197 protein-coding genes, 4 pseudogenes and 3 riboswitches (2 of these 204 only partly in view) are annotated in these 230,177 nt (G+C 71.4%); of the genes and pseudogenes, 124 read left to right on the top strand and 77 right to left on the bottom strand.

Annotation, left to right across the window (positions count from 1 at the left end; translation table 11 throughout):
* Nucleotides 1-1,019, top strand: the 3' portion of a protein-coding gene (locus STRVI_RS47205; protein WP_014061455.1) for a hypothetical protein. It extends 637 nt beyond the left edge of the window; 1,019 of the gene's 1,656 nt are visible here — the last part of the coding sequence; its start codon lies beyond the left edge, outside the window; the stop codon is at nt 1,017-1,019.
* A gap of 79 nt (nt 1,020-1,098) precedes the next feature.
* Here the strand turns inward: STRVI_RS47205 and STRVI_RS40995 are convergent, their stop codons facing one another.
* Nucleotides 1,099-2,409, bottom strand: coding sequence for an ABC transporter substrate-binding protein (locus STRVI_RS40995; RefSeq protein ID WP_014061454.1), 1,311 nt, complete (start codon nt 2,407-2,409; stop codon nt 1,099-1,101).
* Between the two features lie 171 nt (nt 2,410-2,580).
* Here STRVI_RS40995 and STRVI_RS40990 point away from each other — a divergent pair, with 171 nt between their 5' ends.
* Nucleotides 2,581-3,030 (top strand): SCO4402 family protein, encoded by a 450-nt coding sequence (locus STRVI_RS40990; protein WP_014061453.1) that lies wholly within the window; start codon nt 2,581-2,583, stop codon nt 3,028-3,030.
* Between the two features lie 32 nt (nt 3,031-3,062).
* On the top strand, nt 3,063-3,932 hold the full coding sequence (gene purU, locus STRVI_RS40985; protein WP_014061452.1) for a formyltetrahydrofolate deformylase: 870 nt from the start codon (nt 3,063-3,065) through the stop codon (nt 3,930-3,932).
* 33 nt (nt 3,933-3,965) lie between these two features.
* On the opposite strand, the gene STRVI_RS40980 is transcribed toward purU, so the two are convergent.
* Both STRVI_RS40980 and STRVI_RS40975 read right to left on the bottom strand, forming a co-directional pair.
* Nucleotides 3,966-5,642 carry a zf-HC2 domain-containing protein gene (locus STRVI_RS40980; RefSeq protein ID WP_014061451.1) on the bottom strand — a complete coding sequence of 559 codons (1,677 nt, stop codon included), beginning with the start codon at nt 5,640-5,642 and terminating at the stop codon, nt 3,966-3,968.
* Nucleotides 5,639-6,223, bottom strand: coding sequence for a sigma-70 family RNA polymerase sigma factor (locus STRVI_RS40975; protein WP_043237387.1), 585 nt, complete (start codon nt 6,221-6,223; stop codon nt 5,639-5,641). The genes STRVI_RS40980 and STRVI_RS40975 overlap by 4 nt, the downstream gene beginning before the upstream one ends.
* 311 nt (nt 6,224-6,534) lie before the next feature.
* Between STRVI_RS40975 and STRVI_RS40970 the strand changes: the two genes are divergently transcribed.
* Nucleotides 6,535-6,912 carry an STAS domain-containing protein gene (locus STRVI_RS40970; RefSeq protein ID WP_014061449.1) on the top strand — a complete coding sequence of 126 codons (378 nt, stop codon included), beginning with the start codon at nt 6,535-6,537 and terminating at the stop codon, nt 6,910-6,912.
* Between the two features lie 62 nt (nt 6,913-6,974).
* Here the strand turns inward: STRVI_RS40970 and STRVI_RS40965 are convergent, their stop codons facing one another.
* The 3 genes from STRVI_RS40965 to STRVI_RS40950 form a co-directional block, all read right to left on the bottom strand.
* The gene (locus STRVI_RS40965) at nt 6,975-8,339 is read right to left on the bottom strand and encodes a sensor histidine kinase (RefSeq protein ID WP_014061448.1); all 1,365 of its coding nucleotides are present in this window, start codon (nt 8,337-8,339) and stop codon (nt 6,975-6,977) included.
* Nucleotides 8,336-9,004, bottom strand: a complete 669-nt coding sequence (locus tag STRVI_RS40955; protein ID WP_043237379.1) for a response regulator — start codon at nt 9,002-9,004, stop codon at nt 8,336-8,338. Before STRVI_RS40955 ends, STRVI_RS40965 begins: the two co-directional genes overlap by 4 nt.
* Nucleotides 9,005-9,492: 488 nt before the next feature.
* Nucleotides 9,493-10,953: a helix-turn-helix domain-containing protein gene (locus STRVI_RS40950; RefSeq protein ID WP_014061446.1), complete on the bottom strand. Its 1,461-nt coding sequence runs from the start codon at nt 10,951-10,953 to the stop codon at nt 9,493-9,495.
* Between the two features lie 67 nt (nt 10,954-11,020).
* Here STRVI_RS40950 and STRVI_RS40945 point away from each other — a divergent pair, with 67 nt between their 5' ends.
* The 6 genes from STRVI_RS40945 to STRVI_RS40920 all read left to right on the top strand — a co-directional run bounded on the left by STRVI_RS40945 (nt 11,021) and on the right by STRVI_RS40920 (nt 21,641).
* Nucleotides 11,021-12,379: an alpha/beta fold hydrolase gene (locus STRVI_RS40945; protein ID WP_014061445.1), complete on the top strand. Its 1,359-nt coding sequence runs from the start codon at nt 11,021-11,023 to the stop codon at nt 12,377-12,379.
* 151 nt (nt 12,380-12,530) lie between these two features.
* Nucleotides 12,531-13,916, top strand: a complete 1,386-nt coding sequence (locus tag STRVI_RS40940; protein WP_014061444.1) for a M64 family metallopeptidase — start codon at nt 12,531-12,533, stop codon at nt 13,914-13,916.
* Between the two features lie 465 nt (nt 13,917-14,381).
* Entirely contained in the window at nt 14,382-16,094 is a 1,713-nt protein-coding gene (locus STRVI_RS40935; RefSeq protein WP_014061443.1) for a serine/threonine-protein kinase, read from the top strand.
* 87 nt (nt 16,095-16,181) lie between these two features.
* On the top strand, nt 16,182-18,005 hold the full coding sequence (locus tag STRVI_RS40930) for a serine/threonine-protein kinase (RefSeq protein WP_014061442.1): 1,824 nt from the start codon (nt 16,182-16,184) through the stop codon (nt 18,003-18,005).
* An 89-nt stretch (nt 18,006-18,094) separates the two neighbouring features.
* The gene (locus STRVI_RS40925; protein WP_014061441.1) at nt 18,095-19,705 is read left to right on the top strand and encodes a succinic semialdehyde dehydrogenase; all 1,611 of its coding nucleotides are present in this window, start codon (nt 18,095-18,097) and stop codon (nt 19,703-19,705) included.
* A gap of 172 nt (nt 19,706-19,877) precedes the next feature.
* The gene (locus STRVI_RS40920; protein ID WP_251983005.1) at nt 19,878-21,641 is read left to right on the top strand and encodes a GMC family oxidoreductase; all 1,764 of its coding nucleotides are present in this window, start codon (nt 19,878-19,880) and stop codon (nt 21,639-21,641) included.
* 84 nt (nt 21,642-21,725) lie between these two features.
* Here the strand turns inward: STRVI_RS40920 and STRVI_RS53865 are convergent, their stop codons facing one another.
* Together STRVI_RS53865 and STRVI_RS40910 are read right to left on the bottom strand one after the other, a co-directional pair.
* Nucleotides 21,726-22,862, bottom strand: coding sequence for an LAETG motif-containing sortase-dependent surface protein (locus STRVI_RS53865; RefSeq protein ID WP_014061439.1), 1,137 nt, complete (start codon nt 22,860-22,862; stop codon nt 21,726-21,728).
* A gap of 616 nt (nt 22,863-23,478) precedes the next feature.
* Nucleotides 23,479-23,781 (bottom strand): chorismate mutase, encoded by a 303-nt coding sequence (locus STRVI_RS40910; RefSeq protein WP_014061438.1) that lies wholly within the window; start codon nt 23,779-23,781, stop codon nt 23,479-23,481.
* Nucleotides 23,782-24,067: 286 nt separating this feature from the next.
* Between STRVI_RS40910 and guaA the strand changes: the two genes are divergently transcribed.
* The 5 genes from guaA to STRVI_RS40885 all read left to right on the top strand — a co-directional run bounded on the left by guaA (nt 24,068) and on the right by STRVI_RS40885 (nt 29,319).
* Entirely contained in the window at nt 24,068-25,654 is a 1,587-nt protein-coding gene (gene guaA / locus STRVI_RS40905) for a glutamine-hydrolyzing GMP synthase (protein ID WP_043237375.1), read from the top strand.
* Nucleotides 25,655-25,793: 139 nt separating this feature from the next.
* Nucleotides 25,794-26,396 carry a Uma2 family endonuclease gene (locus STRVI_RS40900; RefSeq protein WP_014061436.1) on the top strand — a complete coding sequence of 201 codons (603 nt, stop codon included), beginning with the start codon at nt 25,794-25,796 and terminating at the stop codon, nt 26,394-26,396.
* Between the two features lie 65 nt (nt 26,397-26,461).
* Nucleotides 26,462-27,259 carry a class II aldolase/adducin family protein gene (locus tag STRVI_RS40895; RefSeq protein ID WP_014061435.1) on the top strand — a complete coding sequence of 266 codons (798 nt, stop codon included), beginning with the start codon at nt 26,462-26,464 and terminating at the stop codon, nt 27,257-27,259.
* 105 nt (nt 27,260-27,364) lie between these two features.
* Complete coding sequence (locus tag STRVI_RS40890) at nt 27,365-28,660, top strand: hypothetical protein (RefSeq protein WP_014061434.1); 1,296 nt, start codon at nt 27,365-27,367, stop codon at nt 28,658-28,660.
* A 77-nt stretch (nt 28,661-28,737) separates the two neighbouring features.
* Nucleotides 28,738-29,319, top strand: coding sequence for a DoxX family protein (locus tag STRVI_RS40885; RefSeq protein WP_014061433.1), 582 nt, complete (start codon nt 28,738-28,740; stop codon nt 29,317-29,319).
* Nucleotides 29,320-29,398: 79 nt separating this feature from the next.
* Here STRVI_RS40885 and STRVI_RS40880 read toward each other — a convergent pair whose 3' ends face one another.
* Entirely contained in the window at nt 29,399-31,276 is a 1,878-nt protein-coding gene (locus tag STRVI_RS40880) for a serine/threonine-protein kinase (protein WP_014061432.1), read from the bottom strand.
* A 123-nt stretch (nt 31,277-31,399) separates the two neighbouring features.
* Between STRVI_RS40880 and STRVI_RS40875 the strand changes: the two genes are divergently transcribed.
* The 4 genes from STRVI_RS40875 to STRVI_RS40860 all read left to right on the top strand — a co-directional run bounded on the left by STRVI_RS40875 (nt 31,400) and on the right by STRVI_RS40860 (nt 36,201).
* Nucleotides 31,400-32,716, top strand: coding sequence for a PspC domain-containing protein (locus STRVI_RS40875; RefSeq protein ID WP_043237368.1), 1,317 nt, complete (start codon nt 31,400-31,402; stop codon nt 32,714-32,716).
* Nucleotides 32,713-32,997, top strand: a complete 285-nt coding sequence (locus tag STRVI_RS40870) for a hypothetical protein (protein ID WP_014061430.1) — start codon at nt 32,713-32,715, stop codon at nt 32,995-32,997. The genes STRVI_RS40875 and STRVI_RS40870 overlap by 4 nt, the downstream gene beginning before the upstream one ends.
* Before the next feature lie 304 nt (nt 32,998-33,301).
* Entirely contained in the window at nt 33,302-34,579 is a 1,278-nt protein-coding gene (locus tag STRVI_RS40865) for an ATP-binding protein (protein ID WP_014061429.1), read from the top strand.
* A gap of 821 nt (nt 34,580-35,400) precedes the next feature.
* On the top strand, nt 35,401-36,201 hold the full coding sequence (locus STRVI_RS40860; RefSeq protein ID WP_014061428.1) for a LuxR C-terminal-related transcriptional regulator: 801 nt from the start codon (nt 35,401-35,403) through the stop codon (nt 36,199-36,201).
* A gap of 72 nt (nt 36,202-36,273) precedes the next feature.
* On the opposite strand, the gene STRVI_RS40855 is transcribed toward STRVI_RS40860, so the two are convergent.
* On the bottom strand, nt 36,274-37,260 hold the full coding sequence (locus tag STRVI_RS40855) for an SDR family NAD(P)-dependent oxidoreductase (protein ID WP_014061427.1): 987 nt from the start codon (nt 37,258-37,260) through the stop codon (nt 36,274-36,276).
* A 203-nt stretch (nt 37,261-37,463) separates the two neighbouring features.
* Nucleotides 37,464-38,492 carry a C40 family peptidase gene (locus STRVI_RS40850; RefSeq protein ID WP_014061426.1) on the bottom strand — a complete coding sequence of 343 codons (1,029 nt, stop codon included), beginning with the start codon at nt 38,490-38,492 and terminating at the stop codon, nt 37,464-37,466.
* A 334-nt stretch (nt 38,493-38,826) separates the two neighbouring features.
* On the opposite strand from STRVI_RS40850, the gene STRVI_RS40845 reads away from it, so the two are divergent.
* Both STRVI_RS40845 and STRVI_RS40840 read left to right on the top strand, forming a co-directional pair.
* Complete coding sequence (locus STRVI_RS40845) at nt 38,827-39,180, top strand: hypothetical protein (RefSeq protein ID WP_043237366.1); 354 nt, start codon at nt 38,827-38,829, stop codon at nt 39,178-39,180.
* A 122-nt stretch (nt 39,181-39,302) separates the two neighbouring features.
* The gene (locus STRVI_RS40840) at nt 39,303-40,112 is read left to right on the top strand and encodes a L,D-transpeptidase (protein ID WP_014061424.1); all 810 of its coding nucleotides are present in this window, start codon (nt 39,303-39,305) and stop codon (nt 40,110-40,112) included.
* 111 nt (nt 40,113-40,223) lie between these two features.
* On the opposite strand, the gene STRVI_RS40835 is transcribed toward STRVI_RS40840, so the two are convergent.
* On the bottom strand, nt 40,224-41,384 hold the full coding sequence (locus STRVI_RS40835; RefSeq protein ID WP_014061423.1) for an NlpC/P60 family protein: 1,161 nt from the start codon (nt 41,382-41,384) through the stop codon (nt 40,224-40,226).
* A 7-nt stretch (nt 41,385-41,391) separates the two neighbouring features.
* Nucleotides 41,392-41,562, bottom strand: a riboswitch (cyclic di-AMP (ydaO/yuaA leader).
* A gap of 173 nt (nt 41,563-41,735) precedes the next feature.
* On the opposite strand from STRVI_RS40835, the gene pcrA reads away from it, so the two are divergent.
* Nucleotides 41,736-44,210, top strand: a complete 2,475-nt coding sequence (gene pcrA, locus STRVI_RS40830) for a DNA helicase PcrA (protein ID WP_014061422.1) — start codon at nt 41,736-41,738, stop codon at nt 44,208-44,210.
* Between the two features lie 80 nt (nt 44,211-44,290).
* On the opposite strand, the gene STRVI_RS40825 is transcribed toward pcrA, so the two are convergent.
* Entirely contained in the window at nt 44,291-46,012 is a 1,722-nt protein-coding gene (locus STRVI_RS40825) for a M23 family metallopeptidase (protein ID WP_043237359.1), read from the bottom strand.
* Nucleotides 46,013-46,244: 232 nt separating this feature from the next.
* A complete protein-coding gene (locus STRVI_RS40820) occupies nt 46,245-47,039 on the bottom strand; it encodes a lipase family alpha/beta hydrolase (RefSeq protein WP_014061420.1) in 795 nt (264 codons plus the stop codon).
* A 530-nt stretch (nt 47,040-47,569) separates the two neighbouring features.
* Here STRVI_RS40820 and STRVI_RS40815 point away from each other — a divergent pair.
* Nucleotides 47,570-47,980 carry a cobalamin B12-binding domain-containing protein gene (locus STRVI_RS40815; RefSeq protein WP_014061419.1) on the top strand — a complete coding sequence of 137 codons (411 nt, stop codon included), beginning with the start codon at nt 47,570-47,572 and terminating at the stop codon, nt 47,978-47,980.
* A gap of 945 nt (nt 47,981-48,925) precedes the next feature.
* On the opposite strand, the gene STRVI_RS40810 is transcribed toward STRVI_RS40815, so the two are convergent.
* Together STRVI_RS40810 and STRVI_RS40805 are read right to left on the bottom strand one after the other, a co-directional pair.
* Complete coding sequence (locus STRVI_RS40810; RefSeq protein ID WP_014061418.1) at nt 48,926-50,617, bottom strand: DUF5691 domain-containing protein; 1,692 nt, start codon at nt 50,615-50,617, stop codon at nt 48,926-48,928.
* Nucleotides 50,614-52,053 carry an SWIM zinc finger family protein gene (locus STRVI_RS40805; RefSeq protein ID WP_043241447.1) on the bottom strand — a complete coding sequence of 480 codons (1,440 nt, stop codon included), beginning with the start codon at nt 52,051-52,053 and terminating at the stop codon, nt 50,614-50,616. Before STRVI_RS40805 ends, STRVI_RS40810 begins: the two co-directional genes overlap by 4 nt.
* A 137-nt stretch (nt 52,054-52,190) precedes the next feature.
* Here STRVI_RS40805 and STRVI_RS40800 point away from each other — a divergent pair, with 137 nt between their 5' ends.
* The 8 genes from STRVI_RS40800 to STRVI_RS40765 all read left to right on the top strand — a co-directional run bounded on the left by STRVI_RS40800 (nt 52,191) and on the right by STRVI_RS40765 (nt 64,530).
* Complete coding sequence (locus STRVI_RS40800; protein ID WP_014061416.1) at nt 52,191-53,345, top strand: ATP-binding protein; 1,155 nt, start codon at nt 52,191-52,193, stop codon at nt 53,343-53,345.
* On the top strand, nt 53,342-56,017 hold the full coding sequence (locus tag STRVI_RS40795; RefSeq protein WP_014061415.1) for a DUF5682 family protein: 2,676 nt from the start codon (nt 53,342-53,344) through the stop codon (nt 56,015-56,017). Before STRVI_RS40800 ends, STRVI_RS40795 begins: the two co-directional genes overlap by 4 nt.
* Complete coding sequence (locus STRVI_RS40790; protein WP_014061414.1) at nt 56,014-57,360, top strand: VWA domain-containing protein; 1,347 nt, start codon at nt 56,014-56,016, stop codon at nt 57,358-57,360. The genes STRVI_RS40795 and STRVI_RS40790 overlap by 4 nt, the downstream gene beginning before the upstream one ends.
* Before the next feature lie 200 nt (nt 57,361-57,560).
* On the top strand, nt 57,561-58,418 hold the full coding sequence (locus STRVI_RS40785) for a hypothetical protein (RefSeq protein ID WP_043237357.1): 858 nt from the start codon (nt 57,561-57,563) through the stop codon (nt 58,416-58,418).
* A gap of 97 nt (nt 58,419-58,515) precedes the next feature.
* Nucleotides 58,516-59,988 carry a hypothetical protein gene (locus STRVI_RS40780; protein WP_014061412.1) on the top strand — a complete coding sequence of 491 codons (1,473 nt, stop codon included), beginning with the start codon at nt 58,516-58,518 and terminating at the stop codon, nt 59,986-59,988.
* A gap of 338 nt (nt 59,989-60,326) precedes the next feature.
* Complete coding sequence (gene sucC, locus STRVI_RS40775; protein ID WP_043237354.1) at nt 60,327-61,499, top strand: ADP-forming succinate--CoA ligase subunit beta; 1,173 nt, start codon at nt 60,327-60,329, stop codon at nt 61,497-61,499.
* A 21-nt stretch (nt 61,500-61,520) separates the two neighbouring features.
* Nucleotides 61,521-62,405: a succinate--CoA ligase subunit alpha gene (gene sucD / locus STRVI_RS40770; protein ID WP_014061410.1), complete on the top strand. Its 885-nt coding sequence runs from the start codon at nt 61,521-61,523 to the stop codon at nt 62,403-62,405.
* Nucleotides 62,406-62,613: 208 nt separating this feature from the next.
* Nucleotides 62,614-64,530 carry a cell division protein PerM gene (locus STRVI_RS40765; protein WP_150112959.1) on the top strand — a complete coding sequence of 639 codons (1,917 nt, stop codon included), beginning with the start codon at nt 62,614-62,616 and terminating at the stop codon, nt 64,528-64,530.
* A gap of 535 nt (nt 64,531-65,065) precedes the next feature.
* Here STRVI_RS40765 and STRVI_RS40755 read toward each other — a convergent pair.
* A complete protein-coding gene (locus tag STRVI_RS40755; protein WP_014061408.1) occupies nt 65,066-65,836 on the bottom strand; it encodes a hypothetical protein in 771 nt (256 codons plus the stop codon).
* Between the two features lie 341 nt (nt 65,837-66,177).
* On the opposite strand from STRVI_RS40755, the gene purN reads away from it, so the two are divergent.
* From purN to STRVI_RS40680, 15 genes are all read left to right on the top strand, one after another.
* Nucleotides 66,178-66,834: a phosphoribosylglycinamide formyltransferase gene (gene purN / locus STRVI_RS40750; RefSeq protein ID WP_014061407.1), complete on the top strand. Its 657-nt coding sequence runs from the start codon at nt 66,178-66,180 to the stop codon at nt 66,832-66,834.
* The gene (purH, locus tag STRVI_RS40745; RefSeq protein WP_014061406.1) at nt 66,831-68,417 is read left to right on the top strand and encodes a bifunctional phosphoribosylaminoimidazolecarboxamide formyltransferase/IMP cyclohydrolase; all 1,587 of its coding nucleotides are present in this window, start codon (nt 66,831-66,833) and stop codon (nt 68,415-68,417) included. The genes purN and purH overlap by 4 nt, the downstream gene beginning before the upstream one ends.
* Nucleotides 68,418-68,540: 123 nt before the next feature.
* The gene (locus tag STRVI_RS40740) at nt 68,541-69,428 is read left to right on the top strand and encodes a bifunctional methylenetetrahydrofolate dehydrogenase/methenyltetrahydrofolate cyclohydrolase (RefSeq protein ID WP_014061405.1); all 888 of its coding nucleotides are present in this window, start codon (nt 68,541-68,543) and stop codon (nt 69,426-69,428) included.
* Nucleotides 69,418-69,888 (top strand): DUF3017 domain-containing protein, encoded by a 471-nt coding sequence (locus tag STRVI_RS40735; protein WP_014061404.1) that lies wholly within the window; start codon nt 69,418-69,420, stop codon nt 69,886-69,888. The genes STRVI_RS40740 and STRVI_RS40735 overlap by 11 nt, the downstream gene beginning before the upstream one ends.
* Nucleotides 69,889-70,289: 401 nt before the next feature.
* Nucleotides 70,290-71,369: a helix-turn-helix domain-containing protein gene (locus STRVI_RS40730; protein WP_014061403.1), complete on the top strand. Its 1,080-nt coding sequence runs from the start codon at nt 70,290-70,292 to the stop codon at nt 71,367-71,369.
* Nucleotides 71,370-71,650: 281 nt separating this feature from the next.
* On the top strand, nt 71,651-72,640 hold the full coding sequence (locus tag STRVI_RS40725) for a malate dehydrogenase (protein WP_014061402.1): 990 nt from the start codon (nt 71,651-71,653) through the stop codon (nt 72,638-72,640).
* A gap of 161 nt (nt 72,641-72,801) precedes the next feature.
* Nucleotides 72,802-74,568, top strand: a complete 1,767-nt coding sequence (locus STRVI_RS40720) for a hypothetical protein (protein WP_251982831.1) — start codon at nt 72,802-72,804, stop codon at nt 74,566-74,568.
* Entirely contained in the window at nt 74,555-75,016 is a 462-nt protein-coding gene (locus STRVI_RS40715; protein ID WP_014061400.1) for a hypothetical protein, read from the top strand. Before STRVI_RS40720 ends, STRVI_RS40715 begins: the two co-directional genes overlap by 14 nt.
* A 1-nt stretch (nt 75,017) precedes the next feature.
* Complete coding sequence (locus STRVI_RS40710) at nt 75,018-75,812, top strand: hypothetical protein (protein ID WP_150112958.1); 795 nt, start codon at nt 75,018-75,020, stop codon at nt 75,810-75,812.
* Between the two features lie 319 nt (nt 75,813-76,131).
* Nucleotides 76,132-76,878, top strand: coding sequence for a serine/arginine repetitive matrix protein 2 (locus STRVI_RS40705; RefSeq protein WP_251983003.1), 747 nt, complete (start codon nt 76,132-76,134; stop codon nt 76,876-76,878).
* Nucleotides 76,879-77,221: 343 nt separating this feature from the next.
* Nucleotides 77,222-78,724 carry an aldehyde dehydrogenase family protein gene (locus tag STRVI_RS40700; RefSeq protein WP_014061397.1) on the top strand — a complete coding sequence of 501 codons (1,503 nt, stop codon included), beginning with the start codon at nt 77,222-77,224 and terminating at the stop codon, nt 78,722-78,724.
* 205 nt (nt 78,725-78,929) lie between these two features.
* Nucleotides 78,930-80,516, top strand: coding sequence for a GMC family oxidoreductase (locus tag STRVI_RS40695; protein WP_014061396.1), 1,587 nt, complete (start codon nt 78,930-78,932; stop codon nt 80,514-80,516).
* The gene (locus STRVI_RS40690; protein ID WP_014061395.1) at nt 80,516-81,616 is read left to right on the top strand and encodes a quaternary amine ABC transporter ATP-binding protein; all 1,101 of its coding nucleotides are present in this window, start codon (nt 80,516-80,518) and stop codon (nt 81,614-81,616) included. Before STRVI_RS40695 ends, STRVI_RS40690 begins: the two co-directional genes overlap by 1 nt.
* 46 nt (nt 81,617-81,662) lie before the next feature.
* On the top strand, nt 81,663-83,684 hold the full coding sequence (locus tag STRVI_RS40685; RefSeq protein WP_014061394.1) for an ABC transporter permease: 2,022 nt from the start codon (nt 81,663-81,665) through the stop codon (nt 83,682-83,684).
* 1 nt (nt 83,685) lies between these two features.
* Complete coding sequence (locus STRVI_RS40680; protein WP_014061393.1) at nt 83,686-84,663, top strand: ABC transporter substrate-binding protein; 978 nt, start codon at nt 83,686-83,688, stop codon at nt 84,661-84,663.
* A 36-nt stretch (nt 84,664-84,699) separates the two neighbouring features.
* Here STRVI_RS40680 and STRVI_RS40675 read toward each other — a convergent pair whose 3' ends face one another.
* Both STRVI_RS40675 and STRVI_RS40670 read right to left on the bottom strand, forming a co-directional pair.
* Complete coding sequence (locus tag STRVI_RS40675) at nt 84,700-85,086, bottom strand: Uma2 family endonuclease (RefSeq protein ID WP_050993854.1); 387 nt, start codon at nt 85,084-85,086, stop codon at nt 84,700-84,702.
* A gap of 35 nt (nt 85,087-85,121) precedes the next feature.
* Nucleotides 85,122-85,307 (bottom strand): annotated as a pseudogene (locus STRVI_RS40670) (carboxymuconolactone decarboxylase family protein); the annotation flags it as partial.
* Between the two features lie 2 nt (nt 85,308-85,309).
* Here STRVI_RS40670 and STRVI_RS40665 point away from each other — a divergent pair.
* Nucleotides 85,310-85,767, top strand: a pseudogene (locus tag STRVI_RS40665) (glutathionylspermidine synthase family protein); the annotation flags it as partial.
* A 102-nt stretch (nt 85,768-85,869) separates the two neighbouring features.
* Here the strand turns inward: STRVI_RS40665 and rocD are convergent.
* Complete coding sequence (gene rocD / locus STRVI_RS40660; RefSeq protein WP_014061392.1) at nt 85,870-87,090, bottom strand: ornithine--oxo-acid transaminase; 1,221 nt, start codon at nt 87,088-87,090, stop codon at nt 85,870-85,872.
* 32 nt (nt 87,091-87,122) lie between these two features.
* Nucleotides 87,123-87,220: riboswitch (ZMP/ZTP riboswitch) on the top strand.
* Nucleotides 87,221-87,259: 39 nt separating this feature from the next.
* On the opposite strand from rocD, the gene glyA reads away from it, so the two are divergent.
* Nucleotides 87,260-88,531, top strand: coding sequence for a serine hydroxymethyltransferase (gene glyA / locus STRVI_RS40655; RefSeq protein WP_014061391.1), 1,272 nt, complete (start codon nt 87,260-87,262; stop codon nt 88,529-88,531).
* 355 nt (nt 88,532-88,886) lie between these two features.
* Here glyA and STRVI_RS55260 read toward each other — a convergent pair.
* Nucleotides 88,887-89,445 (bottom strand): annotated as a pseudogene (locus tag STRVI_RS55260) (RNA polymerase sigma factor); the annotation flags it as partial.
* A 46-nt stretch (nt 89,446-89,491) separates the two neighbouring features.
* Here STRVI_RS55260 and trpS point away from each other — a divergent pair.
* Nucleotides 89,492-90,505, top strand: coding sequence for a tryptophan--tRNA ligase (gene trpS / locus STRVI_RS40650; RefSeq protein ID WP_014061389.1), 1,014 nt, complete (start codon nt 89,492-89,494; stop codon nt 90,503-90,505).
* Between the two features lie 237 nt (nt 90,506-90,742).
* Nucleotides 90,743-91,339, top strand: coding sequence for a 2'-5' RNA ligase family protein (locus STRVI_RS40645; protein WP_014061388.1), 597 nt, complete (start codon nt 90,743-90,745; stop codon nt 91,337-91,339).
* A 267-nt stretch (nt 91,340-91,606) separates the two neighbouring features.
* Here the strand turns inward: STRVI_RS40645 and STRVI_RS40640 are convergent, their stop codons facing one another.
* Entirely contained in the window at nt 91,607-92,347 is a 741-nt protein-coding gene (locus STRVI_RS40640) for an SDR family NAD(P)-dependent oxidoreductase (protein WP_014061387.1), read from the bottom strand.
* Between the two features lie 168 nt (nt 92,348-92,515).
* Here STRVI_RS40640 and STRVI_RS40635 point away from each other — a divergent pair, with 168 nt between their 5' ends.
* Nucleotides 92,516-93,550 (top strand): YihY/virulence factor BrkB family protein, encoded by a 1,035-nt coding sequence (locus tag STRVI_RS40635; protein ID WP_043241429.1) that lies wholly within the window; start codon nt 92,516-92,518, stop codon nt 93,548-93,550.
* Nucleotides 93,551-93,590: 40 nt separating this feature from the next.
* On the opposite strand, the gene STRVI_RS40630 is transcribed toward STRVI_RS40635, so the two are convergent.
* The gene (locus STRVI_RS40630; RefSeq protein ID WP_043237347.1) at nt 93,591-94,844 is read right to left on the bottom strand and encodes a D-alanyl-D-alanine carboxypeptidase family protein; all 1,254 of its coding nucleotides are present in this window, start codon (nt 94,842-94,844) and stop codon (nt 93,591-93,593) included.
* Nucleotides 94,845-95,022: 178 nt separating this feature from the next.
* On the opposite strand from STRVI_RS40630, the gene STRVI_RS55255 reads away from it, so the two are divergent.
* Both STRVI_RS55255 and STRVI_RS51480 read left to right on the top strand, forming a co-directional pair.
* Nucleotides 95,023-95,274 (top strand): SCO4848 family membrane protein, encoded by a 252-nt coding sequence (locus STRVI_RS55255; RefSeq protein ID WP_043241427.1) that lies wholly within the window; start codon nt 95,023-95,025, stop codon nt 95,272-95,274.
* 841 nt (nt 95,275-96,115) lie between these two features.
* The gene (locus STRVI_RS51480; RefSeq protein WP_435532642.1) at nt 96,116-97,384 is read left to right on the top strand and encodes a metallophosphoesterase; all 1,269 of its coding nucleotides are present in this window, start codon (nt 96,116-96,118) and stop codon (nt 97,382-97,384) included.
* Nucleotides 97,385-97,420: 36 nt separating this feature from the next.
* Here the strand turns inward: STRVI_RS51480 and STRVI_RS46830 are convergent, their stop codons facing one another.
* From STRVI_RS46830 to STRVI_RS40590, 6 genes are all read right to left on the bottom strand, one after another.
* Nucleotides 97,421-98,815: a VanZ family protein gene (locus tag STRVI_RS46830; RefSeq protein WP_014061383.1), complete on the bottom strand. Its 1,395-nt coding sequence runs from the start codon at nt 98,813-98,815 to the stop codon at nt 97,421-97,423.
* 180 nt (nt 98,816-98,995) lie between these two features.
* Nucleotides 98,996-99,769 (bottom strand): succinate dehydrogenase iron-sulfur subunit, encoded by a 774-nt coding sequence (locus STRVI_RS40610; RefSeq protein ID WP_014061382.1) that lies wholly within the window; start codon nt 99,767-99,769, stop codon nt 98,996-98,998.
* A complete protein-coding gene (gene sdhA, locus STRVI_RS40605; protein ID WP_014061381.1) occupies nt 99,769-101,523 on the bottom strand; it encodes a succinate dehydrogenase flavoprotein subunit in 1,755 nt (584 codons plus the stop codon). Before sdhA ends, STRVI_RS40610 begins: the two co-directional genes overlap by 1 nt.
* A gap of 24 nt (nt 101,524-101,547) precedes the next feature.
* Complete coding sequence (locus tag STRVI_RS40600; protein ID WP_014061380.1) at nt 101,548-102,018, bottom strand: succinate dehydrogenase hydrophobic membrane anchor subunit; 471 nt, start codon at nt 102,016-102,018, stop codon at nt 101,548-101,550.
* Between the two features lie 5 nt (nt 102,019-102,023).
* Entirely contained in the window at nt 102,024-102,404 is a 381-nt protein-coding gene (gene sdhC / locus STRVI_RS40595; protein ID WP_014061379.1) for a succinate dehydrogenase, cytochrome b556 subunit, read from the bottom strand.
* A gap of 156 nt (nt 102,405-102,560) precedes the next feature.
* Nucleotides 102,561-103,106 (bottom strand): 2-oxo-4-hydroxy-4-carboxy-5-ureidoimidazoline decarboxylase, encoded by a 546-nt coding sequence (locus tag STRVI_RS40590; RefSeq protein ID WP_050993852.1) that lies wholly within the window; start codon nt 103,104-103,106, stop codon nt 102,561-102,563.
* Nucleotides 103,107-103,428: 322 nt separating this feature from the next.
* Between STRVI_RS40590 and STRVI_RS40585 the strand changes: the two genes are divergently transcribed.
* The 4 genes from STRVI_RS40585 to STRVI_RS53860 all read left to right on the top strand — a co-directional run bounded on the left by STRVI_RS40585 (nt 103,429) and on the right by STRVI_RS53860 (nt 108,525).
* Nucleotides 103,429-105,075: a beta-N-acetylhexosaminidase gene (locus STRVI_RS40585; RefSeq protein ID WP_014061377.1), complete on the top strand. Its 1,647-nt coding sequence runs from the start codon at nt 103,429-103,431 to the stop codon at nt 105,073-105,075.
* Between the two features lie 344 nt (nt 105,076-105,419).
* Nucleotides 105,420-106,580, top strand: coding sequence for a DUF4328 domain-containing protein (locus STRVI_RS40580; protein ID WP_014061376.1), 1,161 nt, complete (start codon nt 105,420-105,422; stop codon nt 106,578-106,580).
* Nucleotides 106,581-106,639: 59 nt separating this feature from the next.
* Entirely contained in the window at nt 106,640-107,323 is a 684-nt protein-coding gene (locus tag STRVI_RS40575) for an RNA polymerase sigma factor (protein WP_014061375.1), read from the top strand.
* On the top strand, nt 107,323-108,525 hold the full coding sequence (locus tag STRVI_RS53860; protein WP_014061374.1) for a hypothetical protein: 1,203 nt from the start codon (nt 107,323-107,325) through the stop codon (nt 108,523-108,525). Before STRVI_RS40575 ends, STRVI_RS53860 begins: the two co-directional genes overlap by 1 nt.
* A 240-nt stretch (nt 108,526-108,765) precedes the next feature.
* Here the strand turns inward: STRVI_RS53860 and STRVI_RS40565 are convergent, their stop codons facing one another.
* On the bottom strand, nt 108,766-109,665 hold the full coding sequence (locus STRVI_RS40565; protein WP_014061373.1) for a L,D-transpeptidase family protein: 900 nt from the start codon (nt 109,663-109,665) through the stop codon (nt 108,766-108,768).
* A gap of 135 nt (nt 109,666-109,800) precedes the next feature.
* Here STRVI_RS40565 and STRVI_RS40560 point away from each other — a divergent pair, with 135 nt between their 5' ends.
* The gene (locus tag STRVI_RS40560; protein WP_014061372.1) at nt 109,801-111,390 is read left to right on the top strand and encodes an acyl-CoA mutase large subunit family protein; all 1,590 of its coding nucleotides are present in this window, start codon (nt 109,801-109,803) and stop codon (nt 111,388-111,390) included.
* Between the two features lie 77 nt (nt 111,391-111,467).
* Nucleotides 111,468-111,683 carry a hypothetical protein gene (locus STRVI_RS40555; protein WP_043237345.1) on the top strand — a complete coding sequence of 72 codons (216 nt, stop codon included), beginning with the start codon at nt 111,468-111,470 and terminating at the stop codon, nt 111,681-111,683.
* Nucleotides 111,684-112,103: 420 nt separating this feature from the next.
* On the opposite strand, the gene STRVI_RS40550 is transcribed toward STRVI_RS40555, so the two are convergent.
* A complete protein-coding gene (locus STRVI_RS40550; protein ID WP_014061370.1) occupies nt 112,104-112,817 on the bottom strand; it encodes a B3/B4 domain-containing protein in 714 nt (237 codons plus the stop codon).
* 121 nt (nt 112,818-112,938) lie between these two features.
* On the opposite strand from STRVI_RS40550, the gene STRVI_RS40545 reads away from it, so the two are divergent.
* Complete coding sequence (locus STRVI_RS40545; RefSeq protein ID WP_014061369.1) at nt 112,939-114,189, top strand: alpha/beta hydrolase family protein; 1,251 nt, start codon at nt 112,939-112,941, stop codon at nt 114,187-114,189.
* 23 nt (nt 114,190-114,212) lie between these two features.
* Here STRVI_RS40545 and STRVI_RS51470 read toward each other — a convergent pair whose 3' ends face one another.
* A complete protein-coding gene (locus STRVI_RS51470; protein WP_014061368.1) occupies nt 114,213-114,359 on the bottom strand; it encodes an SCO1431 family membrane protein in 147 nt (48 codons plus the stop codon).
* 131 nt (nt 114,360-114,490) lie between these two features.
* Between STRVI_RS51470 and STRVI_RS40540 the strand changes: the two genes are divergently transcribed.
* The 4 genes from STRVI_RS40540 (at nt 114,491) to STRVI_RS40525 (ending at nt 119,974) form a co-directional block, all read left to right on the top strand.
* Complete coding sequence (locus tag STRVI_RS40540; RefSeq protein ID WP_014061367.1) at nt 114,491-115,915, top strand: amidase; 1,425 nt, start codon at nt 114,491-114,493, stop codon at nt 115,913-115,915.
* Between the two features lie 479 nt (nt 115,916-116,394).
* Nucleotides 116,395-116,787 carry a hypothetical protein gene (locus tag STRVI_RS51900; protein WP_014061366.1) on the top strand — a complete coding sequence of 131 codons (393 nt, stop codon included), beginning with the start codon at nt 116,395-116,397 and terminating at the stop codon, nt 116,785-116,787.
* Nucleotides 116,784-118,895 (top strand): bifunctional polysaccharide deacetylase/glycosyltransferase family 2 protein, encoded by a 2,112-nt coding sequence (locus STRVI_RS40530; protein WP_014061365.1) that lies wholly within the window; start codon nt 116,784-116,786, stop codon nt 118,893-118,895. The genes STRVI_RS51900 and STRVI_RS40530 overlap by 4 nt, the downstream gene beginning before the upstream one ends.
* A gap of 17 nt (nt 118,896-118,912) precedes the next feature.
* Nucleotides 118,913-119,974: an LCP family protein gene (locus tag STRVI_RS40525; RefSeq protein ID WP_014061364.1), complete on the top strand. Its 1,062-nt coding sequence runs from the start codon at nt 118,913-118,915 to the stop codon at nt 119,972-119,974.
* A gap of 367 nt (nt 119,975-120,341) precedes the next feature.
* On the opposite strand, the gene STRVI_RS40520 is transcribed toward STRVI_RS40525, so the two are convergent.
* Together STRVI_RS40520 and STRVI_RS40515 are read right to left on the bottom strand one after the other, a co-directional pair.
* Nucleotides 120,342-120,596 (bottom strand): DUF397 domain-containing protein, encoded by a 255-nt coding sequence (locus STRVI_RS40520; RefSeq protein ID WP_014061363.1) that lies wholly within the window; start codon nt 120,594-120,596, stop codon nt 120,342-120,344.
* The gene (locus tag STRVI_RS40515) at nt 120,593-121,402 is read right to left on the bottom strand and encodes a helix-turn-helix domain-containing protein (protein WP_014061362.1); all 810 of its coding nucleotides are present in this window, start codon (nt 121,400-121,402) and stop codon (nt 120,593-120,595) included. Before STRVI_RS40515 ends, STRVI_RS40520 begins: the two co-directional genes overlap by 4 nt.
* A gap of 116 nt (nt 121,403-121,518) precedes the next feature.
* On the opposite strand from STRVI_RS40515, the gene STRVI_RS40510 reads away from it, so the two are divergent.
* Nucleotides 121,519-121,956, top strand: coding sequence for an ATP-binding protein (locus tag STRVI_RS40510; RefSeq protein ID WP_014061361.1), 438 nt, complete (start codon nt 121,519-121,521; stop codon nt 121,954-121,956).
* Here the strand turns inward: STRVI_RS40510 and STRVI_RS40505 are convergent.
* Nucleotides 121,949-122,785, bottom strand: coding sequence for an NAD(P)H-binding protein (locus tag STRVI_RS40505; protein ID WP_014061360.1), 837 nt, complete (start codon nt 122,783-122,785; stop codon nt 121,949-121,951). The two genes, STRVI_RS40510 and STRVI_RS40505, sit on opposite strands and share 8 nt — an antisense overlap.
* Nucleotides 122,786-122,852: 67 nt before the next feature.
* On the opposite strand from STRVI_RS40505, the gene STRVI_RS40500 reads away from it, so the two are divergent.
* The 3 genes from STRVI_RS40500 to STRVI_RS40490 all read left to right on the top strand — a co-directional run bounded on the left by STRVI_RS40500 (nt 122,853) and on the right by STRVI_RS40490 (nt 125,099).
* Nucleotides 122,853-123,785, top strand: a complete 933-nt coding sequence (locus STRVI_RS40500; protein ID WP_014061359.1) for a LysR family transcriptional regulator — start codon at nt 122,853-122,855, stop codon at nt 123,783-123,785.
* A gap of 643 nt (nt 123,786-124,428) precedes the next feature.
* Nucleotides 124,429-124,680, top strand: coding sequence for a type II toxin-antitoxin system VapB family antitoxin (locus tag STRVI_RS40495; RefSeq protein ID WP_014061358.1), 252 nt, complete (start codon nt 124,429-124,431; stop codon nt 124,678-124,680).
* 2 nt (nt 124,681-124,682) lie between these two features.
* Nucleotides 124,683-125,099, top strand: coding sequence for a PIN domain-containing protein (locus tag STRVI_RS40490; protein WP_014061357.1), 417 nt, complete (start codon nt 124,683-124,685; stop codon nt 125,097-125,099).
* A gap of 203 nt (nt 125,100-125,302) precedes the next feature.
* On the opposite strand, the gene STRVI_RS40485 is transcribed toward STRVI_RS40490, so the two are convergent.
* On the bottom strand, nt 125,303-126,034 hold the full coding sequence (locus STRVI_RS40485) for a FadR/GntR family transcriptional regulator (protein WP_014061356.1): 732 nt from the start codon (nt 126,032-126,034) through the stop codon (nt 125,303-125,305).
* Nucleotides 126,035-126,166: 132 nt separating this feature from the next.
* Between STRVI_RS40485 and STRVI_RS40480 the strand changes: the two genes are divergently transcribed.
* The 7 genes from STRVI_RS40480 to STRVI_RS40450 all read left to right on the top strand — a co-directional run bounded on the left by STRVI_RS40480 (nt 126,167) and on the right by STRVI_RS40450 (nt 134,185).
* Entirely contained in the window at nt 126,167-126,679 is a 513-nt protein-coding gene (locus STRVI_RS40480; protein ID WP_014061355.1) for a gluconokinase, read from the top strand.
* Between the two features lie 19 nt (nt 126,680-126,698).
* Nucleotides 126,699-128,096, top strand: coding sequence for a gluconate:H+ symporter (locus STRVI_RS40475; RefSeq protein WP_014061354.1), 1,398 nt, complete (start codon nt 126,699-126,701; stop codon nt 128,094-128,096).
* 37 nt (nt 128,097-128,133) lie between these two features.
* Nucleotides 128,134-128,904 carry a glucose 1-dehydrogenase gene (locus STRVI_RS40470; RefSeq protein ID WP_014061353.1) on the top strand — a complete coding sequence of 257 codons (771 nt, stop codon included), beginning with the start codon at nt 128,134-128,136 and terminating at the stop codon, nt 128,902-128,904.
* A gap of 32 nt (nt 128,905-128,936) precedes the next feature.
* Nucleotides 128,937-129,968: an L-idonate 5-dehydrogenase gene (locus STRVI_RS40465; protein WP_014061352.1), complete on the top strand. Its 1,032-nt coding sequence runs from the start codon at nt 128,937-128,939 to the stop codon at nt 129,966-129,968.
* Between the two features lie 440 nt (nt 129,969-130,408).
* Nucleotides 130,409-131,407, top strand: coding sequence for a hypothetical protein (locus STRVI_RS40460; protein ID WP_014061351.1), 999 nt, complete (start codon nt 130,409-130,411; stop codon nt 131,405-131,407).
* A 117-nt stretch (nt 131,408-131,524) separates the two neighbouring features.
* Complete coding sequence (locus STRVI_RS40455) at nt 131,525-132,910, top strand: CoA transferase (RefSeq protein WP_014061350.1); 1,386 nt, start codon at nt 131,525-131,527, stop codon at nt 132,908-132,910.
* A 339-nt stretch (nt 132,911-133,249) separates the two neighbouring features.
* Complete coding sequence (locus tag STRVI_RS40450; RefSeq protein ID WP_050993851.1) at nt 133,250-134,185, top strand: aminoglycoside phosphotransferase family protein; 936 nt, start codon at nt 133,250-133,252, stop codon at nt 134,183-134,185.
* Between the two features lie 22 nt (nt 134,186-134,207).
* On the opposite strand, the gene STRVI_RS40445 is transcribed toward STRVI_RS40450, so the two are convergent.
* Genes STRVI_RS40445 through STRVI_RS40435 form a run of 3 tightly spaced genes read right to left on the bottom strand, consistent with a single transcriptional unit; the run spans nt 134,208 to nt 137,793 of the window.
* Nucleotides 134,208-135,410, bottom strand: a complete 1,203-nt coding sequence (locus STRVI_RS40445) for an acyltransferase family protein (protein WP_014061348.1) — start codon at nt 135,408-135,410, stop codon at nt 134,208-134,210.
* Nucleotides 135,407-136,816 (bottom strand): polysialyltransferase family glycosyltransferase, encoded by a 1,410-nt coding sequence (locus STRVI_RS40440; protein WP_014061347.1) that lies wholly within the window; start codon nt 136,814-136,816, stop codon nt 135,407-135,409. The genes STRVI_RS40445 and STRVI_RS40440 overlap by 4 nt, the downstream gene beginning before the upstream one ends.
* Nucleotides 136,816-137,793: a glycosyltransferase family 2 protein gene (locus STRVI_RS40435; protein ID WP_014061346.1), complete on the bottom strand. Its 978-nt coding sequence runs from the start codon at nt 137,791-137,793 to the stop codon at nt 136,816-136,818. Before STRVI_RS40435 ends, STRVI_RS40440 begins: the two co-directional genes overlap by 1 nt.
* 223 nt (nt 137,794-138,016) lie before the next feature.
* Between STRVI_RS40435 and STRVI_RS40430 the strand changes: the two genes are divergently transcribed.
* From STRVI_RS40430 to STRVI_RS40410, 5 genes are all read left to right on the top strand, one after another.
* Nucleotides 138,017-139,342 carry a DUF6716 putative glycosyltransferase gene (locus tag STRVI_RS40430; RefSeq protein WP_014061345.1) on the top strand — a complete coding sequence of 442 codons (1,326 nt, stop codon included), beginning with the start codon at nt 138,017-138,019 and terminating at the stop codon, nt 139,340-139,342.
* Between the two features lie 89 nt (nt 139,343-139,431).
* Entirely contained in the window at nt 139,432-140,631 is a 1,200-nt protein-coding gene (locus STRVI_RS40425; protein ID WP_014061344.1) for an acylneuraminate cytidylyltransferase, read from the top strand.
* Nucleotides 140,632-141,564, top strand: a complete 933-nt coding sequence (locus STRVI_RS40420) for an N-acetylneuraminate synthase family protein (protein ID WP_014061343.1) — start codon at nt 140,632-140,634, stop codon at nt 141,562-141,564.
* Nucleotides 141,565-141,680: 116 nt separating this feature from the next.
* Entirely contained in the window at nt 141,681-142,856 is a 1,176-nt protein-coding gene (locus STRVI_RS40415) for a hypothetical protein (protein ID WP_014061342.1), read from the top strand.
* A gap of 190 nt (nt 142,857-143,046) precedes the next feature.
* Nucleotides 143,047-144,267: an amidohydrolase gene (locus STRVI_RS40410; RefSeq protein ID WP_014061341.1), complete on the top strand. Its 1,221-nt coding sequence runs from the start codon at nt 143,047-143,049 to the stop codon at nt 144,265-144,267.
* 217 nt (nt 144,268-144,484) lie between these two features.
* On the opposite strand, the gene STRVI_RS40405 is transcribed toward STRVI_RS40410, so the two are convergent.
* The 5 genes from STRVI_RS40405 to STRVI_RS40395 all read right to left on the bottom strand — a co-directional run bounded on the left by STRVI_RS40405 (nt 144,485) and on the right by STRVI_RS40395 (nt 146,279).
* A complete protein-coding gene (locus STRVI_RS40405; RefSeq protein ID WP_014061340.1) occupies nt 144,485-144,997 on the bottom strand; it encodes a hypothetical protein in 513 nt (170 codons plus the stop codon).
* Between the two features lie 76 nt (nt 144,998-145,073).
* The gene (locus STRVI_RS55795) at nt 145,074-145,202 is read right to left on the bottom strand and encodes a hypothetical protein (RefSeq protein ID WP_014061339.1); all 129 of its coding nucleotides are present in this window, start codon (nt 145,200-145,202) and stop codon (nt 145,074-145,076) included.
* A 296-nt stretch (nt 145,203-145,498) separates the two neighbouring features.
* Nucleotides 145,499-145,642 (bottom strand): hypothetical protein, encoded by a 144-nt coding sequence (locus tag STRVI_RS53175; RefSeq protein ID WP_014061338.1) that lies wholly within the window; start codon nt 145,640-145,642, stop codon nt 145,499-145,501.
* Entirely contained in the window at nt 145,639-145,899 is a 261-nt protein-coding gene (locus tag STRVI_RS40400) for a hypothetical protein (protein ID WP_014061337.1), read from the bottom strand. The genes STRVI_RS53175 and STRVI_RS40400 overlap by 4 nt, the downstream gene beginning before the upstream one ends.
* Nucleotides 145,900-145,901: 2 nt before the next feature.
* Nucleotides 145,902-146,279 (bottom strand): DUF6415 family natural product biosynthesis protein, encoded by a 378-nt coding sequence (locus STRVI_RS40395; RefSeq protein ID WP_014061336.1) that lies wholly within the window; start codon nt 146,277-146,279, stop codon nt 145,902-145,904.
* A gap of 229 nt (nt 146,280-146,508) precedes the next feature.
* Between STRVI_RS40395 and STRVI_RS40390 the strand changes: the two genes are divergently transcribed.
* From STRVI_RS40390 to STRVI_RS40330, 13 genes and pseudogenes are all read left to right on the top strand, one after another.
* A complete protein-coding gene (locus STRVI_RS40390; protein ID WP_014061335.1) occupies nt 146,509-146,766 on the top strand; it encodes a hypothetical protein in 258 nt (85 codons plus the stop codon).
* Nucleotides 146,741-147,274, top strand: coding sequence for a DUF6879 family protein (locus STRVI_RS40385; protein WP_014061334.1), 534 nt, complete (start codon nt 146,741-146,743; stop codon nt 147,272-147,274). Before STRVI_RS40390 ends, STRVI_RS40385 begins: the two co-directional genes overlap by 26 nt.
* A 22-nt stretch (nt 147,275-147,296) precedes the next feature.
* Complete coding sequence (locus STRVI_RS40380) at nt 147,297-148,148, top strand: helix-turn-helix domain-containing protein (protein WP_014061333.1); 852 nt, start codon at nt 147,297-147,299, stop codon at nt 148,146-148,148.
* Between the two features lie 116 nt (nt 148,149-148,264).
* Nucleotides 148,265-148,858, top strand: a pseudogene (locus tag STRVI_RS40375) (DUF5753 domain-containing protein); the annotation flags it as partial.
* A 99-nt stretch (nt 148,859-148,957) separates the two neighbouring features.
* Entirely contained in the window at nt 148,958-150,154 is a 1,197-nt protein-coding gene (locus STRVI_RS40370; protein WP_043241385.1) for a helix-turn-helix domain-containing protein, read from the top strand.
* Between the two features lie 112 nt (nt 150,155-150,266).
* Nucleotides 150,267-150,659 (top strand): hypothetical protein, encoded by a 393-nt coding sequence (locus tag STRVI_RS40365; protein ID WP_014061331.1) that lies wholly within the window; start codon nt 150,267-150,269, stop codon nt 150,657-150,659.
* Nucleotides 150,659-151,012, top strand: a complete 354-nt coding sequence (locus STRVI_RS40360) for a hypothetical protein (protein ID WP_014061330.1) — start codon at nt 150,659-150,661, stop codon at nt 151,010-151,012. Before STRVI_RS40365 ends, STRVI_RS40360 begins: the two co-directional genes overlap by 1 nt.
* A 307-nt stretch (nt 151,013-151,319) precedes the next feature.
* Entirely contained in the window at nt 151,320-152,354 is a 1,035-nt protein-coding gene (locus tag STRVI_RS40355; RefSeq protein ID WP_014061329.1) for a BMP family lipoprotein, read from the top strand.
* A gap of 49 nt (nt 152,355-152,403) precedes the next feature.
* On the top strand, nt 152,404-154,083 hold the full coding sequence (locus STRVI_RS40350) for an ABC transporter ATP-binding protein (protein ID WP_014061328.1): 1,680 nt from the start codon (nt 152,404-152,406) through the stop codon (nt 154,081-154,083).
* Nucleotides 154,080-155,213 carry an ABC transporter permease gene (locus STRVI_RS40345; protein WP_014061327.1) on the top strand — a complete coding sequence of 378 codons (1,134 nt, stop codon included), beginning with the start codon at nt 154,080-154,082 and terminating at the stop codon, nt 155,211-155,213. The genes STRVI_RS40350 and STRVI_RS40345 overlap by 4 nt, the downstream gene beginning before the upstream one ends.
* Nucleotides 155,210-156,505: an ABC transporter permease gene (locus tag STRVI_RS40340; protein ID WP_014061326.1), complete on the top strand. Its 1,296-nt coding sequence runs from the start codon at nt 155,210-155,212 to the stop codon at nt 156,503-156,505. Before STRVI_RS40345 ends, STRVI_RS40340 begins: the two co-directional genes overlap by 4 nt.
* Entirely contained in the window at nt 156,502-156,924 is a 423-nt protein-coding gene (locus STRVI_RS40335; protein WP_014061325.1) for a cytidine deaminase, read from the top strand. Before STRVI_RS40340 ends, STRVI_RS40335 begins: the two co-directional genes overlap by 4 nt.
* A 52-nt stretch (nt 156,925-156,976) precedes the next feature.
* Nucleotides 156,977-158,254: a thymidine phosphorylase gene (locus STRVI_RS40330; protein ID WP_014061324.1), complete on the top strand. Its 1,278-nt coding sequence runs from the start codon at nt 156,977-156,979 to the stop codon at nt 158,252-158,254.
* Nucleotides 158,255-158,702: 448 nt separating this feature from the next.
* Here STRVI_RS40330 and STRVI_RS40325 read toward each other — a convergent pair whose 3' ends face one another.
* Entirely contained in the window at nt 158,703-159,686 is a 984-nt protein-coding gene (locus STRVI_RS40325) for a LysR family transcriptional regulator (RefSeq protein ID WP_078505893.1), read from the bottom strand.
* Nucleotides 159,687-159,748: 62 nt separating this feature from the next.
* Here STRVI_RS40325 and STRVI_RS40320 point away from each other — a divergent pair, with 62 nt between their 5' ends.
* Nucleotides 159,749-161,191 carry an MFS transporter gene (locus STRVI_RS40320; protein WP_251982829.1) on the top strand — a complete coding sequence of 481 codons (1,443 nt, stop codon included), beginning with the start codon at nt 159,749-159,751 and terminating at the stop codon, nt 161,189-161,191.
* 690 nt (nt 161,192-161,881) lie between these two features.
* Here STRVI_RS40320 and STRVI_RS40315 read toward each other — a convergent pair.
* A complete protein-coding gene (locus STRVI_RS40315; protein ID WP_014061321.1) occupies nt 161,882-162,646 on the bottom strand; it encodes an alpha/beta hydrolase in 765 nt (254 codons plus the stop codon).
* 103 nt (nt 162,647-162,749) lie between these two features.
* On the opposite strand from STRVI_RS40315, the gene STRVI_RS40310 reads away from it, so the two are divergent.
* Nucleotides 162,750-163,916 carry an adenosine deaminase gene (locus tag STRVI_RS40310; protein ID WP_014061320.1) on the top strand — a complete coding sequence of 389 codons (1,167 nt, stop codon included), beginning with the start codon at nt 162,750-162,752 and terminating at the stop codon, nt 163,914-163,916.
* A gap of 124 nt (nt 163,917-164,040) precedes the next feature.
* Entirely contained in the window at nt 164,041-164,298 is a 258-nt protein-coding gene (locus tag STRVI_RS40305; RefSeq protein WP_014061319.1) for a hypothetical protein, read from the top strand.
* Between the two features lie 116 nt (nt 164,299-164,414).
* Here STRVI_RS40305 and STRVI_RS40300 read toward each other — a convergent pair whose 3' ends face one another.
* The 5 genes from STRVI_RS40300 to afsQ1 all read right to left on the bottom strand — a co-directional run bounded on the left by STRVI_RS40300 (nt 164,415) and on the right by afsQ1 (nt 168,806).
* A complete protein-coding gene (locus tag STRVI_RS40300; protein WP_014061318.1) occupies nt 164,415-164,618 on the bottom strand; it encodes a PspC domain-containing protein in 204 nt (67 codons plus the stop codon).
* A 61-nt stretch (nt 164,619-164,679) separates the two neighbouring features.
* A complete protein-coding gene (locus STRVI_RS40295; RefSeq protein WP_014061317.1) occupies nt 164,680-165,255 on the bottom strand; it encodes a VanZ family protein in 576 nt (191 codons plus the stop codon).
* A gap of 191 nt (nt 165,256-165,446) precedes the next feature.
* Nucleotides 165,447-166,061 (bottom strand): hypothetical protein, encoded by a 615-nt coding sequence (locus STRVI_RS40290; protein WP_014061316.1) that lies wholly within the window; start codon nt 166,059-166,061, stop codon nt 165,447-165,449.
* Complete coding sequence (locus STRVI_RS40285) at nt 166,058-167,644, bottom strand: sensor histidine kinase (protein WP_078505891.1); 1,587 nt, start codon at nt 167,642-167,644, stop codon at nt 166,058-166,060. Before STRVI_RS40285 ends, STRVI_RS40290 begins: the two co-directional genes overlap by 4 nt.
* A 487-nt stretch (nt 167,645-168,131) precedes the next feature.
* Nucleotides 168,132-168,806, bottom strand: a complete 675-nt coding sequence (gene afsQ1 / locus STRVI_RS40280) for a two-component system response regulator AfsQ1 (RefSeq protein ID WP_174887374.1) — start codon at nt 168,804-168,806, stop codon at nt 168,132-168,134.
* 197 nt (nt 168,807-169,003) lie between these two features.
* On the opposite strand from afsQ1, the gene STRVI_RS40275 reads away from it, so the two are divergent.
* Nucleotides 169,004-169,786, top strand: coding sequence for a SigE family RNA polymerase sigma factor (locus tag STRVI_RS40275; protein WP_014061313.1), 783 nt, complete (start codon nt 169,004-169,006; stop codon nt 169,784-169,786).
* Nucleotides 169,787-169,951: 165 nt separating this feature from the next.
* Here the strand turns inward: STRVI_RS40275 and STRVI_RS40270 are convergent, their stop codons facing one another.
* The 7 genes from STRVI_RS40270 to deoC all read right to left on the bottom strand — a co-directional run bounded on the left by STRVI_RS40270 (nt 169,952) and on the right by deoC (nt 177,705).
* Nucleotides 169,952-170,593: an ATP-binding protein gene (locus tag STRVI_RS40270; protein WP_014061312.1), complete on the bottom strand. Its 642-nt coding sequence runs from the start codon at nt 170,591-170,593 to the stop codon at nt 169,952-169,954.
* A gap of 109 nt (nt 170,594-170,702) precedes the next feature.
* Complete coding sequence (locus STRVI_RS40265) at nt 170,703-172,055, bottom strand: MFS transporter (RefSeq protein WP_014061311.1); 1,353 nt, start codon at nt 172,053-172,055, stop codon at nt 170,703-170,705.
* Between the two features lie 88 nt (nt 172,056-172,143).
* On the bottom strand, nt 172,144-173,064 hold the full coding sequence (locus STRVI_RS40260) for an amidohydrolase family protein (protein ID WP_014061310.1): 921 nt from the start codon (nt 173,062-173,064) through the stop codon (nt 172,144-172,146).
* Between the two features lie 124 nt (nt 173,065-173,188).
* Nucleotides 173,189-174,214: an amidohydrolase family protein gene (locus tag STRVI_RS40255; protein WP_014061309.1), complete on the bottom strand. Its 1,026-nt coding sequence runs from the start codon at nt 174,212-174,214 to the stop codon at nt 173,189-173,191.
* A gap of 160 nt (nt 174,215-174,374) precedes the next feature.
* Complete coding sequence (locus tag STRVI_RS40250; protein ID WP_014061308.1) at nt 174,375-175,244, bottom strand: aldehyde dehydrogenase family protein; 870 nt, start codon at nt 175,242-175,244, stop codon at nt 174,375-174,377.
* Complete coding sequence (locus STRVI_RS40245; RefSeq protein WP_014061307.1) at nt 175,237-176,697, bottom strand: aldehyde dehydrogenase family protein; 1,461 nt, start codon at nt 176,695-176,697, stop codon at nt 175,237-175,239. Before STRVI_RS40245 ends, STRVI_RS40250 begins: the two co-directional genes overlap by 8 nt.
* Nucleotides 176,698-176,703: 6 nt before the next feature.
* Nucleotides 176,704-177,705: a deoxyribose-phosphate aldolase gene (deoC, locus tag STRVI_RS40240; protein ID WP_014061306.1), complete on the bottom strand. Its 1,002-nt coding sequence runs from the start codon at nt 177,703-177,705 to the stop codon at nt 176,704-176,706.
* Nucleotides 177,706-177,830: 125 nt separating this feature from the next.
* Between deoC and STRVI_RS40235 the strand changes: the two genes are divergently transcribed.
* Nucleotides 177,831-178,490, top strand: coding sequence for a PH domain-containing protein (locus tag STRVI_RS40235; protein WP_043237323.1), 660 nt, complete (start codon nt 177,831-177,833; stop codon nt 178,488-178,490).
* A gap of 925 nt (nt 178,491-179,415) precedes the next feature.
* Here the strand turns inward: STRVI_RS40235 and STRVI_RS40230 are convergent.
* The 3 genes from STRVI_RS40230 to STRVI_RS40220 form a co-directional block, all read right to left on the bottom strand.
* A complete protein-coding gene (locus tag STRVI_RS40230) occupies nt 179,416-181,134 on the bottom strand; it encodes a phospho-sugar mutase (RefSeq protein ID WP_014061304.1) in 1,719 nt (572 codons plus the stop codon).
* 1,421 nt (nt 181,135-182,555) lie between these two features.
* Entirely contained in the window at nt 182,556-183,380 is an 825-nt protein-coding gene (locus STRVI_RS40225) for a purine-nucleoside phosphorylase (protein WP_043237321.1), read from the bottom strand.
* Between the two features lie 759 nt (nt 183,381-184,139).
* Nucleotides 184,140-184,577 (bottom strand): gamma-glutamylcyclotransferase, encoded by a 438-nt coding sequence (locus STRVI_RS40220; protein ID WP_014061302.1) that lies wholly within the window; start codon nt 184,575-184,577, stop codon nt 184,140-184,142.
* Between the two features lie 111 nt (nt 184,578-184,688).
* Here STRVI_RS40220 and STRVI_RS40215 point away from each other — a divergent pair, with 111 nt between their 5' ends.
* Nucleotides 184,689-186,137, top strand: coding sequence for an NAD(P)H-quinone dehydrogenase (locus STRVI_RS40215; RefSeq protein WP_014061301.1), 1,449 nt, complete (start codon nt 184,689-184,691; stop codon nt 186,135-186,137).
* 137 nt (nt 186,138-186,274) lie between these two features.
* Nucleotides 186,275-187,255 carry a DeoR/GlpR family DNA-binding transcription regulator gene (locus tag STRVI_RS40210; RefSeq protein ID WP_014061300.1) on the top strand — a complete coding sequence of 327 codons (981 nt, stop codon included), beginning with the start codon at nt 186,275-186,277 and terminating at the stop codon, nt 187,253-187,255.
* 20 nt (nt 187,256-187,275) lie between these two features.
* Here the strand turns inward: STRVI_RS40210 and STRVI_RS40205 are convergent, their stop codons facing one another.
* Nucleotides 187,276-187,869, bottom strand: a complete 594-nt coding sequence (locus STRVI_RS40205) for a TetR/AcrR family transcriptional regulator (RefSeq protein WP_014061299.1) — start codon at nt 187,867-187,869, stop codon at nt 187,276-187,278.
* A 147-nt stretch (nt 187,870-188,016) separates the two neighbouring features.
* Between STRVI_RS40205 and STRVI_RS40200 the strand changes: the two genes are divergently transcribed.
* A complete protein-coding gene (locus STRVI_RS40200) occupies nt 188,017-189,195 on the top strand; it encodes an alpha/beta hydrolase (protein ID WP_014061298.1) in 1,179 nt (392 codons plus the stop codon).
* Nucleotides 189,196-189,331: 136 nt separating this feature from the next.
* Here the strand turns inward: STRVI_RS40200 and STRVI_RS40195 are convergent, their stop codons facing one another.
* A complete protein-coding gene (locus STRVI_RS40195; protein ID WP_014061297.1) occupies nt 189,332-191,080 on the bottom strand; it encodes an acetyl/propionyl/methylcrotonyl-CoA carboxylase subunit alpha in 1,749 nt (582 codons plus the stop codon).
* Nucleotides 191,081-191,425: 345 nt separating this feature from the next.
* Here STRVI_RS40195 and STRVI_RS40190 point away from each other — a divergent pair, with 345 nt between their 5' ends.
* Complete coding sequence (locus tag STRVI_RS40190; RefSeq protein ID WP_014061296.1) at nt 191,426-191,878, top strand: hypothetical protein; 453 nt, start codon at nt 191,426-191,428, stop codon at nt 191,876-191,878.
* 111 nt (nt 191,879-191,989) lie between these two features.
* Here the strand turns inward: STRVI_RS40190 and STRVI_RS40185 are convergent, their stop codons facing one another.
* From STRVI_RS40185 to STRVI_RS40175, 4 genes are all read right to left on the bottom strand, one after another.
* Nucleotides 191,990-192,592, bottom strand: a complete 603-nt coding sequence (locus STRVI_RS40185) for a Maf family protein (protein ID WP_014061295.1) — start codon at nt 192,590-192,592, stop codon at nt 191,990-191,992.
* A 133-nt stretch (nt 192,593-192,725) separates the two neighbouring features.
* A complete protein-coding gene (gene mmpB, locus STRVI_RS55790; protein ID WP_014061294.1) occupies nt 192,726-192,857 on the bottom strand; it encodes a morphogenic membrane protein MmpB in 132 nt (43 codons plus the stop codon).
* Between the two features lie 96 nt (nt 192,858-192,953).
* The gene (locus tag STRVI_RS40180) at nt 192,954-193,160 is read right to left on the bottom strand and encodes an acyl-CoA carboxylase subunit epsilon (protein WP_014061293.1); all 207 of its coding nucleotides are present in this window, start codon (nt 193,158-193,160) and stop codon (nt 192,954-192,956) included.
* A 25-nt stretch (nt 193,161-193,185) separates the two neighbouring features.
* Nucleotides 193,186-194,781 (bottom strand): acyl-CoA carboxylase subunit beta, encoded by a 1,596-nt coding sequence (locus tag STRVI_RS40175; RefSeq protein ID WP_014061292.1) that lies wholly within the window; start codon nt 194,779-194,781, stop codon nt 193,186-193,188.
* 267 nt (nt 194,782-195,048) lie between these two features.
* Here STRVI_RS40175 and STRVI_RS40170 point away from each other — a divergent pair, with 267 nt between their 5' ends.
* From STRVI_RS40170 to hutH, 6 genes are all read left to right on the top strand, one after another.
* On the top strand, nt 195,049-195,936 hold the full coding sequence (locus STRVI_RS40170; RefSeq protein ID WP_014061291.1) for a biotin--[acetyl-CoA-carboxylase] ligase: 888 nt from the start codon (nt 195,049-195,051) through the stop codon (nt 195,934-195,936).
* 147 nt (nt 195,937-196,083) lie between these two features.
* On the top strand, nt 196,084-197,346 hold the full coding sequence (locus tag STRVI_RS40165) for an adenylate/guanylate cyclase domain-containing protein (protein ID WP_014061290.1): 1,263 nt from the start codon (nt 196,084-196,086) through the stop codon (nt 197,344-197,346).
* A gap of 338 nt (nt 197,347-197,684) precedes the next feature.
* Complete coding sequence (locus STRVI_RS40160; protein WP_014061289.1) at nt 197,685-199,241, top strand: cytochrome P450; 1,557 nt, start codon at nt 197,685-197,687, stop codon at nt 199,239-199,241.
* Nucleotides 199,242-199,334: 93 nt separating this feature from the next.
* The gene (locus STRVI_RS40155) at nt 199,335-200,129 is read left to right on the top strand and encodes an enoyl-CoA hydratase/isomerase family protein (protein ID WP_014061288.1); all 795 of its coding nucleotides are present in this window, start codon (nt 199,335-199,337) and stop codon (nt 200,127-200,129) included.
* A gap of 344 nt (nt 200,130-200,473) precedes the next feature.
* Nucleotides 200,474-201,598 (top strand): GGDEF domain-containing protein, encoded by a 1,125-nt coding sequence (locus STRVI_RS40150; protein ID WP_106686020.1) that lies wholly within the window; start codon nt 200,474-200,476, stop codon nt 201,596-201,598.
* Nucleotides 201,599-202,173: 575 nt separating this feature from the next.
* A complete protein-coding gene (gene hutH / locus STRVI_RS40145; protein ID WP_014061286.1) occupies nt 202,174-203,718 on the top strand; it encodes a histidine ammonia-lyase in 1,545 nt (514 codons plus the stop codon).
* Nucleotides 203,719-203,755: 37 nt separating this feature from the next.
* On the opposite strand, the gene STRVI_RS40140 is transcribed toward hutH, so the two are convergent.
* Nucleotides 203,756-204,061, bottom strand: a complete 306-nt coding sequence (locus STRVI_RS40140; RefSeq protein ID WP_043237313.1) for a hypothetical protein — start codon at nt 204,059-204,061, stop codon at nt 203,756-203,758.
* 99 nt (nt 204,062-204,160) lie between these two features.
* Here STRVI_RS40140 and STRVI_RS40135 point away from each other — a divergent pair, with 99 nt between their 5' ends.
* The 3 genes from STRVI_RS40135 (at nt 204,161) to STRVI_RS40125 (ending at nt 207,061) form a co-directional block, all read left to right on the top strand.
* Nucleotides 204,161-204,508, top strand: coding sequence for a hypothetical protein (locus STRVI_RS40135; RefSeq protein WP_050993849.1), 348 nt, complete (start codon nt 204,161-204,163; stop codon nt 204,506-204,508).
* Between the two features lie 251 nt (nt 204,509-204,759).
* On the top strand, nt 204,760-206,040 hold the full coding sequence (locus STRVI_RS40130; protein ID WP_043237309.1) for a L,D-transpeptidase: 1,281 nt from the start codon (nt 204,760-204,762) through the stop codon (nt 206,038-206,040).
* A 238-nt stretch (nt 206,041-206,278) separates the two neighbouring features.
* Nucleotides 206,279-207,061: a VOC family protein gene (locus STRVI_RS40125; protein WP_014061282.1), complete on the top strand. Its 783-nt coding sequence runs from the start codon at nt 206,279-206,281 to the stop codon at nt 207,059-207,061.
* Nucleotides 207,062-207,128: 67 nt separating this feature from the next.
* On the opposite strand, the gene STRVI_RS40120 is transcribed toward STRVI_RS40125, so the two are convergent.
* Complete coding sequence (locus STRVI_RS40120; RefSeq protein WP_014061281.1) at nt 207,129-208,592, bottom strand: DUF2079 domain-containing protein; 1,464 nt, start codon at nt 208,590-208,592, stop codon at nt 207,129-207,131.
* Between the two features lie 83 nt (nt 208,593-208,675).
* Between STRVI_RS40120 and STRVI_RS40115 the strand changes: the two genes are divergently transcribed.
* From STRVI_RS40115 to STRVI_RS40100, 4 genes are all read left to right on the top strand, one after another.
* The gene (locus STRVI_RS40115) at nt 208,676-209,386 is read left to right on the top strand and encodes an HNH endonuclease family protein (protein ID WP_043237306.1); all 711 of its coding nucleotides are present in this window, start codon (nt 208,676-208,678) and stop codon (nt 209,384-209,386) included.
* Between the two features lie 332 nt (nt 209,387-209,718).
* The gene (locus STRVI_RS40110) at nt 209,719-210,336 is read left to right on the top strand and encodes a SurA N-terminal domain-containing protein (protein ID WP_014061279.1); all 618 of its coding nucleotides are present in this window, start codon (nt 209,719-209,721) and stop codon (nt 210,334-210,336) included.
* Nucleotides 210,297-211,352 (top strand): nucleoside triphosphate pyrophosphohydrolase, encoded by a 1,056-nt coding sequence (locus STRVI_RS40105; protein WP_014061278.1) that lies wholly within the window; start codon nt 210,297-210,299, stop codon nt 211,350-211,352. The genes STRVI_RS40110 and STRVI_RS40105 overlap by 40 nt, the downstream gene beginning before the upstream one ends.
* A gap of 148 nt (nt 211,353-211,500) precedes the next feature.
* On the top strand, nt 211,501-211,920 hold the full coding sequence (locus STRVI_RS40100) for a DUF6479 family protein (protein ID WP_014061277.1): 420 nt from the start codon (nt 211,501-211,503) through the stop codon (nt 211,918-211,920).
* 153 nt (nt 211,921-212,073) lie between these two features.
* Here STRVI_RS40100 and STRVI_RS40095 read toward each other — a convergent pair whose 3' ends face one another.
* The 7 genes from STRVI_RS40095 to STRVI_RS40065 all read right to left on the bottom strand — a co-directional run bounded on the left by STRVI_RS40095 (nt 212,074) and on the right by STRVI_RS40065 (nt 218,830).
* On the bottom strand, nt 212,074-213,447 hold the full coding sequence (locus tag STRVI_RS40095) for a tryptophanase (RefSeq protein ID WP_014061276.1): 1,374 nt from the start codon (nt 213,445-213,447) through the stop codon (nt 212,074-212,076).
* A 47-nt stretch (nt 213,448-213,494) separates the two neighbouring features.
* Nucleotides 213,495-214,637 (bottom strand): tryptophan dimethylallyltransferase family protein, encoded by a 1,143-nt coding sequence (locus STRVI_RS40090; protein ID WP_014061275.1) that lies wholly within the window; start codon nt 214,635-214,637, stop codon nt 213,495-213,497.
* 342 nt (nt 214,638-214,979) lie between these two features.
* Nucleotides 214,980-216,326, bottom strand: a complete 1,347-nt coding sequence (locus STRVI_RS40085; protein ID WP_014061274.1) for a cytochrome P450 — start codon at nt 216,324-216,326, stop codon at nt 214,980-214,982.
* A 9-nt stretch (nt 216,327-216,335) separates the two neighbouring features.
* Nucleotides 216,336-216,926, bottom strand: coding sequence for a GTP-binding protein (locus STRVI_RS40080; RefSeq protein WP_014061273.1), 591 nt, complete (start codon nt 216,924-216,926; stop codon nt 216,336-216,338).
* Nucleotides 216,901-217,272 (bottom strand): DUF742 domain-containing protein, encoded by a 372-nt coding sequence (locus STRVI_RS40075; protein WP_014061272.1) that lies wholly within the window; start codon nt 217,270-217,272, stop codon nt 216,901-216,903. Before STRVI_RS40075 ends, STRVI_RS40080 begins: the two co-directional genes overlap by 26 nt.
* Nucleotides 217,269-217,670: a roadblock/LC7 domain-containing protein gene (locus tag STRVI_RS40070; RefSeq protein WP_014061271.1), complete on the bottom strand. Its 402-nt coding sequence runs from the start codon at nt 217,668-217,670 to the stop codon at nt 217,269-217,271. The genes STRVI_RS40075 and STRVI_RS40070 overlap by 4 nt, the downstream gene beginning before the upstream one ends.
* Nucleotides 217,667-218,830: a sensor histidine kinase gene (locus tag STRVI_RS40065; RefSeq protein ID WP_014061270.1), complete on the bottom strand. Its 1,164-nt coding sequence runs from the start codon at nt 218,828-218,830 to the stop codon at nt 217,667-217,669. The genes STRVI_RS40070 and STRVI_RS40065 overlap by 4 nt, the downstream gene beginning before the upstream one ends.
* Nucleotides 218,831-219,480: 650 nt before the next feature.
* On the opposite strand from STRVI_RS40065, the gene STRVI_RS40060 reads away from it, so the two are divergent.
* The 9 genes from STRVI_RS40060 (at nt 219,481) to STRVI_RS40020 (ending at nt 230,089) form a co-directional block, all read left to right on the top strand.
* Nucleotides 219,481-220,758 (top strand): cytochrome P450 family protein, encoded by a 1,278-nt coding sequence (locus tag STRVI_RS40060; protein ID WP_014061269.1) that lies wholly within the window; start codon nt 219,481-219,483, stop codon nt 220,756-220,758.
* Nucleotides 220,759-220,903: 145 nt separating this feature from the next.
* Entirely contained in the window at nt 220,904-221,920 is a 1,017-nt protein-coding gene (locus STRVI_RS40055; RefSeq protein WP_014061268.1) for a transglycosylase family protein, read from the top strand.
* A gap of 255 nt (nt 221,921-222,175) precedes the next feature.
* Nucleotides 222,176-222,343, top strand: a riboswitch (cyclic di-AMP (ydaO/yuaA leader).
* A gap of 7 nt (nt 222,344-222,350) precedes the next feature.
* Complete coding sequence (locus STRVI_RS40050) at nt 222,351-223,064, top strand: transglycosylase family protein (RefSeq protein WP_014061267.1); 714 nt, start codon at nt 222,351-222,353, stop codon at nt 223,062-223,064.
* Nucleotides 223,065-223,346: 282 nt separating this feature from the next.
* Nucleotides 223,347-224,627, top strand: a complete 1,281-nt coding sequence (gene eno, locus STRVI_RS40045; RefSeq protein ID WP_014061266.1) for a phosphopyruvate hydratase — start codon at nt 223,347-223,349, stop codon at nt 224,625-224,627.
* Between the two features lie 118 nt (nt 224,628-224,745).
* Nucleotides 224,746-225,228 carry an FtsB family cell division protein gene (locus tag STRVI_RS40040; RefSeq protein WP_014061265.1) on the top strand — a complete coding sequence of 161 codons (483 nt, stop codon included), beginning with the start codon at nt 224,746-224,748 and terminating at the stop codon, nt 225,226-225,228.
* A 69-nt stretch (nt 225,229-225,297) separates the two neighbouring features.
* Entirely contained in the window at nt 225,298-225,846 is a 549-nt protein-coding gene (locus tag STRVI_RS40035; protein ID WP_014061264.1) for a DUF501 domain-containing protein, read from the top strand.
* On the top strand, nt 225,843-226,802 hold the full coding sequence (locus STRVI_RS40030; protein ID WP_014061263.1) for a Ppx/GppA phosphatase family protein: 960 nt from the start codon (nt 225,843-225,845) through the stop codon (nt 226,800-226,802). Before STRVI_RS40035 ends, STRVI_RS40030 begins: the two co-directional genes overlap by 4 nt.
* A 395-nt stretch (nt 226,803-227,197) precedes the next feature.
* A complete protein-coding gene (locus STRVI_RS40025; RefSeq protein ID WP_014061262.1) occupies nt 227,198-228,577 on the top strand; it encodes an NAD(P)/FAD-dependent oxidoreductase in 1,380 nt (459 codons plus the stop codon).
* Nucleotides 228,578-228,775: 198 nt separating this feature from the next.
* A complete protein-coding gene (locus STRVI_RS40020; RefSeq protein ID WP_014061261.1) occupies nt 228,776-230,089 on the top strand; it encodes an SAM-dependent methyltransferase in 1,314 nt (437 codons plus the stop codon).
* A 76-nt stretch (nt 230,090-230,165) separates the two neighbouring features.
* Here STRVI_RS40020 and STRVI_RS40015 read toward each other — a convergent pair whose 3' ends face one another.
* Nucleotides 230,166-230,177, bottom strand: partial view of an ABC transporter permease gene (locus tag STRVI_RS40015; RefSeq protein WP_014061260.1) — the 3' portion only. Its footprint extends 2,532 nt past the window's final position; 12 of the gene's 2,544 nt are visible here — the last part of the coding sequence; its start codon lies beyond the right edge, outside the window; the stop codon is at nt 230,166-230,168.

Raw genomic sequence — 230,177 nt, 5'->3', positions numbered from 1 at the left:
CGGTCAAGAGCGCGCCGCTGCCGCCCGAGAACCGGCCCGAGTCACCCGCCGAGTCCACCACCCAGCTGCGCGCCGTCCGCCCCGGCCACCGGGGCGCCCACCGCCAGCCGGCCGCCGCGGAAGAGACCGCGGTGCTCCCGCCCACGCCGCCCGCACCCGCGCCGGACGCACCCGTACCCGCGTCCGCGGCGAACATCCCGGAGCGGCCCGGCAGCGCCCCGTACGCGATCCGTCCCGGCCGTCCCGGGGACCGGCCGCCGCCCTCGGAGTTCGACGGTCTGTTCCGTGCCGAGGGCGCCCATGAGACCCAGCAGCTTCCGCAGTTCGCCCAGGACGTTCCGCAGCCGTCGCCGTCCGGTGGCGGTGGCGGCGGTGGTGGCCGTGGGCGGCGCCGGATGTCGCGGGGCATGCTCATCGGCATCGTGGTGGCGGGCTGCGGTATCGCCGGGCTCGCCGCCGGAGCCGCGCTCAGCATGGGCGGCGACGGCGACAAGAAGGACAACTCGACGCTGAGCAGCTCCTCGCCGAGCGCCGGGGAAGAGGAGCCGTCCAAATCCGCCGATCCCGCCGAGCCGCAGGCGAAGGCGCTGGACGCGCTGCTCGCCGACAGCAACAACAGCCGCGCATCGGTGATCAAGGCCGTGGACAACATCAAGTCCTGCAAGGACCTGCCCACGGCGGCATCGGATCTGCGGACGGCCGCGGGCCAGCGCAATGGTCTGGTGACCCGGCTGGGCAAGCTGTCGGTGGACAAGCTGCCCGACAACGCGCGGCTGACCGCGGCTCTCACCAAGGCGTGGAAGTCCTCGGCCAGGGCCGACAACGAGTACGCGGCCTGGGCCGATCAGGTCGGCGGCAAGAAGGGCTGCCCCAAGGGCAAGGCCCGCCGTACGCCCCGGGTCGGGACGGCCGAGCGGGCGAGCGGCGAGGCGACGCAGGCCAAGAAGACGGCCTCGGGGCTGTGGAACCCGATCGCCTCCCAGTACGGCCTCACCTCGCACCAGGCCACCGAACTGTGACCGGACGGCCGGGGGCGGCGCCGCCGTCCCCGGCCCGTTCCGCAGGGTGTCAGCGGCCCGGCCCGCGGGTGCCGGCGGCTCAGTCCGCCGGGTGGTACTGCTCCAGGATCTTGGACACGTTGACGAATCCCTTGCGCACCGCCACCAGTCGGCCGTCGCGCACCATCTGGTAGGTGACGTCCGCGTTGACGATCCGCGAGTAGTTGGGCACGTGCAGCGTGTCGTCGTAGCCCCAGCGCAGCGTCGGCGTCAGCCCGCCGGTGTTGACCGCGTGGCCGTCGTCCAGCTCGTTGCGCACGGTGCGGGCGCTGATGTCGTCGGCGTGCAGGGACATCAGGACCGAGCGCAGCACCGTGTAGCCGATCCAGGTGGTCTGCGTACCGGGGTCGTCCGGGTCGATGCGGTTGTCGTCGAAGGCGTACTTGTTGATGACCTTCTTCATGGGGTTCCAGCGCGCATCGTCCCCGGCCGGGTACCAGCCGGTGGCGTAGGTGCCCTCCAGGGGGCTGGAGCTGCCGCCGGTGGAGTCTATGAGGGACTGCCGGACGCCGCCGAGGATGGAGGCGAGCCGCACCCTCGGATGGTTCTCCTGCACCCGGCGGAAGGAGTCGAAGAAGGTGCCGGTGCGGTTGCCGAGCGCCGCGGTGACGCAGGAGCTGTCCAGGGAGGCGCCCTGGGCGGCACTGCCGAGGGAGGTGTCGGCGCCGACGCGCTCCAGAGCGGTGGTGGCCTGGTCGCTGTAGTCGCCCGCGCCCTCGGGGGCGCGGACGTCATGGGCGGTGTCGCGCTGACCCGCCCTGAGGCCGGTGTTGAGGAGCTGGGGGAGGTCGTCGCCCGCGATGGTGTCGGGGCGCACGAGCGCGGTGCGCTCGCAGCGGGAGGCGAGCTGGCGGCCGTTGCCCACCAGCAGGGCGGCCTGGCCGCCGTTGACCGGATAGGAGTACGGGCTGTCGAACTCCTCCTGCGTCACCCCGTAGCCGCCTATGTAGGGGATGCCGGCGACCTCCAGCGGGGAGATGAAGGCCCGGCCGTACTGGCTGTACGAGCCGACGACCGCGACGGCCTTCTCGTCCTTGGCCTGCTGGGCGCAGCGGGCGGCCTGGACGGCGTCGTTGCGCTCGTTGCAGGTGACGACCTTGAGCTTGCGGCCGTGGATGCCGCCGGTGTCGTTGACCCAGCGGGCAAATGCCTTCGCCATCGCGGGCATTCCTGGCATATTGGTCGCTTTGGTGCCCTCGGGGGCCCATGTCATGACGGTGATGGGGTCGCCGTCGTTCTTGCTCGACAGCACTCCGCCGCAGCCGGTCAGCAGTGACGCGCCGACCGCCGTGCACAGTGCCGCGACGGCGGCTCGGAAGAGGCGGGAGGAAGGGCGTCGCCGACCGGTCATGGCAAGCGAGCCTGTCCCGTCGCGAGGAACGGCGCAGCTATGACAAGACAAGGAACGGTGTCATAGAGGTGAACTCCGGGGGCCGATCCGTCGCTCTGTGTGAAGAACGTACGATCGGTGATTGTGCAAGGTTCGGAGAAGTCTTCCCGTCGCGCCCGTCGCTCGACCACCATGGGAGGCATGCCTCCTGTCAACGACATGCCCTGGTGGCGCTGGCGCATCAACGTGCGCTCGGCGCTGCATATGCTCTCGGATCCCGTCTTTCAGCAGGAGTGCTGGCTGGCCGGCCAGGCCGGGTACGGGGATGTGACGGACGCCGTCTACCGGCTCGTCGAGGACACCTGGCTCGACAACTGGTCCGCCGAAAAGTACGTCGGCACGATCTTCCGTGACTCGCAGGAGGCGGCGCTGGTCGATGTCGCCGTGCTGCGGGTGCTGAGGATCATGCACCAGGTGGGCGCGGACGCCCTCGTCCCGGCCTACCTCGAACACCATGGCTGGCCGGAAGCCGTGCGGGCGGCCCGCGAGGCCCATGTGCGGCTGGCCACCAACGACGGCGAGGACCCGGATGTGCCGCCACGCACCCTCGAAGTACTGGCGATCATGACGCAAGCGGTCTGAACCACGTCGCGGGTGTGGGACGCTATGGAGTCATGAGCGAGCCGCATTCCGTCCCCGACCAGTACATCCTCACCCTGTCATGCCCTGACAAGCAGGGCATTGTGCACGCCGTGTCGAGCTATCTGTTCATGACCGGCTGCAATATCGAGGACAGCCAGCAGTTCGGGGACCGCGACACCGGGCTCTTCTTCATGCGGGTGGCCTTCCGCGCCGTCTCACCGGTGAAGGTGGAGGATCTGCGGGCCAGCTTCGCGGCGGTCGGCGAGTCCTTCCAGATGGACTGGGAGATCCATCCCGCCGATCGCAAGATGCGCATTCTGCTCATGGTCAGCAAGTTCGGGCACTGCCTGAACGATCTTCTCTTCCGGTCCCGGATCGGCGCGCTGCCGGTCGAGATCGCCGCCGTGGTCTCCAACCACACGGACTTCGAGGAGCTGGTCGGCTCCTACGGGATTCCGTTCCACCACCTGCCCGTGACGAAGGACACCAAGCAGGAGGCCGAGGCCTGGCTGCTGGACCTGGTGCGCACGGAGCATGTCGAGCTGGTGGTGCTGGCCCGCTATATGCAGGTGCTCTCCGACGACCTGTGCAAGGCGCTGTCGGGACGGATCATCAACATCCACCACAGCTTCCTCCCGAGCTTCAAGGGCGCCAAGCCGTACCACCAGGCGCATGCGCGCGGGGTCAAGCTGATCGGGGCGACGGCCCACTATGTGACCGCCGATCTGGACGAGGGCCCGATCATCGAGCAGGAGGTCGAGCGCGTCGGCCATGAGCTGACCCCGGACCAACTGGTGGCGGTCGGCCGCGATGTGGAGTGCCAGGCGCTGGCCCGCGCCGTGAAGTGGCACAGCGAGCGCCGGGTGCTGCTCAACGGCCACCGTACGGTCGTCTTCGGCTGATTCGTCGGTCGGACGACTCAGGAGCCGGGCGACTCAGAGGCGCGAGAGGGACGCGGCGGCGAAGAGGACGTCCCGGATCGCCTCGGTGTCCCCGGACAGCCCCGCGGCCGCCTCCTGTGGCGGCACATGCCCGGACGCCAGCAAGTAGAACGCCTCCTGGTCCAGGGCGATCGTCGCCACCGCCTCCTCCGGTGAGGCCACCGCCGCCGGGGAGTCCAGCGCGATGTACCAGTCGCCGCCGCCCGTGCCCTCGACCTGCAGATGGAGCGTACGGCCCGGGGTGCCCGCCTCGACCAGCCGACGGGGCGGGGCCGCGAGCCCGGCGCGGCGCCGCTCGGCCAGCGTCCCCGGAAGCAGCCGGGCACACAGGTCGATCATGGCTCTGAGGTGGGCGGAGGCCGGTGGCTCATAGGGGTAGTCGATGGCCTCGGCGATGTCCCCGGCGTGCACCCAGCATTCGAGGGCGCGGTCGAGGAACGCGTCGCGGATCGGCAGCGCGAAGTCCCCGTACGGCACGTCGAGTTCGGCGACTCCGCGCCCGGCGAAGGAGACCGTACGGACCAGGGCATGGCCCTGCTCGCGCCACAACTCCCGTACCGCCCCGGGCGGACCGGCCCCGTACGAGGCGCCGGGCTCGTGGTGCCAGTACGCCTCCGTACGAGTCTGGGGCGAGCGGGGGGCGTCGGCGCCGAGCGGGTCGGGGAGACCGAGGGAGGCGGCGATGATGCCGTCCACGACCATCAGATGGCCGATCACCCCGGCGACGGTGGTGTCCCGGCCGGTGAGCCGCCGCCCGTCGAACCACTTCAGCCGCACCGGCGCACGCCACTCGGCCTCGCCCATGTCGCGCAGCAGCGCGTCCAGCCGGGCGGCCTCGGCGTCGTACGCACCGGCCCAGCCGGGCATGGGTATCCGGGCCGGACGGCGGCCCAGACAGCCCGCGAGCACCCGGGAGCGGAGCATCGGATCGAGGTCCAGGCTGTGCTCGGTGTGCAGCAGCTCGACGGCGTCGCGCAGCCGCAGCGCCTCCTCGGCGCAGGAGGGGCAGTGGTTGAGATGCGCCTCGACGGCGGCGGTCTCGTCCGGCGAGCACGCGGTCAGCGCCCAGGCGCCGAGCAGCGATCGCAGCAGATCGTGCGAGAGCGGATGAGCCGCCGAGGGCGTGGGCGCCGCCGGCGGCGCGGCCGGCGGCGCGGGCGCGGGCAGGGGCGCGGGCAGGGGCGGTGTGGGTGGTGCGGGCGCGGGCAGGGGCGCGGCGGCGGGCGGCTCCGGCTCTGGGTCCGGTTCCGGGTCGCGACTTACGACCGGTTCCGGGTCGGGGCCCGGGGTCGGTTCCGTGTTGGGGCCGGGGGTATGTTCCGGGTCGGAGCCCAGGTTGGACTCCGGTTCGCGGCCGGGAGCGGGCTCCGGCTCAGGGTCCGCTGCGGGTTGCGGGGCCGGTTTCGGGGCGGGCTCCGGTGCCCGTCCCGACGGTCTCTCGTCCGCGGTGGGCGGGCGCGGGGCGGGGATTCCGCCGTCCAGTGCGCCCGGCCAGTGGCCGCTGTCCTCGGCGGCCGACCGCGGCGGCGGTATGCGGGGTGGCCCGGCGGGGTGGGACGGCAGACCCGGGTCGCTGCCCCGTCCGGGCCCGTCTCTCTCGTCCCCGTCCCCGGGTCCGGAGCTCTCGCCGTAGGCGTCGTCGTACGGGTCCGGCCCGCCGCGCCCGGTCACAGCGCCCGCCCGTAGCCGGGAGGCGAGACCGCGCGGGGCGGTTGGACATGGGCCGTGGAGAGGAGCTGGAGGCCGAGCCGCAGGCGGCGCCTGGCCTCGTCCTCGGTCACCCCGAGGGCGGCCGCGGCCTCGCGGTAGTCGCGGCGGTCGAAGTAGGCCAGCTCCAGGGCGGCGCGCAGCGGGGCGGGCATCGAGGTGACGATGTAATCGGCGCGGGCGGCCACGGACACCTCGCGGATCCGCTCCTCCAGGGCCTCGGCCGTGAGCGTGCCCCCGTCGGCATCGGCCGGGGCGGTCTGCGACTCGCGCAGCCGGTGCACCGCCTGGCGCTGGGTGAGCATGGCGATCCAGGCGCGCAGCGAGCCCTGCTGGGGGTCGTACGCGTCCGGGTTCTCCCAGACGTAGCCGAAGACTTCCCGGGTGACGCGGTCGGCGGCCGTCTCGTCCTCCAGGACCCGATGCGCCAGATTGTGGACAAGTGACGCGAATCGGTCATAGAGCTCGGCGAGTGCGGCCGCTTCGCCGCGTGCCAGACGCTGTTGCATCCTGCGGTCCCAGCGGGGCGGTGCGTCATTTGCCATGCGGCCCCCATTCCCGAGTCGTCCGGCCGGCCCTCCAGGCACTATGCCCACGTTCATATCGAATGTAATGCCGGTTGCTCACACAACACGCGTCCATCAGGCAAAGTGCGCGAGAAACGGGCCGCACATGGTATTGGCGCGGTCGCTTTGCGCAGCATCGGGGAGACGAAACGCTTCGGCGCGGCATAGGGTCGTCCCTCAAGGCGTATGCCTGGGGGAGTTTCATGCGCCGACGGGCGGGCAGCCGCCCGTGAACAGCAAATTCCGGTTAGGGGCGAGCGAAGGGCTTCGGGCGCGTGACGTTGAAGGTGATGGAGGACCGGCGGGGGGAGTGGGTCGTTCTCCAGGTCTCGGGAGAGATGGACCTGGTGACCTCGCCCGCAGTCCGGCAGCACATCCACGACGCGGTCGCCGAGGGCCGCCACTGGCTGGTTCTGGACCTCTCGGAGGTCCGCTTCTGCGACTCCAGCGGGGTCGGCGTACTGATTGCGGCGCGTCGGCTGATGCGGTCGTGCTCGGGGCGGCTGCGGCTGATCCTGCCGCCGCAGGACGCCGCGCACGGTTCGCATGTGCATCGAGTGCTGGCGGCTCTGGGGGTGCGGCGGCTGTTCGACGTCTACCCCGACCTGGGGGCGGCCACGGAGCTGGACGGGGACGACGAGGAGGCGGCCGACCCGCTGTCCGCCTAGGGGCGTTCGCCCGCCCAGGGGTGCTCGTCCGCCTCCCCGTCCGAGGGTTGTTCGTGGCCCGCTCATGCCGTTCCCGTGACGCGCGGGGTCTTGGGGAAGTCGGCCCGTACGACGAAGCCGCCCTCCTCCGTGGGCCCTGCCTCCAGCGTGCCGCCCAGGAGTTGTGCGCGCTCCCGCAGCCCGACCAGACCGTGACCGCCGCCCGGCAGTCCCGGGGCCACGGCGGAGGCGTCGGGCGGGCCGTTGCGCACCTCGACCCGCAGGCCCCGTGTCTCCTCCGCTTTCCGAGCCGCCTCTTGAGCCGCGCCTTTGGCCTCTTGAGCCGCGCCTTTGGCCTGTTGAGCCGCGTCCTTAGCCGCCTCCGCGTCGTTCACCCGTACCGTCACCCGCGCTCCCGGCGCGTGCTTGCGGACGTTGGTCAGCGCCTCCTGGACGGTGCGGAAGGCGGCCCGTTCCACCGCCTCCGGATGGCCCGGGCGCCCCGTCGCGTCGTCCGTCTCGAAGCTGACGTTCAGCGCGCTGAGTTCGATCAGCCGGGGCAGATCCGCCAGCCGGGGCTGAGGGGTCAGCTCCTCGTGGTCGCCGCCCGCCGCGCGCAAAATGCCGACCATATGGCGGAGTTCGTCCAGGGTGCGTACGGACAGCTCGCGGATCGTCCGCGCGCCCTCCCGCGCCTTCGCGTCCTCGGCGCTGATCTGCACCGCCCCGGCCTGCAGGCTGATGAGGCTGACCTGATGGGCGACCACGTCGTGCATCTCGCGGGCGAGCCGGGCGCGTTCGGTGGACAGCACCTGCTCGGCGATCAGCTCGTCCGCATGGCGGCGGCTGCGGGTCAGATCCTCGATCCGGGCGGCGAGTTCACCGCGCGTACGCACCAGAAGGCCCAGCGCGATGGGCCCCACCGAGGTCACGCACGCGTCGATGAGCGTGAGGGTGTTCTCCCGGTACGCGGTCGGCTCGAAGTCGGAGACCGGCCAGGGGATGAAGTGCGCGGCGGCCAGCAGCAGCGCGGAGATCCCCAGCAGCCGGCGGTTGGGACGGAGCAGGGCCACCGTGTAGAGGGCGATCATCGGCGCGAACCAGACGTAGCCGATGAGGATTCCCGGCAGCGTGATCAGGAAGACCAGTGCGGGCAGCCGTCGGCGCACCAGCAGCGCGCCCGCCGCCGCCAGCGAGACGTTGAGTTCCAGCCCGAAGGTGACGCCGTTGACGAGCAGCGCGTCGGCCACCGCGAGGAGGACGGGGACGATCAGCGACCCCCAGCGCATGACCCGGCGCGGCGGTCGCCACCGGCCGGCGGAGACGGACGGCGGCGAGGCGACGGCGGAGGCAGGCGCGGGCGACGACGCCGGGGAGGCGCCCGGCGCGCCCGGCGTGCCCGGCGTGCCCGGGGACGAACTGTGGGGCGGCAGCGGGGAGACGGTCATCGGGCGCCGCCTATCGGCGGCCGGCTCGTGACGAGCCCGGCGCGGTCGGCGACGATCGCGGCCTGGACGCGGTTGAGCCCGCCCAGCTTGCCGAGCACCGCCCGCACATGGTCCTTGACGGTGCTGGGCGCCAGCCCCATCCGCTCGGCGATCTGGGGGTTGGCCAGCCCCTCGCCCAGCAGCGCCAGCACCTCGCGTTCGCGCGGGGTGAGCGCCTCGACGGCCTCGGCGGCCGTGGCCTCCGCCTCGGCGGCGAGATAGCCGCCGATCACGGCGCGGGTGACGGCCGGGTCGAGGACGCTGCCGCCCTCGGCGAGGGTGCGCACGGCCCGTACGAGCTGTTCCGGATCGGTGTCCTTGAGGAGGAAGCCCGCGGCTCCGGCGCGCAGCGCGGCCGCGAGGTACTCCTGGACGTCGAAGGTGGTCAGCATGGCCACGGCGGGGGAGCGGGGCGCGGCCCGCAACTGTCTCAGTACGGTGAGCCCGTCGGCGTCCGGCATCCGGATGTCGAGGAGAACCACATCGGCCTTGCTGCCCAGCACCGTGGCCACCGCGGAGGCTCCGGAACATTCCGCCACCACGTCGATGTCCGGGGCCGTGCCCAGGATCAGTCGCAGACCGGATCGTACGAGCGCTTCGTCGTCCACAACAGCAACACGAATCACCGGCCGCTCCCTCTCCTCAGCTGTCATGCCCATTGCCCGGACAGCCTGCCTCATCGGAGAGCGAATATGGAGTGGTTGGCTCCGTCAGTGGGCGGGAACACCCCCGCCGACCGGCGGGGGTGACGGACGCCCAATGGTGGATTTCCCCGGCGGCTCCGACGAGGCAGAGTGGATCTCAAGCCGCATCACCCCGTGGGGTCGTCCCGAAACCCCAGCCCCGCGAACGCGCCGGAGTGCCTCCCGATGCGCGGTCGGCGGAACGGCAGGCGGAGTGTTGCCGCGGTCAGGCCGCCGCGACCCCCACACGCGGCGGCCTGAGTCGTCTCTCCGACCGCCCGTCATGTGGTGCGCCCCGACCAGGCGCCCCACCGGCGACCCGGGCGCCGGTCGTCCGACCGGTGGCCCAGGCGCCGCCCGGCCCCCCGAGAAGGTACGGGGAGGGGCCGGGTCGGGCGGTCGGTGGGGGCGGGGAGGGGCCGATGGACGCCTCACATGGGGGGCTCGGCGGGGGCCGGGCCCAGGGTGGTGGTGCCGGGCGCGGCGCGGTGGCCGAGCCCGGTGCGGTAGGCGTCCATCGCGGCCTCCAGGCGGCCCTCCCGGCGCAGCAGGTCGCCCAGCAGCCGGCACAGGTCGGCCAGGTCACCGGCCGCTCCGGTGCGTTCGAGCAGGGACAGCGCCGCGCAGTAGTGCTCCTCCGCGGCCTCGGCGTCGCCCCGTTCGTCCGCGATCAGGCCCAGCAGCCGGTGTGCGCCGCCCGCGTGGACCGCGCCGCGGTCCGCGGTCAGCCCGACCTCGTCCGCCGCGGCCTCCGGCTCTCCGGGCGCGTCCGCGGCCCCCTCGGCGGGGGTGCGGGCCAGCAGTGGCAGCAATAGGGCTTCCGCGTCGGCCGTACGGCCGCGTCGGCGCAGCACGTCCGCCAGCTCAACCTCGACCTGCACGGTGAACAGGGCGGCCCGCTTGGAGGCCAGCATGTCCCGGGCGGTGCGCAGTTCGCGCTCGGCGCGCTCCAGATTGCCGTCCTGGGCGTGCACATAGCCGCGCATCCAGTGGCAGTGCGCCAGGTCGGTGTGGATGCGCAGTTGCTCGTACAGCTCCTGCGCCTTGGCCAGGGAGGCGTCGGCCTCGGCGGTGCGCCCCTCGGCGATCAGGGTGCGGGCCACCCCGCGGTGCATCCGGGCGATGAGCCCCGGGTCGTCCACGCTCGGGGCCAGCGCGAGCGCCAGCTCGGCGGCGCGTACGGCACGGGCGTGCGCCCCCATGTCCATATAGGGCGCGATGGCCGCCGTATAGAGCAGCAGCAGTGCGTACGGATCGTGCAGCCCGGAGGCGTTGAGCTCGTCGATGGCGCTCTCCAGCAGATAGCAGGAGTAGCGCAGTTCGCCCGCGAGAAGATGGGCCACGGCCCGGCCGCGGATCGCGGGGATCCGGCGGGGCAGCGGCTCACCGGCGAGCAGCCGCTCCACGGCCTCGAAGTGGTCGCGGGCGACGGTGAGGTCACCGGTCTCCAGCGCGCAGTCGCCGAGCCCCAGCAGGGCCGCTCCCCGCTCCTCGGCGAACCCGAGCCGCTCCGCCTCGTCGCGCACCTGCTCGAAGAGCTCGGCGGCGTCCTCGGCGGCGCCGGTCGCCAGGGCCCGGCGGGCGTCGGTGACGGCGGCGCGCAGCCGCGTGGCGTCACGGGGTGAGCGGCCGGTGGTCAGCTCCTCGTAGCTGATGCCGAGGCGGTCCGCGAGATGGCGCAGCGCGGCCTCGGAGGGGCGCACCTTCCCGGCCTCGAGGGTGGAGACATAGGCGGCGGTGTAGGCGGGTTCGGCCAGCTGCCGCTGGGTGAAGCCGCGTGCCGTACGGAGTCTGAGAACCCGGCGCCCTATCTCGGTGGTCGACTCCGCCCCCGCGGCCGCCCCCGTCACCGTTCCCGCCGTCCGTCCGTCACCGGCGCTTCTGTCGGCCACCGTGCCCTCTTCTCCCCGGCGGTAGCTTAAGCACCGGGCTAAGTTCATTTAACGTGAGGATTGAAGGATGCAGCAGGCAAGCACAGCGGTACCGGCCGGGCCGGGCGCCGTGACGACCGTCCGTCAGCCGGAACTGCTCCTCGCCGACTATCACTTCGACGTACCGCTCGACCATAAGGCTCCCGAGGGCGAGCTGATCCGGCTTTACGCGCGAGAGGTCGTCGCCGCGGAGAAAACTGGTGCCGAGCGTGACCGGCTCCCCTGGCTGGTCTACCTCCAGGGCGGGCCCGGCTGCGGCGCGGACCGTCCGGTGGGCCGTTACGGCTGGCTGGACCGCGCGCTCGACGAATACCGCGTGCTCCTCCTCGACCAGCGCGGAACCGGCCGCTCCACCCCGGCCAACCGCCAGACCCTGCCGCTGCGCGGCGGCCCCGCGGAACAGGCCGAGTACCTCTCCCATTTCCGCGCCGACGCGATCGTCCGCGACTGCGAGCTGATCCGGCGCCGGCTCATCGGGGACCGCCCGTGGACCGTCCTCGGCCAGAGCTTCGGCGGCTTCTGCGCCCTGACCTATCTGTCCCATGCGCCCGAGGGGCTCGACGCGGTCCTGATAGCCGGCGGACTGCCCGCGATCGACCCCGACACCGACGTGGACGCCGTCTACCGGGCCGCCTACCCGCGGATGGAACGCAAGATCCTCGCCCACTACGCCCGCTATCCGCGTGACGCCGCCATCGTCCGTGACCTCGTGCGGCATCTGACCGACCACGAGGAGGTCCTGACGGACGGGACCCGGCTCACCGTTCCCGCCCTCCAGCAGCTCGGCTTCCTGCTGGGCACCGGCGACGGATCGCACCGGCTGCACTACCTCCTGGAGGACGCGTTCGTCCCCACCGCCGACGGGCCGCGGCTGGGCGACGCCTTCCGGGAGCAGGTGGCGGCGGTGCTCTCCCGCGCCGCCACCCCGCTGTACAGCCTCCTGCTGGAGTCCACCTACGCCCAGGACGGCCGGGCCACGAACTGGTCCGCGGAGCGGGTCCGCGCCGAATTCCCCGCCTTCGACGCCGGTAAGGCGGTCACGGAGGACCGTCCGGTGCTCCTTACGGGCGAGACGGTGCACCCCTGGATGCTGGACACCCACGCCGCGCTGCGTCCGCTGCGCCGCACCGCCGAGCTGCTCGCCGAGCGCACCGGCTGGGGCCCGCTGTACGACACCGAGCGGCTGGCCCGTAACACCGTGCCGGTGGCCGCCGTGATCTACCACGACGACCTCTACGTGGACACGGCGCACTCCCTGGCCACCGCCCGGGCGATCCGGGGCGTGCGCACCTGGGTGACGGACGAGTTCGAGCACGACGGGATCCGGGCCGGAGGCCGCCGGGTGCTGGACCGGCTGCTGCGCCTGGCGCGTGACGAGAGGGGATGACGAGTGGTGATGGCCCCACATGGTTGTGCGGTGCCCGGTTTCCTAGCCACTTCCCTAATTACCATTGCCCACGACTCCCGGACCCCTTAGGTTGAGCGGCGAATTAATCCTGCTTAACTGGCCGCTTATCGCGAAGACTTCGGGAGTCACCGTGCGCAGACGCATACGGAGCCGCATACGCAGCCGCATCTCCCTGCGCACCGCGGCCGTCGCCGGAGGCATCGCCCTGGCGGCGGCCGCAGCCATGTCCGCGCCGGCCACCGCCTCGGAGGGAGCGGCCGCCTCGCGGGGAGCGGCCGACTCGTCCGCACCGGCTGACGCGGCCTCGTCGCAGCGCACCCTGGACGTGGAGTACTTCACCGGCCCGGGCAGCCACCCCCGCCACACCGAAATCCCGGCGGCCACCCCCGAGCGGCTGAACCGCGCCGCCCGCTCGCTGTCCGCCAAGGAGACCGCCGCCGACGGCAAGGTCGCCTCGGTCATCGACAACGGCACCACGGCCGACAAGCTGGACGTCGTCTTCATCGGCGACGGCTACACCGCGGGCCAGCAGGCCGACTTCCAGGCCGACGCGCGCTCCAAGTGGGACCAGATGTCCGCCGTGGAGCCGTACGCCTCGTACAAGGACCTCTTCAACGTCTGGACCGTGGACGCCGTCTCCAACCAGTCCGGCGTCTCCGGCGACCCGTCCAAGGACGTCGTCAAGGACACCGCCCTCGGCTCGTACTTCTGGTGCGACGACATCGAACGGCTGCTGTGCGTCGACACCGCCAAGGTCGAGTCGTACGCGGCCAAGGCGCCGGAGGCCGACCTCGTGGTCGTCCTGGGCAACTCCACCAAGTACGGCGGCGCGGGCTACACCCTCACCTCGCAGGTCGGCTACGACGGCATCGCCACCGCCTCCTCCGACCACGCCGACTCCGACCAGATCGCGGTCCATGAGACCGGCCACTCGCTCGGCAAGCTGGCCGACGAGTACTTCTACCCGGAGTACGGCACCTACACCGGCGCCGAGCCCGACGAGGGCAACGCCACGAAGCTGACCGCGGACCAGATGACCGCCCAGCAGAAGAAGTGGTACCGCTGGATCGGCCAGACCTCCCCCGACGGTGGCACGGTCGGCGCCTACGAGGGCGGCCGCTACTACCCCAAGGGCATCAACCGGCCCACCGACAACTCGATCATGCGCACCCTGGGGCGGGAGTTCAGCCTCCCCGGCCGCGAGGCGATGATCGCGGGCTTCAACAGCCACGCCAGCGTGCTCAGCAGCCGTACGGCCACCACCACGGACCTCAAGCGGTCGGCGGGCATCAAGGTGAGCGTCCCCAAGAGCGCGTCGCTGAAGTGGTACGTGGACGGGGTTGAGGTCAGCGCCGCGAACGGTAAGACGAGCGTCACCCCGGCCACGCTGGGCGTCCCGGGCGACGGAGCGACCCACACCGTCACCGCGAAGGCGACGGACGGCACGAGTGCGGTGAAGGACCCGGCACTGCGCAAGCTGCTGACCGACTCCCGCACCTGGAAGGTCACGAACTGACCAAGCCCCACCCGGCGCTCCGTCTGTTGCGCCTCCCCTGACTGGCCGCCCCGTGGACCCCCGCCGCGGGGCGGCCCCCTTTTTTGGGGGGCTCGGTTCGCCTCCGGGGCGCAAAAGCCTCCCCCAGCTACCGCTGGGAGGTACCCCCTGTCGACGGTCGACCGTGCTCGGTCGCTCACGCGGCGGAGCCGCAAATCGATTGCAGCCCTCGCTCCCTGTGCGCGTCTCCCTTTCGACAGCGGCGCGCCCCTTCGGCTCGCCCCCAGCTAACGCTGGGAGGCACCCCCGGCCGGAAGACCCAGGGGGCCGGGGGGCGAAGTTACCCGATGGGGGCGGCCGCGGTCCGCCCCTTTAACATCGGCAGGACCTACGTTTCCCTATGCCGCGCCCATGCTCAATCGCCCGTAAGGGCGGCTCCGCGGTCCGGTGTTCGAGGGCTTCGGCGGGGTGAGGCAAGATGAGCCCATGGGTACCGGGGGAGAAGGCCGCCTGATCGCCAACCGCTACCGGTTGGCCACGCGGCTCGGACGCGGCGGAATGGGCACGGTCTGGCGGGCCGTCGACGAGCTTCTGGGCCGTGACGTCGCGGTCAAGGAACTCCATGTGGACGAGGGGCTCACGGCCTTCGACTCGCAGTTGCGCGGCGAGCGCACCCTGCGCGAGGCCCGGACCGTCGCACAGATCAAGCATCCGAACGTGATCGTCCTCCACGATGTGATCGAGGAGGACGAATGCGCCTGGATCGTCATGGAGTTGGTCGACGGGCTCTCGCTCGCCGACCGGCTCAGCACGCACGGCCCCGTCGGGGCGCGTGAGGCGGGGCGGATCGCGGCCGCGCTGCTGGACGCCTTGCGGGCCGCGCACGCACGCGGGGTGCTGCACCGGGACATCAAGCCCGCCAATGTGCTGGTGGAGTCGGGCACCGGGCGGGTCGTGCTGACGGACTTCGGGATCGCGCAGGTCACCGGGTCCACCACGATCACCGAGACCGGCTCGTTCGTGGGCTCGCCCGAATACACCGCGCCGGAGCGGATGTCGGGGCGCCGCACCGGGCCGGAGTCGGACCTGTGGTCGCTCGGGGTGCTGCTCTGCACGCTGGTGCGCGGGGAATCCCCGTTCCATCGCGAGTCCCTGGCCGCGGTGTTGCACGCGGTCGTCTTCGACGAGATCCCCATGCCCGAGGCGGCCGGACCGCTGAAGCCCGTCATCGAGGGGCTGTTGCGGCGGGATCCGGAGGAGCGGCTGAGCGGCGACGAGGTCGAGCGGATGCTGCGGATGGCCCAGGAGGTGGGCGACACCCCGGAGATCCCCCTGGAGTACACCCCGACCCAGCCCAGCGTGCCGATCGGGCCCGACGGCCGGGGCTCATCGGCATGCGTACCCGCTCCCGTGCCCGTTCCCGTCCCTGCCCCCGCCCCGGCAGCCGCGCCCGCCTCTGCCTCCGCCTCCGTCCCGGCGTCCGCCCCGGCCGCCCGGCCCCGTTCCGGTCGTGGCGCGCGCCGCCGTACCGTCCTTACGGCGGCCGCCGCGGTCGTCGCGCTCGCCGGTGTGGCCGCGGGTGTCGTGGCGCTGCTGGACGACGGGGGCGGCGACGGTGGCACGGCGAAGGGCGGGGGTACGAGCCAGAGCGCCGACAAGGGGGGTTCGCGGAGCCCGAGCGCCCCTGAGAAGGCGCCGCAGCGTCCCGTGAAGGACGCCGATTCCACGGCGGGCCCGGAGGCCCGGATCCCCGACGGCTATGAGCTGGTCAAGGACCCGCTCGGCTTCGCGCTCGCCGTGCCCGAGGGGTTCGCCCGCGAGTACAAGGCGCCCCGGGTCTACTACAACTCGCCCGGTATGGAGTTCCGGATCGGGATCCATGTCCAGGAGCAGAGCGCCGAGGGTCCGCTGGGGCTGAGCCGTAAGGCGGACGCCAAGGGCCCGCAGGACTATCCGGGTTACCGCAGTGGCCAGGTCATCGAGACGGAGCACAACAGCCGCCCCGCCGCCCTGTGGGCGTTCATCTGGAACGGCTCGGCCGACGACGGCGGCTCACGGCAGACGTACGACGTGAGCTGGAACGAAAACGGGAAAATGTACGACCTGTGGCTGTCTGCCCCGGTTGGTGAGAAGTCGGTGGGCAAGCAGCATTTCGATACCGCCGCCGCCACGTTCGCGCGCCCCGGCGCGGCGAACTGAACGAGGTCGCAACGGCTTTGTCACGAGCGTCCACGGCGGCCTCGCAGCGGTGGCGGACGGTACCGCACCCTGGGTAATGATGGGCGCATGACGAACGACGGGGGACGGGCGAACGAGCCCACCAGCTACAGCCTGCGGCCGCCGCACGCACCGGCCGCGCCGGTGCCGGCGCCCCAGCCGCCGCCAGAGCCACCCGCGGCACCCGCGGCACCCGAGATACCCGAAGCGCCCGAGGAGGCCCAGCAGTCGGGCCAGTCGGCCGGGGCGGCGGGGTCGTCGCGCGGCGCGTACGAGCCGACGCGGTTCGCCGATCCGCGCAGCGGCTCCCAGCCGCCCGCCGGAGAGCCGCACGCAGTGGAACGGCCCTCCGGACAGCAACCTTCCCCCGGGGCCCAGGACTCGAGCAGCGGGCGGCTCATCGGCGGTCGCTATCAGCTCGTCTCCCGCCTCGGCCACGGCGGTATGGGCACCGTCTGGCGGGCCCATGACCAGATCGTGGACCGCGATGTCGCGGTCAAGGAGCCGCGCGTCCCCGACGATCTCCCCGAGCGCGAGCGGCAGACCGTCTACCAGCGGATGGAGCGCGAGGCGCGCGCCGCGGCCCGGATCGACCACCCCTCCGTCGTCACCGTCCATGACGTGGTGGTCGAGGACGGCCGCCCCTGGATCGTGATGGAGCTGGTGCGTGGCCAGTCGCTGGGCGACCGGCTGATGGAGGGCACGCTGGATCCGCGCGAGGCGGCCCGGATCGGCCTCGCCGTGCTCGGCGCGCTGGCGGCGGCCCATGAGGCGGGCGTGCTGCACCGCGATGTGAAGCCGGACAATGTGCTGCTCGGCCGGAGCGAGCGGGTGGTGCTCACCGACTTCGGCATCGCGCAGATCGAGGGCGAGCAGCGGCTCACCGAGACGGGGGGCTTCGTCGGCTCGCCCGAGTTCATCGCGCCCGAGCGGGTGCTGGGCCGGCGGCCGGGGCCGGAGTCGGACCTGTGGTCGCTCGGCGTCGTGCTGTACGCGGCGGTCGAGGGCATGTCCCCGTTCCGCCGCTCCCACGCCCCCGCGACCCTCCAGGCCGTGCTCGGCTCCGAACCGCAGGTCCCCGCGCGGGCCACCGGGCCGCTCACCACGCTGATCATGCAACTGCTGCGCAAGGACCCGGCGATGCGCCCGGCGGCGCCCGAGGTGCGGCAGGCCCTGGAGGCGGCGGCGCGGGAGCCGCAGTCGGTGCCCACCATGCTCGCGACGGCCGGATTCGCACCGGGCGGCGGGCAGTCCGCCGGCAGCCGCTTCGTCCCGCCGATCCTGCACAAGAACCGTAAGGCGCAGCTCGGATTGGGCGGTCTGGCGCTGGTGGTGGCGGCCGCCGTGGTGCTGGTGGTCATGAAGCCGTTCTCCAGTGAGGGGCTGCCGGCGGGCTGGACGGTCCGGGAGGAGCGCGATGTCGTGGGCGCGTCCCTGGCCGTGCCCGGCGAGTACCGGCGGGTCCAGGACGACAGCGACTCGGACAACCCGCTGGTCGCCTACTACGACCCCAGCGGTGTCTTCACCGTGTCCCTGAGGCGTTCCACACCCGACGGCGAGAGCGACCCCGCGAGCCTCGACGCGGCGGCGCACCAGATCGTCGCGTTCTACAAGGACGGCGGCGGGTCGACGGTCGAGGACGCCACGAGCGAGACGGCCAAGACCGAGCAGCAGGGGAAGGAGGCGCGGGACGTCACCACCTCCTATCTGCCGTATGGCACCAGCAGCAACAAGAACCCCATCCGGTACCAGAAGCGCGATCATCTCTACGTCAACAAGGCCAAGGTCGCGTGGGATCTGACGGTATCCATACCCGCCGACGGCGACGCCCATGAGGAGGGCGAGAAGCTGTACGAGCGGATCGTGCGGAATCTGAAGATCGACAAGCTCTGAGGGAGTTGGGCGGGTCCGCCGGGGGCCGCCGGACGAAAGTTGTTACCGCCGGGTACCCAAAGCCGCCGGGCGGGCCTACTCTCGCCCCCATGACGGACTCGCACATAACGCAGGGCGGCACCGGAAACCCGGTCGCCCCCGAAGGCACCCGCACCGCCGCCGACGTCGTCACTCCCGAGCTGATCACCCGGCTCACCCGGGGCGTCGCCGGCAGCGGCACCACCGTCAGCCACACCCCGTTTACGGGGGACGTCCTCGCCTCCGCCCTGCCCGAGTCCACCCCCGAGGACGTCGCCACCGCGTATGAGAACGCCCGTGCCGCCCAGCGGGCCTGGGCCGCGACCCCGGTCCGCCGGCGCGCCGCCGTCCTCCTGCGCTTCCACGATCTGCTGCTGCGCCGCCAGCCGGAGATCCTGGACCTGATCCAACTGGAGACCGGCAAGACCCGGCTGCACGCCCAGGAGGAGGTCCAGGGCGTCACCATCGTGGCCCGCCATTACGGCCGTAAGGCGCCCGCCTATCTGCGCCCCAAGGGCCATCTGGGCGCGGTGCCCACCCTCACCAAGGTCACCGAACTGCGCCACCCGCGCGGCGTCGTCGGCCTCATAGCCCCCTGGAACTACCCCCTCCAGCTCTCCGTGGGCGATGCGATACCCGCCTTCGTGGCGGGCAACGCCGTGGTGATGAAGCCCGACACCGAGACCGCGCTGTCCGCCCTGTGGGCGCGCGAGCTGATGGTGGAGGCCGGACTGCCGGCCGGGGTGTGGCAGATCGTGATCGGGGACGGCCCGGTGGTCGGCCCCGCCGTGGTCGAGCACGCCGACTACGTCGCGTTCACCGGCTCCACCCGCACCGGCCGCGAGGTGGCCCAGGCCGCCGCCGCCCGCCTGGTGGGCTGCTCCCTCGAACTCGGCGGTAAGAACGCCATGCTGGTGCTGCGCGACGCCGACCTCGCCCGCGCGGTCGACGGCGCGGTGCGCGGCAGCTTCGCCTCCGCCGGGCAGCTCTGCATCTCCATGGAGCGGCTGTACGTCCACGAGTCGATCGCGGACGCCTTCCTGGAGCGCTTCGTGGCCCGTACGAAGGCCATGCGGCTCGGCACCGCCCTCGCGTACGGGGCGGAGATGGGCTCGCTCGTCTCGGAGCGCCAACTGGAGACCGTCACCCGCCATGTGGACGAGGCCGTCTCCAAGGGCGCCACGGTGCTCGCCGGTGGCCGCGCCCGCCCCGACATCGGCCCGTACTTCTACGAGCCGACCATCCTGGACGGCGTGGAGTCCCCGATGGCCGTCTGCGCCGAGGAGACCTTCGGCCCGGTCGTCTCCGTCTACCGCTTCCGCGACGAGGGCGAGGCGATCGAGCGCGCCAACGCCACCGCCTACGGCCTGAACGCCAGCGTCTGGACCAAGGACGCCCGGCGCGGACGCGCGGTCGCCACCCGGCTGCGCGCGGGCACGGTCAACCTCAACGAGAGCTACGCCGCCGCCTTCGGCAGCGTCGCCTCCCCGATGGGCGGCATGGGCGACTCCGGACTCGGCCGCCGCCACGGCTCCGAGGGCATCCTCCGGTTCACCGAGCCGCAGACCGTCGCCCGGCAGCGGCTGATGCCGCTCGGCCCGGCCTTCGGGATGACGGACGAGAAATACGCGGACTTCATGACCCGCAGCCTGCGCGCGCTCAAGGCACTGCGCCTGCGCTGACCAGCACATTTCAATGGAGGTACCAGTGGCAGGGGAGAAGTCTGCCCAAAACCGGCAGCGAGAGCCCGGGCACGACGAGGACTTCGACGCCGTTGACGCCGTCGGCGCGCTCGATGACCGCGGTGAACGCGGCGGTGACGATGACAGCGACGACGGCGAGTTCGACTACGACGTGATCGTGATCGGCTCGGGGTTCGGCGGGTCGGTATCGGCCCTGCGCCTGACCGAGAAGGGCTATCGGGTCGGCGTCCTGGAGGCGGGCCGCCGCTTCACCCCCGAAACCCTGCCCAGAAGCTCCTGGGACCTCCGCAACTACCTCTGGGCCCCGGCCCTCGGCTGCTTCGGCATCCAGCGCATCCATGTCCTCGGCAAGGTCATGGTGCTGGCGGGCGCCGGGGTCGGGGGCGGCTCGCTCAACTACGCCAACACGCTCTACGTACCGCCCGAGCCGTTCTTCCGGGACCGCCAGTGGGGGCACATCACCGACTGGCAGGAGGAATTGCGCCCTTACTACGACCAGGCGCGGCGGATGCTCGGGGCGCGCCTCAACCACACCCTCACCCCCTCCGACGTCCACCTCAAGGCGGCCGCCGAGAAGATGGGCGTGGGGGACACCTTCCATATGGCGCCCGTGGGGGTCTTCTTCGGGGACGGCCACGACGCCGACGGCGCCACGAGGGCCGAGCCGGGGCAGGCCGTGCCCGACCCGTACTTCGGCGGCTCCGGACCCACCCGTAAGGCGTGCACGGAGTGCGGTGAGTGCATGACCGGCTGCCGCCACGGCGCCAAGAACACCCTCAACGAGAACTATCTCCACCTCGCCGAACGGGCCGGTGCCGACGTCCACCCGATGACGACCGTCGTCGCCCTGTGCGACGATCCGCACGGCGGCTATACGGTCACCACCGTCCCGACCGACAACCGCCGTAAGGGCATGCCGAAGGCGCTGCGCTCCCGGTACGTCGTCCTCGCCGCCGGTACGTACGGCACCCAGACGCTGCTGCACACGATGCGGGACAAGGGGCTGCTGCCGCGCCTCTCGGAGCGGCTCGGCATCCTCACCCGCACCAACTCCGAGGCCCTGGTGGGCGCGCAGACCACCGACCGCCGCTACCGCCGGGCCCGGGGCGGGGCGGAGCGGGCGGACTTCACCCGGGGTGTCGCGATCACCTCGTCCGTCCACCCCGACGAGAACACCCATATCGAGCCGGTCCGCTACGGCAAGGGCTCCAACGCGATGGGGATGCTCTCCATCCTGCAGATCCCGCACGGTGGCCGACTGCCGCGCTGGCTGCGCTTCCTGGGCGCCAACCTCCGGCATCCCAGCCTGGCCGTGCGCTCACTGTCCAACCGCCGCTGGTCCGAGCGGACCATCATCGGCCTGGTCATGCAGACGCACGACAACTCGCTGACCACCTACCGCAAACCGAAGGGGCCCGGGAAGGGGCTGCTCACCGCCCGCCAGGGCCACGGCGAGCCCAACCCCGACCACATCCCCGAAGGCGCCGAGGCCGCCCGCCATATCGCCGACTCGATCAACGGCTTCGCGGGCAGCAACGTCGGCGAGCTCATGGGCACTCCGCTGACCGCCCACTTCCTCGGCGGCTGCCCGATCGGGGCGTCCCCGGAGGAGGGCGTCATCGACCCGTACCACCGGCTCTACGGCCATCCGGGCATCCATGTGGTCGACGGCGCCGCCGTCTCGGCCAACCTGGGCGTCAATCCGTCCCTGACCATCACGGCCCAGGCCGAGCGGGCGATGTCCCTGTGGCCCAACAAGGGCGAGCCCGACCCCCGCCCGTCTCCGGAGGCGCCGTACGAACGCCTCCAGCCCGTCCCGCCGGGCACCCCCGCCGTACCGGCGGACGCCTTCGGCGCCCTGAGGCTTCCCCTGCTGCCGGTGCCGAAGGTCCCGCCGAGCAGCCCCCCGGCCTGAGCGGAGGGGGCGGGGCGGGCCGGTGACCAGCCCGCCCCGCCCCCTAAAGCCATCGGCCCCAGGACCGTGCCGGACTCAGGAGCGTCAGACGGTGGCGCGACGGCGGCGGACCACGAAGACCGCGCCTCCGCCCGCGGCCATCGCCACACCGCCGATCAGGGCGATCATCGGCAGCGCCGAGGAGGAACCCGTTTCGGCCAGGCTGCCCTGCGGGCTGATCTCCGTGTTGCCTTCCGGCTTGTGCGGCAGCGGCTTCTTGCCGCCCTGCGGCTTCGGGTCGGCCGGCGGCACCTTGCCCGGCTCCGAACCCGCCTTCAGCACGTCGAACTCGTAGTACTCACCGGTCGAGTAGACGCAGTTGCCCTCGTCGTCCGCGTACACGCCGACGCTGATGGCGTAGCCGAAGCCCTCGGGCGCGCTCTTGGCGACGCTCAGCCGGAGGGCGACCGTAAGGGTCTCGTGCGGGCGCACATCGGTGTAGCCGATGTAGCCGGAGCCCGCGTCGTTCTCGTCGGTGGAGATCGCCTTCCAGGCGCCGGTCTCGGGGTCCTTGTACTGCAGGGTCAGGTACTTGCCCGTCCCGTCCGGGGCGGACTCGTGCACCGTGCCCGCGAAGAGCCCGAAGTCGATCCGCTGGTAGCTGCGGTCCGACTCGTTCTTCACCTGGAACGTGAAGCCGTGGAAGCCGCTGCCCGCCACGACCTTCGACGGCAGGCCGACCAGGGTCGTGCTGAGCTCCGGGTCCTCGTTGTAGTCCCCGTCGTCCGCACACTCGTCACCCGGCTCCGCGGTCGGCCCGGTGGTCGGCGTGGCGGTCTCGGTGGGGGTGCCGGAGGGGTCGGCGGGGGTCGGAGCCTGCGTGGCGCTGGTGGACGGCGCCGGGGTGGTCGGCGTGGGATCGGCGGTCGGAGTGGTCTCCGACGGCGACGGGTCCTGCGGAGACGGCGTGACCGTCTCGGAGGCGGACGGCGACGGGCTCTCGCTCGGCGTCTCCGCGAAGGCGGCGGGGGCCGCCAGGAGCGCGGCAGGGGCTATGGCGGCCGTCGCTGCGGCAGCCGCCAGGGCGCGGCGTAGCTTCATGAAGACCTCTTCCGGGTCCGTATGTATCCCCTGGGGGGCGATACGCATGTGGAGGGCCGTCGCGGTGGGGCGCGGGATGGCCGTGCTTTGCACGTACATGACCAGGCCGATGGCCGAAAGGTTGCCTTCACAGTTGCTCACAGAATGGTCACAGAATCTGCCACGGGAACTCGGCCCCGCACGTCATCACCCGTACGGCGGGTGACCGGCCCGTGCGGGGGCTCGTTGTGCCCGGTGCCGCGCCAGCCAGGAGCGGCCCGGAAAAATCCACGCGTGGCTCAGATCCGCCGAAGCGATGAGACGCGGCCCCTGTGGTGATTCAGGCGGCGCGTCGTGGGACCTCGCATCGGCGAGGTGACCGGTCGGCAGGGGACAGCAGCCCGGTCATCACCTCAAGAACGGTCGGTCCCGGGGACGCCTGGGGCCGACCGTATCCGGTCGAAACGGTTGCGCCCGGCGCTCCGCATCCACCACGATGCTGAGAGGGAGAACGCCCCCGGTCACACCCCGACATTGGTCCGACCACGCGGGCGTACGCCGTTTCAGACACCCCTGACATACGGCCCCAGAAGCCAGCGGCGCAACCCCCCGGCGCCGCCTCTCAGCACCGGCGCTGCCCTGAGCCGGTGCTGACCGCCTAGGGCCCCGGAGGCGCCCGCCCCGTTCGGGCGCCCCCGGGGCCCTTCGCTTGTTCGAGGGGCCCCTTCGTTCGGTGGGGAGGCCGGCCGCTGGGCCGCCCGGCCGAGAGGCAGCGGTGTCAGACCCGGCCCCGGCACAGCTCCAGCAGCGTCATGGCGAGCGTCGTACCGGGCTTGCCCAGCCGCTGCCGGTAGCGGTCGAGGATCTCCATCTCGCGGGAGAGCTGTACCCGCCGCCCGCCCGACGCGATCCGCGCCTCCTGGATGGCGGCCGAGACGGCCATCCGCTCCCGGACGAGATCGAGGATCTGCCCGTCGAGGGCGTCGATCCGCTCCCGCGCGCTGCCGATCACATCGGCGGCCCCCGTCCTCTCCGTGGCCGCGGTCTCCGTGCTCTCCGTCGCCGTACTGCTGCTGCTCATGTCCGTATCTCCTGGTCCGTGGTCGCGGAGCCCTGGAGCCCGGCAACGGCCCGGAGGAAAGACAGAGCGCCCCGGGCCTTTGCCGGCCCGGGGCGCCTGGGAAGTCGCTGTCAGTGTTTACGCAGCACGACCATGGCAGCCGGACGGGCCGGTGCCATAGGTAAAGACGAAGGTCATGTGCGTGGACATGGCGTCGATTATGAGCCCGTTAGAATCGAAAGTCCAAACCTGCGGTACCGCCGCAGACGGTTCCACCGCACGCCACCACCGCCGGAAGGCCGCCGAAGTGCCATCAGCGTCCCCTGCTGCCGCCCCCGACACCGTCCTGGTCGTCGACTTCGGCGCGCAGTACGCCCAGCTCATCGCCCGCAGGGTCCGTGAGGCCCGGGTCTACAGCGAGATCGTTCCGTCCACCATGCCGGTGGCCGAGATGCTCGCCAAGAACCCCAAGGCGATCATCCTCTCCGGCGGCCCCTCGTCGGTCTACGCCGAGGGCGCGCCCTCGCTCGATGCCGCGATCTTCGGGGCGGGCGTCCCGGTCTTCGGCATGTGCTACGGCTTCCAGCTCATGGCCAGGGCCCTCGGCGGCACCGTGGACAACACCGGGGCGCGGGAGTACGGCCGTACGGCGCTCACCGTCACCAAGCAGGGCTCGACGCTCTTCGCGGGCACCCCCGAGGACCAGCAGGTGTGGATGTCGCACGGCGACGCCTGCTCCCAGGCCCCCGAGGGCTTCACCGTCACCGCGTCCACCGATGTGGTCCCGGTCGCGGCCTTCGAATGCGATGAGCGCAGGCTGTACGGCGTACAGCACCACCCCGAGGTGATGCACTCCACCCACGGCCAGCAGGTGCTGGAGCACTTCCTCTACCGGGGCGCCGGTCTGGAGCCCACCTGGACGACCACCAACGTCGTCGAGGAGTCCGTGGCCGCGATCCGTGAGCAGGTCGGCACCAAGCGCGCGATCTGCGGATTGTCCGGCGGAGTGGACTCCGCGGTGGCCGCCGCCCTCGTCCAGAAGGCCATCGGCGACCAGCTGACCTGCGTGTACGTGGACCACGGCCTGATGCGCAAGGGCGAGTCCGAGCAGGTCGAGAAGGACTTCGTGGCGGCCACCGGGGTGCAGCTCAAGGTCGTCGAGGCCGAGGAGCGGTTCCTGTCCGCGCTCGCCGGGGTGTCCGACCCCGAGGAGAAGCGGAAGATCATCGGCCGGGAGTTCATCCGGGTCTTCGAGCAGGCCCAGGCCGAGCTGGTGGCCGAGGCGGGCGCGGCCGGGGAGGACGTGGAGTTCCTGGTCCAGGGCACGCTCTACCCCGACGTCGTGGAGTCCGGCGGCGGCTCCGGCACCGCCAACATCAAGTCCCACCACAATGTGGGCGGACTGCCCGACGACATCGAGTTCCAGCTCGTCGAGCCGCTGCGCCGGCTGTTCAAGGACGAGGTGCGGATGGTCGGCCAGGAGCTCGGCCTCCCGGACGAGATCGTCCACCGCCAGCCCTTCCCGGGCCCGGGCCTGGGCATCCGCATCGTCGGCGAGGTCAACAAGGAGCGCCTGGACCTGCTGCGCGAGGCCGACGCCATCGCCCGCGAGGAGCTGACCGCCGCTGGTCTGGACCGCGACATCTGGCAGTGCCCGGTGGTCCTGCTCGCCGACGTCCGCTCGGTCGGCGTCCAGGGCGACGGCCGCACCTACGGTCACCCGATCGTGCTGCGCCCGGTCTCCTCGGAGGACGCGATGACGGCGGACTGGTCGCGGCTGCCGTACGACGTGCTGTCGCGGATCTCCACCCGCATCACGAATGAGGTCGACCAGGTCAACCGGGTGGTGCTGGACATCACCAGCAAGCCGCCCGGCACCATCGAGTGGGAGTGACCGCCACGCTCCTTCCGGGTCGGATGGTCATCTGATCGTCAAACGCCGTCGCCGTCGCTCATTCGTTTGAGTGGCGGCGTCGGCGTTCGGGCTGGGTACTCTGACCGCAGAGGCGAGACTCCGTCCCATGGGAGCAATCATGAGCGCCGCACGCGAGTACGGGCTGGACGAGCAGTACGAGTGGGCCCGCCCGCCGCAGGGCGGCTGGACGGCGGACGACCTCGACCGGCTTCCGAATCTTCCTCCGCACACGGAGCTGATCGACGGGAGTCTCGTCCTCGTGAGTCCGCAGACCGCATTCCACGCACGTGCCATGCGGCTATTCGAGTTCGCCCTGCTGGACCAGGCACCGGACGCGTTGGACGTCATGCGGGAGATGACAGTCAAGCTGGACGACATCAACCGCCTGGAACCCGATGTCTTGGTCCTTCGGGCCGGTGCGGATGCCGGGCCCCGCCACACCTGTTACAGGGTGGAGGATCTCGTGCTGGCCATCGAAGTGGTGTCGCTGGACTCCAAGGCGCGTGACCGTGAGGTCAAGCCACGCAAGTACGCCGGTGCGGGCGTGCCGCATTTCTGGCGGGTGGAGGACGACTGCGGCCTCCCCGTGGTCTACGTCTATGAGCTCGATCCCGCTGTTAAGGCGTACCAACCCGCCGGCGTATACCACGACAAGCTCACCCTGACCGTTCCGTTCCCCATCGAGATCGACCTCACCGCGATCAATCGCCGTAGGCCCTGACTCTGGCCTCCTGCGATACCCAGAGGTAGCTTCCGCTTCAGCACCCCCGAGGAGCGGAGCTGCCGATGACGGACCAGCCGCAGACCCCCACCCCGATACCGACCGACAAGCTGCGGTTCACCATGCCCCCGCAGCACGCCTCGCCCCATGACGAGCGCCGCTATCGCAAGGAGCGGCTGGCGGCGGCGCTGCGCCTGTTCGGGCGGTTCGGGTACGAGGAGGGGGTCGCGGGGCACATCACCGTGCGGGACCCGGAATTCACCGACTGCTACTGGGTGAACCCTTTCGGCATGCCCTTCGGCCATATCACCGGGAGCGATCTGCTCCTCGTCAATCAGGCGGGCCAGGTGGTGGAGGGGCGCTCCCACGTCAACCAGGCGGCCTTTGTCGTTCACTCTTCCGTGCATCAGGCGCGGCCGGACGTCGTGGCCGTCGCGCACAGCCGCTCCGTGCACGGCCGCGCGCTGGCCGCGCTCGGCGAGCCGCTGGAGCCGATCACCCAGGAGGTCTGCGCGTTCTTCGAGGACCACGCGGTCTACGGGGGCACCACGGGCGTCGTCGTGGACGAGGACGAGGGGCGCGCGATCGCCGCCGCGCTCGGCGGGTACAAGGCCCTCATCCTGCGCAATCGCGGTCTGCTGACGGTCGGGGACTCGGTCGACGCGGCCGCGTGGTGGTTCATCACGATGGAGCGGGCCGCCCAGGTGCAGCTCACCGCGAAGGCGTCGGGCAAGCCGGTGCCCATCGACTACGGCGACGCGATGCGGACGCGCGAGCAGCTAGGAAACGATCTTGTGGCCTGGATCAACTATCAACCCCTGTATCTGCAGATCACCCGCGATGAGCCGGACCTGCTGAGCTGACACCCTCCGCGGTGCGGCACAATCCCCTCTCAATAGCTGTCAGTTGAGCGGTGCCGCGCGAACCCGCGGTCCCGTACGGAACGAGTGAACGACGGAGCGACCCGCGTGGCGGTGGAGACGGCGGAGAACGCCACGACGGCAGAAGGACAGCACCCCCATGGGCATCCCCACGGCCACACGGGCTGTGAATGCTCTCAGGGGGCCCGTGAGGGCCATCGGCGGGCCGTGGCCGCGTTCGTGGCCCTGCGGGAGCGTTTCGCGGCCGGAGAGGGCCTTCCAGCGGCTCTCGTCCACTCGGCGGGGGCGTCCCGGCAGTGGGTCTCGGACGAGCTGTCCCAGGCGGCCCGCTCGGTCGCCGACAGCGGCCGCGCCGAGACCTCGGCATGGCGGCACCGGGTGTGGCGGCGCACCGTGTTCGTGGTGTGGGGCGCGGTCGGGGTGCTGCTGATCGGCCAGTTGGCCACCGCCATCGGCGCGGGCTGGACAGTCGCCCGGACGGCCGGGCTCACCGCCGCCGTGGTCACCGCCGCGCTGCTGACCCTCACCGCCCGGCTGCACCGCGCGGACGGCGGCCCGCTCGCCCCGCTCGTCGGCGAGGACAACCGCCTCTCCACCTCCCGCGCCGTCGCCGCCGCCTGGCTGCTGATCGCGGTCTTCGCGGTGCTGGTGCTCGGCGTCGAACTGGCCGTGGACCCCGGCGACCGGCAGCGGCTGACCGACGGGCTGGCCCTGGACCATGCCGCCGGGCTCCTTACGGTCGCCGCGTTGACGTGTGTGACCGCGGTGCTGGCGCGGCTCGTGGTGGCGGCCCGGGTGCGGGAGCAGCGCCTGCAGAAGGTGCGGGCCGTGCGCCCGCGCGCCGCCGATCTGCTGACCGACGACGCGGGCCGCGGCAGCTTCGCCGATGTGCAGTACGTCGTCGTCCACACCGCGGCCCTCGCCTTCACCGCCGTCCGCCTGGGCCGCGAGCCGTGGCGGCTGCCCGATGTGCCGTGGGGCCTGGCGCTGCTGGCGGTCGTATCGGTGGTGATGTACCTGACCGGGAAGTACGCGGAGGGCGGCCGGCCGGCCGTGCTGTCCGTCGTACGGGTCCGCCCCGAGGAGGGCGCCATCGACCGCGACGCCCCGATCCGCACCGGTGACGACATCGAGATCCGCGGCAGCGGCTTCGTCCCGCCCGGCGCCCAGGACCCGGACCGGCTGGCCAAGTTGGTCGTCCGCATCGGCACGGTGCACGTCCATGTGCCGCTGGTCCCGGTCGCCGGAGGCTTCAGCAGCCCGACGGACACCGCGCTCACGGTGCCGGTCCCGGTGGACGTGGAGCCGGGCCGGGTGGATGTCCAGGTTGTGACGGCCTCGGGCGCGGAGACCAACCCCTATCCCATCGATGTTATGGACTGAGTCGTTCCGGCCTGCCGCTCCGTATGGTTTTGTCGAACGCGCAACGAAATAGCGGCGCGACGGGAGAGGCGGGCGGCATGAGACACGCGGATCGTATGGCCGGTTCGGGAACGGCGGGCAGCGGCGGCAGCGTGCACGGGGTGAGCAGCGTGAACGGCATAGGCGGGCAGCAGCCCGTGGGAGTTCGGGCCACGGCCGCCCGTTACGCGCTGCTGCCACTGCGGATCTTCCTCGGCGTCACCTTCGTCTACGCCGGGATCGACAAACTCACCGACTCGGCCTTCCTGTCCGACTCGGGCACCGGCTCGATCGGCGAGCTGATGCGTCAGGTGCGCGACACCTCGGCCCTGCCGTGGATGGTCGACCAGGCCCTCAAGGACCCCACCGCCTTCGGCTACGCCATGGCCTACGGCGAACTGGCCGTCGGCCTCGGCATCCTGGTGGGCCTCCTCTCCCGCCTGGCCGCCTTCGGCGGCGCGCTGATCTCGCTGAGCCTGTGGCTCACGGTCAGCTGGCAGTCGGACCCCTACTACTACGGCAACGACCTGGCCTATCTGATGGCGTGGCTGCCGCTGGTGCTGGCGGGGGCGCCGTATCTCTCCCTGGACGTCGTCATCTCCAGGCGCCGGCGCCGGCAGGGCACGCAGCTCTTCACGTAGGACGTGAGGCTTTGCGCAGGACCTATAGGGCGCGTGACGCTTCGCGCAGGGCGTGGCCGGGGCCCCGGGCCCCGGCCCGTCAGCTCAGGATGCGGAAGCCGTCCCGGACCTCGTCGAAGATCGGCCGGTAGGTGCCCCAGTCCGCGTCCGGGCCGCTCAGGTAGATCGCGTACTCCTTCTCGCCCTCCTTGCCGAAGCCGAGGTCGATCGCGCGGTACATCCGGACCTCGCCGCGGAACTTGAACTCCCAGATGGCGGCCGGCAAGCCCTGGTACTTCGTCTCCTGCAGCCGCAACCGCTCGTAGATCGGGTATGCCTTCTTGTCCTTGAACCCGACCTCGAGGTCCTCGAAGTGCTGGACCTGGTCACCGGAGGCGAAGTCCAGGACGTTGATCCGCAGACCCACCAGCCCGTTGGGGGCGAGGTAGCGGACCTCCTGGGTGCGGTCGACCGTGTTGCCGTCGGGGTCGGACTGCTCCTGGCGTGTCCAGCCGTCGGGGATGGGGAGGGAGAAGCCGAACTTCTTCTCGGTGACGATGTGGTAGCCGGACGGCGGGGTGTACGGCTTGTTCGCGGCGGACGACGGCGTGTCCGTGGCGGAGGACTGCCCTCCGTCCTTCTTCTGGCCGTTGTCGTGGTCGAGGCCGAACAGATAGACGCCGCCCGCCACGGTCACGACCGCCAGGGAGGCCGCCACGGCCGTCCGCACCGCCTTACGGCTCTTGCGCGCCGGGGCGGGAGCGGGCGGGGGCACCGGCGTCGGTGTCGGTGTCGTCATGGATGGCGTCGACGCGGTGAACGGCGTGGACGTGGGCGGGGTGTGCTGCTGCCCGGGGATGTTCCCGGTGCCCGGCATGTTCCCGGTGCCCGGGGTGTTCCCCGTGCCCGGGGGGTGGTGCGGAAGCCGTGGGTCCGACGGGTACGGAGTGCTCGGTGTGTGCTGGGCGTTCGGTGCGCTCGGCGCGTGCGGCGTGCTCGGTGTGTGGGCCGTGTGTGAATACGGGGTCGATGTCGTGGGCGGGTTCGGCGAGCCGTTGGATGTGGTGCTCGTGGTCCCGCCCGTGGCCGCGCCGGGCTCCCGTCGCGTCGACAGATTCATGGTCGCGTCGATCGGCGGCGTCGACAGCGATGTCGTCTCCGCCTCCGCCGCGGGCAGCCGCAGCGCCCGTTCGGTTTCCTCCGCCGAGGGCCGCAGTTCCGGCTCCTTCGCCAGCAGGTGCTCGATCAGCGGACCCAGCGCCCCCGCCTGTGTGGGCGGGTCCAGCGGATCGACGGCGATCGCGTAACCCGTCTCGATCGCCGTGGCCTTACGGAACGGCGGCCGCCCCTCGACCGCCTGGTAGAGCGTCGCCCCCAGCGCCCAGAGGTCGGACGCGGGGCCGGGCTTGCGGCCCCTGACCCGCTCGGGCGCGATGTAGTCGATGGAGCCGACGACCTCGCCGGTCTTGGTCAGCGTCGAGGTGCCGGTGGCCATCGCGATGCCGAAGTCCGTGAGCACGACCCGGCCTTCGGGGCCGAGCAGCACATTGCCGGGCTTGACGTCCCGGTGCAGCACCCCGGCCGCATGCGCGGCGCGCAGGGCGGCGATCATGCCGCGGCCGATGCGGGCGGCCTCGTCGGGGGCGACCCGTTGGCCGTTCTTCAGCAGGTCGGCGAGGGTCGTGGAGGGCACGTACTCCATGACGATGCACGGCAGTCCGTAGTGGTCCACCACGTCATGGACCACGACCACATTGGGGTGGGTGATGCGGGCCGCGCTGCGCGCCTCGCGGCGGGTGCGTTCGTGCAGCGTCGTCAGCTCGTCCTCGGCGAGGTGCGGAGAGACGTAGAGCTGCTTGACCGCCACCTGGCGGCCCAGCAGTTCGTCCTCCGCGCGCCACACCGTGCCCATGCCGCCCCGGCCGATCTTCTCGACCAGGCGGTAACGTCCGGCTATCAGGTGGCCTTCGTCCGACACCGCTGTCCCCTCCCACACGTTCGATGCGACACGATAGCCGCCGTGACCCTCGGGGAGATCTCAGGGAAAGACCTAGGGGCATGCCGGATGTCGCGGGTACGGCCCTGTTGTCACCATGGAGGCATGACCGAAGCACCCACCGTGGCGGACGAGGCCGAGACCGCGTCCGGTTCCCGCCTGTCACAGTCGCCACTGCGGCGCAGTCGTGACCATAAGGTGATCTCGGGGGTGTGCGGAGGGCTCGGCCGCTACTGCGATCTGGACCCGGTGATCTTCCGGGTGGTGCTGTCGGTGCTGGGCGTAGCGGGCGGCCTCGGCCTGATCGTCTACGGCTTCTGCTGGCTGCTGATCCCGTTCCACGGCGAGGACGAGAACGAGGGGCGCAGGCTGCTCTCGGGGCGGGTCGAGGGCCCGGGGCTGACGGCGGTGCTGGTGGCGCTGGTGGGCTGTGGGCTGTTCCTGTCGATGCTCAACAACGGCGGCGTCATGTACTTCTCGTTCATGCTCGCCCTCGCGGCGGCCGGTGCGGGCTACTGGTCGCACCACCGCCGCCAGGCGGTGAGCGTGGGCGCGGTGGACCCGGCCACGGCCCAGGCGGTCGCCGACGCGCCGCCCGAGACCAAGGCCCCGCCCACGCGCGGCGGCCCCGCCCCGTCCTGGTGGCGCGACCCGATCGTCAAGGACGGTACGACCGGGCCGCTCGGCTTCGCCTCGGGGTCCGGCGCCGGGTCGCGTACCGGCTATCTGTGGGGGCCGGACGACGGCCCGTACGACAAGGCGGAGGCGAAGGCGGAGCGGGCCCGCCGGGTGCGGGACCGGGCGTCCATCGGCGGCTGGGCCTTCCTGGTGGCGGTCGCCGCCGCCGTGGTGGGGGCGCGGGCGGGGTGGTCCTCGCAGCCGCTGGGCACCAGCCTCGAGATCGGGTTCGCCTGCGCGCTGGGCGTCTTCGGGCTCGCTCTCGTCATCAGCTCCCGCTGGGGCCGCGCCGGCGGCGGCACGGTGTTCCTCGCGCTCCTTACGAGCGTGCTGCTGGCGGGCGCGGCGGCCCTCCCCGATTCCGTCACCCCCGACTGGGCCCGCCGCACCTGGGCCCCGACCTCCGTGAACTCCCTGCGCGGCGGCTATGAGCTGGGCGGCGGGGTCGCCGAGTTGAAGCTGGACCGCCTGCCCCTGGAAGCGGGCAGCACCGTCTCCAGCCGGGTGGAGATGGGCGCGGGCAAGCTGGCCGTGACCGTCCCGCGCGACGCCCGGGTGAAGCTGGACATCGAGGTCGGGATCGGCGACATCTGGCTTCCGGACGAGAAGACGAACAACGTCGACATCGGGCCGGGCCGGGAGCGCAAGCTCACCCTGGGCCCGGCGGGCGGCGGCAAGGCCGAAGGGACGGTCTCGCTGAAGCTGGAGCTGGGGCTGGGCACCGTGGAGGTGAAGCGATCATGAGGCGCCATTCATTCGGTCATTCGTTCGACCACTCGCTCGGTCACTCGGCCCCCGACCGGACCCGCCATGCGTTCGAACCGGGCAAGCTGGTGGCCGGTCTGGTCATCCTGGGTGTGGCTGCCGCGTACGGGATGGACGCGGCCGGAGAGTGGGACGTCCGCCCGGAGATCGTCCTCCCGGCGCTCCTGGGCGGCCTGTGCGTGGCGGCCCTGACCTCGGCCCTCACCTATGCCGTCCGCCGCCGGTCGCGGCGTGCCACCCCTGAGGAGGGCCAGGACTGAGGGGGAGGGCTGAGCGCGGGGGCCTGAGGGCGGGGCCTGAGGGCGGGGGTTGAGGGGGAAGCCTGAGGGCGCCGGCGGGGCGGTGGCCGGGCGCATGTGTGGGTGTGTGGGGATGTGTGTGGGTGTATCGGGTGTATGTGGATGTCTTGAGGGGGCTGCGGGGAGGGGCCCCGGGCGGCCGGGGTCGGGGACCCGGGGAGGGACCCCGGGCGGCCGGGGTCGGGGCACGACCGGGCGCCGGGTCGGGGAACGATCAGGGGCGACCCTGATACCCACTGTCGGCCGGACGTGTGACGATCGAGCCATGACCGCCGCCGTGCCCCCTACGACCCCCGAGCCACCCCCGCGCAAGCTCTACCGCAGTGCCGAGGGCCGCCTCCTCGGCGGTGTGGCGCGAGGGCTCGCGGGGCATCTCGGGCTGCCGGTCCTGTGGGTGCGGATCGTCTTCGTCGCGTTGTTCATGGCGGAGGGGTTCGGCGCGCTCGTCTACGCGCTCTTCTGGTTCATCGTCCCGCTCGGCGTCGGCGGCGTGGAGACGATGGCCACCCGCCCGCTCACCACCGTGGGCCCCGACGGCCGCCGCCGGATCCTGGCGCGCAGGCCGGAGCGGGGCCAGATCATCGCGCTGGTCGCCCTCTGCGTCGGCATGGGCATCTTCATCCAGGGTTTCCACCTCGGCCGCGCCAACACCTATATCTGGCCGCTCCTCCTCATCGGCGCGGGCGTGGCCCTCTTCTGGCGCCAGGCGGACAACGCGCGCCGCGCCCAGTGGGTCGAGCTCAGCCGCAGCAAGCGGGTCCTGCCGCTGGCCCGTGGCGCCGCGGGGGTCGTGCTGGTGGCCGCCGGGGTGTCCGGGATCGTCGTCCTGCAGGGTTCGGCCAAGCACCTGGGGGCCGTACTGCAGGCGGCCCTGGCCGTTCTCGTCGGCATCGCGCTGCTGGTGGGCCCGTATGTGGTGCGGATGACGCAGGACCTCTCGGAGGAACGGCTGATGCGCATCCGCGCGCAGGAGCGGGCGGAGGTGGCGGCCCACGTCCACGACTCCGTGCTGCACACCCTCACCCTGATCCAGCGGAACGCGGAGGAGCCCCGGGAGGTGGCCCGGCTCGCCCGCGCCCAGGAGCGGGAGCTGCGCGCGTGGCTCTACCGGCCGGAGGGCACGGGCAAGGACGAGGCCGAGGAGCCGGACACCCTCGCGGAGGCGGTGAAGAAGACGGCGGCGGAGGTCGAGGACCACCACGGCGTCCCGATCGAGGTGGTGGTGGTCGGCGACTGCCCGCTGGACGAGAGACTGAGCGCACAGATACAGGCGGCGCGCGAGGCGATGGTCAACGCGGCCAAGTACGGTGGCGACGGCGGGGCCGTCCAGGTCTTCGCCGAGGTCGAGGGGGCGACGGTGTTCATCTCCGTCCGCGACCGCGGCCCCGGTTTCGACGTGGACGCGGTGCCGGAGGACCGGATGGGCGTACGCGAGTCGATCATCGGCCGGATGCAGCGGAACGGCGGCACGGCCCGGCTGAGATCAGCGCCGGACGGGGGCACGGAAGTGGAGCTGGAGATGGAGAGGGCGGCGACGACATGACCGACGCGTATGGCCTGCCGGCCGGTAACCCAGGCGGCGAGAGCGGCCCTGCCGCGCCAGGCGGCCTCCCGGCCTTCGGCGGCAGCACCCCTGCTTTCGGTGGCTTGTCGGCCTTCGGCGGCGGCACCGCGGCCTTCGGCGGCGGCACCGCGGCCTTCGGCGGTCCGCGTGCAATGGCGGCTCAGGCGGCCCCGGCTGACGTCCCCGTGGCGGGCCGTGTCCCTACGGGGGGTGGCGCTTTCGCGGCGGGCGGCGGGTCTGCGGCGGGTGGCACTCCGGCCTTCGGCGGCACCCCTGCCCTCGGCGGACCGCGTGCAACGGCGGCCCAGGCGGCCCCGGCTGACGTTCCCGTGGCGGGCGGTGTCCCCATGGGGGGTGGCGCTTTCGCGGCGGGTGGCACCCCGGCCTTCAGGGGCAGCACCCATGCTTTCGGTGGCTTGTCGGCCTTCGGCGGCGGCACCGCGGCCTTCGGCGGCGGCACCGCGGCCTTCGGCGGCGGCACCGCGGCCTTCGGCGGTCCGCGTGCAATGGCGGCTCAGGGGGCCCCGGCTGACGTCCCCGTGGCGGGCGGTGTCCCTACGGGGGGTGGCGGGTCTGCGGCGGGTCGCTCTCGCGTGCCTGGCGGCGCCTCCGCGGCGGCTGGCTCTCGGGCGACCGGCGGCTCCGGCCGGGCCTCCGTGCCCGGTGGCATGGCTGCGACTGGCAGAACCCCCGCCTCCAGCGGCACGGCGGGCAGCCCGGGCACGGCGGGCAGCCCGAGCACGGGGGCGTCGGGCCGCACGAGCGGCACGGGCATGGCAGGGGCCACGGGAGGCGCGGGTATGGCAGGCGGCACGGGAGGCCCCGGCAAAGGCGGCCCGGGCCGCCCGGGCGCGGCGGGACCGGCCCCGGCCGGTGGCGTTCCCGCCGCGCCCGGTCCGGTGGGGGCCGGGGGCGCCGGGGGCGGCGATGCCGCCGTGCCGCGCCGCGTGCGCGTCGTGCTCGTGGACGACCACCGGATGTTCCGTACCGGGGTGCAGGCCGAGATCGGGGAGACGGACCGGACCGGCGTCGAGGTGGTCGGCGAGGCCGCCGACGTCGACCAGGCCGTGACCGTGATCACCGCGACCCGCCCCGAGGTCGTGCTGCTCGACGTCCACCTCCCCGGCGGGGGCGGCGTCGAGGTGCTGCGCCGCAGCGCCTCGCTGATGGCCGACCAGGAGCGCCCGGTGCGTTTCCTCGCGCTCTCCGTCTCGGACGCCGCCGAGGACGTCATCGGGGTCATCCGCGGCGGCGCCCGCGGCTATGTGACCAAGACCATCACCGGCACCGACCTCGTCGACGCGATCTTCCGGGTCTCCGAGGGCGACGCGGTCTTCTCGCCGCGCCTGGCCGGTTTCGTCCTCGACGCCTTCGCCTCCACCGACGCTCCGCCCGTGGACGAGGACCTGGACCGGCTCACCCAGCGCGAGCGCGAGGTGCTGCGCCTCATCGCGCGCGGTTACGCCTACAAGGAGATCGCCAAGCAGCTGTTCATCTCGGTGAAGACGGTCGAGAGCCATGTCTCGGCGGTGCTGCGCAAGCTCCAGCTCTCCAACCGCCATGAGCTGACCCGCTGGGCGACGGCCCGCCGCCTGGTCTGAGCGCAGTTGACGGTGACGCGGGTCGTTTCGAGACCGCGGAACTCAAGGACTACGCGCCGTGGCCGCTGGGCCTCACCCGAGGCCGAACTCCGGCTCGACCCCCGTCAGGTCGCGGCTCGCCGACCACAGGCGGGCCGCGACCTCCGCATCCGCCAGATGACCTCGGACGGGCCGGAGGCGGGGGGTGCCGCGGAGGCCGAAGATCCTCGGGGCCCACAGTTGGCCGCCGCTGACGGACGGGTCGAGGACTGCCCGTACGGCGCTCCAGGCGGCCGCCTCCTTGCCCTGGACGAGGATTCCGGCGGGCAGCCCGCGCAGCCGTTCGCCGGTCGTGGGGGCGTGGAGGGGCGGGCGGGGCGGGGTGAGGGAGTCGAGCGCGCCACCGGGGTGGGTGACCACGCTCCGCACCGTGTTGCCGGCCGCTCTCAGACGGCGGTCGAGTTCGAAACCGAAGAGCATCTGGGCCAGTTTCGACCGTCCATAGGTGCGGTCCGGCCGGTAGTCCTGGCTGCTCTCGAGGTCGTCCAGGTCCAGCCGCTCGGACGTGGCCGCGAAGCTGCCCGTGGTGACGACCCGGCCCTCGGGGGCGGCAGCGAGCAGCGGTGCCAGCCAGTGGGTCAGCGCGAAGTGCCCGAGGTGGTTGATCCCGAACATTGCCTCATGGCCGTCCCCGGTCTCCCGGCGGGGCGGCTGGTCGAACTTCACCCCGGCGTTGTGGACGACCGCGTCCAGACGGTCCGTCCGCAGGGCTTCCGCGGAGGCTTTGAGCGAGGCGAGGTCGGCGAGGTCCAGTCGGATCTGCCGCACCCGGGCGTCGGGGACCCGGGAGCGGATCGAGGCCGCGGCGGCGTCCGCCTTGTCCGCGTCCCGGCTGCCGAGGACGACGGTGGCTCCCGTAGCGGCGAGCTGTTCGGCGACGAAGTACCCGATCCCCGCGTTGCCGCCGGTCACCAGAAAGGTCTTACCGTCGGCACGCGGCAGCCGATGGACGTCCCATGGCGCGGTCGAGGCATCAGTCGAGGCTTCGTTCGGGGCTTCGGACGAGTCGGTGGAAGGCATGGGGACTCCTGGTGTTGGTGAGGGCGGGCCGGCGACCGAATGTGGCTGACGCGGACACATGTCAGCCTTACGGCCGCTACCGACGCCCCACCGACAGAGCGCCGTCAGCCGGTGGTGCCCGCCGACAGATCGCCGCTCAGGCGAACCCGGAACCCACCGCCCCCATGGGGCCGGCCGGGGGCGGCTGCACCGGCCCGAAACACCTACGCCGGGCGGGCCGCTCCCGCGAAGGGCATGTCGGCGACGGAGGCCACCCGGACGGGGGCGCCCGGGCGCGGGGCGTGGATGATGCGGCCGTCACCGATGTAGAGGCCCACATGGCTGACGCCGGAGTAGAAGAAGACCAGGTCGCCGGGGGCCAGTTGGTCGCGCGTGACGCGCCGGCCGGCGTCGATCTGGGTGTAGGTGGTGCGGGGCAGGGCGACCCCGGCGGCGCGCCAGGCGGCCTGTGTGAGCCCCGAGCAGTCGTAGCCGTGGGGGCCGGTGGCGCCCCAGACGTACGGCTTGCCGAGGGCCGCGTAGGCGTAGGAGACGGCGCGGGCGGCGCGGCCCGCGGTGGGGGAGGCGGTGCCGTCGGCACCGGCCTTGTCGCCGTCCTGGGCCGCCAGCAGGCGCTGCCGCTGCTCGAGGGTCAGCCGGTCGAGGAGGCGATCGGCGGCGGCGAGCCTTTGCTGGACGGTCCGCTTGTGGTGGGCGGCCGCCGTCTGGGAGGCGCGCAGAGCGGCGAGGCGGTCGGCCGCCTCGCCGCGGACCTGGCGTAATTTCCGCTCCTGACGGCCGACGGAGGCGATCAGGGCGGCCTGGCGGTTCCCCGCGCGCTCGGCGAGCGAGGCGCGCTGAAGGTACTGGCCGGGGGAGGAGGACAGGGCGAGCTGGAGGGCCGGGGCGATCGTCCCCGAGCGGTACTGGGCGGTGGCGAAGGCGCCGAGGGCGTTGCGCGCGGCGTTGAGCCGGGTGGTGCGGCGGGCGGCCTGGTCGCGCAGCGCGTCCAGCGCCGCGCGGGCCTTGTCGGCCTTGTCCTTCGCGCCGTTGTACCGCTCGGTGGCCTCCTCGGCCTGCCGCTGGTACTGATCGACCTTCGCCTTCACCTGCGCGGGGGTGAGGCGGTTCTCGGCGTGCCCGGTGCCGTCGAGGAGGGTGGCGGACGCGGCGCCGGTGAGGGCGAGGAGCGCGGCCGCGCGGGCGGTGCTGCTGGTGAGCGAGCGCTGCTTGGGCTTCCTGTGCGACGCCACTGCGGCGGTTCACCTTGTCTTTCTTGGGCATTCCAGGAAATTCCGCAGATCCTGGACCCTTGTGGGGAGCGGACGGACAGGTGGCAGTCCGCCGTGAGGCGGGGACCCTCAGTTGACGGGAAGCGGACTGCCACCTGGAGGAGGAAGTTAGGCCGAAAAGCGGGGGCCGTGCGGGGGATTGAACGGGAGTGCACGGATTTCGTCGCTCCCGTGACGGCGGCTGATCGCCCGGCGAGTGGGGTGGTCGGGAGTGTGGGGCTGCCGTGACCGAAGCGCCGATACGGGCCCACCCGAGTGCCGGGTGATGATATGCGCGCGGTTAGTCTCCGGAGCCATGGACGTACTCATTCACGTGTTCGTCGGCCTGCACATCGTCGGCATCGGCGCGCTGCTCGGCGGCTTCTTCTCGCAGCTCAAGGCGATGGGGGCGGGCGAGGCCCGGATGACCCCGGCGATGCTGCACGGCGCGCTGACCATGCTGGTCACCGGCGCGGCGCTGGTCGGGCTCAATCAGGCCGACGGCAACAGCGTCAACAACATCAAGATCGGTGTGAAGCTGGCGCTGCTGATCGTGGTCCTCGGCCTGGTGTATGTGAAGCGCGACGAGGAGAAGGTGGAGTCTGCCGCCTTTGGCGCGGTGGGCGCCTTGACAACGGCAAACATTTTCATCGCCGTGCTGTGGATCTGATGAGGTGATCATCTGAGGTGATCCCGAGACAATTCCGACACCTTTTCGACACGAACCTGAGGCAACCGTTTGCACTCGCGAGCTGTCCTGGTAAAAAGGCGAGGCAGTCGAAAGGAGTGGCCATGGGGACAGTGGGGGCAGTCAGAAGCGGGCATGGTCGGCGTGGCCGGCGCGCGGGCCTCGTGCTGGGGCTGGCGGGGATGACGGTGCCGCTCGCGGTCGCCGTCGCCGGTCCGGCACAGGCTCAGGCACGGCCGGCCCAGGCACGGCCGGCCCAGGCACGGCCGCTGGGCAGGTCGGCCGGGTCGGTGACACCGGCGACCATGGCCGCGTCGTCGTGCACGACCAGCGTGGGGCCGTACCAGAGGCAGGCCGAGCGGTTCCTGGGCCGCCCGGTGGACGGGCGACAGTCGCGGGCGGACTGTCTCGCGATCCAGAAGTTTCAGGTCAACCACGGCATCAGCCCGACGATCGGCTACGCGGGCCCGATCACCTGGGGCGTGATGAGCCTGATCAACACCCAGAAGGCCGCCGGACACAACCCGAACGCGGCGAAGAAGTGCCCGACCAACAAGGGCCGCATCGCCTGCGTGGACCTCACCCGGCAGCTCAGCTGGGTCCAGGACGGCTCCCGGCTGGTCTACGGGCCGGTGCCGGTGCGGTCCGGGCGGAACGGCTTCGAGACCCGCACCGGGCTGAAGAAGATCTACTGGCGGAACATCGACCACTGGTCGACGCTCTACAAGGTCGCCATGCCCTACAGCCAGTTCTTCGACGGCGGTCAGGCGTTCCACTCGATCGCCGGGAGCGTATGGTCCCCGCCCGGCTCCCACGGCTGCGTCAACATGCGCACGGGCGAGGCCAAGAAGTACTGGAGCCTGCTGAAGAACGGCGACGACGTGTACGTCTACGGGCGCAAGCCCGGCACGTGAACGGCACATGAGCCGATGACGTGACGATGCCGCTGCCCGGGGCCCCGACCCCGGGCAGCGGCACGCCAGGGGCCCGCACGGCCCCCTCGCGTCCTACGCGACCCCCATGCCCTACGCGGGCCGCACGCTCCCGTAGATCGGCATCTCCGTGACCGGCGCCTTCTTCACCACATCGCCCGGCTTCGGCGCGTGGATCATCATCCCGTCGCCGATGTAGAGGCCGACATGGCTGATGTCGTCGAAGAAGAAGACCAGATCGCCCGGCTGGAGTTCGGACGTCGAGACGCGCGTACCGACCTTCACCTGGTCCCAGGTGGTGCGCGGCAGTGAGATCCCGGCCGTCTTCCAGGCCGCCTGCGTCAGCCCTGAGCAGTCGAAGGAGCTGGGACCGGTCGCGCCCCAGACATACGGCTTGCCGAGCTGCGACTTCGCGAAGGCGATGGCCTGGGCCGCCTTGGAGCTGTTGGCGGGGGTCGAGGGCGTCGTCGAACCGGCGCCGCTGTCCCCGTTCTGCTGCTCCTGCTGCTTCTTGCGCGAGGCCTCCTGCCGCTGCTTCTCGGCGAGCGCGGCCGCCTTACGGCGGGCCTCTTCCGCCTTCTTCTTCTCGATCGCCGCCAGTCGCGCCTTCTCCTTGGCGGTCAGATTCGCGAGCAGCCGCCGGGCCTCGGTCAGCTTGTCCTGGACGGTCTTCTTCTGGGTCTTGAGCTGCTTCTGGGACGTGGTCAGCGAGGCGAGGCTCTCGCTGGCCTTACCGCGCTCCTTGGCGGCGCTCGCCTGCTGCTTCTGGAAGTCGTCGACGGCCTGCTTCTGCCGACCGGTCAGCCGGTCGATCAGATGCGACTGGTCGAAGACGTCCTGCGGATCGTTGGAGAACAGCAGGGTCGCGGCGGAGCGGGCCATTCCGCCGTCGCGGTACTGGGCGGTGGCGTAGGCGCCGAGCGTGCGCCGCGCCTCGTTGAGCTTCTCGGTGCGCTGGGCGACGGAGTCCAGCAGCTTGTCGACCTTGTCCCGCTGCTGATCGGCGCGCTCCTTGGCGCCGTTGTAGCGCTGGGTGGCGCTCTCCGCCTGGTGGTAGAGGGTGTCGACCTTCTCCTTGACCTTGTCGATCGACTGGGTGGCCGGCTTGGGGTCGTCGCCCGGCGCGGCGTTGGCCGTCTGGGAGAGGAGGGTGACGGAGGCGAGGGCGGCCGTGGTGAACCCGACGGCCGTACGGCGGCCGTGACCGGTGAGCGGGGCCGGTATTCGGCTCCGCGGCTTGCGGTGCGACGCCAAGGGAGGCGCTCCTTCCGTGGACCGCCTACCGGGTTAGCTGTCGGGTTCGGGCGGTACGGAAGGTTGCCCTACGGCCGTGTTCGGGCGGCACTTGCGTGCCACGCCGCTTCGGGCCGATTCACCCCGGTGTTGCGTTGTCGGGTCCCCGGCTCCGGGCGCCTTACGGCGGTGCCGGACTCGGCGGAGGCCGCCCGTGCCGACGTGGTTCGCCGACGGATCTTCCGGGCCGCCTGACGCAGGACGGTAGCCAACGCGTGGGGCTCCTGTGAAGACTGGTGGCCGTTTTGCCCGAAACCGTTTCGTGATGTTCGGGCATCGGCTGTCAGTGGGGCGGCCTAGACTCGGGGAGCGATGAGCAGCCTCTTTGACGACAGCTTCCTGGCGGACCTCGGGCCTCCTTCGAACGAGGAGCCACCACCGCCGCCCGAGGACTCGGCGCACCCCGGCCCCGATGGTGCCGAGGCCGTGCCGCATCACCTCTTCAGCGGCGGCTTCGACGCGCCCGTGCCCCGGGAGGCGCACTACCGGGACGGCGCGCCGCGGCCCGTCGTGGACCCGTCCGCCCTGCTCGACGGGTTGAACGAGCAGCAGAGAGCCGCCGTGGAGCACACCGGCTCGCCGCTGCTGATCGTCGCGGGCGCCGGCTCCGGCAAGACCCGGGTGCTCACCCACCGCATCGCCTATCTGCTCGGCGCCCGCGGCACGCACCCCGGCCAGATCCTCGCCATCACCTTCACCAACAAGGCGGCGGGCGAGATGAAGGAGCGGGTGGAGGAGCTCGTCGGCCCGCGGGCGAACGCCATGTGGGTCTCCACCTTCCACAGCGCCTGCGTCCGCATCCTGCGCCGGGAGTCGAAGAAGCTCGGCTTCACCTCGTCGTTCTCGATCTACGACGCCGCCGACTCCAAGCGGCTGATGTCGCTGGTCTGCCGGGATCTGGATCTCGACCCCAAGCGGTTCCCGCCGAAGTCCTTCAGTGCCAAGGTCTCCAACCTGAAGAACGAGCTGATCGACGAGGAGACCTTCGCCGGACAGGCCACGGACGGTTTCGAGAAGACGCTGGCCGAGGCGTACGCGATGTACCAGGCGAGGCTGCGCGAGGCCAACGCACTGGACTTCGACGACATCATCATGACCACCGTCAATCTGCTCCAGGCGTTCCCGGACGTGGCCGAGCACTACCGCCGCCGCTTCCGGCACGTCCTGGTGGACGAGTACCAGGACACCAACCACGCGCAGTACACCCTCGTGCGCGAGCTGGTGGGCACGGACACCGAGGAGACCACGGCCGCCGAGCTGTGCGTGGTGGGCGACGCCGACCAGTCGATCTACGCCTTCCGGGGCGCCACGATCCGTAACATCCTCCAGTTCGAGGAGGACTACCCCACCGCGCGGACGATTCTCCTCGAGCAGAACTACCGCTCCACCCAGACCATCCTGAGCGCGGCCAACGCGGTCATCGAGCGCAATGAGAACCGCCGCCCGAAGAACCTGTGGACCGAGGCCGGCGCCGGGACCGAGATCACCGGCTATGTGGCCGACACCGAGCACGACGAGGCCCAGTTCGTCGCCGACGAGATCGACCGGCTCACGGACGCGGGCGACGCCAAGGCCGGTGACGTGGCGGTCTTCTACCGGACCAACGCCCAGTCCCGTGTCTTCGAAGAGATCTTCATCCGGGTCGGGCTGCCGTACAAGGTCGTCGGCGGTGTGCGCTTCTACGAGCGCAAGGAGGTCCGGGACGTCCTCGCGTATCTGCGGGTGCTGGCCAACCCCGAGGACTCCGTACCGCTCCGCCGGATTCTGAACGTGCCCAAGCGCGGCATCGGGGAGCGCGCGGAGGCCATGATCGACGCGCTGGCGCTGCGCGAGAAGATCACCTTCCCGCAGGCGCTGCGCCGGGTCGACGACGCGTACGGCATGGCGGCCCGCTCGGCCAACGCCGTCAAGCGGTTCAACACGCTCATGGAGGAGCTGCACACCATCGTGGAGTCCGGGGCGGGCCCGGCGACCGTCCTGGAGGCGGTGCTGGAGCGCACCGGCTATCTGGCCGAGCTCCAGGCGTCCACCGATCCGCAGGACGAGACCCGGATCGAGAACCTGCAGGAGCTCGCCGCCGTGGCCCTGGAGTTCGAGCAGGACCGCGGCGAGGAGAACCCCGGCACCCTCGCGGACTTCCTGGAGCAGGTCGCGCTCGTCGCCGACTCCGACCAGATCCCCGACGAGGACACCGATGGCTCCGGCGTGATCACACTGATGACGCTGCACACGGCGAAGGGCCTGGAGTTCCCGGTCGTCTTCCTCAGCGGCATGGAGGACGGCGTCTTCCCGCATATGCGGGCGCTCGGCCAGACCAAGGAGCTGGAGGAGGAGCGGCGGCTGGCCTATGTGGGGATCACCCGGGCCCGCGAGCGGCTCTATCTGACCCGCTCGACGATGCGCAGCGCATGGGGCCAGCCCGCGTACAACCCGCCGTCCCGCTTCCTGGAGGAGATCCCGGACCAGTATGTGCGGTGGCGGCGCACCGGGCCCGCCACCCCGTCGGCGTCCATGGGCGGCATCGCCTCGACCCCGCCGTCGGGGCTGTCGTCCGGTCTGTCGTCGTCGCGTTCGCGCGCCGGGGGCAGCGGGTTCGCGACCCGGCGGGCCACGGAGCGTCCGGTGGTCGCGCTGGCCATCGGTGACCGGGTCACCCATGACTCGTTCGGGCTCGGCACGGTGGTGGCGGTGAAGGGCAGCGGGGACAACGCGGAGGCGACGATCGACTTCGGCGAGGAGAAGCCGAAGCGGCTGCTGCTGCGGTACGCACCGGTGGAGAAGCTGTAGCCGCAGCGGCCCGAGCGCTGAGGCTGTAGCGCGCCGGTGGCGCGCTACAGCGAGCGGTCAGGGGCCGGGGCCCGGATCGGTCAGGTCGGGTCGAGGCCCTGGCCGCGCAGCCAGGGCAGCGGGTCGATGGCCGAGCCACCGCCGGGGTGGACCTCGAAGTGCAGATGCGGGCCGGTGGAGTTACCGGAGTTCCCGGAGTACGCGATGGTATCCCCGGCCTTGACGGTGCCGGAGCGGATCTTGGCGCTACTGAGGTGGCAGTACCAGGTCTCCGTGCCGTCCGGGCTGGTCAGGAGGACCATGTTGCCGTAGGCGTCGTTCCACTGCGTCGTCACGGTGCCGTCGGTGGCGGCCATCACGGGCGTGCCGTAGCTCACCGGGAAGTCGATGCCGGTGTGCACGGACATCCAGTTGATACCGGCCTGGCCGAACATGGCGCTCAGGCCGTGCTGGGCGACGGGCAGCGCGAACTTCGGGCGCAGCGCCTCCTTGCGCGCCGCCTCGGCGGCCTTGCGCTTCTTCTCGACGGCCTGACGCGCCTGGAGGTCGATCCGCTCCTGGGTGCGGCTGGCGCGGTCGCGGAAGTCGTCGGCGCCCTCCCGGACCCCGGCGAGCTGGGAGTCCAGCTTGCTGTTGGCCACGGAGGGCTTCACGGGGGCCGCCGCGGTGTCGGGGGCGGCCTGAGTGGTGGACTCGTCCTTCTTGTCGCTTCCCACGCCGCTGACGGAGGCGGCGGCCACAGCGGTGACGCCCAGGGCGCAGACGGAGGGGACGGCGACGGTGAGGAGCGCGGAGCGCTTGGGGCGGGGCGAGGGGGTACGGCGGCGACCGCGGCTCGCCTCCCGGCGGGGGGAGGGGGCGGATTCCCGCACGGCCGCCGCCTCGGGTTCAGGTTCCGCCTCGGGGTCCGGCTCGTACGACTGGTCGGAGTTGTGGACCGGGTCGAAGACGGCGGTGTGCTCGAAGGAGCCGGTCTGCTCGGCGGCGGTGGCCTGCTCGAACGCGGCCGTCTCGTCGAACGCGGCCGTCTGCTCAAAGGCGTTGGCCTCGAAGGCGTTCGGCTGCTCGAAGCTGTTCGGCTCGTGCTCGGGTTGGCGCTGGTGCTGGTCGAACCCTGTCTGGTCGAGCCCGGGGTGGTGGTCCAGGCCCTGCTGGTCGAAGCCCGAGTGGTCGAACCCCGGCTGGGCCGGCCCCGAGTGGTCGTGGTGCTGCGCCTCGTCCACGGTCCCGTAGGCGGAGGTGTCCCAGAACTGGGTCTGGCCGGTGTCCACGCCCGAGGTGTACGCCTCGGCCTCGTACCCCGCGCCCTGGTCCCACTGACCCGGCATCTCGGTGTGGCCGGTGGCGCCCGTGTCCCAGGCGCCGATGTCCCACTGGGCGCCGGTTTCGGCGTCCTGCTGGGCGGGGATGCCGGTCGGCAGGTGATACCCGGCGGCGGCCCACATCGCGGTGGTGTCGTAGGAGCCGGAGTCGTAATGAGTGGCGTCGTACTGGGCCGCGTTGTAGTGGCCCGTGTCGTACGACCCGGTCTGCTGCTGGCCGACGGCGCCCCACTGCGAGGCGTCGTACTGACCGCTGTGGGCGCCCTGCGCGTCGTCGTACGCGCCCGGGAGCGTGCCGAAGAGCGGGTCGCCGTCGCCGTAGGCCGTGGCCAGGTGGGCGAAGCTGCCGGTGGAATAGCCGTCATACCCGGCGTAGCCGTGCGCTGTGTCCTGTCGCTGGCCGTAGGCCTCGTCGTACGGATACGAGGCGTCAGGAGCGGGGACGGTCGGAGGGGCCCCCGACGGGTGACGGTCGTTCACCACCAACTTCTCTTTCGCCTCGGCTGCAGGAGAATTAGCGGCGACTGTACCCGGCGGTACGCGGCAGCGACAATCTTCCGTGACTTTTGAGCAGTACGGCAAAGGGCATTTGGCCGTCTTTCGGTTGACTGTACGCAGTTCCTTGGCCGGGTGTTCGATTGGCGTTCGGCAATTTCGGGCCTGCTGAACTACCGGGAGAGGGCCTTGTACCGCCGTTCGGCAGTCCCTCGACTCATGCCACCGAGACCGTGCCGGAGGCGTCAGTCGGCGCCTCGTCGGCGGCATCCAGGGCCTCGCGGATCCGTACGGCCACGGAGGAATGCACCGCCAGGGCGAGATGTCCGATTCCGTTGACGCGGATGTTCTGGGAGATCACATCCGGATGGTCTATCCGGGCCGTCTCCGCCGGGATCATCAACTGATCCACATCGCTCCAGAAAGCGATGAAACGCGTACGGCAATCAGGGGCAGGTTGCCGCAACTCCGTTATCACCTCGGAGTCCGGGCACATCTGGCGCACGAGTGGATGTGCGGACAACAAGGGCGCGATACGGGTGCCGCTGTGCGGGGTGCCGAGCGTCACCAGGGTGTGGACGCGGGCGTCCCCGCCAAGACGCTGGACGTAGTAACGGGCGATCAGACCGCCCAGGCTGTGCCCGATGACATCCACCTGGCCATGGCCGGTGCGGGCGCAGACCTCCTCGACATGGCGGCCGAGCAGCGCGGCGGCGGTGCGCAGATCGCACAGCAGCGGCGAGTAGTTGAGCGCCTCGATGTGCAGCCGGCCGTGGCGGCCGAGCGAGCGGCGCAGCGGTACGAAGACGGACCGGTTGTCGATGAAGCCGTGGAGAAGCAGGACGGGCCGATGGGCCCGGCCGTCCGTGGGCAGGCGCGCCGCCGCGCCGGGCGGCGGCGGAGCGGGCGGGCGCTCCTGGCGCAGCCCGGTCGGGTAGAGCAGCAGATGCCCGGCGAGCAGTGCCAGGTCGAGGGCGATGGCCCGGAGCTGCCGGATCTGTACGAGGCCCATGGCGGCCGACCTCCCGCAATGCGGCGCACAGGAGGCGGCTGGCGGCTCCCCCCGTATGCCCTCATGGGCAGCCGGTCGCTTCGGGCGTGCTTCGGCCGTGGTCATGAGCCCCGGTCATGAGCCCGGGGCAGGGCGCCGGTCAGGGCGCTTGGTCAGGGCGGCTTCGGCCGTGCGGTGGCCCGATGTCCTCCGGCACCGCATGGGGAAGGCGCGCTGTGACCGCATGACGCAGGACCGCCCGTCGCACCGCGGCGCCATGCGGCTCTCGACGGCGCTGCGCGGTGCGACGGTCCCCGCTGCGGCTCCCCTGGTGTGGCCGGCCCGAAGCGTATGCGGCGTCCGCGCGGTGGATGCGCGGCGTGCGCGGATGCGGATGCGGGTACGGGTGCGGCCTTCAGTGAACGTGTCCCACGTGTAATTTCCCCCTCGCGGCGCGCCGCGAAACTGCCGGGTAGGGGATGCTGGGGATAACGTTCGTTCACGTCGATGCGGGCGATGGCTCGAAGGGCTTGAAGAGCTTGGAGGCTGCGATGGGTGTGACCGGTCCGATCCGTGTGGTGGTGGCCAAGCCGGGGCTGGACGGCCATGACCGTGGGGCGAAGGTGATCGCGCGGGCGCTGCGCGACGCGGGCATGGAGGTCATCTACACCGGGCTCCACCAGACGCCCGAGCAGATCGTCGACACCGCCATCCAGGAGGACGCCGACGCGATCGGGCTGTCCATCCTGTCCGGTGCCCATATGACCCTGTTCGCCAAGGTGCTGGAGCTGCTGCGGGAGCGCGAGGCGGAGGACATCAAGGTCTTCGGCGGCGGGATCATCCCCGAGGCGGACATCCGCCCGCTCAAGGAGCAGGGCGTCGCGGAGATCTTCACCCCGGGCGCGACGACGACGTCCATCGTGGAGTGGGTACGCGAAAACGTCCGCCCGGTAGCCGCCTGACCTGCCGGTTCGGCGTGAGGCGTACGGCGCCGAGCTGTACGGCGCTGGGCCGTGGGGTGCTGGACGGTACGGTGCCGGGTCGTGCGGCGCCGAGCTGTACGGCGCTGGGCCGTGGGGTGCTGGACGGTACGGTGCCGGGTCGTGCGGCGCTGGGCTGTGCGGTGCCGGGCAGTGCGGCGCTGGGCCGTTCCGCGTCGGCCGTACGGCGGCACGTTGTGCCCCGGTGGTGCCTAGCCCCGTGGGGGTGGACGTCCATTTCGCAGCCCGCAGCCCGCAGCCCGCAGCCCGCAGCCCGCAGCCCGATGCCTGGGCCCAGCCACCGAGCCTGACCCCCGGGCCCGCCGGAGCCTGACGCCCAGGCCCGCCGGAGCCTGGTGCCCTGGCCCGAGTCCGGGGCTGGTGCCTGGGCTCGCCCCGGAGGCTGATGGCCGAGCCGGACCCGGAGCCTGACGCCCAGGCCCGAGTCCGGGGCTGGTGCCTGGGCTCGCCCCGGAGGCTGATGGCCGAGCCGGACCCGGAGCCTGACGCCCAGGCCCGAGTCCGAGGTTGATGCCTGGGCTCGCCCCGGAGGCTGATGGCCGAGCCGGACCCGGAGCCTGACGCCCTGGCCCGACTCCGTGGCTGACGCCCGAGCCCGACCCGGAACCCGACCGGGCCCGGAGTTCGACCGGCACCGCCCCCTCGGGGGCAGGACCGGATCCCGGGGCCCGACTGGGTCCGGAGTTCGACCGGCCCGGAGTCGATTGGAGGCGCCGGAGCCCGACTGGATCCCTGGACACGGCCGGATCCCGGAGCACCTCCGGCCCTGGCACGCACGCGGGCCACGGAGCATTACCGGCTCGGGCACGGCAGCAGCCCGCGCACGACCGGAGGTCAGGGCGTCCGCGGGCCCTCGAGCACGCGGGAGGCCAGGGCATCCGCGGGCCCCCGGGGCCGCTTCGCCGATCACGCCGGTTCGAGTTCGGCTTGCATGGCTGCCCTCAGCCGGAGTGTGCCCACCAGCCGCTGGAACGCCTCCGCCCAATAGCCCCCGGCCCCCGGCGCCGCCCCCTCCGACTCGTCCGGTATCGCCGTCAGCACCTCGAGCCGATCCGCCTGTGCCGGGTCCAGACAGCGCTCGGCCAGGCCCATGACCCCGCTGAAGCTCCAGGGGTAGCTGCCCGCGTCCCGTGCGATGTCCAGTGCGTCGACGACGGCCCGGCCCAGCGGCTCGGCCCAGGGCACCGTGCACACCCCGAGCAGCCGGAAGGCGTCGGACAGCCCGTGGGACGCGATGAACTCGGCCACCCACTCCGCCCGCTCCCGGGCGGGCAGCGCGGACAGCAGCTTCGCCGGGTCCCGCCAGGCGGCGGGGGCCGCCTCCCCGGCGGTGACCGGCGCCACCGCCGGGGTGCCGAGCAGCGCGCGGCACCACTCCGCGCTGCGCTGCCGCACCGCGGCCCGGCACCAGGCCGCGTGCAGATCCGCCTGCCAGCCGTCCGCTACGGGCAGCGCCACGATCTCGGCGACGCCGCGACCGCCGAACCACGCGCTCCAGCGGTCCAGCGGGGTCGCCTCCACCAACTGGCCCAGCCACCACGACCGTTCCCCCCGGCCCGAGGGCGGCTTGGGCACGATGCCGTCGCGCTGCATTCCGCTGTCGCATTCGTCCGGCGGCCGGACGGTTATCCATGCGGCGGCGGTCGGCTTGTCAGCGGTCAGCCCGCCGGTGGCCGGCTCACCACCGGTCAGCTCACCGTCGCTCACCTCGTCGGTGGTCAGCGAGACGCAGCCCCGCGACCGCTCGGCCATGCGCGCGGCGAGCGCCGAGCCGGGGAGCGCGGAGAGCAGCTCGGCGGCGGTCGCCCGGACGTTCCGGCTGCGGTCGGACAGCGCCTGTTCGAGGAACGGCTCATCGGAGGGAGAGAGGTCGTCGCGCAGCGAGTCCAGGAACATCAGCCGGTCCTCGGCCCGCTCGGTCGACCAGGTGCCGCTGAGCAGGGCCAGCCCCGCCGCCGGGTCGCGGTGGCGCGCCGCCGCCAGCAGCGACACCCGCTCGGCGAACAACCCCTCCTCCCACAGCCGCTGTTCATCGTCCGGGCCGGTGGCCGCCCCGGACGGCTCCGGGAGCGGTGTGGTAGCCCGGCCCGCCGTGCCCCGCAGCGCGAACTTCCAGTCCGCGTTGAGCCGGGCCAGCCACAGCGCGCGCGGCCCGCCGAGTGTCAGTGCCTCGGGCCGCAGATCGGTACGGGCACGGGCCGCGTCGAGAAGGGCCGGGAGCAGCGCGTCGGGCACGCGATAGCCGTGGTGATTGGCCAGGGCGAGCCACTGCGGCAGCAGCTCGGCGAGGTCGGGCGCAGAGCGCGGACCGCCGCGCCCCGGCGCCGAGCGGTCGGCGAGCAGCATCGCCAGCCTGCTGCGGGCGGCGGTGGGCAGCGCCGGACGCGGATCCTCGGGCGCCCGGCCGGGCCCCGGCCGGGCGGGCGCGGGCCGCAATCCGGCCCGCCGCCGCACGGTGCTGAGCGCGGCCGCGTCCAGCAGGGCGGACGGCGTGTCCTGCCCGGGGCGCGGCGCGACGGGCGGGGTGCGCCGCTCGGTGCCGAGCAGCGCGGCCGCGACGAGATCGTCCCAGGACGCGGTGGGGGTCGTAGTGGTCAACGGGTGCCTCCCTGCGCTGCCGTGTCGATGAGCGGGACGGGGGTCGGGTCCCAGGCCGTGAGGGGCGAGAAGCCGCGATGGCCGCACTCCCCGAAGACGGTGACCGGGCCACCGCCGGATATGGCCATGAGCTGCCACAGATCGGTGCGCCCCGCACACCGCGGATCGACGGGCAGCGCAGAGCGGCTCCGCTCATCCGCAAGCTGCCAGCCGCCGTCCCCCGGGACCGGCACCACATCGGCGAGCACGACCGGCCAGCCGTCCAGCCACGGATCCTCCCCGAGCGCCGCCCCATAGCCCGCGAGCGCGGTATCGACATCGCACCCCTCGGGGGCCGACGGCGACGTGGGCGATGGGGCGGGCGGCAACTCCCCGTGCCGGGTGCCGATCGCGGCCCGCAGGGGCCGGGCCGCCGGGTAGTACGTGAGGTCGGCGTCGAGGACCAGACCGGTGGGCAGGGCGAGCTCCGGGGACTGGCCGGGGGCGCTGAACGAGAGCAGCAGCGCCATACGGTGTGTGCGCTCGCCGCGCAGCCAGATCCTGCGGGTGGTCAGCCTGCCGTCCGTGCCGTCCTGGCGGCCCAGGACCAGCCAGCGGTCCCGGACCGGCTCCCCGGTCGCCAGCAGCTCGGCCACCGGCGTCGTAAGGCCCACGCGGGTGCGCGTGGTGGCGGCCAGCTTCTCCGGGAGGCGGTCCAGGTGGAGGAAGCCCTGGTTGAGGAGGTGGGCCAGCGCGCACTCCTCCAGCAGCCGGGCGGGCCACCCCGGGCCGGACGACGGAATCGCGGCCAGCTCCCGCACCCGCGTCTCGAGACCCGGAGCCTGGGCGTCGACCATCCGCGCGGCCGTCTCGTCCCACGCCCCGTACCCGGCGCGGTCGGCGGAGGCCAGACCGTCGCGGAGCAGATCGGCGAGCCGCCGCTCCAACTCCGTGGCGCCCGCGGCGATGCGCTGGGCCCGCCGCTCGGCGCGGCGGCGGGCCGCCTCCGGATCGGCCGTGCCTCCGCTCTCCCCTCTCCCCGCGCCGTCCCCCGTCTCGCCGCCGCGGCCCGGGCCCCCATCCAGGGCCGCGGCGGCGAGCTTCTCGGCCCGCTCCCGCCGGTCGCCGAGCCACTGCTCGGCCCACTCCGGCGGCTCCCCGCCCCCGGGCACGCCCCCCTCGCCGGATGTCCACAGCAGCAGCAGGCCCAGCGCGTGCTTGCACGGGAACTTCCGGCTCGGACAACTGCACCGATAACCGGGCCCGTTCAGATCGACCACCGTCTGGTACGGCTTGCTGCCGCTGCCCGAGCACAGCCCCCACACCGCTTGGCCGTGCGCGCCCGCGCCCGACCACGTGCCGGCCGCGGCGAGCTTGCCGCCCGCCGTGCGTGACGTGGCGTCAGGTGCCAGGGCCAGCACCTGCTCCGCCGTCCAGCGTTCCCCCTGCGGATTCATGTCTGCGACGGTACGGGCACCCACTGACAATTGCCCTGACCTGGGCGTTCGTTGACCGGGGCCCGGTTGTCAGTGGGGTGGTGCAGGGTGGTTCACACGTCCGGAAACGGAACGAGGAAACAAGTCGTGGGGGAGCTGTGACCGTCACTGTGCCCGGAACCGAATCCACCGACACCAGCGCAGCGGCAGGGCCCACCGAGGCCGCCGGAGCCGCGGAAGCGCTGCGTCCACATGCGGAGGATGTCTTCGCCGACGAGCTGAGCGCGCTCGCCGCCGCCGACGACCGTCCGCGGCCCGCGCGGTGGCGGCTGTCGCCGTGGGCGGTCGCCACCTATCTGCTCGGCGGCACGCTGCCCGACGGCACCGTGATCACACCCAAGTACGTGGGCCCGCGCCGCATCGTCGAGGTCGCCGTCACCACCCTCGCGACCGACCGCGCACTGCTGTTGCTGGGTGTGCCCGGCACTGCCAAGACGTGGGTCTCGGAGCATCTGGCGGCCGCGGTCAGCGGCGACTCGACCCTGCTGGTCCAGGGCACCGCCGGGACACCCGAGGAAGCCATCCGGTACGGGTGGAACTACGCCCAGCTCCTCGCCCACGGCCCGAGCCGCGACGCGCTCGTGCCGAGCCCGGTGATGCGCGCGATGACGGACGGCATGACCGCGCGCGTGGAAGAGCTGACACGCATCCCGGCCGATGTGCAGGACACGCTGATCACCATCCTGTCCGAGAAGACGCTGCCGATCCCGGAGTTGGGGGAGGAGGCCCAGGCGGTCCGCGGATTCAACCTGATCGCGACCGCCAACGACCGCGACCGCGGGGTCAACGAACTCTCCAGCGCCCTGCGCCGCCGCTTCAACACGGTCGTGCTGCCGCTGCCCGCCACCCCGGAGGACGAGGTCGACATCGTCTCCCGCCGCGTCGCCCAGATCGGCCGCTCGCTGGAGCTCCCGGAGCTCCCGGAGGGCGTCGAGGAGATCCGCCGGGTGGTCACGGTCTTCCGCGAGCTGCGCGAGGGAGTCACCGGCGACGGCCGTACGAAGCTGAAGTCGCCCTCGGGCACGCTGTCGACGGCCGAGGCCATCTCCGTGGTCACGGGCGGCCTCGCCCTCGCCGCCCACTTCGGCGACGGCGTGCTGAGGGCGGGCGATGTGGCCGCGGGCATCCTGGGCGCGGTCGTCCGCGACCCGGCGGCCGACCGCGTCATCTGGCAGGAGTATCTGGAGACCGTGGTCCGCGAGCGCGACGGCTGGAAGGACTTCTACCGCTCGTGCCGAGAGGTGACCGCATGACGGGCGCCCCACGGGCGTGGGCCGCGGGCCCGCTGCTGCTGGGCGTGCGCCATCACGGGCCCGGGTCGGCGCGGGCGGTGCGGGCGGCACTGGAGGCGTGCGCACCGCGCGTAGTGCTGATCGAGGGGCCGCCGGAGGCGGACGCGATCGTGCGGCTCGCCGCCGAGAAGGACATGCGCCCGCCCGTCGCGCTGCTCGCCCATGCCGCGGACGACCCGGGGCGCGCCGGATTCTGGCCGCTGGCCGGGTTCTCCCCGGAGTGGGCGGCCATCCAATGGGCGCTGACCCACGAGGTCCCCGTACGGTTCATCGACCTTCCGGCGGCCAACTCGCTGGCCATGTCGGCGAAGCAGACCCCGGCGGCCACGCCCGCTCCGGCGGGGCCGCCCGCCCCGGCGGCTCTGCCCGCCCCGGCCGGTTCGCCCACTCCGGACGGTCCGTCCACACCGCCCGCTCCGCTCGATCCGGTGGACCTGGGCGACCAGGTCGCTCCGGGCGGCGTCGGCTCCGCCGAGCGGCTGCGCGTCGATCCGCTGTCCGTCCTCGCCGAGGCGGCCGGATACGACGACCCGGAGCGCTGGTGGGAGGACGTTATCGAGCACCGGGGCACCGGCGGCGCGGAGGCGTTCGCGGCCGTGGCGGAGGCCATGGAGGCGCTGCGCGCCGCGTACGGGCACGGCGGGCACGAGGACGACGCCGTGCGCGAGGCCCATATGCGGCTGCGGCTGCGCGAGGCGCGGCGGGAGTTCGGGGACGAGGTCGCCGTCGTCTGCGGGGCCTGGCACGTACCGGCGCTGGGGGAGCGGACCACCGCGACCGCCGACCGGAAGCTCCTCAAGGGGCTGCCCAAGGTCAAGGCCGAGATCAGTTGGGTGCCCTGGACACACCGGAGGCTGGCCCGGCACAGCGGATACGGGGCGGGCATCACCTCGCCGGGCTGGTACGACCATCTCTTCCACGCCCCGGACCGGCCCGTTGAGCGTTGGCTCACCAAGGTCGCCGGGCTGCTCCGGGACGAGGACTTCGCGGTGTCCTCGGCCCATGTCATCGAGGCCGTAAGGCTCGCCGAAACGCTGGCCGCGATGCGCGGACGTCCGCTCGCCGGGCTCGCCGAGACCCTCGACGCCGTAAGGGCGGTGATGTGCGAGGGCTCCGATGTGCCGATGGCGCTGGTGTGGGACCGGCTGGTGGTCGGCGATGTCCTGGGCGAAGTGCCCGAGTCGGCTCCGGCGGCGCCGCTCCAGCGCGACCTGACGCGCACCCAGCGCTCGCTGCGGCTCAAGCCCGAGGCGCTGGAGCGCGAGCTGGAGCTGGACCTGCGCAAGGAGACCGACGCCGGGCGCAGCTGCCTGCTGCACCGGCTGCGGCTGCTCGGGGTCGACTGGGGCAGCCCGGCCGTCTCCCGAGGCAGCACCGGCACCTTCAGGGAGACCTGGCGGCTGCGGTGGGAGCCGGAGCTGTCGGTGCGGGTCGCCGAAGCGGGAGTGTGGGGCACCACGGTGCTGTCGGCGGCCACCGCCAAGGCGGAGACCGAGGCCCGGAGCGCCAAGGGGCTCGCCGAGGTGACCGAGCTGGCCGAGCGCTGTCTGCTCGGCGCGCTCTCCGGGGCCCTTCCCGTGGTGATGCGCTCGCTCGCCGACCGGGCCGCGCTCGACGCGGACGTCGGCCACCTCGCCCAGGCCCTGCCCGCTTTGGTGCGCTCGGTGCGCTACGGGGACGTACGGGGCACCGACACCGCCGCGCTCGGCGAGGTCGCGGTGGGGTTGGCCGAGCGCATCCTGGTCGGGCTGCCGCCCGCCTGCGTCGGCCTCGACGCCGACGGCGCCGCCGAGATGCGCGGCCACATGGAGGCCGTGCACCGGGCGATCGGACTGCTGTCGGAGACGGAGACAGGGACACAGCCAGAGCCGGAGACCGGGGCAGAGCCGGAGGTGGGGACCGGGACACAGCCGGAGGTGGGGACCGGGGCACAGTCAGAGCCGGGGACCGAGGCACAGCCAGAGGTGGGGACGGGGGCAGAGCCGGAGGCCTGGCCGACGGCAGAGACGCAGCCGCGGCCGCGGGTCCACACGCGCACGGCGGAGGCGCAAGCGGCCGGGTCCGGCGCCGCCGACGGCCTGCGGGGGCGCTGGGCGGCCATGCTGCGCTCGCTCGCCGGGCGGGACGGCACCCCCGCCACCCCCGGGCTGATCCGGGGCCGCGCCGCGCGGCTGCTGCTGGACGATGCCCGGCTCGCCGAGGACGAGGCGGCCCGGCTGATGGGGCTCGCGCTCTCGCCCGGCACCGAGCCGCCCGAAGCGGCCTCCTGGATCGAGGGGTTCATCGGCGGCGGTGCGGGCGGCGGCATGCTGCTCGTCCACGACGAGCGGCTGCTCGGCCTGGTCGACCGCTGGCTGATTTCCGTTCCCGCCGAGGCGTTCACCGACGTCCTGCCCCTGCTGCGGCGCACCTTCTCCGCGTACGACACGGGCGTGCGCCGCACCCTGGGCGAGCTGGTCCGCCGGGGCCCCGCGGCCGAGGGGCACTCCGGCGGTCAAGGCGCCCCTGCCGCGCCGGGCTTCGGCCCCGGGCTGGACCCGCACCGCGCGGCGGCCGTCGTCCCGACGGTGCGCCTGCTGCTGGGCCTCGATCCCGTCCTGTACGGCAACGACACCATGGAGGCAGCCCGATGACACAAGGCGACCCTCACGGTGACGCCGGCCTTCACGGTGACGCCGGCCTTCACGGTGACGCCGGCCTTCACGGTGACGCCGGCCTTCACGGTGACGCCGAGCTTCACGGCGAGGCCGACCACAACCACGGTCGGGGCCAAGGCGATCAGGAACGGCTGCGGCGCTGGCGGCTGGTGCTCGGCGGCCAGGGCGCCGACGGCACCGGCTGCTCGCTCAGCGGGGCCGACGCCGCCATGGACCGCACCCTTGAAGCCCTCTATGGCTCCGGGGGCGGTGCCGGCCACGGCGGCGGTGGCACGGTCGCCGGGCGCAGTGGCGGCCCCCAGGGCGCGGCGAGCGGTGCGCGCTCCGGCGGGCTCGGCGGCTCCGCGCCCCAAGTGGCCCGCTGGCTCGGCGACATCCGTACGTACTTCCCCACCTCCGTCGTCCAGGTCATGCAGCGCGACGCCATCGACCGGCTGGGGCTCTCCGCCCTGCTGCTGGAGCCGGAGATGCTGGAGGCCGTGGAAGCGGACGTCCACCTCGTGGGCACCCTGTTGTCCCTCAACAAGGCGATGCCGGAGACGACCAAGAACACCGCTCGGGCCGTCGTCCGTAAGGTCGTCGAGGATCTGGAGAAGCGGCTGGCGACCCGCACCCGCGCCACCCTCACCGGAGCGCTCGACCGCTCCACCCGGATCAGCCGCCCGCGCCACCGGGACATCGACTGGGACCGCACCATCCGGGCCAACCTCAAGAACTACCTGCCCGCGCACCGAACGGTCGTCCCCGAGCGGCTCATCGGATACGGGCGGGCGGCGCGCGGGGTGAAGAAGGACGTGGTGCTGTGCGTCGACCAGTCGGGGTCGATGGCCGCGTCCGTGGTCTACGCCTCGGTTTTCGGCGCCGTGCTCGCCTCGATGCGTTCCCTGGCCACCCGGCTGGTCGTCTTCGACACCTCCGTGGTCGACCTGACCGATGAGCTCGACGATCCGGTGGACGTCCTCTTCGGCACCCAACTCGGCGGCGGCACCGACATCAACCGCGCGCTGGCCTACTGCCAGTCGAAGATCACCCGGCCCGCCGACACCGTCGTCGTCCTCATCAGCGACCTCTACGAGGGCGGTATACGCGAGGAGATGCTGGGGCGGGTCGCCGCGATGAAGGCGTCCGGGGTGCAGTTCGTGACGCTGCTCGCGTTGTCCGACGAGGGGGCGCCGAGTTACGACCGCGAGCATGCGGCGGCGCTCGCCGCGCTGGGCGCGCCCGCCTTCGCCTGCACCCCCGATCTCTTCCCGGAGGTGATGGCGGCGGCCATCGAACGACGCCAACTGCCCATACCGGACATGGCGATCCATCAGTGATCCGGGGCTTGCGCCGACCCCTGTGGGTCGTGCAAGGATCAACCCCGTCGCCCAGGACGTGAATCCAGCCATCCGGTTGGCGATGTCGTCCTGCTCAGTGCGGCCTCAAAGCCATATCGCCACGCTTACGTGCCCGTCGTACGGCTCGTAGGTACGCCTCGTACTCAGGGAAGGCCCCGCTCGTGTCTGTCGTGTCCGCCATGCCTGTCACCGTGCGCCTGCCGCGCACGGTGGCCGCGCGGCGGGCGCTGTTGGCGGCGCTCTTCCTCGGCGGCTTCCTGGCCCTGGCGTTCCTCTTCGGTGGCAGCGCGCACGCCGCCGAGCGGAGCGAACAGGGCGCCGCCACCGGCGCGTCGGCCGACCGTTCCGCCGTCTCCGGGCTGCTCGACCCCTCGGGTGTCGAGCGGGCGCGGCAGCAGGTGGAGCGGCACGCACCGCCTGTGGTGGGGCGTACCACTCACACGGCACAGGACGTCGTACGGAAGACCGTGCGGCCCATCCAGGAGCCGGTCGAGCGCGAGGCGCAGAAGATCACCAAGCCGATCGACGATCTGGTCGGCGACGCCACGAGCGGCGAGCTGCCGGTGCGGCTGCCCGACGTCGGCATCGGTGACGCCATCGGCCTGGGCTCCTCTGGCTCCGTGGCGGACCACGGCCCGGCCGCCGAGCACCACGCGGCCAAGGCCGAGCCGGTGACGGTGCACAAGGCGGCGCCCGCCGCCGCGGCCCCGATAGGGCCCGAGGCCCACATCCCGGCCGTCACCACGCACCACGACGCGGCCGCCTCCCACGCCGGGCACGGCCCCGTCGTCCGGGCGGCAGCCTCCGGCACCGGTCCGGACGGTGGCGCCCCGGCGCCGCTGCCCCTTCCGCGGTCCCCGCTCGGGGCCACCTCCCAGTGCACCGGCGACAGCGGCGCTTCCCGTGGCGGGAACACCCGGGCCGCTCTTCCGCCGTCCGCCGCGGCGTCGTTCGGGCTGAAGCCCGGTACGGTCCGCGCGGAGAGCTCGGCGCCGACGCGCGAGCGGTTCAACGAAGTCCTCGAATTCCCCGGCTAGGGCAGACCTCACCCCCGTCTGTTGAGACCTGCCGCGCGGGGGCGGGTCAGGTCTGCCCGTCCGACACCCCTCTTGACTTCGAAGGACTTCCTCCACCATGCGCAACAACCTTCGCCGCTCCATCCTCGTAGCCGCTGCCGCCACCGGTATCTGGGCCCTCGGTTCCGCCGCCGCCAACGCCGCCGAGAACCCGGCCGTTCCCGCCACCGACGGTGTCACCAGCACCGTGGACGGCGTCACCAAGACGGTGAACAAGACCCTGCCGACCGACAAGGTGACCAAGACGGTCGACGGCGTGACCGGTGGCGTGGCCGACACCTCCAAGGTCACCGACACCGCGAAGAAGACCGTGGACGGCGCCGCCTCCACCGTGGACGGCGTCACCGCCCCCGTGCGGGACCGCGTCCCCGGCGCCGCCAACCTGCCGCGGGTCTCGGACGTCACCAAGACCGTCGAGGGCACCACCGACGGCCTTACCGGCGACGCCGCCAAGCAGGACAAGGTCGTCAAGAAGGCCCACAAGGCCATCAAGGGTCTCGAGAAGACCGTCAAGAAGACCACCGACCTCGACCTGCCCACCGGCGAGGTCCCCGGTGTGGTGCCCAGCCTCCCCGGCCTCGGCTCGCTGCCGACCCTGCCCGACACCTCCACGCTGCCCACCGGCTCGCTGACGGACGTCAAGGGCGTCACGGGCAAGCTGCCCGCCCAGCTCCCCGCCACCCCGAAGCTGCCCGCCGCCCCGGGTTCGGCCAATGACCTGCTCGCCTGCCTCTCCGGCGCCGGCATCCGCCCGGAGGAGCTGACCGGCAAGGTCCAGGGTGTCGTCGGCACCGCCAAGCCGGTCGTCGACGGTGTGGCCTCGGACGTGCTGCCGCCCGCCGTGCACCGCATCGTGGTCAAGGTCGTCCCGGTCGCGCAGCGGACCGTCGGTGACACCGGCGCGCTGGCCGACGACGCCGTGGCCCGCACCACCCCGTACGTCGGCGTCGTGACCGGCAGCGCCCAGGGCTTCGCGCTGGGCACCGTCTCCAACGTGGTTCCGGCCGCCCAGGACACCGTCGACCGCCTGGTGCCGGTCGTGGTGAGCGTGCCGTCGACCGCCGTCCCGTTCGCGCAGGACCTGGCGGGCACCACCGTGCCGTTCGCCCAGGACCTGGCCCTGGGCACGGTCGCGGACGCCCAGACCACCGTGGGGAACGTCAAGGACGGTGCGCTGAGCCTGCTCCCCGCGCTGCCCACCGACCTGACCGACGCGGCCAACATCCCGGCCCTCCCGGTCCTGCCGGCGGACCTGCCGACCGTTCCGGCCGACCTGTCGCAGCTCCCGGCGGAGCTCCCGGCGGAGCTGCCCACCGTTCCGGCCGACCTGTCGCAGCTCCCGGCGGAGCTCCCGACCGTTCCGGCCGACCTCCCGCAGGTTCCGGCCGAGCTGCCGCAGCTCCCGGCGGAGCTCCCGCAGCTCCCGGCGGAGCTGCCCACCGTTCCGGCCGACCTCCCGCAGGTTCCGGCCGAGCTGCCGCAGCTCCCGGCCCAGCTCCCGACCGTTCCGGGCACGCTCCCGACCGTCTGATCGCCCCTGCGGGCGTACGGCGGTCACACTATGAAGGCCGGAAAACAGTAAAACCGTAAGGCGAGCGTCATCGACCGGGCAGCCCTCGTTGGGGAGGGGGCTGCCCGGTTGTCGTACGGAGATAGATGGAAACGGTCGCGATCTGTGACCGTAATCACCGCTCCAGTGTGATCTGCGATTTAGGGCCGCACGTCCTGCGGAGATAACCTGCGAGACGGACATGCCGCGTACCCGGCGAACGTGTGCCGCCCTCGTTATAGATCGCGTCCTCACGCTGCCCCCGCGGCACGCCCGCGCAGATAACGACCGCGATATCCATGGAAAAGGGACGGACGCGCGTGGACCTGTTCGAATACCAGGCGAGGGACCTCTTCGCCAAGCACGGTGTGCCGGTGCTGGCCGGTGAAGTCATCGACACGCCTGAGGCGGCGCGCGAGGTGGCCGAGCGCTTGGGCGGCCGCGCGGTCGTCAAGGCGCAGGTGAAGGTGGGCGGCCGCGGCAAGGCCGGTGGCGTCAAGCTGGCCTCCGACCCGGCCGACGCCGTGGAGAAGGCCGGCCAGATCCTGGGTATGGACATCAAGGGCCACACGGTCCACAAGGTGATGCTGGCCCAGACCGCGGACATCAAGGAGGAGTACTACGTCTCCTTCCTGCTGGACCGCACCAATCGGACCTTCCTCGCCATGGCCTCCGTCGAGGGCGGCGTGGAGATCGAGGTCGTCGCGGAGCAGAACCCCGAGGCGCTCGCCAAGATCCCGGTGGACGCCATCGAGGGCGTGACCCAGGAGAAGGCCGCCGAGATCGTCGCCGCCGCGAAGTTCCCGGCCGAGATCGCGGACCAGGTCGTCGAGGTCCTGCAGAAGCTGTGGGTCGTCTTCATCAAGGAAGACGCCCTGCTCGTCGAGGTCAACCCGCTGGTCAAGGCCGACGACGGCAAGATCATCGCGCTGGACGGCAAGGTCTCCCTGGACGAGAACGCCGCCTTCCGCCAGCCGGAGCACGAGGCGCTCGAGGACAAGGCCGCGGCCAACCCCCTCGAGGCGGCCGCGAAGGCCAAGGGCCTCAACTACGTCAAGCTCGACGGCGAGGTCGGCATCATCGGCAACGGCGCGGGCCTGGTCATGTCGACCCTCGACGTCGTCGCCTACGCCGGTGAGAACCACGGCAATGTGAAGCCCGCCAACTTCCTCGACATCGGTGGTGGCGCCTCCGCCGAGGTAATGGCCAACGGTCTCGAGATCATCCTCGGCGACCCGGACGTCAAGTCGGTCTTCGTCAACGTCTTCGGTGGCATCACCGCCTGTGACGCTGTCGCCAACGGCATCGTCCAGGCCCTGGAGCTGCTGAAGTCCAAGGGCGAGGACGTCTCCAAGCCGCTGGTCGTGCGCCTCGACGGCAACAACGCGGAGCTGGGTCGCAAGATCCTCACCGACGCCAACCACCCGCTCGTTCAGCAGGTGGACACCATGGACGGCGCGGCCGAGCGTGCCGCCGAGCTGGCTGCGAAGTAAGGGACGAGGTCACCAGAAACCATGGCTATCTTCCTCACCAAGGAAAGCAAGGTCATCGTCCAGGGGATGACCGGGTCCGAGGGGCAGAAGCACACCCGTCGGATGCTTGCCTCGGGCACCAACATCGTCGGCGGCGTGAACCCCCGCAAGGCCGGCACCACCGTTGACTTCGACGGCTCCGAGATCCCGGTCTTCGGCTCCGTCAAGGAGGCCGTCGACGCCACCGGCGCCGATGTCACGGTCATCTTCGTCCCGGAGAAGTTCACCAAGGGCGCGGTCATCGAGGCGATCGACGCCGAGATTCCGCTCGCCGTCGTGATCACCGAGGGCATCGCCGTCCACGACTCGGCGAACTTCTGGGCCTACGCGGGCAAGAAGGGCAACAAGACCCGCATCATCGGCCCGAACTGCCCGGGTCTGATCACGCCGGGTCAGTCGAACGCGGGCATCATCCCGGCCGACATCACCAAGCCCGGCCGGATCGGTCTGGTGTCGAAGTCCGGCACGCTGACCTACCAGATGATGTACGAGCTGCGGGACATCGGCTTCTCGTCCTGCGTGGGCATCGGCGGTGACCCGATCATCGGCACCACCCACATCGACGCCCTCGCCGCCTTCGAGGCCGACCCCGACACCGACCTGATCGTGATGATCGGCGAGATCGGCGGCGACGCCGAGGAGCGGGCCGCGGACTTCATCAAGGCCAACGTCACCAAGCCGGTCGTCGGCTATGTGGCGGGCTTCACCGCGCCCGAGGGCAAGACGATGGGCCACGCGGGTGCCATCGTCTCCGGCTCCTCCGGCACCGCGCAGGCGAAGAAGGAGGCCCTCGAGGCCGCGGGCGTGAAGGTCGGCAAGACCCCGTCCGAGACCGCGCGCCTGGCGCGCGCCGCCCTGGCCGGCTGAGCCGCCACGGCTTGATGCCACGGGCCCGCACCACCCTGGGGTGGTGCGGGCCCGCGCCGTTCCCGGGCGACGGATACCCGGTTGCGGAATCGGCAAGCCACCTATCCATCCCACAGCGCCATAAAAGACGCATAAGCGGACTAGACGCGACACGGCGACCAAACCCTTGATGTGAGGATGAAACGGCTGTTATTGGCAGCATGGTCACGTGACGCAAACGACCGATCGCAGCCCGTCGGTGTCCTCACGTGACCGCTCCGCGCCCCGGCGCTCCTCCGCCATCAGGGAGGCGTTCCTCGGCGGTGTGGTCGCCGCGGGGCTCGGCCTCGGCACGTTCGCCGTGGTCGTACTGCTGCTGTGGATCACTTCCTCGTCCCCCGACAGCAGCCCCGACGGGGCCCTGCATGTCGCCGCCGACCTGTGGCTGCTCGGCCATGGCGCCGACCTCGTGCGCACCGAGACGCTCTCCGGCCACACCGCACCCGTCGGGCTGACCCCGCTGCTGCTCGGCATCGTGCCGTGCTGGCTGCTCTACCGGGCCGCCCAGCACGCCGTCTACCAGGCGGGGCCGGAGGAGAGCGAGGGGCAGGAGGGGCAGTGGGTGCCCGCGGAGTCCGTTGTCGATCCGGAGTCCGTCGTCGATCCGCGCACCGCCTTCGCCTGGGTGACCGGCGGCTATCTGATGGTCGGCACCGCGGCCGTCCTGTATGCCTCGGGCGGGCCGCTGCGTGTCGACCTGCTCAGCGCGCTGCTGCATCTGCCGGTCGTCGCCGCGGCCATCGCCGCCGTCGGCGTGTGGACGGCAGGCGGACGGTTCCCGCTCCGCCTGCCCGGACGGGCGAACGCCGGACTGCGGCGGCTCCCCGGCGTCGGCCGGACCGTACGGATGGCCGTGTCCCTGGCCGCTTACCTGGCCGCGCGCGGCTGGTGCCGGCGTCCCCGGCTGACCGCCGCGCTACGGGCCGGGACCAGCGGTCTCGTCGTCCTGCTCGGCAGCGGTGCGCTCCTTACGGCGACGTCGATGCTGAGCCACGCGGGCGCCGTACAGGTGACGTTCCTCAACCTCAGCGATGTGTGGTCGGGGCGGTTCGCGGTGCTGCTGGTGAGCCTGGCGCTGCTGCCGAACGCCATCGTCTGGGGCGCCGCGTACGGGGTCGGCGCGGGCTTCACGGTCGGCGGCGGCAGTGTGGTCGCGCCGCTGGGCATCACCTCCTACCCCCAGCTTCCGCACTTCCCTCTGGTCGCCGCGCTGCCCACGGACGGCTCCGGCGGGCCGCTGGTCTGGCTCACGGGCATCGCGGCCGGGATGTCGGTGGCCTGGTTCATCGGGGTCGCGGCGGTGCGGCGCCCCGGCAAGGGCGAGCCCAGGCCGCCCTGGGGCTGGGGCGAGACGCTGGTGCTCGCCGGGCTGGCGGCGGGCGGCTGTGCGGCCGCGATGGCGCTGCTGGCCGGGGTCTCGGGCGGCCCGCTGGGCATCGGCATCCTCGCCGACCTGGGTCCGAGCTGGTGGCGTACGGGCATGATCACGCTGGCCTGGACGGGAGTGATCGGGGTGCCCGGCGCGGTGGTGCTGCGCTGGTACCGGTTGTGCGTTCCTACCAGGGCCTCCTGGCCGGAGTGGAAGGCGACGCGGGCGGCGCGGCAGGCGTCCCGCGCGCAGTCCCGTACGGAGGCGAAGGAGGCCCGTGCGGTGCGGGTCGCGGCCAAGGCGGAGGCTCGGGCGGTGCGGGCCGCGGCCAAGGCGGAGGAGGCGGAGGCTCGGGCGGCGATGCGGCCCGCGGTGGCCTCGCCCATGGAGTCCGCCGAGGTGCGCGAGGCGATGGCCGAGCCGTGGTGGCAGTGGCTGCGCCCGTCGGGCACCCAGCGCAAACGGAACCGGAACCGGAACCGGGAGCTGGAAGCCGGCGGCGGTGCGGAGGCGGGGCGGGAGGCGGGTGTGGGCGCGATGGCCGGGCTCGCGACCGCCGCGGGCACCCCGAACGCCGCCGGGACGGCGGACCGCCCACGCCGCTGGACGCTGAACCGGAAGCCCACCCCCGAACCGCACCCGCAGCCGCCCACCGAGTCCCAGCCCGCGACCCCAGAGCTCTCACCCGCACCGGACGACACCCGCCGGGAACCGTAAGGCGGGCGGGGCGGGGGCGCCTGCTGTTCGTGGTGGGTGCCGGGTGCGGGGCCTCCGGTGCGGCGCCCTGGACCGTATATTTACGGCGCCATTGGCCGGGGGCGTTGAGTTGGTCGGGGATTGGCGCCACAAATACACGTAAGCGTCCAGGACACCACCCCTGCGACCCCGCCCCCTCCCGTCTCGTCGGCGTCCGCGCCCCGGTGGCACGGGCCGCCTGCCCGGCCCCGCTCCCTCCTACGGCTGTCCGGTGGTGCGGGGCGTCTGTCCGTCCCGGGGGCGTGAATTCAGCCTCTCCGGCGTTTGAGGAGCGGGGTCCGGGGCGGAGCCCCGACGGGGGTCTAGGGGGCGGAGCCCCATTCCGCGCGGCGGAGCCGCATATTGATGCTGTGGGAAGGGGCGGGGTGGGGGCTGTCCGCCGGAGGCGCCCACGGCCCGCACTCGGTATTCGCCCTGGGGCCGGGTGTCGGGTGGGTGCGGCCCGCCCGGGGGCAGGGTGTGCCCCGCCCGAGGCGCCTCGTTGGTGAGGGTGCCGTCAGTCCTGCGTGCTCAGCAAGGGGCGGAGCTGCTCGGGGAGCAGGGTTTCGCAGTCGTGGCGGGAGGTCTGGGTGAGGGCGTCGTCCACGCAGGTGTAGTAGTCGTTGTAGACGACCTGGAAGCTGAACGTCGCCGCGACGATGGCGAGCGCGAGTCCGCCCGTCACCAGGCCGCTGATCGCCGCCGTCGACTGCGGCTTCGCGGGGCCGCTGCCGGGGGCGGGCAGCGGCGCCGGGGTGGCGCCCGGAGGCGGGGGCGGGGCGTTCAGGGGCGCGGCGGCGGCCGGGGGCGGCGTTGTGCGGCGCGCCTTGGCCCGTAGCGAGCTGATGCCCCAGTACAGGGCCAGCGTCCCCAGCAGCAGTGCGATCTGCGGCAGGCTGAAGAGCGCGAAGAAGAACGCCCACATGCCCGCGAGCAGCGCGTACCGGGCGCGCCGCTGGGCCGGGTCGTTGGGGTCCCAGCGCGGGCCGCTGGGGCCGGAGGGGCGGTTGGAGCCGGGGCCGGCACCGAAGCTGCCGCCCTGGCGGCTGGGCTGGCGGCTGCTCCACTGGCTGCCCCAGGCCGGAGGCTGCTGCGGCCGCTGACCGTTCTGGTCGTCCTCGCCGCTCTGCCCGTCGGCGTCGTCCGGCCGGGGCTGCCACGGCTGGTCCGGCCTGCCCTCGGGCGGCGGGGCGAACGGATTGTCCTCGTGCTGGTCCCCGTTCTGCCCGCCGGGGGCCGAGGAGGACGGCGACTGCTGCTCCCGGAGCAGCGGCGTCGTACGCGACATGCGGGCGCGCCTCATCGCCGCCCCCCGGTCGTGGCGGGAGGCGGGGTGAGGTGATGAGCCGCGCGGCGGCGTCGGTCCGGCATGTGGAGTGTGTCTTCCCCTTGTGTCGTCGTCCTGCACGCCGGGGCGTGTACGGCTTGAGGCGATCGTTCCCACGGCGTCAGTTGGATGCGCAGTCCAGACGCTACCTCCCGTGCCCGCCCCCGTCCCCTGGGGGCCGCTTCGTGTGCCGGTATCGTTGCTGACGGTCGGCGGCTTCGTAGAGTTCCCCGGAATTGATGAGTCGGCGACCTTGTACGACCACACAAACGGCAGCACCGCCCGCGAGAAAGAGCCCCGCCGTGGCCTCCCCGCCTTCCCCCGCCAGTCCTGCCCGCCCCGGGCGCCCGGTCCGCCTCGTCGTACTCGTCTCCGGCTCCGGTACGAATCTGCAGGCGCTGCTCGACGCCATCGCCGCCGAGGGCGTGGCCCGCTACGGCGCCGAGGTGGTGGCCGTGGGCGCCGACCGCGACGGCATCGAGGGACTGGCGCGCGCCGAGCGCGCCGGGATCCCCACGTACGTGTGCCGGGTCAAGGACCACGCCGACCGCGCCGAGTGGGACGCGGCGCTGGCGGAGGCCACCGCCGCCCATGAGCCGGACGTGGTCGTCTCGGCCGGGTTCATGAAGATCCTGGGGCCGCGGTTCCTCGCCCGGTTCGGCGGCCGCTGCGTCAACACCCACCCCGCGCTGCTCCCGAGCTTTCCCGGTGCCCATGGCGTACGCGACGCGCTCGCGCACGGTGTGAAGGTGACCGGCTGCACCGTCCACTTCGTCGACGACGGGGTCGACACGGGCCCGATCATCGCCCAGGGCGTGGTCGAGGTCCGGGACGAGGACGACGAGTCCGCTCTTCATGAGCGGATCAAGGAAGTCGAGCGCTCGCTGCTCGTCGAGGTCGTGGGGCGTCTGGCGCGTCACGGCTACCGCATAGAGGGACGAAAGGTAAGGATCCCGTGACCGCCGAAGGTACCAAGCGGCCCATCCGCCGCGCGCTGGTCAGCGTCTACGACAAGACGGGCCTCGAGGAGCTGGCCCGAGGGCTGCACGCGGCGGGTGTCCAGCTCGTCTCGACCGGCTCGACGGCCGCGAAGATCGCCGCCGCGGGCGTCCCGGTCACCAAGGTCGAGGAGCTGACCGGCTTCCCCGAGTGTCTCGACGGCCGCGTCAAGACGCTGCACCCGCGCGTCCACGCGGGCATCCTGGCCGACCTGAGGCTCGACTCGCACCGTGCGCAGCTCCAGGAGCTGGGCGTGGAGCCCTTCGAGCTGGTCGTGGTCAACCTCTATCCGTTCCGCGAGACGGTCGCCTCGGGCGCCTCGCCGGACGAGTGCGTCGAGCAGATCGACATCGGCGGCCCCTCCATGGTCCGCGCCGCCGCCAAGAATCACCCGTCCGTGGCCGTGGTCGTCAACCCCGGGCGGTACGACGACGTCCTCAAGGCCGCCGCCGACGGCGGTTTCGATCTGGAGGGGCGCAAGCGGCTGGCGGCCGAGGCGTTCCAGCACACGGCGTCGTACGACGTGGCGGTGGCCAACTGGTTCGCGGCTGCCCGCGGCGGAGCCGCTGATGGACGCAGCGTGGCGGACGACTCCTCCTTCCCGGAGTTCCTGGGCGCCACCGTCACCCGTAAGAACGTGCTGCGCTACGGCGAGAACCCGCACCAGCCGGCCGCGCTCTACTCCGACGGCAGCGGTAAGGGGCTCGCGGAGGCCGAGCAGCTCCACGGCAAGGAGATGTCGTTCAACAACTACACCGACACCGAGGCCGCCCGCCGGGCCGCGTACGACCACACCGAGCCCTGTGTCGCGATCATCAAGCACGCCAACCCGTGCGGGATCGCGGTCGGGGCGGATGTCGCCGAGGCGCACCGTAAGGCGCACGCCTGCGACCCGCTGTCGGCCTTCGGCGGCGTGATCGCCGTCAACCGCCCGGTGTCGGTCGCCATGGCCGAGCAGGTCGCCGAGATCTTCACCGAGGTGATCGTCGCCCCGGCGTACGAGGACGGCGCGGTCGAGGTGCTGGCCCGTAAGAAGAACATCCGCGTGCTGCGCTGCGCGGACGCGCCGGCGGACGTCGCCGAGCAGCGCCCCATCGAAGGCGGTCTGCTGCTGCAGGCCAAGGATCGCCTCCAGGCCGAGGGCGACGACCCGGCCAACTGGACCCTCGCCACGGGCGCGGCGCTGGACGCCGACGGCCTCGCCGAGCTGGCCTTCGCCTGGCGCTCCTGCCGCGCGGTGAAGTCCAACGCGATCCTGCTCGCCAAGGACAGTGCCACGGTCGGCGTGGGCATGGGCCAGGTCAACCGCGTGGACTCGGCGAAGCTGGCCGTCGAGCGGGCCGGTGCCGAGCGGGCCGCCGGTGCGTACGCCGCCTCCGACGCCTTCTTCCCGTTCCCGGACGGCTTCGAGGTGCTGGCCGAGGCGGGCGTCACGGCCGTGGTGCAGCCGGGCGGCTCGGTCCGTGACGAGCAGGTGGTGGAGGCCGCCCAGAAGGCGGGCGTCACCATGTACTTCACGGGCACGCGCCACTTCTTCCACTGAGTGACCGCTGAGCGAGCACAGGAGGCCGCACCCCGACCGGATCACGGGGTGCGGCCTTCGCCGGTGCGGCACCGACCGGCCCCTGATTGGATCCGACGTCCCCGCATCCGGGAGGATGAAGCCATGACCGCCCAGATTCTCGATGGCAAGGCAACCGCAGCCGCGATCAAGTCCGATCTCGTCAGCCGTGTGGAGGCGCTCAAGGCCAAGGGCATCCATCCCGGCCTCGGGACGGTGCTGGTGGGCGAGGACCCCGGCAGCAAGTGGTACGTCGCGGGCAAGCACCGCGACTGTGCCGAGATCGGCGTCGCCTCCCTCCGGCGCGACCTGCCCGAGACCGCCACCCAGGAGGAGATCGAGGCGGCGGTGCGGGAGCTCAACGAGGACCCGGCCTGCACGGGCTACATCGTCCAGCTACCGCTCCCCAAGGGCATCAACACCAACCGGGTGCTGGAGCTGATCGACCCGGCCAAGGACGCCGACGGGCTGCACCCGATGAACCTCGGCCGGCTGGTCCTGGGCGAGAGCGGCCCGCTGCCGTGCACGCCCCAGGGCGTCATCCAACTGCTGCGCCACCACGGTGTGGAGATCAACGGCGCGCATGTCGTGGTCGTCGGCCGGGGCATCACCGTCGGCCGGTCGATCGGGCTGCTGCTGACCCGCCGCTCCGAGAACGCCACGGTCACCCTCTGCCACACCGGCACCCGTGACCTGCCCGGGATCCTGCGCCAGGCCGACATCATCGTGGCGGCCGCCGGGGTGCGGCATCTGATCGGGCCGGATGACGTGAAGCCGGGCGCGGCGGTGCTCGATGTGGGCGTCAGCCGGGACGAGCACGGCAAGATCGCCGGCGATGTGCACCCCGGAGTGGCCGAGGTCGCGGGCTGGATTTCGCCGAACCCGGGCGGCGTCGGCCCGATGACCCGCGCCCAGCTGCTGGTCAACGTGGTGGAGGCGGCGGAGCGGAACGCGAAGGCGGACGCCGACGCCGGTGCCGGCCATGACGGCTGAGGCGAGCGAGCCGGCGGCCGGGGAGCAGCGGCAGACGCCGCCCGCGCGGCCTTCGGGCCCCGCCCGGCTCATCCGTAAGTCGCGCCGCTTCCCGCTGATCACCCGGGACACCGCGCGTCCGGAGGGCGGCGGCCGGGCCGCGCCCGGTGCCGCTCCGGCGCCCGCCCGGCAGTGGCCGCTGCTCGCGGTGATGGGCGGTGTGGGCCTGGGGCTGCTGATCGTCGCCCTGGACGCGTTCCGGGCGGGCACGGTGATGATCGGGCTGTCCCTGCTGGCGGGCGCCTTCATACGGTGGGCGCTGCCCGAGGTGGGGATGCTCGCGGTGCGGTCGCGCTTCACCGACATGCTGACCTACGGGCTGCTGGGCGCGGCGATCGTGCTGCTGTCCCTGATGGCCCAGCCGGATCCGTGGGTGTCGATCCCGTTCCTGGACGACGTGGTGCATTTCACGGTGCGCTAGCCGACGGCGTGAAACGGCGGCCCGTCCTCTCCCCCGTGGAAGGACGGGCCGCCGTCGTTGTGGCCGGATCCGTACGGTCCGGCGGCGATCCGCCCTCTCCCCCGAAGAAGGACGGACCGCCTGGTAATCAGGGTTGTGTGTGGACTGTGCCGGATCAATGACCGGCAGAACCCTGTGGCGCGGAAGTGACCGTTCCAGCACGAGGTATCGGCCGTGCAACGACGAGCCGGGCGCGGCGGAGTACACACCGGTGCGCGAAATGCTCCGATGCGCCCCCACCCGAGGAGCTGACATCCTGGGGCAAGGCGTCCCATTGGGTAGTCAGTTCGGGGCCCGGAGACGCCAACAGGGGCCGTGGCGCGGGAGATTGACAGGCACGTGCGGGGGGACAGGGGGAGGCAATGCCTCGTTGGAGGGACCTGCCGGAGGAACTCGATCCGCAGGTGCAGGAGTTCACCGGCCAGTTGCGCACGATCGTCGAGCGCAGCGGGCTGAGCGTCGTCGCCGTCGCCGACCGCACCGGCTACAGCAAGAGTTCATGGGAGCGGTATCTGGGCGGACGGCTGCTGCCCCCGCAGGGCGCGGTGGAGGCCCTGGCCGAGGCCACGGGCGCCGATGTCCATCACCTCAGCACGCTGTGGGAGCTGGCGGAGCGGGCCTGGAGCCGCTCCGAGATGCGGCACGACGTCACGATGGAGGCCATCAGCGTCGCGCAGGCACGGGCCGCCATCGAGCAGTTCGACCCGGCGGCGCAGGGGGCGGGCGCCTGGAAGAACGGCCGTCACCCGGGGAAGCAGCGGTCGAGCGTCGAACCGCCGGAACCCGAGCAGCCGTTGGTCGCGACGGCTCCGGTGTTCTCGGCTCCCGCGGCGCCGCCGGCCGAGCGGGCGGCGGGTTCCTCCGCACCGCCGTCGCCCGCCTCGTCCCCTCCGCCACCGCCATCCCCGTCCCCCTCGCCGTCCCGGTCGGGGCGGCGAGGTGTCGCGCTGTTCGCCGGGGGGCTCGTCGGCGCGCTCTTACTCGTCGCCGGCGCCGTCCTGCTGATCGATGCGGGCGGCGACGGCGAGAAGCGCGGGGAGAAGCCGACCACCGCACCGGCCACCAGCGCGCGTCAGCTGCCCGCGGGCGTGAAGTGCGCCGGGGAGGACTGCGGCGGTCAGGATCCGCAGGCCATGGGGTGCGGCGCCGCCGCGACGACCACAGCGGACGTCACCGTCGGCACCGCGTATGTCGAGGTCCGCTACAGCAAGACCTGCCGGGCGGCCTGGGCCCGCATCACCCGGGCGGCCCCGGGCGATGTGATCCAGATCAAGGCGCCGGGCGCGAGGGGCGGGGCGGCCCGAGCGCAGAACAGCAGTGTCGGCGCCGACGGCGACGCCTACACCAAGATGATCTCGGTGGACGCCACCGCGCGGACCACCGCGTGCGCCACTCTCGTCGGCGGTACGCGCGCCTGCACGGCCCCCGGCGCCCAGGGGTGAGCGCGGGCGAGGGAGGCCCGTCCGGGGGAATTCGGAAACAGGGGGAATGAGCCGGGGGAATCGGGGCAGGCGCTGCCCGAGCCCCCCACGGGTGCGGCACTGGGCGGCCGCCCGCACTCCCCCTCCTGGCAGGCGGCCGCCAAAGTGCGCGAGGACGGAACGCGCGGTGAGCGGTTACACGGTGGCCCGAGAGAACCTTGGTCAGGTGCCGTCGGATAGCCTGACGCAGGTATCTCGACACCAAGAGATCTTGGACTGACAACACAGCGCAGGAGACCGCCATGACCCGCACTCCCGTCACCGTCACCGTCACCGGCGCGGCCGGCCAGATCGGCTACGCGCTGCTCTTCCGCATCGCCTCCGGTCAGCTCCTCGGCGCGGACGTGCCGGTCAAGCTGCGTCTCCTGGAGATCCCGCAGGGGCTGAAGGCCGCCGAGGGCACCGCGATGGAGCTCGACGACTGCGCCTTCCCGCTCCTCCAGGGCATCGACATCTCCGACGACCCGAACGTGGGCTTCGACGGTGCGAACGTCGCCCTGCTCGTCGGCGCCCGCCCGCGTACCAAGGGCATGGAGCGCGGCGATCTGCTGGAGGCCAACGGCGGCATCTTCAAGCCGCAGGGCAAGGCCATCAACGACCACGCCGCGGACGACATCAAGGTCCTGGTCGTGGGCAACCCGGCCAACACCAACGCGCTCATCGCGCAGGCCGCCGCGCCGGACGTACCGGCCGAGCGCTTCACCGCGATGACCCGGCTGGACCACAACCGCGCCCTGTCGCAGCTCTCGAAGAAGACCGGCGCCCCGGTCAGCGAGATCAAGAAGCTGACGATCTGGGGCAACCACTCCGCCACCCAGTACCCGGACGTCTTCCATGCCGAGGTCGCGGGCAAGAACGCCGCCGAGGTCGTCAACGACGAGCAGTGGCTGGCCGACACCTTCATCCCGACCGTCGCCAAGCGCGGTGCCGCGATCATCGAGGCGCGCGGCGCCTCCTCGGCCGCCTCCGCCGCCAACGCCGCCATCGACCACGTCCACACCTGGGTCAACGGCACCGACGCCGACAACTGGACCTCCGCCGGCGTGGTCTCCGACGGCTCGTACGGGGTGCCGGAGGGCCTGATCTCCTCGTTCCCGGTCACCGCCGCGAACGGGAAGTTCGAGATCGTCCAGGGCCTGGACGTCAACGAGTTCTCGCGGACCCGCATCGACGCGTCGGTGAAGGAGCTCGAGGAGGAGCGCGAGGCCGTGCGGGGTCTCGGCCTGATCTGACGGGCCCATCGAGGCCGTTTCCGAAGGGTCACATTCCGGTATTCACTCCGGAGTGTGACCCTTCGGCCATTCGCTGTAATCGCGGGCCATCTTCCCCTAGCGTGGAGGTAGTTGCTACGGCCTCGGGGGGAAACATGGCCAACACGCGCGATGATCATTCTTTGGGCGACCACTCGTCTCATCTGCCGCAGCCGCGGCCGGAGCCTTTACCGGGCGTCCCCCCTTCTCGCGCCGCCGACGATGCGTCCCCCTATGCCACCAGCGAGGCGACCCGGCTGCTGTGCGCGGGCGCCTATCTGGACGACGACTTCCGGGACACGGTCCTGGACGAGCTGTATGTCCACGAGGAGCGGGCCGTGGCGCCCTCGCTGGGCATCGACGCGGCCCGGGTGCTCGCGCACGCGCTGCGCGCGCGCCGTCTGGAGGCATGCTGGACCGCGCTGCTGGTGTCCTTATGGGTGCTGGACTTTCTGCTGGCGCAGGGCTTCTTCTATCTGTTCCTGCTGTCGTGCGCGCTGCTTCTGCTGGCGGCCTGGGCCAGAGGCGGCGCCATGGGCCCCTTCCGCGCCGACTATCCCGGGGCCGACGGGGTCACCGTCACCCGGCGGCGGGCGGCCGCGGTGCTGCGGGTGCTCGGCTGTCTGATCCTGCTGTCCTATGCGGTCTCCGCCTTGACGCAGGCGTTCACGGGCGAGCCCGCTACGAGCGGGCTGCAGAGCTTCGCACCGGCCCTGGCGACCGGGTCGGACACCAGCGCCGCCTGGTTCGCGCTGGTGGTCCCCGCCATGATGGCCACCGCGGTCGCTCTGCACCGTGAGCATGTGGCCCGGGTGCTGGCCACCGACCTGGAGCCGGAGACCTTCGCCGACCTCGCCGGGGACCCCGCGGAGCGGTTCGAGGGCGGGCGCTTCCGGCGAGTGCGGGCCCTGATCCGCCGCGAGCAGCACTCACCGGTGATCCTCTACCACGATCGGCACCCCTTCCTCGGCGCGGGCGCCGCCCATGACACCTGGACCCTCGCCGTCGAGCTGCGGCCGCGCGAGGGCGGTGATCCGGCGCCGCTGGACAACCGCGTGATCCTTGAGCGGATCCGGCCGCTGGTCGAGAAGTTGCGCACCTCCTCCACCCAGGGCACCGCCTCTGTCCAGGGCGCCGCCCGGCCCTCCGCCGCGAGCCGTGATCGGCTGCGCGGCCTGGAGCTCGACGAATGCGTCTTCCTCAAGGTCACCGGATTGCGGAGCCGCTCCTTCGTGCCGTACGGCGAGGCGGACTTCGCGCGGGAGCGGGCGGAAGCCGTCGAGGAAGGCGGAGAGGTCCGCCGGCACTTTCTGCGCATCCGCGTCGGCGCATGGCGGGAAGAGGTGGTCACCACCGTCTTCGTACGGGTGCATACGCAGGGCGGCATGCTGATGCTGGAGTTCGCGCCGCATGTGCTGCGCCCGATCCGCCCGGACTTCCGGGCGGTCGACCGGCTCTCCGACTCCCACCGCCGCGGCGGACTGCCGGGCAAGGCGGTCTGGGCGCTCGGGCGGACGCCGACGGCGGCGGGTCAGGCGGTCATCCACGCTTTCCGTTCGGCCGCCTTCGTCTGGCGGATGTACGCGGGGGGTTATGAGGCGGCCATCCCCGACGGGCCCTGGATCTCGGTGCGGGAGCTGGGCAGCGACGCAGGCGCATCGCTCTTCCAGGAGATGGATGTCAGCCGCTATCTGAAAAGTGTCGAGGACCGGGTGGCCAACGGCGTGCGAAGGGCGCTCGACGAAGCCGGCTGGGAGACCGGCGAGTTCGAGCAGAAGGTCATCAATGTGAGCGGCGGCGGGGTCTTCATCGAGTCCGCGGCGAACAGCGCCTTCGGCTTCGGTGACCACAACACCATCAGCAACACCACCGGAACCAATGGAGCGGGAGGCGGCCATGGCGATGGCTGACACGGAGGACGGCAGCGGCGTGGGCGGCGGCGGTGCGGACCACGCGGCGGACGCGAGCGGTGGTGGTGCGGGCCCGGCGGGCGGCGGGCGCACATTCGGCGACATCACGTTCGGCAAGGTGAGCGGCAGCGCCGTCGGCATCGGCGACCACAACCACATCGTGAACGGACGGCAAGGGGAGGCCCCCTGCGACCCCGCATATCAGGAGCTGCTGGAGGCCGTTCGGCAGCTCGCCGACGATCTGCGGCGGGTGGTCCCGAGCCCGGAGGTCGGCGCGCTCTCCGATGAACTGGACCAGACCCAGGACGAGATCCAGCGCACCGGCCGGGCCGGGGCAGGCCGACTTGCGAGGATCCGGGTGATGTTGCAGGACGCCAGCGCCGGCGTCGGCATGCTCGCCTCCGGCGTCGCCGTCGGACAGGCGGTCGGCACGCTCCTGGGCGGCTGAGATGAGCACACCGGGCGGCGAGGGGAGCCGCCGATGGAACGAGGAGGCCCAGCGTTGGGTGGGCGAGGGCGCGGAGCCGCCGGCCCCGGGCCGAAGACCACCCAATCCGCATCTGGGCACGGTGCTTCTGGCGGTGCTCGCCGTGGTCCTGGTCGGCGGGATCGGCTTCGGCACCTGGAAGTTGGTGTCGGGCGGCGGGGATGACAAGCCCGGGGCGGACGGCGGTTCGCCCTCGGCCTCGTCCTGGTCACCGTCGGCCGAGCAGCCCTCGGCGGTGCCGTCGGAGCCGTTCTCGGAGACGACCTCGGCGCCGCCGTCGGTGTCCACGGACAGCACGCAGGAGCCGCCGGCGGACTATGTGCGCACCACCGACGCGGAGGGGTTCCGGCTGGATGTGCCCAGGGGCTGGCAGCGGGTCAAGCGCGATACCGGGGTGTTCTACGAGTCGTCCGACGCGAGCAGCCTGATCCAGGTCTTCGAGCTGACCGAGCCCGCCGTCACCCCGTACGAGGCGCTGCGCCAGGCGGAGACGGGGCTCAAGAAGAACCCCGACTACCAGCGGTACGAGCTGAAGCGGCTCGGCCCCGGCGACGACGCGGACGCGGAGCTGGAGTACGGCTACCGCAGCGCCAAGTACGGCCCGCGCCGAATACTCGACCGCGCCTTCACCGGCCCGGACCAGGTGCAGTACGCGGTGCTGATCGCGGGCCCGGCCGACGACTGGCCGCAGCAGCGGGAGCGGCAGCGCATCGTGCTGGCGTCCTTCTGCCCCACCGCCTACTGCCCGGCCACCTGACTGGGGGTAGGGGATACGGCGGGCACATCCGGCGGCGGGCACATCCGGGGGCAGACGGCGGGCACGGAACGGCGGCAGGCAGCGGGGGGCACAGGACGGCGCACCGAAGGCGACATATCCGTATCGGTGGGGTGACGGAGGGTGGGGCGGCCCTCGAACCGGGTACACCGATGTCGGTCGGCGCGGCTTGTCGGCTTATGGGAGCAGAGTTCCACTATCGGGGGGATAGATGACCATGCATGACGGGGGAGTGCCGGGAGCGCCGGGAGGGCCGGGAGGGCCTGGGCAGGACGCCCGGGGGGCACTGCGGGCGTTGGCGGTGACGATCTTCCTGGTCGCGGGGATCGCGTTTTCCGGATGGGTGGCCTTCGGCGGCGACGGCACCTCCCGCCATCAGGCGGGCCCGCTGCCCTGGGACCAAGGGAGCCCCACGGCCACGCCGAGCGCGGACGCCTCGCAGCCGAACGATCTCTATCCCTCGCCCGGGCCCGGGACCGGTGGGCCCACCGATCTCCCGACCGATCTCCCCACGGACCTGCCGACCGGGGCGTCCCCGTCCGCGACGCCCTTCGGTACCCCGTCCTCTCCCTCCCTGACCGGTGCCGCCCCGCCCGCGGGCTACAGCACCCAGGCCGACCCGGCCGGGTACCATCTCGCGGTCCCGGACGGATGGCGGCGGACGGCCGAGGGCCCCAGCGTCTACTACACCTCGCCCGACGACAGCACCGTGATCCAGGTCTTCGAGCTGCACGGCCCCGAGTCGACGCCGTACGAGTCCGCCCAGGAGGCCGAGCGGATCGCCTCCACCCACCGCGACTACGAGCAGATCGCCCTCACCCGGCTGGGCTCGGCCGCCACGGACCCGGCGCAGCTGGAGTACACGTACCAGTCCAAGAGCGACGGCCACCGCCGGATGCTCGACCGCCGCTTCGCCGCCCCCGATGGCACGATGTACGCGGTGCTGGTGATCGGCCCCTCCGGGGACGGGGACCGCGTGGAGGAGCGGGAGGTCCACCAGGCGGCGGTGGACACCTTCTGCCCGACCGCCTACTGCACGGCTTCCTGACGCCGGCTGCCTACTGCACCGCTTCCTGACACCGAGCCGACCGCCCGGCTTCCCGTACCGGGACCGCTTCCCGTACCAAGACCGCTTCCCGTGCCGGGGCCGCTTCCCGTGCCGGGACCGCCTACCGCACCGGGACCTGGCAGCCTCCTGACACCGATCGACGTGCACCAGCTCTTGACAGATCGGCCGATCATGACCCGGGAGGCCGGTTCCGCCTGCGGATCACGTGAGCCGGCCCACTTTCTCTTGCGAATCGCGCATAGGTTCCCACCTTCCGGTTAGGGGTCCATGTTGCTGGCTTGGGCCAGCGGCAAAGTTCGCAGAACCGGAAGGCAGAATTCACGTGGCGGCAGTCGAGACCATTCATGTGGACGGCGTGTGGCAGGCAGCCGTATCCGGGGCGCAGCGGGAGGTTCTCGACCCCGCGGACGCCAAGACCCTCGCCGTCGTCGCCGAGGGTGGCCTCGAGGACACCGACGCGGCGGTCGCGGCCGCGCGTCGCGCCTTCGACCAGGGCCCCTGGCCCGGGACGCCGGTGGCCGAGCGGGCGGCGCTGCTGCGCCGCGTCGCCGAGCTGCTGCAGCGCGACCGCGAGACGATCGCGCTCATCGAGAGCCGTGACACCGGCAAGACCCTGGAGGAGGGGCGGGTCGACGTCGACGACGTGACCAATGCCTTCCGCTACTTCGCCGACCTGGCCGCGGGCGAGTCGGCCGGGCGGGTCATCGACGCGGGTACCCCCGATGTGCACAGCGTCGTGGTCCATGAGCCGGTCGGCGTCTGCGCGATGATCACCCCCTGGAACTATCCGCTGCTCCAGGCCAGCTGGAAGATCGCCCCGGCGCTGGCCGCCGGGAACACCTTTGTGATCAAGCCCAGCGAGGTGACCCCGCTGTCCACCGTCCATCTGGTGCGGCTGCTGGCCGAGGCCGGGCTGCCGGCCGGGGTGGCCAACCTGGTCACCGGCACGGGCGACCCCGTGGGCGCCCGGCTGTCCGAGCACCCCGATGTGGACCTGGTCTCCTTCACCGGCGGGCTGATCAGCGGCACCAAGGTGGCGCAGGCCGCCGCGCCGACGGTCAAGAAGGTCGCGCTGGAGCTCGGCGGCAAGAACCCCAATGTGGTCTTCGCCGACGCCTGCGCCACCGCCGAGGGCTTTGACACCGCCGTCGACCAGGCCCTGAACGCCGCCTTCATCCACAGCGGCCAGGTCTGCTCGGCCGGTGCCCGGCTGATCATCGAGGAGTCGGTGCGCGAGCGGTTCATGGCCGAGCTGGCCCGCCGCGCGGAGAAGATCAAGCTGGGCCGTGGCACCGAGGACGGTGTCGAATGCGGTCCGCTGGTCTCGGCCCAGCAGTTGGACAAGACCGAGGCGTATGTGGCGTCCGCGCTGGAGGAGGGCGCCCTGCTGCGGTGCGGCGGCAAGCAGCCGGAGCCCAACGAGGTCCGCCCGGCCACCGGCTACTTCTACCTCCCGACCGTGCTCGACCAGTGTCATCGCGAGATGCGGGTGGTGCGGGAGGAAACGTTTGGGCCGATTCTGACCGTCGAGTCCTTCCAAACCGAGGACGAGGCCGTCACACTCGCCAATGACACGGAGTACGGACTGGCCGGCGCCGTCTGGTCCGCCGACACCGCGCGGGCGCGCCGCGTCGCCGCCCGGCTGCGGCACGGCACCGTGTGGATCAACGACTACCACCCCTACCTTCCGCAGGCCGAATGGGGCGGTTTCGGCAAGTCCGGGGTCGGGCGCGAGCTCGGTCCCGCGGGCCTTGACGAATACCGCGAGACCAAGCACGTCTACGAGAACCTGCGACCGAGCCCGGTGCGCTGGTTCGCCGGCTGACGCCCCGCCGCCGACCCCGCCCGGGGCTCGGCCGGGCCCGGACACGTCCTCCGGGGCCCGGGCCCGGCCGCACCCCATCGCGGCGACCGGCGGCGGAAGACCCGTGGACACCGAGGCACCCAGCAACACCCCCACCCCAGGGGCGGCAGCCCCCGTCCCGCACCGGCGTGAGCCGTTTGGGTAAGACCGCGAGGAGTAACCCCACATGTCCGTACCTGTCGTATACGACTATGTCGTCATCGGCGGCGGCACCGCAGGATCGGTGATCGCTTCCCGGCTCACCGAGGACCCGGACATCCGTGTCGCCGTCATCGAGGGCGGACCGTCCGATGTCGACCGCCCCGATGTGCTCACCCTGCGCCGCTGGCTCGGGCTGCTCGGCGGGGACTTGGACTACGACTACCCCACCACCGAGCAGCCGCGCGGAAACTCGCATATCCGGCACAGTCGGGCGCGGGTGCTCGGGGGGTGCTCCTCGCACAACACCCTGATCTCCTTCAAGCCGCTGCCGGGCGACTGGGACGAGTGGTCCGAGGCCGGCGCCGAGGGCTGGGACGCGGAGTCCATGGACCCGTACTTCCAGCGGCTGCGCAACAACGTTGTCCCGGTGGACGAGAAGGACCGGAACGCGATCGCGCGGGACTTCGTCGAGGCCGCCCAGTCCGCCGCCGGGGTGCCGCGGGTCGAGGGGTTCAACAAGCAGCCGTTCCATGAGGGCGTCGGCTTCTTCGACCTCGCGTACCACCCGGAGAACAACAAGCGCTCCTCGGCGTCGGTCGCCTATCTGCACCCGTTCCTGGACCGGCCCAACCTCCATCTGATGCTGGAGACCTGGGCGTACAAGCTGGAGCTGGACGACACCGGCCGGATCACCGGCGTCCATGTCCGCACCAAGGACGGCGAGGAGATCGTCGTCCGGGCCGAGACCGAGGTCCTGGTCTGCGCGGGCGCCGTGGACACCCCGCGGCTGCTGATGCACTCCGGTATCGGCCCCAAGTCCGATCTGGAGGCGCTGGGCATTCCCGTCGTCCACGATCTGCCGGGCGTCGGCGAGAATCTGCTCGACCACCCCGAGTCGGTCATCGTGTGGGAGACGGACGGCCCGATCCCGGACAACTCCGCGATGGACTCCGACGCGGGCCTGTTCATCCGGCGGGACCCCGAATCCCGGGGCCCGGACCTGATGTTCCACTTCTACCAGATCCCGTTCACCGACAATCCGGAGCGGCTGGGCTACGAAAAGCCCGAGCACGGCGTGTCGATGACCCCCAACATCCCCAAGCCGCGCAGCCGCGGCCGGCTCTACCTCACCAGCGCCGATCCGTCCGTCAAGCCCGCCCTCGACTTCCGGTACTTCACGGACGAGGACGACTACGACGGCCGCACGCTGGTCGACGGCATCCGGGTCGCGCGTGAGATCGCCAAGACCGAACCGCTGGCGAGCTGGCTCAAGCGCGAGGTGTGCCCGGGCCCGGAGATCACCTCGGACGAGGAGATCAGCGAGTACGCCCGCAAGGTCGCGCACACCGTGTACCACCCGGCGGGCACCTGTCGTATGGGTGCCTCGTCGGATGAACTCGCCGTTGTCGGCCCTGATCTGCGGATCCGGGGTCTGAACGGCGTCCGTATCGCCGACGCGTCCGTCTTCCCGACGATGCCGGCCGTGAACCCGATGATCGGAGTCCTGATGGTGGGCGAGAAGTGCGCTGAGCTGCTGTTCGAGGATCGCGACCGGGAACGGCACAGGCCCGACGACCGGGCTGCCACGCTCGCGCCGGGAGGTGAGGCGTGATGGCCACGACCCTGGTCCCCGAGACGCCCGACACCCCCAAGATCCCCGAGAGCGGCGAGCGCGCCCCGGTGTTCTCGGTCCGCGACCTGTGGAAGGTCTTCGGCCCGAAGGCCGAGCGCATCCCCGGTTCCGCCGAGGCGGAGCTGCCCGCCGGCGAGCTGCGTGCCCGCACCGGCTGCACCGCCGCCGTCCGCGAGGTCTCCTTCGACGTCCAGCCGGGCGAGGTCTTCGTGGTCATGGGGCTGTCCGGCTCCGGCAAGTCCACCCTCGTACGCTGCCTCACCCGGCTGATCGAGCCCACGTCCGGGACCCTGAAGATCGACGGCGAGGACGTCCTGGCCATGGACAAGGCCCGGCTGCGCGATCTGCGCCGGCACCGCGCCGCCATGGTCTTCCAGCACTTCGGACTGCTGCCGCACCGCTCCGTCATCGACAACGTCGCCTACGGGCTGGAGATCCAGGGGATGGGCAAGGCCGAGCGCCGCGCCAAGGCCGCCGAGGTGGTGGAGAAGGTCGGTCTCACCGGTCTTGAGCGCCGCCGTCCCGGACAGCTCTCCGGCGGTCAGCAGCAGCGGGTGGGCCTGGCCCGGGCGCTGGCCGTCGACCCCGAGGTGCTGCTCTTCGACGAGCCGTTCAGCGCGCTCGACCCGCTGATCCGCCGCGATATGCAGGAGGAGGTCATCCGCCTGCACCACGACGAGGGCCGGACGATGGTCTTCATCACCCATGACCTCAGCGAGGCGCTGCGGCTCGGCGACCGCATCATGCTGATGCGCGACGGCGGGATCGTGCAGCTCGGCACCCCGGAGGAGATCGTCGGCTCCCCGGCGGACGACTACGTACGGGACTTCGTCCGCGACGTTCCGCGGGAGCAGGTGCTGACCGTGCGCCGCGCCATGCGCCCCGCGACGTCGGATGAGCAGGACGGCGGGCCGGCGCTGGCCCCGGGCACCACGGTCGCCGACGCGATCGAGGCCGTGGCCCGCACCGGCGGCCCCGCGCGCGTCGTGGACGACGGCCGCTGCCTGGGCGTCGTCGACCACGCCTGTCTGCTCAGCGTCGTCGCGGGCCTGGACGGCAAGGGGGTGGCCGCGGCATGAGCATCGCCTCGACCCTCTCTCCGCCGGGCCGCACCGGGGGGCGCGTATGAGTGCCACGGCCACCCGCCCCTCCACCGACCCCGCCACCGACCCGGCCGCCACCGGGACGGCGGCGGCCGAACCGCGCCCGTCCCTGGTGGGCTCCGCCGTCCGCAGCCCCGCCGCGCGCAAGCTGGCGGTGCTCGTGGTGATCGCCGCCGTGCTCATACCGCTCGCGCACGCCAAGTGGGCGAGCGGTAGCTGGCCGCACGCGCTGACTGTGGATGTGTCCGGACCGCTCGGCGATGCCAGCGACTGGATCCTCGACAACCGCGACAGTCACTGGATCTTTCTCTACTTCTTCGGCCACGTCAGCAACGTCATCATCATTGGTGTCCGCGCCGTCTATGTGGCTCTGCTCGCCCTCGGCTGGGCCGGTGTCACCGCCGGGCTGACCTTGATCGCCTGGCGGGTCGCCGGGGTGCGGATCGCGGTCACGACCCTGGTGTCCTTCGCCATCTGCGGACTGCTGGGCATGTGGGTGCCGACGATGCAGACGCTCGCGCTGATGGCCATCGCCGTCACCGCCTCCGTCGTCATCGGCGGACTGCTGGGCCTGGCCGGCGGCCTCTCGGAATGGGCGTTCCGGGTGCTGCGGCCGGTGCTCGACACCATGCAGGTGCTGCCCGCGTTCGCGTATCTGCTCCCCGTCGTGATGATCTTCGGCAACGGCGTGCCCGGCGCGGTGCTGGCCACCGTGATCTACGCGGCTCCGCCCATGGCCCGGCTCACCGCCCTCGGCCTGCGCGGCGCGGACGCCGGGGTGCTGGAAGCGGTGACCTCGCTCGGCGCGACCTGGCGGCAGCGGCTGCTGTCCGCCCGGCTGCCGCTGGCCCGCAAGGAACTGCTGCTGGGCATCAACCAGACGATCATGATGGCGCTGTCCATGGCCGTCATCGCCTCCGTGATCGGCGGCGGCGGTCTCGGTGACCGCGTCTACCAGGCGCTGTCCAGCGTGGACGTCGGCAAGGCGCTCGCCGCCGGCCTCCCGATCGTGCTCCTCGCCGTCATGATGGACCGCACCATCGGATCGGCGGGCGAGCGGCTCGGCGAGCCCCCGGCCGAGGGCGGGCCCCGGCTGCTGCGTGGCTGGCCCGCGTGGGCGGGGGCCGCGGTGGTCACCGCTGTCATCACCGTCGTCGGACGGCTGACCGGCTCCCAGGCCTGGCCGACCGGCTGGACCGTCGCCATCGAGGAGCCCGTCAACCAGTTCAAGGAGTGGATGGTCGACCACCTCTACACCGGAGTGCCGGTCGTCGGCGGCACCGCCGACTGGGCCGCGGACTACGTCAAGTGGATCCTCGACCCGCTGCGCGAGGGGCTGCAGGGCCTCCCGTGGTACGCGGTGCTGCTGATCGTCGCGGCGCTGGCCTGGCTGATCGGCACCTGGGCCACCGCGCTGACCGCCACCGCCGCCATGGCCGCGATCGGTGTGCTGGGAGTGTGGGAGCCGTCCATGGACACCCTCTCCCAGGTGCTGGCGGCCGTCTTCGTCACGCTGGTCCTCGGTTTCGCGATCGGCATCTGGGCCGCGCGCAGCACCCGGCTGGAACGGATGATGCGACCGGTGCTGGACATGTTCCAGACCATGCCGCAGTTCGTGTATCTGATCCCCGTGGTCGCGCTGTTCGGCGTCGGCCGCGCCCCCGCGGCGGCCGCGGCCATCGTCTACGCGCTGCCCGCCGTCATCCGCATCACCACCCAGGGGATCCGGAACGTCGACCCGGCCGCGCTGGAGTCGGCGCGTTCGCTCGGCGCCACCCAGGGGCAGCAACTGCGCCAGGTCCAGCTCCCGCTGGCCCGCCCGGCGCTGCTGCTCGCCGTCAACCAGGGCGTGGTGCTGGTGCTGGCCGTGGTCGTCATCGGCGGTCTGGTCGGCTCGGGCGCGCTCGGCTACGACGTGCTGTTCGGCCTGGCGCAGGGCGATCTGGCGACCGGTCTGGTGGCCGGCACGGCGATCGTCTGCCTGGGGCTGATGCTCGACCGCGTGACCCAGCCGACCGCGCGCCGCGAAAGGAAGGGGGCTTGAGATGGCTCGCACCCGCATTCAGCTGCTGATGGCCGTCGCCGGGATCGCGGCCGTGTTCACCGCGACCGGCTGCGGCGCGGCGGATATGACCAAGCAGTCCTCGCCGTACGCCAATGTGGGCGGGGCGAAGAGCGTCACGCTCTCGGTCCAGTCGTGGGTCGGCGCCCAGTCCAATGTCGCGGTCGCCCAGTATCTGCTGGAGCATGAGCTGGGCTACCGTGTCGACACCGTCCAGGTGGACGAGATTCCGGCGTGGGACGCGCTCAGCCAGGGCCGGGTGGACGCGATCCTGGAGGACTGGGGCCACCCGGAGCAGGAACAGCGCTACGTCAAGGACAAGAAGCTGATCGTGCCGGGCGGCGGGCTCGGCGTCACCGGCCATATCGGCTGGTGGGTGCCGAAGTACTTCGCCGACAAACATCCGGACGTGCTGAACTGGAAGAACCTCAACAAGTACGCCAAGACCTTCAAGACCGCGGAGAGCGGTGGCAAGGGCCAGTTGCTGGACGGTTCCCCGTCCTATGTCACCAATGACAAGGCGCTGGTGAAGAACCTGAAGCTGAACTACCAGATCGTCTTCTCGGGTTCGGAGGCGGCGCAGATCACCCAGATCAAGCAGTTCGCCAAGGGCAAGAAGCCGTTCCTGACGTACTGGTACGAGCCGCAGTGGCTGTTCAACCAGGTGCCGATGGTCGAGGTCAAGCTGCCCAAGTACACCGACAAGTGCGCGAACGAGGGCACCAAGGACCCCGAGTCCATCGACTGCGCCTACCCGACCACACCGCTGCAGAAGTACCTCAACGCGGACTTCGCGAAGCAGGGCGGCAAGGCGTCGGCGTTCCTGAAGAAGTTCCACTGGACCAAGGACGACCAGAACGAGGTGTCCGAGCTGATCGCCTCGAAGGGAATGTCGGCCCAGGACGCCGCGAAGAAGTGGGTCGAGGCGCATCCGGACGTCTGGAAGAAGTGGATGCCGTGAGCCCGGATCGCGCTCAGGGCAGCCTGGGCGACCGGATTACTTGAGGAAGCCCGCGGTGTCGAGTTCGAGGCCGAGCGGTTCGGGGAGCGTCAGCGGCTCCCCGAACGCCGCTCGGTGCTCATCCCGGTAGCGGCCCTTTCCGTCCGGTGCGGAGTACACGGTCGTGGAGCCCTCGTCGTCGTCCGGGTCGACCAGCAAATAGATCGGCACGTTGGAGTGGGCGTAGCCCTTGACCTTGGCCTGGAGATCGCGAGCTCGTGTGGAGGGCGATGTGATCTCGGCGACGAGCAGGACGTCACCCGCCTGGACCTGCCACTCCTCCATGCTCTTCAGCGCTTCCGACTCACAGATGAGCAGGTCCGGGATGAACCTCTCTTCTGTCGCGGGGAGGAAGACCGTGGCGATGATTCCGACGTCGGACAACGGCCCCCGTCATCAACGACGACGGGGGCAGATGGTCACACGGTCGGCTTGTATGCGCCGGGGGTCATACGGGGGGTCACACCGATCCGGTTCCAGGCGTTGATGGTGAGGGTCAGGGCGATCACCTGCGCCAGCCCCTGCTCCTCGAAGTGCTTGGCGGCGCGCGCGTAGACCTCGTCGGGGACGAAGCCGTCGGTCAGGACGGTGACGGCCTCGGTCAGGGTGGCTGGCCACCGACCGGTTCCGCCCGCGGGTGCTGGACACCCTCGACAACGGGGGCGGCACCGGATCCACGCTGTGGATCGAACCGGCCTGGAAGATGCTGCTGTCCAACAAGGCGCCGCTGGCCGTGTTGTGGGAGCTCTTCCCGGACCACCCCAACCTGCTGCCCGCCTACCTCGACGGCCCCCGGGAACTCGCCCGCACCACCGGCTATGTGGCCAAACCGCTGCTCGGCCGCGAGGGGGCCGGGTCACCGTGCACCCGCCGGGCGAGGAGCCCGTCCTCCGCGATGAGCCGTGCTGCTACCAGGAACTGGCGCCGCTGCCAGACTTCGACGGCAACCGGGTGGTGCTCGGCACCTGGGTCGTCGAGGGCGAGGCGGCGGGACTCGGCATCCGCGAGTCGGCGGGGCTGGTGACGGATGAGTACGCGCGCTTCATCCCCCATGTGATCCTCTGAACCACACCGAGCCCTCTGAACCACAGTGATCTTCTGACCCGTGTGGGGCCTCCGACCCGCACGGGGCCTTTGAGCAGGGCAGGTCCACCGAGCCGTACCGGGTCATTCGGCCAGCACCGCCCTGAGTTGGTCCAGCGCCCACTCCAGATCCTCCTCGCTGATCACCAGGGGCGGGGCGATCCGGATGGTGGCGCCACGGGTGTCCTTGACCAGCACTCTGCGGTCCATGAGCCGCTCGGAGATCTGCCGCCCGGTGCCCCGTGACGGATGGATGTCCACCCCTGCCCACAGCCCCCGGCCACGCACCTGCTCAACTCCCCTTCCCACGAGGAGCCCCAGCTCCCGGTGGAGCAGCTCGCCCAGCGTGGCCGAGCGCCGCTGGAACTCCCCGGTCCGCACCATGGCGATGACTTCCAGGGCGATCGCGCAGGCGAGCGGGTTGCCGCCGAAGGTGGAGCCGTGCTCCCCGGGGCGGTGCACCCCGAGCACCTCACCGGAGGACACCACCGCCGATACCGGCACCACTCCGCCGCCCAGTGCCTTGCCCAGCACATAGACATCGGGGACCACCCCCTCGTGCTCACAGGCGAAGGTGGTGCCGGTGCGCCCGAGGCCCGACTGGATCTCATCGGCGATGAACAGCACATTCCGCTCCCGGGTCAGCTCCCGGACCCCGGCCAGATAGCCGGGCGGCGGCACCACGACTCCGGCCTCGCCCTGGATCGGCTCCAGCAGCACGGCGACCGTCTCCTCGGGCGCGGCGTCGAGCGCCGCCTCCATCGCCGCCAGATCCCCGTACGGCACGATCGGGAACCCGGGGGTGAAGGGGCCGTGGTCGGCGCGGGCCTCCGGATCGGTGGAGCAGCCGATGAGGGTGGTCGTCCGGCCGTGGAAGTTGTCCCTGGCGGCGATGATCCTGGCCCGGCCGTCCGGTACGCCCTTGATCCGGTAGCCCCATTTACGGGCGGTCTTGATGGCCGTCTCCATCGCCTCCGCCCCCGTGTTCATGGGCAGCACCATCTCCATGCCGCACAGCTCGGCCAGCTCGGAGCAGAAGGCGCCGAAGCGGTCATGGTGGAACGCGCGGGAGGTGAGGGTGACCCGGTCCAGCTGCGCCTTGGCGGCCTCGATCAGCCGATGGTTGCGATGCCCGAAGTTGAGCGCCGAGTATCCGGCGAGCAGATCGAGATACCGGCGGCCCTCGACATCGGTCATCCAGGCGCCTTCGGCGGACGCGACGACGACCGGCAGCGGATGGTAGTTGTGTGCGCCATGGGCCTCGGCGGCGGCGATGGCCCGCTCCGCGGAGCGTCCCGATCCCATCTTGTCCTCCTTGTCTCACTAGCTAGAGTGGGGGTGCGCATCGTGACTGGCGAGCCGAGCGTGGAACCGACCACGAGGAAGCGATGCGCGGCCTTAGCGCCACGAGGTGCCGCCCGCCTGGGCACCCCGGGACACGACCGGACCGTCACCGATCGCCCCGGAGGACTCGATGAGCCTGCCTCTTTCCCATCCCGCCCTGTCGGCCGCCGACCCCGAACTCGCCTCCCTCGTCGGCTCCGAGGAGCTGCTGCAGTCCGAGACCCTGCGCCTGATCCCGAGCGAGAACTATGTGTCCGCCGCCGTCCTGGAAGCCTCCGGGACGGTGCTGCAGAACAAGTACAGCGAGGGCTACGCCGGCCGCCGCTACTACGAGGGCCAGCAGATCATCGACCAGGTGGAGACCCTGGCGATCAACCGGGCCAAGGCCGTCTTCGGCACCGAGCACGCCAATGTGCAGCCCTACTCCGGCTCGCCCGCCAACCTCGCGGTCTATCTGGCCTTCGCCCAGCCCGGTGACACCGTGATGGGCATGTCACTGCCCATGGGCGGTCATCTCACCCACGGCTGGGGCGTCTCCGCCACCGGCACCTGGTTCCGCGGTGTCCGGTACGGGGTGCGCCGGGACACCGGCGCGATCGACTTCGACCAGGTGCGCGAGCTGGCCCTCGAGGAGCGGCCCAAGCTGATCTTCTGCGGTGGCACGGCGGTGCCCCGCACGATCGACTTCGCCGCCTTCGCGGAGATCGCCCGCGAGGTGGACGCGGTGCTCGTCGCCGATATCGCGCATATCGCCGGTCTGATCGCGGGCGGCGCCCACCCCTCGCCCGTTCCGTATGCCGATGTCATCTCCACCACCACTCATAAGACGCTCCGGGGCCCGCGCGGCGCGATGCTGATGGCGCGCGAGACCCATGCCAAGGCCATCGACAAGGCCGTCTTCCCCGGGCTGCAGGGCGGTCCGCACAACCAGACCACCGCCGCCATCGCGGTGGCCCTGCACGAGGCCGCCCAGCCCGCCTTCCGTGACTACGCCCATGCCGTGGTCGCCAACGCCAAGGCGCTCGCCGAGGAACTGCTCGCCCGCGGCTTCGATCTGGTCTCCGGCGGCACAGACAACCATCTGATCCTGATGGACCTGACGCCCAAGGAGGTGCCGGGCAAGGTCGCGGCCAAGGCCCTGGACCAGGCCGGGATCGTGGTGAACTACAACACCGTCCCCTACGACCCGCGCAAGCCCTTCGACCCCTCCGGCATCCGGATCGGCACCCCCTCCCTCACCTCGCGCGGTCTGTCCACCGAGCACATGCCCGCCGTGGCCGACTGGATCGACCGCGGGGTGACCGCCGCGAAGAGCGGTGACCAGGGCGCCCTCATCAAGATCCGGGCCGAGGTGTCCGAGCTGATGGCGGGCTACCCGGCTCCCGGTCTGCCGACCGGCTGACGCCGCCCGCGGGCCCCTGCCCGGCCTCCAGGCCGGGCAGGGGCCGCCACCACTGCTCCTCCCGGATCCGGTCGTCGGCCACTGGCACCGGCAGGCCCACGATCCGGGCGAGCACCCGCTCGACCAGCGTCTCCCCGCCCTCCAAGGGCATGTCTCCCTCCGGGGGTGCGCCGCCCGCCTGCGACACGCCGTGTCGCGATGGTGCGCCGGACGGCGGTATCTCCACCGCTCGCCCGAGCGCCCGCAGCTCTCCGGGCAGCCCTTCCTCGGCCATCTCCTTCGCCTCCCCACTCGGTCCCATCGGCCGTCCGCTGAGTCACCTCAGCCGTCCACCGCGCCCCATCGGCGGTCTCCGACGGCCCCAGCAGCCGCTCCAGCCGTCTCAGAGCGCGACTCAGCCGTGATTTCACCGTGCCGCGAGGCCAGCCCAGCGCCTCCGCGGTCTCCCCCTCGTCCAGATCCAGCAGATAGCGGTAGATCACCACCCGCCGCTGCGGCTCGCTCAGCTCCTCCAGCGCGGCCAGCAGCCGCTCCCGCCGCTCGCCCGCCAGCGCCACGGCCGCCGGATCGGCGGACTCCGGTATCACCGGCTCGGCCCCGCCCAGCAGGGCTCCCTCCCGGTCCGCCGCCGTCCGCCTCCGGCGCGCCGAACGCACCGCGTTGCTCGTCTCATGGGCGACGATCCGCAGCAGCCAGGGCCGGAACGCCGCCTCGCTATCGAACCGCCCCAGCGCGAGATACGCCTTCACAAAGGCGTCCTGCACCACATCCTCGGCATCCGCGCCCGCCCCAAGCAGCCGGGCGGTGCGGTGCGCGATCGGCGCATGGGCCCGCACCAGCTCGGCATATGCCTCGGTGTCGCCGGCCAGCACCCGCGCGATGATCTGTGCTTCACGAGTCCTCACACCTTTCATACACCGGCGGACGGAGTCTGGTTCCACACCTGAGAGAATGGGTGCCATGGCCCTCGATCGTCCCCGTGCGCTCTCCGGTATCCAGCCCACCGCAGGTTCCTTCCACCTCGGCAACTACCTCGGTGCGATCCGGCAGTACGTCGCGCTGCAGGAGACCCACGACGCGTTCTACACCGTGGTCGATCTGCACGCGATCACCGTGCCGCAGGATCCGGCGGAGCTGCGCGCCAACAGCCGGCTCGCCGCCGCCCAGCTCCTCGCCTCCGGCCTGGACCCGGACCGCTGCACGCTCTTCATCCAGAGCCATGTGCCCGAGCACGCCCAGCTCGGGTGGGTGATGAACTGTCTCACCGGCTTCGGCGAGGCGTCCCGGATGACGCAGTTCAAGGACAAGTCGGCCAGGCACGGCGCCGACCGGGCCACCGTCGGCCTCTTCACCTATCCGATCCTGCAGGTCGCGGACATCCTGCTCTACCAGGCCAATCACGTCCCGGTCGGCGAGGACCAGCGCCAGCACATCGAGCTCACCCGGGATCTGGCCGACCGCTTCAACGGCCGCTTCGGCGAGACCTTCACCGTCCCCGAGGCGTACATCGTCAAGGAGACGGGGAAGATCTACGACCTCCAGGACCCGACGATCAAGATGAGCAAGTCGGCGTCCACGCCGAAGGGCATCGTCAGCCTCCTCGACGAGCCCAAAGTCTCCGCGAAGAAGATCAAGAGCGCGGTGACCGACCTCGAGACGGAGATCCGCTACGACGAGGAGAAGAAGCCGGGCGTCAGCAATCTGCTGACCATCTACTCCACCCTGACCGGCACCTCCATCCCGGAGTTGGAGAGCCGTTACGAGGGCAAGGGCTACGGCGCGCTCAAGACCGAGCTCTCCGAGGTGCTGGTCGAGTGGGTCACGCCGTTCCGCGAGCGGACCCAGGAATACCTCGCCGACCCCGCGACGTTGGACGGAATCCTGGCCAAGGGCGCCGAGAAGGCCCGAGCCGTCGCCGCCGAGACGCTGGCCGCCGCCTACGACAAGGTGGGCTTCCTGCCCCCCGCGCGCTGAGCGGCACGTCGAGCGTCGTTCGCACCACCCGGTGAGCACGGCGCGCCCCGCGCACGTATGGGATACGGACCCGCGCGGACAGCGGAACACACCGGTCCGGCCCCCTGACCAGGGGGCCTGTGGATCGGTGTGTGGAAGAACCGAGGAATCTAGCCGCGAAGGCGGCGCAGCCGCCACACTGACACGGGTGCAGCGGCCAAAACTCAGCAGCCCGGGAGGGCCAGGAGGGAGAACGCAGTGGGGACCGTAACGCTCGGCGTTTCGATCGCGGTCCCGGAGCCGTACGGCAGCTTCCTCCAGGAGCGGCGCGCGGGCTTCGGGGACCCGGCCGCCCATGGCATCCCCACTCACGTCACCCTCCTGCCACCGACCGAGGTCGACACCTCGGCACTGCCCGCCGTTGAGGACCATCTGGCGCGGGTCGCGGCCGAGGGGCGGCCGTTCCCGATGCGGCTGGAGGGCACCGGCACCTTCCGACCGCTCTCGCCGGTCGTCTTCGTCAAGATCGTCGAGGGCGCGGAGGAGTGCGCGGTGCTGCAGGAGCGGATCCGGGTGGAGTCCGGGCCGTGCGCGCGGGAGTTGCAGTTCCCGTACCACCCGCATGTCACGATCGCGCACGGCATCGACGAGGAGGCGATGGACCGGGCGTTCGGCGAGCTCAAGGAGTACGAGGCCGCCTGGACGATCACCGGCTTCGCGCTGTACGAGCAGGGGGCGGACGGGGTCTGGCGGCTGGACCGCGAATACCCGTTCGGGTCGGACGAACTGCCGGACGGCGCCTCGCCCGTGGTGCCCCGTCAGGCCGATCTCTCGCGTCCGGCGGCGCCCCGCTAGGCGCCCCGCCAAGCAGCTCCGCCGGAATTCCGTGCGCCATCTGCGGGTCCGTCGTGGCTGCTCGCGCAGTTCCCCGCGCCCCTTCGGGGCGCCCCGCTAGGCGCGCCGCTGGGGTTTCCGGTGCGTCGGTCATCTGCGGGTCCGTGGTGGCTGGTCGCGCAGTTCCCCGCGCCCCTTCGGGGCGCCCCGCTAGGCGCGCCGCTGGGGTTTCCGGTGCGTCGGTCATCTGCGGGTCCGTGGTGGCTGGTCGCGCAGTTCCCCGCGCCCCTACGGGGCCCGTCGGGGCAGCAGGCGGCGTGCCGCCATTGTCAGTCGCAGTGCGCCCGGTGCCCAGACGATCGCGGAGCGCCTCCGCAGCCCCTCTTCGATGGCCTCGGCGACCGCCTGGGGCGTGGTGGCGAGCGGTGCGGGCCGCAGCCCGGCCGTGAGCTTCGTACGGACGAAGCCGGGGCGGACGACCATCACATGGACGCCCGTGCCGCGCAGCGCGTCCCCCAGCCCCTGTGCGAACGCGTCGAGCCCGGCCTTGGCGGAGGCGTGGATGAAGTCGGTGCGGCGGACCCGTCCCGCGGCGGCCGAGGAGAGCACCACCAGCGAGCCGTGGCCCTGGCGGCGCATGGCGTTGGCGCAGATCAGGGCCGAGGAGACGGCGCCGGTGTAGTTGGTCTGGGCGACGCGGACCGCCGCCGGAGGATCGGTCTCGTCCCGCGCCTGGACGCCCAGGACCCCGAAGGCCAGCAGCACCAGATCGATGTCGCCCTCGGCGAAGACCTTGCCCAGGGTCACCTCGTGGGCCTCGGGGGCGAGCGCGTCGAAGGGCACCGTAAGGGTCTCGGCACCGAGGTCCCGAAGCTGCCGGGCGGCCGACTCCAGGGCGGGGGAGGGGCGGCCGGCCAGCCAGACCGTACGGGCGCGACGGCTGATCAGGCGGCGGACGGTCGCCAGGGCGATCTCGGACGTGCCGCCCAGGACGAGCACCGACTGCGGGGAACCGACCACGTCCTTCATGGGGTGAACGTATCCCCCGATGCGGGGCATATGGAGTGATTGTGGGTCCGTACTCACTGCCTCACCGAAAAGAGTGATGAGCGGAGCGGCTGTCCGGGGAACCCGGATATCCGTATCGCGCACCGGCGCGCCGAGGAGTGACACCGCGCAGAAGGGTACTTGCTGATCATGGAATCGTTGACCCGGCTGCCTGTCGTCGGCCCCGCGATGGCCTGGCTGACGCGTACCCACGCCTGGCGTACCTACGAACGGCTGGACCGCGTCCACTGGACCCGGCTCGCCGCGGCGATCACGTTCACCAGCTTCATCGCCTTCTTCCCGCTCATCGCCGTCGGGGCGGCGATCGGCGCGGCGACGCTCAGTCAAGCGCAGATGGCCCAGTTGCAGAAGAAGATCGCCCAGCAGATCCCGGGTATCTCCGGCCAGCTCGACCTGGGCGCACTGGTCCAGAACGCCGCCACGATCGGAGTCGTCGCCGCCGTCCTGCTGCTGTTCACCGGCATCAGCTGGGTGGGCTCACTACGCGAGTGTCTGCGCGCCGTATGGGAGCTGGAGGAGGACCCCGGCAACCCGCTGGTGCGCAAGGTCAAGGACGCCTTCGTGCTGATCGGGCTGGGCGGTGTGGCGCTCGTGTCGTTCGCCGTGTCCGCCCTGGCCGCCACCGCCGTGGGCCGGATCGCCCGGCTCATCGGCATCCCCGAGAACGGGATCGGCGGCTGGCTGCTGCGGATCGCCGCGTTCGCCATCGCCGTCTGCGCCGACCTCGTGCTGCTGAGCTACGTCCTGACCTGGCTCCCCGGCGTGCAGCCGCCCCGCCGTACGGTCGTGGTCGCCGCGCTCATCGGCGCGATCGGCTTCGAACTGCTCAAGGTGCTGCTCAGCAGCTATCTGAAGGACGTGGCGGCCAAGAGCATGTACGGGGCGTTCGGGGTGCCCATCGCCCTGCTGCTGTGGATGAACTTCACCGCGAAACTCACGCTGTACTGCGCCGCCTGGACCGCCACCCCGCCCGCCGCCCAGGCCGAGCACGAGGCCGAATGGGCGGCCGAGGCGGACAAGGCCGAGCCGTCCGAGGGGGACAAGGCCGAGCCGTCCGAGGGGGACAAAACCGAGCCGTCCGAGCCGGACCGGACCCAGCCGTCCGAGCCGGAGGTCGAAAAGCCCCGCGCCCGCAGGCCCGAAGGCCCGCAGGCGGCGGCGTGACGGCGACCGTAAGAGGGCCGGCTCGGCCGTAAGGGCTCGCTCAGTCGCGCGAGCGGCGCCGCACCAGCTCCGGCAGCGGCCAGCGGCGGTGCACCCCGAAGGCCACCGCGCCCAGCAGCGCCAGTGAGCCGCCCGCGATGCCCACCGCGGTCCACGCCCCGCCGGAGCCCCCGTTGTCCGTGGAGACGGACGCCTGGGCGTGCTTGTGGCCGTCCTCGCCGCCGGCCGAGGGGTGGCTCGCGCCCGCCGCGCCGGGGCGGACGAGGGTGCCGACCGGGTTCACCGAGCCCGCCGCCTTGAAGCCCCAGTCGAAGAGCCTCGCGGTCTCCTTGTAGACCTCGTTCGCCTCCTTCTCCTGCGGATTCATGACGGTGACCAGCAGCACCCGGCCTCCGCGCTGGGCGACCCCGGTGAAGGTGGCGCCCGCGTTCGTGGTGTTGCCGTTCTTGACCCCGGCGATGCCCTTGTACGGCTCGACGCCGAAGCCGGTCAGCAGCCGGTTGGTGTTCTGGATGCCGAAGCTGGAGCGCTTCTTCTTGCCCTTTTCGAACGTGCCGGGGAACTGCGCGGTCGCTGTCGAGCAGTACTCCCGGAAGTCCGCCTTCTGCAGCCCCGAGCGGGCGAAGAGGGTCAGGTCGTACGCGCTGCTGACCTGGCCCTTCTCGTCGTAGCCGTCGGGTGTGACCACATGGGTGTCCCCGGCGTTCAGATGCTTCGCGTGTGCCTGCATCTCGCTTACGGTCGCCGGGACACCGCCGTTCATCGCCGACAGCACATGCACCGCGTCGTTGCCCGAGCGCAGGAAGACGCCGAGCCACAGGTCGTGGACCGAGTAGGTGTAGTTCTCCTTGACGCCGACCAGGCTGCTGCCCTCACCCATCCCCTCCAGGTCGGAAAGCTGCACCTTGTGGGTCTTCGTCTTCGGCATCTTCGGCAGCAGCGTGTCCGCGAACAGCATCTTCAGCGTGGACGCGGGCGGGAGCTGCCAGTGGGCGTTGTGCGAGGCGAGCACATCACCGGATTGGGCGTCGGCCACCAGCCAGGACTTCCCGCTGAGCTCCTTGGGCAGCGCGGGCGCGCCCGCCTTGGGATCCACCTGGGTGTCGGGGTAGCCGAGCCGCTTCCCGCCCACCGTGGACATATGGGCGGGCGGCTTGACCGCCTCGGTGGAGCCGCCAGGCTGATCGGCGGCGTGCGCCGGGGCGGCGGCGAGCGGCCCGCACAGCAGGAGGGCGGCGGCGGTGGCGGCCAGCGGCGCGGCGGCGCGGCGGGCGGGGGTACGGCGACTGCTCATGCGGGTGCTCTTGCCGGTGCTCTTACGGGTGCGGTCTCGGACGTGAGTGCTGGTGAAGGAAGGTGTGGGCACGGAGGTGAACGTACCTGGCGTCGCTGAGGAGAGCGAAAGCAGCGCCGACGTATTGACGGCAGACCCCCGCGTGGAGGTATCCGGGGCCGTGCCCATACTGGAACCCATGAAGCTCAGCCGCCCCGTGTCCTGGTTCCTGCTCGCCTTCGGGGTCTGGAGCTGGGTCATCTGGTTCACCTTTGTCAAAAATTTGTGGAAGGACGCCAGCGGACTCGCCTTCGACGACTCCGGCGACCCCACCACGTACTTTTGGGTGCATCTGCTGCTCGCGATCACCTCGTTTCTCTTGGGGACGGCGATCGGGGTCATCGGGTTGCGTGGGGTGCGCGCTCTGCGTCGAAACGACGCCTCCGAGTAGCCGTTCCAGGCAGCCGTCGGGTAGTCGGCAGGGGAGGGGACCGGGGATGGTCGTGCTCTATGTCCTGATCGCGTCGGCCGTCATTGGTCTGCTGACCGGCGTCCACTGGTATGTGTGGCGGCGGCTGGTCGGCGACACGACGGCGCGCGGGGGATGGGCGCGCCGTACGGGCACGGCGGCGGCCTTCGTGCTGCCGCTGATGAGCGTCGGCGCGGTGATCTCGGGCCGCGCGGGCGCGCCCTTCGCGCTCCAGCGCGTCCTGGCCTGGCCGGGCTACCTGTGGCTGGCCCTGCTGCTGTACCTGACCCTCGCCCTGCTCGTGGGTGAGGCGGTACGGCCTCTGCTGGGCGCGTGGCTTGGCCGTCGCAAGCCCGCCGAGCCCGCCGAGCCCGCCGAGCCCGCTGATGTGCGGTCGACCGAGGGCCCGGCGGCGGTTGCGGATGCGGCTGCCGCCGCCGCGCGGACAGCGGATGCCGGTTCGGCGGTGACCGCCGACGACACCGGCGCCGTCGGCCCCGCCCCGGCGGCCGTCCGCGCGGACGGCCGCGAGGGCACGGCGGCCGGGGATGGCGCGGGCGGGGACGGCCCCGTCAGCGCCGCCGCGAGCAACGCCGGCGTTGGGACGGTGGCACCCGAGGGGTCGTCGGGCGGGGTGCCGACGGCGCTCGCCGACGACAGCGGGGCCGCCGCGACGGCGGTGTCCGACGGCGGGGCCACAGCCATGGCAAACGGCACGGTGGCGATCAGGGATGGCGTGGGCGGGGCTGGCAGGGCCGCCGTGGACAGCCCGGTGGGCGCGTTGGACGGCCCCACGGGTCGGGCGTCGGAAGGCGCTGCGGGCCTGGTGAAGGACGCGGTCGGGGACGGCGAGGGCGCGGCTGCGGCGAGCGGGGCGGCGGCGTCGGCCGGGAGCGTCTCGGACGGGGCTGCCAAGGCCGCCGGGGGTGGGGCTGCGAAGACTGCCACGGGCGGGGTTGTCAAGGTCGCGGCAGGCGCGGCAACCAAGGGCCCTGCGGCCGGGGCGGCCAAGTCGGCTGCCAAGGCCGCCGGGGGCGGGGCTGCGAAGACTGCCACGGGCGGGGTTGTCAAGGTCGCGGCAGGCGCGGCAACCAAGGGCCCTGCGGCCGGGGCGGCCAAGTCGGCTGCCAAGGCCGCCGGGGGCGGGGCTGCGAAGACTGCCACGGGCGGGGTTGCCAAGGTCGCGGCAGGCGCGGCAACCAAGGGCCCCGCGGCCGGGGCGGCCAAGTCGGCTGCGGAGGCCGCCACGGACGGCGCGGCGCCCGCCGCCTCGCGGCGGCTCTTTGTCGCGCGGGCCGTGGCCGTCGGTGCCACGGCCGTGGCTGCCGGAACGGTGGGGTACGGGACGTACACCGTGTTGCGCGGGCCGCGGGTCAAGAGGATCACCGTGCCGCTCGCCAAGCTGCCGCGCCGGGCGCACGGCTTCCGGATCGCCGTCGTCAGCGATATCCACCTCGGGCCGATCCTGGGTCGCGCCCACACCCAGCGGGTCGTCGAGGCGGTCAACCGCACCAACCCCGACCTCATCGCCGTCGTCGGCGACCTCGTCGACGGCAGTGTCGCGGACCTCGGCCCGGCCGCCGAGCCGCTGCGCGCGCTGCGCGCCCGTCACGGCAGCTACTTCGTCACCGGCAACCACGAGTACTACTCGGGCGCCGACGAGTGGGTGGACCATGTGCGCGAGCTGGGCCTGCGTCCCCTGGAGAACGAGCGCACCGAGCTGCCCGGCTTCGATCTCGCCGGGGTGAACGACGTCGCGGGCGAGAGCGAGGGGCAGGGCCCCGACTTCGGTAAGGCGCTCGGCGACCGTGACCGCTCGCGTGCCTCCGTGCTGCTCGCCCATCAGCCCGTGGTGATCCACGACGCGGTGAAGGCGGGCGTCGATCTCCAACTGTCCGGCCACACCCACGGCGGCCAGGTGTGGCCCGGCACCTATGTGGCCGAACTCGCCAACCCCACCGCCGCCGGTCTTGAGCGGTACGGCGACACCCAGCTCTATGTGACCCGTGGCGCGGGCGCCTGGGGCCCGCCGGTACGGGTCGGGGCGCCACCGGACGTCACCGTGGTGGAACTGGCCTCGACCCGTACGTGAGCGCCTGAGCGCCCGCCATCCCGTCCCCACCCCGCATCAGCGGGAGTCGGCGCCGGACCGCTGAACCTCCGCCGAGCCGGTGGGACCGGTGGGACCGACGGGACCCGGGGTGACCAGCGGCCGGTCGAGGTCCCTCGCCGGTGCGTCGTCGTCGGCGGCTCGCGCCACCGCCCCCGCCACCGCGACCGGCCCCGACCGGTCGGCGGCCTGCGCGGCAGCCCGTACGCCGCCGCCCTGCGCGTCGGCCCGCTTGGCGCGGCGGTGCGGCAGCGGGGCGTTGCGTATGCCCGAGATGCGGTCGTGCGGGGCCAGCCGGTCCGGATGGCGCAGCGTCTTCCGTGCGCAGGTGGCGGTCAGCGCGAACCCTGCCATCACCGCCAGCAGTTGGATGGGGCTCAGCGCCGTAAGGACCGCCGCCGCGCCCTGGGCGCCCGAATCGCGGACGGTGGCGAACAGACCGGACGGCCACGGCTCGCGCAGCAGGGTCAGCATGGCCAGGAACAGCCCCGACAGGAACGGCATCACCAGTGCCCCGAGCAGCAGCGCGCGCAGGGTGAGCCGCCAGGGAACCAGCGGGCCGCCGTCGTCCGCCACCAGCTTCAGCAGCAACAGCCGCTTGCCGGGGGTCGCGCCGGTCGCCAGCGGCAGGAGGATGAACCAGGCCACGAAGATTCCGACCGGTATCCATGAGGGGGCCGCGCCGCCCTGATAGGTCATCACGGCCGCGGCAAACACCGATGCGACGGCATATCCGGCCACATCCACGACCAGCGCCGTCAGCCGCCGCCCGAACGGCACCGGACGTGCCGCCAGCGCCCGCCCGTCCAGCGCCTCCAGCGCGGGCAGCATCCGCGCGACCGGCCCGGCCAGCAGCCAACCGATCACCGCTCCCGCCGTGTTGACGATCATGTCGTCCACGTCGAAGAGGCGGTACGGGCAGTTGTAGAGACCCCACACCCCGGTCCACTGCGTCAGCTCGAAGGACATCGAGACCACGAAGCCGATCACGGCGGTGGCGCGCAGCGAGCGCCCGAAGTGGTAGCGCAGGAAGACGCCGAGCGGCAGAAGCAGCAGCAGATTGAAGACGGTTCCGGCGACGGCGGGGTTCTGGAGGACCAGCGAGTTGAGCCCGACCTTGTGGTGGGCCTCTTTCCAGATGTCGCTGAAGGTGTTCCCGGGCATCCACTGCGGATGGGCGACCATCGCGAACCGCTGGCACATGTCGCCGGTCTGCTTCGGCAGCGGCACGATCGTCATGCAGAAGGCGGTGAGCGAGTAGTAGAGGAAGCCGTACAGCGACAGCGTCCGTCCTCGGGACATCACGCCATGACGGCGGTACAGGACGACGGCTGTCGGCAGCAGCAGTAAGAGTGCCAGCAGCGGGAAGAGCGCGGCGGCGGTCTTGATCGGCAGAAGGTGGGCGGTGGCCATGCGCAGGACTATACGTCATGTGTATACATCGCGTGTATAGCTCCCCGGCGTGCGCCGATACGACAAGGGCCCCGCCCCCGGAATCCGGGAAGCGGGGCCCTCGCCCACAAGCTCCGAGCCAAAAGCTCCGAGCAACAAGCTCCGAGCCAAAAGCAAGCTCCGAGCCAAAGGCTCCGTGCCTCAGAAGCGGCGCGTGATCAAAGCGCGCTTGACCTCCTGAATGGCCTTGGTGACCTCGATGCCCCGCGGGCACGCCTCGGTGCAGTTGAAGGTGGTGCGGCAGCGCCAGACGCCGTCCTTGTCGTTCAGGATCTCCAGCCGCTGCTCACCGCCCTCGTCGCGGGAGTCGAAGATGAAGCGGTGCGCGTTGACGATCGCCGCCGGGCCGAAGTACTGGCCGTCGTTCCAGAACACCGGGCACGAGGAGGTGCACGCGGCGCACAGGATGCACTTGGTGGTGTCGTCGAACCGCTCACGGTCCTCGGCGGACTGCAGTCGCTCACGCGTCGGCTCGTTGCCCGTCGTGATCAGGAAGGGCATCACATCGCGGTACGCCTGGAAGAACGGCTCCATGTCCACGATCAGGTCCTTGAGGACCGTGAGCCCCTTGATCGCCTCGACCGTGATGGGCTTTTCCGGGTTGATGTCCTTGATCAGCGTCTTGCAGGCCAGCCGGTTGCGGCCGTTGATCCGCATCGCGTCGGATCCGCAGATGCCGTGGGCGCAGGAGCGGCGGAAGGTCAGGGTGCCGTCCAGTTCCCACTTGACCTTGTGGAGACCGTCGAGGACGCGCTCCTTCGGGTCCATGTCGATCTGGAAGTCCTCCCAGACCGCCTGGTCCGAGACCTCCGGGTTGAAGCGCCGGATCCGGAAGGTGACGGTGATCAGGTGCGAGGCGGTGGCGTCGGCCGCCTCGGGGGCCTGGTCGGACTTCTCGAGGGTGGGGGTGCTCATCAGTACTTACGCTCCATCGGCTGGTAGCGGGTCTGCACGACCGGCTTGTAGTCGAGGCGGATGGACTCGGAACCGTCCGCGCCCACCTCTCGGTACGCCATGGTGTGCCGCATGAAGTTGACGTCGTCGCGGTTCGGGTAGTCCTCGCGGTAGTGGCCGCCGCGCGACTCCTTGCGGGCCAGCGCGGAGATCGCCATGACCTCGGCCAGGTCGAGCAGATTGCCCAGCTCGATGGCCTCCAGCAGATCGGTGTTGAACCGCTTGCCCTTGTCCTGGACGCTGACGTTCTTGAACCGCGCCCGCAGGTGGCCGAGCTCCTCGACGGCCTCCTTGAGCGTCTGCTCGGTGCGGAAGACCATGACGTTCTTGTCCATGGTCTCCTGCAGCGCCTTGCGCACCTCGGTGACCCGCTCGGTGCCGGTCGCGTCCCGCAGGCTCTCCACCTGGTTCTGGACGAACGCGGCCGGGTCCTCCGGAAGCTCGACGAAGTCGGCCCTGGCGGAGTACTCCGCGGCGGCGATGCCCGCCCGGCGGCCGAAGACGTTGATGTCGAGCAGCGAGTTGGTGCCCAGGCGGTTGGCGCCGTGCACCGAGACGCAGGCGACCTCGCCGGCCGCGTACAGGCCCGGGACGACGGTGTCGTTGTCCGCCAGCACCTCGCCCTGGACGTTGGTCGGGATGCCGCCCATCGTGTAGTGCGCGGTCGGCTGGATCGGGATCGGGTCCGTGTACGGCTCGATGCCCAGGTAGGTCCGCGCGAACTCGGTGATGTCGGGCAGCTTGGCGTCCAGTTGCTCCGGCGGCAGGTGGGTCAGGTCCAGATAGACGTGGTCGCCCTCCGGACCGCAGCCGCGGCCCTCGCGGATCTCCGTGTAGATGGACCGCGACACCACGTCTCGCGATGCCAGGTCCTTCATGACCGGCGCGTACTTCTCCATGAAGCGCTCGCCGTCCTTGTTGCGGAGGATGCCGCCCTCACCGCGGGCGCCCTCCGTCAGCAGGATGCCCATCCGCCAGATGCCGGTCGGGTGGAACTGGAAGAACTCCATGTCCTCCAGCGGCAGCCCGCGCCGATAGGCGACCGCCTGGCCGTCACCGGTGAGGGTGTGCGCGTTGGAGGTCACCTTGAAGAACTTGCCGCAGCCGCCGGAGGCGAAGACGACGGCCTTCGCCTGGAAGACGTGCAGCTCACCGGTGGCCAGCTCGTAGGCCACCACACCGGCGGTGCGCTTGACCCCGTCGACCTCGGTCATCAGGAGGTCCAGGACGTAGAACTCGTTGAAGAACTCCACGCCCTCCTTGACGCAGTTCTGGTACAGCGTCTGGAGGATCATGTGGCCGGTGCGGTCCGAGGCGTAGCAGGACCGGCGGACCGGGGCCTCGCCGTGGTTACGGCTGTGGCCGCCGAAGCGGCGCTGGTCGATGGTGCCGTTCGGGGTGCGGTTGAACGGCAGGCCCATCTTCTCCAGGTCGAGGACGGAGTCGATGGCCTCCTTCGCCAGGATCTCGGCGGCGTCCTGGTCGACCAGGTAGTCACCGCCCTTGATCGTGTCGAAGGTGTGCCACTCCCAGTTGTCCTCCTCGACATTGGCGAGGGCGGCGGCCATGCCGCCCTGCGCCGCGCCGGTGTGGGAGCGGGTCGGGTAGAGCTTGGTGAGCACCGCGGTGCGGCTGCGCTTGGTCGACTCGATGGCCGCGCGCATTCCGGCCCCGCCGGCGCCGACGATGACGGTGTCGTACTTATGGATCTTCATGAGTGGATACCTCAGCCCCGGGGCCTAGCGGATGTTCGGGTCGAAGGTGAAGATCACCAGAGTGCCGAGCACGATGGTGAATCCTGCCGCTGTGTAGAGCAGCGCCTTCAGCCACAGGCGGGTGGTTTCCCGCTCCGCGTAGTCGTTGATGATCGTGCGCAGGCCGTTCGCGCCGTGCAGCGTGGCGAGCCAGAGCATGATCAGATCCCATGCCTGCCAGAACGGCGAGGCCCAGCGGCCGGCCACGAAGGCGAAGCCGATCTTGGTGACACCGCCGTCCAGCACGAGCTGGATCAGCAGATGGCCAAGGACCAGGACGACCAGCAGGACGCCGGACAGGCGCATGAAGAGCCAGCCGTACATCTCGAAGTTCGTACGGGTCGCCCTGGGCGTCTTGCGGCTACGGGCCCGCGGCGGCTCGATGACCGGGGCCGGATGATCCACGTCGTACGCGCTGACCGCGTCGCTCGCGGGGGTGGTGGTCTCGGCGGACATGTGCGTCAGCTCCCGAACAGTTCGCGCAGCGTGTGCTGGAGGATCGGGTAGAAGGCGCCCGCCATCAGCACGACCCAGATACCGACGACGCCCCAGAGCATCTGGCGCTGGTACCTCGCTCCCTTGGACCAGAAGTCGACGGCGATGACGCGAAGGCCGTTGAGGGCGTGAAACAGGATGGCGGCCACGAGGCCGTACTCCATCAGGTTCACGACGGGATTCTTGTAGGTGGCAACCACGTTGTCGTACGCCTCGGGCGAGACGCGGACCAGCGAGGTGTCCAGCACATGTACGAACAGGAAGAAAAAGATGAGGACGCCGGTGACTCGATGAGCCACCCAGGACCACATACCTTCCCGGCCGCGATACAGCGTTCCAGCCGGCACGGAAAAACCCTCCGGAAGCGGATTTGGGGCCTGCCGGCTTCACGGTCGGTCGGGCCCGGCCGGGTACGGTCCACCGGCCCTGGCCATCGTACCGACGTGCTGTCGGCAGGTTCGTCCGGGGGGCTCAGGTGTGATCCATCAAGCACGAACGGGCGATCATGCGATACGGAACCCGGGCACGTCCGGCGAACGGGAGGTGTTCGCGGCCAGCCGGACGAGCCTGCCGCGGGCGATGCGCCGCAGCTCCTCCGCGGTGTTGTCGCGCTCCCGCTCCCGCTCGTTGCCCAGCCGGTTCCGGATCCCGGTCAGCAGCCGGTCGAGCCGCTCCTCGCGCCGCAGACCATCCAGACAGATGACGAAAACGTGACCGAATCGACGCTCGTACGCATCGTGGGCGGCCTGGAGCGCGGTGTGGGCGGCGAGCGACCCCAGGCTCTCCGCGGGCGGCAGCTCATGGCCGACGACCGACTCGTCCGCGAGCGCCTCGTCCAGATCGGCCGGGGTGAGGTCATAGCTGGCCTCGTCCCCGGCGGCCAGCAGCGCCTCCAGATCGGGGTACGGGCGGTGGGCCGCGATCAGCCGCGCCCAGCGGCGGCTGCCGCAACAGGCGAGCAGCGCGGCCTCGGCCGCGTCGGCTGTGGCGGTGTTGAGCCGGTCGAGGCGGGAGGCCGCGGCGCGGGACCCGGACATGGACCTGGACATGGGCCTGGACCTGGACAGCGTGGACTCCTCGGACACGCGGTGGACTCCTCCGGCACGCAGGGGACACGCATGGGAGCGGACGCCCAGGAGAAAGGACACCCGGGAGAAACGGACACCCGGGAGAGGCGCGGGAGACAGGGCTGGGCGTATGAGCAGTACACGCTAACGATGCGGGGAGGTGGGTGTGCCGGGGGGAACGCGATATCACCCGAAGGGGGAGGTTTTACTGCATGCGGTGGACGGCATTCGGGGCGCAGGGTGTTTTTCGGCCCAAAGGCGGCCGAATGCCCGCTGCGGGGAGGGCCTAAGGAGGTATACCGCTATGGGATTGCCGCTCAGAGCCACCAAGGCGTCCTGCGTCCGCGGTCTGATCGCGGGTGCCGTCGCCATCCTCGTCCTGGCGGCCCTCGGCTGTCAGCAGACGGGCGGCGGCCAGGGCCAGGCCGGCACCCGCTCCTCGCCGGCGCGCTCCTCGCACGCCACGACCGCCACCTCGGCGCGGTCCCCCTCGACCACCCCGCCACACGGCACGGCGGCCTCCGCCCCGCCGCGCACCATCCCCTCCGTCCGCGACTTCGCCCCGGCCACGGGCCCGGGCTGGCGGCCCGGCAGCGGCAGCCGGGTGGTGGCCGACCTCAACGGCCCGCTCGCCGACGAGGCCCGCACGATCGCCGCGGAGCTGGGGCTCCGCACCGCCTCCGGCACCCCCCGCACCGGTGATCTCTCCCTCGCCCTCGCCCCGGGGCAGAGCGGTGGCGGCGAGGCGTACACGCTGACGGTCGGCGGCGGCCGCGCCCGGATCACCGGCCCGGCCGACGCGGGCGTCTTCTACGGCACCCGCACCGTGAAACAGGCCCTGCGCTCCGGCGGCCGCCTCCCCGAAGGCGTGATCCACGACCGGCCCGACCGCGCCCAGCGCGGCCTCAACCTGGACATCGCGCGCAAGTTCTTCTCGGCCGGGTGGATCGAGGCCCGGATGCGCGAGATGGCCGACCTCAAACTCAACCAACTGGCCCTGCACTTCTCGGACGACCAGGGCTTCCGCATCCAGAGCACCAGCCACCCCGAGATCGTCTCGGCCCAGCACCTCACCAAGGCCCAGGTCCGGGAGATCGTCGCGCTCGGGCAGCGGCTGCACATCACCGTCATCCCCGAGATCGACTCGCCGGGCCACCTCGGCGCCGTCATCAGGGCCCATCCGCAGCTCCAACTGCGCAACGCGGGCGGCACCACGTTCCAGGGGTCCGTGGACATCTCCAATCCGGCCGCGGCCCGCATCGTCGATCAGCTCATGCGCGAGTACGCCGTGCTCTTCCCCGGCCGCTGGTGGCATCTGGGCGCCGATGAGTACCTCGCGCTGACAGTCAAGGATCCCCAGGCGTCGTTCCCGAAGCTGGTGGCCGCCGCGAAGGCGAAGTACGGCCCCAACGCCCGGGTGCAGGACCTGGTCACCGGCTGGCTGAACGACCGGGCCCGGCTCGCCCGGCAGCTCGGCAAGCAGCCCAAGGCGTGGAACGACGGCTTCTTCGCCGGCGGCGTCGTCAAGCCCGACAAGAACATCGAGGTCGAGTACTGGACGGGGCGGCTGAAGGAGACGGCACGGCAGCCGCTGGAGTATCTGAAGGAGGGCCGCAAGGTGGTCAACCTCAACGACTCGTACCTTTACTACGTCCTCGGCGAGCCCGGCGGCTTTACCTACCCGACCGGGGAACGCATTTACGAGAGTTGGTCCCCCGCGGTACTGCGCGGCTCCACGCCCGTCGCCGACAAGGCCCTGACCGGACCGAACCGGATCCTCGGTGCCCGTTTCGCCATCTGGGGTGACCGGCCCGATGCCCAGACCCCCGCGCAGGTGGCCCAGGGCATCCGGCTGCCCCTCGCGGCGCTGGCCCAGCGGGTGTGGGACCCCGGGAAGCCGCCGCTGAGCTGGTCCGACTTCACCCGGCTCGCCGAGCGGCTCGGGGTCTGAGAGCGGGGACCTGAGCGGGAGAGAAGAGCTGGAGAGAAGAGGGAGAAAAGAAGGAGAAAAGAAGGACGGTCGGGGCCGCCACCCCCCACAGGAGAGGCCCCGACCGTCGATCAGGGAGAGCCTGAGTAAGGCTCGCACCCCTTACAGCGTCGCACGCCTCGATTGCGTCACACCTCCCCTTGCGCGAAACCGGGGACTTCACCCCGTGTCCCGGGTCCGTTCCGCTCTGGACTTGGCCGGTCGGATGCCCGTAACGTGCAGGTCCGCGCTCTGGGCGCGGTCGGAGGCTTTATTTTCTCGCGTGGCCCGGGCCGGGCCACGTTCCCAGGGGGACTCAAAAGACCATGTATCCGTGTGGGAACTGCCGCGCTGTCGCCGTCGGCCCCGACGGGCGCTGTGCCGCATGCGGGACGTACCAGCAGCAGCTCCAGCAGCCCTCCGCGCCGCAGCAGCCGTCCGTCCCGCCGCAGATGGCGCAGATGCCGCCGACGCCCGGCGGCTACCCGGCTGCCCCGCCCATGGGCATGCCGACCGGCGGGGTCGATCTGCGGCGCGGGCTTTCCACCACGCTCGTCGCGCTGTTCGGCGTGGCGCTGCCGGCGCTCGTCTTCCTCTTCGTGGGGCGCTCCGGCCAGTACAGCGTGATCGGGGACATGCTGGACGCGGTGGAGGGCAAGTCCGTCTCCATCACCGAGAGGGACCTCAACGACGCCGATGACCTCTTCACCACGGCGCAGGTCATCTACTCGCTGCTCACCGTCGCGATCGCCGTGGTCTGGGCGATCTGGTTCCGGCGGCTGCGGCTGAACGCCGAGGTCTTCGCGCCTGGCCAGCACCGCTTCAGCAGCGGCTGGGCGGCCGGTTCGTGGTTCACCCCCGTCGTCAACTTCTGGTTCCCCAAGCAGATCGCCAACGACATCTGGCGCGCCAGCTCCCCTCAGGGGCCGGACGCCGTCAGCCGCGGTCTGCTCAACGGCTGGTGGGTCACCTGGATCGTCGCACTGCTCACCAACGCCATCGGCGGCATCCGGTACAACCTGCTGCGGGGCAAGGTGGAGGCCGACGACTACGCCCCCACCCGCTCTGAGGCGAAGAGCGACATCGAGAGCCTGCACTCCATCCTGGCCTTCGACATGTTCGCGATCGTGATCTTCATGGCCGCGGCGGTCCTCGCGCTGCTGCTGGTCCGGCAGATCACCGCGATGCAGGAGCAGCGCGCCTCGCTGGGTCCGCAGCTTGGCGGCCCGGCTCCGTACGGCATGCCGGCGCCGAACCCGTACGGCGCCCCGGCGCCCGGACCCGGCTCGTACGGTGCCCCGGCGCCCGGACCCGGCTCGTACGGCGCCCCGGCGCCCGGACCCGGCCCGTACGGCGCCCCGGCCCCCGGGCCAGGCTCGTACGGCGCCCCGGCCCCCGGGCCAGGCTCGTACGGTGCCCCCCAGATGCCGCCGACACCGCCACCCGGCCAGCCCGGTCAGCAGTACCCGCCCTACGGGCAGGGCTAGCCCCCGGTACGCCGGAATCGACTGGACCACGGATTCTCCGAGTGGGGCAGGAAGAGACTGTGCAGGCGGACGACGCGGAACTGACCGCCGCGGTACTCGCGGCGCAGGAAGGGGACGAGACCGCCTTCCGGACCGTCTACCGGTCCGTGCACCCTCGCCTCCTCGGCTATGTGCGCACGCTGGTCGGTGACGGAGACGCGGAGGACATCACCTCCGAGGCATGGCTGCAGATCGCCCGTGACCTGCAACGCTTCAGCGGAGACGCCGACCGTTTCCGGGGCTGGGCGGCCCGGATAGCCCGCAATCGCGCGCTGGACCACATACGGATGCGCGGCCGCCGCCCGGCCATCGGCGGCGACGAGTCGGAGCTGGAGTTCCGCGCGTCCGACGCGGACACGGCCGGTGAGGCGATGGAGGCCCTCGGCACCGGCCGGGCGCTCGGGCTGATCGCCCAGCTACCGCAGGACCAGGCCGAGGCGGTGGTGCTCCGGGTGGTCCTCGGCCTCGACGCCAAGAGCGCGGCCGCGGTGCTGGGCAAGCGGCCGGGGGCGGTGCGCACGGCCGCCCACCGGGGTCTGCGGCGGCTCGCCGACTTGATCGGCCCGGCGGCGGGGAGCGATCCGGCGGTGCTCGACGGGATCCCGGGGCAACGCGAGTCACACGGCGGCGGAGCAACCAAGCCGGGTGCGTCGAAGTCTGCTGGTGTGACGGATTCACGCGCGCCAACGCAGAAGGACATGTGATGGCCGAAGACCACCGCTATAGCTGGCTGGATGACAGTGCCGCGGAGCGGTTGCTTCGCGGCGAACCGGTCGGGGGGCAGCCCGGGGCTCCCGACGGCCGGGGCGACGAGTCATATGCCGAAGCGGAGCGGTTGGCGGCAGTGCTCAGCGCCGTCGCCGGAGCGGGCCGCCCGGCGGCCCCCTCCGACGCGTCCGCGCTGCCGGGCGAGGAAGCGGCCATGGCCGCCTTCCGGGCGGCCCGTGTCGAGGTCGAGGCCGCAGCGGAAGTCGTCGTCGAGCCGGGTGTGGCCCGGCGGGCGCACCGGATCCGGCAGTTCAGAGAGAGACAGCCGTGGCTGCGCCGCCCGCTGCGGGCGGGCATGATCGCGATGGTGGCCGGCTGTGCGCTGAGCGGTTTCGCGGTCGCGGCCGCGGCGGGTGTGCTGCCGACCCCGTTCGGGACGACCCACCACACTCCGGGCCCCTCGGTGAGCATGTCGGACGCCGGACCCGGCGGCGAATCCGCCCACCCGGAGATCTCCGAGGACGGCGGTACGACGGCGCCCGGTCCCAGTGGTTCAAGCGACAACGATGCCAGCGATGTGGGTTCGAACGGCGCCCAGGGCGGAACCGTTCCCTCCGATCCGGCGGACGAGGACAAGGGCAAGGACGGGAAGAAGGACCCCTCGTCGAAGGGGAAGCACGGCACCCCGGGATGGGCCCTCCGCATCTGCCCCCGTTACCTGGCCGCGGAGTTGGGCGGCGCGGACCTCGACAAGAAGTCGCTGAAGAAGCTGACGAACGCGGCCGGCAGCGCCTCCGCCATCCACGGCTACTGCACCCAGATCCTCGCCGACGACAGCACGGGCACCCCGCGCAGCGGCGACAGCACGGACAACGGCGGCGGCGACAACGGCACCGACACCGGTTCGGACAACGGCGGCAACGGCGGCAACGGGGACAACGGCGGGAATGGCGGGGACGGCAACGGCGGCTCCGACGGGTCCGGCTCCGGCTCCGGTGACAGCGGTGGTACGGGCGGCGGCGGCGACTCCGGTGGCGATTCGGGAAAAGATGGCGGGGACGACACCACGGTCCCCCAGCCCCCGCCTCCGCCGGGCGACACCACCGGCACGCCGACCGCCACCACGACACCGACGCCCGCAAGTGACTCCACGGCGTCAACCGACCCGGTGACGGCCACGGAAACGGGTGCCGACTGAGGCTCCGGCACCCAGGTGTGACGTTTTTTTCAGCGGTGACGCTGAAAGAAATGGGCCGACTGGTCATCGGCCGCGCAGGAGCCGAGGTTCCCCCCGTACCGACGGCTCCGCGCATTCGGCGCGGGCAGAGCACGTTCCCCCGGCTCTGCCCGCGCCGCCCTCTTTTTTTGCGCCTGAACCGGCGCCGCTCTCGCGGACCGGGTCCTCGCCGTCGGGGTTGCTCAATTGATGGTTGCGGCCTTACTTGTAAACCACGACCTTGTCGCCTGCCTTGACCTTGCCGAAGAGCGCAGCGATCTTCTTCTTGTCGCGAACGTTCACGCAGCCGTGCGAGGCGCCGCTGTAGCCGCGGGCGGCGAAGTCCGACGAGTAGTGCACCGCCTGGCCGCCGCTGAAGAACATCGCGTACGGCATCGGGGTGTGATAGATCGTCGACACATGGTCCCGGCTCTTGAAGTTGACCTGGAACAGCCCCTCCCGGGTCGGGGTGTACTCCGAGCCGAAGCGCACGTCCATCGCCGACACCACCCGCCCGTTGACCATCCAGGCCAGGGTGCGGCTGGTCTTGCTGATGCACAGCACCCGGCCGGTCAGGCACCGCGGATCCGGCTTGGCCAGCGGAAGGGTGGTCGGCGGATGGAGCTGGTCGCGCGTGGGCGTCTTGGTCGCCGAGCGCAGTGAGGTCCAGGTGCGCCGGCTCACCGAGCCGGTGACCGACAGGCCGTGGCCCCGCTGGTACGCGCTGACCGACGCCTGCGTGATCGTGCCGTAGTAGCCCGTCGGGTTGCGGTTGAAGAGGCCGAGCGCGCGCAGCCGGGCCTGGAGCTCGCGCACCCGGTCCCCGCTGGTGCCGACGGCGATCACGGGCGGGGCCACCCTCGGCGCGGTGCGCCGCGGGGTGACGGGCGTCGTGGTGCGCGGCGGCGGCACCACGACCCGCTTGGGCTTGGGCTTGGCCTTGTGCGTGAACGTGCGATGCGGCCGGGGCGTCTCCCGCGCGGGTGTGCTCGTACTGGCCCGGGCCTGCGGTCTCTCCTGCCCCCGGCCGTCCACGGTCGCTTCCCCCGCCCGGCACCCCGCGACCAGTGCCGCCGCCGTGGCCGTGGCCAGCGCTGTGCCGACCACCGCTGTCCGGTGCATCTGAACCCCCCACTCCCTGATCTTTTTGCTCTGAATGCTTCCCGAAGCTGCCAGGAGGCGAACATCGACGCATGCTGTGAGCAAGGCCCCGTACCGGGAGAACGCCCGGTATCAGCCACCAGGAGGCGTGGACCCATGGCGCGCGAGTCGGAGTCGGGATTCCCCGTCGAGCCGGTGTACGGGCCCGGCGCGCTCAGCGGCTGGGACCCGGCCGGGCGGCTGGGCGAGCCGGGGGAGTACCCCTTCACTCGCGGGGTCTATCCGACGATGTACACCGGCCGCCCCTGGACGATGCGGCAGTACGCGGGGTTCGGCACCGCCGCCGAGTCCAACGCGCGCTACCGGCAGTTGATCGAGCACGGCACCACCGGCCTGTCGGTGGCCTTCGACCTGCCGACCCAGATGGGCTACGACTCCGACGCACCGCTCGCGCACGGCGAGGTCGGCAAGGTGGGCGTGGCCATCGACTCGGTCGAGGACATGCGGGTGCTGCTGGGCGCCATCCCGCTGGACCGGGTCTCGACCTCCATGACCATCAACGCGCCCGCGGCCCTGCTGCTGCTCCTGTACCAACTCGTGGCCGAGGAGCAGGGTGTGGCCGGGAGCCGGCTGACCGGCACCATCCAGAACGACATCCTCAAGGAGTACATCGCCCGCGGCACCTACATCTTTCCGCCCGGGCCCTCGCTGCGGCTGGTCGCGGACATCTTCAAGTACTGCAAGGCCGAGCTGCCCAAGTGGAACACCATCTCGATCTCCGGCTACCACATGGCGGAGGCCGGGGCCTCGCCCGCGCAGGAAATCGCCTTCACCCTCGCCGACGGCATCGAGTACGTCCGTACGGCCGTCGCGGCGGGGATGGACATCGACGACTTCGCACCCCGGCTCTCCTTCTTCTTCGTCTCCCGCACCACGCTGCTGGAGGAGGTCGCCAAGTTCCGCGCCGCGCGCCGGATCTGGGCGCGGGTGATGCGGGAGGAGTTCGGCGCCCGCGATCCGAAGTCCCAGATGCTGCGCTTCCACACCCAGACCGCGGGGGTCCAACTCACCGCCCAGCAGCCCGAGGTGAATCTCGTACGCGTCGCCGTCCAGGGCCTGGCCGCCGTGCTCGGCGGCACCCAGTCGCTGCACACCAACGCCTTCGACGAGGCCATCGCACTCCCGACCGGCAACTCCGCCCGGCTGGCACTGCGCACCCAGCAGGTGCTGGCGTACGAGACCGATGTGACGGCGACCGTGGACCCCTTCGCGGGCTCCTACGCCGTCGAGTCGCTGACCGACGCGGTGGAGGAGGCGGCCGTCGATCTGATGCGGCGGGTCGAGGACATGGGCGGTGCGGTGGCCGCCATCGAGCGGAACTTCCAGAAGGAGGAGATCGAGCGCAGCGCCTACCGGATCGCCCAGGAGACGGACGCGGGTGAACGGGTGGTGGTCGGCGTCAACCGCTTCCAACTGGAGGAGGAGGCGCCGTACGAGCCGCTGCGGGTGGACCCGGAGATCGAGGCCCGGCAGCGCGACCGGCTCGCCCGGCTGCGCGCCGAACGCGACCGGTCGGCGGTGAGCGCGGCGCTGTCGTCCCTGCGGAAGGCCGCAGAGAGCGAGCCGGGAACGGCCAATGTGCTGTACCCGATGAAGGACGCGCTCGCGGCGCGAGCCACGCTTGGCGAGGTGTGCGACGCGTTGCGGGAGGTGTGGGGGACGTACAAGCCGGTGGACGCGTTCTGAGGCGGCCGGAGTCGGGCTGGGGCCGGGCTGGGGCCGGTCCGGGGCGGGTTGTCAGGGGGTTGGGTGACACTGGACCCATGTCGTCGTCACCCCGCCGCGCCTGCCCGGTCTGCACCCGTGAGATCGCGGTCGTCGGCGGGCGCTTCGCCCGCCATGACCCACCGGGGCGGCGCTCCGCGCTTGAGCTGATCTCGTGTCCCGGTTCGCGGCGGATCGCGCCGCTGCTCACCACCCCGCCGAAGCTCTTCGGAGAGGACGAGCCGCCGACCCCGGGCCAGCAGTCGCTGTTCTAGCCCGCGGCAGGCTGTTCCCTTTGCCACAGCATCGATATGCGGCTCCGCCGCGTGGTGGGGCTTCGCCTCAGCCCCCGGGTCAGGCTGGTCCAGTGCCCGGGTCCCGTCGTGCTGGCGTGCCAGCGGGCTGGGGGTGTCCGGGGCTTCGCCCCGGCCTCCGGGGTCCGGGGGCGGAGTCCGTTGGCAGCGGGCATGGGCGGGCAGGGTGCTCGTCTCGCCGCCGCCTGCCGAAACTGGGGGTCCGCCCCAGCCCCCGGGTCAGGCTGGTCCAGTGCCCGGGTCCCGTCGTGCTGGTGTGCCAGTGGGCTGGGGGTGTCCGGGGCTCTGCCCCAGCCTCCGGGGTCCAGGGGCGGAGCCCTTGGTTGCGGGGAGGGGCGGGTAGGGGAAAGGTCCGCCGGACCCGCCGCCTCAGCGGGCTCGCTACGCCGCGCCCACCAGCCGGGAGGCGAGCGTCAGCCCCGGGCTGGCGTCCGTCAGGGCCTCCATGAGCTGGTCACCGGCGGCCTTCAGCGCCGTGTCGTCCATCGGGCCCAGCGCGTCCAGGACGAACATCGCCCGGGTAGTGGCATGGGTGAGCCGGGTGCGGGTGCATTGGCGCCAGTTCCAGCGGCGGCAGGTGACGCCCGCCTCGTCCCGCCACACGACCTCGCCGGGCGCCGGGTGCTCCGCCACCGGCTCGCCCCCGGCCGTCGTCTCGAAGGTCTCGTCGCCCTCGGCGCGGACGAGCCGGGCCGCGCCCACGTAGTGGTCGAGGTCCTCGCCGCCCAGGGGGATCACATGCGCGACCGAGATCGCGTTGTAGATGTCGGTCAGCCGGTCCACCCGGGGCAGCCCGGCGGGTGCCCGCCGCAGCAGTGCCTCCGCGCTGGGCCGGGTGCGCTGGGGCTTCGCCCCGAAGGCGCGGAACGCCTCGCGCCAGGCGGCCAGGTGCGGATGCTCTTCCACCGGGCCGTCCCCGAACCGCTCCCGCGCCGTCTGCTCGGCGTCGGCCAGCAGCCGCTCGCTCAGCTCGTCGCTCGGCCCGGGACGCAGCCCCTCGGCGGTGATGAGCAGCGCCCGGTAGTCGGGGCGCAGGGCGTGCACGGCGGGGTCGATGGCGGCGGAGTCCAGCCAGCCTGCGGCGTCGTTCGTCATGCGGTCCACTATGGCATACGGTGCGGTGCAGTGTGGTGTACGGGCGCTGGGGTCAACCCCACCCTGGAGACGGTGGGCGGCCTGATGGTGGCGTAGGGCCAAGAGCGGCACGCTCTTCGGCATGACCACACGTACTTCCGACTCCGGCCCCCGCCGCCGGGCACTGCTCGCCGCCACCGCCCTCGCCGCCGTAGGCGTGGGGATGGCGCAGCCGAAGGCGGTCGCCGCCCCGGCCGCGCGGCGGGTGCGGCTGACGCTGCCCGCGCCCACCGGGCCGTACCCCGTGGGCACCGTCTCCCACCGCCTCGTCGATCAGGACCGGCCCGATCCCTGGGTCGCCTCCCGGCCGTCGCGCGAACTGATGGTCAGCGTTCGCTATCCGGCCCGGGACGTCGAGCGGTATCCGCGCGCCGCGCAACTGCTGCCGGGCGAGGCGGCCGGTTTCGACCGGCTGAACAACTTCGGGGGCGTGCCGCAGGGCCGCGTCGACTGGGCGGCGACGCGCACCTTCGCGCACCAGGGGGCCCCGCCCGCGCGGGCGCGCCGGGGGGCCGCGCGTCCGGTGGTGCTCTACTCGCCCGGCGTCGGCGACCCCCGCTCGCTGGGCACCACGCTCACCGATGAGCTGGCCTCGCGCGGCTATGTCGTGATCTGTGTCGACCACACCTACGACGGGTCGGCGGTCGAGTTCCCGGATGGCCGGGTCGAGACCAGCAGGCTGCCGGAGGAGTACGTACGGGCCAAACAGGAGGGCACGGTCGTCGAACTGCTGCGGAAGACCTGTGCCGTGCGGGTGGCGGATCTCCGCTTCGTCCTCGACCGGCTGGAGGCGCTCGCCCCGATGCCGCTCGACCGGTCCGCCATCGGCGCGTTCGGGCAGTCGGCCGGCGGCTTCGCGGCCCTTCAGGCGATGCACGACGACCGGAGGATCGCGGCGGCCGCGAATCTGGACGGGGTGCTGGCGTATGTCGAGGAGGACCAGGATCCCGGCCCCCTCTCCACGGTCGCCGCGGACGGGGTGGACCGTCCCGTGCTGACCATGGGCAAGGACGGAAACGACCACCACACCGTGCCGTCGTGGGGTGCGCTGTGGGAGCACGGCACCGGCCCGCGCCTCGATCTGACGCTGCTCGGTTCGGCCCATGCGACCTACACCGACGCCACGTCGATGCTGCCGCGGATCGCCGCGCGGCTCGGCCTGCCGGAGAAGCTGGTGACCGACGCGATCGGCACGGTCGCCCCGGAGCGGGCGGTGGCCGTCCAGCGCGCGTATGTCCCGGCGTTCTTCGACCGCGAGCTGCGCCACCGCGATGACGGGGGGCTGCTGGACGGGCCGTCGGCCCGCTACCCGGAGGTGCGATTCGTCGACTAGGCCCCCAGACTGCCCGCGTGCCCCTAAAACAGTCCGAGCTGGGTGGTGAGCAAGGCGAGGACGACGACGAGCGACCAGCCGAGCAGATGCTCCAACAGGTGATCCTCGCCGTCGGAGGGGCCTCCGGTGCGGGAGTGGAGGCCGGTGCGGCGCGCCGCGATGTCGGTCATGCGGGTGTCCTCTGTGCTCAGCGATGATCGTGATGAAAGTGATGAAACGGGTCATCACCGTTGCCCAGGGTGCGCGGAGCAGCCGCCAGGGGTAAAGGGGAAGTGGCCGAACTCACCCGAGGAGGACCACGGTGACCAGCGTCATTCCCAAGGGCCTGGGCGAGCAGATCCGCGCCCTGGCCGGAGGCGAGGTGACCTCCCATGCGCTGGTCGAGCAGGCGCTCGGGCGCATCGCCGAGACCCAGCCCACCCTGAACGCCTTCCGCCGCATCCGCGCCGAGGCCGCCCTGCGCGAGGCCGCCGAGGCCGACCGGCGGCTGGCGGCGGGGGAGCGGCTGCCGTTGCTCGGGGTCCCGCTCGCGGTCAAGGACGATACGGATGTGGCGGGCGAGCCCACCGCGTTCGGCTGCAGCGGCGACTTCCCGGCCAAGGTCGAGGACGGCGAGGCGGTGCGGCGGCTGAGGGCGGCCGGAGCCGTGATCGTCGGCAAGACCAACACCCCCGAGCTGGGCCAGTGGCCGTTCACCGAGGGCCCCGCCTTCGGCGACACCCGCAACCCCTGGAACCCGGAGTACACCCCCGGCGGCTCGTCCGGCGGCGCCGCGGCCGCCGTCGCCGCCGGTCTGGTCCCCGCCGCGCTCGGCTCCGACGGCGCGGGCTCGGTCCGTATCCCCGCCGCCTGGACGCACCTGATCGGCATCAAGCCCCAGCGCGGCCGGATCTCCACCTGGCCGGACGCCGAGTCCTTCAACGGCATCACCTGCCACGGCCCGCTCGCCCGTACGGTCGCCGACGCCGCGCTGCTGCTGGACGCCGTCAGCGGCAACTGCGAGGGGGATCTGCACTGCCCGGAGCCGGTGGATGTGCTGTCCGCGGTGGGCCGTGACCCGGGGCGGTTGCGGATCGCCCTCTCCTTCAAGCCGGCCTTCACCGGCACCCCGAAGAGGCTGGACCCGCTCGTGCGGGCCTCGGTCGTCCGGCTCGCCGAGCGGCTGGCGGCCCTCGGTCATGAGGTCGTGGCGGCCGAGCCGCGTTACGGGCTCGTGGGCTTCTCGTTTCTGCCGCGCGCCACGGCCGGGCTCTTCGAATGGTCCGGCCGCGTCCCCGATCCGCTGCTGCTCGACATCCGCACCCGCCACGCCGCCCGCAACGGCCGGCTGCTGGGCGGCGCCGCGCTGCGGTGGGCGCGGTCGTACGAGGAGCCGCTGCGGCGCCAGGTCGGGGCGATCTTCGACCGCTTCGACGTCGTCCTCTCCCCGACGACGGCCACGCCCCCGCTGCGGATCGGCGCCATGGCCGCGCTGTCGGGGTGGCAGACCGATCGGGCCATGATCGCGGCGTGTCCGTACGCCTGGCCGTGGAATGTGCTGGGGTGGCCCGCGATGAACGTCCCGGCCGGGTTCGCCGACCCCGAGCGCACGCTGCCGCTGGGTGCCCAGCTCCTCGGCCCGGCCAACAGTGAGCCCGTGCTGATCTCGCTGGCGGCCCAGTTGGAGGCCGACCAGCGGTGGTACGAGCACCGGCCGTCAGTCCAGGGGGTGTTCGACGGATCTTGACGCCTGTGGCGGGCTGCTCCCCTCCCCGCCCCTTCCCGCAGCATCGATATGCGGCTCCGCCGCGCGGCAGGGCTCCGCCCCGGAACCCCGGGACGGCGACGCCCATGGCAACGCAATCCAGCCCCTCCGGCGTGTGAGGCGCGGGAGCCGGGGCGGAGCCCCGGTTCCGGGAAGGAGCGGGGAGGGAAAAAACCGACGGACACCCCGTAGCAGTCGCGGGCACCGCACGGGACCGTTCCAGGGGGCACGGTCGCGCCGGTTGGCTTCGTGAGCCTTGTCTCATTTTCGGCGGTGCCCCAACTCGTCGGCCATGGGCGCTGTTCGGGGTGTCGGCCCCTGCTGTTGAGGGGGTCCGCCGGGGCTCCGGCCCCGGAGCCCGTCCAGGCGAAAAAGGCCAGGTCAGAGGGGCGTGTGGCGGCCAGGAGGGCGCGGTCCCGGTCGGTCGGCGGTGGGCGGAGCTCTGGCTAGACTTCCGCCACATGGTGACGACAGTGGCCGAAAAGAGACGGCGGCGGAGAAAACAGACCGGGCAGATATTCGTCAACGCCTCCGGTGGGCGGCGCCAGCTTCTGGCGCTCGCGGCGCTGGCCGTCGGCTGCGCCTGCCTCGGTTATCTACTGCTTCTCGGCACGGCCCTGTCCGGGGTGCTGTGGCAGGCCGACCAGGAGCCGCCCAGGACCGTCGAGCGGTCCACCACGGGCGGCACCACCGGCACCACCGGCACCACAGGCACCACCGGCACCACGGGCCGCACCGCCGACACCATCGGCGGTGACCAGGCCGCCGGACACTGGCCCAGCACGTACTCCTACGGCGCCGAGGTGACCGAGCCCCTTGCCGATGCCGAGCCGTCCAGGGGCGGCCCCGGGTGAGCCCCCGGCACGCACACCGCCCCGAGCCGCGCGGCCACTGGCTGTTGCTGATCATCGTCGTCTCGGCCGTCGCCGCCGCGCTGGTCTTCGAGGGCTGGACCACCCATGAGGTCGCCTCCCTGTCGACGCGCCGCCCCTGTACGAGCCCCATGCCGAAGGCCGCCGACACCGGAAAGCCGGTCGTACGCATCGGACGCGGCGGCACGGTCGAGACGGCCGGGATGCCGGACCGCACCGTCGCCCTCACCTTCGACGGGGGCCCCGACCCCGTCTGGACCCCGCGCCTGCTGGACCTGCTGCGCGGCCACCACGCGCACGCCACCTTCTTCCTCTCCGGCGCGCAGGCGGTCCGCCACCCCGAGCTCGTCAAGCGGATCCGCGCCGAGGGGCATGAGATCGGTTCCGGCGCCTACACCGGATCCGATCTGGGCTCGGCTTCGTCCCCGCGCACCCGGCTGGAGCTGTCCCTCACCCAGACCGCGCTCGCGGGCACCGCCGGCATCAACACCAAACTCGTGCGGCTGCCGCTCACCACCCAGGCCGACACGATGTGCGGCGGTGAGTGGACGGCCGCCCGGCGCGCGGCCGATCAGGGCTATCTCCTGGTCGCGGCCGACCGGCCGCTGCGGCAGCCGGAGCGGGGCGTCGTCCGGCAGTACAGCCAGAACGACACCGGCTACGCCGAGGCGAACAAGCTCCTCCGGAACCGGAAGATCGAGAAGTTCGCCACGGTGTCCGAGGGGCTCGGCGGGCCCCCGGTCAACACTCCGGTGTCGACCGTCGGCCGCCTGCAGGGCGAGGCGCTGATCCAGGTCCAGGGCATCGGGCACATCTTCGTCCAGGCCATGAGCTGGGTGCTCGGCATCGCGGGCGCCCTGGCCCTGCTGCGGCCGGCGCTGCTCGTCTTCTTCGCCCGGGCCCATGTGCGGCGCCTCCAGCGCTTCCGGCCCGGCGCGCCCTGGCTGCGCGAGGTGGACGAGCCGGTGACGGTGCTCATCCCCGCGTACAACGAGGAGGCGGGCATCGGGTCCACCGTCCGTTCGCTGCTCGCCTCCACCCACTGGCAGCTCCAGATCATCGTGATCGACGACGGCTCGACGGACCGGACGGCGGACCTCGCCACCTTGATCGACGACCCCCGGGTGCTGGTGGTCCGCCAGCCCAACGCGGGCAAGGCGGCCGCCCTCAACACCGGCCTCGCCCACGCCCACCACGACATCGTGGTGATGGTCGACGCCGACACCGTCTTCGAACCGGACGCCATCCACCGCCTCGTCCAGCCGCTCGCCCACCCGGCCGTCGGCGCGGTCAGCGGCAACACCAAGGTCGGCAATCGCCGTCGGCTGCTGGGCAAATGGCAGCACCTGGAGTACGTCTTCGGGTTCAACCTCGAACGCCGGATGTTCGAGGTGCTGGAGTGCATGCCGACCGTGCCCGGCGCCATCGGTGCCTTCCGCCGGGACGCGCTGATGGGCGTCGGCGGGGTCAGCGAGGCCACCCTCGCCGAGGACACCGACCTCACGATGGCCCTGTGGCGGGCCGGTTGGCGGGTGGTCTACGAGGAGACCGCCATCGCCTGGACCGAGGTCCCCACCTCCCTGCGCCAACTGTGGCGTCAGCGCTACCGCTGGTGCTACGGCACGCTGCAGTCCATGTGGAAGCACCGCCGCGCCCTCCGCGAGGCCGGCCAGGCCGGACGCTTCGCCCGCCGGGCGCTGCCCTATCTCTTCCTCTTCCAGGTCGTGCTGCCGCTGCTCGCCCCCATCGTGGACGTCTTCACGCTGTACGGCGTGCTGTTCGCCGACCCCGTGGAGTCGATCGGGGTGTGGCTCGCCTTCCTCGTGGTGCAACTGCTCGGCGCGGGATACGCGTTGCGGCTGGACAAGGAGCGGCTGACGGCGCTGTGGGCGATGCCCCTGCAGCTCTTCGTCTACCGGCAGCTGATGTATCTGGTGATCATCCAGTCCGTGGTCAGCGCGCTGTTCGGCACGCGGCTGCGGTGGCACCGCATCCACCGCTCCGGCTCGGCCGCGGACCGGCTGACCGCCGGGTCTGCCGGGTCTGCCGGGTCTGCCGGGTCCGCCGAGCGGCGGCTGTCATCCAACTGAGGAGGTGAGGGAGAACGATGTCCCACGACTGGCCAGGCGATGGCAACAGGTACGGCTACGACTCGGGCTATGGCGAGCCCGCGCCCCGCCGCCGGTGGCCCCGGCGGTTGCGGCGCACGTTGATCGTCCTGCTCGCGGTGGCCCTCGTAGGCGGCGCCTCCACCTACGGTTGGGCCTGGTCCAAGCTCAACACCGACGTCGACTTGGGCAAGGTCGAGCACCGCCCCGCGAAGGGCAAGGGCACCAACTACCTCGTCGTTGGCTCCGACAGCCGTGACGGGCTCTCCGGCCGGGACAAGAAGACCCTGCACACCGGCTCCGCCGAGGGCCGCCGCACCGACTCGATGATGGTGCTGCACACCGGCGCCCACGGCGCGACGCTGATGAGCCTGCCGCGCGACTCCTGGGTGACCATCCCGCCGTACACCTACCCCATGACCGGTAAGCGCCCCGGACCGTCGAAGAACAAGCTCAACGCCGCGTTCTCGGCGGGCGGTCCCGAGTTGCTGGTGCGGACCATCGAGCACAACACCGGCCTGCGGATCGACCACTATGCGGAGATCGGCTTCGCGGGCTTCGTGAACGTCGTCAACGCGGTCGGTGGCGTCCATCTCTGCCTCAACAAACCCATCAAGGACAAGAAGTCGGGCGCGAACCTGAAGAAGGGCTGCCAGACCCTCAACGGCAAGCAGTCGCTGGCCTTCGTCCGCCAACGTCACCAGGAGGCGAAGGGGGACCTCGGCCGCAGCCAGAACCAGCAGAAGTTCCTGTCCGCGCTCGCGAAACAGGCCGCACGCCCGAGCCAGGCCCTGGTCCCGTGGAAGGTCTTCCCCACTGTGGGCGCGGGCCTGGACACGCTCATCGTGGACAAGGGCATGGACCTGCGGACGCTCATGTCCATGTTCAAGGCCATGCAGAGCGTCGCGGGTGGCCACGGCCACGGCAACCGGCTGAACGTCCCCGTGGCTGGTCGTGGGATCGCCACGTCCAAGGGCAGCGCGCTGAAGTGGGACGAGGGGCGGGCGAGGTGGCTCTTCGAGCGGCTGCGGAACGATCAGCCGGTGGGTCGGCGCGGGTAGGGGGGCGGTGGGTCTTTCCCCTCCCCGCCCCTTCCCGAAACTGGGGCTCTGCCCCAGGCCCCGGTCAGGGGCTCTGCCCCAGGCCCCGGTCAGGGGCTCTGCCCCCAGGCCCCGGTCAGGGGCTCTGCCCCAGGCCCCGGTCAGGGGCTCTGCCCCAGGCCCCGGTCAGGGGCTCTGCCCCAGGCCCCGGTCAGGGGCTCTGCCCCAGGCCCCGGTCAGGGGCTCTGTCCCAGGCCCCGGTCGGGCTTCGCCCCAGATCCCGGTCGGGGTTCCGCCCCTGGACCCGGGGTCTGGGGCGGAGCCCCAGTTTCGGGAAGGGGCGGGGAGGGGAACAGCCTGCCGCAGGCGTCACAGCCCGTCGAAGCGCCTAGTTGTTGCTGGCGTAGGTGACGAACGCGGTCCAGGCGGTGGGGGTGACGGCGAGTTGGGGGCCGTCGGGGTTCTTGGAGTCGCGGATGTGGATGGTGGAGGGGGTGGGGGCGACCTCTACGCATGAGGGGCCGTCAGCTGTGCTGTAGCTGCTCTTCGTCCACGCCACCTCGACACATTGCGGACCTTCGTTGCTGCTGTAGCTGCTCTTGGTCCACTTCAGAGCGCCTCCGGCGGAGGGCTTGAGGGTCATGTCTCTCCCCGTAGTTTCTCGATGAAGGCCAGCGACTCCCGTGGGGTGAGCGCCTGGGCTCGGATAATCCCATATTGGATCTCGAGGGTCTGCACCTCGCGCGGATCGGAGATGAGGCGAGTGAAGCGCTGCACTTCCACGTGGCCCACTGTGGTGCCTCCCTTCAGCTTCAGGAGCTGAAGTTGGCCACCCATGCCCGCGTGGTCGTCGCGCTCTGTCGGCATCACTTGGATCTCGACGTTTCGCAACCTTCCCAATTCGAGCAGGTGTTCAAGCTGTCGTCGCTGCACCATTTTGCCGCCGATGGGTCGGCGCAGCGTCACCTCTTCTTGGACAAAGCTGAAGATGGGCGCGGGCTGGCTGGTGAAGATCTCCTGCCGGGCCATTCGGGCCGCCACCCGTTGTTCGATCACGTCGTCTGAGAGCAGCGGCCGTCGCATCGTGAACAGCGCACGCGTGTGCTCTTCCGTCTGCAACAGGCCATCCATGTTGTGGTTGCCGTAGGCGCCCAGCTCAACTGCCTCGGACTCCAACTTCGCTAGATCTCGCACCGTCTTGGGGTAGCGGGCCTCCGCAACATCCTTCTTCATCGCGGCGATCTTGCCGCCAGCCCCCAGCACCCGATCCGCGTTCTCCAGGAACTCCGGACTCGGGATGCGCCGCGCCCGTTCGACGGCCGAAACCTGCTCCTCGCCGTAACCGATCGCCGCCCCCAACTCGGCCTGTTTCAGCCCGGCCGCTTCGCGCCACAACTTGATCTGACGGCCGACCGTCCTCAGGACCGCGCCGCTCTCCTCATCCTCCATACGGGGCCACCTCCCACCCGGCGCCGCCGGACAGGCCCGGACCAGGGCCGGACAGTCACTGCCCGTATCGGCGTCGCTACTTTTCAGCCTATTCGTGCGCGGCCACTCTGAGTGACGTGAGCCAACAAATCACTCGAACCGACACTTCCGTTTCGCACTTCACCGTCCTGCTCTCGGCCACCCGCAAGGGCGCCCGCCTGGCACGACTCCTCGGGACGGAACGCATCCGCTCGTGGGGCCTGCCGCATGAGACGGGGGCGTTGATCATCGCCGAGCTGGCTGCCAACGCCGCGCTGCATGGCCGCGTCCCGGGGCGGAACTTCCGGCTGACACTCAGCGTCACCGGGAACACCCTCCGTAACGAGGTGAGGGATCCCCGGGTCGAACGGCTGCCGACCGTGCGCCCGGCCCCCGAGCCCGAGGCGCCGCGCGAAGGCGGGCACGGGCTTTTGCTGGTCGAGGAGTTGGCCGACCGGTGGGGCGTCGTACCCGAGCTGATCGGCAAAACGGTATGGGCCGAACTCGACGGCACACCGTGTACGGGGCTCACCTGAACGAAGCGAGATTCTCGGTGACCCACTGGCGGAACGTACGGCCGGGGCGGCCGGTGATCCGCTCGGCGGTGCGTGACGCCTCGATCCGCCGGTCGGACAGCTGGGCCCAATAGTCCAGCACTGCCGCGACGAACGGCGCGGGAACGTGGGCGCTCAGGTGCGCGGCCGCCTGCTCCGGAGCCGGTGCGCGCAGCTCGATCTCACGGTTCAGCAGGTCCCCCAGGATCCGCGCCTGGTCACGGAAGCTGAGCACCTCCGGGCCGCCCAGGCTGATCGTCTCGCCATCCAGCGCGTGGGTGGTCAGCGACGACTCGGCGACATCGATGATGTCCTGGGGGTGGATGACGTCCAGGCGCGCTTCCGGATATGCCTGCTCGATCGGTCGGTCGGCGCGGATGGACTCCGCCCAGCCCAGGGTCATGGTGGCGAACCCGCCCGGGCGTAGCACGGTCGAGGTGAGGGGCGCGGCGCGCAGTGCCCGTTCCACCAGCAGGTGGTGGCGGGCCAGCGCGTTGTGTTCGGCGTTGGGGAGGTTCACCGAGTCGGACGAGAGCAGCACCATCCGTCGCACTCCGGCCGACACCGCCGCGTCCAGGAGCCTCTCGATCCTGGTGGGCTCGGCGTAAAGGAATACGTCGGTCACTCCGGCCAGAGCGGGCGCGAACGTCGTCGCGTCGGCGAGGTCGAGCGCGACGGCTGTGACACCGGGGGGCGGATCGGCCTGCTCCGGGGCGCGGCTGGCCGCGCGGACGTCGTGGCCGGATGCGGACAAGCGGTGCAGCAGACCGGCGCCGATGCCGCCACGGGAGCCGGTGATCAGGATGGTCATGTGGTACCTCCGGTCGGACAGGGATGCGCTGTCCACACTGCGTCGGCTCACGGATCGCGTCCAACGAATGGTTTCGCTCGCAGTCATCGCCGCGTGCGATAGTTCCCGTATGGAGCTGCGCCAACTGGAGTGCTTCGTCGCGGTGGCGGAAGAGTCGAGCTTCACCCGCGCCGCGGCGCGGCTGCACATCGTGCAGTCCGCGGTCTCGGCGACGATCGCCTCCCTGGAGCGGGAGTTGCACACCCAGCTACTGTGGCGCACGTCCAGGCGGGTCGGGCTCACGGAAAGCGGATACGCGCTCCTGCCGAAAGCCCGGGTGGCCCTTGACGCCGCCCAGGATGCGCGCGCCGCCGTCGAGGAGGTCAGCGGCACTGTCCGGGGGGCCTTGCGCGTCGGGACGATGAGTTCACTCGGGCCGATCGACCTGCCCGCCATGTTGGGGAGCTTTCACCGCGAGTACCCGGCCGTCTCCGTGCACCTCGCCACAGCGGCATCGAGCGGCGGCTCCCCCGGACTCCTCACGGCACTCACCGAGGGGAGGCTCGACCTCGCGTTCGTCTCGTTCCCCGTCGGCCCTCCGGCCGGCGCGCACCTGAGAGAGCTCACTTCCACACCTTTGGACCTCGTCGTTCCTGCCGGCCACCGCCTCGCGGGCCGCAGCGAAGCGGCGATGTCCGAACTGACCGGCGAGGCATTCATCGACTTCCCGCCCGGCTACGGCAACCGCGCCGTGACCGATCGCGCGTTCACCGCCGCGAGGCTCCACCGTCATGTCGCCATCGAGATCACCGACATCACGGCCGGTGCCGACTTCGTCCGTCACGGGCTGGGTATCGCTCTGCTGCCCCGTGGCGTCGTCGGGCCGCATGACGATCTCACCACGCTGCCCATCACCGGCGCCGAGCTCGACTGGTCGATCTCCCTGGCCATCCCCGACAACCGAACCCCGAGCGCGGCCGCCCGGGCATTCGAGCAGTTTGTCGATCGGCATCTGAAGTGACGCGGCGTCCCGCCGGGTAAGGCTCTGGCGCCCGAGGCGGCCGGTGCCACAGCGGGGCAGGGGCCGGGGGCGCGGCGGCGTGCCGATCGTCGGGCCGGTGGGGTGTTGAGGCCACCGGCCTGGGCGGCTCGGGCCGGGTGCGGCTTTCGTCTCGCGCCTTCGGCGCAATTGAGCAGCGGGGCAGGGGGGTTGGGGGCGCGGGCCGCGTCGCCGACCGCCGGGCCGGTGGGGGCGGGCGCCGGTGGCGGCGTCCCCGGCTGGGGGCTGAGGCCGCTGCCGGACAGCAAGGGGGGTTGGGGTACCCCTCTTGAAATCGCTTGACATATTAGTTGCGCTAGATCAAGCGTTTTTTACAGGAGGTACCCGAACCCCCACCACCCGCAGTCCGGAGGGCCCCCGGCCACCGAGCACGGAAGCCGCCCCCGGCGCCTCCCCGAACCGCCCCGGCGCCCGGCGGCGAAGCCCGCGCCCCCCACTCCCTGCTCCGCTGCTCAAAGGCGCCGAAGGCGCGAAACGAAACCCGCACCCGACACCCGACCGCCTCAGGTCGCTTCCGTGCACCGCACCGCACCGCACCGCACCGCATGCGGTTTGTATGCGACATCGGCTACCTTTGTATGAAGCCCATCTCTTGGAGGTTCCGATGTCCGCCACGCAGATCGACATCGACGACGACGCTCTCGCGGAAGCCATGCGGCTGTCCGGCGCCAAGACCAAGAAGGAGATGGTCAACATCGCCCTCCGCGAGTACGCGGAGCGCCGGGCGCGAACCGAGGCGCGCTTGCGTCACCTTGAGCAGGCCCGGCAATGGGACGAGGAAGGCTTCTGGCTGCGCCACGCGGCCGAGAAGGGTGCCGCGGGCGACTCGGCGCGCACGGAGCAGGGTGCCGCCTGACCGTGATCCGCTACCTTGCCGACTCCACGGCCGTCTGGCGTCTCCAGCGTGACCGCAAGCTCAATGATCTATGGGGCCATGAGCTGGACGACGGGGCCATCGGCTCGTGCGCTCCGCAGCGCACGGAATTCCGGCAGTCTGCGCGCGGTCTGGACGAGTACGACGGGATGACGGAGATGTTCGCCGACCTTTTCCCGGACGTCTCCGTCCCGAAGAGTGCTTGGAAGTGGATCGAGGTCGGCCAGTACCGTCTGGCCCAACGGGGGCAGCATCAAAGCCTGTCCGTGGTCGACTGGCTGATCTGCGCGACGGCCGCACACCACGGGCTCGTCGTGTTGCACGACGACGCCGACTTCCGCGCGGCCGCGCGTCTCCTCTCGGACCTCGCGGAGCGCAACGTCTTCGCCACTCCCCGCTGAGGCTGGGACCGGCGCAGTCCGGAGGGACCCGGGCCACCGAGCACGGAAGCCGCCCCCGGCGCCTCCCCGAACCGGCCCGGCGCTCGGCGGCGAGGCCCGCGCCCCCAACCCCCTGCCCCGCTGCTCAACCCGCGCCGAAGGCGCGACACGAAACCCGCACCCGACAGCCGGCCGATGTGGGGACGGACACCGGACAGGCGTCCTCACGGCGCCAGGATGTCCAGCTCCCGCAGGGCCCCCACCGTGATCTCCCGCGTGTAGCGCTCCGCCGCCTCCGCGTCGCTCGCGCGGACCGCTTCGGCCACGCGGACGTGGAGGGTGACGGCCTCCGGGTCGGGGTCGGTGAACATGATGCGGTGCTGGGTGCGGCCGGTCAGGACCTCGGCGACGACGTCGCCCAGGCGGGCGAACATCTCGTTGCCCGACGCGCGCAGGATCACGCGGTGGAAGGCGACGTCGTGGATCAGGTACGCGGGCAGTTGCTGGCCGCGTGAGGTGGCGACCATGTTGAGGGCGTGCTCGGTGAGCTCGGCGCACTGCTCCGGTGTGGCGTGCTCGGCGGCCAGCGCGGCGGCGGCGGGTTCGATGGCCGAGCGGAGGGCGGTGAGGGAGCGGAGCTGGCGGGGGCGGTCGGGGCCGGCCAGGCGCCAGCGGATGATCTGGGGGTCGAAGACATCCCACTCATCGGTGGGGCGCACCGTCACCCCGACCCGGCGGCGGGACTCCACCAGGTGCATGGACTCCAGGACCCGCACCGCCTCCCGGACGACCGTGCGCGAGACGTCGTAGCGCCGCTCCAGCTCATCGGTGCGCAGGACGGTGCCCGGCGGATAGTCGCCCCCCGTGATGGCGGGGCCGAGGGACTCCAGGAGCCGGTCGTGCAGCCCTTGGGGCCTGGGCCTCTGACCACGGCCCTGGGGCCCCTGTTCGTCCATGCGCTCAGCCTACGCGGCCACCCACCCCCCAAATAAGTATGACTTTTAAGTCACGGACTCTTGAATACGTCGTATCTGTGGGGTTGAGTGTCCCCGGCGCCGAGGTCGAAGAAGACAGCGAGGTTTCACACAATGCACGCCCCCCAGGTTGTCGTGGTCATGGGAGTGTCCGGAACGGGCAAGACCACGGTCGGCCCCCTGCTGGCGGAGGAGCTCGGCGTCCCGTATGCCGAGGCCGACGACTTCCACCCGCCGGCCAACATCGCCAAGATGTCGGCCGGGACCCCGCTGGACGACGACGACCGACGCCCCTGGCTGGACGCCATAGGCGCCTGGGCCCATGACCACGCCGCGGGCGGGGGCGTGGTGAGCTGCTCCGCGCTCAAGCGGACGTACCGCGATCGGCTGCGGTCCGCCGCGCCCGGCATCGTCTTCCTCCATCTGACCGGCGACCGCGAGCTGATCGCCGAGCGGATGAAGGAGCGCAAGGGCCACTTCTTCTCCGGGAAACTGCTCGACTCCCAGCTCGCCACGCTCGAACCGCTGCAGCCGGACGAGTACGGCGTCGCCGTGGACGTCGGCCCGGAACCCGAGCTCATCACCGAGCGGGCCGCCGCCGAACTGCGGCGGCTCGAACACCAGTAACGCAGGATAGGAAACCCCCGTGACCAGACTCAGCGTCGAGATGCTGGCAGCGGACACCGTCGACCCGATCACGTCGGCAGGTCACGCGCAGCTCGGCATAGCCGTCCTCGTCGGCATAGCCGTTCTCGTTCTCCTCATCACCCAGACCAAGCTGCACGCGTTTCTGTCGCTGACGATCGGCTCACTGGCGCTCGGCGCCGTCGCGGGAGCCCCGCTCGACAAGGTCATCACCAGCTTCTCGGCCGGCCTCGGGTCGACCGTCGCGGGCGTCGGCGTGCTGATCGCCCTCGGCGCGATCCTCGGCAAGCTGCTCGCCGACTCCGGGGGCGCCGACCAGATCGTCGACACCATCCTCGCCAAGGCGAGCAACCGGACGATGCCCTGGGCGATGGTGCTGATCGCGGGGATCATCGGGCTGCCGCTCTTCTTCGAGGTCGGCATGGTGCTGATGATCCCGGTGGTGCTGCTGGTCGCCAAGCGCGGCAACTTCTCCCTGATGCGCATCGGCATCCCGGCGCTCGCGGGCCTGTCCGTGATGCACGGCCTGGTGCCGCCGCACCCCGGACCGCTTGCCGCGATCGACGCGGTCCACGCCGACCTGGGGATCACCCTGGCGCTCGGCGTCCTCATCGCCGTGCCCACCGCCATCATCGCGGGCCCGGTCTTCTCACGCGTCGCCGACCGCTGGGTGCACATCACCCCGCCGGACCGGCTGATCCCCACGCGGCCGTCGGAGGAGCTGGAGCGGCGTCCCGGGTTCGGCGTCACCGTGCTCACCGTGCTGCTCCCGGTCGTCCTGATGCTGATCAAGGCGCTGGTCGACATCGTGGTGGACGACCCGGAGAACACCGTCCAGCGCGTCGCCGACGTCATCGGCGCTCCCCTGATCGCGCTGCTGGCCGCGGTGATCGTGGGCATGTTCACCCTCGGCCGGGCCGCGGGCTTCACCAAGGACCGGATCTCCTCCACCGTCGAGCACTCGCTCGCGCCGATCGCCGGAATGCTGCTGATCGTCGCCGCGGGCGGCGGCTTCAAGCAGACGCTGATCGACATCGGCGTCGGCAAGATGATCATGGACATCTCGCAGCACTGGAACGTCTCCGCGCTGCTGCTCGCCTGGCTGATCGCGGTCGCCATCCGCCTCGCCACCGGCTCGGCGACGGTGGCCACGATCTCGGCCGCCGGGCTGATGACGCCGCTGGCCGCCGATATGTCGAGCACCCATGTGGCGCTGCTGGTGCTGTCGATCGGCGCCGGGTCGCTCTTCTTCAGCCATGTCAACGACGCGGGATTCTGGCTGGTCAAGGAGTACTTCGGGATGAGCGTGGGGCAGACGGTGCGGACCTGGTCGGTGATGGAGTCGATCATCTCCGTCGTCGGGCTCGGCTTCGTCCTGCTGCTGTCGCTGGTGATCTAGGAACTGGTGACTTGAGCACCGGAGAGGTACGCACGTCATGACGACACATCCGCTCTTCGACATCGCGGGCCGCACCGCGCTGGTCACCGGCTCCAGCCGGGGCATCGGCCACGCCCTCGCGCGCGGTCTGGTGGAGGCCGGCTGCACGGTGGTGCTCAACGGGCGCGATCCGCACGCCCTGGAGAAGGCCGCGGCCGAGCTCGGCGGCGCCGACGCGGGGGTGCACACCGCCGCGTTCGACGTCACCGACGGCCCGGCCGTGGCCGCCGGTATCGCCGATGTGGAGGAGCGGGTGGGCCCGCTCGACATCCTGGTCAACAACGCCGGGACGCAGAACCGGGCGCCCCTGCTGGAGTTCACCGACGACGCCTGGCGGCAGATCCTGGACACCAACCTCACCAGCGCCTTCCTGGTGGGCCGGGAGACCGCCCGGCGGATGACCCCGCGCGGCCACGGCAAGATCGTCAACATCTGCTCCCTGCAGAGCGAAGTGGTCCGCCCCGGAATCGCCCCCTACGCGGCGACCAAGGGCGCGCTGAAGATGCTCACCAAGGGCATGTGCGCGGACTGGGGCCGGTACGGGATCCAGGTCAACGGGCTCGGCCCCGGCTATATCGAGACCGAGCTGACCCGGCCGCTGGTCGAGGACGAGGAGTTCAGCTCCTGGGTGCGCGGGCGGACCCCGGCCGGGCGCTGGGGCCGCACCGAGGACCTGGTCGGCGCGCTGCTCTATCTCGCCTCGCCGGCTGCGGACTTCGTGAGCGGACAGGTGCTGTACGTAGACGGCGGCATGACGAGCGTTCTGTGAACCCCGCGAAACCACTTGAGGAGGCTGGGCGGATGGTGCTGGGCTGCGTGATCCACGGTCAGGGCGATCTGCGGATCGAGGAACTCCCCGAGCCGGAACCGGCGCCAGGGCAGGCGCTCGTGGCGATCCGGTACGGCGGGATCTGCGGATCGGATCTCCACTACCACCGGCACGGCGGGGTGGGCGACTTCCGGCTCCAGGAGCCGATGGTGCTCGGGCACGAGGTCGTCGGCACGGTCGTGGCGTACGGCGAGGGCGCGACCGGGCCCGCGGTCGGCACCCCGGTCGCCGTCCACCCGGCCACGCCGTGCGGGGTGTGCCCGGAGTGCTCCGACGGCCGCGCCAACGTCTGCCGCGACACCCGCTATCTGGGCAGCGCCGCGCGCACCCCGCATGTCCAGGGCGGCTTCGCCTCCCAGATCGCCGTCCCGGCGGTGCAACTCCGGGCCCTGCCCGAGGGGCTGGAGCCGCGCCGGGCCGCGCTCGCCGAACCGCTGGCCGTGGCGCTGCACGCGGTGCGGCGGGCGGGCGCGGTGAAGGGCCGCCATGTGCTGGTCACGGGCGCCGGTCCGATCGGCTGTCTGACCATCGCGGCGGCCCGCGCGGCGGGCGCGGCGACCATCACGGCGACCGATCTGCTGCCCCGCGCCCTGGAGTTCGCGGCGGCGGCCGGGGCGACGGCCTGCGTACGGGCCGACGATCCGGACGACCCGAACTGGCCCTCGGACGAGATGGACGTCGCGATCGAGGCGTCGGGCGTTGCGGCTGGGCTCGACACGTGTTTGCGCCGGGTGCGGAGGGGAGGCGTGGTCGTCCAGCTCGGCATGCTGCCGCCCGGGCAGAGCCCGTTCGCCGGAAATCTCCTGGTCGCCCGGGAGATCGAGCTGCGGGGCGCGCTCCGCTTCCACGCCGAGTTCGACGACGCGTTGCGGCTGTTGGCGGCCGAGCCGTCGTTCGACGCGCTGATCAGCGGGGTGCGGTCGGCGCGGGAGGCGGTGGAGGCGTTCGGTCAGGCTGCCGACCGTAGCCAGTCGTGCAAGGTGCTGCTGGACTTCGCCAACTGATCGTGCGCTCGGCCGGGGCGGGGGCGTGGTGGGGTTGGTCGGGGATTGGCGCCACAAATACACGTAAGCGTCCAGGACACCACCCCTGCGACCCCGCCCCCTCCCGCCGTCTCGCGGCTGCCCGCCGGAGTGAATTCAGCCCCTCCGGCGTTTGAGGAGCGGGGTCCGGGGCGGAGCCCCGGCGGGGGCGAGGGGCGGAGCCCCTCGTTTCGGGAAGGGGCGGGGTGCGTACGGTCGTGGCGGGCATCGAGGCGAACCTGGCACCGGCGGGCTCGCGTTAGGTGTGGCGTCCGGGGCTCGCCCCGACTAGGGGGATCCCTAATTGTGACGTCCCGTGTCATGGCAGGTCTGGACCAGTCGTGGCACGCTACCGGCGACCAAGCGTCGGACAACGTTGTCCGGCGCTCTCGGGTACCTCCAACGGACTTGGAGCTCACCGCATGAGACGTGTCGCCACCTTATTCAGCGCCCTCACTCTCGCCACTCTCGGCTGGACCGCCGGAACCGCCGCCCACGCGGCCCCCGCCCCGTCCCCCTCCGCCCAGGGAGCAGCCGGAACCTCCGTCTCCACCGAAGAGCAGCGCGCCGCCGCCCGCTTCTGGACGACGGAGCGGCTGCGTGCCGCCCAGGACGTCACCGCCCTGCCCGCCGCCCGCACCGCGAAACTCGCGACCGCGCCGCCCACCACGGGTGAGCGGGTGAGCGTGCCCCCGCTCCCGGGTCCCGCCGCCGCCACCTCCGCGCCCTCGACGCGGGCCACGTCCCCCACCGCCTGGACCGGCGGCGGCCTGATCAGCACCACGGCGGGCAAGGTCTTCTTCCAGAACGCCTCGGGCGGCACCTTCGCCTGCTCGGCCACCGTCGCCAACAGCGACAACCGGTCCGTCGTGCTCACCGCCGGCCACTGCGTCGTGGACGCGGCCACCGGCACGGGCTACCGCAACTGGGTCTTCATCCCGGGCTACAACAACGGCAATCGCCCCTACGGCACGTTCTCCGCCCGGAGTCTGTTCTGGGAGCCCCAGTACGTCTCCACGCGGGGCAACGCCAACTGGGACTACGCCTTCGCCGTCATGAACACGTTGAACGGCCGCACCCTGGCCGAGACCGTGGGCGCGCAGGGCATCGCCTTCAACTCGCAGACCGGCCGCCATGTCCACTCCTTCGGCTACGGAGGCTCCGCCGCCGAGGGCAACGGCGAGCGGCTGAACCACTGCGAGGGCAATGAGTTCCCCGACGCGGGCCGCCCCGGCTCCACGATGTGGGGCATCGACTGCGTCCAGACCGGAGGGTCCAGCGGCGGCGGCTTCCTCGCCGACTTCTCGGGCGGCGGGGGCTATCTGATCGGGAACATCAGCGTCAGCGCCGGTGCGAACGAATACCACCCGACGCTGGGCAACGAGGCCCTCGACCTCTACCGGCGGGCGGGCGCCGCATAGGCCCACCACTGGGCTCGCCGCCCACCTTGTACGTCCCGCCCTCTCCGTCCCCGACCAGGAGGAGGGGGCGGGGCACTCGCCATACGGCGCGCCGGAGCTGCGGCGCACAATGAGCGCATGACGAGGAGCGACGCATCACCGGACTCGGCCACCGTCCACGCCTGGACCGCCCTCGGCGGCGACCCGGCGCTGTTGGGGAACGTGGCGTACCGCGCGGTGAGCGGGGGACTGCCCGCCCGGCTGCCCGTGGCCGAGCTGGCCCGCGCCACCGTGGGCGTGTGCTCGCTGGCCGCCGCCGAACTGGGCGCGCGGCGCTCCGGCGGGGCCGTTCCGGCGGTACGGGTCGACGAGGGCGCCGTCGCCACCGCGTTCGTCAGCGAACGGCACCTTCGTATCGACGGCCGGAAGCCCACCAACTTCGCTCCGCTGTCCGGCTTTTGGCGCGCGGCTGATGGCTGGGTCCGGACGCACGCCAACTACCCGCACCACCGCGCCCGGCTGCTCACCGCCCTCGGGCTGTCCGGCGACAGCGGGCCGGACGAACTCGCGGCGGCGCTCGCGGCCCGCCCCGCCCGGGCGATCCAGGAGATCGTCTACGCCGGGGGTGGGCTGGCCGTGGCGGTGGCGGAGCCCGGCGAAAGCGAGATTCCGCTTGCTGGGCTGCCGTTGAGCGAGTCCCGGCGGATTGGGGAGGGCGCGCCGCGCCTGCTCTCGGAGGCGCTCCTGCCCGCGAGCGGCGTGCGCGTGCTCGATCTGACCCGGGTCATCGCCGGGCCGGTGGCCACCCGCACCCTGGCGCTGCTGGGCGCCGACGTACTGCGCATCGACTCTCCGGGGCTGCCCGAGGACCCGGACGCACACGCCGACACCGGCTTCGGCAAGCGCTCGGCCGCACTCGACCTCGGCGCGCCCGAGGACCGCCGGACCTTCGAGACGTTGCTCGCCGACGCCGATGTGGTGGTCACCGGTTACCGCCCCGGCACGCTCGACCGCTTCGGCCTCGCCCCGGACGCGCTGCTGGAACGCCACCCCGGGCTGATCGTCGCCCAGCTTTGCGCATGGGGCTGGTCGGGGCCGTGGGCTATGCGGCGCGGTTTCGACAGTCTGGTGCAGGCGGCTACCGGGATCGCCGCGATCGAGGCGCACGCCGGCGCCGATGCCGAGGGCCACCCCGGTGTGCTGCCTGCCCAGGCGCTCGACCACGGCACGGGCTATCTGTTGGCGGCGGGGGTGTTGCGGGCGCTGACGGAGCGGCAGGAGGTGGGTGGCGGGCGCCATCTGCGGTTCTCTCTCGCGGGCACGGCGTCCTGGCTTCTGCATGGCATCGCCCCTGTGTCCCGGGGCGACGGCCCCGCCCATGACCCGGCGCCCTGGCTCGCCGAGACTGCCTCGGACCTCGGAACGCTGCGGTACGCCCGCTCGCCGATCGGCTCCCCGGACGGACCACTGGACTGGGCCCGCGCATCCGGTCGCCTGGGCGCTGACGCTCCGCGCTGGCTCTGAGCTCGGCCAGGGGCGGATTGTTCCCCTCCCCGCCCCTTCCCGAACGGGGCTCCGCCCCGGACCCCGCTCCTCAAGCGCCGGAGGGGCTGGATTGGCCAGGCGTCCCCGGACCCCGCTCCTCAAGCGCCGGAGGGGCTGGATTCCCGGAGTCCGGGGCGGAGCCCTGCCACGCGGCGGAGCCGCATATCGGTGCTGTGGGAAGGGGCGGGGTGGGGACAGCTCGCCGCAGGCGTTACGGTCCGCCGGACATCTCCTGACGCCCCCGCGCCAAATTGAGTTGCCGCCGGGCCCTCCCCTGACGCGTAGTGGTGTCCCACACGACTCAGGAACGGGGTGCCGATGAGCGCGAGCGCGATGCATGCCGACGAACGGCCCATTGACGTGGCTCTCGTACGGCGGTTGCTTGCCGCGCAGTTTCCCCGGTGGGCGGAGTTGCCCATCGAGCGGTTCGCCTCGTCGGGCACCGTCAATGCCCTGTTCCGGCTCGGGGGCGACCTCGCCGTACGGCTGCCGCGTCTCGCGGGTGGGGCCGGGGATGTGGAGCGGGAGCACCGGTGGCTGCCGCGGCTTGCGCCCGCGTTGCCGGTTCCCATTCCCGCGGTGCTCGGCAAGGGCGTGCCGGGGGACGGTTTTCCCTGGCCGTGGACGGTCCATCGGTGGCTCGACGGGGAGAATCCGCGGGAGGGGCGGGTCGTCCGGCCCGGGCGGCTCGCCGCCGATCTCGCGGAGTTCATCGTCGCGTTGCGCCGGATCGAGCCCGCGGGCGGGCCGCCCGCCTATCGGGGCGGGCCGCTGCGGGAGGTCGACGAGGAGACTCGGGCCGCGATCGGCCTCCTGCGCGGGACGATCGACACCGGGGCGGCTACCGCGGTGTGGGAGGAGGCGCTGGCGGCGCCCGGGTGGGACGGGCCGCCGGTGTGGGTGCACTCCGATCTGATGCCGGGCAATCTGCTGGTCGTGGACGGGCGGCTGAGCGCCGTCATCGACTTCGGGACCGCCGGGGTGGGCGATCCGGCCTGCGATCTGATCCCGGCCTGGAATCTGCTCCCGGCGTCGGTGCGGGAGGACTTCCGCGCCGCGCTCGGCGTGGGCGTGGATGACGGCACCTGGGCGCGGGGCCGGGGCTGGGCCCTGAGCATGGCGCTCATCCAGCTTCCGTACTACCGCGAGACCAATCCGGCGATGGCGGCCAATGCCCGTCATGTGATCCAGGAGGTGCTGGCCTCAACGAGCAGGGCTCCCCTCGCCGTCGAAACCGGCGAGGGGAGCCCCTGACCCCTGAGAGTACGGCGAGCCCTTACAGGCGGACCGTCGTCAGCGAGCGCTTGATCACCGGGGTGAGCTTCTGCTCGACGAAGCGGTAGAGCAGCCAGGCCAGGCCCAGCATCACCAGTACGGTCAGGGCGAACGTCCCGTAGGAGGGGATGCCCAGCTTCTGGTGGAGGACCCAGACGACCACCCAGCCCAGATGCTCATGGACCAGGTAGAACGGGTAGGTCAGGGCGCCCGCCACGGTCAGCCAGCGCCAGTTCGCCCAGTTCAGCTTGCCGAGGGCGATCAGCGTCACCGCGACATAGCCGAAGGCGACCACGCCGATGATGGCGGCGGCCGAGCGGTAGGAGAACGCGTCGATGTTGGCCGGGTGCCACAGATCGCGGATCGCGTAGTGCTGGCCGATCAGGAAGCTGATCCCGATGATGCCCCAGGAGAGGGCGTCGTGGCCGAAGCGGTGGAGCAGGTAGATGCCCATGCCGCCGATGAAGTACGAGGAGTACTCCGGCATCAGGACGACGTCCAGCAGCGGCAGGTTCGCCGCCTCGGCGAAGGCCGAGCCCAGCGTCCAGACGGCGCAGAAGAGCACCACCCGGTGGCGGGTCGCGCCCGGGAGCACCACGAACAGCGCGAAGAGGGCGTAGAACCGCAGCTCCGCCCAGAGGGTCCAGCACACGCCCAGCACCCGGTCCACCCCGAGCGGCTGCTGCAGCATGGTGAGGTTGACCAGCGCGTCGCTGGGCGACACCGCCTTGTAGGTGACCCAGGGGAGCGCGAAGACGGCGGTCACCAGGATGATCGCGACCCAGTAGGCGGGGTAGAGGCGGGAGACGCGCGAGGCGAAGAAGGAGCGCAGCGGCCGTCCCCATCCGCTCATGCAGATGACGAAGCCGCTGATGACGAAGAAGATCTGGACGCCGAGACAGCCGTAGGCGAAGGTGCTGGAGAGGGTGGGGAACTGGACGCGGGGCGAGGAGCCCCACGCCTGGGCTATCTCGCCGTCGCGCCCGCCGTAGTGGTACGCGGCCACCATGAGCGCGGCGAGCAGACGCAGCCCGTCCAGTGCCCGCAGCCGCACCGGATGGCCGCCGCCGCGCGCGGCCGCCTTCGCGGTGCGCTCGGCGGATCGCTCCAGAGCGAGGTCGGAGGCGCGCGGCGGCGTCGGCGTGGGAGCCGTCGCCGCCGCGGGGGATATCGGCCCGGGGTCGGGGGCGGGCGGCGCGCTCATCCGGTGACCGTCCGCTTGAGGGCGGCGCGCTTGATGGCCCGGGCCCGGCGGGCGACCTTGCGCACCGTCTCATTGCGCGGGATGAAGGCGAGCTGCGAGGGGACGGCCCCGGGCAGGGCGAGCGCGGTCAGCCGGCGCTTCTTGAAGTAGCGCCAGGTCTGGTGGTCCAGGTGGGCGGCCAGATAGCGCTCGGCGGTAGGCCGCAGATCCGGGTAGATCTTGGCCTGCATACAGAAGCCGACGGCGCTGATCAGTCCGGCCAGCCGCTTGCCCGCCCGCTCGTCGACCGGCCGGGCGGCGGCCACCGCCTTGTGGTCCTCGAGGTCGGGCAGCAGCGCGTCCGCGATCGTCACCGGCACGCGGTTGCTGTTCTGGTACGGGGTGAGCCGTTCCAGCAGCGTATCGGTGCCGATCCGGGCCACCGGCAGTCCGTAGAAGACGTCGGCGGTGAGCAGCGCGGTGGAGAAGCAGCCGATGACCAGGGCCGGACTCATCCGCTGGTACAGCACCTCGGCCAGGACCGGGGTGTCCATGACGGTCAGCTCCGCGCCCAGCTCCGCGGCCTTCTTCTCCAGCATCCGCGACCAGCGGGCCGGGGCGGTGGGGTGCGGCTTGAAGACGACGGTGCGGTGGCCCAGCGCCACGGCGCCGCGCAACATCCGCACATGCAGCTCTTCCTCCTCCTGCGGAGTGAGGATGTCCAGCGCGGACAGGTACTGCCCGAGCATCAGCGCCGGACCGTTGCCGACGGCGATCCGCTCGCTGGCGGAGGCGACACCGCGCGGGGCGGCCTCGGCGACCTCGGCGAGCACCTTGGTGAACACCTCGGTCGGCAGGATCTCCGGTTCGACGCCGAACTCGGTCAGCAGCAGCGGCCGCAGCCCGGGCACCAGGTCCAGGTGGAGCAGCCGGCGGATCCGGGTGCCGATCAGCGGGTCCAGCTTGTTGCGGGTCGGGCCGTAGCTCATCAGACCGTCCGCGTAGACGTCGATGGGCGCGCCCTGGAAGACATGGGCGACCGCCATCGCCGGGTTGACCTGGATGGACTCCAGGATCAGCTCGATGGTGTCGTCGCCGAGGTTCCACAGCAGCCGCAGATGGCGCTCCCACAGCGGGGCGTCGTCCACGCGCGGGGCCCAGCCGCCGGGGTGGAACGGCGAGATCGTCTCGTTCCAGGAGAGCACCCGGTCGAAGCGGCCGCGCAGCCGCTCGAAGCCGGGCATCTCGTCGACCGGCGGGGTGGTCTCCGGTGTCGCGGCGTTATTGCTGATCAGCAGCAGCCGGCGGTCGGCCGGGCCGACGCTGTCCGCGTCGATCGCGGCCGCGAGGGTCGCCGCCCCGTAGAGGGTCGAGGCGAGGAAGATCTGGGTGCGCTTGCGCTCCGCCAGCGGCTTGTAGGCGGACATCAGGCCGCCACCTCCGCCCCGGCGGGCCGGCGCTTGACTCGCCGCAGGCGTGCGGCGCGCTCATAGTCCATGGAATCCAGTGCGTCCTTCAATACGTCCTGGGGCATGCGTTTCATCGCCGCCGCCGACATGGATCGGAGTTTGCGGGCCACTTGTGGTTCGAATCTCTCGATGTTGCCCAGGTGGTGGGAAATGATCGCGCAGTACGTGCGGACGGCCTTCGGCAGCAGGGCGTCGGCGTCGCGGTCCCGCGCGGTTTCCTCGATGACCTGGTCGAATGCGCGAATGAAGTCGAGCTGCCGCACATCCCCGATCTGGGTGAGCGAGGAGGAGACCCCCCGCCGGTAGAACACTCCGTGCACGCCGAGGACGGCGAAGCTGCGGGCCTCGCGGTGCAGCCGCCAGATCCAGGGCCGGTCCTCGGCGGTGCGCAGCCCGTGGGTGAAGTGCAGCAGTCCCTCGTCCGCCAGGCGGCGGTGGTACATGCCCGCCCAGGCATAGGGGTAGTCGACGGAGGTGGAGCGGTCGGTCGGGAGGATCGCGTCCCGCGGGTTCATCACCACATTGCGGCGGCCGTGCGGCACCCGGGTGATCGAGCGGGCTCGGGCGGTGCACTGGACATGGTCGGTGCGGACGAAGTCGCACCCCAAGTCCTCCATCGCCGCGAGCATCTGCTCGTAGTAGCCGGGGGCGAGCCAGTCGTCGCCGTCGAGGAAGGTGATGTACTCGCCGGTGGAGTTGTCCAGGCCGGTGTTCCGGGCGGTGGCCAGCCCACCGTTCTTCTCGTGCCGTACGTAGACGGCCCCCGGAAGGTCGCGTTCGGCGCGCTCCAGGATCTCCGGCGTCCCGTCGGTGGCACAGTCGTCGACGAGAATGAATTCGAAGTCCTCACGCGCGTTCGCGCGCAGACTTCTGAGCGTGTCGGGGGCATAGGTCTGCACGTTGTAGAACGGCACGATGACGGAGAGCTTAACCACGCGGGTGACGCTAGGTCGCTGTTCGGCATTCGTCTTGACCTAGGGTGTACGTAGAGGTGAACGAAACACGTCGGAACGGTTAACCCGCCACTCCAGCCAGCCGATTCTCCAATCGTCGACGTTCTGTTAACCCTTTGTTGCACTTGCGTTGGGCCGTGAATCGACAACGCTTCCTAGCGTCTGCGACGTGTCCTCACGTACCAATCCCTCTGTGCGAGTCGCCGTGCTCGCCGACTCCGACACCCGGTGGAAATGGGGCGCGCTCACCGCGCATCGCCTCGTACCGGACGAATCGGGTTCAGCCTCGGGCCGCCGTCTCGACGGCTTCCTGCTGCGCGGCCGCGCCACGCCGACCGCCCGACAGCTCACCGAGGTCGGGGTGCGCGCCGACGCGATGCGCGAGGTCACGGGCGTGGAATTCGCACGGGCCGTGGACCGTGAGCGCTATGACGTGATCGTGCTCTCCCTGGTCGGCGGCGCCGTCCAGGCCATGCTGCACGGACTGCGCCACGCCTGGCAGGCCGACGAGCGCCGCCCCGTGGTCGTCACCGGCTATGTCGGTGTCGTCTACGAGAAGCTGGCCGACGGGCTGCTGCTGCGCCACGGCGCCGATGTGGTGCTGGCCAACTCCCGCCATGACGCCGACCGCTTCCGCGACGTCTACACGGGCGTCGGCGCCGACGGGAACAGCGTCGTCGAATGCGCGCTGCCCTTCCTCGGCGGCGACCGCTACGACCCGAAGGCGCGGCTGGCGCGGAAGTACCCCGGCGGCACGGTCGTCTTCGCCGTCCAGCCGTCCGTTCCGGACAACCGCGCCGACCGCACCTATCTGCTGCGCCGCGCGGTGGAGCACGCGCGCCGCCATCCGGACCGCGAGGTCGTGGTCAAGCTGCGCAGCAAGCCGGGCGAGCACACCACGCATATCGAAGAGCTTCCCTACCAGAAGCTGATCGCCAAGTTCGGCGACGATCTGCCCGCCAATTTCCGGCTCGCCTACGGGAACATGGGCGAGGTCCTGGACACCGCGGACCTGCTGGTCACGGTCAGCTCCACGGCCGCCCTGGAGTCGCTGCACCGCTCCATACCGACCGCCGTCCTCACCGACCTCGGGGTGCGGGAGACGCTCGGCAACCACCACTTCCTCGGCTCCGGCTGTCTCGCCTCCTGGGACCAGCTCGACGCCGGGCACCTGCCGGAGCCGAACGCCGAGTGGCTCGGCCGCCAGGGCGTCGCCGCCGACGGGCCGTACGAGACCTGGTTCGACGCCGCGCGGGACCGGGTCGCCGAGCTGGCCGCCGCACCGACCCTCCCGCCGCTCGCCCCCTTCTACACCCCCACCACCGCGCCCGGTTATCTGCCCGGCCGGCTCGCCCGGTACGGCTTCGAGCCGGACGGCTCGCCCCGCCCCGGGGCCTCGGCCGAGGACGAGGCGCAGGTCTCGGCGCTGCGGCGGGTGGTGCGCAACACGATGCGCGAAGCGGCCCGCGGTGCCTACCGCCACGGCGTGCAGCGGGTGGCCCCCGTCATCCGGCGGATGGGGGAGCTGTGAGCGAAAAGACGGCTGTGAGCGACGTGCGCGCGAACCAAGAGGAGGCCGGGACGGCCTCGATCACCTCTGCAACCCCTGAAGGAGCCGCCATGACCGCCCCGAGCCCATGTGTGCTCGCCGTGATCCCCGCCCGTGGCGGGTCGAAGGGCGTCCCCGCGAAGAACCTCGCCGCCGTGGGAGGCGTGCCGCTGGTCGTTCGCGCCGTCATGGAGTGCCGGGCCAGCCGGCTGGTGACCGACGTGGTCGTCTCCACCGACGACGCCGGGATCGCCGCCGCCGCCCGCGGTGCGGGCGCCGTGGTCATCCAGCGGCCCACCGACATCGCCGGAGACACCGCCACCAGCGAGGCCGCGGTGATCCACGCCATGGACGCGTACGAGGCGTCGCACGACACCACCGTGGACGTGGTCCTGCTGGTGCAGTGCACCAGCCCGTTCATCATCCGCGAGGACATCGACGGAGTGGCCGCCGCGGTCGCCGAGAAGGGCGCCGACACCGCCCTGACCGTGGCCCCCTTCCACGGTTTCGTCTGGCGCGAGGGCGAGAACCCCGCGGCGGACGGCGGCGACGGCGTCAACCACGACAAGTCCTACCGCCCGCGCCGCCAGGACCGCCCCCAGGACTTCCTGGAGACCGGCGCCGCCTACGCGATGGACGCCCGCGGCTTCCGCGAGGCCGGGCACCGCTTCTTCGGCCGCACCGACCTGGTGCGCACCGACCCCGCCCGGGTGCTGGAGATCGACGATCCGCACGATCTGGCCCGCGCCCGCGCGCTCGCCCCGCTGCTCGACGCCGAGCGGCCGGGCGCCCTCCCCACCCGTGACGACATCGACGCGGTGGTACTCGATTTCGACGGCACCCAGACCGACGACAGGGTGCTGGTCGACTCCGAAGGACGCGAACTCGTGGCCGTGCACCGCGGCGACGGGCTCGGGATCGCCGCCCTGCGCCGCGCTGAGCTGGCGCTGTTGATCCTGTCCACGGAAAAGAACCCGGTCGTCGCCGCACGGGCCCGCAAACTCCAGGTCCCCGTGCTCCACGGCATCGACCGAAAAGATCTCGCACTGAAGCAATGGTGCGAGGAGCAGGGCATCGCGCCGGAGCGCGTGCTCTACGTCGGCAACGACGTCAACGACCTCCCGTGCTTCGGCCTTGTCGGCTGGCCCGTGGCGGTCGCAGGTGCGCACGACGTCGTGCGCGGCGCTGCACGTGCGGTCACCTCCACCCCCGGAGGGGACGGCGCGATCCGCGAGATCGCCTCGTGGATTCTCGGAAAGGAACTGTCTTAAGTGAGCTCCAACTCTCGCCTCCGCACCCTCGGCGACAAGATCGCCGGCCCCGGCCACCCGGTCTACGTCACCGGTGAGATCGGCATCAACCACAACGGCGACCTGGAGAACGCGTTCAAGCTGATCGACGTCGCCGCCGAGGCCGGCTGTGACGCGGTCAAGTTCCAGAAGCGAACCCCGGAGATCTGCACCCCCCGCGACCAGTGGGACATCGAGCGTGACACCCCCTGGGGCCGGATGACCTACATCGACTACCGCCACCGCGTGGAGTTCGGCGAGGACGAGTACACCGCCATCTCCGAGCACTGCAAGAAGCGCGGCATCGACTGGTTCGCCTCCCCGTGGGACACCGAGGCCGTCGCCTTCCTGGAGAAGTTCGACGTCCCGGCCCACAAGGTGGCCTCCGCCTCGCTGACCGACGACGAGCTGCTGCGCGCCCTGCGGGCGACCGGCCGCACCGTCATCCTGTCGACGGGCATGTCCACCCCCAAGCAGATCCGCCACGCGGTGGAGGTGCTGGGCAGCGACAACATCCTGCTGTGCCACGCCACCTCCACGTACCCGGCCAAGGCCGAGGAGCTCAACCTGCGCGTGATCAACACGCTGCAGGCCGAGTACCCCAACGTGCCGATCGGCTACTCCGGCCACGAGACCGGTCTGCAGACCACGCTGGCCGCCGTCGCGCTGGGTGCCGCGTTCGTCGAGCGCCACATCACCCTCGACCGCGCCATGTGGGGCTCGGACCAGGCCGCCTCCGTCGAGCCGCAGGGCCTGACGCGGCTGGTCCGGGACATCCGCACCATCGAGGAGTCCCTCGGTGACGGCGTCAAGAAGGTCTACGAGAGCGAGCTCGGCCCGATGAAGAAGCTCCGCCGTGTCGCGGGCGTCGTCGCCGAGTCCGACTCCGCCGACCGCGAGCCCGCCGCGGTCTGAGCCACTCTGCCGTGAATCCTCCGGCCGGTGTGCCCGGCCCTCGCCCGGATGCGGCGGGCACCTCTGACGCGTCAGAGGCTGCCCGCCGCGTCCGGGCCCTGCCTTTGGACGGTGCGATGGTCTCCGCTGCCCCCCTTGCCCCTCCGGCCACACTCGCCTTCGTCGAGAGCCCGGTTCAGCTCCTGAACGTGCTGGAGTGGGCGTACGCCGACGCCCAGCGCGCCCAGGGCCCGGAGGCCACGGCGCCCCAGGACCTCACCGTGGTGGTGCTCTCCCCGCACGACCCGATGACCCGCGGCCAGTTGCGCCGGATGGCCGAGCTGGCGCGCGACGAGGGCTTCGCCGTGCGCTGGGAGGACGCGCGGGGCGGGGCCGGTGCGCCGGTCAAGACGATCAGCGGGCTGCGCGGACCGCTGCGCCGGGCCGCGCGGATAGTGATAGGCGATCCGTTCTCCCGCTATGTCCAGCTCCTGCTGACCCTCACCCGCGCCAAGGACCTGGTCGTGGTGGACGACGGCACGGCCACCATGGAGTTCATCTCCCAGCTTGCCAAGGGCGAGCCCCTGGTGCGCTGGCACCGGCGCGGCAACCGGGGGCCGCGCGACCTGGTGTTCGCGCCGGTCTCCGCCACCGCGCGGCGCCGGCTCACCCCGGGTGCCAAGCGCCGGGTCGAGGTCTTCAGCTCGATGCCGGTGGAGGCGCCCGACGGGGTCACCATCACCGCCAACGACTTCGCCTGGACCCGGGCCCGCTTCGGCCCGCCCCGGCTCACCGGCGGCACCGACCTGGTCGGCACCTCCCTGGTGGAGACGGGCGTGGTGGACCTGGAGCGCTATCTGGAAGCGGTCGGCTCGCTGACCCGTGCCCATGGCGCCACCCGCTACTTCGCGCACCGCCGCGAGAGTGCCGAGAAGCTGAGCCGGGTCGCGCACGAGGTGGGGCTTGAGATCGTACGGCCCGATCTGCCGCTCGAGCTGATAGCCCGCCGAGGCCCCATCGGCCACACGATCGTGAGCTTCCCCTCGACCGTGGTGCACACCCTGCCGCTGGCGCTCGTGGGCACCGGTGTGCAGGTCGCGGTCTGCGATGTGGACCCCGCCTGGCTGACCAGCAACGCCTCCCCGCGCGCCCAGGGCTTTCTGTCCGGGGTCACCGGGACGGCCCGCGATGTGCGCCGGCTCAGCTCGGTGCCGCCGACGGACCCGGCTCCGCCGAAGGGTTCGATCCCGCCGAGGGATCCGGCCCCGCCGGGGAGTCCGGGTTCGCCCGCGGCACCGGTCGCCGCGTCCTGAGCTCGTCGCCCGTACGGCCGTGTGGCGCTTCTCACCCGCGACCGGCCGCAAAACCGGCTGTTATACCCCCTGACTAGGGGGATCATGCACCGGGCCGGGTACTTTTGCGTACCCGAACAGATTGAATTTTTGTTGATCGACATTCGGCGGGCCCACCTGGCGTTCTACGCTTCTTCAGGTGAAGCAATTGATGTCCCTCGATGCGACCGATGCCACACCCGCCGAAGCGCCGGCCCTGCCCGGCACGCTCCCCGACGAGCTGCGTGCCGAACTCATCGCCTTCCGGCGCGATGTACATATGCACCCCGAGCTCGGCAACTGCGAGTTCCGCACCACCGCCGCGATCAAGGCGCGGCTGGAGCAGGCGGGACTGGAGCCGCGGGTGCTGCCTTCGGGCACCGGCCTCATCTGTGACATCGGCCCGCGCGATGGCGTAGCGCCCCTGCTGGCGCTGCGCGCGGACATCGACGGATTGCCCATCCCCGACACCAAGACGGTCGACTACCGCTCGACCATCGCCGACCGCGCCCACGCCTGCGGCCACGATGTGCACACCACCGTGGTGCTCGGCGCCGGTCTGGTTCTTGCCGAGCTGGCCCGCGAGGGACGTCTGGCGCGTCCGGTGCGGCTGCTGTTCCAGCCCGCCGAGGAGGTGCTGCCCGGCGGCGCGGCCGACGCGATCGAGGACGGCGTGCTGGACGGCGTCGGCCGGATCCTGGCGCTGCACTGCGACCCCAAGGTCGAGGTCGGCCGGATCGGGCTGCGCGTCGGGCCGATCACCTCGGCCTGCGACCGGCTGGAGATCTCGCTGGACGGGCCGGGCGGCCACACCGCGCGCCCCCATCTGACCACCGACCTGGTGACCGCCACCGCCAAGGTGATCACCGAGGTGCCCGCGCTGCTGGCCCGCCGGGTCGACGCCCGCTCGGGGCTGGCCGTCACCTGGGGCCGGGTGGCGTCGGGCCACGCCTGCAATGTGATCCCGCAGCACGCCGAGCTGTCCGCCACGGTCCGCTGCCTGGACCTGCCCGCCTGGCGCGAGGCCCCCGACCTGGTCCATGCCGCGGTGGACGAGATCGCCACCCTGCACCGCGCCAAGTCGGAGATCAACTACATCCGCGGGGTCCCGCCGGTGGTCAACGAGGCGAGCTCCGCCGAGCTGCTGCGGGACGCCATGATCGCCCGCCGCGGCGCGCACGCGGTCGAGGACACCGAACAGTCGCTGGGCGGCGAGGACTTCTCCTGGTACCTGGAGCGGGTGCCCGGCGCGATGGCCCGGCTGGGCGTCCGCGCGGTCGGCGACACCACCCGGCGCGACCTCCACGTGGGCGACTTCGACGTGGACGAGGGCGCCATCGCGGTGGGCGTGGAGCTGTTCACGGCCGCCGTCCTGCTCGACCGGAACGCATAGCCCTCGCGGCCGGGTGGGATACGCCGCCCGGCCCCGGCATCGCCGGCCGCGCTCGCACCGGACCGCCCGGCGCATCTGAAGTACGCCCCCTTGTCCGGCCTGGGGCCCGACCTCGTCCGGCCGCCTGCCACACCGCTCGCGCTGCCGCTGATCAGGCATTCGGCAAGCTGGTCGCAGATCTCGGGCTGTTCCCCGGGAACGCCGGGAACGCCGGGCCTCAGCCTGTCCCCGAACCGGCCCCGCGGCCCATCGGGCACGGGATCGTCGGGCGGGTGCGGTTCGTGCTGCATGCGACGACCTGGATCGAGGCGAATCCGGTGCCTCGGAGGTACCAGCCGCCTACGACATCCCCGCCCCAGATGAGCCGGTCGTCCGCCGCCGCGAACCGCTCGGCCTGCCGGGCGGGGTCCTTGTCATGGTCGGTGAGGAAGGAAGGGCTTAACTCGGTGATCTGATCTCTGTACCAGGCGGAGGCTTTGTCCGGTGCCTCGAAGCTGGCCTTGATCATTCTGGCCGGGCGGAGCAGCCAGTGCGGCACCTCAAGTGGAGGCACCTCGCTGGCCATGAAGGCGGGGCTGGCCGCCGCGATCTGTTTCCACTCCTGGGGCGAGATGTCCTGCACGAGGAGGTGCGGTGGCCGCCGGACGGATTCGTCGTCGTAGGTGCGGCGTTCTCCGGTCCAGCGGTAGCAGTGCCAGTGGCTCGGCATGGGCGGGAGTGGTGCGGTCATCCGGGGGATCTCCTGCGTGGTGGGAGCGGCCCGCCTTCCGGGCGGGCCGCCGTTTGCCTGTGCCGTCGGACGCGGGCTACCTCGCGTACTGGCGTCCGTCGTCCGAGTCGCCGGGCGTTTGGCCGCCTGGGGTCGGGGCGTCCCTGTCCGGCATGGTGTCGCCGTCCTCCGGGTCGTGGCGGACGACGGCGTGCTGTAATCGCATGGGACCTCCTGTGGGTTCACGCGCGCAGGGGTGTCCCCGCGCGATGGCGCGATGCTCGTCCCGGCCACTGGCCTGCAAGCGGGAGGCGGGGCGAGCCTTCCTGGACGGGACTCCGGCCCGGCGGTGCAGGCCGGTACCGGAGTCCCTTCATCCCTTGCCTTGTCGGTGGCCGCGCGTCTCGTGCCGACGCGGCCACCGACAACGTCGGCTCGTGCCGACCGGCAGGGGGTCTTGGAGGGTGGCCCGCTGGCGCCGTCGTCCGGTACGGGGCCCGGAACACCAGCAGCCCACCCGGTCTAGGGGGCCGGAGTGCCCGCGAAGCAGAGGTAGACCGCGAGCGCCGGCAGCGCGGGGATCGAGCCGAGCAGCAGGCCCATCCGGGCGGTACGGAAGACGAGCAGCGCGGCGCGCCCGGCAGCAGGCTGGCGACGATGGCTCATCCGCCGCCTCCCGACCGGGCCTGCCGCACAGCCTCCTCATAGGTGCGCAGCAGCCGCCCGCCCTCCGAGCAGACGGCGCCGGGCGTTCGGCAGGCCAGGCAGCCCGTTGCGTGCTCCAGGGCCGCGCGCCACTCCTCGCGGGGCTGGGGGCCCGTCTCGCACGGGGTGGTGTTCTCGTCGTCATGGACGATGACCCTCTGCGTGTGGCCGTAGCTGCTGCCCTCGTCGCGCCGCTGCCTCTCGATGTGGGATGGCACGGTCAGCTCTCGCCGAGGTTCTCGTAGTGGTCGCACAGGGCGTTGACGGAGCGGGCGAGCCGCTGGGCGTGTGCGATCCGGGCGGGCAGCGTGGCGCCGGGTTCCAGGCGCATCCGCATGCGGGCCTCGCCGATGCAGGCGCGTGCGCAGGCGCGCCGGGTGTCGTCCCTGGGGAGCGTGCCGACCATCTGCTCGACTTCGGGGACGGCGACCATGATGTGCCCGCGCAGCCGGAGGGTGAGCGTCTCCACTTCATCCGTGGAGGGGAGCTCGGCGTCCTCGGCGAGCAGACGGCGCGCGCTGGCGCGCATCGTCCGGATGCCGAGGGGGCGTTGGTGCCGCGCTTCGCTGGTCGGTGGACGGGTGGCAGAAGTGGCCATGCTGGCGCTCCTTGTGGCGTTGGCCGTGCCCAGGGAGGCTCCGCCACCTCGCCGGGCTTTCGTCTACGCGCCGACGCTAGGAGTGAGACGTGCGGCACAGCCAGCGATGTGCATGGATGTGCGCGCAGGATTCCATCGTGCTGCAAGGCTTATTTGCTCCCTTGACGAGCCCCCACCGTCGGACGAGTGTGGTGCACATCAGCGCACGAAGACGGCACGGGAGACGACCATGCCCTTACAGTTCATCGGGATCGATCCCGACACCGGCAAGAACGGATCACCCACGGCCTGGGTGGACCAGGAGACTGCGGACATCGTGATCCAGGGCTACACCGCCGACGACGCCACCCGCACCCAGTGCGTCCAGACGCCAGCGCCGGGGCACGCGCCTGGTATTCCCGAGCACGAAACGGTCATCCGCATCCCGGCTCGCCTGATCCCGGTCCTGAGGGAGGCATGCGATGTCGCAGAACGCGCTCAGCTTTGATGAACTGTTCCGGGCCGCACAGCATTCAGCAGTGCACCTTGAAATGCGCGACCAGTACGCCGTCGGCGATGAAGCCCACGACTTCAACACCTGGCTGGCCACTGGGCGTCGGGACGTCGACCCTGCCTCCGAGTACTGGGCGCCGTGGACCGACATGGTCTCCCGGGCGGTCGCTCGCGGCCTCGTGGTGCGCCGAGCACGCATCGTGTCCGAGCCGGTCACCGACTACATCCGCTACGAGCATGCTGGGACCGTCGTGAACGTCGCCGCAGGCGAGCAGGTGCGGTGGCTTCCCCGCCGCCGGGCCGTCGACCTGATGCTTCCGGGCGCAGACCTGTGGCTCTTCGACGGAACGCAGGTGCTGTTCAACCACTTCACCGGAGATGGCAACTGGGCCGACCGTGACATGGAGTTGCGGACCGAGCCGGTCGTCGTCAAACAGTGCTCGGACGCGTTCGACGCGGTGTGGGACCGCGCGATCCCTCACGACCAATACGAGATCCACTGACAGGAAGCTCCACGGCCAGCTCATGACCATTTCACCGTCGTCCTCAGCCCAAGCCGCCCGCGAGAACGTGGCGCGCCAGCTGCGCGACCTGAGGAGAAATGCCGGACTGACGGTCACTGAGCTGGCCTCCCGGTGCGGCTGGCACCATGCCAAGACGTCCCGGATCGAGAACGCCCGCACTCCGCCCTCACCAACGGACATTCGCCTGTGGTGCCGCGCAGCCGATGCTCTCGACCAGGCTGTGGACCTGATCGCGGCCTCGCAGCACGCCCAGTCCCTGTACCGGGAGTGGCGGCGCCGCGTGCGCACCGGTCTGGCCAAGCTCCAGGACAGCTACACCCAGCTGTACCGGTCCACGGAACTGCTGCGCGTCTATTCGCCAGTCCTGGTCCCCGGCCTGTTGCAGACGGACGGCTACGCGAGAGCGCTGCTGTCGATGAATGCCCGGTTTCTTGAGGTCCTCGATGACGGGGCGGAGGCTGCGGCGGCCCGCCTGGAGCGGTCGCAGGTCATCCACGAGCCGGGGCACCGTTACGTGTTCCTCATCGAGGAGGCCGTGCTGTATTACCAGCTCGGCAATGCGGACGCGATGGCTGCCCAACTGGGCTACTTGCTGACCGCAGGGGCCCTGCCGCAGGTGTCGTTCGGCATCATCCCGGCTGGGACGCGCGAGCGGGTTCTGTGGCCTCAGGAGACATTCGACGTGCACGATGACACGCTGGTGTCCGTCGAGTTGCTCTCCGCCGAGGTGAACGTCACCCAGCCGTCGGAGATCGCTATGTACGTGAAGGCATTCGAGCAACTGCGCGGCATGGCCGTGTACGGGGCCGAGGCGCGGGCGTTGATCCTCAAGGCTATCGAAGCCCTGCACTGACCTCAGGCACGATAAAAGCTCCCTCGCTCAATCGATAGCTGGCCCCGCCGGGCGAGTTTGGTGCACATCGGCGTACGACGACACAGGGAGACGATATGCCCCAACCGTCCATCGAGTACCGGGAATGGCGCCACCAAGTCCGCAGCGGTCTAAAGCAGCTTCAAGACAGCCGGGTGCAGTTCTACGAGGACACAGAACTGTTCCGGGTCTATTCCTCCACCCTGGTTCCCGGCCTGCTGCAGACCGAGGGCTATGCGCGGGCCGTCCTCGGGATCGCCGCGAGTGTCCACGACCTGCCTGCCGATGACAGTGAGGCTGCGGCCCGCGCGCGGGTCGAGCGGTCCCGGATCATCCACGAGCAGGGGCACCGCTTCGTCCTGGTCATCGAGGAGTCGGTGTTGTATTGCCGGGTCGCTGACACGGACGCCATGGTCGCCCAGTTGGGCTACCTGCTGACTGCCGGCGCGCTACCCGCGGTGTCGCTTGGGATCATCCCGATGGCGGCCCGGCGGACGCACTGGACCGAGGAGACCTTCCACATCTACGACGACCGAACGGTGTCCGTGGAGCTGGTGACCGCCGAGGTGAACGTGACTCAGCCCGGCGAACTCGCCCAATACCTGAAGAGGTTCGAGCGGCTGCGCGGCATGGCCGTATACGGGGCCGAGGCGCGGGCGTTGATCCTGAAGGCCATCGAGGCCCTGCACTGACTCCGGGCGCGACGGCCCCATCGGTATGGGGCCGATCGGCCGCACCCGCAGAGCCAACCGGGGGTACCTTGCGAGTGTCACCATGCGATGGGGGTCAATATGCCCGAAACCAGCGACCAGCACATCGGCGCCCGCATCCGCGAACTCCGCGCCATCCGAGACTTCTCCCTCGCCGAGCTGGGTCGACGGGCCCACGTATCCACCAGCCAGCTCTCCCGAGTTGAGAACGGCGAGCAGCCAGCCAGCGCCTCGGTGCTCTCGGCGGTCGCGCGGGCGCTCGCGGTGGACATCTCCGTTCTGCACGGGCAGCCGTACATCAAGATCCTTCAGAAAGACCAGCTCGACGCCATGGTCTCTCCGATCGGCAGCGCCCTTGAAGCGTGGGACATCGAACTCGATGACGAGCCCGAGCCCCGCTCTATCGAGGGTCTGGAGGCGGAGATTGCCAGGATGGTTCGGCTGCGTCTTGAGGCGAATTTCACGGAGACCGCAAAGGGGCTGCCGGGGCTGATCACCGAAGTGGCATCGGTGGTGCGCAGATACGACAGCCCGGGAAGGGACCGTGAACGCGCGTATGCGCTGCTGACGGAGGTGTCGCGCACGGCGGCGAGCATCGCTTATCGCCTGGGATACGCCGACCTTGCCCGGCTGGCCGTGGCGCGCATGGGCTCTGCCGCACGTGAGTCCGGTGACCCGTGCCTGGTGGCGATCGAGCGGTTCGAGCGGGCTGCGATCACTCATGGTTCGGCCGGGCGGGCGGATAGAAGCGTGGCGCTCATGCGCCAGGCGCTGCGGGACCTTGAGGACGATGGAAGCCGCCCGGTGCGCGCGATGCGCGGCATTCTGGCACTGCGGGGAGTCACCTACGCTCGCCGCGCTGGGCACACCAGCACGGCTGATGACTGGCTGGAGCAGGCCCGCGAGCTTGCGCAGCTCACGGGCGATGTCGACCTGCATGCGTTGTCGTTCGGCCCTCGGTGGGTTCAGATGAGTACGGTCTCTGACCTCAACGATGTGGACAACCATGATGAGGCGCTGCGTCAGGTTGCGGATATGCGTCTCCCAAAGGGGCATCCGCCGAACCGGACGGCCCATTTTTGGATCAACAAGGCTCGGTCGCAGGCGTGGACGGCGCGGCATGACGAGGCGCTGGATTCGTTGCGCGAGGCGCGGAAGGTGGCGCCGCAGATGACGCGGTACCACCCGGAGGTGCATGAGACGGTCGGGACACTGCTGCGCGCGCGGCAGCGGGCCACGGACTCGTTGCGCGAGTTCGCCCAATGGAGCGGCGTGTAGCTAACTCGGCACGCTAAGTCAAGGCCCCGGCGTCCCTACCTTAGGGAAATCGGGCCTTGCCACGTCGGAACGATGTGACGGTCAGCACACTGTCCGTACATGGAGCCCGATCATGCCGACCAACGCCCTGCCCTGGACCCTGCCTGCCGACTGTTCCGTGCGGATGCTGCCCGCCGGAAGGTGGTGGGACGCGGTCCACGTGCCACGCGCCCTGGGTGAGCACGCCTTACGGCTCCTCGGCGATGCGACCGGCGCGGTCATCGATGACCCAGGCGGCAAGCGGCTGGCTTGGTTGGTCGAGCCCGGCGCGGCGGACCTGTGGGACATGAGCCGGCTGCCCCGCGTCGAACTGCGCGGCTCTGCCACCTTCATTTACGTGCCCGGCGTGGACCGGACGGAGGGGCCAGGTGTCCACTGGCGCGTCCCGCTCGCCCCGGGCCGGTACCTGACCGAGCCCGCGTTTCTCCTCGCCGTTCTCCAGATGGCAACGAGGGTGGCCCGGTGATGGCCTCAAAGCAGCCCGCGACAACCGCGGCCGGGCTGGACCCCGCCACGCTCACCCGCGGCCAGCTCGGCGGCTGGGGCTGTGCCCTGTGCGGGACGCGCCTGGTCGCCGACCGGCTGCTGGGCACCGTCACCGTCGACCATGGCGCAACGCGTACGACGTACCCGGTGTGGGCATGCGCCCCCGCCTGCGGATCCGACCCAGCCGAAGCCCCTGCGGCCTGGCGCCGGTACCTCGACCACGCCGTCGGCTGCGAGTGCTGCCACCACAGCCGCGCCTGCCCCACCGGGGACTTCCTGCACGCCCAGGCCCGCACAGAAGGCTGGGCGGCTGCCGACCGGGCGGCCCCGTAGACCGGGTGGGCCGACCGGCTGGCCCGGATCCCCGTACCGGGCGCGGCTTCGCCGCTGACGGCCCAGCCTCCAAGACCCCTGCCGCAGGCCCCGGAGCCTCGTCCGGGAGGTCTCATACGGGGACGTACTGGGCGTAATCGCGGCCGTTTTGCCCACCCGAAACATTGTGTAGACCTGGCGGACACGAGAGGTTCGCGACGATCCGATAACGGCTTCCGAGGGGGCCTTTATCTGGCATCTACGCGCGTTACGATGCGGCGGAGCCAGCGCCGCAAGGGGCGCTTCGAGATCATCAGAGGGGACCCTCGTGCGCCGGGTATCCACGATAGCTGTCGCGGGCATTGCCACCGCGGCTCTCGCATTTTCCGTCACCGCGTGTGGCAGCAGCTCCGAAGAGGGAAGCAAGGACGCCGGCATCGGCCTGGCCTACGACGTCGGCGGCCGTGGCGACCACTCCTTCAACGACTCCGCCGCCAAGGGCTACGACAAGGCCCTGAAGGACTTCGACGTCAAGGGCAAGGAGTTGACGGCGAAGGACGGCGACACCGACGCCGACCGCTATGACAAGCTGGCGAGCCTCGCCGAGGCGGGCTACAACCCCGTCGTCGGCGTCGGCTACGCGTGGACCCCCTCGCTCACCAAGGCCGCCAAGAAGTACAAGGACACCGACTTCGCCATCGTCGACTCGGTCGTCGACTCCAAGAACGTCGCCAGCCTGGTCTCCGCCGAGCACGAGGGCTCCTACCTCGCCGGCGTGGCCGCGGGTCTGAAGACCAAGTCCAACAAGGTCGGCTTCATCGGCGGCACCGACAGCGCGCTGATCAAGAAGTTCGCGGGCGGCTTCCAGCAGGGACTGAAGGACACCAACCCCAAGGCGTCCCTGGACGTCCAGTGGGTGCAGGTCGGCTCGGCCAAGGGCTTCGGCATGCCGGACCGCGGCAAGGACATCGCCGAGGGGATGCTCTCCAACAAGGTCGACGTGATCTTCTCCGCGGCCGGCGGCTCCGGCGCGGGCGCCATCGAGGCGACCGCGGGCAAGAAGGGCACCTGGTCGATCGGCGTCGACGGCGACCAGTACTACGACAAGGGCCTGGCCCAGTACAAGAACACGATCATGACCTCCATGGTCAAGACCGTGGACGGCTCGGTCTACGACTTCATCAAGAGCGTCATCAAGGACAAGAAGCCCGAGAGCGGCGTCCAGTCCTACGACCTCAAGCGCGGCGGCGTCTCCCTCTCGTACTCCGGCGGGTTCATCAACGACATCAAGCCGAAGATCGAGGCGGCCAAGAAGAAGATCGTCGACGGCCAGATCAAGGTCAACGACACCTACAAGGACTGACCCTCGGGCCACGGATCCGTACGGCCGCCCCGGGCGTCCGCCCGGGTCCGTGGCACATCCGGCCGGTCCGGCCCCGGCCCGCCCCACCTCCGTCGCCCCTCAGGAGTGCGCCATCGAAGCCGCCAGCCCACCCAAGGGCGCTCCCGCCGGTGCCGTCACCGACGTCGCCGTAGAACTCCACGGAATCACCAAGCGGTTCCCCGGAGTCGTCGCCAACCACGACATCGACATCACTGTGCGCCGCGGCACCGTACACGCCCTCGTGGGCGAGAACGGCGCGGGCAAGTCGACCCTGATGAAGATCCTCTACGGGATGCAGCGCCCGGACGAGGGCACCATCGCGATCGATGGCGAGACGGTGGAACTGCACTCCCCGGCGGACGCCATATCCCGCGGAGTGGGCATGGTGCACCAGCACTTCATGCTCGCCGACAACCTCACCGTGCTGGAGAACGTGGTCCTCGGCGCGGAGAAGCTGCACGGCATCAGCGGCCGGGCACGCGCCCGGATCAAGGAGATATCCGACGCCTACGGGCTGGGCGTCCGCCCCGATGTCCTCGTGGAGGACCTGGGGGTGGCGGACCGTCAGCGCGTGGAGATCCTCAAGGTCCTCTACCGGGGCGCCCGGACGCTCATTCTCGACGAGCCGACGGCCGTCCTCGTCCCGCAGGAGGTCGACGCGCTCTTCGACAACCTCCGCGAGCTCAAGTCCGAGGGCCTGACGGTGCTGTTCATCTCGCACAAGCTGGGCGAGGTGCTCTCCGTGGCCGATGACATCACCGTCATCCGCCGCGGCACCACGGTCGCCTCCGTCACGCCGTCCGAGACCGACCCCCGGCAGTTGGCCGAGCTGATGGTCGGCAGCGAGCTGCCCTCGCCCGAGACCCGCGAATCCACCGTCACCGACACCGAGATGCTCGTCGTGGACGCGCTGCGGCTGACCGCCACCGATGTGGACGGCGTGGAGCGGGCCGTGCTCGACGACATCGTCCTCACCATCCGCAAGGGCGAAGTCCTCGGCATCGCCGGTGTGGAGGGCAACGGCCAGGCCGAACTGGTCGAGGCCCTCATGGGCATGCGCGACCCCGACGCCGGCACCATCACCCTCGACGGCGCCGACATCTCCCACGCGCCCACCCGCAAGCGGCGCGAGGACGGCATCGGCTACATCCCCGAGGACCGCCACCGGCACGGACTGCTGCTGGAGGCGCCGCTGTGGGAGAACCGCATCCTCGGCCATGTCACCGAGGTGCCCAACAGCAAGGGCGGGCTGCTCAATCCGGCCGCCGCCCGGCGGGACACCGAGCGGATCGTCGCCGAGTACGACGTCCGCACCCCCGGGATCGAGGTCACCGCGGCCTCGCTGTCCGGCGGCAACCAGCAGAAGCTGATCGTCGGCCGGGAGATGAGCCACCACCCCAAGCTGCTGATCGCCGCGCACCCCACCCGGGGTGTGGACGTGGGCGCCCAGGCGCAGATCTGGGACCAGATCCGCACCGCGCGCCGTGAGGGCCTGGCGGTGCTGCTGATCTCGGCCGACCTGGACGAGCTGATCGGCCTGTCCGACACCCTGCGGGTGATGTTCCGCGGCCGGCTGGTCGCCGACGCCGATCCCGCCACCATCACCCCGGAGGAGCTGGGCTCGGCCATGACCGGCGCCGCCTCCGGCCGTCTGGACCACCCGGCCGACGACGGGACCGAGGCCGCGACCGGGGGAGAGGCCCGATGAAGAAGCTGGACAAGGAGCGGGTGCTGCTCGCGGTCGCCGCCCCGGTGCTGGCGCTCGCCGCCGCGTTCGTGCTGACCGCGCTGGTGCTGCTGGCGACCGGCAAGGAGCCGTTCAACGCCTTCGGCATCATGTTCGACTACGGGGTGAAGGCCGACAGCCAGGTCTACATCCTCAACAAGGCGACGACGTACTACCTGGCGGGGCTCTCGGTGGCCATCGGCTTCCGGATGAACCTCTTCAACATCGGCGTCGACGGCCAGTACCGGCTCGCCGCCTTCTTCGCCGCCGTGGTCGGCGGGGCGCTGAAGCTGCCGGGGCTGGTGCAGATCCCGCTGATCATCCTGGTCGCCATGCTCGTCGGCGCCATGTGGGCGTCCATCGCCGGTCTGCTGAAGGTCTACCGGGGCGTCAGCGAGGTGATCAGCACCATCATGCTGAACTCCCTCTCCGGCATCGTCATCAGCTATCTGCTGGTGGACGGGCGGCTGGCCGACCTCGACAAGCAGACCAACATCGTGGCCACCGACCCGCTGCCGTCCTCCAGCCACTTCTTCACCTTCCCGGCGGGCGGCGACCTCGACCCCATCTGGGGCTTCATCGTCGTCGCGGCGCTCGCGGGCGTCGGCTTCTGGTTCCTGCTCGGGCGCACCCGGTTCGGCTTCGATCTGCGCGCGGTGGGCCGCTCCGAGTCCGCCGCCCAGGCCAGCGGCGTCAACGTCAAGCGCATGGTGCTCACCAGCATGGTGCTCTCGGGCGCGATGGCCGGTCTGATCGGCATGCCGACCCTGCTCAACGACACCCACCAGTTCACCTCCGACTTCCCCACCGGCATCGGCTTCACCGGTATCGCCATCGCGCTGCTCGGCCGCAACAACCCGGTCGGCATCGCGCTGGCCGCCGTGCTGTGGGGCTTCCTGGAGCGCGGCGCCAACCGCCTGGAGTTCGAGGGCTACGACAAGGAGATCGTCGGCGTGATGCAGGGCGTGATCGTCCTGTGTGTCGTCATCGCGTACGAACTGGTGCGCCGCTACGGACTGGGGCGCCAGCAGCAGCGGGTCGGCGCGGAACTCGCCGCCCAGGCCAGGGCCGACAAGGGCATCGACAAGACGGAGACGGAGGTGCCGGCATGAGTGCCACGGTGACCACCACCAAGAGCACAAGCGCGCCGGGCAAGGGGAACGGGCCCGCCTCCCGGATGTCCCTGGGCAAGGTGCTGCTGATCGTCGCCGGGGCGCTGGTCGCGCTGTCGGTGCTGCGGGCGTTCGTCGACGCCGCCCAGCAGGCGGACTTCGACCGCGTCACCTCCTCCGGGCAGATCGCCGCCGCGCTCTCCATGGCCGTGCCCATCGGCCTCGCGGGCCTCGGCGGACTGTGGTCCGAGCGGGCCGGTGTGGTCAACATCGGCCTCGAGGGCATGATGATCCTCGGCACCTTCTTCGGCGCCTGGGCGGGCTACCAGACCAACCCCTGGGTGGGCGTGCTCGCGGGCGTCCTCGGCGGCGCGGTCGGCGGTCTGGTCCACGCGGTGGCCACCGTCACCTTCGGGGTGGACCACATCATCTCCGGTGTGGCGATGAACATCCTCGCCCTCGGCGCCACCACCTATCTGGCCAAGCGCTGGTTCGAGCCGCTGTCCGACATCGGCGGCTCCCCGAAGAACTCCCCGCAGGTCGACCCCATCCAGACGTTCACCGTCCCCGGACTGTCCGACTGGCTCGCGGACCTGGAGAACCACCACTGGTTCCTGGTCTCCGACGTCGCCGGCATCCTCGGCGGCCTGGTCACCGACATCTCCGCGCTGACCATCGTCTCCATCCTCCTGGTCGTGGGCAGCTTCTTCGCCCTGTGGCGGACCTCGTTCGGACTGCGGCTGCGGTCCTGCGGTGAGAACCCGACGGCGGCCGAGTCCCTCGGCGTCAACGTCTACCTCTACAAGTACGCGGCCGTGGTGATCTCCGGCGCCCTCGCCGGGCTCGGCGGCGTCTTCCTCGCCCTCGTCCGCTCGCACATCTACAACGAGGGCCAGACCGGCGGCCGCGGCTACATCGGCCTCGCCGCCATGCTCTTCGGCAACTGGCGGCCGGGCGGGCTCGCGATGGGCGCCGGTCTCTTCGGCTACTCCGACGCCCTGCAGTTGCGCAACGGCGGGGCGACCGTCCACGCCCTGCTGCTCCTGGTCGCACTCGGCCTCGCCGCGCTGGCGGCCTGGCGGATTGTCCGCAAGAGTTATGTCGCGGGCGCGGCCTCCGGCGCCGCGGCCGTCGCGCTGCTGCTGTGGTACGCCCTGACCGACACGGTCCCGGGCGGCCTGGTCAGCGCCACGCCGTACATCGTGACCCTGCTGGTCATGGGGCTCGCCTCACAGCGGTTGCGGATGCCCAAGGCGAACAACAGGCCCTATCGAAAGGGACAGGGCACATGAGCACTACGCCCGCGGCGGCCCCCGACTGGGAGGGCTTGCGCGCACAGGCCCGGGACGCCATGTCCCGGGCCTACGCCCCCTACTCGGACTTCCCGGTTGGCGCCGCCGCGCTCGTCGACGACGGCCGCACCGTCAGCGGCTGCAATGTGGAGAACGCGGCGTACGGCGTCGCGCTGTGCGCCGAATGCGGCCTGGTCTCCTCCCTCGTCGCCTCCGGCGGCGGCCGCCTCACCGCCTTCACCTGCTGTGACCGCGCCGGCGCCGTACTGATGCCCTGCGGCCGCTGCCGTCAGCTCCTGTGGGAGCACGGCGGCCCCGAGCTCCAGATGGACACCCTTACGGGCATCCGCCCGCTCGCCGAACTCCTCCCGGACGCCTTCGGCCCCGCCGATCTGCGCCGCGCCGCCGCCCACGGCTGACGCCCGCGCGCCGCCCCGGCCCCCTGCACACGAAAGGCCCCGTACCGCCCCCATGGACGCCATCTCCGTCATCCGCGCCAAGCGCGACGGCACCCGCCTGACCGACGCCCAGATCGACTGGATCATCGACGCCTACACGCGCGGCGAGGTGGCGGACGAGCAGATGTCCGCGCTCGCGATGGCGATCTTCCTCAACGGCATGGACCGGGCCGAAATCGCCCGCTGGACCGCCGCGATGATCGCGTCCGGTGAGCGGATGGACTTCTCCTCCCTGCCGCGCCCGACCGCCGACAAGCACTCCACCGGCGGCGTCGGCGACAAGATCACCCTGCCGCTCGCCCCCCTCGTGGCCGCCTGCGGAGCCGCCGTACCGCAGCTCTCCGGCCGCGGCCTCGGCCACACCGGCGGCACCCTCGACAAGCTGGAGTCCATCCCCGGCTGGCGCGCCCAGTTGTCCAACGAGGACATGCTGGCCGTACTGCGCGACGTGGGACCGGTCATCTGCGCGGCGGGCGAGGGCCTGGCCCCGGCCGACAAGAAGCTGTACGCGCTGCGCGATGTCACCGGGACGGTCGAGTCGATCCCGCTCATCGCCTCCTCGATCATGTCCAAGAAGATCGCCGAGGGCACCGGCTCCCTGGTCCTGGACGTCAAGGTGGGCTCCGGCGCCTTCATGAAGGACATCGACTCGGCGCGCGAACTGGCCACCACGATGGTCGGCCTCGGCAATGACCACGGCGTCCGGACGACCGCCCTCCTCACCGACATGTCCACCCCGCTCGGCCTCACAGCGGGCAATGCCCTCGAGGTCCGCGAGTCGGTTGAGGTCCTGGCGGGCGGCGGCCCGGCCGATGTCGTCGAGCTCACCCTGGCCCTGGCCCGCGAAATGCTGGACGCGGCGGGCCTGCCGGACGCCGACCCCGCCAAGGCCCTGGCCGACGGCACGGCGATGGACCACTGGCGCCGCATGATCGCCGCCCAGGGCGGCGACCCCGACGCCCCGCTCCCCACCGCCCGCGAACACCACGTCGTCACGGCCACCGCCGACGGCGTCCTCACCCGCCTCGACGCCTACGCGGTCGGCCTGGCCGCCTGGCGCCTGGGCGCGGGCCGCGCCCGCAAGGAGGACCCGGTCCAGGCGGGCGCGGGCGTAGAACTCCACGCCAAACCGGGCGACCGCGTCACAACGGGCCAGCCCCTCCTCACCCTCCACACCGACACCCCGTCGGCCTTCGCCTACGCCCTGGAAGCCCTGAAGGACGCGGTCACCTACGCCCCCCACAACACGGACTTCACCACCACCCCGATCGTGCTGGAACGCATCGCCTGATCGGGCGCCCGCCGAGGCTCCGCCCAAGACCTCGGCCCGGCCAGACGCCGAGTGCGGACCGTGGGCGCCTCCGGCGGAGAGTCCCCCACCTCACCCCTTCCCGAAACGAGGGGCTCCGCCCCCTAGACCCCCGCCGGGGCTCCGCCCCGGACCCCGCTCCTCAAACGCCGGAGGGGCTGAATTCACCGGCTGAACGCCGGGCGGGCCGGGGCTGGAGGCCACTGGCGGGTGGCCGCGAGACGGCGGGAGGGGGCGGGGTCGCAGGGGTGGTGTCCTGGACGCTTACGTGTATTTGTGGCGCCAATCTCCGACCAACTCAACGCCCCCGGCCAATGGCGCCGTAAATATACGGTCCAGGGCGCCGCACCGGAGGCCCCGCACCCGGCACCCACCACGAACAGCAGGCGCACCCCAGCAACCACCACGCACCCGCACACCCACGCCCCCACTACGTCAGCAACTGACCCCGCCGGCTCAGCAGAAACTTCTTGAAGGCGGCCACCGGCGGCGTGTCCGGGTGCCCGTCCAGCCAGGCCACCCCGATCTCGCGGACGGCGCGCGGAGCGGTGACGGTCAGCTCCGCCACCCCGGGGCGGGGGACGGCAGGAGGTGGGAGGAGGGCCACGCCGAGGCCCGCCGCGACCAGGCCGCGCAGCGTCTCCGCCTCCTCGCCCTCGAAGGCGATCCGCGGCGTGAACCCCGCCTCCGCGCACAACGCATCGGTGATGCGCCGCAGCCCGTAGCCCGGTTCCAGCGTGACGAACAGCTCCGAGGCGGCCTCGGCGAGCCGGACTCGGCGGCGCCCGGCCAGCCGGTGGTCGTCGGGGACCACCAGCCGCAGCCGCTGTTCGTCCAGGCGGCGGGCGACCAGGTCGGGGGCGTCCGGCACCGGCGAGGTCAGGCACAGGTCGAGGCCGCCCGCGCGCATCCGTTCGAGCATCGCCTCGCCGTAGTTCTGGACGAGCTGGAACCGCACTCGCGGATGGTCCACCCGGAAGCTCCGGATCAGACCGGGCACGGTCTCGGTCCCCAGCGTGTGCAGGAAGCCGAACGAGACCAGGCCCGCCGCCGGATCCGCGTCGGCCCGTACGGACTCGGCGGCGCGGTCGACCTCGGCGAGGGCCCGTTCGACCGAGTGCAGGAACGTCCGTCCCGCCGGGGTGAGCGCCACCGTACGGCCCCGGCGGGCGAAGAGCGCCACGCCCAGGTCCTCCTCCAGCCGGACCATGGCCCGGCTGAGCGTCGACTGGGGCACCCCCATCTCCTGTGCGGCGCGCGTCACATGCTCATGGCGGGCGACGGCGGCGAACTGGGCGAGGCGCGGCGTGAGGGCGGCGGCCCAGGACTCCGCCTCGACATCTGCTGTCACCGGAATGTCGTGTTCGTAACTGTTGCGTGACACGGGCGCCCCTGACCTTTGCTCATGCGGCAGTGGATTGATTATCGGCATTCCGTGCATTGGACGCATCAACCGTGCTTACGTACGGTCGAAGCATGCCTCCTGCTGATACCGGGGCGTCCACCGGAACCCACCGTGTGGCCGCCTCCGCTTCGATGCCGACGACCTCGAACCCCTCCCAGCCCGCGAACGACGCGAACGACGCGAAGACCGCGCACCTTGCGAGCGCCGCGCACCTCGCGAACGACGCGAGCGCCGCGCACCCCGCGAACCCCGCGAACGCCGCGCACCCCGCGAGCCCCGCGCCCAAGCAGATGAGCCCGGGCCACCCCGGTTACGTCCGGATGCGGCTCGCCCTCTTCACCTCCGGACTCGCGACCTTCGCCCTCCTCTACTCGACCCAGGCGCTGCTCCCCGCGATCTCCGACGATCTGCGGGTCCAGGCGGACCAGGCGAGCTGGAGCGTCTCCGCGGCCACCTTGGGTCTGGCGCTCGCGGTCGTGCCGCTGAGCGCGCTGTCCGAGCGGTTCGGCCGACGCGCCATGATGACCGGCTCGCTCACGGTCGCGGTCCTCCTCGCCCTGCTGGTGCCGTTCGCACCGGACCTGGGCTGGCTGATCGGACTGCGCGCGGTCCAGGGCGTGGCGCTGGCCGGGATCCCGGCCTCCGCGATGGCGTATCTCTCGGAGGAAGTTCACCCGAAGGCGTTGGTCGGCGCGATCGGGCTGTTCGTGGCCGGTAACAGCGTCGGCGGTATGAGCGGCCGGATCCTCACCGGCTGGGTGGCGGACGGCTGGGGCTGGCGGGCCGCGCTGGCCGCGGTCGGCGCGATGGCGCTGCTGTGCGCGGTGGCCTTCCGGCTGCTGCTCCCCAAGGCCCGGAACTTCACCCCGGCCGCGGTGAGCCCGCGGGCGCTGGCCCGCACCCTCGCCGGGCATCTCTCCGATCCGCTGCTGTGCCGGCTGTACGCGATCGGCGCGCTGTTCATGACGGTCTTCGGCGGGGTCTACACGGTCATCGGCTACCGCCTGGTGGCCGAGCCCTTCGGCCTCTCGCAGAGCCTGATCGGCTCGATCTTCCTGATCTACCTGGTCGGCACGGTCTCCTCGGCGGCGACCGGCAAGCTCGTCGGCCGGCTCGGGCGGCGCGGCGCGCTGTACGTCGCGGTGTCCACGACGGCGGCCGGACTGCTGCTGTCCCTGCTGAACTCGATCCCGGCGGTGCTGGCCGGTCTGGTGCTGATCACCGCGGGCTTCTTCGCGGGGCACGCGGCGGCGTCCTCGGCGGTGAGCCGTACGGCCAAGACCGGGCGTGCCCAGGCCGCGGCGCTCTACCAGGCGTCGTACTACATCGGCAGCAGCGTGGGCGGTGCGCTGGGCGCATTCGCCTTCCACGCGGCCGGATGGGGCGGCACGGTCGCCATGGGCCTGGTGGCGGTCGGCGGCGCGGCGGCGATCACGGTGTACGCGACGCGCAAGGCGCAGGCCGAACGGCGCGCGGAGGCCGCGCGCCGCGATCTGTGCGGTGTCCCGGCCTAGCCCCGGCCCGACCCCCTGAAGCCCGAAGGGGCCGCCCGCCACTGTCCGGCGGGCGGTCCCTTCGCCCGTGCGGGCCCGGTTCGTGGGGGCCCGTGCGGGCCTGCTCGGCCGGGTGCGGCTTTCGTCTCGCGCCTTCGGCGCATTTGAGCACGGGTCGGGGGCGCCGGGCCGGGCCCGCGTCGCCGGGTGCCGGGCCGGTGGGGGCGAGCGCCGGTGGCCCGGGGTCGATGCCGGACAGTTTGGAGGGGCACCCGGAGGGGCCCGCAGTCCGACGGGACCCCGGCCATCGAGCGCGGAAGCCGCCCCGGCACCCACACTTACCGGCCCGGCGCCCGGCGGCGAGGCCCGCGCCCCCCACTCACACTTACCGGCCCGGCGCCCGGCGGCGAGGCCCGCGCCCCCCACTCACACTTACCGGCCCGGCGCCCGGCGGCGAGGCCCGCGCCCCCCACTCACACTTACCGGCCCGGCGCCCGGCGGCGAGGCCCGCGCCCCCCACACCCTGTCCCGCTGCTCAAAGGCGCCGAAGGCGCGAGACGGCGCCGCGCCCGGCGACGAACACGGCCCCGACGAACACGGCCCGACGAACACCGCCCCCGACGCGCCCCGGCCCCCGACGCGCCCGGCCCCCGTCCGTGCGGCGCAGGAGCCGCACGGACGGGGGCGGGGCGCCCGCGCACAACCAAGCGCTCAGCGCCGCAGATTCGCCCCGAAGCCCGCAGCAAGCGGCATCCGCAGTCCCAGCGGCGGCGGAGCCGCCAGCGCGTCGGCGACCGGGCGGGAGAAGCCGGAGTGGAAGAGGGAGCCGAGGAGGAAGTCCACGGCCAGCGCCTGCACCTCGGAGCGGTGCTGATGCAGCCCGTGCCCGTCGGTGTGCACCTCGAAGCGGCACACATCGCGGTTGGCCTTCTTCGCCCGCTCCGCCAGCCGGTAGGACAGCTCGGGGTCGGACCGCTCGTCGTTCGTGCCGTGAGCGATCAGCACCTGCCGTCCCACCAACTGCTTCACCGGCTCGGGTTCGAGCACCTCGTCCGGCGCCGGAAGCCAGGGCGCCAGCGCCACCACCGAAGTGACGGCCGGGTGCCCGGCGGCGCGGAGGGCGGCTCGCCCGCCCATGCCGTGGCCCGCGAGGCAGACCGGCACATCGCCGTAGCGTCGTACCACCTCCTCCACGGCCCACGCGGCATCGGAGGCGGCGTCGGCGGCGGCCCCGTTCCAGCCCCGGCGCCGGTAGTGGACGACATGACCGGTCAGCCCCTCCTCCCGGCCCGCCCGGACCAGCCGCCGGGCCAGTGGCAGTGCGGCGGCCGCCGTGAGTCTGGAGGGGCGTCTCGTCCCGTTGGGTTCGCCCTCGGGGAGGAGCAGCACCACACCGTGTACGGTCCTTTGCGCGGCGGCCGCGCCCATCGGCCGCCCCAGCCGTGCGCCCCGCTCGGGCAACGCTTGCTGAGCCATGGCGACACGATCGCAGAAGGATTGGTGTACTCCACTACCCGTGCGGGTCACTGTTCCGTATCTATCCCTCACGTTCTACGCGCGTAGGGGCTATGGTGCCCAGATGACGAGCGAGCACAGCCATGAGCCCACCCCCGAACAGATCCGCCGCGCCCCCAAGGTGCTGCTCCACGACCACCTCGACGGCGGGCTGCGCCCCGGCACGATCGTCGACCTCGCGAGGGAGACGGGGTACGACGCGCTGCCGGAGAACGAGCCCGACAAGCTGGGCGTCTGGTTCCGCGAGGCGGCGGACTCCGGATCGCTGGAGCGCTATCTGGAGACGTTCTCCCACACCGTCGGTGTGATGCAGACCCGCGACGCGCTCGTCAGGGTTGCCGCCGAATGCGCCGAGGACCTCGCCGAGGACGGCGTCGTCTACGCCGAGATCCGCTACGCCCCCGAGCAGCACCTCGAGGGCGGGCTGACCCTGGAAGAGGTCGTCGAGGCGGTCAACGAGGGCTTCCGCGAAGGGGAGCGGCGGGCCTGGGAGAACGGCCACCGCATCCGGGTGGGCGCCCTGCTGACCGCGATGCGGCACGCGGCCCGCGCCCTGGAGATCGCCGAACTCGCCAACCGCTACCGCGACCTGGGCGTCGTCGGCTTCGACATCGCGGGCGCCGAGGCCGGTTTCCCGCCCACCCGGCACCTGGACGCCTTCGAGTATCTGAAGCGGGAGAACAACCACTTCACGATCCACGCGGGCGAGGCGTTCGGACTGCCGTCCATCTGGCAGGCGCTCCAGTGGTGCGGCGCCGACCGGCTGGGCCACGGCGTCCGCATCATCGACGACATCAAGGTCGCGGACGACGGCTCCCTCGCCCTCGGCCGCCTCGCCTCGTACGTCCGCGACAAGCGCATCCCGCTGGAGCTGTGCCCGACCTCCAACCTCCAGACGGGCGCGGCCAGTTCCTACGCCGAGCACCCCATCGGGCTGCTCCGCCGACTGCATTTCCGCGCGACCGTGAATACGGATAATCGTCTGATGAGCGGGACGAGCATGAGCGCGGAATTCCAGCATCTTGTATCAACGTTCCATTACACGCTCGACGACATGCAATGGTTCACGGTCAATGCCATGAAATCGGCCTTCATTCCTTTTGACGAACGTCTGGCGATGATCAGTGACGTGATCAAGCCCGGATACGCCGAGCTGAAGTCCGAATGGCTGTTCCGAAATGTGGCCTCCGCGTCGGCCGTGACCAGGGGTTCCGCGTCCGAGGGCGGCTGACCGAGCGCACTGGTCTCATGGCCTGGGCGGGGTTTCGGGGGCCGTTTTCGGCGTTTGCGGGCAGCCGAAATCCATGGCTACGTTTCCGTATCGGTCAAGCCCCCGTCTCAAGGACAGATTTCTGATGAAGCAGGGAACGCTCAAGACTCTCGGTGTCATTGCCCTCGGCGCCGTCGCCGTCATCACCGGAGGCGGCGCCGCGTCCGCGGCCGGCAGCGCGCCGGTCCCGGGCGGCTCCGCGGGCCGTGTCGCCGCCCCGGGGCAGCCCGCCGCCCAGCCCGCCGGAAAGCCCGCCGCCCCCCAGGCCAAGCCTGGCCAGGGCATGCTGGGGCAGCTCCCGCTGCAAGGTCTGCCGACCAGCAACCTCCTCAAGCTGGGCTGATCCTCGCCTGGGCACACGGCCGGGCCGCACATCCCGATGGGGTGTGCGGCCCGGCCGTTCCGTATGGGCTCTATGCGAGGCTCACGCCGCTACCCCGCGACGCCTGCGGAGCAGGGTCACCACGCCTCGCGGTAGGCGTCCTCCGCCGGAAGCAGGAACCACAGCGCGAGATAGAGCAGGAACTGCGGCCCCGGCAGCAGACACGAGACCACGAAGAGCACCCGCATCGTCGTCGGGGTGGTCCCGAAGCGCCGGGCGAGACCCGCGCAGACACCGGCGATCTTCTTCTCGTGGCGGGGGCGGACCAGCGGTGCGCTCATGATGGGGACTCCTCCTCGACGAGTGGGCTCGGGAAGAGCCAAGTTCCCGATGGACTCGACGTTATGTCCGCGTGCTGGAGGAGACGTCGCTCCACGGTGCGATCCCGACCCTGGGAATCGTCGGGGTCGGGGCCAGGGCGCTGTCGTCCCGGGGGAGGGGCGCGGCCCGGCCCCGGTCAGCCCGACGGCGGAGCCACGTCCGGACGGCGGGGACCACCAGTACGTGCGCGAGAGCGACCCCGACGGTGTTCAGCAGCGCCGCGTCCACGTTCATGATCTGCCCGGTCACCTCGCTGCGCAGCAGCGCCACCCCCATGGCCGCCATCGCCCCGCTGAAGGCCGTACGGGCCAGTGAGGCCAGCGGATACGCCTCCACCCTGCCCCCGGTCAGCGGCAGCAGCACCCCCAGCGGCGCGAGCAGCAGCAGCCCGCCGCCGATGGAACGGGCGGCCTCCCAGGGGCTGAGCGCCAGATCGGCGCGGATGGTGGCCAACGGTTCGAGGGTCGCGGCGGACACCCAGGGCACGTTCGTCGGTCGCAGGGTCAGCCAGCAGACGAACGCGAGATGTGCGACGAGGAGGACGAAGCCCGCGACGCGGTAGCGAAAGGCGGCCCTGCGGCCGAAAGGACCCTGCACGCACTTCAGGACGCCGCCCGCGGGGGTCGTGGTTCCGCCCGCGCCCCGCTGGTCAGCACCTTGTTACCGACAAGTCGCCGACCTGGGACGAGGCGGTACCGGCAGGTAACGAATCAGGAGACGAGGACCTCGGAGTCGACCGCGGTGACGGATCAGGAGGCCAGGATCCCGGAGTCGACCGCGGTGACGAATCAGGAGACCAGGACCCCGGAGTTGACCGCGATCATGGGATTGCGGCGCATCTCCTCGGTGCACTGGTACGCCTTGAGCGGATCCCGCTGGCTGTCCGGGCCGCCGAGCACCACCTTGCCGTCGTCCCCGGCCACCGTGGTGTCCGCGAGGGTGCAGACGATCTGTGCGAGCCCCAGGGACTGGATCTCCTCCGGCGGCCGGTTCAGCCGCAGCGCGCTGTCCGGGTCGTCCTTGGCCGGACCGGAGATCTCCACCCAGTCCTCGACCGCCGTGGTGAACCCGGCCGCCGCCTCGGCCGCAGTCGGCGGCAGCCGCAACTGCTCCAGCATCGCCTGGGCGACCCGCACCGGCTCCTGGGACGTCTTCTCGTCGCCCGGCCGGGTGGCCCGGCTCACCGACAGGACCCGCGAGGAACACAGCAGATAGATCCGTACGGAGGCCCGGCTCATCCCCTCGGCGGCCCGCTCCGACTCCGGCGCCCGGCAGGACGCCCGCGAGGGTGCGGCCCCGGCGTCCACCGGCACCGAGGTGCCGCGTATCCCGCAGCCGGACGCCAGCAGTGCGACCGCGCCGGCCAGCAGGAGAGCGGCCGACCGGCTCCACCGCGCGCTCATGGCCTGCCCTCCTCGTTCCGGCCCGTGCCCCTGGCCGAATTCCTGCCCTTGCCCTTGCCCCAGGTTCTGCCCTTGCCCCTGGCCCTGCCACCGTCGTCGCGCTCGCCCTCGGCGGCGCCCTCGCGGTCGAGATCGTCGAGATCGCCGAGCTCGTCCTCGGCCTCGTCGGAGGCGATTCGGGAGGCGTCCATCGGCAGCCGCAGCGCGAAGACGGCGCCGCCCTCCGGGGAGTTCGCGGCGCTGATGTCGCCGCCGTGGATATGCGCGTTCTCCATCGCGATCGACAGCCCGAGCCCGCTGCCCTCCGAGCGCGGGCGGGACGCGCTCGCCTTGTAGAAGCGGTCGAAGACATGCGGCAGCACATCCTCGGGGATGCCAGGACCGTGGTCCCGGACCTTGATCAGCAGCTCATCGCCGTCGGTGCGCACCGAGACGCGCACCGGCGAGCCGCCGTGCTTGAGCGCGTTCCCGATCAGATTCGCCAGGATCACATCCAGCCGCCGCGGATCCAGCGGGGCCACGATCCCGCGCGCCGCGTCCAGCTCCACCGCGTCCAGCCAGGCGCGGGCGTCGATGCACGCCGTCACCTGGTCGGCGACATCGACATCGTCGAGCACCAGCCGGGCCGTGCCCGCGTCGAAGCGGGTCACCTCCATCAGGTTCTCCACCAGGTCGTTCAGCCGCCGGGTCTCGCTCACCACGAGCTGCACCGCCGGAGCGATCATCGGGTCGAGCGAATCGGCCTCCTCCTCCAGCACCTCCGAGACCGCCGTGATCGCGGTGAGCGGGGTCCGCAGCTCATGCGACATGTCCGCGACGAAGCGGCGGCTGGATGCCTCCCGCGCGGACAGCTCCGCCACCCGCTTCTGCAGCCGCTCCGCGGCCCGGTTGAAGGTGTGGGAGAGATTGGCCAGCTCATCGGAGCCCGAGACCTGCAGCCGGGTGTCCAGATGCCCCTCGCCCAGCCGGTACGCCGCCTCCCCGAGCCGCTGCACCGGCCGCAGCACCGTGGCCGCGGCGGCCTGCGCCAGCAGCGCGGCGCCGATCAGCGCGAGCCCGGTGGCGATCCCCAGCGACCAGGCCAGCGAGTTCAGATCCTGGCGCTCGGTGTCCAGGGACTTGAGCATGTAGCCGGTCGGCCCGCCGCCGTTCACCTTGGCCCCGCCGACCAGATACGGGGTGCCGTCCAGCGTGATTCGCTGCCAGTAGAGGTGGTACGGGGAGGTGTTCCCCTTGGCCACCGGGCGCTTCTGGTCCACCGCGCTCCGCAGCGACGCGGGCACCGCGTCCAGCGTGAACAGCTTCTTGTCCGAGGCGGCCGGACAGCTTCCGGCGTCCCGGGTCCGGGTGATCAGCAGCACCTCGTACTTCTGGGTGTTGTCCGCCATACGACCCGCGGCATCCCGCAATTCGGAACAGGTCGGGAGGGAGGGCAGCGGGTCGGTGTCGTCCTTCAGCGATTTACGGAACTCGTCCAGTGCCGCGTCCTGGGTACGGGTCAGCACCGCGTCACGGTTCAGCCAGTACGCGATGGCCGACGCGGACACGGCGGCGGTCAGCGCCACCAGGCCGAAGACCAGCATCAGCCGCAGCCGGAGGCTGAACCACCGCAAGAGCCCCGCGGCCCAGCCCCGGGCTCGACCGGGCTCGTCGCTCACTGCGCTCAATTCCGTACGTCTCCGCCCCCGCGCGCACCACGAATCGTTGTCACTGCGTTGACTTGTCCGCTTCTCCGCCCGTGCGGCGAGTGTGCGGGGATCATGGTCGGCTGCGGGTCGGTGGCCGCACGTGCGTCGCTCGCTGTGCTGGTTTGTTCGCTTCTCCGCCCGTGCGGCGAGGGTGCGGGGATCATGGTCGGCTGCGGGTCGGTGGCCGCACGTGCGTCGCTCGCTGTGCTGGTTTGTTCGCTTCTCCGCCCGTGCGGCGAGGGTGCGGGGATCATGGTCGGCTGCGGGTCGGTGGCCGCACGTGCGTCGCTCGCTGTGCTGGTTTGTTCGCTTCTCCGCCCGTGCGGCGAGCGTGCGGGCATCATGGTCGGCTGCGGGTCGGTGGCCGCACGTGCGTCGCTCACTATGGCGCGTCCAGCCGGTATCCGACCCCGCGCACCGTACGGATCAGCGTCGGCGACGACGGGACGTCCTCCACCTTCGCGCGCAGCCGCTGTACGCATGCGTCGACCAGCCGCGAGTCGCCGAGGTAGTCGTGCTCCCAGACCAGCCGCAGTAGCTGCTGCCGGGACAGCGCCTGCCCCGGCCGGCGGCTGAGCTCCAGCAGAAGCCGCAGCTCGGTGGGGGTGAGCTGCAGGTCCTCGCCGTTCTTGGTGACCGTCATGGCCGCGCGGTCGATCAGCAGACTGCCGAAGGCCGCGGAATCATTGGCCTCCCGCTCGCCCCGCCGCAGCACCGCGCGGATCCGGGCGTCCAGCACCCGGCCCTGGACGGGTTTGACCACATAGTCGTCGGCTCCCGACTCCAGGCCGACGACGACGTCGATGTCATCGCTGCGCGCGGTCAGCAGGATGATCGGCAACTGGTCGGTACGGCGGATCCGGCGGCACACCTCGAAGCCGTCGATCCCGGGCAGCATCACATCCAGCACGATCAGATCCGGCCGCTGCTCGCGCAGCAGTTTCAGGCCGTCCTCGCCCGTCGCCGCGGTCGCCACACGGTGGCCCTGGCGGGACAGAGAGAGTTCGAGGGCCGTGCGGATGGCGTCGTCGTCCTCGATCAGCAACAGGAAAGGCACGTTGGTCATTCTGGCCTACAAGGGGCCCGTAGTTCGACCGTCAGGGGTTCATCGGTCCGATCCCCTGTGACGAGCCTGTGACAGTCGACAGACAGCCCCATGAAACTGACCCGGCAAAGTCTTCTGTGCACCGGGCGGAACGCCACCGGCCGGGGCAGCCAGCAGACCGATCAGGCTCCACCGACGGGGGGCGCGAAATGAGCACACTGCACTTCACGAACACCAGCGCAGTTCGCACGCGCCTCCACGACACCGGCCGGGGCAACGAGAAGTCCGGTGCCGTGAGCGGGCGGGGGTGCGCTCGCGGCGCCGGGCGTCAGCGGCCTCCTTACATGGTGGCCATTGACGCGATCACGGGGGAGAAGGAGGCCGGTCACGGCCTCGGGGGGGACAACGGGGGACCGGGGGCACACGGGGGGAGCTCGGACAGGGAGGCGGAGGGGGAGCGGCGCACCGCGTCGGAGGCGGAGTTCACCGCCTATGTCCAGGAGCGCCGCGCCTCCCTGTACGCAACCGCCTACCACCTGACCGGGGACCGCTTCGAGGCCGAGGACCTGCTGCAGAGCGCGCTGTTTTCGACCTACCGGGCCTGGGACCGGATCAGCGACAAGGGGGCGGTCGGCGGCTATCTGCGCCGCACGATGACCAATCTGCACATCAGCGCCTGGCGTCGGCGCAAGCTCAACGAGTACCCGACGGAGGAGCTGCCGGAGACGGTGGGCGACCATGACGCGATGCGCGGCACCGAGCTGCGCGCCGTGCTGTGGCAGGCCCTGGCCCGGCTGCCCGAGCTGCAGCGCACGATGCTGGTGCTGCGCTACTACGAGGGCCGGACGGATCCGGAAATCGCGGACATTCTGAACATCAGCGTCGGAACGGTCAAAAGCAGCATCTGGCGCTCGCTGCGCCGGCTGCGCGAGGACGAGGCCCTCAGCTTCGGCCGTGACGAGGAGGAGTCCTTCGGCGAACTGGTCGCCTGACGGCGGCCGGACGACCGAAGGCGGGGGGAAACCGGGGGAAATCGGGGGAACACGGGGGAAACGGGAGGGGAACAAGAAATCGGGGGAGCACGGGGGAAACAGGCGCGAGGCCGGACATCCGAGGGGGATTGTCCGGCCTCACGCCTTTTCCTGCGCCTTTGCTCGTTACACGGACGCCTTCTCGCCGGAGGCGGGGACCCGCCCTCCCGCCGTCGCGGCCGCTATCCGGCCCATCGCCGTGCCCTTGCCGCACGCGTACGCGCCCAGCGCCGTCTGCCGGGCCACGATCCCGCGCTCCGCGCGCATCAGCCGCCAGCCGCGCCGCAGCAGATAGTGCGGAGGCTTGCGGCCCTCCCGCAGATCGCGCAGCAGCCTCCGCCGGAAGGTGGTGGACGGACGGCCGCGCAGACAGAGCGCGTCCGCGAGCACCCCGAGATCGGCACACCGCCCGATGATGTCGGCGGCGAAGATCCCCTCGGCGATGAACAGCGGCGCCCGCCCGATGTCCAGCGCCTCCTCGCCGACGCGGGAGCTGGTGGCGATGTCGTACAGCGGCACCGTCGTCCGTGACGTACGGCACAGCGCCTCGATCGCCGCGACCGCCGCGTCCGCGTCCCAGGAGCGTGGCGAGTCCCAGTCGGCGCCCCCGCCGTCGGCGAGTTGGGGGAGCGTCGGGTCGCCGCCCTCCTTGTAGAAGTCGTCGAGGTTGAGCACGGGCAGCCCGGTGCGGGCCGCGAGTGAGGACTTTCCCGAGCCCGAGGGGCCGGTGAGCAGGACGACACGGGCGGAAGGCGGTTGGCTGGTCACGGAAGACCAGTGTGACGCATCCTTTCACCCACGTGACCCCCACGTGACCGACGACGTAACGTCCGACGTCGCCGCGTCACCACGTCACCGCCCAGGTACCTCCGCCCCGTCACACGACCGCGCGCGGCCGTTCCGCCGCCGCCGTACGGGCCGGGCGGGTCCGGGGGCCGAAGACCGCCAGGATGAGGGCGCCCAGGAGCCAGGTGCCGGCGATGAAGTAGAAGACGCTCTGATAGCCGGTGCGGTGGTAGAGGGCCGCGATGATCAGCGGTCCGGCGGCGTTGGAGAGACGGCCGAGCCCGTAGGAGACGCCCGTGCCCAGCGAGCGGCCGCGGGTGTCGAACAGCTCGGGGGAGTAGGCGTACCCCAGGGCCGTGTAGCCGCGCTCGAAGAGGTTCACCAGGAAGCCGAAGACCACGATCAGGACCGGGTTGAAGGTCAGCCCGTACAGCAGACCGCACAGCGCGATCACCGCGCCGAAGGCCACCAGGCACCATTTGCGCTCGAACCGGTCGGTGACCAGGGAGGCCAGGAACGAGCCGAGCGGAGCGCCCACGGTGGTGAGCGCCACATAGAAGACCGACTTCTCGACGCTGAAGCCCTCCTTGGCCAGCAGAGTGGGCGCCCAGCTCGAGTAGCCGAAGAAGCCGATGGTCTGGGTCACCCACAGGACCGTGAGCAGCAGGGTCGGCCCGAGGTAGCGCTTCCGCAGGAGGAGGCGGGGCGACGCCTTGGCGGGCCGGGTCTCGTCGATCGGCGGCGCGGGCTCGGGGAGCGGGCCCTTCTCGGCGGCGACCCGGGTCTCGATCCCGGTGAGGATCGCCTCCGCCGCGTCGTACTCGCCCCTGCTCTCATGCCAGCGGGGGGACTCCTCCAGGTGCCGGGTGAAGAGGACGAAGAGGATGCCGAGGGCGCCCCAGAGGTAGACCAGCCGCCATGACCAGTCGCTGAGCGGTACGACGACGCTGGCGATGAGGTTGGTGGCCGGGGTGCCGCAGATGCCGATGACGATCGCGTACGCCTGGAACTTGCCGCGTACGGCGGACGGATACATCTCGTTGACGTAGATGACCGCCACGACGGTCATCGCGGACAGCCCGGCCGAGGTCAGCACCCGGAACACGCTCAGCGAGGCGAGGTCCCAGGAGAAGACCGAGGCCAGGGAGAAGACCCCGAAGCACAGCGTGGTGTGGATCAGCGCCTTCTTGCGGCCCCAGCGGTCGGCGAGCGTGCTCGCGACCACGGAGCCGATGAACATGCCGACGAACGAGAGCGAGGTGACGTAGGCGATCTGATCGACCGTGATGCCCCAGAGGTCGATGAGCTGGGGAGCGGTGGTGGCGAAGGTGTTGATGTCCGCGAACTCGAAGAAGTAGGCGAAGGAGACGGCCAGCAAGGTGATCTTGTGAAACCGGGAGATGGGGAGTCTGTCCAGCCGGTTCACCGCATTGGAGTGCTGCATGGGCGGCCCTTGTCGAAGAGGCGGGGAGGAGGGCGGGGAGGAAGAGGCGGGAGGGGACGGGGGCGGGTATCGGCGGGCGGGACCGGGATCAGGCGCCTTCGCCGGGCCAGTAGAGCCTCATGGGGTTGTCGACCAGCAGCTTCCGCCGCTGCTCGGCGGTGACCGCCACCTGGGGCACGTAGTCGACCAGCAGTCCGTCGTCGGGCATCTGGCCGGTGAGGTTGGGATGCGGCCAGTCCGTGCCCCACAGCACCCGATCGGGGAACTCCTCGATCACGCGGCGGGCGAAGGGCACCACATCGGTGTACGGGTGCCGCTCCGCGTTCAGGGCCGGGGGCCCGGTGACGCTGAGGCGCTCGGGGCAGGTCACCTTCACCCACACCTCGTCGCGTTCGGCGAACCGCAGGAAGCGGGTGAAGTCCGGTCCCGTGGCGGGTTCGGTGACATCCGGGCGTCCCATGTGGTCCACGACGAGGGGGGTGGGCAGGGAACTGAAGAAACGTTCCAGCTCGGGTAGGTCGGCGCTTTCGAAGTAGAGGACGACATGCCAGCCGAGCGGGGCGATCCGCTGCGCGATGGCGGCCAGATCGTGCTGGGGCGCGGCGTCGGCCAGACGACGCAGAAAGGTGAAGCGCACCCCGCGCACCCCCGCCGCGTCCAGCCGGTGCAGCCCCGCGTCGGTGACATCCGGGCGTACGGTCGCGATGCCGCGCGCCCGGCCGCCGGACGCCTGGACGGCATCGACCATGGCGCTGTTGTCCGCGCCGTGACAGGTCGCCTGGACGATCACATTGCGGCCGACCCCGAGGTGGTCGCGGAGGGCGAAGAGGTCGTCCTTGCCGCCGTCGCAGGGCGTGTACTTGCGCTCGGGGGCGAAGGGGAACGCGGCTTGCGGGCCGAAGACATGGCAATGGGTGTCGACGGTGCCCGGCGGCAGGGCGAAGGCGGGCCGGGACGGGTCGGGGTGCCAGTCCAGCCAGCCGGGGGTCTTGGGGGAGAGCGTGCTCATGAGGGCTCCTCCGGGCGAGTGAGCGGCCCTGCGGTCGTCTTCGTGGGCCGTGCGGTCGTCATCGCGGACCGGAGGTCGTCATCAGGGGACCTGTGATCGCGATCGGCGGACCAGGCGGTAGCCATCAGCGATCCTGCTTTGTCAGCAGGGCGTCCAGGCGAGGGTAGACGGTACGGGCGTTATGTTCGTAGATGCCGCTCAGATCGGCGACGGAGAGCCCGGCGGCCTCGGTGTAGCGGCGGGTGTCGTCGAAGTGCCGGCCCGTCCGGGGGTCGAGATCGCGGACGGCGCCGATCATCTCCGAGGCGAAGAGGATGTTCCGGGCCGGGATGACGTCGAGGAGGAGATCGATGCCGGGCTGGTGGTAGACGCAGGTGTCGAAGAAGACATTGCCCAGGACGTGCTCCTCCAGGGGCGGCTTGCCGAGGGCCATCGCCAGACCGCGGAACCGGCCCCAGTGATACGGAACGGCGCCGCCGCCATGCGGGATGATCAGGCGCAGGGTGGGGAAGTCGGCGAACAGATCGCCCTGCACGAGCTGCATGAACACCGTCGTATCGGCGTTGAGGTAGTGCGCCCCGGTGGTGTGGAAGGCGGGGTTGACGCTGGTGCTCACATGCACCATCGCCGGGAGGTCGTACTCCACCAGCTTTTCGTAGACCGGGTACCAGGAGCGGTCGGTCAGCGGCGGGGCCGTCCAGTGGCCGCCCGAGGGATCGGGGTTGAGATTGACCGCCACGGCCCCGTACTCCTCCACGCAGCGGACGAGTTCGGGCACGCAGGTGGCCGGGTCGACGCCCGGCGACTGCGGAAGCATCGCGGCGGGGGCGAAGCGCTCCGGGTAGAGCGCGCTGACGCGGAAGCAGAGCTCGTTGCAGAGGGCCGCCCACTCGGTGGAGGTGTGGAGATCGCCGATGTGGTGGGCCATGAAGGATGCCCGGGGCGAGAAGACCGTCAGGTCGATGCCGCGTTCGTCCATCAGCCGGAGCTGGTTGGGCTCGATGCTGTGGCGCAGCTCGTCGTCACCGACGTGGAGATCGGCGCGGGAGGGGGTGAGGGCGGGGTCGGTGAGTCCGTTGATCTGCTGGGTGCGCCATGCCTCCAGCACCGGTGGCGCGGTGGTGTAGTGGCCATGGCAGTCGATGATCATTCGCTGTTCCTTCTCGGCGTGCGGTTCCTCGCAACCTAACTGTCGATGAAATTGTTGACAATATGTGCGACGAAAAAAGGCCCCCGTGATGTCCGGGATACGGACGCCGCGGGGGCGGGATGGCGGAGGCGCGGTGGCGCGGTGCTGCGGAGGCGCCGGGCTAGGCGCCCATCGGATGCCAGACGGTCTTGGTCTCCAGGAAGGCCAGGAGACGGCCGGTGCCGGGATCGGCCGCCCAATCCACAGGCTGTGGACGAAGGACTCGCTTGAGGTTCTCCGCGCTGGCCTTCTCCAGTTCGACCGCGAGCTCCGCGTCCGCTCCGGCGAGGTCGATCGCGTTGACGTCCTGGTGCGCGGCGAGCGGGGCGGCGATCTCGGCGGTACGGCCGGAGAGGATGTTGACCACGCCGCCCGGGAGGTCGGAGGTGGCCAGCACCTCGGCCAGGGAGAGGGCGGGCAGCGGGGACTTCTCGTTCGCCACCACCACGGCCGTGTTGCCGGTCACGATCGCGGGGGCGATCACGGAGACCAGGCCGAGGAAGGACGAGTCCTGGGGCGCGAGGAGTGTGACCACGCCGGTCGGCTCGGGGAAGGAGAGGTTGAAGTACGGCCCGGCGACGGGGTTGGCGGACCCGGCGATCTGGGCCGTCTTGTCCGACCAGCCCGCGTACCAGACCCAGCGGTCGATCGCGGCGTCGACCTGGGCGGTGGCCTTGGCCTTGCTCAGCCCCTCGCCGTCGGCGACCTCCGCGACGAACTGGTCGCGGCGGCCCTCCAGCATCTCGGCGATGCGGTAGAGGATCTGGCCCCGGTTGTACGCGGTGGCCCCGGACCAGCCGCCGAACGCCTTGCGCGCGGCGACGACCGCGTCCCGGGCGTCCTTGCGGGAGGCCAGGGGGGCGTTGGCCAGCCACTGGCCCTTTGCTGTGGTCACCTCGTACACCCGCCCGCTCTCGGACCGGGGGAACTTGCCCCCGACGAACAGCTTGTAGGTCTTGAGCACGGAGAGTCGGTCGTTGCGGTCAGACATCGAGGTATGCCTCCAGGCCATGCCGACCGCCCTCGCGGCCGTATCCCGACTCCTTGTAGCCGCCGAACGGAGAGGCCGGGTCGAACTTGTTGAACGTGTTGGACCACACGACGCCCGCCCGGAGCTTGTTCGCCATCCACAGGATGCGCGAACCCTTCTCCGTCCAGATGCCCGCCGACAGTCCGTACGGCGTGTTGTTCGCCTTGGCCACGGCCTCTTCGGGGGTGCGGAAGGTCAGCACCGACAGCACCGGGCCGAAGATCTCCTCGCGGGCGATCCGGTGGGCCTGGGTGACGCCGGTGAAGAGGGTGGGCGCGAACCAGTAGCCGGAGCTGGGCAGTTCGCACTGCGGGGCCCAGCGCTCGGCGCCCTCGGCCTCGCCCGCGTCGGCCAGCGCGCGGATCCGGGCGAGCTGCTCGGCGGAGTTGATGGCGCCGATGTCGGTGTTCTTGTCCAGCGGGTCGCCCACCCGCAGGGTGCCCATCCGGCGCTTGAGCGCGTCGAGCAGCTCGTCCTGGACGGACTCCTGGACCAGCAGGCGGGAGCCTGCGCAGCAGACATGGCCCTGGTTGAAGAAGATGCCGCCGATGATGCCCTCGACCGCCTGGTCGATGGGGGCGTCGTCGAAGACGATGTTGGCGGCCTTGCCGCCGAGTTCGAGGGTGACCTTCTTCTTCGTACCGGCCACCGTACGGGCGATGGCCTTGCCGACCTCGGTGGAGCCGGTGAAGGCCACCTTGTCGATCCCGGGGTGGGCGACCAGCTCGGCGCCGGTCGAGCCGTCGCCGGTGATGATGTTCACCACGCCCTTGGGGAGCCCGGCCTGGCGGCAGATGTCCGCGAAGAACAGGGCGCTCAGGGGCGTCGTCTCGGCGGGCTTGAGGACGACCGTATTGCCGGTGGCGAGCGCCGGGGCGATCTTCCAGGCCAGCATCAGCAGCGGGAAGTTCCAGGGGATGATCTGGCCGGCGACGCCCAGGGGCTTCGGGTCCTGCCCGCTCGTGCCGTTTAGCGGGCTACGCCCGCGGGCCGCGTACGCGAGCTTGTCGGCCCAGCCCGCGTAGTAGAAGAAGTGGGCCGCGACCAGGGGCAGATCGGCGTCGCGCGACTCGCGGATCGGCTTGCCGTTGTCCAGTGACTCCAGGACGGCCAGTTCGCGGGAGCGCTCCTGGATGATGCGCGCGATGCGGAAGAGGTACTTGGCGCGCTCGGAGCCGGGGAGCGCGGACCAGGCCGTGAACGCCTTACGGGCGGCCTTGACGGCGCGGTCCACGTCCTCGGAGCTGGCCTGGGCGACCTCGGAGAGGACCTCCTCGGAGGAGGGGGAGAGGGTCTTGAAGACCTTGCCGTCGCCCGCCTCGCCGAACTCCCCGTCGATGAACAGGCCGTAGGACGGGGCGATGTCGACGACCGCGCGGGACTCCGGCGCCGGTGCGTACTCGAAAACGGGCATGGCGTATCAGTCCACCGTCACGTAGTCGGGACCGGAGTACCGGCCGGTGCTCAGCTTCTGGCGCTGCATCAGCAGGTCGTTGAGGAGGCTGGAGGCGCCGAAGCGGAACCAATCCGGGGAGAGCCACTCGCCGCCCAGCGTCTCGTTGACCATCACCAGGTACTTGATCGCGTCCTTGGAGGTGCGGATGCCGCCCGCGGGCTTCACGCCCACCTGTACGCCGACCGCGGCGCGGAAGTCGCGGACCGCCTCCAGCAGGACGAGGGTGACGGGCGGGGTCGCGTTGACAGCCACCTTGCCGGTGGAGGTCTTGATGAAGTCCGCGCCCGCGAGCATCGCCAGCCAGGAGGCGCGGCGGACGTTGTCGTACGTCTGCAGCTCACCGGTCTCGAAGATGACCTTGAGGTGGGCGGCGGTGCCGTCCTCGCGGACGCAGGCGTCCTTCACCTGCCGGATCTCCTCGAAGACGTCGAGGTAGCGGCCGGAGAGGAAGGCGCCGCGGTCGATCACCATGTCGATCTCGTCCGCCCCGGCGGCCACCGCGTCCCGGGTGTCGGCCAGCTTGACCGGCAGGGCGGCCCGGCCGGAGGGGAAGGCGGTGGCGACGGCCGCCACGTGAATGCCGCTGCCGCCGCCCTTCAGGGCCTCCTTGGCGGTGGCCACCATGTCGCCGTAGACGCAGATCGCCGCGACCTGCGGGGCGGTGCGGTCGGTGGGATCGGGGTGGATCCCCTTGACGCACAGGGACCGGACCTTGCCCGGGGTGTCGGCACCCTCCAGGGTCGTCAGGTCGATCATCGAGATCGCCAGGTCGATGGCGTACGCCTTCGCCGTGGTCTTGATCGAGCGGGTGCCGAGGGTCGCGGCACGGGCCTGCAGGCCGACCGCGTCGACGCCCGGCAGGCCGTGCAGGAAGCGGCGCAGGGCGCGGTCGTCGGCGGTCACGTCCGCCATCGACGCGAGTCGCTCCGCGGCCTCTTTGCCGTATGCGGGAACTGTGGTGGGCATGGTCACCAGACGAGCATATCTACGCGCGTAGTCGGATGTCACCCCCGCCCCCGGATTCCATGGGGGCCGGGGCGAGCGATCCCTGGGCGTCCCCCGTCCCGGGAGTGTGGTGCACAATCGGGCGCATGACGAGCCCGGACCACGACTCCGCCCCCGCCGCATCCTCCTCGGTGCCCGAGACCTTCTCGGACCGGGTCTACCGCTCCCCGAGCGGCATCGGAGGCGGGGTGCTGCTGCTCGCGCTCAGCGGCTGGCTGGGCATCGACGCGATGATCCGGGGCGAGGGACGGACGCCGTGGCTGGCGCTGGCCGGGCTGCTGTTCGCGGTGCCGGTGGTGATCGCCTTCACGGTGCGCCCGGCGGTGTACTCGGGGCAGGACCGGCTGCTCGTCCGCAACCCGTTCCGTACGGTGACGCTGCCCTGGGCCTCGGTCGAGGGGCTGCGCGCCGGATACACCTGCGAGGTGCTGGCGGGCGGGGCGACGTACCAGCTCTGGGCGATCCCGGTCTCGCTGCGGCAGCGCAAGCGGGCCGCGAGGCAGCAGGCGAGGGCGGCCTCCGAGGACCCCTTCAGCCGTACGTCGGCCCATGTGTCGGCGAACAAGGCCGGGGAGGACCGCCGGGCCCCCTCCGACGCGGCGATCGGCGACCTGCGCGAAATGGCGGAGCTGAACGCCCAACGCGATGGCGCCCAGGGGGCGCCCGAGGTCCGGTGGGCCTTCGAGGTCATCGCGCCGACGCTGGCGGGTGCGGTGCTGCTGGTCGTCATGCTGGCGATCGGCTGAGCGCCTGGCGGCGCGGCTTCCGGGGCGCTTGATTGCGGCTGCCTGGGCGCTTGCCTCCCCGGGCACTTGGCTGCCTGGGCGCTTGGCTCCCCGAGCCCCGGGCCCTGGCTCTCCGGGCTCTCCGGCTGCCCGGGCTTTCGGCTGCGGCTGCCCCGCTCCCGGCTCCTGGGTTCTGGCGCTCCGGCCGCCCGGCTCGGGCTCCCGGCCCCAGCCGCCCGACTCTCGGCCGCTTGGCTTCCGGCTTCGGCCGCGCGGATCCCGGCCCGCCCGACCCTCGGACCCCGCCGCCTGGCTCTCGGGTCCTGGCCGTCCGCCTGCCGCCCGGCCCTCGGCGGTCTGGCCTCCGGATCCCGGTCGTCCGGTTCTCGGCTCCCGGATCCTGGCCGCCCAGCCCCTGGGTCCGGCCGCCCGATTCTCGGCGCGGCTCCCGGCTCCCGGCTCTTGGCCGCTTGGCTTCCGGCTTCGGCCGCGCGGATCCCGGCCGCTCGGTTCTCGATCGCCGCGCCCGGCTCCTCGGTCCTGGCCCGCCGGTCGCCCGGCCTCCGGATCCCGGCCGCCGGTTCTCGGCGCTGCCCGGCTCCCGGGCCCTGATCGTCCGGCTCCTGGCTTCCCGGCCTCGGCCGCTTGGCCTCCGGATCCCGGGCGGCCGGTTCTCGGCCGAGCCGCCCGGCTCCCGGGCTCTGGCCGCTCAGCCCCGGCTCCGGCCGCCCGATTCTTGGCTCGGCTGCTCGGCTGCCCGGTGCCCGGCTATCCCGCCCCCTCGGGGCGGATCGTGGCGGTGTGTGTTCGGGGTGGCACCGTTGGCGCGCGGTGTGTGAATGGGGGCAATGGGCCTCTACTGGGGCGACCTCACCCTTCAGTCCTGCGTCGGACCCGACACCGGGTTCAGCTACCTCAGCCGCATCTGAGGCGGCGCCGCCGCCGATCAGATTCCCGCTGCCGCCGAAAGATCCTTCTTGAGCGCGGCCAGCACGCTGTCCGCCGTGGCGCGGGCCGGAACCAGGGCGACCGCCCCTTGCACGTTCACGACCACCTCCAGGTAGCACTTCAGCTTCGGCTCGGTGCCGCTGGGCCGGACGACCACGCGGGCGGATCGGACGGTCTCCCTGCCGGCGAGCTGGTAGCGCAGCCCGTCCGTCGGGGGCAGCGTCTCCGTACCCCGTGACAGATCCTCCGCCGAGGTCACGGCGAGCCCCGCGAGCTCGGTGGGCGGCTGTTCGCGCAGTCGCTTCATCGCGGTGCCGATCAGGGAGAGGTCCGTGACGCGGACGGACAACTGGTCGGTGGCGTGCAGGCCGTGGGCGACCGCGATGTCGTCCAGCAGGTCGGTGACGGTACGGCCCTGCTCCTTCAGCTCGGACGTCAGCTCGGCGAACATCAGCGCGGCCGTGATGCCGTCCTTGTCGCGTACGCCCGCCGGGTCCACGCAATAGCCCAGCGCCTCCTCGTACGCGTAGCGCAGCCCGTCCACCCGGGCCAGCCACTTGAAACCCGTCAGCGTCTCGGCGTACGGGAGCCCGGCGTCCTCCGCGATCCGGGACAGCAGCGACGAGGAGACGATCGTGGTCGCGAAGGAGCCGCGGGCGCGCTTGTGGACGAGGTGGGTGGCGAGCAGGGCGCCGACCTCGTCCCCGCGCAGCATCCGCCAGCCGGCGGCGTCCGTGGGGGCCGTCGGGTTCGTGATCGTGGGCACGGCGACGGCGCAGCGGTCGGCGTCCGGGTCGTTGGCGATGATGATGTCCGGCGCGACCTTGCGGGCCGTCGCGAAGGCCAGGTCCATCGCCCCCGGCTCCTCCGGGTTGGGGAACGCGACCGTGGGGAACGCCGGGTCGGGCTCGGCCTGCTCGGGGACGACCGCGGGCGCCGGGAAACCGGCCCGCGCGAAGGCCGCGATGAGCGTCTCGCTGCCGACGCCGTGCAGCGGGGTGTAGACGACGCGCGCGTTGCGGGGCGAACCCGGAGTGAGGACGGCGTCCGTACGGGCGAGATACGCGTCGAGAACGTCGTCGTTCAGCGTCTCCCAGCCGCTGTCGGGACGGGGCACGTCGTCCAGGCTGCGGATGGCGGCGATCTCGGCAGCGATCTCGGCGTCGGCGGGCGGCACGATCTGGGAGCCGTCGCCGAGGTAGACCTTGTAGCCGTTGTCGCGGGGCGGGTTGTGGCTCGCGGTGACCTCGATACCGGCGACGGCGCCGAGGTGACGGATGGCGAAGGCGAGGACGGGCGTGGGGAGGGGCCGCGGAAGCACGGCCGCGCGGAAGCCTGCGCCGGTCATGACGGCGGCGGTGTCGCGCGCGAACTCGGCGCTTTTGTAGCGCGCGTCGTATCCGATGACGACGAGCCCTTGCGCATGCTGCTGCTTGCGCAGGTAGGCGGCGAGCCCGGCGGCGGCGCGGATGACGACGGCGCGGTTCATCCGCATCGGGCCGGCGCCGAGCTCACCCCGGAGACCGGCGGTACCGAACTGCAGCATGCCGGAGAACCGATCGGCGATCTCGTCGAACGCGTCCTCCGCGTCCCTCGCGTCCTTCGCGCCGTCCGTGTTGGCCTGGAGCAACTTGCTGAGCTCGTCGCGAGTCTCGGGATCGGGGTCCTCGGCGAGCCATGCGCGGGCCTGTGCGATGAGATCGGGCTCCGTGGCCATGGGGGCCTCCTGGGGGGTGGTCGTTTGGTGGGTGCGGGTGCGGGTGCGGGTGCGGGTGCGGGTGCGGGGTGCGCGGTGCGGTTGCTCGGGTGTGTGGTGGGTGTGCGTTCCGCTGGGTGCGGGTGTGTGGGTGGTGCGCCTGCTGTTCGTGGTGGGTGCCGGGTGCGGGGCCTCCGGTGCGGCGCCCTGGACCGTATATTTACGGCGCCATTGGCCGGGGGCGTTGAGTTGGTCGGAGATTGGCGCCACAAATACACGTAAGCGTCCAGGACACCCCCCCTGCGACCCCGCCCCCTCCCGTCTCGTCGGCGACCGCACCCCGGCGGCACGGGCCCCGGCCTGTTTCCGGATCGCCCGGATGTCCAGTGCGGTCCGTCTCCCTCTCGCTCGTCGGTGTCCGTGCCGTGGTGGGTCGGAGGTGCTGGGTGGGCGCGACCCCGCCTCCTCCCGTCTCGTCGGCGTCCATGCCTCGGTGGCACGGGACCTGGCCCGGTTCGGGATCGCCCGGGTGTCGGGTGCGGCCCGTCTCTCTTTCGCTCGTCGGTGTCCGTGCCGTGGTGGGTCGGGTGCCCGGAGGCGCTGGGCCCCGCCTCCTCGCGTCTCGTCGGCGTCCGTGCGCTGGCGGCAGGGGCTCCGGCCTGTTTCCTGATCGCACGGGTGCGGCTCCTTTCCCTCCCACTCGTCGGTGTCCGCGTGGCCGGAGGTGCTGGGCGGGGTGCCCTTCCGCCTTGGGGGGCGGCCACGCCTCCCAGCATCTTGTCGGCATCCGCTCCAAAGCGGCACGGGCCCGCTTCGGGTGAGCCCCTCCAGCCTCTGCGGCGGGGGAGAGACTGCCATCGGGCGATCCGGGGGTGGGTCCCAGTGGGACAAGCCGCTTGTCCGCCCCCGGACCCCCAGAGGAGGGGATGGGTAGGTGACCCTGCCGTCCCGCCTAGTCGACGTCCGGGCGAGGTTGCAGATGACCCCGGGCGGTCCGGAACCGGGCCGGAGTCCGTGGCACCGCGACGCGGTTGCCGATGAGGCGGGAGGGGCGGGGTCGTACCCCTCCCCGCCCAGCGCCCGCCACTTGGCGGTCTGGAATCGGGCCAGGGCTGGAGGCCACCGAGGCGTGGCCGCCGACGAGACGGGAGGGGGTGGGGTCGCAGGGGTGGTGTCCTGGACGCTGTCGCATATTTGTGGCGCCAATCCCCGGCCCACTCCACGCTTCCGGGCACCGGCGCCGTAAATATGCGGTCCAGGGCGCCGCACCGGAGGCCCCGCCCCCGGCACCCACCACGCGGCCCACCGCGCCCCGGCCCGGCCCGATCAGTGGGTGCCGCGACGCTCTGTTCAGTTGGCTGAGGGGTGAGTACCCGCGCAGCACGCCCTGACGCCGTCAGCGCCGCCGCCAGCCTCGGAACAGGGTCGCCCGACCGGCGAGGTCAGATGCGGTCGAGGACCTGCGACAGCAGGCTGCCCATGCGGGAGGCGGAGTCGCGGCCGGCCTGGAGGACCTCCTCGTGGTTGAGGGGTTCGCCGGTCATACCGGCCGCGAGGTTGGTGACCAGGGAGATGCCGAGGACCTCCGCGCCCGCCTCACGCGCCGCGATGGCCTCCAGGGTGGTGGACATGCCCACCAGGTCGGCGCCCAGAGTGCGGACCATGGTGATCTCCGCCGGGGTCTCGTAGTGCGGCCCGGGGAACTGGGCGTAGACGCCCTCCTCCAGGGTCGGGTCCACCTGCTGGCACAGGGCACGCAGCCGCGGGGAGTAGAGGTCGGTGAGGTCGACGAAGTTCGCGCCCACGATCGGGGAGGTGGCCGTGAGGTTGATGTGGTCGCTGATCAGTACCGGCTGGCCGGGGCGCATGCCCTCGCGGAGGCCGCCGCAGCCGTTGGTGAGGATGATGGTCTTGCAGCCGGCGGCGACGGCGGTGCGTACGCCGTGTGCGACGGCGGCGACACCGCGACCCTCGTAGTAATGCGTACGGCCGAGGAAGACCAGCGCCCGCTTGTCGTTGATCCGGTACGAGCGGATCCGGCCCGCATGCCCCTCGACGGCAGGCGGCGGGAAGCCGGGCAGCTCGGTGACGGGGAACTCGTGCTCGGGCGCCCCGAGGGCGTCGGTGGCGGGGACCCAGCCGGAGCCCAGGACCAGCGCGACGTCGTGGGTCTCCGCACCGGTCAGCTCGCGCAGGCGGGTGGCGGCGTCGTCGGCGGCGGCGTGGGGGTCGCCCTGGATGTCGTCCCAAGAAACTGATGCGTTCACGCGCACGAGGGTAGCCGGTAACTGCCTACGCGCGTAGACGGAGTCCGCCGAGGTATTCGGATCGTTGCATAACCTCCCGGGGGGCCTGCGTGTCCGGTCAGCCCGGGGGGCCGGGGCCCGGGGGTCCGCGTATCCGGTGCGTGGGCCCGGGGCCGGGAGCCCGGAGGGCCGTGTGCCCGGTCGATCCGTCAGTCCAGGGGGACCTGGGGGCGGGGGTCCGCGTGGGCCCGGAGTCCGGGTGACCCGGAGAGTTCGGGGAGCCCGACGGGGTCCGGGTATCCCGGTGGGCCGAGGGCCGAGGGCAGGGTCCGGTCGGTCTGGCCGGGCCCCGGACCTCGGGGCCGACCGGGGTCACGGACTCACCGGCCACATGGGATACGCGGAGCCCCCCGGGGGGACTCGGATCCGTCGGGCCGACGGGAAACACGAACCCCGGACCCCGGACCCTCGGGCCCCCGGTCACTCGGGTCGCTCCGAGACACGGACCCCCAGACCCCCAGGCCCCCGGGCCGCCCGGAAACACGGGCCCCCGGACTCCCGGATCCTCGGGCCGACTGGGCCCCTGGGCCGTTCAGGCCCGCGGACTCACGGGAGGCACGGATGCCCGGACCGCCCGACCCACGGCCCCTGGGCCGCTCCGAGACACGGACCCCCAGACCCCCAGGCTCTCGGGCCGCCCGGGCACACGGCCCGCCCCGGCACACGGCCAGCCGGAGACACGGCCAGCCCGGAGACACAGACACACCGGAAACACCGGACTCAGCAGGGGCGCTTCCGCAGCTCCATCACATAGTCGTGCGGCGCGCCCGCGGATTCCGCCGCGTCGGCGATTTCGCCGAGGTAGCGGGCCGAGGGCAGGCCGCCCTCGTAGCCGTTGAGGACGTAGAGCCAGGCGGGTTCGTCGCCGTCCAGGGTGTGGACGCGGATCCGCATCCGGCGGTAGATGTCGAGGCCGACGCCCTCCCAGCGGTCCATGGAGTCCTCGTCCATGGGCGCGATGTCGTAGAGGGCGACGAAGACCTGGGAGCGCGGGGCCTCCACGATGGTGGCGAGGGCGCCTTCCCAGCCCATCTGCTCTCCGCCGAAGGTGAGCCGCCAGCCGTTCAGCCAGCCCGTTCCGCGCAGCGGGGAGTGCGGTGCGCGGCGGGACATCAGCCGCGCGTCGAGGTTGCCGGCGTACGCGGCGTAGAGCGACATGGGTCTGAGGGTACGGGAGAGGGGCGGAACGGCCCCCGGGGTGGGAGGTTCGTACGTCAGTCGCCCCCGCGAAACCCCCCGGGCTGAAGCCAGTCGAACCGGTGCGGGACAATGGAGCATGTGACTCGGATCGTGATCATTGGTGGCGGACCCGGCGGCTATGAGGCGGCGCTGGTCGCCGCGCAGCTCGGCTCGGAGGTGACCGTCGTCGATTGCGACGGTCTGGGCGGCGCGTCGGTGCTCACCGACTGCGTGCCGTCGAAGACGTTGATCGCCACCGCCGAGGTGATGACGACCTTCGACTCCTCCTATGAGGAGTTGGGGATCATCGTCGCCGACGACACTCCGCCGATGGAGCAGGCGGCCCGGGTGGTCGGGGTGGATCTCGGCAAGGTCAACCGCCGGGTGAAGCGGCTCGCGCTCGCCCAGTCGCACGACATCACGGCCTCGGTCACGCGGGCCGGCGGCCGGGTCTTGCGCGGGTACGGGCGGGTGGAGCCGCAGCAGTCGCTGGACGGCTCGCGGCGGGTGATCGTGCGGGCGGCGGACGGCACCGAGCAGACGCTGGTGGCGGACGCGGTGCTGGTGGCGACCGGTGCCCATCCGAGGGAGATCCCGGACGCGAAGCCGGACGGCGAGCGGATCCTGAACTGGACGCAGGTGTACGACCTGGACGAGCTCCCCGAGGAGCTGATCGTGGTCGGCTCCGGTGTCACGGGCGCGGAGTTCGCTGGTGCGTATCAGGCGCTGGGGTCGAAGGTCACGCTGGTCTCCAGCCGGGACCGGGTGCTGCCGGGCGAGGACCCGGACGCGGCGGCGGTGCTGGAGGACGTGTTCCGGCGCCGGGGGATGAATGTGATGTCCCGCTCGCGCGCGCAGGCGGCCAAGCGGGTGGGGGACCGGGTGGAGGTGACGCTCTCGGACGGGCGGGTCATCTCCGGTACCCACTGTCTGATGGCGGTCGGCTCGATCCCGAACACGGCGGACATGGGGCTGGAGGAGGCCGGGGTCAAGCTGGCCGAGTCGGGGCACATCCTGACCGACAAGGTCTCCCGGACCAGCGCGCCGGGCATCTACGCGGCCGGTGACTGCACCGGCGTGCTGGCGCTGGCGTCGGTGGCGGCGATGCAGGGCCGGATCGCGATGTACCACTTCTTGGGGGACGCGGTGACGCCGCTGAACCTGAAGACGGTTTCCGCGAACGTCTTCACCGACCCGGAGATCGCCACGGTCGGCTACTCGCAGGCGGACGTGGACGGCGGGAAGATCGACGCCCGGGTGGTGAAGCTGCCGCTGCTGCGCAATCCGCGGGCGAAGATGCAGGGCATCCGGGACGGCTTCGTCAAGATCTTCTGCCGTCCGGGCACCGGCATCGTGGTCGGCGGTGTGGTGGTCGCGCCGCGGGCGAGCGAGCTGATCCACCCGATGTCGCTGGCGGTCGACAACAACCTGACGGTGGAGCAGATCGCCAAGGCGTTCACGGTCTACCCCTCGCTGTCCGGTTCGATCGCCGAGGTGGCGCGGCAGTTGCACACCCGGAAGACTCAGGAAGAGTCGTAGATCCGGTCCTTATAGCACTTCGCGCCTTCAGAGATGTCCAACTTCTGCTAATTGGTGCAAGCTGCTGAAAACAGACGGTCGTTGGCGTTACTGTCAGTTTCGTGTTCGCTGCAGAACGTCGCCAATTGATCCTTGAAATGGTGCGTGCGAACGGAGCGGTGTCGCTCCGGGAGCTCGCCCGCGTCGTCCAGACCTCCGAAGTGACCGTACGGCGTGATGTGCGGGCGCTGGAGGCAGAAGGACTTCTCGACCGCCGGCACGGCGGTGCGGTGCTGCCGGGCGGATTCACCAGGGAGTCCGGCTTCCCGCAGAAATCCCATCTAGCGACCGCGGAGAAGACGGCCATCGCCGATCTCGCGGCCGGTCTCGTCGACGAGGGCGAGGCCGTGGTCGTCGGCGCCGGAACCACCACGCAGGAGCTGGCCCGCCGGCTCGCGCGGGTTCCGGGGCTGACCGTGGTCACCAATTCCCTGCTGGTCGCACAGGCGTTGGCGCATGCCAACCGGGTCGAGGTCGTGATGACCGGCGGCACCCTGCGCGGCTCCAACTACGCCCTGGTCGGCAGCGGCGCCGAGCAGTCCCTGCAGGGGCTGCGGGTCTCGCGCGCCTTCCTGTCCGGCAGCGGGCTGACCGCCGAGCGCGGCCTGTCCACCTCCAACATGCTTTCGGCCAGCGTCGACCGGGCGCTGGTCCAGGCGGCGGCGGAGGTGGTCGTGCTCGCCGACCATACGAAGCTGGGCAGCGACACCATGTTCCAGACGGTGCCCACCGATGTGATCACGCGGCTGGTGACCGATGACCCGCCCGCCCATGACGACCGTGCCCTGACCGAGCTTCAGGCCCTCGCGGACCAGGGAGTTCAGATCGCCGTGGCCGGGCCGGGCGCGGGGTCCGGCCCGGCCGGGAGCGGTGAGGGCGGCGGTTCGGCCGGGCGGCAGTCGGGGCGGCTGGGCGGGTCGCAGGGCCGTGGCGGCGGCGAGGAGGGCCTGCCGCTGCCGGGGCCGCGCCGTAACCACCCGCATCCGCCGGGCGGCGCCGGCTCCGCGCAGTTGCGCAGCGCGGTGCCGCTGGGGGAGCAGCCGGGGCGGGTGGCGGATCTGGCGCCGCGCCGCCGCTAGCGAGGGGGCGCCGGCCGGTGTCAGCGGGCCTTGAGACCGGTGAAGGCCAGTGCCAGCAGCCGGTCGGCCAACTCCGGGTCGTCCGGCGACTGCTCCACGGCCAGCGCGATCGCGTTGGTGAGCTGCATCAGATCGGCGATGACCACATCGGACCGTACGGCACCACTCTGCTGGGCGCGGGCGAGCAGTTCACTGCCCGCCTCGCGCAGCGGCAGACCGCAGCCGCGGGACAGTGCCGAGGTCTCGTCTCCCGAGCACGCCATCAGGGCCCGGGAGAGCCCGCGGTAGGTGCTGGCGTGGTCGACGATGGCGCGCAGCCAGTCGATCATCGCCTGACACGGCCGCGGTGCCTTGGCCAGCTCCCGCGACCGCTCCAGCAGGGCGCATATCTCGCCCTGGAAGACCGCGCCCATCAGCGCGGTGCGGTTGGGGAAGTGGCGGTAGAGCGTGCCGATGCCGACGCCCGCGCGGCGTGCGATGTCCTCCAGCGAGGCATCGGTACCGTGCCGGGTGAAGGCCGTGCGCGCCTCGGCCAGCAGCCGCTCGTAGTTGCGGCGCGCGTCGGCGCGCATGGGGCGCGGTGGCATCTGCGCCGTGGCTGTCTCGATCGCCATCGCGGTCCTCCCTGCCGTGGCTGCCCGTGAGTCAAGCATGCCATTTCGTGACCGGAGGCACGTCCTGGCCAGGCAACGCGGGTACCGCGAACGGCATCAAACGGGGCGACGGCATCGTGCGTTGCGGTGCGCCGAAGTGGAAGAACGATGGGACTGACCAGTCGCTCACTCGAGTATGTGATGATCGCCCTCGCCATAGGGTGCGCGGGGCTGACGCTCTGGCTGTGGCCGCGCTTCGCGGGCCGGGGCGTACGGGCCTGGCTGGGCCGCCTGGCCGCCCTCGCCGTTACCCAGTGCGCGATCGTGACCGCGCTGGCCCTCGCGGTGAACACCACCTTCCAGTTCTACGGGTCCTGGGACGAACTGCTGGGCGAGGACGAGGCGGCACCGGCGGCCCTGTCCCATGTGCAGGGCGGCGCCGCGGAGCCGGTCGGGGCGTCGGGCGGGCTGGTGCGGACCGCCCCGCCGCAGGGGCTGGACACGGTGCACGGACTGCCGAGCGGGCCCCCCGACAAGGCGGGCAAGGTCGAGTCGGTGCGGATCCTGGGGCGCCGCAGCCAGGTGGCCAACCCGGCGTATGTGTATCTGCCGCCGCAGTACTTCCAGCGCCAGTACGCCCGGCAGCGCTTCCCGGTGATCGTGGCGATCAGCGGCTATCCGGGCGGATCCTTCCTGCTGGCCCAGCATCTGCGGCTGCCCCAGACCGCGGGCGGGCTGATCCGCACCGGGGCGATGCAGCCGGCGGTCATCGTGATGGTGCGGCCCACCATCGCCCCGCCCCGGGACACCGAATGCGTGGACGTCCCCGGCGGCCCGCAGGCCGAGACCTATTTCGCCCAGGACCTGCCCGAGGCGCTGCGGGGGCACTACCGGATCGGTCATGACCCCAGCGCCTGGGGCGTCCTGGGCTACTCCTCGGGCGGCACCTGCGCCCTTGAGCTGACCCTGCGTCATCCTCGCGTCTACAGCGCGGCCGCGGCCCTGTCGCCCGACTACCGCGTGGTCAACGACCCCACCACCGGCGACCTCTTCGGCCCGGGCCCGCAGGGCGAGCGCGGCAAGCGGGAGCACGATCTGCTGTGGCGGCTGCGCCGGCTGCCCCAGCCGCAGGTGTCGGTGCTGGTGTCCTCCAGCCGCCGGGGCGAGCCCAACTACACCGCCACGCGCGACTTCCTGGCCGCGGTCCGGTCTCCGATGAGCGCGGAGTCGATCATCCTGGACCGGGGCAGCCACAACTTCCGCACCTGGCGCCGCGAGCTGCCCACGGCCCTGCGCTGGATGAGCGGCCAGCTCACCTTCCCCCAGGACGTGGTGCACGGCCGCTGAGCGGGCCGGGCACGACGACGGCGGGCCCCGGCCGGAGGATTCCGGTCGGGGCCCGCCGTCATGGTGCGGTGGGGGCGGGTCAGTCCTTGATCCCCGCCTCAGTTTCTGATCTGCGCCTCAGTCCTTGGTCTGCGCGTCAGTCCTTGATCTCGCAGATGACCGCGCCCGAGGTGATGGACGCGCCGACCTCGGCGGCCAGGCCCTTGACGGTGCCCGCGCGGTGGGCGTTGAGGGGCTGTTCCATCTTCATGGCCTCCAGGACGACGATGAGGTCGCCCTCGGCCACGGTGTCACCCTCGTTGACGGCGACCTTCACGATGGTGCCCTGCATGGGGGAGGCCAGGGCGTCGCCGGAGGCGGCGGAGCCGGACTTCTTGACCGCCTTGCGCTTCGGCTTCTTCGAGCCGCCCGCCGGGGCGGTGGCCACGCCCAGGGAGGCGGGCAGCGAGACCTCGAGCCGCTTGCCGCCGACCTCGACCACGACCGTCTCGCGGCCGGTGGGCTCCTCGTCCTCGTCGGGGCTGACGGGGGCGAAGGGGGTGATGGTGTTGTTGAACTCGGTCTCGATCCAGCGGGTGTGGATCGTGAACGGCTCGCTGGTGAACGCCGGGTCCACCACCACCGCCTGGTGGAACGGGATCGCGGTGGCCATGCCCTCGACCTGGAACTCGGCCAGGGCGCGGGCGGCGCGCTGGAGGGCCTGGGTGCGGGTGGCGCCGGTGACGATCAGCTTGGCCAGCAGCGAGTCCCACGCCGGACCGATGACACTCCCCGACTCCACACCCGCGTCCAGCCGGACACCGGGGCCGGCGGGCGGGACGAAGGAGGTCACCGTGCCCGGGGCGGGCAGGAAGTTGCGGCCCGGGTCCTCGCCGTTGATGCGGAACTCGAAGGAGTGGCCGCGCACCTGCGGGTCGTCGTAGCCGATGGCCTCGCCGTCGGCGATGCGGAACATCTCGCGGACCAGGTCGATGCCGGTGACCTCCTCGGTGACCGGGTGCTCCACCTGGAGACGGGTGTTGACCTCCAGGAAGGAGATCGTGCCGTCCATACCGACCAGGAACTCCACCGTCCCCGCCCCCACATAGCCGGCCTCCTTGAGGATGGCTTTGGAGGCGGCGTAGAGCTGGTCGTTCTGCTCCTGGGTCAGGAAGGGTGCCGGGGCCTCTTCGACCAGCTTCTGGTGGCGGCGCTGGAGGGAGCAGTCACGGGTGGAGACGACCACGACGTTGCCGTGGGTGTCGGCCAGGCACTGGGTCTCCACATGGCGGGGCTTGTCGAGGTAGCGCTCGACGAAGCATTCGCCGCGCCCGAACGCCGCGACGGCCTCGCGGACGGCGGAGTCGTAGAGTTCGGGGACGTCTTCCATGGCGCGGGCGACCTTCAGGCCGCGGCCGCCGCCGCCGAAGGCGGCCTTGATGGCGATGGGCAGGCCGTGCTGTTCGGCGAAGGCCACGACCTCGTCCGCGCCGGAGACCGGGTCGGGGGTGCCGGCGACCAGCGGGGCGCCGGCGCGCTGGGCGATGTGGCGGGCGGCGACCTTGTCGCCCAGGTCGCGGATGGCGTGCGGCGGGGGGCCGATCCAGGTCAGGCCCGCGTCGAGGACGGCCTGGGCGAATTCGGCGTTCTCGGAGAGGAATCCGTAGCCGGGGTGGACGGCGTCGGCGCCGGATTCGGCGGCCGCGGCAAGGACCTTGGCCTGGTCGAGATAACTGGCCGCCGGGGTGTCACCGCCCAGCGCATAGGCTTCATCGGCCGCGCGCACATGACATGCGTCCCGGTCCGGATCGGCGTAGACGGCTACGCTCGCGATCCCGGCATCCCGGCAGGCACGGGCAACACGGACAGCGATCTCGCCACGGTTGGCGATGAGCACCTTGCGCACGATGGCTCCCTCCTTGAAACAAGCCGAGTTTAGGTACAGGCGACACCTCGCGCCGAGAAGATCCCGGGCGTGAGCTTGACCACACGGAGCGTGAACCTCGCGTTGGGCGAGCGACCAGATCCCCCGTCGCTCCACCGTACGCCCGGTTTTCGGGGCTGGTGCGCCGTCCACGGTGTGGGCAAGGTCTCTGGCCCGCCGTGCTGCGGCGCTTCACGTTTTCTTGTGGAAACCCTACGAATGCCGGGCGGAAACTTTGCCATGGCGTTCAGCTCGTCCGCACCTCTTGTGGCAGCGCTTACCCGTTAGTAGCGTGCTTCGGCACTGACGGAGTGGAGGGGGAACACGGTGGCACGCAGACCAGTGGCCGCGGTAGCGGCTGTGACGCTCATGTTCGAAGCGGTCGGCATAGCGCTGCTGAACTGGATCCTCGGCCTGGTCGTGGACCGTCAGCAGATGTCCATGGGCGGCCTCGACACCGATGCGATGTCCATCGGCACCTGGGTCGGGGGCGGCCTCTTCGGCCTCTATCTGCTGGTCTGCGGGGTGGTGCTGCTGCGCACCGCCGTACGGGACCGTGCCCCCGGCCGCCTCGCCCGCATCCTGCTCGTCACCTGTGCGGTGGTCCACGGGCTGGTGGGCGCGTTCGCGGTCGGCCTGGTGGGCTGGCCGGCGTTCGCGTTCTTGATGGTGGTGCTGGGGCTGATCGTGCTGAGCCTGCTGGGGTACGAGGCGGAGCCGCCCGCCGAGCCCTCGGCAGAGGCCGCGGGCGGCGGCCAGGACGCCCCCAGCCCGGCCTGATTCAGGGGAAATCCCTAGCCGGGCCCGGCCTGATTCGGGGGAACCCCCAGCCCTGCGCCCGGCCCGGCTCAGGGGAATCCCTAGTCGCCCCGGAGGCAGGGAGACCCCTGGCTAGTCCCAGAGGGCCGTGATCCGCACGCCCAACTCGGCCAGCAGACGGCGGAACAGCGGCAGGGAGAGCCCGATCACGGTTCCGGCGTCGCCCTCGATGCCGTCGATGAACGGCGCCGAACGGCCGTCGAGCGTGAACGCCCCCGCCACATGCAGCGGTTCGCCACTGGCGACGTACGCCGCGATCTCCTCGTCCGTCGGCTCGCCGAAGCGGACGGTGGTGGACGCGGTGGCCGAGGTGCGGCGGCCGCTCGCCGTGTCGATCACGCAGTGCCCGGTGCGCAGCACCCCGGCCCGGCCGCGCATCGACTTCCAGCGGGCGGTGGCCTCCTCGGCGTCCGCCGGTTTGCCGAGCGCCTGACCGTCGAGCTCCAGCACCGAGTCGCAGCCGATGACGAGGGAACCGGCCGTCTCCGGAAGCCCGGCCACGGCGGTGGCCTTCGCCTCGGCCAGCACCCGGGCCAGCTCGGCGGGTGTCGCCGCGCTCAGCGCGTCCTCGTCCACCCCGCTGACGATCACCTTCGGCGCCATTCCGGCCTGCCGCAGCAGTTCGAGCCGGGCGGGCGAGGCGGACGCGAGGATGAGAGTGCGCTGCGCAGTCATGCGCACCAGGGTAAGCCGCCCCCGGGACGGCCCGGCCGGGGGCCGCAGCCCGGCCTTGGCGCTGGTCCCCTCGGGCAGGTCAGGGCAGGTCGGATTGAGCCGTAGCAGGCCGGGGTGCAGATCAAGGCCGCCTTCACGGCCACATGCTGAGGAGGCACATCGCGAGCAGCACGGAGACGGTCAGGACCGTGCGGGCGCGGCGGAGCATGGCCTCGGCGCGCCGCAGTTCCTCGGGCGGCTCATCGGGCGGCTCGGACCACAGCATGGGACCGATCCTGAGCCCGCAGACGGCGGGGCGCCTGAGTACGCGTACTCAGGCGCCCAGGCGCGAAGGTGCCATTCCGGCCTTACCGCGCGGCTCTCAGGCGGGCCAGTAGGTGGTACGCCATGCCTTGGGGCCGGGATGCGGCACCCGGTGGCTGGGGACGGTGCGGGCCGGGTCGGACCACTCCTCCGGATCGTCCTCGCTCTGCGCGGCGGCCGTCACGGCCGCCGCGCGTGCTTGCACCACCGCCAGTGCGGCGGCCAACTCCTCGGGGGTCGGGTTGCCCCGGACAATTCGGATCATGGAATTAGCCCTTCGCTCGAGGGGGCTAGAGGGGGATGTTGCCGTGCTTCTTCGGGGGCAGCGACTCGCGCTTGTTCCGCAGGGTCCTCAGTCCGCGGACGATGTGGCGGCGGGTCTCGGACGGCATGATCACAGCATCCACATACCCCCGCTCGGCCGCGATATACGGATTCAGCAGGGTGTCCTCGTAGTCCGCGATCAGCTCGGTGCGGGCCGTCTCCGGGGCGTCGGAGGCGGCGATGGTGCGCCGGTGGAGGATGTTGACCGCGCCCTGGGCGCCCATGACCGCGATCTGCGCGGTGGGCCAGGCCATGTTGAGGTCCGCGCCCAGATGCTTGGAGCCCATGACGTCGTACGCACCGCCGAACGCCTTGCGGGTGATGACCGTGATCAGCGGGACGGTGGCCTCCGCGTAGGCGAAGATCAGCTTGGCGCCGCGCCGGATGATGCCGTTGTACTCCTGGTCGGTGCCGGGCAGGAAGCCGGGCACGTCCACGAAGGTCAGCACGGGAACGTTGAACGCGTCGCAGGTGCGCACGAAGCGTGCGGCCTTCTCGGAGGCGTCGATGTCCAGACAGCCGGCGAGCTGCATCGGCTGGTTGGCCACGATGCCCACCGGCTGGCCCTCGACCCGGCCGAAGCCGGTGATGATGTTGGGCGCGAAAAGCGCCTGCGTCTCCAGGAACTCGTTGTCGTCCAGGACGTGCTCGATGGCCTTGTGCACGTCGTACGGCTGGTTCGCGGAGTCCGGGATGAGCGTGTCCATCTCCCGGTCCTCGTCCGAGACCTCCAGATCGGCCTCGTCGGCGAAGGCCGGGGGCTCGGAGAGGTTGTTGGAGGGGAGGTAGGACAGCAGGGTCTTGACGTACTCGATGCCGTCCTTCTCGTCCCCGGCCATGTAGTGCGCGACACCGGAGGTGGTGTTGTGCGTCCGGGCGCCGCCCAGCTCCTCGAAGCCGACGTCCTCACCGGTGACGGTCTTGATCACGTCGGGGCCGGTGATGAACATATGCGAGGTCTGGTCGATCATCACCGTGAAGTCGGTGATCGCCGGGGAGTAGACCGCCCCGCCCGCGCACGGGCCCACGACCAGGCTGATCTGCGGGATCACTCCGGAGGCATGGGTGTTGCGGCGGAAGATCTCGCCGTACATGCCGAGCGAGACCACGCCCTCCTGGATGCGGGCGCCGCCGGAGTCGTTGATGCCGATGACTGGGCAGCCGGTCTTCAGCGCGAAGTCCATGACCTTGACGATCTTCTCGCCGAACACCTCCCCGAGCGCCCCGCCGAAGACCGTGAAGTCCTGGGAGAACACGGCCACCGGGCGGCCGTCCACCGTGCCGTAGCCGGTGACGACCCCGTCGCCGTAGGGGCGGTTCTGCTCGATGCCGAAGTTGGTCGAACGGTGCCGGGCGAACTCGTCGAGCTCGGTGAAGGACCCCTCGTCCAGGAGGAGGTCGATGCGCTCGCGCGCGGTCAGCTTGCCCTTGGCGTGCTGCTTCTCCACCGCGCGCGCGGACCCCGCATGGGTCGCCTCTTCGATACGGCGCTGCAGATCCGCGAGCTTCCCCGCGGTGGTGTGACGGTCTGGAATCTCGGGGGCGATCTCCGGCTCGGACATCGGGATGCGGCTCCTGCTCGTCCTGGGGGTGGATACGGCGGACTTCTGGATACGGCGGACTTCTTCAGGGTCGGAGGGAATCAGGGGAAGCAGTGGGAACGGGATATGGGGTCGGAATCGTGATCAGTGGGGGCCTATGGACGTTCGGTGGTTACGGACCGTTCGACAGCCGTTGCGCCGGCTGGGCTACCGGCACGTAGCGTATCGGCGGCACCGCTTGGTGGCACTGCGTCGTTGGCCACACCTCCTGACCCTAGGCTGGCCCTCATGACGCCTTCTGACACCTCAGGGAGCCCAGGTGACGGGCCCGGCCGCTGGTCCGATCTGGAGCGGCCTCCCTTGAACGCCACCGCGCTGCGCCGGGGGCTGGTGCTCCCCGGTGGGCTGTGGACCGAGTTCGAGGTGGTGCAGGCGACCGGCTCGACCAATACGGATCTGGTCACCCGGGCCCGGGCCGGAGCCCCCGAGGGTGCGGTGCTCGTCGCCGAGGAGCAGACCGCGGGGCGCGGCCGGCTCGACCGCGCCTGGACGGCCCCGGCCCGGTCCGGGCTCTTCTTCTCCATCCTGCTACGGCCCGCAGACGCAGGCGTGCCCACGGAGCGCTGGGGCTGGCTGCCGCTGCTCGCCGGGGTCGCGAGCGCCCGGGCGCTCAGCCGCACGGCGGGTGTGGACACCGCGCTGAAGTGGCCGAACGACCTGCTGGTGACGGTCGCGGGCGAGGAGCGGAAGTTCGGCGGGATCCTCGCCGAGCGGGCCGGGGACGCCGTGGTCATCGGCATGGGGCTGAATGTTTCGCTACGCGCCGATGAGCTTCCGGTGCCCACCGCCGGGTCGCTGGCCCTGGCCGACGCGGTCTCCACCGACCGCGACCCGCTGCTGCGGGCCGTGCTGCGCTCGATCGCCCAGTGGTACGGGGAGTGGTGCCGCTTCGAGGGCGACCCCGGGGCGAGCGGCCTCCAGGAGACCTACGCGGCGGGCTGTGCGACCCTCGGGCGGCAGGTGCGCGCCGAGCTTCCGGGCGGCCGGGAGCGGGTCGGCGAGGCGGTCGCGGTCGACGGCGACGGACGGCTGGTTCTGGCCACCGAGGGCGGGGTACAGGAGCCGGTCTCCGCCGGGGACATCGTGCATCTACGCTCCGTACCGAGGGAGGAATGAACCCCTGCCGTGGAGAGTGAGCTACGGCACACCTGACGTATCGTGGTCGCGGTCGGTCCAGCTCGGGGCGGCTGTGGGCGATTCGGAACCCCAACCGGGAAGAGGGAACGGAAGGGCAGTGCGCAGGGATCTGACAGGGGGCGGGCGGTGACCGCCGACGACGCGGGTTCCGGCACGGCCGAGGAGCGCGAGGCGTGGGACGCCGCCGCGCCGGACGGGGCCGTACGGGACACCGGGGCGCGGGAGAGCGCCGCCGCGGAGGCCCCCGAAGAGGCCATCGAGGAGGCCCCCGAAGAGGCCATCGAGGAGGCCCCCGAAGAGGCCCTCGAAGAGGCCCCCGAGGAGGCCCTCGATGATGAGGATCAGCCGGATCCCATCGCGCTCCGGCTGGAGCAGCTCATCCTCGGCGCCGAGCGGCGCTACACCCCCTTCCAGGCCGCCCGCAGCGCGGGCGTCTCGGTCGAGCTGGCCACCCGTTTCTGGCGGGCCATGGGCTTCGCCGACATCGGCCAGGCCAAGGCGCTGACCGAGGCCGATGTCCTGGCGCTGCGCCGGCTGTCCGGTCTGGTGGAGGCCGGGCTGCTGAGCGAGCCGATGGCCATCCAGGTGGCGCGGTCCACCGGCCAGACCAGCGCCCGGCTCGCCGACTGGCAGATCGACTCGTTCCTGGAGGGGCTCACCGACCCCCAGGAGACCGGGATGACCCGGACCGAGATCGCGTATCCGCTGGTCGAGCTGTTGCTGCCGGAGCTGGAGGAGTTCCTGGTCTACGTCTACCGGCGCCAGCTCGCGGCGGCGACCGGCCGGGTGGTGCAGGCGGCGGACGACGCGGAGATGGTGGACCGTCGGCTGGCGGTCGGCTTCGCGGACCTGGTGAGCTTCACCCGGCTGACCCGGCGGCTGGAGGAGGAGGAGCTCGGCGAGCTGGTCGAGGCGTTCGAGACCACGGCCGCCGACCTGGTGGCGGCGCACGGCGGGCGGCTGATCAAGACGCTGGGCGACGAGGTGCTCTACGCGGCCGACGACGCGGGCATCGCCGCCGAGATCGGGCTGCGCCTGATCGAGACACTGACGCATGACGAGACGATGCCCGAGCTGCGGGTCGGGATCGCGTTCGGCACGGTCACGACCCGCATGGGCGACGTGTTCGGGACGACGGTGAACCTGGCGAGCCGGCTGACGTCCATAGCCCCCAAGAACGCGGTCCTGGTGGACGGCGCGTTCGCGGAGGAGCTGAGCCGCACCGGGGAGGCCCCGGTGTCGGAGGCGGAGGCCGCGGAGGCGGCCGCCGCGGCGGAGAAGGAGGGCGAGGAGCCGCCCTCGTACCGGTTCGCGCTCCAGCCGATGTGGCAGCGGCCGGTGCGTGGTCTGGGGGTCGTGGAGCCGTGGCTGCTGAGCCGCCGCGCATGACACCGGGCGTGACCCTGGGTGGCGGCCGGGCATGACACCGGGTGGCCGTCGGACATGACCCTGGGGGCGGCCGGGACTCCGCTGAGCCGTCGCGCATGACACCGGGTGGTCGCCGGGCGGGGGACCCCGGGTCGCCGCCGCCGGGCGGGACGCGGCGGGCGACGTTCGTCCGGATCCCTTCGGTGGCTTCGGCCGGATCGCTGAACTGGGCGCGGATCCGGGCCTGTTGGGCTAGCCTACGTCCGCAAGATCCACTCGGTGGATCCCAGGTCCTGTCGTCGAAGAAGCACCGTGCGCGTCCGCCCGCGGGGTGGGCCCGGCGGTGTCCAGGAGCACGTGTGACCCCGCTTTACGATTCGAGTGCTCAGCGTCCGGGCGCCTTACCTCCGCCGGGCTGCCCCGCCCATGAGGGGGCCGGTGCCGAGCCGCTCCACGCGCCCGAGTTCGGAAGAGATCCCTTCGCGGTCTACCGGCGCCTGCGCGAGACCCACGGCCAGCTCGCGCCGGTGGAGCTGGACAGAGGCGTACCGGCCATGTTGTGCCTGGGGTACGACACGGCGCTGGAGATCATGCGTCGCCCCGAGACCTTCTCCAAGGACCCCCGCCACTGGCGGGCCAGGAACGAGGGCGTGCTGCCCGGGACCAGCTATGCCCCGCAGGTCATCAGGCCCCGGCCGCAGGCCGACTTCGTGGACGGCGAGGAGCACCGGCGGCTGCGCGGCGCCATCGAGGACTGCACCGGCCGGATCGACTCCGGCGCGCTGCGGAACTATGTCGAGCGCATCGCCGACTCGCTGATCGACCAGTTCTGCGAGGCGGGCGGGACCGAGCTGATCGGGACGTACTGCGCACTGGTGCCGGTGCTGGTGACCAGCCAGCTCTTCGGCTTCCCGCAGCAGGCCATGGACCCGCTGCTGCGGGGCGTGGTGGCGTTCATCGACGGCTCGGATCCCGCGGGCGGGGACCGGGCGGCGGGCGCGGCGCTGCGCGAGCTGATCGGCCTCAAGCGGCGCGAGCCGGGCGCCGACATCACGTCCTGGCTGATCGCGCATCCGGCGCGGCTGACCGACGAGGAACTGGTCGAGCAGCTTCTGCTGCTGATCGGCATGATCACCGGGCTGGTGCCCGGCCTGATCGGCAACTCGCTGCGGGTGCTGCTCACCGACGAGCGGTTCTCGGGCGAACTGATGGGCGGCAGCATGCTCGTCGAGGACGCCCTGGACGAGGTGCTCTGGACCGACCCGCCGCTGGCCAACATGGGGCTCTACTTCCCCGTCCATGACACCAACCTCGCCGGGAAGCGGCTGCGCGCGGGCGACGCCGTGATGATCAGCTTCGCGGCGACCAACCGGGACGCCCTGCTGAGGTCCCCGCACAAGCAGGGCAACCGGGCCCATCTGGCGTTCGGCGCGGGCCCCCACGCCTGCCCCGGCCGGAGCTCGGCCCGGCTGATCGCCTCCGTCGCGCTGGAGAAGCTGCTGGACCGGATCCCGGACCTCGCGCTGGCCGGGGATGCCGAGGAGCTGAAGTGGCTGTCCGGGGTCTTCGTACGGGGGGTGGTCTCCCTGCCGGTGCGGTTCGCCCCCGTCGCCAGGCCGGGGGGTCGGCGCCCCGGCCCGCCCGCCGCCCGCCCCGGCGAGCGGGACCGGCAGGACCAGCGGCACGAGGCGCCGGGCATGCCGCAAGGCATGCCCCAAGGGATGCCGCAGGGGATGCCGCAAGGGGCGCCCCCGCCGCCGCCCGTCCCGCCGCTCTCGCTGCCGCTCGCCACCGAGGGGGCGTCCGTGTCCGGAGGCGAGTCCCTGGAGGGGACGGACCTGGAGCAGCAGGGGGAGGACGGGCAGAAACAGTCGATCCTGCTGGGCTTTCTGAACCGGTGGCGGCGGGCCCGCTAGGCCCGGTCCGGGTGGCTCACAGGTTCCGCACACCCCGGGGAGCTGAAATGATCGCCGCATTGGGTTCACGGTCGTTAACCGGGAGAGTGTGTGATGAGTGAGCAGCGGTACGGGGAGTGGGTCGCGGTCCGTAAGGACGGCTTCGTGGCCGAGCTGGTGCTGGACCGGCCCAAGGCCATGAACGCCGTCTCCTCCGAGATGGCGCGCTGCATCACGGCGGCCTGTGCGGCACTGTCCGAGGACCGTGACGTCCGGGCCGTCGTGCTGACCTCGACCCATGAGCGGGCCTTCTGTGTGGGCGCGGACCTCAAGGAGCGCAACTCGCTCTCCGACGCCGAGATGCTGCGGCACCGGCCGGTCTCCCGCGCCGCCTACACCGGGGTGCTGGAGCTGCCGATGCCCGCCATCGCCGCGGTGCACGGCTATGCGCTGGGCGGCGGCTTCGAGCTGGCCCTGTCCTGTGACGTGATCGTCGCCGACCCCACCGCCGTGGTGGGGCTGCCGGAGGTGTCGGTCGGGGTGATCCCGGGCGGCGGCGGCACCCAGTTGCTGCCGCGCCGGGTGGGCGCCGCACGCGCCGCCGAGCTGATCTTCTCCGCGCGCCGGGTGGCCGCCGCGGAGGCCCATCGACTGGGCCTGGTGGACCGGTTGGCGGCGGAGGGCGAGGACCGGGCCGAGGCGCTGGAACTGGCCCGGGGCATCGCCGCCAACTCCCCGGTGGGCGTGCGGGCCGCCAAGAAGGCGCTGCGGCTGGGGCAGGGGCTGGATCTGCGGGCCGGTCTGGAGGTCGAGGACGCGGCATGGCGGACGGTGGCCTTCTCCGGGGACCGTGCGGAGGGGGTCGCCGCGTTCAACGAGAAGCGGTCGCCGAACTGGCCGGGGGAGTGAGGAGCGGGTCGGCCGTCCGCCGGACTGGTCGGGGGCCGGGGGGGTAGTGGGCCGGGGGAGTGGAGGGCCGGGGGAGTAGGGATCCCGGACCGGGGAAGCTGACCGGATCCGGGGAGTGGCCCCGGCCCGGGGAGCGCGCGGTCACCGGGGGTGACCGTTCGCTCGGATACCCGGGGTGAACGGCCCGCAGCGGATTGTTCCCGACGTTCTTACGCTGGAGAGCAGAGCGAACGATGCATGGCCGTGAGGAATGCGAGGCCGTCGTGACGGACAACGGGGAGATCGGCGGACGGCCCGTCGGGGTCGATGGACGATTGCGGGCCGTCGTGGGGCTCGCCCAGGAGATGGCGGCGGCGCACACCTCGCAGGAGTCGGTGGGCGCGGCGGCCGAGGCGGCCCGCCGCGCCCTCGACGGCGGCTTCGCGGCGATCTCGGTGTGGGAGCGTGCGCGGGGGCGGCTGCGGGTGCTGGTCAACGTGGGCGAGCTGATGCCGGGCGAGGAGCCGATGCCGGAGGACGAGTCGTATCCGGTGCACGACTTCCCGGAGATCGCCGAGTTCCTGCATGAGCACTGGGCCGCGGGCGGGGAGCCGCACGCATGGGTCGAGACCGCCGACGGCGTACGCCCCGGCGCGGCCCCGCCCGGCCGTCAGGGGGCGCCGCCTGCCAGCGGTAGCTGGGGGAGGGTGGCCGCCCTGCGGCGGCGGGGCCGGGGGAGCTGTGTGGTGGCCCCGATCGTGCTGCACGGGCGGGCGTGGGGTGAGCTGTATGTGGCCCGGGCGGCCGGACGTCCCGTCTTCGACCGCGACGACGCCGACTTCGCGACCGTACTGGCCTCGGTGACCGCCGCCGGGCTGGCCCAGACCGAGCGCCTGGAGGAGGCCCGCCGCCTTGCCTTCACCGACCCGCTGACCGGCCTCGGCAACCGCCGCGCGGTGGACATACGGCTGGACGAGGCGCTGGAGGCGTACCACACGGACGGCACCGTGGTGAGCCTGGTGGTCTGCGATCTCAACGGCCTCAAGCGGGTCAACGACACGCTTGGCCATGCGGTCGGAGATCGCCTGCTGGAACGATTTGGCTCATTGCTCTCGCTCTGCGGCGCGATGCTGCCCGGGGCGCTGGTGGCCCGGCTGGGCGGCGATGAGTTCTGTCTGCTGGGGGTCGGACCGTCGGCGGACGAGGTGGTGCGGGTGGCGGATGAGCTGTGCCGTCGGGCCGCCGAGCTGGAGATGGGCGAGGGGGTCGCCTGCGGGATCGCCTCCACGGGCGATCCGATTGGGCCGGTGCCGTCGGCCCGCCGCCTCTTCCGTCTGGCGGACGCGGCGCAGTATCGGGCCAAGGCGGCGCGCTCGCCCAAGCCGGTGGTGGCGGGGCGGGACGGGGGTACGGAGGACTCGGTGATTCGGCTGGCCGACACGTCTGCTGCCCACCCGCCGGAGCGACGCCGCTTCCGGGGCCGCCGCTAGGGCGCACGACGCACCCCGTCCCCCACCCCGTCCCCCACCCCGCCCCGGGGCTCCGCCCCGGGCCCCGATGGGGCTCCGCCCCGGACCCCGGCGTGGGGGCGAGACGCGTTTCGTTCCCCACCCCGCCCCTTCCCGAACCGGGGCCCCGCCCTGTGCCCCGCTCCTCAATCGCCGGAGGGGCTGGAAGATCGGGCTCCGCCCCGGGCCCCAGCGGGACGCAGCCCTCGGATCCCGAGGGGGAGGCTGCGCCCCGGGTCGGCGGGCTACGGCCCCGAGCCCGGGTGGGCTCCGCCCCGCGCCCCGGGGGCCTGTGAGCTATGTCCCCAGGGCGCGGGGGCTGCGCCCTCGGACCCGGCAGGGCTGCGCCTCCGGGCCCTGGCGGGGCTCCCGCCCCACACTCCCTCCCCCCGGGGCCTCGGGCGGAGCCCCGATCTCCAGCCCCTCCGGCGATTGAGGAGCGGGGTCCGGGGTGGGGCCCCGGTGGGCTGGGCCGGAGCCCCGGTTCGGGGAGGGGCGGGGTGGGGGAAGGTTCAGCGGGGTGACAGGGGGCGATTCACTCTCTAGGGTTCCTGAATATGGATATGCACTCTGTGGTCGTGGGGACGTCCGGAACGACCGCCGACGATGTCATCGCCGTGGCCCGCGGCGCCGCGCGCATCGAGGTCTCCGAGGCGGCACTCGACGCCGTCTCGGCCTCACGGCAGGTGATCGACGATCTCGCCGCCAAGCCCGAGCCCGTCTACGGCGTCTCCACCGGCTTCGGCGCGCTCGCCGTCCGCCACATCAGCCCCGAGCTCCGCGCCCAGTTGCAGCGCAACATCGTCCGTTCGCACGCCGCAGGCATGGGCGCGCCGGTCGAGCGCGAGGTGGTGCGGGCGCTGATGTTCCTGCGGCTGAAGACGCTCGCGTCCGGCCGTACCGGCGTCCGGCCCGTCGTGGTCGGCACGATGGCCGCGATCCTCAACGCCGGGATCACCCCCGTGGTGCACGAATACGGCTCGCTGGGCTGCTCCGGGGACCTCGCCCCGCTGTCCCACTGCGCGCTGACCCTGATGGGCGAGGGCGAGGCCGAGGGCCCCGACGGGGCGGTGCGACCGGCCGCCGAGCTGCTGGCCGAGCACGGCATCGAGCCGGTCGAGCTCCGCGAGAAGGAGGGGCTCGCGCTGCTCAACGGCACCGACGGGATGCTCGGCATGCTGATCATGGCCTGTGCCGATCTCGCCCGGCTGTTCACCGTCGCCGATGTGACCGCCGCCCTCTCGCTGGAGGCGCTGCTCGGCACCGACCGCGTCCTCGCGCCCGAGCTCCACGCCATCCGCCCCCACCCGGGGCAGGCCGCCAGCGCCGCCAACATGCTGCGGGTGCTGGAGGGTTCGGGGCTCACCGGGCACCACCAGGACGACGCGCCGCGCGTCCAGGACGCGTACTCGATCCGCTGCGCCCCGCAGGTCGCGGGCGCCGGCCGGGACACCCTCGCGCACGCCCGGCTGGTCGCCGACCGCGAGCTGGCCTCCGCTGTGGACAACCCCGTCGTCCTGCCGGACGGGCGGGTGGAGTCCAACGGCAACTTCCACGGCGCCCCCGTGGCGTATGTCCTGGACTTCCTCGCCATCGCGGCGGCCGACCTCGCCTCGATCGCCGAGCGCCGCACCGACCGGCTGCTGGACAAGAACCGCTCCCACGGCCTGCCGCCCTTCCTGGCCGGCGACCCGGGCGTGGACTCCGGGCTGATGATCGCCCAGTACACCCAGGCGGCGCTGGTCAGCGAGATGAAACGGCTCGCGGTGCCCGCCTCGGTCGACTCCATCCCGTCCTCCGCGATGCAGGAGGACCATGTCTCGATGGGCTGGTCGGCGGCGCGCAAGCTGCGTACGGCGGTGGACAACCTGGCCCGCGTCCTGGCCGTCGAGCTGGTCGCCGCCACCCGCGGCGTCGAGCTGCGCGAGGGGCTGGAGCCCGCGCCCGCGAGCCGGGCGGTGCTGGCGGCGGTGCGCCGGGCGGGCGTCGAGGGGCCGGGCGGGGACCGCTATCTGGCGCCCGACTTGGCGGCGGCGGACGCGTTCGTACGATCCGGAAAGCTGATCGAGGCCGTGGAGTCGGTGACGGGCCGCCTGGATTGAGCGGTCCGCCCGGGCCGAACGCGCCGCGTCCGCGGTGTCAGTACGCCTCCGGGCGGGTCCGCCGCACGGAGGCTGTCACCATCGCGACGCCCAGGCCCAGAAAGGCCGTGCCGCCGAAGAGGTACGGGGTGACGTCCACGCTGCCGGTGTCGGCCAGATCCCCGTCGGGCACGGCCTCGGTCCTGGGCCCCGATCCGGGCGATCCGGGCGAGGTCTGCGAGGGCGCCGACGACGACCCGGGGTCCTCCACCGTGGCGTTGGCGGACGGGACGAACCACAGGGCGCACAGCAGTGAACCGGCAGCGGCGGCCGTCAGCAGCGGTCGGCGTGCGGACAACGGCATCCTCCTTGAGGCTGCGGCAAATTGACCCCGTGCGCCGATCGTAGTGACAACTGCGGGTCGTGCGGAAGCGAGACGGGTAGGACCCCTAACCTCCGTCGCATGACGAGTACCGAGACATCCAGGTTTGTCCGGCTTCGTGTGGAGCTCGTGGTGGAGATCACCGATCCGGACGGGCTGCGGCGCGCGACGTACGAGCGGATCGACGGCGATGAGGCCGCGGAGGAGCGAGGACACGCGCGCCGCATGGTGGAGTCGGACGAGGCCGAGGCGCTGGCGTATCTGGTCCATCCGTTCGAGATGGTGGAGGAGGTGCCGGGGGTCGAACTGGCCCAGGCGTCCTGGAGCAGCGAGCACATCGACTACGATCCTGGCGCCGCCGAGTGGTCCGGGGTCTTCGCCGAGCTGGACGAGGACGACTGGGACGACGAGGGTGACCAGGACGGCTGAGCCGGGCGGCGGCCCCCAGGACGGCGCACATGGCGGCTCAGGGCGGCACCGAGGGGGCTCAGGGCGGCGAATACGGGGCGAAGACGGCTGAGCCGTACGGGTCCGGGTGCCGGCGGGTCTTAGGCTTGTCCGGTGTCTTTGCTAAGTGGCCTTGCGCACAGTTTTACTGTGCGTGGAACCGGCCAAAAGGTGCAGGCGTTCTTTTCAGGCAGGTCCGGGGTTTCTGGGGTCCAGGTCAAGATCCAGGTCAAATGGAGAAGCGTGTGATGACGGACGGCAAGCGCCGTAAGGGGCTGGTGGCCGCGGCCGCCGTGCTCGGCGGCGTACTCACTCTCGCCGCGTGCGGCGGCGGGGACGGCGGCGGCGACGACGCCAAGAACGACGGGAACAAGTCGCAGTCGCAGGTCGACGAGGCAGCGGCCAAGGACGCGTCGGACGCCCACATCAAGATCACGCCGAAGGCCGGTGCGACGAACGCGGGCATCAACAGTGACACCAAGGTCACGGTCAGCGGGGGCAAGCTCAACTCCGTCACCATGACGTCCGCGGCGACCGGCAACACCGTGGCCGGGACCATATCTCCCGACAAGACGTCCTGGAAGCCGAGCGGGCAGCTTGAGCGGGCCACCCAGTACAAGATCGTCGCGTCCGCCGAGGACTCCAAGGGCCGTAAGGCGACCGAGAACTCGTCCTTCACCACCGTCTCGCCCGCCAACAGCTTCATCGGCAACTTCACGCCGGAGGACGGCTCCACGGTCGGCGTGGGCATGCCGGTGTCGATCCGGTTCGACAAGGCGGTGACCAACAAGAAGGACGTCGAGTCCCACATCAAGGTCACCTCCAGCAGCGGCCAGCAGGTGGTCGGCCACTGGTTCGACGGGAACCGGCTCGACCTGCGCCCGAAGGACTACTGGAAGGCCGACTCGACCGTCACCCTGAAGCTGCACCTGGACGGCGTCGAGGCGGCGCCCGGTGTCAAGGGCGTCCAGGAGAAGACCGTCAACTTCAAGATCGGCCACTCGCAGGTCTCCACGGTGGACGCCGAGTCCAAGGAGATGAAGGTCGTCCGCGACGGCAAGCTGCTGAAGACCATCAAGATCTCGGCCGGCAGCCCCGACAACACGACCTACAACGGTCAGATGGTGATCTCCGAGAAGTTCAAGGAGACCCGGATGAACGGTGCGACGGTCGGCTTCACGGACGACGACGGCAAGGGCGAGTACGACATCAAGGACGTGCCCCACGCGATGCGGCTGTCCACCTCGGGCACCTTCATCCACGGCAACTACTGGGGCGCCAAGTCCATCTTCGGCAGCGCCAACACCAGCCACGGCTGTGTCGGCCTGTCGGACACCAAGGGAGCGGGCGACCCCAACACGGACGGCGCCTGGTTCTACGACAACTCCCAGGTCGGCGACGTCGTCATCGTGAAGAACTCCAAGGACAAGACCGTCCAGCCGGACAACGGCCTCAACGGATGGAACATGGACTGGAGCCAGTGGGTGTCCGGAAGCGCCGTCGGCGGCGCCTGACACACCCTCTGCTCACCACCGCCGGGCGGCGGTCGGCCTTCGGGTCGGCCGCCGCCCGGCGGTTTCGCGGCAGACCCGGGAACGGCCGGAAAGCCGTGTGCACGGCCGGTCACGGACCGGTGCGCGCGGTAGCGGTCCCCGTCGAGTGGCGTGCCGCCCCGGCCGGAGGAGAATGAGCCGAAGGGGGCCATCCCATCCGGCCATGCCCGGCCGGAGGTGGCGATACGGAGGCGGCCCCATGCCCGAAGTCACGTCTTATCAGCCCGGAACGCCCTGCTGGATCGATCTGATGATCCCCGACCAACGGGCCGCCCTGGACTTCTACTCCGGGCTGTTCGGCTGGGAGGCGGAGGTCGGCCCTCCGGAGGCCGGGGGCTATGCGATGTGCACCCTGAAGGGCAAGCCCGTCGCGGGGGTCATGTCCGCGCAGTCGATGACCGGGGAGGGCCCGCCGCCGGCGGTGTGGACCACCTACTTCTGCTCCGCCGACGCCCAGGCCACCTCGGAGGCCATCAGCCGGGCCGGCGGCACCGTGCTGCTGCCGGTCATGGACGTGATGGACCTCGGACGGATGCTGGTGGCGGCCGACCCGCTGGGGGCCGTCTTCGGCGTCTGGCAGCCGCTCGGCTTCTCCGGCGCCGGTCTCGTCAACGAACCGGGCACGCTGATCTGGAACGAGCTCAACACCACCGACCGGGAGGTGGCTTCGGCCTTCTACGCGGAGGCGCTGGGCCTGGAGTCGACCCCGATGGAGGGCGCCGAGGGCTACTTCGCGCTCTCCGTCGACGGCCGCACGGTCGGCGGTCTCCAGCCGCTGCGGGAGGGAATGCCGGCGGAGGTGCCCCCGCACTGGCTGGTCTACTTCGCCGTCGAGGACGCCGACCGCTCCGCGGCCAAGGTGTCCGCGGAGGGCGGCACGGTCCTCCGCCCGCCGTACGACATGGTCGCGGGCCGGATGTCCCTGGTGAAGGATCCGCAGGGGGCGCCGTTCGCCCTCATCGCGCCGAAGCCCATGAGCTGAGCCAAGCCCATGAGCTGAGCCGCGGGCCGAACCGGCGCGGACCCCCGCTCGGTCCCGGCCCAGGACCTCAGCCCCGCTTGAGGACGAAGTAGCCCGAGGTCGAGCCGATGGGCGTGTACCGCGTGTCCGGGTGGAGTTGCCCCGCGTAGTCGACCACCTGCCGCACGGTGCGCTCCGGCGGCTCCTGCAGGGCTATGTAGTCCGGCTGTATGTCCTCGGTGGCGCCGACCCACAGCACCCGGCAGCGGCTGGTGAGCCGGCTTATGGGCCCGACGTTGGCCTCCACCGTCGCCCCGTCCGGGATCCGGTCCAGCAGCCGCTCCACCGCGCCGGCCTCCGGCGGCTTGTCGTAGGTGGCGCCCTGGGTGAGGCCGTACAGCGGCATGGAGGACGACAGCGCCAGGGCCGCGCCGCACACCGCGGCGGGCAGTTGGCGGGCGTACGAGGCCAGCCAGGGCCGCTGGGTGGCGCGGGTGCGGTCCAGGGCGTCCACCAGGGCCAGCAGGACGACCGGCATCAGCACCGCGCTGTAGTGCCAGTCGGTGCCCCAGTAGTGGTCGTCGTGGGAGAGGAAGCGCCAGCCGAGGGTGGGCACGGCGGCCAGCAGCAGCGGGGAGCGCAGCGCCAGCAGACCGGTGGTCGGCAGCAGGATCCACAGCAGGGTGCGCAGCGCGGTGCCGAAGGGGATCGTGCCGGTCTGCTCACCGCCGTTGCCGACCTTGTCCCAGTAGTCGTACGAGCCCCCGCCGTTGAAGCCGGGGATGACGACGCCGAGCGCGAGCGCCGAGACGATGACGCCGAAGCCCATCAGCGCGACGGCGAGCGGGACGGCGCGGGGGCCGCGCTCGGGGTCGCGCCGGGCGCGGATCCACACGACCGCGCCGATCGCGGCCACGGTGGCGCCCATGTCCTCCTTGACGAAGACCAGCGGGGCGGCCCACAGCATCGCCGGATACCAGCGCTTGCGGATCACCGCCTCCAGGGAGAAGGCGATGAGCGGAACGGCGAAACATATCTCGTGGAAGTCGAAGTCCACGGCGCGCTGGACGCCCCAGGAGACCCCGTAGGCGATGCCGATCGCGAGCCCCCGGCCGCGCCCCAGCAGCCGGGCGGCGACCCGGGTGACGGGGACGGCGGAGACGGCGAACAGCGCCGCCTGCGCGACCAGCAGCGTGACGGGGCCGGGGAAGAGCCGGTAGACGGGGCCGAGCAGCGCCGTGATGGGGCTGAAGTGGTCGCCGAGGATATTGGCGCCGGGGCCCTTGAGATCGGCTATGGGGGCCTGGAAGTGCGCGTATGCCCGTATCGCCTGCTCGAAGATGCCCAGGTCCCAGGACATGGTGGCCATGCGGCGGAAGCGGCAGACCGACAGCGCCGTGAAGGCGGCGAAGAGGGCGAGGGCCAGCCAGTACGGATCGGCCCGCGGATGCCGCAGTAAACCCGCTCTCACCACGAGCCGGGTACGCCCCGTGGTGACGGCGGTGGCGCTCTCGGCGCCGGTGCCGGGCGGAGCGGTTGCGGCCGTGTCCATCCAGGGTCCTTATCGTGTGGGCGGTCTGTGCGAAAAGATACGCGAAGGGGGCGGGAAGGTTGCAGGGACGGTTTCGCATACCGATGCGGAGTTCTGTGGCGGTGCTGGCCGCGCTGTTGGCGGTCGGCGGCTGCAAGGCCGGTGACCAGGACGGTGACCAGGGTGGCGGCAAGGGTGGCGGCAAGGGCGGGGGCGTTTCGAGCGGGCCCGCGGCGTCCGGATCGGCCCTCGCGGCTGTGTCCTCGCTCACAGTCAAAGGGCGTGCGCCGAAGACGGGTTATGAGCGGAGCGAGTTCGGCAGCTCGTGGGTGGACACCGACGACAACGGCTGCGGGACCCGCGACGACATCCTCAAGCGGGACCTGAAGGACGTGAGGTTCCGCGACGGCCACTGCCTGGTCGCCTCGGGCACGCTCACCGACGATCCGTACACCGGCCGCGATGTGCGGTTCGTCCGGGGCCGCAGCAAGGTGGACATCGACCATGTGGTCGCGCTGTCGGACGCCTGGCAGAAGGGCGCCCAGAAGTGGGACCGGGACAAGCGCCTGGCGTTCGCCAACGATCCGCTCAATCTGATCGCCGTGGACGCGTCCGCCAACCGCCGTAAGGGAGACGGCGACGCGGCGACCTGGCTGCCGCCCAACAAGGCGTACCGCTGTGCCTATGTGGCGCATCAGGTGGCCGTGAAGAAGGCGTACGGGCTGTGGGTGACCGAGGCCGAGAAGGGCGCGATGAAGCGGGTGTTGGGCGGCTGCCCCACGGCCGAACTGCCCGCGCGCTCCGGCGGCCGCTAGGGTCTGTCGTTTGGATCAGGCCGGATCAGGGAGCGGGGTCAGGGGGTACCACCCAGCGGTAGCTGGGGGAGCGTGCGGTTGCAAGGCGGAGGAGGGAGTCGACGCGAGCGTCGGCGAGTGACGGCAACGCCGCAGATGCGCGTGCCAGACCCCGCGAGCCCGGCCTGATCCAAACGACAGGGCCCTGGGCCCGCGCCGGCCGATGACGGCCGGAGGCTGACCAAGACCGCGGTGAATCGTTGTCCAAGCAGTGGCCTAGGCCGCGCCGACTCCATACCATCGATCAACGCCAGATCGTTTGTCGCGCCGCACGATCTCTGCCGGGAGGCTCAATGATCCGCCGCCATACTGCGCTCTCCGTCTCCGCCGCGTCCGCGCTCCTCCTCTCCGCCCCGCTGCTCACCGCGTGCGGCGAGGCCCCGCGGCCCGGCGCCGCGGCGGTCATGGACGGCGGCCGGATCACCGTGTCCGAGCTCCAGGGGCAGGTCAAGGCCGTCCAGGAGGCGCAGCGTCATGATCCGAGGGCGGCTCAGATGGTCGCGGGCAGCGGCCGGCTGAACCAGGACACGCTGATCCGGATGATCCAGTTCCGGGTGATCGAGCGGGCCGGTAAGGACAACGGGATCAGCCTCACCCGCCGCGAGATCCAGCGCGCCCGCTCCGCCGCCGAGGGGCAGAGCGGCGGGGCCACCGCCCTGCGGGCCCTGTATCTGCAGCAGGGCATCGCGCCCGGCGGGATCGACGAGGCCGTCCGGATGGACCTCACGCGCAACGCCCTGCTGCGCAAGCTGGGCACCTCCAAGGTCAACCAGGTGTTCGCCCGGACCTCCAAGGCGCTCGACATCAAGGTGAACCCCCGCTACGGGAAGTGGGACAACACCCAGGGCACCGCAGTCCTCGCCAGGGAGGCATGGCTGCGCACCTCCGGCGGCACCCCGGAGCAGGCGTAAGTTACGTTGCAAGGGTGACCGCAGCCGACTCGCCCGTCCCCGCCGATGCCGCCCCCACCGGCCGTATCGTCCTCCTCACCACCACCCACCGGGTGGCGCCGGGGCTGCTGTCCTGGCCGGCCTGGCAGGCGCTGCACGGCGCGGACCGGGTGCTCTCCGGCGATCCCGACCATCCGCAGCTCCCGTATCTGCGGGAGGCGGGCGTCGAGGTGGAGCCGGGCTCACCGGCCGCGCGCGAGCTGGTCGACTACTGCGTGGCGGGGGGCGGCCGCACGGCCGTCGTGCTCACCTCCGCCGAGGGCGAGTCCGAGCTGACCGACGGGCTGGCGCGGCTGGCCGGATCCGGCCGTGAGGCGATGCCGGACCTGGAGCTGCTGCCCGGTTCCTACGATCTGCCGGGCGCGCGGCTGCTCGATCTGGTGCAGGTCATGGACCGGATCCGCGCCGAGTGCCCGTGGAGCGGCACCCGGACCAACGAGGAGCTGGTGAAGTACGGCATCGAGGAGGCGTACGAACTCGTCGAGGCCATCGAGGAGGGCGACCGCGAGGCGCTGCTGGAGGAGCTCGGCGACGTGCTGCTGCAGGTCGTCTTCCACGCCCGGATCGCCCAGGACGACCCCGAGGACCCGTTCTCGATCGACGATGTGGCGGGCGGCATCGTGGACAAGCTGATCCACCGCCATCCGCATGTCTTCGGCGACGAGGCCGCCGAGACCGCCGAGGATGTCAGGCGGCACTGGCTGCGGACCAAGGCGGCCGAGAAGCAACGCGATTCGGTCACCGAAGGGGTGCCACTCGGTCAGCCCGCGCTCGCGCTGACCGCCAAGCTGGCCTTCCGCGCCCGTATGGCCGCCCTCGACGTGGCCCTGCCGGACGGGGCGGGCGTCGGCTATGAGCTGCTGGCGCTCGCGGTGCGCGCCGAGGCGGACGGCGTGGACCCGGAGGCGGCGCTGCGCGCGGCGGCCCGTGCCTACCGCGACGCGATACGGGCGGCGGAGGGCTCCGCGGGGCGGTGACGCGGCGCGGTGATCCGGGGCGCGGTGACGCGGCGTCGGTGATCCGGGGCGCGGGTGCGGGGCGGGTGACGCGGCGCGGTGACGCGGGCGGGGTGTGACGCCCGTGGGGCCGGAGTGATATCCGGGCGGGTCCGGGTACCCGGCCGCCATGGATACGTACACCGAGGATCTCGCCGTGCCCCGGGACCTGTTGATCGGGACCGGGCCGTTCATCGTCGGTCTGGTGGTCGTCATCCTGTGCTTCGGGGCCGTGTGGTGGGGGATACGGCTACGGGCCCGTGAACCGGTCCCGCCCCAGCAGCCGCAGCCCCGCGCCGGCGCCTGGCAGAAGGCCCAGGAGGCCGACCACGAGGCGCGGGCGGCGGGCCATGGCCCGGGGCATCAGGACGACGACGCCGGCGTCGGCTATGTCACCCAGCACCGCGAGCCCGATGAGCTGGCACGGGACCGTGGCCGCCGGTTCCCGTCCGAGCTGGGCGGCTCGGGGACGCGGGACTCCGGCAAGGGCGGCGCCGAGGGCCGGCCGACCTGGACCGAGGGCGGCAGCGGCTCGTTCGGCAACGGCTGAGGCGCGAGCCCGGCCACGGGGCACCGGGGTACGGGCCGCCCATCGCGCCGTAGGCGCATGACGCGGGCGCGCGATACGGGCGCATGACGGGGGCCCGGCACCGGTGGTGTCCGGTGCCGGGCCCTTGTCCGTGCCCCTGATCGTGCGGCGCGGTCAGCCCGTGATGGGCACCGGCACCAGCGTGGCGCGGAAGTGGCGCAGGATCGGCGACTGGTCGGTGATCCGGAAGCCGTACACCTGGTCCGCGTTCTTGGCGATCTTCGCGAGCGTCTCGCCCACGTGGTCGTAGTGGCTGCGGGTGTAGACCCGGCGCGGCAGGGCGAGCCTGACCAGCTCGTACGGCGCGCTCTTGATCGGGTTCCCGTGCTCGTCCTCCTCACCGAGGTAGAGCGAGCCCAGCTCGGCCGAGCGGATGCCGCCCTCCAGGTAGAGCTGGCAGGCCAGGGCGTGGCCGGGGTACTGGTGCGGCGGGAGGTGCGGCAGCAGCCGCCCGGCGTTGAGGTAGAGCGCGTGCATGCCCGGCGGCTCGACGATGTCCACGCCCGCGTCGCGGACCCGGTGGGCGAGGTGGGAGGCGATCTCGGCGCGCTCGGCGAGATAGCTCGGCTCGGTCACCTCTTTCAGCCCCTGCGCCATCATGTCGAGGTCGCGTCCGGCCAGACCGCCGTAGGTCGCGAACCCCTCGGTGGCGATGAGGAGCAGCTCGCACTTCTGGGCGAGCTCCGGGTCGTTGGTGCCGATGAAGCCGCCGATGTGGACGATGCCGTCCTTCTTGGCGCTCATCATGCAGCCGTCCGCCAGCCGGAACGCCTCCTCCGCGACCTGCCGGGGGGTGCGGTCGCGGTAGCCCTCCTCATGGCGGGTGACCAGCCAGGCGTTCTCGGCGAACCGGGCGGCGTCCAGGAAGAGCGGGACGCCGTGCTGACGGCACAGGGCCGCCGTCCGCTTGAGGTTGTCCATGGAGACGGGCTGGCCGCCGCCGCCGTTGTTGGTGATGGTCATGACCACCATGGCGACCCGGGAGCCGTCGGGCCCGGACAGCGTCTGGGCGAGCGCCTCCAGGTCGATGTTGCCCTTGAACGGCTCGGTGCTGTCGAGGTTCTTGGCCTCGGGACACGGCAGGTCGCGCGCCTCGGCCTCGTTCAGCTCGACATTGGCCCGGGTGGTGTCGAAGTGGGTGTTCGACAGCACGAGGTTGCCGCGCTCCAGCAGGGTGGTGAACAGCACCCGCTCGGCGGCGCGCCCCTGGTGGGCGGGGAGGATATGCGCGTAACCGGTGAGCTCGGTGACCGTCTCGTGGAACCGGTAGAACGAGCGGGAGCCCGAGTAGGACTCGTCGCCGGCCATCCCCGCGGCGAGCTGGGCGGCGGAGAGCGCTCCGGTGCCCGAGTCGGTGAGCAGATCGATGGTCACCTCTTCGGCGCGCAGATCGAAGAGGTTGTAGTTCACCCGCTGCAGCGCCTCTTCGCGCTGCTGCCGGGTGGTGAAGGGGATCGGTTCGACGACCTTGATCCTGTACGGCTCCACGCTGACCGCTGCTCCTGTCTTTTCGTTGTTCCGTGTCTCGGCGGATGTCACAGCCCTGCCCGCACCCGGTCGCGGGTGGGGACCGTCTCCCGCGGCGGCCGGGTCCGGTACGCCTCGGAGGAGACGTAGACGGTCACCCGCTGCGGCCGGCCGCGCTCATGGACCAGCGCCAGGTAGGCGATCAGGCCGACCCCGTCGCCGAGGGGGCGCGGGCTCACGGCGGCCAGCGCCCGGTCGAGTGCTGCACTGTCCATGTCATGGCTGCGCAGCACGGCGACCGCCCTCTCCCGCGCCTCGCCGTCGTGCCGGACGTAGTCGCGGACGGGCACGTGGAGGGTGTATCCGCTGGGCAGCCCGGTCGCCGTCTCCGTGAAGGAGTGGCAGGTGAGGGCGGGGCGCCCGGTGAGCCGGACGGCGTCCTCATCGGCGGTGAGGTCGTCGGCGGGGAGGTCCCCCGCGGTACGGAAGAACTCCTCCAGCCGCTCCGGGCCCGGTGCGGGCGACATCCGGGGGAGGGAGCCCGCCTCGGTGGGGGACAGGCCGGGGTGCTTGAGGTAGACCTTCACCCGCGGGGCGTCCCAGTCGCCGAGGTCCAGGGCGAAGAACGGGAAGCCGTCCGACCGGGGCAGCGAGTCGAACGCCTGCCGATGGCCCAGCCTGGCCAGCGCCTCGCGTACCGTCTCGGCGGCCCGGTCGGCGCCGTTCGCCGAGGGGTTGAGATAGACCTTGATCCCGGGGACGCCGCCGGGGCGGAGTTCCAGGGCGCACCACAGGGCCAGCGGGCCCTCGGGGGAGTGGGGGAAGAACAGGTCCTCGAGCCGGTCGAGCTGGTCGGTCGAGAACCCCCAGCGGTCCGCCATGGCGTGGATCGCCTGCAGACCGGCCCGGCCGTTCTCCGCGAGGTCGTCGCCCCGGGAGCAGCCCGGTTCCACCAGGACCCGCAGGTCCGGAGCCTGGCCCGGCAGAAAGGCCAGGGAGAACTCCACGGGGCTGTGGTCGTCGGACAGAAACGTCCGAGACGGGGGTGGCAGCGCCAACGGCCGTCCGGCCGAGGCGCCCAGACTCTCGATCAGTACCCCGGTGTAGGCGGCCGTATCGGCCTCGCTGAGCCCCGCCACCTGGCACAGCCGGGTGAGCTGGCTGGTGGCGAGGTCGCCGAGCAGCGCCTCACCCGAATGGAAACCGTTCATCGAACCTCCCGCTGAATCGAGAGGAACGGCTGTTTGGGTTTGTGCGGCGGGGTAATCGGGCGGTCATGCCCCACGAGAAGATACCCGCCCCGTGGGGCGGGTATCTCGGCTCCCATCGCGTGTGCTTCCGCGAAATTAGGGTAGGTGTTCGATTGGCCGCGGGGGTGGTGCAGTCGGGATATGAGTGAAACCGCGGATCGTCGACCGACAGTGGTGTCGTCGGCGGCGGGAGACCTCACGACAGCTCCTCTTAGGAAAGGGCCAACAAAATTTGCGCGATAGTGCCTACCCGTTCAGTTGAACATTCATGCGGTATGAAATGGGTTCCGGATGTGGTGTGGATCACGCTCTCCACCATGAGAGGAACGAACTCCACAAGCCGCCCTTCTCCTGCCTATTCTGGGCGTGCCCGCGATGGTCGCCCGTCGGTATCTGTTGCTGTGCAACGGGCTGTTTGTCCGTACGTATCGGAGTGAATCGGGCAGGCAGTGCGGTCAGCCCACGGTTGAACGGACCGGGGCGCCAAGTCAGGCTCGACTCGGGCACCGCGAGTTCAATATCGGGCAACTGGTTGAGCAGTTTTTCGATGGCCACCACACCGATGAGCTGAGCGGTGTCCTTGGCCGGGCAGGCGTGCGGACCCGCGCTCCAGGCGAGGTGCGCCCGCTTGCTGAGCTGCTGCCGGGAGGCGGACAGCGCGGGGTCGGTGTTCGCCGCCGCGATGGAGACCAGTACCAGATCGCCCGCCCGCAGCCGGGTTCCGGCGAAGTCCACGTCGGAAACCGGGTAATGGGGGGCGTAGTTGGACATCGGCGGGCTGTTCCACAGCACATCGTCGAGGGCGTCCTCGACCAGCAGCCCGGCTCCCGCGTACCGCTCGTCGGAGAGCAGGAGCAGCAGCGCGTTGGCGATGAGATTCCGCTGGGGCTCGGCACCGGACCCCAGCAGCAGGACGAGCTGATGAGCCATTTCCTCGTCGGTGAGCTGGGCATGGTGCTGCATAAGCCAGGAGGTGACATCTTCCCCGGGCTGCCTGCGCTTCAGGGCGACAAGTTCGCTGAGGCTTTGGACGAGGACCTCGTTCGCCTTCTCCGCGTTGATGCCGTCGAACATCCCGGAGATACCGAAGATGACCCGGTCGCCGATTTCCGCCGGGCATCCGAAGAGCTCATTGAAAACAAACAGCGGCAGCAGCTTGGCATAGTCATTGAGCAGATCGGCCGAGCCGCGGGAGGTGAACTGGTCCATCAGATAGTCCGCGACGCGCTCGACATGGCGGCTCAGTCGATGCGTATCCACCCGGGCCAGGCTGTCGGTCACCGCCTGACGCAGCCGCATATGCTCCGCGCCGTCGGTGAACATGCAGTTCGGCCGGTATTCCAGCAGCGGGGCGACCGGATTGTCCCGGGTGACCTTGCCCTCGTTGTAGTCGCGCCAGCGGCGCGAGTCCTTCCGGAAGGTGTCCGGGTTCTGCAGCAACTGAAGGGCTGCCGAGTAGTCCGTGACCAGCGTGGCCTCGACACCCGGGGAGAGCTCGACCGGAGCGGTCGCGCCGAACGAGCGCATATACGTGTAATAGGCACCCGGATCGGCGGTGAACTCCGGCCCGTACAGCGGCACCCGCTTGCCACTGCCATGGGCGGGGCAGCCGGGTGGTGGCACCGCCGAAAAATCCGATTGCATGTTCATCAGGTGCTCCTAGCGGGTACGTTCCTGTAGGTAACGGACAAGCGCCATCAGGGCATTGGCCGATGACTTCTCGTCACGTGCGTCACAGGTGACGATGGGGGTCTCGGGCAGCAGATCGAGCGCCTCGCGCAATTCTGCGTCGGGGCGGGCCGGCGTGCCGTCGAAGTGATTGACGGAAATCGCATAGGGAAGTCCGTAGTGCTCCACCAGGTCGATCACCGGGAAGGATTCCTTGATGCGTTCGGGATCGACGAGGATCAGTGCCCCGAGAGCGCCTCGGGTCATGTCCTCCCACACCTGGACGAAGCGCTCCTGTCCGGGCGTGCCGAAGAGATAAAGGACAAGTCTCTCGCTCAGCGTGAGCCGGCCGAAGTCCATGGCCACGGTGGTCGTGGTCTTGCCTCGGGTGCCCATGAGGTCATCGACATGCGCTCCGGCCTGAGTCATCCGCTCCTCGGTGCGCAGCGGAGGAATCTCGGACATGGTGCCGATGAACGTCGTCTTTCCGACCGCGAAATGCCCCACGACGAGGATCTTGGCCGCGATCTGCACCGCTTCGTTCAGATAGACATCGTCATCCGAAACGGGCCTGGAGCCCATCCAGCACCTCCTGAAGGAGCGAAACGTCGACAAGCTGCGCGGGAGGCGCGGGGGCACGGGTGATGAGGTATCCGTCCGATGAGAGATCGGACAGCAAGACCTTCACAATGCCGATCGGCAGCCCCATATGCCCCGCTATCTCGGCAACCGAGAGATAACCACCCGCGCACAGCTCCAAGAGGCTGCGCTTCTCCGGGTCGAGCTGACTGGGGGGTCTCTGTTCGGACGCGGTGACCAGCGTGATCAGGTTGAACTGGTCATTCTCCGGAAGTCCGCGACCGTTCGTGATGACGTACGGTCGCACTAATTGAGCGGACTGGGGCTCCTGCTCGCCTGGTGCCGTCATGCCTGAATTCCGGTGTTTTCGCGAGGTGGTGTGGACAGCGCCTTGCCGAGCTGCCCGACAAGCTGCTGCATCCGGAAGGTGATGTCGGCCATGTCGACGTCCGGGGCGGAGGAGACCGCCAGATACGCGCCCTCACCCGCGGAGATGAGGAAGACCCAGCCACCGTCGAACTCGACCAGGGTCTGGCGCCATGTCATATGGGAGCCACCGCAGAAGCCGGCCATGGTGCGGCTCAGCGACTGGATGCCGCTCATCGCCGCGGCGACGGTGTCGGCCTCGTCCTTTTTGACCTCTTGAGAACGGGCCATCAGCAGACCGTCGGCGGAGACCAGGATCGCATGACGAGCCCCTGGTACTTCCAGGGCGCTCTCAAGCATCCATGACAGGTCGTTGTTCACTGAGGATCATGCCCTTCCCTGTTCGGGTTTGCTGAGCGTCCGGACTGCGTGCCGCGCTGGAACGCGCCCATGATCGATGCGGATTCCTCGCTCGTCCGGGCCGGGGCACTGGTGGAGTCCGCTCTGGGGACGATGGAAATCGAGCCCTTACGGCGACGTTTGGGCAGGCCCCCGGCAGTGGCACCGCTCACGGTCGAACCGCTGACGGTGGCACCGGTCATGGCGGAACCGCTCGGCTGCGGCTGCGGCTGCTCGGCCTCGGCGGGAACGTGGGTCGTCGGCTGCTCTTCCGGCTCGGGCATATTGGTCAGAAGGTCCTCGGGGAGAAGCACGACCGCGCGTACACCACCGTAGGGAGAGGCCGAATCGACGGACACCGTGAAGCCGTAGCGCGCGGCGAGCACACCGATCACCGCGAAACCGAACTGCGGCGGATTGCCCAGTCCCGTTACACCGGTGGCGTGCGTGGCCGAGAGCAGCTTGTCCGCCCGGTTCTTCTCCTCCTCGTTCATACCGACACCGGCGTCGTCGATGATGACGCAGACGCCCTTGGGGACGGTGCGGATGGTGATGTCGATCGGCGAGTCGGGCGCGGAGTAACTGGTCGCGTTGTCCAAAAGCTCGGCCAGCGCCAGCGCGACCGGTTCCACGGCCCGGCTGACCAGGGCGAAGTTGCTCTGTGAGCGGATTTCCACCCGGGTGTAGTGCCGGATGCGGCCCTTGGCGCTGCGGACCACGTCGTACACCGACGCGACGGCGCGCTGCCGACCCAGCCAGCCGTCACACAGCACCGCGATGGACTGCGCACGCCGACCGAACTGCGAGTTCATGTGGTCGATCTCCAGAAGGTCCTGGAGAAGCTGATGCTCGCCGTATTTGTCCTGTGTCTTGGAGATGGCCAACTGCTGCTCGTTGGCGAGGCCCTGAAGCGTACGCATAGCGGACTTCAGCGCGCTCTTGGTGGCCTCCTCGGCGCGGTTGTGAGCCTCCTGGACCGCCTCGGCGTAATTGTTGTCGAGGTCGGCCGCGCGTTTCTCGAGCTCCGCCTTCTCCTGGCGCAGATTCGCCCGCGCCTTTCGCCCGCGAACAATGGCGGTTGCGGCGAGAGGCGTGCCAGCGATCAGGGCCCAGAACGCTGGATCCTGTAGATATTGCGTCATTAAGACTCTCTTTGAACGACTAGACCGCCAGGGACTTTAGGGAGGTGTGGTGCGTTATGCGTCTGAAAGGTGCCTGAGCAGCGGTAAGTCAGCGCCCGTACGGCGCCCGCGGGTTCCGGGGACATCGCACTCGTCTTGCCGACGGCAGCGCACAGGCGTCGGTGCGCCGGAACGGCTCCATATGCCCAACTGGCGGCATAATGCTCCTCAGAGTGGGGACCCTCTCGGCTGATGTGCCGGATCGCCGTGTGTCTTACGCGCCCTTGGCTCGCCTGGCAAGCGCGGTGATCGTATCACCGGTATCACTGGGCCCCGTGCATGTGCCCCAGTCCCATTCGTTCACCTGACGTCGTTTCAGCCACACCGCCAGTTCACCGCGTTGACCGACGTCAGGGCATGCCCCGGGGGTTCGTATCGGGGCGGCGCGGGCAACCACCGAACGGCGGTCGCAGCCATCAGATATCCGGGCATTCGACCCGCGCTGTGCATGGGTGGTGAAGGGTGTGTGGAGATGAATGAGGAATTCCGCTGGACATTCATCCCGGTCATTGCTCTCTTATTCTCTTTGTTCTGCTTATTCACTTATTTCTCTGTTGCCCGTTACTTCCGACAGGCCGGAGGGGGCGACTGGTCGCGGGTATCGTCGGGGCGTGTCGGAACAGCCTCGTGACAGCTCCGCTCCCACCCTCTTCACCTGGGAGTTCGCCACCGATCCCTACCCTGCGTACGCCTGGCTGCGCGAGCACGCCCCGGTGCACCGGACCACGCTGCCCAGCGGTGTCGACGCCTGGCTGGTGACCCGTTACGCGGATGCCAGGAAGGCGCTGGCCGATCCCCGGCTCTCCAAGAACCCCCAGCGGCACAGCGCGGCGGCTCACGCAAAGGGCAAGGTGGGCATTCCCGGCGAACAACGTGCCGACCTGATGACGCATCTGCTCAATATCGACCCTCCCGATCACACCCGGCTGCGACGGCTGGTCTCCAAGGCGTTCACCCCGCGCCGGGTGGCCGCGTTCGCCCCTCGGGTACAGACCCTCACCGATCAGCTCATCGACGCCTTCGAGGAAAGGGGAGAGGCGGACCTGATCCATGAGTTCGCCTTTCCTCTCCCTATTTATGCGATCTGCGATCTGCTCGGGGTGCCGCGCGAGGACCAGGACGACTTCCGGGACTGGGCCGGCGCGATGATCCGGCACGGCGGAGGCCCGCGCGGCGGCGTGGCCCGCGCCGTGAAGAGGATCCGCGCGTATCTCGGCGAGCTGATCCACCGCAAGCGCCTGGAGCTCGTGGAGCGGAGGGAAGAAGAGGACGGGGAGGACCTGATCTCGGGGCTGATCCGGGCCAGCGACCACGGTGAGCACCTCACCGAGAACGAGGCCGCGGCCATGGCCTTCATCCTCTTGTTCGCCGGCTTCGAGACCACAGTCAACCTCATCGGCAACGGCGTCTACGCACTTCTGCGCCATCCGGAGCAGCGCGCCGTCATGCAGCGGGCCCTGGAAGAAGGGGACGAGCGGCTGCTGGCCGCCGGGGTCGAGGAGCTGCTGCGCTACGACGGGCCCGTGGAGATCGCCACCTGGCGGTTCGCCACCGAGCCGCTCACCCTCGCGGGGCAGCGCATCGCCGAAGGGGAGCCGGTGCTGGTGGTGCTCGCCGCGGCCGACCGGGACCCCGAGCGGTTCGCTGAGCCCGACGTCCTCGACCTCACCCGCCGCGACAACCAGCACCTCGGCTACGGCCACGGCATCCACTACTGCCTCGGCGCCCCGCTCGCCCGGCTGGAGGCGCAGACCGCGATCGCCACCCTGCTGCGGCGCCTGCCCGGACTGCGGCTCGCGGCGGAACCGGAGGATCTGCGGTGGCGCGGCGGGCTCATCATGCGCGGGCTGCGCACGCTCCCGGTGACCTGGGATTCCGCGGACCGCTGAGGCTGCCAAGCCCCGTACTACGGACATTGGTGACGAATGATCAGTCGTGTGACCGTGGCGTGACCTGGGATACATCGGCTTGTGATGATCGAGTGCCCTCGCTATGTTCACCGGCAACCGAGTTCGCCATAGAGAGGGCAATCGCATGCGTTCCGGTAATGGTCGACACCGTCGCCCCCGTCAGGCTCCGGCCATCATCGTCGCGGCGGGGGTCACGGGAGCGAGCATCGCCCTGCCCCTCTTCGGGGCGTCCGGCGCACAGGCCGCCCAGACCGCCACCTGGGATCAGGTCGCCGAGTGCGAGAGCGGCGGTATGTGGAGCGCCGACGAGGGCAACGGCTTCTACGGCGGACTGCAGCTCACCCTCGACATGTGGAAGGACTACGGCGGCACGGAGTACGCCCCGCGCCCCGACCTGGCCAGCCGCTCCCAGCAGATATCCGTCGCCCAGTCGATCCTCGGCGACCGCGGCCCCGACGCCTGGCCGAGCTGTGCGCTGGGTGCGGGGCTCACCGACGGCTCCGGCGCCCCCGATGTGGACCCCGGTGGCACGGCCACCCGGGACCCGGGGGCGGGCCGGGGCGAGACGGGGGGCCGGGAGCGGGACGGCTCCTCCTCCCCGGAGTCGGACCGTTCGGGGACGTCCGACGGCGCCGGTAAGCCGGATTCGTCCGGATCGGCCGAGAAGCCGGCGGCCCCCCACACCTCCGAGTCCCCCGACGGACTGGACGGCTCGGCATCGGACACCCCGACGTCGGACGGCTCGGCCTCGGATGACCCGACCTCGGACGGCTCGGACGACCCGGCCGACTCGGCGTCGGACGGCTCGAAGGGGTCCTCGGCGGATCCCTCCGCCGACCCCTCGCCCTCCGGCCGCCACCGCGGCTCCCCGGACGCCGGGGGGCGGGCCGAGGACGGCGATTCGGCGGACGGGCAGCCCTCCGGGCGCCATGCCTCGCGTGACGCCGTGGACCGCGACCAGGGCCCCACGGGCGACGATTACACTGTTCGCCCCGGTGACAATCTGTCAGGGATCGCCGAGGACCGGAATGTGTCCCGAGGTTGGGAAGGGCTCTACGAGAGCAACGAGGACCTCATCGGAATCGACCCCGACCTGATCATCCCTGGTCAGCGACTTGACCTCACCATCAGGGAGCAGTGATTCGGGGGGAATTGCCCGATCTGGTTCCGGTGAGACATACATCTCGTCACAATTTCCGGGGCGCACCTCGTGTCCGATCTCTCCTCACCCGGCCCTACCTGCGCCGATGTGGGCCGGGTGAGATCAATTACAGCCCCATTCGCTGCCATTGGGGTGTTTGAACGTTCTGGGGAGGTGTGTTTAACGTCTTTCCGCTCGCCACCGCGGGCACCGTCGATCGTCACGCCGAATCCTGCCGGCGGTCGGGGGGAAACCGACGCGTCAGCGCCGAAGGCAGGAGCGGGGGACCCAAGGTAGGTGCCGAGTGGCCTGTGGACACGGGCTCGTCGGCTAGGGGTGAAGCCGGGAGCGATCATCGCGACCGGCCGGGCAACTCACGTCCGAACCCGACAGCTCACCTCGTAGGCGTCGGTGAGGAAACGAACCAACGATGCTGAAGTCCAACGGGAAGCACCGCCGTCCCTCCAAGGCCACCCGTATCGCCGCGCTCACCGGTCTCGCCGGTGCCGCCGTGGCGGCGCCCCTCATCGGGGCGACCTCCGCCTCCGCGGCCAGCGGCGTCCAGTGGGACCAGGTCGCGCAGTGCGAGGCCGGTGGCAACTGGTCGATCAACACCGGCAACGGCTACTACGGCGGCCTGCAGTTCTCGAGCTCCACCTGGGCCGCGTACGGCGGCACCGCCTACGCGCCCACCGCGGACAAGGCCAGCAAGAGCCAGCAGATCCAGATAGCCGAGAAGGTCCTCGGCAGCCAGGGCAAGGGCGCCTGGCCGGTCTGCGGCAAGGGTCTGACCTCCGGCGGCAGCCCGTCCGCGCCGTCCGCGCCGTCCGCGCCGTCCGCCCCCTCCGCGCCCTCCGGTTCGCAGGACCAGCCGTCGGCCTCCACCAAGTCGGCCCCGGCCGCCCAGCCTGCCCAGCCGAAGGCCCAGCCGCACACCGCGCCCGAGCGCGCCACGCGTGAGCAGCCCCGTGGCCCGATCAAGAAGGGTGACGGCGAGTACAAGGTCAAGTCCGGCGACACCCTCGGCAAGATCGCCAAGGAGCACCACGTCAAGGGCGGCTGGAAGAAGCTCTTCAAGCTGAACGACGACATCGTGGAGAAGGCCGACCTGATCTACCCGGGCCAGAAGCTGCACCTCGGCTGAGTCACGGTCGCAGCCGCGGCCGCGGCCTGAGCACTCTTCCCGAGGCTTCCGAGGCCGCCGTCCGAGAACCCCTGAGACGAGCCCCGGTCGGGCCTGCCGCCCCTATGGTGCGCCCCACCGGGGCTCCCTCATTGCCCGATTCACCAGAAATCCGGATATGTGATTCGGAATCTGGCTTTTTGTGTCACGCCTCTGTCTCGTGGGGCGGGCGAACGCAGGGTGCAGCCCTCCCGGCCCGTTAGGCTCGTGCTGCTACCGCAGACCCATACGAAGGAGAACCTCGTGCCGTCCATCGACGTCGTCGTAGCTCGCGAGATCCTCGACTCGCGAGGCAACCCCACGGTCGAGGTCGAGGTCGGCCTCGACGACGGCAGCACCGGCCGTGCCGCCGTTCCGTCCGGCGCCTCCACCGGCGCCTTCGAGGCCCTCGAACTCCGTGACGGCGACAAGAACCGCTACCACGGCAAGGGCGTCGAGAAGGCCGTCCTCGCCGTCATCGAGCAGATCGGCCCCGAGCTGGTCGGCTACGACGCCACCGAGCAGCGTCTGATCGACCAGGCGATGTTCGACCTGGACGCCACCCCGGACAAGTCCTCGCTCGGTGCCAACGCCATCCTCGGCGTCTCCCTCGCGGTCGCGCACGCCGCCTCCGAGGCGTCCGACCTCCCGCTCTTCCGTTACCTCGGCGGCCCGAACGCCCATCTGCTGCCGGTCCCGATGATGAACATCCTCAACGGCGGGTCGCACGCCGACTCCAATGTGGACATCCAGGAGTTCATGATCGCGCCCGTGGGCGCGGAGTCCTTCTCCGAGGCCGTGCGCTGGGGCGCCGAGGTCTACCACACCCTGAAGTCCGTGCTGAAGGAGCGCGGCCTGTCCACCGGCCTCGGCGACGAGGGCGGCTTCGCGCCGAACCTCGGCTCCAACCGTGAGGCCCTCGACCTGATCCTCGAGGCGATCAAGAAGGCCGGCTACCAGCCCGGCCAGGACATCGCGCTCGCGCTCGACGTCGCCGCCTCCGAGTTCTACAAGGACGGGTCCTACGAGTTCGAGGGCAAGTCCCGCACCGCCGCCGAGATGACCTCGTACTACGCCGAGCTGGTCGCCGCGTACCCGCTGGTCTCCCTCGAGGACCCGCTGAACGAGGAGGACTGGGACGGCTGGAAGACCATCACCGAGCAGCTCGGCGACAAGGTCCAGCTCGTCGGCGACGACCTCTTCGTCACCAACCCGGAGCGGCTCGCCCGCGGTATCGACAACGACACCGCGAACGCCCTGCTGGTCAAGGTCAACCAGATCGGCTCGCTGACCGAGACCCTGGACGCCGTCGAGCTGGCCCAGCGCAGCGGCTACAAGTGCATGATGTCGCACCGCTCCGGTGAGACCGAGGACGTCACCATCGCCGACCTGGCCGTCGCCACCAACTGCGGCCAGATCAAGACCGGCGCCCCGGCCCGCTCCGAGCGGGTGGCCAAGTACAACCAGCTGCTGCGCATCGAGGAGATCCTCGACGACGCCGCGGTGTACGCGGGCCGCTCGGCCTTCCCGCGCTTCAAGGGCTGACCCGCGTACGACCTCAAGTAGCAGACACGTCTGACACCCGTCCCCGGCCGCGGTCCCGTACCGTGACCGGGGACGGCGTTACGCGTCACTCAAGCGAAGTCATCTCCGGGGAGGCGACGTGCCGGCGGATCGCGAACGGTTCTCCACCGCGACCAGGCTCAAGGCACTCGGCGAGCACGCCGCCGCCCGGGTCTACCGGGTGCGGACCAAGCGTCGCCGGGGCCGGCTGACCGGCCGCGCGGCCCTGCTCGCGCTGGTCGTCTGCTCCCTGGTGGTGGCGCTCGCCTACCCGATGCGGCAGTACATCTCCCAGCGCTCCGACATCGCCGAGCAGCGGAGCGAGGCCCAGCGGGCCCGCGAGGACGTGAAGAAGCTGCGGGAGCGGAAGGCCCGGCTGCGCGACCCCGCCTACACCGAGCAGCAGGCCCGGGAGCGGCTGCACTTCCTGATGCCGGGGGAGACCGGCTACAGCGTGGTGGACGGCAGCGGCTCCACCGAGCGCTCCACCGACCAGGGCGCGGCCGGCCGCCCCTGGTACTCCAACCTCTGGGACGCCGTGGACACGGCGGACGCGGCGGGGGCGGGCAGCGCACGCCGCTGAGGCGCCGCGCTCCGGCCACCGGTCGCACCCGGTGACGAACCGAAACGAAGAAGAAGAACTTTCCCACTCATGGATACGCCCCCGCCCCAGACGGAGCCCACCGAGCCCACCGACGCGGACATTCACGCCGTACGGGAGCAGCTCAGCCGCGTGCCCCGGGGCCTGCGTGCGATCGCGCACCGCTGCCCCTGCGGCAATCCGGACGTCGTGGAGACCGCGCCGCGGCTCGAGGACGGTACGCCCTTCCCCACCCTCTATTACCTGACCTGTCCGCGTGCCGCGTCCGCGATCGGCACGCTGGAGGCCGAGGGCGTGATGAAGGAGATGACGGCCCGGCTGGCCACCGACCCCGAGCTGGCCGCCGCCTACCGCGCCGCCCACGAGGACTACATCGCGCGCCGCGACGCCATCGAGGTGCTCCAGGGCTTCCCCAGCGCGGGCGGGATGCCGGACCGGGTGAAGTGCCTGCACGTCCTGGTGGCCCACGCCCTCGCGGCCGGGCCCGGGGTCAATCCGCTCGGGGACGAGGCGCTCGCGATGCTGCCGGAGTGGTGGCGCAAGGGCCCGTGCGTCAGCCCCTGCGGGGCCGAGGGCGAGAGCCGGGAGGGGAGCGCATGACCCGCGTCGCCGCCGTGGACTGCGGCACCAACTCGATCCGGCTGCTGGTGGCGGACGCCGATCCGGCCACCGGGGAGCTGATCGAGCTCGACCGCCGGATGAACATCGTCCGGCTGGGCCAGGGGGTGGACCGCACGGGACGGCTCGCTCCCGAGGCTCTGGAGCGCACCTTCGCCGCCTGCCGCGAGTATGCGGTGGTCATCGGTGAGCTGGGCGCCGAGCGCATCCGCTTCGTGGCCACCTCCGCCTCCCGCGACGCCGAGAACCGCGAGGAGTTCGTGCGCGGGGTCGTGGAGATCCTGGGCGTGGAACCCGAGGTGATCACCGGGGACCAGGAGGCGGAGTTCTCCTTCACCGGGGCCACCATGGAGCTCCAGGGCCATGATCATGTGGCCGGGCCGTATCTGGTGGTGGACATCGGCGGCGGTTCGACGGAGTTCGTCGAGGGCGGCGAACGGGTGCGGGCGGCCCGCAGCGTGGACATCGGCTGCGTCCGGCTGACCGAGCGCCATCTGGTGGCGGACGGCCGGATCACCGATCCCCCGACGGAGGATCAGCTCGCCGCCATAAAGGGCGATGTGGACGCGGCGCTGGACCTCGCCGAGCGGACCGTGCCGCTCACCCGTGCCTGCCGTCCCGCGGACGGCCACGCGCTGGTCGGGCTGGCCGGTTCGGTCACCACCGTGGCCGGGATCGCGCTGGGTCTGGAGGAGTACGACTCCTCCGCGATCCACCACTCGCGGGTCACCGTCGACCAGGTCCGCGAGATCACCGCGAAGCTGCTCGGCTCCACCCACGCCGAGCGGGCGGCGATTCCGGTGATGCACCCGGGGCGGGTCGACGTGATCGGCGCGGGGGCGCTCATCCTGCTTTCGATCATGGAAAGGACCGGCGCCGAGGAGGTCGTGGTGAGCGAACATGACATCCTCGACGGGATCGCCTGGAGCATCGCCTGAGCGGGCGGAATAACGTATGAGCGGCCACGGAACCCCCTTCGGGGGCCTTCCGTGAACCGCCTCCAGGAAAGTTCGTGAAACTCTTCACATGAAAAAGGCGCCTGGTGGCCGACCGATGTGGCCCTCCGGGGCGGTTTCGGTGGCCGTGCCCCGTCACTGACCGGATCGTGAGGTGTCAGGGGGGTGTCGCGGGTCCCGGCGCGGACCGCTTGGTCTACTCCCGAGTTCAACCACAAGCCCTGCTCAGAGGGGGCGGGAACGTGCCGATCCGCCTTGTGGTTCCCCTCTGCCGATATGGCATCCGTCACGGGGGCGGCGGAGTGTAGCAGATACTGTCACCATGCTTGTGAAGGGGCTCACGAGGTCCCCCTCGGGGGGTGCTGGATACTCGAAACATGAGCACCACGGAGCGTCCCAGGATCCTCGTTGTAGGCGGTGGGTACGTAGGCCTGTACGCGGCACGCCGCATCCTCAAGAAGATGCGGTACGGCGAGGCGACCGTCACGGTCGTCGACCCGCGCTCGTACATGACGTACCAGCCCTTCCTCCCCGAAGCTGCGGCCGGCAGCATCTCCCCGCGCCACGTCGTGGTTCCGCTGCGGCGCGTGCTCCCCAAGGCGGAGGTCCTCACCGGCCGAGTGTCGACCATCGACCAGGACCGCAAGGTCGCCGTCATCCAGCCGCTCGTCGGCGAGACGTACGAGCTGCCCTTCGACTACCTGGTCGTCGCCCTCGGCGCGGTCTCCCGTACCTTCCCGATCCCCGGTCTCGCGGAGAACGGCATCGGCATGAAGGGCATAGAGGAGGCCATCGGCCTGCGCAACCACGTCCTCGAGCAGCTCGACAAGGCCGACTCCACCACGGACGAGGAGATCCGCCGCAAGGCGCTCACCTTCGTCTTCGTCGGCGGTGGCTTCGCCGGCGCGGAGACCATCGGCGAGATCGAGGACATGGCCCGTGACGCGGCCAAGTACTACCCGAACGTGAAGCGCGAGGACATGCGCTTCGTCCTCGTCGACGCCGCCGACAAGATCCTCCCCGAGGTCGGCCCGAAGCTCGGCCAGTGGGGTCTGGAGCACCTCCAGAAGCGCGGTGTCGAGGTCTACCTCAAGACCTCGATGGACTCCTGCATCGACGGCCACGTCGTCCTCAAGAACGGCCTCGAGGTCGACTCCAACACCATCGTGTGGACCGCCGGCGTCAAGCCCAACCCGGCGCTGGCCCGCTTCGGCCTCCCGCTCGGCCCGCGCGGCCACGTGGACACCGCCCCGACCCTCCAGGTCCAGGGCACCGACTACATCTGGGCCGCGGGCGACAACGCCCAGGTGCCGGACCTCGCCGGCGGCGAGGGCGCCTGGTGCCCGCCGAACGCCCAGCACGCGCTGCGCCAGGCCAAGGTCCTCGGCGACAACGTGATCTCGGGCATGCGGGGCTTCCCGCAGGGCCAGTACAAGCACGCCAACAAGGGTGCCGTCGCGGGTCTGGGCCTCCACAAGGGCGTCGCGATGATCGTCTTCGGCAAGATGAAGATCAAGCTGAAGGGCCGTCTCGCCTGGTACATGCACCGTGGCTACCACGGCATGGCCATGCCGACCTTCAACCGCAAGATCCGGGTGATCGCCGACTGGACGCTGGGGATGTTCCTCAAGCGCGAGGTCGTCTCGCTCGGCGCCATCGAGAACCCCCGCGAGGAGTTCTACGAGGCCGCCTCCCCGGTCAGCGCCGCCGCCGCGGTCAAGCCGTCGGCACCGGCCGAGAAGGCAAAGGCGTCCTGACCTCCGGGCCGGACCCGCACATCTGACGCCGAGGGCGTCCGCCATCCGTGGGGCGGGCGCCCTTTCGTCTGCCCGCCGATGGCTCGCCTTTTGAAGCTGTTTTGCCGATTCCAGACGTGTCGGCGGGACTGTAAAGCGGGTTCCATGGTGTTTACGTGGTGAGTGAATCTTCCTGACTCGCCATCACGGAGGTGTGACATGTCCGACGCCGCTGGGCGGATCGCCAGCCTGGCCACGGAGGTGCTGGGAGACCCCCTCCCGATCCGCGTCCGCGCCTGGGACCACAGCGAGACCGGCCCGCCCGGCGCCCCCACCCTGGTCATCCGGCGCCGCCGCGCGCTGCGTCGGCTGCTGTGGCGGCCGGGCGAGCTGGGCCTGGCCCGCGCCTGGGTCGCCGGAGACCTGGACGTCGAGGGCGATCTGTACGACGCCCTGGAGCGGCTGTCCGGGCTGCTGTGGGAGCGCGGCCCCGCCACCGCGCCGCGGTCCCGGCTCCGCACCGCCATCCAGGCGCTGCGCGACCCGGCGCTGCGCACCGCCACCGGGAAGCTGATCGCGCTCGCCGGGCCGGGGCTGCCGCCGACCCCGCCCCGCGAGGAGGCGCGGACCGGCTTCGCTCCGCTGCACTCCCTGCGCCGCGACAAGAAGGCCATCAGCCACCACTACGACGTCGGCAACGACTTCTACGAGCTGGTGCTCGGGCCCTCGATGGTCTACTCCTGCGCCTACTGGGACACCCCGGATTCGGCGCTCGAGGACGCCCAGCGCGCCAAGCTGGACCTCGTCTGCCGCAAGCTGGCCCTGCGACCGGGCCAGCGGCTGCTGGACGTGGGGTGCGGCTGGGGCTCGATGGTGCTGCACGCGGCACGCGAATACGGAGTGCGCGCCGTCGGCGTCACGCTCTCCGAGGAGCAGGCGGCGTACGCCCGTAAGCGCATCGCGGACGCCGGGCTCACCGACCAGGTGGAGATCCGGGTCCAGGACTACCGTGAGGTGCCGGACGGGCCCTACGACGCCATCTCCTCCATCGGCATGGCCGAGCATGTGGGCTCCGTGCGCTACGCCGAGTACACCGCCATCCTGCACCGGCTGCTGCGGCCGGGCGGGCGGCTGCTGAACCACCAGATCGCCCGGCGCCCCCAGCCGGACGAAGAGGCGTACCACGTGGACGAGTTCATCGACCGGTATGTCTTCCCCGACGGTGAGCTCGCCCCGGTCGGCCGGACCGTCACCCAGCTCGAGGAGGCCGGCTTCGAGGTACGCGATGTGGAGGCCATCCGCGAGCATTACGCGCTCACGCTGCGGAGCTGGGTCGCCAACCTGGAGCGGTCCTGGCCGCGGGCCATGCGGCTGACCTCCCCGGGCCGGGCCCGGGTCTGGCGGCTCTACATGGCGGCCTCCGCCCTCTCCTTCGAACGCAACCGGATCGGGGTCAACCAGATCCTCGCCGTCCGCACCCCCGAGAGCGGGACCTCGGGGCTGCCGCTGCGCGCCCGCGACTGGCGCGGCTGAAACGCGGACGTCCCCGTCCGCCCCGGGGAGGGGGCGAACGGGGACGTCCGGTGGCGGTTGGCCGATCGGCTCGCCGCTATTCGGCCTT

The sequence above is a fragment of the Streptomyces violaceusniger Tu 4113 genome, from assembly GCF_000147815.2.
GTDB lineage: Bacteria > Actinomycetota > Actinomycetes > Streptomycetales > Streptomycetaceae > Streptomyces > Streptomyces violaceusniger_A.
Note: the sequence above shows the minus strand (reverse complement) of the source record. Positions and strands in the feature narration are given on the sequence as shown.

Coding starts and splice junctions, on each gene's coding strand:
- STRVI_RS40995 (WP_014061454.1), bottom strand. CDS start 2,409: ATGACCGGTCGGCGACGCCCTTCCTCCCGCCTCTTCCGAGCCGCCGTC.
- STRVI_RS40990 (WP_014061453.1), top strand. CDS start 2,581: ATGGGAGGCATGCCTCCTGTCAACGACATGCCCTGGTGGCGCTGGCGC.
- purU (WP_014061452.1), top strand. CDS start 3,063: ATGAGCGAGCCGCATTCCGTCCCCGACCAGTACATCCTCACCCTGTCA.
- STRVI_RS40975 (WP_043237387.1), bottom strand. CDS start 6,223: ATGGCAAATGACGCACCGCCCCGCTGGGACCGCAGGATGCAACAGCGT.
- STRVI_RS40970 (WP_014061449.1), top strand. CDS start 6,535: ATGGAGGACCGGCGGGGGGAGTGGGTCGTTCTCCAGGTCTCGGGAGAG.
- STRVI_RS40965 (WP_014061448.1), bottom strand. CDS start 8,339: ATGACCGTCTCCCCGCTGCCGCCCCACAGTTCGTCCCCGGGCACGCCG.
- STRVI_RS40945 (WP_014061445.1), top strand. CDS start 11,021: ATGCAGCAGGCAAGCACAGCGGTACCGGCCGGGCCGGGCGCCGTGACG.
- STRVI_RS40935 (WP_014061443.1), top strand. CDS start 14,382: ATGGGTACCGGGGGAGAAGGCCGCCTGATCGCCAACCGCTACCGGTTG.
- STRVI_RS40930 (WP_014061442.1), top strand. CDS start 16,182: ATGACGAACGACGGGGGACGGGCGAACGAGCCCACCAGCTACAGCCTG.
- STRVI_RS40925 (WP_014061441.1), top strand. CDS start 18,095: ATGACGGACTCGCACATAACGCAGGGCGGCACCGGAAACCCGGTCGCC.
- STRVI_RS40910 (WP_014061438.1), bottom strand. CDS start 23,781: ATGAGCAGCAGCAGTACGGCGACGGAGAGCACGGAGACCGCGGCCACG.
- STRVI_RS40900 (WP_014061436.1), top strand. CDS start 25,794: ATGAGCGCCGCACGCGAGTACGGGCTGGACGAGCAGTACGAGTGGGCC.
- STRVI_RS40895 (WP_014061435.1), top strand. CDS start 26,462: ATGACGGACCAGCCGCAGACCCCCACCCCGATACCGACCGACAAGCTG.
- STRVI_RS40885 (WP_014061433.1), top strand. CDS start 28,738: ATGAGACACGCGGATCGTATGGCCGGTTCGGGAACGGCGGGCAGCGGC.
- STRVI_RS40875 (WP_043237368.1), top strand. CDS start 31,400: ATGACCGAAGCACCCACCGTGGCGGACGAGGCCGAGACCGCGTCCGGT.
- STRVI_RS40870 (WP_014061430.1), top strand. CDS start 32,713: ATGAGGCGCCATTCATTCGGTCATTCGTTCGACCACTCGCTCGGTCAC.
- STRVI_RS40865 (WP_014061429.1), top strand. CDS start 33,302: ATGACCGCCGCCGTGCCCCCTACGACCCCCGAGCCACCCCCGCGCAAG.
- STRVI_RS40860 (WP_014061428.1), top strand. CDS start 35,401: ATGGCAGGCGGCACGGGAGGCCCCGGCAAAGGCGGCCCGGGCCGCCCG.
- STRVI_RS40855 (WP_014061427.1), bottom strand. CDS start 37,260: ATGCCTTCCACCGACTCGTCCGAAGCCCCGAACGAAGCCTCGACTGAT.
- STRVI_RS40845 (WP_043237366.1), top strand. CDS start 38,827: ATGGACGTACTCATTCACGTGTTCGTCGGCCTGCACATCGTCGGCATC.
- STRVI_RS40840 (WP_014061424.1), top strand. CDS start 39,303: ATGGGGACAGTGGGGGCAGTCAGAAGCGGGCATGGTCGGCGTGGCCGG.
- pcrA (WP_014061422.1), top strand. CDS start 41,736: ATGAGCAGCCTCTTTGACGACAGCTTCCTGGCGGACCTCGGGCCTCCT.
- STRVI_RS40820 (WP_014061420.1), bottom strand. CDS start 47,039: ATGGGCCTCGTACAGATCCGGCAGCTCCGGGCCATCGCCCTCGACCTG.
- STRVI_RS40815 (WP_014061419.1), top strand. CDS start 47,570: ATGGGTGTGACCGGTCCGATCCGTGTGGTGGTGGCCAAGCCGGGGCTG.
- STRVI_RS40805 (WP_043241447.1), bottom strand. CDS start 52,053: ATGAATCCGCAGGGGGAACGCTGGACGGCGGAGCAGGTGCTGGCCCTG.
- STRVI_RS40795 (WP_014061415.1), top strand. CDS start 53,342: ATGACGGGCGCCCCACGGGCGTGGGCCGCGGGCCCGCTGCTGCTGGGC.
- STRVI_RS40790 (WP_014061414.1), top strand. CDS start 56,014: ATGACACAAGGCGACCCTCACGGTGACGCCGGCCTTCACGGTGACGCC.
- STRVI_RS40785 (WP_043237357.1), top strand. CDS start 57,561: ATGCCTGTCACCGTGCGCCTGCCGCGCACGGTGGCCGCGCGGCGGGCG.
- STRVI_RS40780 (WP_014061412.1), top strand. CDS start 58,516: ATGCGCAACAACCTTCGCCGCTCCATCCTCGTAGCCGCTGCCGCCACC.
- sucD (WP_014061410.1), top strand. CDS start 61,521: ATGGCTATCTTCCTCACCAAGGAAAGCAAGGTCATCGTCCAGGGGATG.
- STRVI_RS40755 (WP_014061408.1), bottom strand. CDS start 65,836: ATGTCGCGTACGACGCCGCTGCTCCGGGAGCAGCAGTCGCCGTCCTCC.
- STRVI_RS40740 (WP_014061405.1), top strand. CDS start 68,541: ATGACCGCCCAGATTCTCGATGGCAAGGCAACCGCAGCCGCGATCAAG.
- STRVI_RS40735 (WP_014061404.1), top strand. CDS start 69,418: ATGACGGCTGAGGCGAGCGAGCCGGCGGCCGGGGAGCAGCGGCAGACG.
- STRVI_RS40730 (WP_014061403.1), top strand. CDS start 70,290: ATGCCTCGTTGGAGGGACCTGCCGGAGGAACTCGATCCGCAGGTGCAG.
- STRVI_RS40725 (WP_014061402.1), top strand. CDS start 71,651: ATGACCCGCACTCCCGTCACCGTCACCGTCACCGGCGCGGCCGGCCAG.
- STRVI_RS40715 (WP_014061400.1), top strand. CDS start 74,555: ATGGCGATGGCTGACACGGAGGACGGCAGCGGCGTGGGCGGCGGCGGT.
- STRVI_RS40710 (WP_150112958.1), top strand. CDS start 75,018: ATGAGCACACCGGGCGGCGAGGGGAGCCGCCGATGGAACGAGGAGGCC.
- STRVI_RS40695 (WP_014061396.1), top strand. CDS start 78,930: ATGTCCGTACCTGTCGTATACGACTATGTCGTCATCGGCGGCGGCACC.
- STRVI_RS40690 (WP_014061395.1), top strand. CDS start 80,516: ATGGCCACGACCCTGGTCCCCGAGACGCCCGACACCCCCAAGATCCCC.
- STRVI_RS40685 (WP_014061394.1), top strand. CDS start 81,663: ATGAGTGCCACGGCCACCCGCCCCTCCACCGACCCCGCCACCGACCCG.
- STRVI_RS40680 (WP_014061393.1), top strand. CDS start 83,686: ATGGCTCGCACCCGCATTCAGCTGCTGATGGCCGTCGCCGGGATCGCG.
- rocD (WP_014061392.1), bottom strand. CDS start 87,090: ATGGGATCGGGACGCTCCGCGGAGCGGGCCATCGCCGCCGCCGAGGCC.
- glyA (WP_014061391.1), top strand. CDS start 87,260: ATGAGCCTGCCTCTTTCCCATCCCGCCCTGTCGGCCGCCGACCCCGAA.
- trpS (WP_014061389.1), top strand. CDS start 89,492: ATGGCCCTCGATCGTCCCCGTGCGCTCTCCGGTATCCAGCCCACCGCA.
- STRVI_RS40640 (WP_014061387.1), bottom strand. CDS start 92,347: ATGAAGGACGTGGTCGGTTCCCCGCAGTCGGTGCTCGTCCTGGGCGGC.
- STRVI_RS40635 (WP_043241429.1), top strand. CDS start 92,516: ATGGAATCGTTGACCCGGCTGCCTGTCGTCGGCCCCGCGATGGCCTGG.
- STRVI_RS40630 (WP_043237347.1), bottom strand. CDS start 94,844: ATGAGCAGTCGCCGTACCCCCGCCCGCCGCGCCGCCGCGCCGCTGGCC.
- STRVI_RS55255 (WP_043241427.1), top strand. CDS start 95,023: ATGAAGCTCAGCCGCCCCGTGTCCTGGTTCCTGCTCGCCTTCGGGGTC.
- STRVI_RS46830 (WP_014061383.1), bottom strand. CDS start 98,815: ATGGCCACCGCCCACCTTCTGCCGATCAAGACCGCCGCCGCGCTCTTC.
- STRVI_RS40610 (WP_014061382.1), bottom strand. CDS start 99,769: ATGAGCACCCCCACCCTCGAGAAGTCCGACCAGGCCCCCGAGGCGGCC.
- sdhA (WP_014061381.1), bottom strand. CDS start 101,523: ATGAAGATCCATAAGTACGACACCGTCATCGTCGGCGCCGGCGGGGCC.
- STRVI_RS40600 (WP_014061380.1), bottom strand. CDS start 102,018: ATGTCCGCCGAGACCACCACCCCCGCGAGCGACGCGGTCAGCGCGTAC.
- STRVI_RS40590 (WP_050993852.1), bottom strand. CDS start 103,106: ATGTCCAGGTCCATGTCCGGGTCCCGCGCCGCGGCCTCCCGCCTCGAC.
- STRVI_RS40585 (WP_014061377.1), top strand. CDS start 103,429: ATGGGATTGCCGCTCAGAGCCACCAAGGCGTCCTGCGTCCGCGGTCTG.
- STRVI_RS40580 (WP_014061376.1), top strand. CDS start 105,420: ATGTATCCGTGTGGGAACTGCCGCGCTGTCGCCGTCGGCCCCGACGGG.
- STRVI_RS53860 (WP_014061374.1), top strand. CDS start 107,323: ATGGCCGAAGACCACCGCTATAGCTGGCTGGATGACAGTGCCGCGGAG.
- STRVI_RS40565 (WP_014061373.1), bottom strand. CDS start 109,665: ATGCACCGGACAGCGGTGGTCGGCACAGCGCTGGCCACGGCCACGGCG.
- STRVI_RS40560 (WP_014061372.1), top strand. CDS start 109,801: ATGGCGCGCGAGTCGGAGTCGGGATTCCCCGTCGAGCCGGTGTACGGG.
- STRVI_RS40555 (WP_043237345.1), top strand. CDS start 111,468: ATGTCGTCGTCACCCCGCCGCGCCTGCCCGGTCTGCACCCGTGAGATC.
- STRVI_RS40550 (WP_014061370.1), bottom strand. CDS start 112,817: ATGACGAACGACGCCGCAGGCTGGCTGGACTCCGCCGCCATCGACCCC.
- STRVI_RS40545 (WP_014061369.1), top strand. CDS start 112,939: ATGACCACACGTACTTCCGACTCCGGCCCCCGCCGCCGGGCACTGCTC.
- STRVI_RS51470 (WP_014061368.1), bottom strand. CDS start 114,359: ATGACCGACATCGCGGCGCGCCGCACCGGCCTCCACTCCCGCACCGGA.
- STRVI_RS51900 (WP_014061366.1), top strand. CDS start 116,395: ATGGTGACGACAGTGGCCGAAAAGAGACGGCGGCGGAGAAAACAGACC.
- STRVI_RS40525 (WP_014061364.1), top strand. CDS start 118,913: ATGTCCCACGACTGGCCAGGCGATGGCAACAGGTACGGCTACGACTCG.
- STRVI_RS40520 (WP_014061363.1), bottom strand. CDS start 120,596: ATGACCCTCAAGCCCTCCGCCGGAGGCGCTCTGAAGTGGACCAAGAGC.
- STRVI_RS40515 (WP_014061362.1), bottom strand. CDS start 121,402: ATGGAGGATGAGGAGAGCGGCGCGGTCCTGAGGACGGTCGGCCGTCAG.
- STRVI_RS40505 (WP_014061360.1), bottom strand. CDS start 122,785: ATGACCATCCTGATCACCGGCTCCCGTGGCGGCATCGGCGCCGGTCTG.
- STRVI_RS40500 (WP_014061359.1), top strand. CDS start 122,853: ATGGTTTCGCTCGCAGTCATCGCCGCGTGCGATAGTTCCCGTATGGAG.
- STRVI_RS40495 (WP_014061358.1), top strand. CDS start 124,429: ATGTCCGCCACGCAGATCGACATCGACGACGACGCTCTCGCGGAAGCC.
- STRVI_RS40485 (WP_014061356.1), bottom strand. CDS start 126,034: ATGGACGAACAGGGGCCCCAGGGCCGTGGTCAGAGGCCCAGGCCCCAA.
- STRVI_RS40480 (WP_014061355.1), top strand. CDS start 126,167: ATGCACGCCCCCCAGGTTGTCGTGGTCATGGGAGTGTCCGGAACGGGC.
- STRVI_RS40470 (WP_014061353.1), top strand. CDS start 128,134: ATGACGACACATCCGCTCTTCGACATCGCGGGCCGCACCGCGCTGGTC.
- STRVI_RS40465 (WP_014061352.1), top strand. CDS start 128,937: ATGGTGCTGGGCTGCGTGATCCACGGTCAGGGCGATCTGCGGATCGAG.
- STRVI_RS40460 (WP_014061351.1), top strand. CDS start 130,409: ATGAGACGTGTCGCCACCTTATTCAGCGCCCTCACTCTCGCCACTCTC.
- STRVI_RS40455 (WP_014061350.1), top strand. CDS start 131,525: ATGACGAGGAGCGACGCATCACCGGACTCGGCCACCGTCCACGCCTGG.
- STRVI_RS40450 (WP_050993851.1), top strand. CDS start 133,250: ATGAGCGCGAGCGCGATGCATGCCGACGAACGGCCCATTGACGTGGCT.
- STRVI_RS40445 (WP_014061348.1), bottom strand. CDS start 135,410: ATGAGCGCGCCGCCCGCCCCCGACCCCGGGCCGATATCCCCCGCGGCG.
- STRVI_RS40440 (WP_014061347.1), bottom strand. CDS start 136,816: ATGTCCGCCTACAAGCCGCTGGCGGAGCGCAAGCGCACCCAGATCTTC.
- STRVI_RS40425 (WP_014061344.1), top strand. CDS start 139,432: ATGACCGCCCCGAGCCCATGTGTGCTCGCCGTGATCCCCGCCCGTGGC.
- STRVI_RS40415 (WP_014061342.1), top strand. CDS start 141,681: ATGGTCTCCGCTGCCCCCCTTGCCCCTCCGGCCACACTCGCCTTCGTC.
- STRVI_RS40410 (WP_014061341.1), top strand. CDS start 143,047: ATGTCCCTCGATGCGACCGATGCCACACCCGCCGAAGCGCCGGCCCTG.
- STRVI_RS40405 (WP_014061340.1), bottom strand. CDS start 144,997: ATGACCGCACCACTCCCGCCCATGCCGAGCCACTGGCACTGCTACCGC.
- STRVI_RS55795 (WP_014061339.1), bottom strand. CDS start 145,202: ATGCGATTACAGCACGCCGTCGTCCGCCACGACCCGGAGGACGGCGAC.
- STRVI_RS53175 (WP_014061338.1), bottom strand. CDS start 145,642: ATGAGCCATCGTCGCCAGCCTGCTGCCGGGCGCGCCGCGCTGCTCGTC.
- STRVI_RS40395 (WP_014061336.1), bottom strand. CDS start 146,279: ATGGCCACTTCTGCCACCCGTCCACCGACCAGCGAAGCGCGGCACCAA.
- STRVI_RS40390 (WP_014061335.1), top strand. CDS start 146,509: ATGCCCTTACAGTTCATCGGGATCGATCCCGACACCGGCAAGAACGGA.
- STRVI_RS40385 (WP_014061334.1), top strand. CDS start 146,741: ATGTCGCAGAACGCGCTCAGCTTTGATGAACTGTTCCGGGCCGCACAG.
- STRVI_RS40380 (WP_014061333.1), top strand. CDS start 147,297: ATGACCATTTCACCGTCGTCCTCAGCCCAAGCCGCCCGCGAGAACGTG.
- STRVI_RS40370 (WP_043241385.1), top strand. CDS start 148,958: ATGCCCGAAACCAGCGACCAGCACATCGGCGCCCGCATCCGCGAACTC.
- STRVI_RS40365 (WP_014061331.1), top strand. CDS start 150,267: ATGCCGACCAACGCCCTGCCCTGGACCCTGCCTGCCGACTGTTCCGTG.
- STRVI_RS40360 (WP_014061330.1), top strand. CDS start 150,659: ATGGCCTCAAAGCAGCCCGCGACAACCGCGGCCGGGCTGGACCCCGCC.
- STRVI_RS40345 (WP_014061327.1), top strand. CDS start 154,080: ATGAAGAAGCTGGACAAGGAGCGGGTGCTGCTCGCGGTCGCCGCCCCG.
- STRVI_RS40340 (WP_014061326.1), top strand. CDS start 155,210: ATGAGTGCCACGGTGACCACCACCAAGAGCACAAGCGCGCCGGGCAAG.
- STRVI_RS40335 (WP_014061325.1), top strand. CDS start 156,502: ATGAGCACTACGCCCGCGGCGGCCCCCGACTGGGAGGGCTTGCGCGCA.
- STRVI_RS40330 (WP_014061324.1), top strand. CDS start 156,977: ATGGACGCCATCTCCGTCATCCGCGCCAAGCGCGACGGCACCCGCCTG.
- STRVI_RS40320 (WP_251982829.1), top strand. CDS start 159,749: ATGCCTCCTGCTGATACCGGGGCGTCCACCGGAACCCACCGTGTGGCC.
- STRVI_RS40315 (WP_014061321.1), bottom strand. CDS start 162,646: ATGGCTCAGCAAGCGTTGCCCGAGCGGGGCGCACGGCTGGGGCGGCCG.
- STRVI_RS40310 (WP_014061320.1), top strand. CDS start 162,750: ATGACGAGCGAGCACAGCCATGAGCCCACCCCCGAACAGATCCGCCGC.
- STRVI_RS40305 (WP_014061319.1), top strand. CDS start 164,041: ATGAAGCAGGGAACGCTCAAGACTCTCGGTGTCATTGCCCTCGGCGCC.
- STRVI_RS40300 (WP_014061318.1), bottom strand. CDS start 164,618: ATGAGCGCACCGCTGGTCCGCCCCCGCCACGAGAAGAAGATCGCCGGT.
- STRVI_RS40290 (WP_014061316.1), bottom strand. CDS start 166,061: ATGAGCGCGCGGTGGAGCCGGTCGGCCGCTCTCCTGCTGGCCGGCGCG.
- STRVI_RS40285 (WP_078505891.1), bottom strand. CDS start 167,644: ATGCTGGTCTTCGGCCTGGTGGCGCTGACCGCCGCCGTGTCCGCGTCG.
- STRVI_RS40275 (WP_014061313.1), top strand. CDS start 169,004: ATGAGCACACTGCACTTCACGAACACCAGCGCAGTTCGCACGCGCCTC.
- STRVI_RS40265 (WP_014061311.1), bottom strand. CDS start 172,055: ATGCAGCACTCCAATGCGGTGAACCGGCTGGACAGACTCCCCATCTCC.
- STRVI_RS40260 (WP_014061310.1), bottom strand. CDS start 173,064: ATGAGCACGCTCTCCCCCAAGACCCCCGGCTGGCTGGACTGGCACCCC.
- STRVI_RS40255 (WP_014061309.1), bottom strand. CDS start 174,214: ATGATCATCGACTGCCATGGCCACTACACCACCGCGCCACCGGTGCTG.
- STRVI_RS40250 (WP_014061308.1), bottom strand. CDS start 175,244: ATGTCTGACCGCAACGACCGACTCTCCGTGCTCAAGACCTACAAGCTG.
- STRVI_RS40245 (WP_014061307.1), bottom strand. CDS start 176,697: ATGCCCGTTTTCGAGTACGCACCGGCGCCGGAGTCCCGCGCGGTCGTC.
- deoC (WP_014061306.1), bottom strand. CDS start 177,705: ATGCCCACCACAGTTCCCGCATACGGCAAAGAGGCCGCGGAGCGACTC.
- STRVI_RS40235 (WP_043237323.1), top strand. CDS start 177,831: ATGACGAGCCCGGACCACGACTCCGCCCCCGCCGCATCCTCCTCGGTG.
- STRVI_RS40230 (WP_014061304.1), bottom strand. CDS start 181,134: ATGGCCACGGAGCCCGATCTCATCGCACAGGCCCGCGCATGGCTCGCC.
- STRVI_RS40220 (WP_014061302.1), bottom strand. CDS start 184,577: ATGTCGCTCTACGCCGCGTACGCCGGCAACCTCGACGCGCGGCTGATG.
- STRVI_RS40215 (WP_014061301.1), top strand. CDS start 184,689: ATGGAGCATGTGACTCGGATCGTGATCATTGGTGGCGGACCCGGCGGC.
- STRVI_RS40210 (WP_014061300.1), top strand. CDS start 186,275: ATGGTGCGTGCGAACGGAGCGGTGTCGCTCCGGGAGCTCGCCCGCGTC.
- STRVI_RS40205 (WP_014061299.1), bottom strand. CDS start 187,869: ATGGCGATCGAGACAGCCACGGCGCAGATGCCACCGCGCCCCATGCGC.
- STRVI_RS40200 (WP_014061298.1), top strand. CDS start 188,017: ATGGGACTGACCAGTCGCTCACTCGAGTATGTGATGATCGCCCTCGCC.
- STRVI_RS40185 (WP_014061295.1), bottom strand. CDS start 192,592: ATGACTGCGCAGCGCACTCTCATCCTCGCGTCCGCCTCGCCCGCCCGG.
- mmpB (WP_014061294.1), bottom strand. CDS start 192,857: ATGCTGTGGTCCGAGCCGCCCGATGAGCCGCCCGAGGAACTGCGGCGC.
- STRVI_RS40180 (WP_014061293.1), bottom strand. CDS start 193,160: ATGATCCGAATTGTCCGGGGCAACCCGACCCCCGAGGAGTTGGCCGCC.
- STRVI_RS40175 (WP_014061292.1), bottom strand. CDS start 194,781: ATGTCCGAGCCGGAGATCGCCCCCGAGATTCCAGACCGTCACACCACC.
- STRVI_RS40170 (WP_014061291.1), top strand. CDS start 195,049: ATGACGCCTTCTGACACCTCAGGGAGCCCAGGTGACGGGCCCGGCCGC.
- STRVI_RS40155 (WP_014061288.1), top strand. CDS start 199,335: ATGAGTGAGCAGCGGTACGGGGAGTGGGTCGCGGTCCGTAAGGACGGC.
- STRVI_RS40150 (WP_106686020.1), top strand. CDS start 200,474: ATGGCGGCGGCGCACACCTCGCAGGAGTCGGTGGGCGCGGCGGCCGAG.
- hutH (WP_014061286.1), top strand. CDS start 202,174: ATGGATATGCACTCTGTGGTCGTGGGGACGTCCGGAACGACCGCCGAC.
- STRVI_RS40140 (WP_043237313.1), bottom strand. CDS start 204,061: ATGCCGTTGTCCGCACGCCGACCGCTGCTGACGGCCGCCGCTGCCGGT.
- STRVI_RS40135 (WP_050993849.1), top strand. CDS start 204,161: ATGACGAGTACCGAGACATCCAGGTTTGTCCGGCTTCGTGTGGAGCTC.
- STRVI_RS40130 (WP_043237309.1), top strand. CDS start 204,760: ATGGAGAAGCGTGTGATGACGGACGGCAAGCGCCGTAAGGGGCTGGTG.
- STRVI_RS40125 (WP_014061282.1), top strand. CDS start 206,279: ATGCCCGAAGTCACGTCTTATCAGCCCGGAACGCCCTGCTGGATCGAT.
- STRVI_RS40120 (WP_014061281.1), bottom strand. CDS start 208,592: ATGGACACGGCCGCAACCGCTCCGCCCGGCACCGGCGCCGAGAGCGCC.
- STRVI_RS40115 (WP_043237306.1), top strand. CDS start 208,676: ATGCGGAGTTCTGTGGCGGTGCTGGCCGCGCTGTTGGCGGTCGGCGGC.
- STRVI_RS40110 (WP_014061279.1), top strand. CDS start 209,719: ATGATCCGCCGCCATACTGCGCTCTCCGTCTCCGCCGCGTCCGCGCTC.
- STRVI_RS40105 (WP_014061278.1), top strand. CDS start 210,297: ATGGCTGCGCACCTCCGGCGGCACCCCGGAGCAGGCGTAAGTTACGTT.
- STRVI_RS40100 (WP_014061277.1), top strand. CDS start 211,501: ATGGATACGTACACCGAGGATCTCGCCGTGCCCCGGGACCTGTTGATC.
- STRVI_RS40090 (WP_014061275.1), bottom strand. CDS start 214,637: ATGAACGGTTTCCATTCGGGTGAGGCGCTGCTCGGCGACCTCGCCACC.
- STRVI_RS40085 (WP_014061274.1), bottom strand. CDS start 216,326: ATGAACATGCAATCGGATTTTTCGGCGGTGCCACCACCCGGCTGCCCC.
- STRVI_RS40080 (WP_014061273.1), bottom strand. CDS start 216,926: ATGGGCTCCAGGCCCGTTTCGGATGACGATGTCTATCTGAACGAAGCG.
- STRVI_RS40075 (WP_014061272.1), bottom strand. CDS start 217,272: ATGACGGCACCAGGCGAGCAGGAGCCCCAGTCCGCTCAATTAGTGCGA.
- STRVI_RS40065 (WP_014061270.1), bottom strand. CDS start 218,830: ATGACGCAATATCTACAGGATCCAGCGTTCTGGGCCCTGATCGCTGGC.
- STRVI_RS40055 (WP_014061268.1), top strand. CDS start 220,904: ATGCGTTCCGGTAATGGTCGACACCGTCGCCCCCGTCAGGCTCCGGCC.
- STRVI_RS40050 (WP_014061267.1), top strand. CDS start 222,351: ATGCTGAAGTCCAACGGGAAGCACCGCCGTCCCTCCAAGGCCACCCGT.
- STRVI_RS40035 (WP_014061264.1), top strand. CDS start 225,298: ATGGATACGCCCCCGCCCCAGACGGAGCCCACCGAGCCCACCGACGCG.
- STRVI_RS40030 (WP_014061263.1), top strand. CDS start 225,843: ATGACCCGCGTCGCCGCCGTGGACTGCGGCACCAACTCGATCCGGCTG.
- STRVI_RS40025 (WP_014061262.1), top strand. CDS start 227,198: ATGAGCACCACGGAGCGTCCCAGGATCCTCGTTGTAGGCGGTGGGTAC.
- STRVI_RS40020 (WP_014061261.1), top strand. CDS start 228,776: ATGTCCGACGCCGCTGGGCGGATCGCCAGCCTGGCCACGGAGGTGCTG.